The sequence below is a fragment of the Methylomagnum ishizawai genome, assembly GCF_900155475.1.
Classification (GTDB): domain Bacteria; phylum Pseudomonadota; class Gammaproteobacteria; order Methylococcales; family Methylococcaceae; genus Methylomagnum; species Methylomagnum ishizawai_A.
Genome location: NZ_FXAM01000001.1, coordinates 2,697,091 through 2,927,776 on the forward strand (window position 1 = coordinate 2,697,091; position 230,686 = coordinate 2,927,776).

Below are 230,686 nucleotides of genomic sequence, written 5' to 3' on the forward strand. Positions count from 1 at the left end.
GCAAAATCGGCATCGTCGACGATATCGCCTACCAGACCAACCTGCTCGCCCTCAACGCCGCCATCGAGGCCGCCCGCGCCGGCGACCACGGCAAGGGCTTCGCCGTCGTCGCCGCCGAGGTCAGGAAGCTGGCCGAACGCTCCCAGGTCGCCGCCCAGGAAATCGGCGAACTGGCCGAGTCCAGCGTCGCCATGGCCGAGCGGGCCGGCACGCTCCTGAAGGAAATCGTGCCCTCGATCCAGAAGACCGCCGGGCTGGTCCAGGAAATCACCGCCGGCTCCGAGGAACAAGCCTCGGGTGCGAAGCAAATCGCCGAGGCCATGAACCAGTTCAATAAAACCACCCAGCAGAACGCCTCCGCCGCCGAGGAGCTTTCCGCCACCGCCGAGGAAATGAGCGACCAAGCCCTCGAACTCCAGCACACCCTGGGCTTCTTCAAGCTTTCCACCGAGACCGAAACCGCGACTGTGCATCACAAACAGCCGCCAACGCGGTACACCGGCAAATCCATCAAACCCCGCCCCCCCAGGAACACCTTCTCGGATAGCGAATTCGGCGAGCGCGGTTTCGCGCAATTCTGAACCCGGGCCTGGCCGACAAAATGAAGCACCGCACCTTGGACTTTTCCAAAACAGGGGACCGTGGCCATCCGCGACCCCCGCCCAAAACCACCCCGTACCCACGGATTTCCGTCCGGAACGGATCATCGACGTGCCAGGATTCGCGCAATCCTAGGAACCGGCCTAGACTCCCATCATCCACGACCGCGGATTCACCCTTTCACCGAGGAAACCCACCATGAGCCAGAACTTCCTGTCCCTCACCGAGGCGCAAGGCGCCGAAGAACAGCAATACTTGGTATTCACCCTGCGCGGCGAGTTGTTCGCCCTAGGGCTTTTGAACGTCCGCGAGATCATCGAATACAACCAACTCACCGAGGTGCCGCTGATGCCGGACACGGTACGCGGCGTCATCAACCTGCGGGGGGCGGTGGTGCCGGTGATCGACCTGTCGTCCAGCTTCTGGAAGCAACGTGCCACCCCTGGGAAGCGCACCTGCATCGTCATCGTGGAACTGGACGACAGCGCCAAACAGCGGGTGATGGGCATCCTGGTGGACTCGGTCAACAAGGTGGTGGAAATCCCCCGCGCCGATATCGAGCCGCCGCCCAGCTTCGGCACCAAGATCCGTACCGACTTCATCGCCGGGATGGGCAAGCTGGACGACCATTTCGTCATCATCCTCAACGCCGCGCGGGTGCTGAGCGTGGAGCAACTGGCCGCCCTGCAAGAGGATTTGCAGCAGGTGCCCGCCGAGGCGGTGGCTTAACGCCCGCCGTTCCTGCCAGCCCAATCCAGCCCGGACGCCGCGCTGCGGAATCCGGGCCATCCCGCCCGTCCTCCCCCGCCCTTCCCCGCTTTCCCGCCAACCCCGGCCTGTGCCGCCCGCCTTGACGCTGGCTTCCAGGAAAAGGACTATTTCCCGGCAAAGCCTTCCAAGACCCTGGCGACCGGACGGCACCGGACCGGCCCGCCACCTCACCGAGAACAACTAATGAACGAACCCAAAATACCTATCGACCGCAGGACTTGGTCGCATTTCGTGCAGGAACTCAAAGCGCTGGGCATCTCGCCCCAGGGTGGCAAGGCCAAATTCCTGGCCGCTGGGCTGTTGGGCCTGCTATTGGCGGTCAGCCTCTTGAACGTGGTGAACAGCTATGTCGGGCGCGATTTCATGACCGCCATCGAACACCACGACATGTCCGGCTTCATCGGCCAGGGGCTGCTATACGTCCTGGTGTTCGCGGGTTCGACCGGGGTCGCGGTGGTCTACCGCTATTCCGAGGAACGGCTGGGCCTGATCTGGCGCGAATGGCTGACCCAGCGCCTCATCGCCCGCTATATCGAAACCCCGGTCTACCACCGTCTCAACGACCAGCTCATCGAGAACGGCGAAATCGCCAATCCCGACCAGCGCATCGCCGAGGATATCCGCGCCTTCGCCGTCACCACCCTGTCCTTCACCCTGATGGTGCTGAACGGGGCCATCACGGTGCTGGCCTTCGCGGGCGTGCTGTGGTCGATCAGCCCCTTGTTGTTCACGGTCGCCGTCGCCTATGCCGGGATCGGCTCCTACCTGACCATCGCCCTGGGCCGCCCCCTGATCGGGCTGAACTTCAGCCAGTTCGACAAGGAGGCCAATTTCCGCTCCGACCTGATCCATGTCCGCAAACACGCCGAATCCATCGCCCTGCTCTCGCGCGAGGGCCGGATCAAGGCCCGTTTGCTGCACCGGCTCGATGAGCTGGTCGGGAATTTCCAGCGCATCATCCTGGTGAACCGCAACCTGGGTTTCTTCACCACCGGCTACAACTACCTGCTGCAAATCATCCCGGCCCTGGTCGTGGCCCCGATGTTCATCCACAACCAAGTGGAATTCGGCGTCATCACCCAATCGACCCTGGCTTTCGTGCAATTGCTGGGCGCGTTTTCCTTGATCGTGACCCAATTCCAATCGATCTCGTCCTTCACCGCCGTCATCGCCCGGCTGGGTTCGCTGCTCGACGCCATCGAGCAAAGCCGCTCCGCCCACGGGGCCATCGAAATCGCGGAAACCCCGGACACGATCCGCTACCAACACTTGACCCTCCATAGCCGCACCCAGGCCCAACCCTTGCTGCGCGGCCTGGACCTGGAAATCCCCCATGGCCAACGGCTGTTGGTGCTGGGGCCGAGCCACGACGCCAAGGTCGCCCTGTTGCGGGCCACGGCGGGCATCTGGGCCTGGGGCGAGGGCCGGGTCCAACGCCCCGGCAACGGACAGACGCTGTTCCTGCCCGAGCGGCCCTATATGCCGCCCGGCACCTTGCGGGAAGCGCTGCTGCGGACGGGCAAGGAGGCGACCGTCACCGACGCGCAAATCCTGGCGATCCTCGGGGAATTCAACCTGGAAAGCCTGCTGGAACGCACCGGCGGGCTGGACATCGAGCAGGATTGGGACGAGCTCTTGTCCCTGGGGGAACAGCAATTGCTGGCCGCGGCCCGTTTGATCCTGGCCGAACCCCGCTTCGTGTTCCTGGACCGCATCAGCACGGCGCTGTCGCCCGAGGATGTGGCGATGTTGCTGGGATTGCTCAATGGCCGGAATATCAGCTACATCACCCTGGGCCACAGCCGTTTCGGGCGGCGCGGCGCGGACGACAAGCTGGCGGATTACGACGCCGTGCTGGAACTGGCCGGGGATGGCGGCTGGCGCCTGAAGAAGATCGAAGCTGGAAGACTGGTGGAGGAATAGGCGGATGGGCCGTGGCCTGGGTCACGGCCCGCCCATGAGTTGCAGCTTGCCCAGCAGCTTGACGAAGCGCCGGTAGCGGTCGGGACCGATGGTCCCGGCCTCGGCGGCTTCCCGCACGGCGCAACCCTTGTCGCCGGTATGGCGGCAATCGTTGAAGCGGCAGCGCCCCAACCAGTCGCGGAATTCGCGGTAGCCCCAAGCCAAATCCTGGGCGTTCATCTCGGCCAAGCCGAACACGGCCACGCCGGGACTATCGATCAGATCGCCGCCGCCGGGCAGATGGTAGAGGGTGGCGGCGGTGGTGGTATGGCGGCCCAAACCGGCCTTCTCGGACAATTCGCGGGTGCGGAGTTGCCGGTCCGGCAACAGCGCGTTGGTCAGCGAGGATTTGCCCACCCCGGATTGCCCGGCCAGCATGGCGCAGCGCCCCGCCAGCCCCGCCCGCAAGCCGTCCAAGCCCTCGCCGCTCTTGGCGCTGACCGCGAAGCCGGAATAGCCCAGGGCTTGGTAATCCGCCAAGGTGGCGAGGACGGCGGCGCGGTCGCCGACCCGGTCGATCTTGTTCACCACCACCGCCGCCGCCAAGTCCCGATGCTCGCAAGCGGCCAGATATTGATCCACCAGCAACCAATCCGGCTCCGGCGCGGGAGCCACCACCACCAGCACGATATCCAGGTTCGCCGCCACCGGCCTGACCTTGGCGTTATGACCGGGCCGGGTCAATAGGCTGCGGCGCGGCAAGACCTCTTCCACCCGGCCCTGGCCCTCGCTGGACACCCACAGCACCCGGTCGCCCACGGCCACGCCGCCCAAGCGCCTGCGGGTATGACATAGCACGATCTCGCCCGCCGCGTTCTCGACGGCCAAGCCCTGTCCCAGATGGCTGATGACCAAGCCTTGTTGCGGGGACGGAGTGGCTGCTTGGGAAACCGCGCCGGGCGGTTCCGGCGCGGCGGAGGCCCGCTTCCTGGCCATCAGCCGGTTTTGGCGGCGAGATGGGCGATACGGATCGCGGCGGGGGGATGGCTGTAATGGAAGGCCGAATACAAGGGGTCCGGGGTCAGGGTGCTGGCATTCTCGCGGTAGAGCTTGACCAAAGCGCTGATGAGATGGGCGGGCCGGGTCTGGCCGGCGGCGAAATCGTCGGCCTCGAACTCATAACGCCGCTGGAAATAGGCCATGGCCGGTTGCAGGAACAAGGTGAAGGCCGGGGACACCAACATGAACAGCAGCAAGGCCATAGCGTTGGAAGAGGTATGGACCCCCAGCCCCGCATAGAACCACTCCTGCCCGCTCAGCCAGCCCAACAGGGCGAAACCGATCAAGCTGACCGTGGCGCTCACCCCCAGCATCTTGAACACATGGCGGTGCTTGAAATGGCCCAGCTCGTGGGCCAGGACCGCCTCCAACTCGTCGTGTTCCAGCGAATCGACCAAGGTATCGAAGAACACGATGCGCTTGCTATTGCCCATCCCGGTGAAATAAGCGTTGCCATGGCCCGAGCGGCGCGAGCCGTCCATCACGAAAATCCCCTGGCTTTGGAAGCCACAACGCGCCAACAGGGTTTCGATGCGCTGTTTCAAGGCCGCGTCCTGCAAGGGCGTGAACTTATTGAACAGCGGGGCGATGAAGGTCGGGAACGCCCAGCTCATCAGCAGGGAAAACCCCATCAGGATGGCCCAGGCCAGCAACCACCACGCGCCCACGCTGTCCATGACCCAGAGGATCAAGGCCAGGATCGGCGTGCCGATAGCGAGGCTCAGCAACAATTGCAGGCCCAAATCCTTGGCGAATTGCTTGGGGGTGTTGCGGTTGAAACCGTAGCGCTCCTCGATGACGAAGGTCTTATAGAGGCCGAGCGGCAAACCCAGCAATTGCATCAGGATCAAGGTGGTCAGGATCGCGCCGATCCCGGTGGCGAGCGGCCCCAGGCCGAAGCTGGCCCAAAAGCCCTGGATCGCCTCGATGCCGCCGCCCAGGGTGAACAACAGCAGGATCAGCACCTCGATGGGCCGGTCGATATCGGCGAGGCGGTTCTTGTCCAGGGTGTAGTCGGCGGCTTTCTGGTGGGCTTCCAGGTCGATGCTATCGCGGAAGGCGGGCGGAACGGCGGCGCGGTGGGCCAGGACGTGGGCGGCTTGGCGGCGCGACAGCCACCATTCGACGCCGAAGGACACGGCCACGGCGAGCAGGAATAGGACGGTGAAGGCATTCATGGGGGGAAACAACTCCGTTGCGGTCGGTGGCACAGCTTAGCCTTTGGTAGAATCACTGACAAGCGGCCCAAGGCAACGTTCCCAACCTGGGCCATTATTGCTTTATGCTTGATATCCAAGGAAAAAATCATGGCGACAACGGCGCAGGACTTGATCTGGATCGACCTGGAAATGACCGGGCTCGATCCCTCATCCGACCGGATCATCGAGGTGGCGACCCTCGTCACCGACAAGGATTTGAACCTCCTGGCCGAAGGCCCGGTGCTGGCGGTGTTCCAGGACGAAAACACCCTCGCGGGGATGGACGACTGGAACCGGAAGCACCATGGCGCCTCTGGACTCATCGACCGGGTGCGGGCAAGCCGGGTGGACGAGGCCGGAGCCGAGCGGCTGACCGTGGAATTCCTGGAACGCTGGATCGCGCCGGGGGTTTCGCCCATGTGCGGCAATAGCATCTGCCAGGACCGGCGCTTCCTGGCCCGCCACATGCCCCGGCTGGAGGCCCATTTCCATTACCGCAACCTGGATGTATCCACCCTGAAGGAATTGGCGGCGCGGTGGGCACCGCAGGTCAAGGAAGGTTTCAAGAAGAACAACAGCCACCGGGCGCTGGACGACATCCGGGAATCCATCGCCGAACTCCGCTATTACCGGCAGCATTTGCTCAAGGTGTGAGGCTCAATCGAGCAAGCGCAGGGGAACATCTGCATCGGCTTCGTCCAACGCCGTGAAGAGTTGGTCCCGCTCCTCCAGGAAGCGGTTGATTTCCTGGTCCAGGCGTTGGGCCTTGAGGTCCAGGTTCGGGGTATGGGCCGATTGCAGCACGGCCCGCTCCAAGGCATCGGCGCTGCTGCGGATGCCCCCCAGGCCGCAGAACGAGGCCGAGCCGTTGATCCTATGGGCGGATTCCCGCAGCTTGGTGAAATCCCCGCCGCGCAAGGCCCGCTGGATTTCCTGCGATTGCTCCTGCAACTCCTTCACCAACTTCCGGGCCAGCGATTGGGCCAGCGGGCGGTCGCCGCCGGTCTTTTCCAGGAACACCGCCGCGCAATCCGCGAGCGGCTCGGTCCCGGCCCGTGCCGACGGGACCGGCCCGATCTTCAGATATTTCCCCAACACCGCCAACAACGGCCCGTCCAGGACCGGCTTGAGCAGCACATCGGCGAAACCGGCCTGGACGATGGCGATCCGCTCCTCTTCGTCGAGATGGGCCGTCACCGCGACGAAGGGCGTGCCATGGTTGGGCGAGAACTCCCCGAGCAGCAATTCCCGGAGCAGTTGCAGACCGCTCATCCCCGGCATCCTGAGGTCCATGAACACCAGGTCGAAAGCGCGGGTCCGAAGGCGCACCAACGCCTTGGTGCCGTTCGATGCCTCCACCACCCGCGCCCCCAACCGGGTCAGGCGGGCCTCCAGCAAGCGGCGGTTGATCTCGTTATCGTCCACCACCAGGCACTGCCGCCCCACCAACAGCGTGGACATCCCATCGAAGTGTGCCGCAACCTTCGGCGGGGCGGGACTTTCGGCCAGGAGTTCCGACAAGGCGTCGCTCCGCACCGGATAGCCCAGGCAAGGCAGGTGCCTCGCCCGGCAATACTCGCGGACGCGGCGGCTGGAATACGGCAGGATCAACACCGGACGCCCGCCCGCCGCCCGGACCCGCTCGATGCCCCTCAGCAACAAGGGTTGGGATTTCGCGGCGGCGTTGATGAGCACCAGGACGCCATGCGCCCCGGCCTGATAGCTCTGGTCGAATTCTTCCAGGCTGGCGAAGCCGTAGCCGGTCGCACCCACGCTTTGCAATTGGTAGCGCAAGGCCTTGCGGGACAAGGGATCGGGATCGATCAAGGCCAGCTTGAATCCGGGGAACCCGGGCTTGCCGCGGACCTCGCCCGCCGCCAAAGGATGGGTAAACCAGAATGTGGACCCCTTGCCGGGCCGGCTCACCACGCCGATGGTCCCGCCCATGCGTTCGACGATGGCGCGGGCGATATTCAACCCCAGGCCGGAACCGCGCTCGCCATTGGACGCATACCCGTCCACTTGGGAAAACGGCGCGAACAAATGGTCCAGATGCTCGGCGGCGATGCCACGCCCGGTATCCGACACCGAGAACAACAACCTGGGGTCGGCACGCCGCAAACGCCGCGCCCGCACCACGATCCGCCCGGCATGGGTGAACTTGACCGCGTTGCCCAGGAGGTTGGCGACCACCTGTTGCAGGCGGATGGGATCGCCATGGAACAACTCCGGCACGGAAGGCTCGACGCACAGCACGATGGATACCTTGGCGCGGGCGCTGATCAGCGCCACGGTGTCTTCGAGATAGGGCCGCAAGGGGAACCATTCGGGCTTCAGCCCGAATTGCTCGGCTTCGATCCGGGCGAGGTCGAGGATTTCATTGACGATTTCCAGGAGGTTCTTGGCCGAGCGCTCGATCAAACCCAGTTTTTCGAGCTGGTATTCGGCCAGTGGGGTTTTGGCCAGTAGATCGGCGAAACCGATGATGCCGTTCATCGGGGTGCGCATTTCGTGGCTCATCTGGGCCAGGAAGCGGGTTTTGACCTGGGCGCGGGTTTCGGCCTGCCGACAGGCCCGTTCCAGTTCCTCATTGCGGGCTTCCAAGGCGTCCAATCTCGCGCGCAGGCTGGGCAAGCCCGGCCCACCGCGGCGGGCCGGGACGCGATCCGAGCCGGGACCGGTCCGCACCAACGCCAGGGTGGTCAGCAACAGGATCGAAGCCCAGCCTCCGAGGCCCAGCAAGGCCCAATCCCCCTCCCGTCCGAAGCGGTGGGCCAGGATCGCGGCCAAGGCCCACCCCACGGCCACTCCGCATAGTTTCACGCCGATATGGATACGCAACTCAAACCGCATGTAATGAAGCCGTTTTTCCCGGCGGGGCACGAGCCAACAACGCGAGCCTGACACCGCGCCCAGGCCCGGAAAAGGCCGTCCAGCGCTATCACGCGAACGGCTAGTCTACAACAATAGGCTATATCCGGCGCTAAGGAGATGAATCAGGGGATTTCTGTGCCGGCCGGGGGGAAGGGCCGGTCTTGGCGGGGGACAATCGGCTACCCCGCGTGGCGGATAACCGCTGCGGGAAACGCCACCGGTCCGTCAAAGTCCCGAGATGATGGCGATGAGCAACAACAACAGGAAAACGCCGGTGGTCACGAACATGGTGAACCAGCTCCAACGCCCCCCGCCCGCGCCCGCCGCGCCACCGCCGGCCTCTTCGATGGGCTGTCCGCAACCGCTGCAAACAACCGCCTTGTCCTTCACCTCTTTACCGCAGTGGCGACAATACATGGTCCAACCCTCGCTCGCTTTTGATCTTGAACACGACGCGCCCGGTCGCCGGGCGCGGCAGAGCATAGCGCAATGCGTCCCGGCCCGCCAGGATGGGCCGGCGGCCCCGGATCGGCCACTGCACAAGACCGGGTCCGTTATGTGAGAATACCGTCCCCACGGGGCTTCCAGGCCGGGGCCGATCCACGGCGGCGTGTCCACGGCGCAACTTTCCGGCATCCCCAGGTCTAAGGCTACCGTGCGCCGGCCACCCATCCAGCACCCCGCGGGACGACCGGCCATACCAACTAGATCAGCAACGAGAAGAGGAAACCGAGACATGAGCAAGAAGACCATCGGCACCGTCATGGGCGCTGCCATCGCCACCACCCTGGCCGGTGCCGTCCACGCGGGCGAGAATCCGTTCGCGTTGAAAGACCTCGCCAACGGCTATATGCAAGTGGCCGAAGCGGGCAAGGAATCCAAGGAAATGGTCTGCGGCGAAGGCAAATGCGGCGGAAAAGCGGCGAAAAGCCCGGAGATGAACTGCGGCGCGATGAAAGAACAAGCGCTCAAGAAGGAAGCCGAGCAAGCCAAGGCGATGGAAGGCAAATGCGCCGGCATGAAGATGGACGCCCCGGCCCCGGCCACCCCGGCCCCCGCCGACGCCCCGAAACCCCAATAAGCCCCGCCCGCCGCGCCGCATGAACGAATTGGCGATACAAGGCGCGGGACTCGGACTCAGGCGGGCCTTCATCGGCCCCCTGAGCGGGCATCCGCCCGTCCACATCGATTTCCACGAGGTCGCCCCGGAAAACTGGATGCGGATCGGCGGCAGGCTCGGCAAGCAATTCCGCGCCCTGACCGAACGCCAACCCTTCATCGGCCACGGCCTGTCCCTCTCCCTGGGCAGCCCCGCCGCGCTGGACGAAGCCTTCGTCCGCGAAATCAAGACCTTCCTCGACCGGCACGGCATCGCCCGCTATAGCGAACACCTGAGCTATTGCGGCGACGAGGGCCACCTCTACGACCTGATGCCCATCCCCTTCACGCCGGAAGCCGTGCGCTACGTGGCGGCGCGGATCCGCAGGGTGCAGGACATCCTGGAACGGCGCATCGCCATCGAGAACATCTCCTATTACGCCGCCCCCGGCCAGGAAATGGCCGAAATCGATTTCCTCAAGGGGGTTTTAGCCGAGGCCGATTGCGACTTGCTGCTGGACGTGAACAACATCTACGTCAACAGCGTCAACCACGGCTACGACGCCGCGGCCTTCCTCGACGCCATCCCCGGCGAACGCATCGCCTACCTGCATGTCGCCGGGCATTATGTCGAGGCCGAGGATTTCCTGGTCGATACCCATGGCGCGGCCATCGTCGATCCAGTGTGGCGGCTGTTGGACCGCGCCTACGCCCGCTTCGGTGTCCTGCCCACCCTGCTGGAACGCGATTTCAACCTCCCGCCGCTGGCCGAATTACTGGCCGAGGTGGACCAAATCCGCGCCCTGCAAGCCCGCCACGCCCAAGCCCTGCGCCGCTATGCCTGAAGCCGATTTCCAGCGGATACAGCGCGAATTCGCCGCCCATATCCGCGATCCCGCCCGCCAGCCCGCGCCCGCCGATGTCGCGCCCCGGCGCATGGCGACCTACCGCGAACTGTTCTTCAACAACATCGAGAATTTCATCGCCACCGGCTTCCCGGTGCTGCAATCGATCCTGGCGGGCGAACGCTGGACGGCCCTGGTCGAGGATTTCTACGCCCGCCACCGCTGCCAAACCCCGTTGTTCGTCGAAATCGCCCAGGAATTCCTGGCCTATCTCGGCGCAGAGCGCGGCCCGCGGCCGGACGATCCGCCTTTTATGCCGGAATTGGCCCATTACGAATGGGTGGAACTGGCCCTGGCCGTCGCCGAAGCCGAAGTGCCGCCGCTGGCCCCGGAGTTCGAGACCAACCCGCTGGCGCACACGCTGCGGCTGTCCGAACTGGCCTGGCCCTTGGCCTACGGCTATCCCGTGCATTTAATCGGGCCGGACCATCAGCCAACCGAACCCCCGGCACGACCCACCTGCCTGGTGGTATACCGGGACGCGGAGGACGCGGTGCGGTTCACGGAGGTCAACCCGGCGACCTACCGGCTGCTGACCTTGCTGGAAGAAAACGGCCCCACCCCGGCGGTGGACTGCCTGACCCGGCTCGCGGAGGAGTTGCGCCATCCCGACCCCGCCGCCGTGCTGGCGTTCGGGGCGGAGATATTGCGGGATTTGGGGCGGCGCGGGGTGGTCGGGACCGTCGACGCCTGACAGCGGACGGAGGTTTCAGGCCCGGAAACCCGCCCGCTGCCCGGCGTATTCCCGCTCGTTCCTGAACCACAGCGACCGCCCATGCAGATAGCCCACAAAGGTCCAGGTCGCCAGCGCCAACACCACCCGCAACAGCCAGTTCCCCTCGGCGCTGAACACGCTGCCGAAGCGCGAATATTGGAACACGGCCATCGAAAAGCAGAACATGAACCCGCCCCAGCGCAGCACGCCGTAGGACCACACGAAGCGGCGCATCCCCAAGGCCCGCAAGCGCTCCCACTCGGCGAGCCGCTCGGGCGGCCAATCGGCACGGACAGGCTTGCTCATCGCGCCCTCGCCATCAGGCCGCGCCGCCTTGGAGGGAATCGCCGCGCCCGATGGCGTAATAATCGAGACCCAGCGCCTTCACCCGGACCGGATCGTACAGGTTCCGGCCATCGAAGATCACCGGATGCGACAGGCTGGCCTTGATGAGATCGAAATCCGGGCTGCGGAACATGTTCCACTCGGTCACGATGATCAAGGCGTCGGCCCCGCGCAGGGCGGCTTCGGGGCTCTCGCACAGCACCAGATCGGCGCGTTCGCCATAGAGGCGTCCCGCCTCCGCCATCGCCACCGGATCGAACGCCCGCACCCCGGCCCCCGCCGCCCACAGCGCCTCCATCAACACCCGGCTCGACGCCTCCCGCATGTCGTCGGTGTTGGGCTTGAAGGCCAAGCCCCACAGGGCGAAGGTCTTGCCGCCCAGATCGCCCTTGAAATAACCCTCAACCTTTTCGTACAGCTTCAACTTCTGGCGCTCGTTCACATCCTCCACCGCCCGCAACAATTGCGCGGCATAGCCCACGTCGCGGGCGGTGCGTTCCAGCGCCTTCACGTCCTTGGGGAAACAGGAACCGCCATAGCCACAGCCCGGATAGATGAAGTGGTAGCCGATCCGGGGGTCGGAACCGATGCCCACCCTCACCTTCTCGATATCCGCGCCCAGGCACTCGGCCAGGTTCGCCAGTTCGTTCATGAAGCTGATCTTGGTGGCGAGCATGGCGTTGGCGGCATACTTGGTCAGTTCGGCGGAACGGATATCCATGCACACCAGCCGGTCGTGGTTGCGGTTGAACGGGGCGTACAGCGCCCGCAGCAATTCGGTGGTGCGCGGATTGTCGGTGCCCACCACGATGCGGTCGGGCTTCATGAAATCCTCGATGGCCGCGCCTTCCTTTAAAAATTCCGGGTTCGACACCACATCGAATTCCACCGCCGCCTGCCGCCCGGCCAGCACGGCCTGGATGGCCCCGCGCACCGTATCGGCGGTGCCCACCGGCACGGTGGATTTATTGACCACGATGCGGTAATCCGTGATCCGCTCGGCGATGCCCCGCGCCACGGCCAGGACATATTGCAGGTCGGCGGAACCGTCCTCGTCGGGCGGCGTGCCCACGGCGACGAATTGGAACAGCCCATGCGCCACCGCCAGATCGAGGTCGGTGGTGAAGCGCAGGCGGCCGGCCGCCCGGTTGCGTTTAATCAGCACGTCCAGGCCGGGTTCGTGGATGGGCACCCCGCCCCCGTTGAGCAAGTCGATCTTGCCCGGATCGATGTCCATGCACACCACATCGTTGCCCACCTCGGCGAGGCAAGCCCCGGTCACCAGGCCCACGTAGCCGGAACCGAACACGGTCACTTTCATAGGATTCCCTTGGATTGGAAAAAGCGGAGCAAGGCCGGGGAGCGGCGGCTCATCCGGGGAAAGCCCGCCGCAGGTCGTTTTTGATGTCTTCCAGGTTTTCGAGTCCCACGGCCATGCGGATCAGCCCCGCGCCGATACCCGCCGCCGCCCGCTCGGCCTCGCTCAGGCGGCTGTGGGTGGTGGTGGCGGGGTGGGTGACGGTGGTCTTGGTGTCGCCCAGGTTGGCGGTGATGGACAGCATCCGGGTGGCGTCGATCAAGCGCCAGGCCGCGTCCTGGCCACCCTCGACCGCGAAGCTGACGATACCGCCGCCCGCCGCTTGCTGGCGCAGGGCCAGTTCGTGCTGGGGATGGGAAGCGAGGCCGGGATAATGCACCCGCTCCACCCAGCTTTGGCTTTCCAGCCAGGTGGCGAGCGCCAAGGCGTTCTCGCTATGCGCCTTCATCCTCAGCGCCAGGGTTTCCAAGCCCTTGAGGAACACCCAGGCATTGAACGGGCTCATAGCCGGCCCGCCGGTGCGGGTGAACGGATAAATCTGTTTTTCCAACAATGCGTCGGCCCCGACGATGGCCCCGCCCAGGCAGCGGCCCTGCCCATCCAGATATTTGGTGGCGGAATGGATCACGATATCCGCGCCCAGCGCCAGGGGTTTCTGCAACACCGGGGTACAAAAGCAATTGTCCACCGCCAATAAAGCCCCATGATCGTGGGCCAAGGTTGCAAGCCTGTGAATATCGGCCACCTCGGTCAGGGGATTGGACGGGGTTTCCAGGAACAGCAGCCGGGTTTCCGGGCGGAGGGCGGCTTCCCAGGCGGCATAGTCGGTGAGATCGACAAAGGTGGTCGAGACGGCGAACTTGCCCAGGATGTTCTGGAATAACAAGGTGGTGTTGCCGAACACCCCGCGTGAACACACCACATGATCGCCCGCCTTGAGCAGTCCGAACGCGGCGCTGGCAATGGCCGCCATGCCGGAGGCCGTGGCGATGCAGCGCTCCCCGCCCTCCAACGCGGCCAGCCGCTCCTCGAAGGTCCGCACGGTGGGGTTGGTGAAGCGGGAATAGATATTGCCCGGCTGCGCCCCGGAAAACCGCGCCGCCGCCTCGGCGGCGCTGCTGAACACGAAGCTGGAGGTGGCGAAAATGGGATCGGAATGCTCGCACTCGGCGGTGCGGCGCTGTCCGGCGCGAATGGCCTGGGTTTCCAGGGCGTAGTCGTTCCAGTCGATATCGGTCACGGTGGGTTTATCCTCGTGGATTATTCAACGGTACATAAGCCATATTCCATTTGAAAGGCCAGCGCGGCCCTAGCCCGCATTATGCAATTCCATCACCGAACTCCCCGAATCGCGCCTGGCCTTGGCCCCGTCGTTGCGGTGGCAGGATAAGCGGTCCAGATAATCCTGACTGATATCGCCGGTCACATATTCGCCGTTGAAACAGGAGGTATCGAACGCCTCGATTTTGGGATTGCCGCGCCGCACCGAATCGATCAAATCCTCCAAATCCTGATAGACCAGCCAATCACAACCCAATTCCCGCTGCACTTCCATATCGGTGCGGCCATAGGCCACCAATTCATGGGCGGCGGGCATATCGATCCCATAGACATTGGGATAACGCACTGGCGGCGAGGCCGAGGCAAAATAAACCTTGTTGGCCCCGGCATCCCGTGCCATTTGGATAATCTGGGTCGAGGTGGTGCCGCGCACGATGGAATCGTCCACCAACAGCACGTTCTTACCCTTGAATTCCAGGTCGATGGCGTTGAGTTTCTGCCGCACCGATTTCTTGCGGAGATTCTGGCCGGGCATGATGAAGGTGCGCCCGATATAACGGTTCTTGATGAAACCCTCGCGGTATTTCACGCCCAGGCGGTTGGCGAGTTGCAGGGCCGAGGTGCGGCTGGTATCGGGGATGGGAATCACCACGTCGATATCATAGTCCGGGCGCAGCCGCAGAATCTTGTCGGCCAGATGGTCGCCCATCCGCAACCGGGCCTTGTAGACCGAAATATCGTCGATGATCGAATCGGGCCGGGCGAAATAGACATACTCGAAGATGCACGGCGTATGGCGGGTCTGCTCGGCGCACAAACGGGTATGCAGCTTGCCATCCTTCTCGATGACGATGGCCTCGCCCGGCTGCACGTCGCGGATCAGGTCGAAACCCAGCACATCGAGGGCGACGCTCTCGGAGGCGATCATATAATCGGTGCCGTTCGGGGTCCTGCGCTCGCCGAACACCAGGGGACGGATGCCGTTGGGGTCGCGGAAGGCGATGATGCCGAAGCCGGTGATCATCGCCACCACCGTATAAGCCCCCCGGCAGCGCCGATGCACCCCGGCCACCGCCTGGAACACATCCTCCGGCCCGACCCGGAGTTTGCCGAGTTCCATCAATTCGTGGGCGAACACGTTGAGGAGGACTTCGGAATCGGAATCGGTGTTGATATGGCGCTGGTCCTGCACGAACAATTCGCGCTTCAGCACCTCGGCATTGGTCAGGTTGCCGTTATGGGCCAGGGTGATGCCGTAGGGCGAGTTCACGTAGAACGGCTGGGCTTCGGCGGAACTGGTACAGCCAGCGGTCGGATAGCGCACATGGGCGATACCCATGCCACCCCTGAGGTTCACCATATGGCGGGTATGAAATACATCCCGCACCAAGCCGCTTTCCTTGCGCAGGTTCATGCGATCCCCTTCGCAGGTCACGATACCGGCGGCGTCCTGGCCGCGGTGTTGGAGGACGGTCAAAGCCTCGTAAAGCTCTTGATTGACCTCTTCGCTGGAAACGAGGCCGGCAATACCACACATGTCACTCACCTATCGATGGGAAGCTGTCGAAGACTTGAAGGGGCCGCCGCGGTCGATTTGGCCGCGCAGCCGGAGGGCCAGGGATTGGAAGGGTGGAATCAGTTTAGACGACTTCCACCAAGGATCGCTCGTCAAGGGCGTGGCCGCCGCCCCCAGGACCAACATCGCCACCAGGAGGACTCCACGGGCGAGGCCGAACACCATCCCGGCCAGGCGGTCGGCACCGGCCAGGCCGGTGCCCTGTACCAGTTTGTTGAGCAGGAACGCCAGCACGCCCGCCACGACCAAGGTAGCGGCGAGCAGGAGGGCGAACGCGGCGGCGAAACGGACCGAAGGCGGGTTGATCGCGGTCAACCAATGGGCCGACACTTCGCCGCTATAGCGCAGTCCCACCCAGAGCGCCGCAGCCCAGGCCAGCAGGGAAAACACCTCCCGCACCAAGCCCCGGCCCAAGCCGACCACGCCGGACAGGCCGACGATCCCGACGATGCCATAATCCACCCCGGTCAAGGGCGGCATCGCCCGACCCGCGCACCCACCGGCGCTTATTTGCGCGGCAAGATCAAGCTCTTGATCCCCACCGCGCCCTCGATCTGCTTTTGCACCTGTTCCGCCCGGCCCCGGTTCAATTCTGGTCCGACCCGCACCCGGTAGGTCACGCCGGAGCCGCCATGGATGGTCTCCACATAGGCCGCGATGCTCTGTTTGCGCAGCCGTTCCGCCAAACCACGGGCATTGCTCTCGCTCGCGAAGCTACCGGCCTGGACCACCCAGGCGGAAGGCGTTTCGGTCGGCGCGGCGGAATGTTTGGGTTCGGGCGGCTTGGGCGGGGTGAGCTTGGCCAGGGTTTCGGGCGGCGGGGTTTTGGGCACGGGCGCGGCGGGCTTGGGCGATGCCGCCGGGGACTCCGCCACCGGCGTGGCGGCGGGTTTCAAAGCTGGCTTGGCCGCGACCGGATCGGCGGGTTTGGGTTGCTGCGGGGATTTTGGCTTATCCTGCGGCTTCTTCGCAGCGGGTTCTACCGGCTTGGGCACGGGCGGAACCTTAGCGGATTTACCAGGCTTGGCCGGTTCGGCCAAGGCGGCCTTGGGGATGGGCGCTTGCTTGGCACCGGGTTTGCCCAGGGCGGGCGGCTCGCCCCCTTCGTCCGTGCCCGTAAAATCCTCTTCCCCGGCGGAGGCTTCGGTGGTTTCCTCCACCGGCTCCTCGACGGAAGCGGCGGCTTCCTCGGGCGGCGGCTCGGCCTTGGGCGGCTTCGGCGGCGGCGCGTCTTCCAGGGGAATCACCCGGTAGCCGGTTTCGGCGGCGGTTTTTTGCCCCTTCTTGTTCTCGGGCTGCTCGGCCTGGGCGATATCCGCCGCCGACTTGGGTAGCTCGATGCTCTTCTGTTCAATGGGTTCGGGTGGGGCGGATAGCTCGACCGCCGCCTTATCCTTGGGGTGTCCGGGGTCCTCGAACAACATCGGCACGAAGATCACCACCAAGCCCACGATAATCGTCGCGCCCAGCAGGCGCTGCTTCAATTGCTCATCCATTCGACAACAACCTCGGGTCAGGCGGTATGAGCCAGATACTCGGACACCAGGAAAAACGAACCGAACACCAGGATGAGATCGCCGCTCCGGGCGCTGGCGCGGGCCTTTGCCAACGCCGCGGCCATATCGCCGAACCCTTGTTCGACGGCGGAAACGCCCAAAGCGCGGAATACTTCGAGCAATTCCCCGGCGGTGGCGGCCCTGGGCATGGCGAGCGGTGCCAGATACCAATGGTCGATCTCGGCACGGATATGTTCAACAATGCCGACGATATCCTTATCCCGCATCACCGCGAACACCGCATGGACCTTGCGGCCCGCGAATTCCCGGCGGAGATACCCGGCCAGCATCCTGACCGCCTGCGGATTATGGGCCACATCCAGCAGCACGGGAACCTCGCCCGGAAAGAATTGGAACCGGCCCATCAGGCTGACCCCGGCGAGACCGCCACGGATGGCGTCCACCGAAACCGGCCGCCGGTCGGCGATCCGGTGCAGGGTTTCCAACACCGCCGCGGCGTTCATGAGTTGATGCTCGCCGGGGATCGCGGGCCGGGGCAGATCGTCGAGACGTGCCGCCCCGCTCCACCAAGCCCAACCCCGCCCGGAAACCGCATAGCCAAAATCCCGGCCCTGGCAGCGCAAGGGTACGCCCTGTTGTTCGGCATAGCCTAGCACCGAATCCGGCACCGCCGGATCGCCGATCACGGCGGGCCGCCCGGCGCGGAAAATCCCGGCCTTTTCCAGGCCAATCGCCTCGCGGGTATGGCCCAGCCATTCCTGATGGTCGATATCGATGCTGGCGAGCAAGGCGGCATCGGTGTCGATGATGTTCACCGCATCCAACCTGCCGCCCAAGCCCACCTCCAGAATCTGCACGTCCAAACCGGCGGCGGCGAAGATATCCAGGGCCGCGAGGGTGCCGAACTCGAAAAAGCTGAGGGAGGTTGCGCCACGGGCGGCGTCGATGCGGGCGAAAGCTTCGCAGATGGGCGCGTCGTCCACCATCCGGCCATCGATGCGGATGCGCTCGTTGTACTTGAGGATATGCGGCGAGGTATAAGTGCCCACCCGGTAGCCTTGCGCCCTGAGGATCGCGTCCAACAGGGCGACACAGGAACCCTTGCCATTGGTGCCGCCCACGGTGATGGTGAACGGAACCCGGCGGTCCCCATCCATCGCCGCGAACACCCGGCTCACCCGGCCCAGCCCCATGTCGATGGCGCGGGGATGCAAGGTCTCCTGCCAAGCCAGCCAATCAGCCAGCGTTGTGAAACGCATGGGTTTAGGCGTCGCCTTGGGGTTCGCCGCTGGGCAGCGGCGCATCGGTGGCGACTATTTCAGGCTTGGGTTCTTCGACCACGGGCGGTTTCTGCGCCACGGACGGCCTACCGGTCATCAAAAGGTCGAGTAAGGCCGCGATCTTGCCGCGCATTTCGCGGCGGTCCACGATCATATCCAAGGCACCGTGTTCCAGCAGGAATTCGCTGCGCTGGAAGCCTTCCGGCAGTTTCTCGCGCACGGTCTGCTCGATCACCCGTGGCCCTGCGAAGCCGATCAAAGCACCCGGCTCGCCGATATTGATATCGCCCAGCATCGCCAAACTGGCCGACACCCCGCCCATGGTGGGATCGGTCAGCACCGAAATGAACGGCAAACCGGCGGCGGCGAGTTTGGCCAAGGCGGCGCTGGTCTTCGCCATCTGGAACAAGGACAGCAAGGATTCCTGCATCCGCGCCCCGCCGCTGGCGCTGAACACCACCAGGGGCATCCCGTGGGCCAAGCAATGATTGACCCCGCGCACGAAACGCTCGCCCACCACCGACCCCATGGACCCGGCCATGAAATCGAAATTGAAGGCGGCGGCGACCACGGGACGCCCTTCCAACTGCCCGGCGACCACGCTTAGCGCGTCCTTTTCCCCGGTGGCTTTCTGGGCCTGGGACAGGCGGTCCTTGTATTTCTTGCTATCGCGGAATTTCAAGGGATCGAGCGGGGCGAGGTTCTCGCCGAGTTCCAGGCGGTTCCCAGGATCGAGGAACAGATGCAGACGCTTCTTGCTACCGATCCGCATGTGATGGCCGCACTTGGGGCAGACTTCAAGGTTCCGCTCCACCTCCGAGCGATAGAGGATGGCGTTGCAACTCGGGCATTTGCTCCACAATCCTTCCGGCACCGTGCTTTTGGTAGAAGCTTCCGTGCGGATTTTCGAAGGAACAAGTTTGTGAAACCAGCTCAAGGGGTTGACTCTCGTATGGGTTTAGGAAGAGGCGGCGTCCATCGCGGAACGCATGGATTGCAGCAAGGCGACGATCCCGGCCAGGGCGCGGTCGGGTTCGCTTTCGGCGGCTTCGATCTTGCCGACCAGGGCGCTACCCACGACCACGGCATCGGCAAAGGCGGCGATGGCGGCGGCGATTTGGGCATCCTTCACGCCGAAGCCAACGCCGACCGGCAGGTTGGTCAGCGCCTTGATTTCGGCCAGCTTGCGCTCGACCTCGCCCAAGTCCATATGGGAAGCGCCGGTCACGCCCTTCAGCGAAACATAATAGAGATAGCCACGACCGAGTTGGCCCATTTTGCGGATGCGCTCCTCGGTGCTGTTCGGGGCCAGGAGATAGATGGGATCGATGCCCGCCTCGTGCAGCAGGGGCAGCAGTTCGGAGGATTCCTCGGGCGGCAGATCGACGGTGAGGACGCCATCGACCCCGGCTGCCTTGGCCTGCTCGACGAAAGCCGTGTAGCCCATGGCCTCGATAGGGTTGAGATAACCCATCAGCACCACGGGGGTTTCGGCGTCCTGGGCGCGGAATTCACAGACCAGGCCCAACACCCGGCGCAGGCCCATCTTATGGACCAGGGCGCGTTCGCTGGCCTTCTGGATCACCGGGCCGTCGGCCATGGGATCGGAAAACGGCACGCCCAGCTCGATGATATCGGCCCCGGCCCCGACCATGGCATGGAGCGCCGGGACGGTGAATTCCGGGGTGGGATCGCCCGCCGTGATGAACGGGATGAGCGCCTTGCGCTGGGCTTGTCGCAATGCCTCGAATTTGGCGGTCAGGCGGCTCACAGGCTGATTCCCTCGCGTTGGGCTATGGTGTTGATGTCTTTGTCGCCGCGCCCGGAGAGGTTGACCAGGATTTGCTGGTCCTTGCCCAGGGTGGGCGCGAGTTTCATGGCGTAGGCGACGGCGTGGCTGGATTCCAGGGCCGGGATGATGCCTTCCATCCGGGTCAGGGTGTGGAAACCCACCATCGCTTCGCTATCGGTGATGCTGACGTAGTTGGCTCTGCCTGAGTCCTTGAGCCAAGCATGTTCCGGGCCGACGCCGGGATAATCCAGGCCGGCGGAAATCGAGTGGGTTTCGATGATTTCGCCGTCCTCGTCTTCCATCAGATAAGTGCGGTTGCCGTGCAACACACCGGGACGGCCCGCGCTCAAGGGCGCGGAATGACGGCCGGTTTCGATACCGTCGCCCGCCGCTTCGACGCCGTACATCGCGATGTCCTTATCGTCGATGAAGGGGTAGAACAAGCCAATGGCATTGGAACCCCCGCCCACGCAGGCGACCAAGGCATCGGCTTGGCGTCCGGTCATGTCCTGCATTTGCTGGCGGGCTTCGCGGCCAATCACGGCTTGGAAATCGCGCACCATGGCGGGATAAGGATGCGGACCCGCCACCGTGCCGATAATGTAGAAGGTGTTATCGACGTTGGTGACCCAGTCGCGGAGCGCTTCGTTGAGCGCGTCCTTCAAGGTCTTGGAGCCGGATTCGACCGGCACCACGGTCGCGCCCAGGAGTTTCATCCTGAGGACGTTGGGCGCTTGCCGAGCCACATCCACCGAACCCATGTAGACCACGCATTCAAGGCCCAAGCGTGCCGCCACGGTGGCGGTGGCGACGCCGTGCTGGCCCGCGCCGGTCTCGGCAATGATGCGGGTCTTGCCCATGCGCTTGGCCAAGAGGGCTTGGCCAACGGTGTTGTTGACCTTGTGCGCCCCGGTGTGGTTGAGGTCTTCGCGCTTGAGGAAGATTTGCGCCCCGCCCAGATGGCGGCTCAGCCGCTCGGCATGGTAGATGGGCGAAGGTCTGCCGACATAGTGCTTGAGGTCGTAGTCGAGCTCGGCCAGGAATTCCGGGTCTTGCATGTAGCGCCGATAAGCTTGGTTCAGCTCGTCGATGGGGTACATGAGGGTCTCGGCCACGAACACGCCGCCGTAGGGACCGAAGTGGCCGCGTTCGTCGGGTAGGTTATAAGCTTCCGTCGGCATATTGATTACTATCGAATAGGTGTACTGCTTGAATGAACGCCGCCATCTTGGCGGCGTCCTTGATTCCCTTCCCCGCTTCCACTCCGCTCGATACATCGAGCGCATAGGGCCGTACTGTCCGCAGGGCTTCCGCCACATTGCCGGGGGCCAATCCGCCCGCCAGCGTCAACGTCCTGGCGGACTCCGCCGGGACCAAATCCCAGTCGAAACGCTCGCCGGTACCGCCCTGGGCGTCCGGGTGCCAAGCATCCAACAAGATACCGGAAGCTTCCCGGTACTGCGCCATGGCCCCCGCGAGGTCCAAACCCGGCCTCATGCGGATGGCCTTGAGATAAGGCTTGGCGAACGCACCGCAGTAACCAGCGTCCTCGTCGCCATGGAACTGGAGCAGATCGATCCGCACCGCCCCGAGGACCTCCGCCACCCGCGCCGCCGCCGCGTCCACAAACAAAGCGACCACGGTGACAAAGGGCGGAAGTCCCGCCACGATGGCCCGGGCCTGTTCGATCCCGACATGGCGCGGGCTGGGCGGATAAAACACCAAACCCAAAGCGTCCGCGCCCAAATGCACGGCGGCCAGGGCATCTTGGGGGCGGGTGAAGCCGCAGATTTTAACCCGAGTTCGGCGGAAGAGGTACGGGATTTTGTTCACTCGCGGTCCGGGGTATAGCGGCTGGCGTGGGCGGGCAGGTGCTGGAAGATGGGATGGCGGACGATACCGAAGGCTTCGGGATAGCAAATCCCGCCCAAGTATAAGCCATCGGCCGGAGCCGTCACACCGCCCTGGGCGCGGTCGCGGGCGGCCAACACCTCAGCGGCCCAGCGCGGGGGACGCTTACCGGAACCGATCTCGATCAAGACCCCGGCGATGTTCCGCACCATATGATGCAGGAAGGCGTTGGCGCACAGTTCGATCACCACCCTATCGGCCTCTTCGCGCCGCACATGGATGAAATGCATATAGCGGTGCGGGCTTTTGGATTGGCAGCCCTGGGCGCGGAACGAGGAAAAATCGTGATCGCCGATCAAATATTGGGCCGCCGTATGCATGGCCTCCACATCGAGCGGCGCGAAATGCCAAGTCATCTGCCGTCGGTGCAAGGCGGATTTCATGGGCCGGTTGAGGATGACATAGCGGTAATAACGGGCGATGGCGCTGTAGCGGGCGTGGAAATCTTCCGCCACCTCGCGTACCCACAATACGCGCACATCCTCGGGCAGGACGGTATTGGTGCCCATCAACCAGGAATAAGGCTTGCGCTGGACTTCGGGATCGAAATGCACCACCTGTTCCAAGGCGTGAACCCCGGCGTCGGTGCGGCCCGCGCAGACCGCCTTGACCTCGCGGTCGGCGACCCGGCCCAAGGCGGCGTCGAGGGTGGCCTGCACGGTGCGTTTGTCGGGTTGCCATTGCCAGCCGGCGAAGGCCGAACCGTCGTATTCGATACCTAGAGCAAGACGCATGGGGAAAATAGCGGGGGAACGGGGGCGCTATTGTTCCAGATTGGGCGGGAGGGCGGAAGCGGCATCGGGGGAATAGCAGGACGGACGGGAAACCCATGGACGGTCATGCGGTTACACGCCACCGTCCATGGGCCGAACGCAGGGACTGTTTGGAATCAGGCCAGGGCAAGGCCCAAGCCGCGCCGCTTGCTGAAACCCAAGCCGGCCAATCCCAAGCCCATCAGGTAGAGGGTGGCGGGGACCGGGGCTTCCGAACCGCTGCCGCCGCCACTGCCGGCGTAACCGACCGGATCGCTGAAGAGGACGACATAGTCCCGGGCGGATGAATAGCCGGTTTGGGACTCGAACAACTCGGGGTCGCTAAAGCCAGCGGCGTTGGCCACGATGTCGGACACGAGGGCATTGAGATTGGCGGGGTTGTTGTCCACATTTGCGCCGGAAAAATCAATCGCGATCAGGTAGTCGCCCGCCCCCAGGGTTAGGCTGCCCGAACCCAGGGAGGAGGTACTATTCGACCCGGCGATATATCCTCCCGCCTCGAACGTCCCGGTTCCGTCGTCGAATATATAGGCGTCCGCGTAGAAGCCATCGCCGCCGACACCGACCGTCAAACTACCGCCGCCGAAGTGGAATCGATAGGCATCGAGATAATCGCCGGGGCCGAGTTGGCCATCGACTTCGGTGTTGGGCGGTGCGATGTTTCGGGGGGAACCGGAAGCCAGCGGCCCCGCATCGCCGCCGGTGCTTTCAAGGAAAGGGGTGGCGTGGACCGACTGGATCGATAGCAACAGGCCCGCCGCTATCAGGCTAGTGCGCAAATTCTTCATGGTTGCCGCTCTTAAAAAAGGATTGGAAAGCAAGGATTGCGTGGTTTTGGGGGGACTGGGCTGTTCCCACGGCCCATCATCGCTCGAAACGATCCCGCGTAGGAGCCACCCATGCATTGTAATCAAAGACAGTTACGATTGATACACCAACCCTAACACTTGTGTAAAAACGTAAAATATAGCGACACCCAACCTTTGGACAGCACGGGAACCATACCGACAAAACGTGACGCTCCCCATAATCCAAGCCAGGACGGCGGACATCCTGCCCATAAAAAAGGCGCGGAACCGTAGCCCCGCGCCCGCCCCTACGGGCCGGTCAGGCGATGTTCTGCGCCGCGACCATGAAATACAGCATCGGGATCGAGAACATGGTGTTGAACCGGCTGGTCAGCATCGCGGTGCGGGCCGCGGCCTTCTTCTCGTCGTCGGTGGCCGGGACCAGGCCCAGCGCCTTCTGCTGGTTGGGCCAGATGATGCTCCAGACGTTATAGGCCATGAACAGCGCCAACCACATGCCGAGGCCGATATAGGTGGTCCGGCCCCCTTGGAACTTGCCCAGCAGCAAGGCATCCAGCAGGTAGCTGTTGAGCAAGGCCAGCACCACGCCAGTGACCACGGTGGCGAGCGCCGCGTAGCGGAACCAGAACAGCGCGGCCGGGGCGATCACCTTGCCGATGGCGGGTTTCTGCTCGTCGGGAATCTTGGGCATGGACGGGATTTGCACGAAATTGAAATACCAGAGCAAGCCGATCCACATCACCCCCGAAATGACATGCAGCCAGCGGAACAGGAAGGCGGTCCAATTCAGGTCCAGCCGCACGCTGCCGGTGATGAGCGCCAACACCGCGCACAGCCCGGCCCCGAACAGGAGGGCGCGTTCCAATTTGTCCAAACCGAAGCCGGCCAGTTTATCGATGAGTTTCAGCATGAGATTACGCATGGATATCCTCCTCATAATGTGTTTTTGGGATGGTGTGCCTGGGCATAAGTCGAGCAGGCGTGACACAGGGTATGCCCTTGCGGGGAACGAAGCAAACCCATAGCGGTGGTTCCTGGAATCCAAAGCCGACTTTGGACAAACCCCGTCATCGCCAAGGCAAGCCTTCAGGGATAGAAGATGAAGAACAGGTAGGCGACGAACAGCATCAGATGCGCCTGTCCCTGCAAGATGGTGGCGCGTCCGCTGACCAAGGTGATGAGCAGCACCAGAAGGCTGGCGTAGAGCAAAGTGGGATCGATGCCTTCCAGCCCCAGTTCCAGGGTGTGGTTGGACAGGCTGGCGGCGATCAAGACGGTGGGCACGGTCAGGGCGATGGTGCTGAGGGCCGAGCCCAGGCAAATATTCACCGCCCGCTGCATCCGGTTGGCCAGCGCGGCCCGCAGCGCTCCCAAACCTTCCGGGGCCAGCACCAAGCCCGACACCACCAAGCCGCCCAAGGCTCCCGGCGCGTGCAAGGTTTCGAGTCCGAAATCGACGAAGCCGCCCAGATGCTCGGCCAGCAATACGATGGGCACCACCGACAGCAGCAACCCCGCCGCCGACCGGGCGATAGCGCCGGGACCGGCGGGTATTTTATGCACGGGCTTCTCGCCCAGGTTGTCGTCGAAGCCGTTTTGCTGGGTATTGAACGGATGGTCGAACAGCGAGCGGTGCCTGCCGGTTTGCAACAACAAGAACCCGGCGTAGACCAGGACGCACAGCGCCCCCAGGAAACCCTCCTGTTGCGGGGCGAGGGTGTGGCCCGCCGAGGACCGGCTGTAGTTCGGCATGACCAGCAGCACCAGCGACAAGGGCGCGATCAGGTGCAAGAACGACAACGCCCCCCGGAGGTTGAATTCCTGCTCCAGATGCCGCCAACCGCCCGCCGCCAGCGACAAACCGACCAGCCCGTTGAGCAGGACCATCAGGGTCGCGAACACGGTATCGCGCAGCAAAGTGGGATTTTGCTGGCCGGTCAACATGATCATCAGCATCAGGCTGACCTCGATGGCGGTGGCCGAAAGGGTCAGGACCAGGGTGCCCAAAGGTTCGCCCAGCATGTCGGCCAGATGGTCGGCGTGGCGCACCACGGTGAACACGCAACCCAACATGGCGGCGAACACCCCGAGCGCGATGGCCGCCGTCCAGCCCAGGCCGATCCGGTGCGGGTCCAGGCTGGGGGCCAATATGAACGCCAACCAGACCAGCCAGCAAGTCAGGGTATAGGCGTGGCGCGAAAGGAAGTCGCTCGCTATCCGCACAGACTATCCACCCGCCGCTTCCCGCAACGCCTCCAAGGTTTCCCAGCGGCCATAGGCCAGGGCCAGGCTTTGCTCCAATTCGGCCATCCGCACCTGGGCCTGGGTGATGGCGTCCTTGCTTTGCTGGTAGAACCCGGCATCGGCCATACGCTGGTTCAGCGCGGCGATCTCGGTTTCCAGTTGTTCGATCTTTTCCGGCAAGCCTTCCAATTCCTTCTGCTCCTTGAAACTCATCTTCTTGGGCTTGGCGGACGCGGTGGATTGGGCCGGAGCGGTTTTTTCGGGGACCGGCTTGGCCGGGGCGGAAACCGGCGCGGGCCGTTGGCGCAACCAATCGTCGTAGCCGCCCACGTATTCGTTGACCTTGCCTTCGCCCTCGAATACCAGCACGCTGGTGACGAGATTATTCAAAAAGGCGCGGTCGTGGCTGACCACCAGGACCGTACCGTTGAACTCGGTCAGAAGTTCTTCCAGCAAATCCAGGGTGTCGGCGTCGAGGTCGTTGGTGGGTTCGTCCAGCACCAGCAAATTGGCCGGTTGGGTGAACAAGCGGGCCAGCAGCAGCCGGTTGCGCTCACCGCCGGACAGCGATTTCACCGGCTGGCGGGCGCGGTCGGGGCTGAATAGGAAATCCCTGAGATAGCCGATGGCGTGGGTATTGCGGCCATTGATGGTGACCCGGTCGCTGCCCTGGGCCACGTTGTCGATCACCGAAGCTTCCTCGTCCAACTGGGCGCGGTATTGGTCGAAATAGGCGATTTCCAGGTTCGTGCCCAGCTTGATCTGGCCGCTGGTGGGCTGCAATTGGCCCAGGATCAGGCGCAGCAAGGTGGTCTTGCCGCAGCCGTTGGGACCGATAATGCCGATCTTGTCGCCGCGCAGGAGGGTGGTCGAAAAATCCCGCACGATGGTCCGGCCCTCGTAGCCGAAGCCGATATTCTCGGCCTCGGCCACCAACTTGCCGGAGCGCTCGGCCTGCTGCACCAGCATATTGACCTGCCCCACCCTGGCCCGCCGTTCGCCGCGCTCCTTCCGCATCTCCACCAAACGCTTGACCCGGCCCATGTCGCGGGTGCGGCGGGCCTTGATGCCTTGGCGGATCCAGACTTCCTCCTGGGCCAGGCGCTTGTCGAATTCGGCCTCCTGCTTGGCCTCGGCCTCCAACAGTTCCTCCTTGCGGCGCAGATAGGTCGGGTAATCCCCTGGGAAATCGGTGAGCCGACCCCGGTCCAGTTCGATGATGCGGGTGGCGAGCTTTTGCAGGAACACCCGGTCGTGGGTGATGAAGATCAAGGTGCCGGGCCAACCCAGCAGGAATTCCTCCAGCCAGAGGATGGCGTCGAGGTCGAGATGGTTGGTGGGCTCGTCCAGCAGCAGCACCTCCGGCTGGATGGCCAAGGCCCGCGCCAGCAACACCCGCCGTTTCAACCCCCCCGACAAAGAGGCGATATCATCGTCGCCGGGCAGACCCAGCCGGGTCAGGAGGTTCTGTATCCGCTGTTCGATATCCCAGGCCCCGGCGGCTTCGATGGCGTGCTGGCAGGCTTCCATTTCCGCGAGGTCGGCGGGATCGGGGTCCAAGCCGATACGGTGCGACAGTTTGTGGAAGCGGCGCAGGGTCGCGCCGATGCCACCCAAGCCGCCGACCACCACGTCGAACACGCTGCCCGAAGTGTCCAACGGCACCTCTTGTTCCAGCCGCGCCACTTTGGTCCCGTCGGCATAGGCGATATCGCCGTCGTCCGGGCCGATATCGCGGGACAGCAACTTGAGGAAGGTGGATTTGCCGGTGCCGTTGCGGCCCACCAAGGCCACCCGCTCGCCTTTTTCCACGGAGAAATCGATGCCGTCCAACAGCGGATGGCCGTAGCCGAGATGCACATTGCGTAGGGAAATCAGTGTCATGGGTAATATCGGATGAAGCGGGCGGGAACGGGGCCTCCCGACCCGAGGCTTAAAGGGCGGGGATTTTAACACCCCGGCCCCGGCTCACGGGTGTGGACCGGCGGCGGTCTCGCGCTGGGACACCAAACCGGCGGCGACCAACCGCACCATCAGTTCCTTGACGACCTCGGGGTCGGTAACGACCTCGTAGAACAAGCGCCCGCCGGTTTCCTCGACATCGGCGTCGTTGCCGATCCAAAGACGCACCGGGGCTTCGCGGATCACCAGCCAATGCATGGCCCCGATCTTATCGGGATAACGCCCGACATAGAACAGGCTGTTGGGACTGTATTGCGGAAACCGGGCCTCGATCCGTTGCAAAGCCAATTCCTTGCGCAGTTTGGGGAAGGCCGCCGCGTCCAGTTCGATGCCGTTGACGTTGTAGCGCAGCAGGTTATCGCCGCTGTCCTTCTGCATGATGCCCTGGTTGACCGGCTCGGCCACCTCGACCCCGCGCGGCAACCGCGCCCCGATACGGGTCTGGCGCAAGGACGCCGCGCAGGACGACAGCCGGTCGGCGCGGTTGATGGCGGCGGAAATCACGATCTCGTGGTCGCCGTCGTAGAGGAAGGCCGGGGCTTCGTCGAGATAGCAAATCCCCAGGCCCAGTTCCAATGGCGGCAGGTCGTGCTTGCGGTTCTGGGCGTTCTGTAGGTCCACCACATCCAGGATTTTGCGGGCCAAGCCGGCGGCGCGGCACACCGACAGCCAATCCTGCGGGGCGCTCTCGTATTCGTAGAGGCTGAGGATGACCGCATCGCCCTCCACGAACACCTTCTTGGCCCCGAATTTCTCCAACAGGTCGTTGATGGGCGTGAAGAAATTGAGGGTGAAATGGGTGGCGGGGTTCAAATTGCGCTTGCGCAATTCCTTGGTGATGCGGCTGGAACCGCGCAGGTCGGCCTTGAGGATGGTATGGCCGCAAATATCGTTGGGGTCTTTGATCCGCTCCTCGGGCAGCACGAATTCGTGCAGGCTGCGGTTGCTGCGCGATAGCTCGATATGCGACGGCTGCTCCAACAGGTTGATCTGGTCCATGATCCAGAAGGCGCGATGGGCCAGCTTGAGGTCGCGCCGCAAGCGGGCGAAGCGCACCATGAAATCGGCCACGCATTTCTCGCGCTCGGGCTGGCCGCGGCGGCGCAGGCCGGTTTTGCTGTGTTCCAGCCGCTTGATGGCGGCATCGACATCGGCGATGCCCTTGATATGGGCCAAACGCTTGCCCATCGCCACACGGGTAATATCGCCCTCCAGGTATTCGATAATCATCCGCACCGGCACCTGTCCGCCCAGTTGCTCGAACACCGCCGGGGCTTCGTGCAAGGCGTAGACCCGCTCCAGCAAACCGATGGACCGGAAACGGAGCTGGGCTTCCCGCGCCAGTTGGAGCCGGAAAGCCATGTGGTATTGGGGCTGGGGCGAGGGCGGGTCCAGCAGCAGGCTGCTTTCCTCGGAGCGGTCCAGGGCTTCGGGTTCCTCGCCCTCGATGGACAAGAGGCGTTTGAAATTGCCGGGGTCGTCCAGCCAACTGGTGCGGCCCTGGGCGTATTCCTCCTCGCGCAAGGCCCGGTCCAGCAGCAAATCCACATCCAAGAAACCGGGCAGGTTGCCCTGGTCCAGCCGGAGGCGCGAGCCGAACCTGGCGCTGGCCGCCGCTTCCGGCAGGGCATCGGTGGGCAGCGGGGGCTGGGTCCATTCCGGCAGGTAATCGGCGAACAGGCCGGTGATGACCTGGTTGATCTCGGCGAACTCGCCCAGGTTGTCGCGCCGCCCGCCGACCGGCGGATAGTGCTTGACCAATTGCTCATCTTGCCAAGGACTCGGCAACAGCAGGATGGGATTGAACAAAATCTCACGCGGCACCGGCCAGGAACGCCCGAGCAAGGATTTACGGCGCTTGGCCAACACCCCCGCCTCGACCTTCAACACCTGCCCGAACAAGCTCTGCGCCACCCGGTGGTGGATTTGCGGCATCTCGCGGGACAGGGCCGCCAACTGGTCGTAGATGCGCATGGCCTTACCGCCACCGCATTCCTGATAACCGCGCTCCTGATGGAGTCCGTCGCGGAAATTCCGCAATTCCGCCCCGACCAGCACCAGCAGGAATTTGAACAAGGCGAACTGGGCGAGTTGTATCGGTTCGCGCTGGTTGGCTTTGCGGGCCACGCCCAGGGCCGCATCCATCAACTCGGCATAGTGCCTCAGGAAGGTATCGACAGTTTTGGGAGTGGGCGGGGCGATCCATTTGGATTTCCAGCCCAGGTTCGCGTTGGCGTCGTACTGGATGGACTGGCGGACCAGGCGGACGGCGGCTTCGGCGAATTTCGGACTCAGCATCACATCGATATGGACGTTATCGATGCCTTTGCTGAAACGGTCGAGCTTGAAGCGGAACGGCGGGGGCGCCGCCAAAGGAGCGACGAGTTTCCCGGTATCCGGCTTCTGCTTCAGGAAAAAATCGAATCCGAACAACATGCCTGGGATCGTCGTCGTTGGAGGGTGGACAGGTTCCGTAACCGGCCAATCCCCGCACCGCTCCGGGGCGGGTATCCACTATAGCGCAGAAGGAATTGCCGATACGCGCGAACCGTACAAGAAACATGGACCTATACACAAGCCGCTAGTGTAACAGGCGACATGGTCGGCGATGACAAAATCACGCAAACCGCACCAACGAAAACACGGCCCGCAGGCCGTGTTTCCAGGGGGAAAACCCAGCGCCGCGCCCTATTCGGGGCTGGCGGGCGGGCGGCGGCGGTTGATCGGCACGTAGGCGCGTTGCGGCGAACCCACGTAGATTTGCCGGGGCCGGGCGATCCTAGTGCCGGGTTCCTCGATCATCTCCTTCCAATGGGCGATCCAGCCCGGCAGGCGGCCGAGCGCGAACATCACCGTGAACATATTGGTCGGGATGCCCATGGCGCGGTAGACGATGCCGGAATAGAAATCCACGTTCGGATACAGTTTGCGCTCGATGAAATAGGGATCGGTGAGGGCGGCTTCTTCCAAGCCCTTGGCGATTTCCAGGATGGGATCGTTGATGCCGAGCTGATCCAAGAGTTCGTCGCAGTGTTTCTTGATGATCTGCGCCCTGGGATCGTAGTTCTTGTAGACCCGGTGGCCGAAGCCCATCAGGCGGAAGGGGTCGTTCTTGTCCTTGGCCTTGTCGATGTATTTCTTATAGTTGCAACCATCCTTGGCGATATCCTCCAGCATCTCGATCACCATCTGGTTGGCTCCGCCATGCAGCGGACCCCACAGGGCGCAGATGCCCGCTGAGATCGCCGCGAACAGATTGGCCTTGGACGAACCCACCATGCGCACGGTCGAGGTCGAGCAATTCTGTTCATGGTCGGCGTGGATGATGAACAGCACGTCCAGCGCCTTGCGGATCACCTCGTCCACTTCGTAATCTTCCACCGGATTGGTGAACATCATATGCAGGAAGTTGGCGACATAATCCAGCTTGGGCTTGGTATAGACGAAAGCCTCGCCCACCGAGCGCTTATAGGCGAAAGCCGCCAGCACCCGCACCTTGGACAACAAGCGGGTGATGGTCTGGCTCATTTCCTTGGGGGTGGGATCGGACTTGAGCAATTCCGGGTGGTAGACCGACAGCGAGCAGACCATGGCCGAAAGGATCGCCATCGGGTGGGCGTGGCCGGGATAGGCGGTGAAGAAGCTCTTCATGTCCTCGTGGATCAGGGAATGGTGCTGTACCTTGTCCTTGAACCGGGTGAATTGCTCGGGGGTGGGCAGTTCGCCGTAGACCAGGAGATAGCTCACCTCCATGAAGGTGGATTTCTCGCAGAGTTCGGCGATGTCGTAGCCCCGGTAGCGCAAGATGCCCTGGTCGCCATCGATATAGGTGATGGCGGATTTGCAGGAGCCGGTGTTGCCATAACTGGGGTCCAGGGTGACGTAGCCGGTGGAGGCGAACAGCTTGCTGATATCGATGCCCTTTTCCTGCTCGGTGCCGACGATGATGGGCGCTTCGACGATTTGGCCTTCCAGTTCGATTTTTGCTATTTGTGACATGGCTGATTGACCTCTCTTGCCGGGATTGAGCTTCACCGGAGTGTAACGACAACCCGCGGGGCTAGGCTAGCCCGGCGGAACGATGGGATTCCGGGAACGGGAGCCCGGACGGAAACCAGGCCGATAGTACGGGAAAAGCCGGAGCGCCCGGAAATCAAGACCCATGATCCGGCCAATACGGGCGGGATGGCGGAATTGCCTGATCTTGGGCGGATTTTGGTCCAACTTGGCCGGGGACGCGGAAACAATATATTTTCAGCCGCCCTCCCCGCTGGGCTGGCGCTCCCACTCCCCGCAACGCAAACCCACCCGCAAACGCCGGAACGCTTCCACGTCCACGGCGTCGCGGACTATGGGAATCGCCAGCAAGCGCCCGTCCAGGGTCCGCAAGCGCAAGATCACGACCCAAGCCGTGACCACGCAGCCTCCGGCCAGCGTCCCCTCGACCGGCCCGGCGCGGCCCGAGACCACGACCCCGCCCTCCCCGTCCAATACGACTTCCCGCACCCGCGGCATCACGCCGTAATCCCGGCGCACGGCGCGATAACTCAAGGCGACGGCGAAGAGCAGCGGCGGTTTGGCCCACCACGGCAGGCCGTTCGCCACGGCGCACCCTCCGGCCAGGAGATGCAGGGCCGCGAGGAGGCCCAACAACCGCCGGGAAGGCTCAAGCCGGAGCAGGAGGGAGGTTTTGGAGTTTGCGGATGAGGGCGGCAAGTTCGGCCTCCTCGGGCAAGGGGCCACCGCCGAGATAATGCCAAAGCTCATCGTCCTGGAGTTCCAGCAAACGCTGGAACGCCCGCTGCTCGGCGGGCGGGGCGGTCGCATAGCCCTGGGCCAGATAGCGCCCGATCAGGAGATCGAGTTCGCGCATCCCGCGCCGACACAGCCAGCGCTGCCTCGCCGAGAGCATGGCCTAGCGCTGGCGTTCGACCAGCAGTTTCTTGATCTCGGCGATGGCCTTGGCCGGGTTCAAGGATTTGGGGCAGGTGTCGGTGCAGTTCATGATGGTATGGCAACGGTAGAGCTTGAACGGGTCTTCCAGGGCGTCCAGGCGCTCGCCGGTGAATTCGTCGCGGCTGTCCTGTATCCAGCGCTGGGCTTGCAACAGGGTCGCCGGTCCCAGGTAGCGCTCGCTGTTCCACCAATAACTGGGGCAACTGGTCGAGCAACAGGCGCACAGGATGCAATCGTACAGCCCGTCGAGCTTGGCCCGTTCCTCGCGGCTTTGTGGACGCTCGCGGTCGGCGGGCGGCGGGGTCTGGGTTTGAATCCAGGGCTTGACCGAGGCGTATTGCGCGAAGAAATGGGTCATGTCCGGCACCAAATCCTTCACCACCGGCAAATGCGGCAGCGGATAGATTTTCACGGTGTCGGCGCAATCTTCCAGCGCCTTGGTGCAGGCCAGGGTATTGCGCCCGTCGATATTCATGGCGCAGGAACCGCAGACACCCTCCCGGCAGGAACGCCGGAACGCGAGGGTGCTGTCAATCTCGTTCTTGATCTTGAGGACGGCGTCCAACACCATCGGCCCGCAGCGGTCGAGGTCGATATGGAACACATCCAGGCGCGGGTTGCCGCCGGTCTCGGGATCGTAGCGATAGACCTCGACGCGGCGGATGCGGGTCGCGCCTTGCGGGGCGGGATAGACCTTGCCGGACTGGACTTGGGAATGCTTGGGGAGGGTGAGTTGGACCATGGTCTTGGATTCGCTCGCTGGGAAAAGCCTGCAATAGCCGCGATCAATAAACCCGCTTCTTGGGCGGTATCACCGCGACCTCGTCGGTCAAGGTGTATAGATGGACCGGACGGTAGCCGATGGCGACCTTGTTGTCCGCATCCAGCCACAGCAGCGAATGCTTGAGCCACTGCTCGTCGTCGCGCTCGGGGAAATCCTCCCGCGCATGGCCGCCACGGCTTTCCTCGCGGTTCAGGGCACCGGCAATCGTCACCATGGCCTGGCCCAGGAGATTGTCGAGTTCCAGGGTTTCGGCCAGATCGGTATTCCACACCAGGGAGTGATCCTCGACCTTCACATCCGGGAAAGTGGCCATCACCTGGGCCAACTGCTCCACCCCCTCGCGCAGCACCTCGCCGGTACGGAACACGCTGGCGTGGTTTTGCATGGTCTTCTGCATGGCAAGGCGGATTTCGGCGGTCTTGAGCGTACCTTTGGCATGGCGCAAGCGGTCGAAGCGGTCCAACTGCGCTTCCCAGGCGCTCTCCGCCAGCGGCTTATGCGGCTGGCCGGATTTGATCAATTCGGCGCAACGGATACCGGCGGCGCGTCCGAACACCACCAAGTCCAACAGCGAATTGGAACCCAGGCGGTTGGCCCCATGCACCGAGACGCAAGCCGCCTCGCCTATCGCCATCAGCCCTGGCACCACGGTTTCCGGGTTGCCGTCCTTGAGCGTGACCACTTCGCAACGGTAATTGGTGGGAATGCCGCCCATGTTGTAATGCACAGTCGGCAACACCGGCATCGGCTCCTTGCGGCAATCGACCCCGGCGAAAATCTTGGCGGTCTCGGCGATGCCGGGCAGGCGCTCGTCGATGATGGCCGGGTCCACATGCTGGATATTCAGATGGATGTAATCCTTGTCGGGACCGCAGCCCCTCCCTGCGCGGATTTCCATGGTGATGGCCCGGCTCACCACGTCGCGCGAGGCCAAATCCTTGGCGTGAGGGGCATACCGCTCCATGAAACGCTCGCCCTCGGAATTGGTGAGATAACCGCCCTCCCCGCGTACACCCTCGCTGATGAGGCAACCCGCGCCATAGATGCCGGTGGGATGGAATTGCACGAACTCCATATCCTGCAAGGGCAAACCGGCGCGAAGCACCATGCCGTTGCCGTCGCCCGTGGTGGTATGGGCGGCGGTGCAAGAGAAATAAGTGCGCCCATAACCGCCGGTCGCCAGGATCACCATATGCGAGCGGAACAGGTGCAGGCTGCCGTCCTCCAAACGCCAAGCCAACACGCCCCGGCATACGCCTTCGTCCATGATCAGGTCGAGGGTGATGTATTCGACGAAGAATTCGACCTCGTGCTTGAGCGATTGTTGATAGAGCGTGTGCAGGATGGCGTGGCCGGTCTTGTCAGCGGCGGCGCAGGTGCGCTGGGCGGTGCCTTCGCCGAAGCGGGTGGTCATGCCGCCGAAGGGCCGCTGGTAAATCTTGCCGTTCTCGGTGCGGGAGAACGGCACGCCGTAATGCTCCAGTTCGATCACGGCGGGGATGGCCTCGCGGCACATGTATTCGATGGCGTCCTGGTCGCCCAGCCAGTCCGAACCCTTGACGGTGTCGTACATATGCCAGCGCCAATCGTCCTCGCCCATGTTGCCGAGCGCGGCGCTGATGCCGCCCTGGGCCGCCACCGTGTGGCTACGGGTCGGGAACACTTTGGTCAGGCAGGCGGTTTTCAAGCCCTTCTCGGCCAGGCCGAGCGCGGCGCGGAGCCCGGCCCCGCCTGCGCCCACCACGACGGCGTCGTAGGTGTGGCGGATGATTTCGTAAGCCTTGGCCATATCAGTCCACGAAGAGGATGCGGAAGGTGGCATAAATCGCCGCCAATCCCAGGAAATAAAACACCAGCTTGACGCCGAGCAAGGCGAAGATTTTGACCCAATCGGTATGCACGTAGTCTTCGATGACGACTTGCAGCCCCAACACGGCATGGTGGGCGGTGGCGATGATGAAGGACAGCAGCAACAGGCTGTTCCAGGGGTTTTTAACCCAGGCCAGCACGGCGGCGTGGTCCAGGCCGGGGAGGCCCGCGACCGAGAGCGCGAACCAGAAGGTCAGGGGGACCAAGGCGATGGCGGTGACGCGCTGACGCCACCATTCATGGGAACCCACGCCCGCCGAACCCAAGCCACGGGCCTTGGCGAGCGGTGTTTGATAATTCATAGAGGCAGCCTCGAAGTTGCGTATCCAAGCGGGAACCGGACCTAGCCGCCGATCCAAGCGGCGAGCATCGCGCCCAGGGTCAGCAGCACCGAGGCCGCCAGTTCCACATAGCCATAAAATTGCAGGGTGTCGCGCTCCAGGCCATGCACGGTGTCCCAGACCAGGTGGCGGACCCCGTGGCAGAGATGGAAGAACAGCGCGTAAATCCAGCCCCACAACAACAGCCGCCCCAGGAAGGAATCCAGCAGCGCCTGGGCCAGGGCGTAATGGGAACCGCCCTGCGCCACCGCCATCAGGAACACGACCCACAACACCAAGCCGAGGCTCAACACCACCCCGGTGATCCTGTGGCTGATGGAGAGCAGCGCCGTGAGGGGCAGACGGTAGACTTGGAGATGCGGCGAGAGGGGACGTTCGCTCATTGTGGCCTTCTTATCAAGGTTACGCAGTAAACACCGCTAGGAAACAGTCGCCGCGCTAGAAGTCGATGCAGCGGCCTCCGACTTGCCAATCACCGTAGCGAGTGGGGTCGGGAGGGGACGCGGGCTGCGGGAGGCGCGGTTCGGGTTCTACGGACCGGCCTTCGGTTCCGTCCGGGACGGATTCGCCGTCGGCGGGTGGGGATTCGGACTCTGGGGCCATGTCGGGGGTTCCATGGGGGGCTTGGGGTTTTTATACCTTGTGCCCCATCCAATCACAAGCGGGGGGTGGGAAGCATGGATTGTTTCGCGTTGGGGGTGGGAAGGCGGGCTTATCGCCCGCCGCGCCGTTGCGGTTTATCGCCAGAGGCTTCAAGCATGGCGATTGCCTGCTTCATGCCTTCCCACGCCTTCCGCCATTGGGCATGGTCCGGAGCTTTGGCAACCAGGGGTTCGAGGAGGGCGCGGGCGGCACGGAATTCAGCCAGGGCTTCGGCGGGCTTTTCCGATTTCAGCAACAGCAGGCCCAGCTTGCCGTGGCTGAAGGCCAGATCGCCTTGCCAACCGGCGTTGGCCGGGTCTTGCGCCGCCAGCTTTTCGGCAATAGCGAGGTCCGCCCGGTAGCTCGCCAGCGCCCCGGCCAAGTCGCCCTGCGCGCTCTGCACCTCGCCGACCTTGTTGTAGCTGACCGACAGGTCGCGCTGCCAACCGGCGTTGGCCGGGTCTTGCGCCGCCAGCTTTTCGGCAATAGCGAGGCTGGCCCGGTAGCTCGCCAGCGCCCCGGCCAAGTCGCCCTGCGCGCTCTGCACCTCGCCGACCTTGTTGTAGCTGACCGACAGGTCGCGCTGCCAACCGGCGTTGGCCGGGTCTTGCGCCGCCAGCCGGGAGATGATGTCTTTTTTAGCCTGAAACTCGCGTAAGGCACCGGCCAAGTCTCCTTGGTCGGAAAGCACAGAGCCTATTCGCTCGTGACTTATTCCAAGATCGTATTGCCAACCGGCGTTGGCCGGGTCTTGCGCCGCCAGCTTTTCGCGGAGGGCGAGGCTGGCCCGGAAACTCGCCAGCGCCCCGGCCAAGTCGCCCTGCGCGCTCTGCACGTCGCCGACCTTGTTGTAGCTGACCGACAGGTCGCGCTGCCAACCGGCGTTGGCCGGGTCTTGCGCCGCCAGCTTTTCGGCAATAGCGAGGTCCGCCCGGTAGCTCGCCAGCGCCCCGGCCAAGTCGCCCTGCGCGCTCTGCACCTCGCCGACCTTGTTGTAGCTGACCGACAGGTCGCGCTGCCAACCGGCGTTGGCCGGGTCTTGCGCCGCCAGCTTTTCGGCAATAGCGAGGCTGGCCCGGAAGCTCGCCAGCGCCCCGGCCAAGTCGCCCTGCGCGCTCTGCACCTCGCCGATCCTGTCATGGCTCACCGACAGGTCGCGCTGCCAACCAGCGTTGGCCGGGTCTTGCGCCGCCAGCTTTTCGCGGAGGGCGAGGCTGGCCCGGTAGCTCGCCAGCGCCCCGGCCAAGTCGCCCTGCGCGCGCTGCACCTCGCCGATCCTGTCATGGCTGACCGACAGGTCGCGCTGCCAACCGGCGTTGGCCGGGTCTTGCGCCGCCAGCTTTTCAAAAACAACATGGCTGGCCCGATAGCTTTCCAAAGCACCCGGCAAGTCGTTCATGGCCAAGCGTTGATCCCCGCGTTTGTTGAGATTCGCTGCTTTTTCCCGCTCGGATTCCGTTGTTTCCCCTCGCAACTCATCAATCCGCCGCAGCAAATCCGCGTTCTGCTCGAAAGTCTCTTGCAGGATTTGCAGCGTGCCGGGGCGATTCTTGAGCCGGTCAGGCAAGTCATAAGTCAGCCGATTAACCACCTCCAAAGCCAAGCCAGCGGCGGTCTCCGACTTCTTCCGCTCCTGGTAATTCACATAGCCGAACCCGCCCGCCACCGCCAGGAACGCCACAACCACCCCGCCCACCGTCAGCCGCAACACCCAGCGCCGCCCCCGTATCCGCCGCAACGACAAATCCAAGAATTCCCGCCCGTCCGCGTCCAACCGCACCCAAGCCTGCCGCAACAACAGGCGCGCATCCTGCTCCTGCTTGCCCCGGTTCAACAGATAGCCCTCGTCGCGCCCCGCCTCCCGCCATTGCCCGGCCAGCTCCTCCATCCGGGCGCGGATCGCCAGGATTTCCGCATCGTCCTTGATCCACCCGGCCAAGCGCTCCCAGGACCGCAACAAAGCCTCATGCACCGGCTCCACCGTGGCCGCATGGTCGGCCCCGGCATCGTCGCTGCTCAACAACCGCGCTTTGACCAAGGCTTCCACCGCCTCCCGCTGCCCCGCGGCGTCGAACACCGCCCAAGCCGCCCGCCGCCGCAAGGGCTGGCCATGGTCCAGGCCCACCAATTGCCGGAACACATCCCGCACCGTCCCCAGTCGCGTTTCGCCCAAAGCCAACACGGCAGTCTCCGCCGCCTGCGCCACCGCGCCCTCCAAACCGCCCAAATCCGCATAATCGGCGAAGCACAACACCTTTTCCCCGCGCCCATGGGCGCGCCGGTACAACTCGTCCAAGGCGAATTCCAACAAGGGCAAGGCGCTTGGATTGGCGGCGGCGCTCTCCAACAGCGCGGCATCCAGGCCGCGCCCCTCGCGCAGTTCGAACTTCATCCCGGCGGCCAGGGCCGGGAACCGGATGATCTCGCCCAATTCCGCCGGGTCCGGCGGCGGCAAATCGTACTGCCCCGCCCCCGCCTTCAACCCACCCAACACCGGATGCGCGGCGGCTTCCGGGTAGAACTCCGCCCGCATCCCGGCCACCACCCACACCCGCCCGCTCGCGGCCAAGGCATGCAAAGCCGCCAATAACCCATCCCGCTCCGCCTCCCCATAGCGGAAGATTTCCTCCAAGGGGTCCACCACCAAGACCAGACGCGCCACCGGCTCGAACCGCCAACCGCGCTCCCGGCCCAAAGCCCCGGCGGCGGCGTCCAAGGCCACGCCTAAAGGTCCGGCCAAACCGTCCGGGTGGCGGCGCAACAGTTTGGCCAAAGCCTCCGGCGTGGCGAACCCGGCCTGGGCCAGTTCCGGCAAGGCCGGCAGCGCGTCGTTCCTATGCTTTTCCGCCAGCAATTCGGTCGCCAAACCCAGTAGCAAATCCCCGTCCGGCGCGTCGGCGGGCCGGAACACCGCATAACGCCATAGGTCCACGCCCGGCACCCGCCGCGCCTCCACCAAGGCGTGCAGCAATCCCGCCCGCAACAAGGAAGACTTGCCCACCCCGCTGGCCCCCAGCACCAGCAGGAAGGAACGGCCCGACCCCGCCTGCGCCCCCAGTTGCTCCAACACCGCGTGGACGGCGGCGGCGCGGCCATGGAAAACCGGCGCGTGTTCCAGATCGAAAAACTCCAGGCCGCGATAAGGCGATTGGTCGCGGGTCCAGGCCGGCAACTCCGGGCTGTCGGTGCGGTACTGCGGACAGCGCTCCCGCAACACCGCCCGCAAATGCCCGGCGAATTGGCGCTCGAACTCCTTGGGGTCGGCGTAGCTGTTGAATCCGGCCTTGAAATGGTCGTCGGCCCCGCCCAGCCAATGCCGGATGAATTCATCCAGCAGGGACTTCTGCCGCCGACGGTCTTCCAGTTCGGCGTCGGTCTTCACATCCCGGTAAATGAAAGGGTCGATCTTACGGTAGACCCAGAGGTCGGGCGTCTTGCGCTGGCGATAACCCGCGATGGCGTCCTCGAACTCGAACTCGGTGCCGGAACGGTAGGACGTACCGTCTTCGCGCCGGAATTTATCCTCCGGCAAGCGTGTCCCCAACCGCGACCACAGGAGGCACACCACCAAGTCGGTTTGGCTGGGCAGTTTCCCGATTTGCTCTTGGAAATGCTGCTGGGCGCTCTGTGGCCGGTGTTCCCAGAAGATGGGTTCCAAACGCACATAGCCGTCGAATTCGTGTTGTAGCGTGTGGATGACTTGTTCGGCGCGGCGGCGCTCATCGTCCACATCGCCCGGCGAAGAAATGAAGATGGAAAAATCCAGCATGGCAAGCGCCCCCTACTGCCGAAATGGGGCGATTCTGTACCCAGACTGGACAAGAAACAATACCCTGCTCCCAGGACGGGAGCGGGTCACGCGAAAACTGGAGTGCAAACTTCAGTTTGCACGGAAACAATCCATGTACAAACTAAAGTTTGTACTCCGGGATAGCTCCCCGATACCGCCAATGGAACCCCAGCAACACCCCCCCGCTCAGCGCATAGCCATAAGCGAAGGCCGGTGCCGCCCCGAAGCCGAAATGGTTCGCCACTCCCGACGGCGTCAAGGTATAGGCGTGGATCAAGCCGAACCAGGACAAGCCCGCCGCCGCGAAGGTCCACACCGCCGCCTTGAGGAAATCGCGTTCGGCGAGATGCGCCAGCACGGCGGCCAGCACCATCGAGGTGAACATGAAACCCTGGCTCAGGGCGATCAAGCCATGGATGTACAAATCCTGGCCGAACTTGGGCGCGGCGGCGTACAGGCTCGACCCCGCCGCCCGCAAGGCCGTCTCGACCAACCACAAACCCCAGGCCGCCAGCGCCGGCACCAAGCCCAGGCTCACCGCCAAGGCATGGGCGGGCGGCACGGCCTGGAACGCCTGCGCGGTGATGACGATGCCGATCCACAGCAAGATGCCCAGGGCCGCTTCCAAGGGCACGAGTTTGAGTAGCCAAGCGTAAGCCCCGATCATGCACAGCAAGGCGATGACCCAGCCGTTCAAGGCCGAATAAGCCGCCCGCGCCCCCATGGCTTTCCAACCCGGATGGCCGATGTAAATGGTGGTGGGAAAGGTGCTACCGAACAGCGCCGCGACCAAGCTCCCCAAACCATTCGCCAGCAAAGAAGGCCGGGTTTCGTAGCGGTCGCCCGCCGCCTCGGCGCTTTCCAGGTTTTGCAGGGAACCGATCAGGTTGAACAAGCCCATGGGCACGATCACCGCCAGATAGGACCACCCCTGGGGACTCGCCAACAGCGCCAGAGCATCGCCCGGCACCGGCAGCGGCGGATAAAAGCCCAGGGCGGGCGTATCGGCCATCGGCTGGAAATCCAGCCAGCCCAGCCAGCGCCCGGCCCAGGCCAGCCCGCTGCCCAGCACCATCGCCGCCAAGCCGCCCGGCAACCCGGACGGTGGCCGCAGCCCGGAACCATAGCTGGTCAGGATCAGCATCATCGGCACCAGCCCCAGCGCGGGCGCGGCGAACAACTGGAACACGAAACCCATGGCGATGAAGCCCAGGGCGATCCCGGCCAGGGTCGAGAGCAAGGCGGCGCGGGGCGTGTGGCGGCGCAGCCAATCGCCGCAGAACGCCCCGGCGATTTCCATCAGGGCGTTGAACAAACAGGCGAACAAGCCCACCCGCCAAGTCAATTGGACATCGCCGGTTTCCCGGTACACCGGACCCATCACCAGGAACACGAAGGCGAACAGGCTGACCGTGTTGATGCCATAGGGCAAGGCGGTCACATCGTCGCGCCCCGTCCGCGCCATGAGCCGCCGGGCCTGCCAGGCATAGAACAAATTGCCAAACAGGATGGACAGCCCCGCGCCCGGCAGGATGCGCCCGACCAGCAATTCATCCGGGAAACCGCACACCCCCCGGCATAGCACCGCGATCAACATGAGTTGCAGCAGGTTGTCGATGAACAACCCGAAAAAACCGTCCAAATCACCGCGTTTGAAGCCCTTGAGCCCGAAGATCGCCCCCATCGTTCCCCCTGTTTTCGTTGTGATATCTATGCGGTCGGCAGCAAGCGTTCCAAAGCCAGCTTTGGACCCCAGAAACGGGCGGGGCGGTTCATCAGCGCGAGATGCCGCGTTCCGCCAGCAAGCGGCCATACAATTCCAGATACGCCCCCAGCACCGCCTCGCGGCTGAAATACCGCGCCACCAGCCACCGTCCCGCCTCGCCCAATCCTTGCCGGTCCCCGTCCGGGGCCGCCAACACGTCCCGGATTTGCCCGGCCAGGGCTTCGGGATCGGCGCAGGGGCAGGACAGCCCATTCCGGCCCGGTTCGATCAATTCCAAAGCGGCGGCCGTATGGGTGCTGACCACCGGCAGGCCATGGCTCCACGCTTCCAGGATGACATTGCCCAAGGTCTCGCGCCGCGAGGGACAGACGAACACATCCGCCAGCGCGTAGAACACCGCCACCGGATTGCGCCAACCCAGCCATAGCACCCGTCCCGCCACGCCCAAATCCTCCGCCAACTTCCGTAAATCCGCAGCCCATGGCCCATCGCCCACCAGCAACAAAACCCAGGGCCGCCCCGCGATCTCCCCCGGCAGCCGCGCCACAGCCCTGAGCAAGTCATCGAAGCCTTTGATATCGATGAAGCGCCCCACGGCCAGCAAGGCCCAAGCCCCCTCGGGCACGCCATGGCCGCGCCGCAGCGCCTCCCGCTCGGCGGGGACCAGTACCGCCGGTTCGGGGACGAAATTACCGATTCGGTAGACCCGGTCGGCGGGCATCCCACCCCGGACCAGATGGTCGCACACGCCCTGGGTATTGCCGACCCAGGCATGGGCGTGGTGGTAATAACCATCGAGTTTGTAATAACCACCCAAGCGGGCGACATGCACGGCGGGCGCGGTTTTGGGTAGCCGGGTCAAACGGGTGGCCCGGCCCATATAGGTCTGCACCACACAAGGCCACCGGGCCGCCGCCAAGCGCCGAGTCCGCCAGATCGACCACACATCCCATTGATTGGCCAGCGGCAGATGGATTTGCTCGACCGGCCCTTGCGCCAATTCCAGCGACACCGGACTGCCCCGGCGGTTGATCGCCGCCACCGGCTGCCCGGCCCCGGCCAAGGCGTTCACCAGCCGCACATAGAATTGATCCGCACCGCCGAATTGGCGGCTCCCCAACACATGCAAAGACAGATATTGCTCAGGCATAGCGATCCTTGCGCCGGTTTTTAAACCGCAGCTTCCAGAAAAAGCCCAATAAATCATCCCCCCAGGCGATGGCTTTGCGGGGGATTTCCAAAGGATGGGGGGCGGTCTGGGCCGCGCCGCGGCTACACGTCACCGCCACCCGGTAACCCGCCGCGGCCACGGCGTCACGGACTTCGGGGGTGTAGTCGCCGTAAGGATAAGCGAAGGACTCGACCGCCGCGCCCAGGAGGTCTTCCAACGCGGCCTTGCTGTCGGCGATTTCGGCGCGATAGGCGGCGGGGTCGAGCCGGCCCAGGCGCGGATGGCTGACGCTGTGCGAGCCGATCTCGATACCGCCAGCCCGGAGTTCGCGCAGCCCCGCCCCCGACAGCAAAGGCGCATCCACGCCGCCATTGGCGAGCCAGCGGGCCGGTTGGCCCAATAATCCCGATACCGCGAACAACACGGCAGGATAACCATATTCCCGCAGGATGGGATAGGCGTATTCGGCGAAATTTTCATAGCCATCGTCGAAGGTCAACACCACCGCCGGATGGGATAGTAGCTGTTGCTCGAATACGGCAGCGCGGGCTTGTTCCAAGGTAATCACCCGGTAGCCCAAATACTTGAGCCAAGCCATTTGCCGCCGGAAACTATCGACCTCGCAATAACAGGAGCGGTGTTCTTTGGGGTTATCGAAGCGACCGATCTGGTGATACATCAGCACCGAAATCGGCGTGGAAAGTTTGGGTTGCAAAGGCGGCATGGTTTTAATCCTCGGGCAGCGGGCGGGAAAGATCGGTCGGGACCGGCGGATTAAAACCGCCATCCGGTTCCAGGCGGTCCGGCGCGAAATTCAGCACCAAGGCTTCCGTCACCGGATTGCGGTTTTCCCGCTTCCCGCCGACATGGTAGAAATGGCGGCGGGTCAACACCCGATAGCGTGACCAGAGCGATTGCATATACCCATTCTCGCGGTAATCGTTGCGCTGCCAAGTGGACAGGATGAACCGGCCCTCATAATCCGACAGCCGCTCGAATAACTGGCATTCCAAAGCCGCATCCCAGCCGCTGTAATAATCGACATGCCTATCGACATAGGGCGGATCGCAATAGACCATATCCCCGGACCCGGCCTGGGCCAAGGTGGCGGTGAAATCCTGGCAGCGGAATTGGTATTGGTTGGCCTGGATGATCCGGGAAACCCAAGCCACTTGGTTGACGATCTTGGTGATATAGGCCGGGGCGAAACGCTGGGGTTTCCGGCAGAACGGGGTGTTATAACCCCCTTTGCGGTTGAAGCGGACCATGCCGTTGAAACCGGCCCGGTTGAGGAATAGGAAATCCAGGGATGAAAACCCCGCGTTGAACCTATCGCGGACTAGATAATAATGTTCCTCGCCCCGCGCCGCCAATAACGCCCCTTCCCGCGCCAGATACGCCCCGACCCGTTCCGGGGTGATCTCGCCCTGGGCGATGCCGACGTAGAAACGGATGAGATGGGGATTGCTATCGCAAAGGAGCGCCCGACGCGGGGCGATATTGAAAGCCACCGCCCCGGTGCCCAGGAAGGGTTCGATCCAGGTGCCCGCGTTATCGGCGGGCACCACGGCTTTGATCCAAGGCACCAGCTTGGTTTTGATGCCTTGCGACTTGATCGGCGGGACGCCCACTTTGTCCGTCATGGCCCGCGTATTCCACTCCTTCAACTTGCCAGGGAAAACCGCCGTTCCGGGGCGGGCTGGGCATTATAGCCGCCACGCCCCGAAAAATACCCCGGCCCGTGTGGAACGGACCGGGCGGCCCCGCTGTCTGAACGCCGCCCCGTCTCACAACTTGGCTATTGGCCCTACCCCGGCCATGCAATACACTTGCGGGGAAAACTCCATCCCACCCACCTTCCGCCCCCACCCCGGACAGCGCCCAAGGACCACGAGCAACACCGCCATGAACCTGGAAGAGGCCACGTTTCGCAGGAATAACGGCATCCGGCTGGTCAAGCGGCTGCCCACCAACCGGGCCGGGCGGGATTTCGTGGTCGGCGACCTGCACGGCTGCCGCAAGGAACTGGACCGCCTGCTGTTGCTGGTGAAATTCGACCGCGGCGTGGACCGCCTCATCTCGGTGGGCGATCTGGTGGACCGCGGCCCCTATTCGTTGGATTGCCTGTCGTTGCTGAAAGCGCCCTGGTTCCACGCGGTCATGGGCAACCACGAGCAACTGATGCTGAATTTCTTCGCGCCCTGGTTGAAGGATGGCTCCTCCGCCGACCCCTACGACGACACCGGCCTGAGCTTCCTGGTCAACGGCGGCAACTGGGCGTTGCACGAATGCGATTCGCACTGGCGTCCGGTGCAACCCCTGCGCGACCTGTTGGAACTGGTGATCGCCCTGCCGCAAATCCTGGTGGTGGGCGAGGGCGGCAACCGCTACAACGTGGTCCACGCCGAACTGGTCGCCCCCCACAGCCGCGAGCAGAAACCGGAAGTCTGGTCCGACGCCGATATCGACGCCCTGCCCGACTACAGCCCGGTCCAGGCCGACTACCCGGCCCTGCGCTGGTCGCGCCAGTTCATGGGCGCGAACCGCCGCCACCACGGCTTCCCGGCCAAGCTGCCCGAGCTGTCCCAGACCTTCTGCGGCCATACCGTGGGGCTGGGGGTACGCACGGCGCTGTCCCACGTCTGCCTGGACACCGGGGCTTTCCTGCTCCACCGCCAGGACACGCCCAAGGAGAACTACGGACTGACCCTGCTGGACGTGCGGGAAGGCCGCTATATGACCTTGCGGGATTACTATCTGGAAGACGGGGATTTGTAGCGCCCGCCACGAGATTTTCGAACCCCACCCCTAGGAGAAACACCCCATGACCGTCCCGACCCCGGCGAGGCCCACGGCCATCGCCATCCTAGCGCTCGCCCTGCTCTTCTGCGCCCTGCCGGCACGGGCCGCGCAACTCAACGGCGTCACCGGCACCTGGAGCGCCAACCTGAAAACCCATTTCACCATCAAGGGCTACGGCGGCCACAAGGCGAAGGGGGACGGCAACTGCGTCCTGACCCTGGTGGACAACCTGAACGCGAGCTTCGCCTGCGCGGGCTTCGACACCACCGCCGGCCAAACCTACAGCGGCAACCTCAGCGCCCTGGTGCGGCGCGACAAGCTGGGCTGGTCGCTGGACACGCAAGGCCTGGATCAAGCCAAGGCCAACATGACCCAATGGCTGATCGCCAGGAACCTGAAAAAAGGCCGACAACTCGCCGCCGAGAACGTGGGCTATGAATTCCTGCGCTTCAGCTACAAGCCGATCCGGCTCAAGGCCAACCTGACCCAACCGGCAAAAGCCAACGCGACGATCAAGGGGCGGGTCACGCAACTGGTCAACGACCGCTATGTCATCAAGCCCTTCACCTACCAGATCGCCATCAAATACCTGTCCAGGGCGCCCTGAAGTGCTTATTCCTTGACGGCGTAGACCTCACCGCCCCGGTCCAGGAAGAAGGTCTTGCTCTGGGTGACATAAACGCCCAGCACATTCTTGGAGCGGTATTTGCAGCGCACCTGGTAGCCTTTCTTGGTCTCGACCACCGGGCTCCATTCGATGGCCTCGAACGAGGCCGCATCGTACAAGCTGTTCTTGAGATAGCGCTCGACCTGCCGCACCGACCCGTTCCACGGGCTGTTCGCCACCGCGGGACGCTCCGGGGCGGCGGGCTGGGCCTTGACGGCGGCGGGACCGGTCTTGGGCGGGGTGTCGGGTTTGCGCGGCACCTCGGCGGTTTTCGGCGGGACCGGCTTCTGCGGGCGCGGCTCGGGCCGGGCGGGCTTGACCTCGGCCTTGGAGTCGCGGGGCGTGGCGGCGGGCATCGCCGCCGGGGTCCGCCGGGTCTCGTGGGGCAGGAACTTGCCCAGGAGCGCGACCAGGACAACCCCGACGATCAAGGGCGCACAGCCCAATCTCAGCTTGGGCGGCGGGTTGGCGGCGGCGGGCGGCGGCGCGGCGGCCCCCTCGGGCGCGGGCGGTTTTCTAGGGGTTTTGGACGCCATGGCTATGGATCGGCGAGGCTAGGGAAGATGGGCAGAATTCGGGCGGCTATTCTACCAAGCCAGACCGGACTTCCAGGACCGGCAGCGGCATCCGTCCCGCGCCGGCTCACTTGGGGAAAAATCACCGAAAAAATGGGTAATATTTACGTTTTTGAGTGGCGATACCGGGACTAGACTGGCAGTCGGAATTCAGCCAGATAGAGCGCCCGGTCGCACGGGCGGCGAGGAACCCCCATGATTGCCGACATCCTCTACCTCAGTCTCCAAGAAGGCCAGTCCTACCATCAGGAAAACCCGGCATCGACCCTACAAGACGCCCAAGCGGAGGCCCAGCGCCGCTGGCCCGAAGAACCCTATATCGGGCTCTGCCGGGCATTCTTCCTGAGCGGCTGGGTCCAGGCCGGATTCGGGGACGGGGCCGAGCCCGCCGAATCCTGAACCGGGTTTCAAGGCGGGATCAAGACGACGCTCCGCCCCCCCTCCGCCGCGCGGACCACACCCCCATGGCGAGTCCGCAACCCGGTCTCGAACAAGGTCGGCGCGTCGTTTCCGCCGGGCCGCTCCTCCGCGAACCGCAACAGCCCGAACCAAGCCCGCGCCTCCAGGAAAGCCACGCCCCCCAGCCAGATCGGCACCCCCCGCGCCTCCCAGCCACTAGGCCAGAACCTCGCAATCAGCCAGCGTCCACCGGACACCGGCTTGACCATCCGCAAGGCATCCGGTTCGGCCTGGTTGAAATGCGGCAGGACCGGCAAGGCGGCAATGTCGGTGTCGGGATTCAGCACCTCCAGCGCCGTTCCCGATTCCCAGGACCGCGCCACGCGCCAGCCGTCCCGGACCAGGTCGGCCCGGATATCCACCAAGGGCGCGGCCCACTGCACAGCTAGGGACTGGTCGGGATGGCCGAAAATCCGCGCCCGGTGGGATGGCAAATCCCGCCAACGCCATGCCAGCCAGTCGGCGGCATCCACTGCCGTCCAGGCGGCGGGACGGGCGAATTCGGCGAGGGAATGACCATGCCACAAGCCCGCCAAAATCACGGCCAGGACCAGGGCCACCCGCCAAGCAAACCCTGCGGGCGGCGGCACCGCGCCGCGATGCCGCCGATAGGCCACCCCCAACACCGCCAACCAAGCCGCGCCCAGCGCCAATCCGAACCCCACCGCCAGCGCGTCCCCGGTCCCGGCGTAGAGCCGGGCGAAGGCCACAGCGGCCACCAGCAAAGCCGCCGCCGAATAGACCGGCCAGTGCCAGCCGGGCCCGACCCGCTCCGCCAGCAAGACCGCCAGGAAACCATAGGCCACCACGGCATTCAACGCCTCCGCGTCCAACCTGGGCGCCGGGAACAGGGCACGGCAAACCCAACCCAGCCCGACCGCGAACCCCAAGCCGACCAGCCAATGCCCGGCGGCGGAGCGGCCTCCCGCGCGCCACAAGATCGCGCCCACGCCCAATCCCAAGGCCGACAAGGCAGGCACGCCGCCCAAGCCGGCGCAGACGGTCAAGGCATAATCGGCCCAGGGGTTGCGCCACGCCCGCAGGAACACCGGCCACAAGCCGGGTGGCCACCACCAACACAGTAAAAAGGCGGTCCCGCCGAGCAGGACCGCCCACAGCGCCAGCCCCGGATAATCGCGGCGGCTGGGATCGACCAGGGGAATGGTCAGGCGGCCCAGCCAAGGATGGCCGCGGCCGAAATCGAACAAGGCGAGGATCAACCCATGGGCGCGGGGTTGGCAATAGCCGTACAGGCGCTTGGCCAGCCAAGCCGCCGACCATAGCGCCGCCAGCAGGACGAGGGCCAGGGCGACGAGGCGCTCGGTAATCCGCGCCGCCAATTCCATGGATGCCCCGAAGGCCATTCCCGGCAGGAGATAGGCCGGTGCCCACAACAGGGCCGAAACGATGTTGACGGTCAGGAAGTGCCGCCCCGGCATGTCCATCATGCCCGCCACCAAGGGGATCACCGCCCGGACCGGCCCCACGAAACGCCCGAACAGCACGCCGCTGCCGCCATGGCGGCGGAAGAACGCCATGCCGCGCTCGACCATGCCGGGATAGCGGGAAAACGGCCATACCGACAGCAACCGTCCGCGATAATGCCGCCCCAGCCAGAAACTCAGCCCATCGCCAACGATGGCCCCGGCCACCGCGTAGGCACAGACCGGCCCGAACCCCAGGGCACCCGCCCCGATCAAAGCGCCCGCCGCGAACATCATCGCCACGCCCGGCACCAACAACCCGACCACGGCCAGCGACTCGGCCAGCGCGGTCAGGAAGACCACGAACCCGGCGAGTTGGGGATGCTGGACGATCCAGCCGTAGAGTTCGGAGAGGTTCAAAGCGTGGCGAACACCTGTTCGGCGGCGTCGAGGGTGGCCTGGATGACGGCGGCGTCGTGGGCGGCGGACACGAAACCGGCCTCGAAGGCGGAAGGCGCGAGATAAACGCCCCGCTCCAACATGGCATGGAAGAAGCGGTTGAAGCGCGGCTGGTCGCAGGCCATCACCCCGGCGAAGCTGGACACGCTGCCCGCCCCGGTGAAGAACAGGCCGAACATGCCGCCGACCGCCTGGGCGGCGAAGGGGACGCCCGCCCGCTCCGCCCGCGCCAGCAAGCCATCGGTCAGGCTCCGGGTGCTGGCGGCCAAATCCTCGAAAAAGCCGGGCCGCGCCAGCAAGCGCAAGGTGGCGAGCCCCGCCGCCATCGCCACCGGGTTGCCGGACAAGGTGCCCGCCTGATAGACCGGACCCAAGGGGGCCAGATGTTCCATGATCTCGCGCCGCCCGCCGAAAGCGCCAACCGGCATCCCGCCGCCGATCACCTTGCCCAACGTGGTCAGATCGGGGCGGACGCCGTACAGCGCCTGCGCCCCGCCCAAGGCCACCCGGAAGCCGGTCATCACCTCGTCGAAGATCAACACCGCGCCGTGGGCGTCGCACACCTCACGTAGGGTTTCCAGGAAACCCGGCAGCGGCGGCACGCAATTCATATTGCCCGCCACCGGCTCGACGATGACGCAGGCGATTTCGGAGCCACAGCGGGCGAACGCCTCCCGCACGGCCCCGGCGTCGTTATAGGCCAGGGTCAGCGTGTATTCGGCCAGGGCGGCGGGCACGCCCGGCGAACTCGGCACGCCCAGGGTCAAGGCACCGGAACCGGCCTTGACCAGCAGCGAATCCGAATGCCCGTGGTAACAGCCCTCGAACTTGACGATCTGGTCGCGCCCGGTGAAACCCCGCGCCAAGCGGATGGCGCTCATGGTGGCCTCGGTGCCAGAACTCACCATCCGCACCATGTCCATGGATGGCACCAGGGCGCACAGGGTTTCCGCCATCTCGGTCTCGCTGGCCGTGGGCGCTCCATAGCTCAAACCCCGGTCCACCGCCGCGTGGACCGCCGCGAGGACTTCCGAGTGGGCATGGCCCAACACCATCGGTCCCCAGGAGCCGACGTAGTCGATATAGCGCCGCTCGTCCGCGCCATAAAGATACGGTCCCCCGGCGCGTTCGATGAAAACCGGGGTGCCGCCGACGCTCTTGAAAGCGCGGACGGGGGAATTGACGCCGCCGGGGATGTGGGTCCGGGCGGCCGCGAAGAGATCGTTATCGTTCATATTGAAGTGAAAAAAAGAAATTAGACCAAGACTTCGAGGGCCGGAGGATGACCCAGGAACGCCATGGGACTGGAGGTAAGACCATAGGCGCCGGATTGGAGGATGACCACCAAATCGCCGACCTCGGCATGGCCCAGCGGCATCCTATCCGCCAATAGATCCAGCGGGGTGCAAAGCGGCCCGACCACCGAGGCCGTTCCCATGGCCACGGCGGCGACCCGGTTGCCGACCAGGACCGGATAGTTCTTGCGGATCACCTGGCCGAAATTGCCGGAAGCCGACAGGTGATGGTGCAAACCGCCATCGACCACCAGGAACACCTGGCCCCGCGATTCCTTGCGGTCCAACACCCGCGCGACATACACCCCGGCCTCGCCCACCAGATAGCGTCCCAGTTCGATCACGAACTCGGCCTCCGGGAAATCGCGGCGGGCGGCGGGCATCAAACCGGCCAGATGCCCTCCCACCGCCCCCAAATCCAGCGGTCTTTCCCCTGGGAAATAGGGAATCCCGAAACCGCCGCCCAGATTCAGCAAACGGACCGGGCCGGGAGCGTTGGCCGCGAGCCGCCGCGCCAATTCGAAGGTGTTGCGCTGGGCTTCCATGATCGACTCGGCCTTGAGATTCTGCGAACCCGAGAAAATATGGAACCCATGGAAATCGACCGGAAGCCCAGCCATGCGGGCCAGCAGTTCCGGCACCCGCTCGACGTCCACGCCGAATGGTTTGGGACCGCCGCCCATTTTCATGCCGGAGGATTTCAGCTCGAAATCGGGATTCACCCGCACCGCGATCTTGGGACGCAGGCCCAGTTCCCGCCCGGCCCGCGCCAGGATATCCAGTTCGCGCCCGGATTCCAGGTTGATGACGATGCCGGCGGCGGTGGCCTGCCATAGTTCGCGCTCGGTCTTGCCGGGACCGGCGAAACTGATTTTCTCCGGTACCATCGGCGTATCCAACGCGGTTTTCATTTCGCCCGCCGAGGCCACGTCGAAGCCATCGACCAAGCCGGCCAGATGTTGGACCACGGCGGGCATCGGATTGGCCTTGATGGCGTAGTGCAGATGGATATCAACGGGCAAAGCGGCCCGTAACTCGCTCACCCGCTGGGTGATCAGCCTGCGGTCGTAGGCATAGAAAGGCGTATAGCCGACGCGCTCGACCAAGCGGGACAAAGGGGTTCCGCCTAGGGTCAAGCAATTGTCCCGTACCGGGAACAAAATGGGATGGGTATGCCGGACGGCTTCGTTCATGACGCCGCCTCCTCGAACATACCGCCCAGTTCGGTGGCGAGGCGCTTGCGGTCGATCTTCCCGTTGGGATTGCGCGGCAAGGGTTCCGTCCTGGCGACGATCCTGGCCGGCACCATGAAGGCGGGCAGTTGGCGCTTGCACGCCTCCAACACCCTGCCGCTGGCCGCGTCCCCGTTATCCACGGCGAAAGTCACCAGCACGACGGCCTGTCCCAGCACGGGATGGGTGACACCCACCGCGGCGGTTTCCGTCACCGCCCCGGCGGAATAGGCGACCTCCTCGATCTCGGTCGGGCTGATGCGGTAGCCCGAGGTCTTGATCATCTCGTCGCGGCGGCCGATGAAATACAGGTAGCCCTCTTCGTCCTTGCGCACCGTATCGCCCGACCACACCGCCATTTCCGGCAAAGGGAGTCCCGGCAATTGCCCCGGCGCGGGCTTGTAGCGCTCGGCGGTCTTCTCGGGATCGTTCCAATAGCCCAGCGCCACATGTATGCCGCGATGGACCAGTTCCCCAGGCTCGCCCGGCGCGCACGGCGTGCCGTCCTCCCGCACCACCATGATTTCGGCATTGGGAATCGCCTTGCCCATGGAATCGGGACGCCGGTCCACCTCCTCGGGCGGCAGGTAGGTGGAACGGAAAGCCTCGGTCAGGCCGTACATCAGATAGGGCTTGGTCTTCGGCAGTTTGCCCCTAAGCGCGTCCAGGGTCGGCTTGGGCATATGCCCGCCGGAGTTCGTGATATAACGCAGGTGTTGGTCGGTGCCTTCGGGCCAGTCCAATTGCGCCAATTGCACCCACAGCGGCGGTACTGCTGCCAAGCCTGTGATGCGTTCGCGCACGACCATGCGTATCACATCGCGCGGCAGGAGGTAGTTCATCAGCACCGCGCAAGCACCGACGCGGAAGGCCGTGGTCAGTTGCGACAGCCCATAATCGAACGAGAGCGGCAAAACCGCCAAGATACGGTCCTCCGCCGTATTTTCGAGATACTCGGCGACGCTGTCGGCCCCGGCGACCAGATTGCGGTGCGACAACACCACACCCTTGGGCCGACCGGTACTGCCCGAGGTGTAGAGGATCGCGGCCATGTCCTGGTCGATCACCCGGTGGGCCGGACGCGCCACGGCACCTAGCCGCTCGGACCAATTCACCATACGCAGCCCCGCGATTTCGGGCACGGGCCGCCCCCCTATCAGAACGATGGCACGCAAGTCGCGGCATTTGGATACTGTGTCCGCGATCAAATCCCATCTTTCAGGCGAAGTGACCAGGATTCTGGCGCAGCAATCCGACAGGATATGGCCGACCTGCTCGGGTTTCAGCAGTGGATTCACCGGGACGAAAACACCGCCCGCCGCCGCCGCACCGAACATAGCGACCACTGTTTCAAGACGCTTTTCGAGGTAGATCGCCACCCTGTCGGCACGCTCCAACCCCAATCCAAGCATCAAGTTGGCGGAAACTTCGATTTCTTTGCGTAAATCCGCAAAGCTGCACTCTCGTCCGCCATCCCGGAGCGCCACGGCTCCAGGGTTCGCGAGCGCCGCAGCGCTCGCCAAATCGTGGATTAAATTTGTCATTGGCTACTCATCACTAATCAACTTGAGTGGACATAACGAAAGGGCGCTTTTTTAATCGCTAACGATTCCCCTTGCCCCTCGCGTCACCCTCATCAACAATCAACGCTTGCACGCTTTCTACCGTAACGGCCTCCTCCGCAAAAACGATTGAGCAACTAAAGCCACCTTCTCTTTCCAGCCTCCCCTCGTCTATGGGATTTGTTGTATGCTAGCATATTATCATAGCGCGTCAGCCACGCCACGGCGGTGTCATGGCCCCCTGCGAGCGGGTGTTCAATACCCACCACCCTCTTACCCCGTCGACTAGCCACAGTTACCCCCCATAATAACGGAATCCCTCCCGTGCTCGAACAGAAAATCATTAGAATACTCGGTCATGTACTGCAACTCGGTGATCGCGGTATAAACTTCAACAATTCCACATTGTTATTATGTCATGTGCCGGAGTTCGATTCGATGGCCGTGGTCTCCGTGCTAACCGCCATCGAAGAAGAATTTGGAATCATCGTGGACGACGACGAAATCAGCGCCTCGGTTTTCGAAACGGTCGGTTCATTGGTTTCTTTCGTGGAATCGAAACTAGCATAAACTTTAAATCCACCCGTTTTCACCCGACGCCAAGTCAAGTATTCCAAACGCTATTTCCCCCATTATGCGGATCAGTATTCCCGGCTTTTCCCTAGACCGCCATGGCAAACCCGTCATCGGTCTGGACGACGCCAGCCTGTATGCCTACGGCGATCTCATCCGCGGTACGGAGCGGCTGATCCTCGACCTGTTCGGACGCGGCCTGCTGTCGGGCACCACCCATACCTGTATCGGCCAGGAACTATGCCAGATGTCCGTGGTACGGGCGCTCAACCACCCCCAGGACGCGGTGCTTTCGAATCACCGCAACCATGGCCATTTCCTCAGCTATTCCGGGGACGCGCTGGGCCTCGTCGCCGAAATCATGGGACGGCGGGACGGCGTCTGCGGCGGCTATGGCGGCAGCCAGCATATCGCCCACCGCCATTTCCATAGCAACGGCGTACAAGCCGGGATGACGGGCATCGGCACGGGGCTGGCGCTTGCCCGTCAACGGCGGGACAGCTCAGGCCTCGTCGCCATCATGATCGGCGACGGCACCTTGGGCGAAGGACTCCTCTACGAAAGCTTCAACCTCGCTTCCGTCTGGAAGGCTCCGGCGCTGTTCGTGGTTGAGAACAACCGCATCGCCCAAACCACCCCCACCGCGCACACGCTCGGCGGCGACATCGCCGCACGCGGCGCGGCGTTCGGCTTGAAGACCTACGAACTCGACGATGCCGCGCCCGACTTCATGCGACAGGCCGACGCAATCGTCGCCGAACTGCGCGGGCTGCGGCATCCGGCCCTGCTCGTCATCGAAACCCGGCGGCTGGGGCCGCACAGCAAGGGCGACGACTTGCGCAGCGATGCGGAAAAACGCTACATCGCCGAACGCGATCCTTTGCAAAATCTGGGCCGTCGCTTGGACACGGTGGAACGCGCCGCCATCGAAGCCCGCAACACGGCGTTCCTGCGGGAAGTCGAAGCCGCGGCCCTGGACTCCCCCGAAGCCCGCTTCCAACCGGAAACCCGCCCAGTCTTCCGGCCCGCCCAAGCCGCCTCCACTTCCGCCTTGGCCGCCGTGGCCCCCAATGTACGCGCCTCCATCAACCAAGCCTTGCGCCAACTGCTGGCGACGCATGCAGACATCCTCCTGCTGGGCGAAGATTTGCACGATCCCTACGGCGGTGCTTTCAAAGTCACGGCGGGACTCTCCACCGACTTCCCGGACCGGGTGATCTCGACCCCGATCAGCGAGGCCGGCATCACCGGCGCGGGCATCGGGCTGGCGCTGGCGGGGCTGAGGCCCATCGTGGAAATCATGTTCGCGGATTTCCTCAGCCTGTGCCTGGATCAAATCTACAACCACGCCGTGAAATTCCCCGGCATGTTCCCGGACGTGGACGTGCCCTTGATACTCCGCACACCTTGCGGCGGCCGGCGCGGCTACGGTCCCACCCACAGCCAAAGCCCGGAAAACCTGTTCGTCTCGGTGCCCGGCCTGACCGTGGTCTATCCTAGCCACCGGCACAACGTCGGCCAACTCTTGGCGGACGCGGCCACCCGCTGGCCCAATCCGACCCTGTTCCTCGAACACAAGCTACTGTACGGGGAAGCCCAAAACCCCCTGGATTACACCGAATTGCCCGCCGACCCGGCCGACCTGGGGAGCGACATGTTCCCCACGCTGCGGCGGGGGGCCACCGAACCGGATATTAGCTTGATCGCCTTCGGCGGGATGCTGCCCATCGTCGAACACGCCGCCCGGCGGCTGGCGGAAGAAGAAGAACTCGCGGTGGAGATCATCGCCCCGTCGCTCTTGGCCCCCCTGCCCCGCGCCGGCCTGCTGGCGGCCCTGGCGGACCGCCCCCTCGTCGCCGTCATCGAGGAATCGCACCACGAATTCGGCGTCAGCGCCGAAATCCTCGCGTGTTTGGCGGAATCGGGCTACCGGGGCAAACTGGCCCGCCTCGGCACGGCCGCCCGGCCCATCGCCGCCGCCCGCGGCATCGAGCGGGCACTCCTGCCCGACGCGGACACGATCATCGCCGAGATCGTGGAATTATTTTCATAAACCGAATAGAGCAGTACGCCATGGCCATCCCGGTCTATACACCGAGAGTCAACAACAATGACGATGAAGTCCGCCTCATCGGGCTGGAAGTCGCGGTCGGCGACCGGGTGGCCCGTGGCCAAGCCGTCGCGCAGATCGAGACCGACAAGGCGGTCATGGAGATCGAAGCCCCCGCCGAGGGCTACGTGCTGGACATCGCCGCCGCCCCCGACAGCCAGATCGCCGTGGGGAGCATCTTGATCTGGCTGGGCACCACGCCCGACTCAGCGGTACCCCAGGCGGCGGATTTGGACGCGCCGCCGCACGCCACCGCCGCCACGCCCACCGCCAAGGCGCGGCAACTGTTACAGCGCTACGGGCTGACCGCCGCCCAGGTTCCCGCCCAAGGCCCGCGGCTGACCGCCGCAGCGGTGTCGAGCTACGCCGCATCCCAAGGACTCGCCCCGCTGGCCGACGCTCCGCCACCGCCCCGCTCCGCCGCCCGCGCCCCGGAACCCATGCCCGGCGTTCCGGGCCAATGGCGCGAACTCCAGAGCGACGAGAAAGGCATGCTGGCCACGGTGACTTGGCATCGCGACCACGCCGTGCCCGGTTATATCGAACTGGAATACGACCCCCGGCCCTGGGCCGAGTATGCCCGGACTTTCGCGGAACGCCACAAACTGATGCTCAGCCCCCTGCTCTCGCTGATGGCATGGCGCCTGACCCGGCTGGCCGCCGCCACGCCCAAGCTCAACAGCGCCTTAATCGACGAACGCCGTTACGAATACGCCGCCGTGAACCTGGGCTTCACCGCGCAGGTGGATGAAACCCTCTACCTGTGCGTGCTGCGGGACGCGGAACAGCGCGATGCGCTGGCCTTCGTCAACGCCCTGCTGGATTTGCAGCGCCGCGCCGCAGTGCATAAACTCGCCGCCGACGAAACCAGGGGCGCGACCCTGGGGTTTTCCAGCATGGAGCGTTGGAAAGTCAGCCGGCATATCCCCGTGCTGCCCCCGCTCGCGTCCTTGATGGTGGCCCACACCGCCGACGCCCAAGGCCGCGCCGTGCTGGGCGCGACCTACGACCACCGCGTGCTGAACGGTTTCCAAGTCGTCTCGGCCCTACGCAAGCTGGGCAAACCGCCTTCGGACACCCCCTGACCCCCGGAACCCCCATCATGGCCCCCGACCGCATCGCTATTGAACAGGCCATCAAGGCCAAGATCGTCGATATCGCCGACCAACTGGGCGAAGACGCCCGCGCATTGACCCACGACGAATTGATCCCGGCGACGGGCTTGATCGACTCGGCGGGGCTGCTCCAATTGCTGGCCTGGTACGAACATCATTTTCAGATTCCCCTGGCCCAGGACGAAATCACCGTGGACAACCTCGGCACCATCGCGACCATGGCCGGGTTCGCGCTCAAGAAAAAGGGCTTGCTGTAGTGGCCGGGACTTTAGAACCCCAGGTTCCCAGCGTGGAAGTCGCTCCCTATTTCCTCGATAGCCGCGAGGGGCGGCTGTTCGCCGTGCATCACCGCCCAGGACCGGATGCCCCCTGCCATGGCCACGTCCTGGTCGTCCCGCCCTTCAACGAGGAAATGAACCGCTGCCGGGCCATGCTCACCCTGCAAGCGCGGGCGTTGGCCGCCCATGGCATCGGCACTTTGGTGCTGGATTTGTTCGGCAGCGGCGACAGCGCGGGCGGGTACCGCGACGGGCGCTGGGAAATCTGGCTGGACAACCTCCAAGCCGCGCTGACCTGGCTGGATGGCCAGCGCGGTGCCCGCCGGGCGTTGCTCGGCGTCCGCATGGGCGCTCTGCTGGCGGCGGAAAGCCTGCGCCGCCGCAACGATCCCGCCACCGCGCTACTGGCCTGGCAACCGGTGATCGATGGCAAACAGCATTTCACCCAATTCCTGCGCCTGCGCCTCGCCGCGCAACTGGACCGCCCCGATCAGGCCAAGGAAACCACCGGCTTCCTGCGCCAACAGCTCGCTGCGGGCCACTGTGTCGAAGTGGCCGGCTATGAAATCCACCCGGAGCTGGCCGCGGCCATCGACGCCGCCCATCTGGCCCGGCTCGCGCCGCCCGCAGGCACCCCGGTCTTCTGGCTGGAACAGGTCCTCGCCGCCGACACTCCCGAACCGACCAGCGCCAGCCTCAAGCTCTTGGAAACCTGGTCCGCCGCCGGCTTGACCCCGGACGTGGCCGTATACCAAGACCCGCCGTTCTGGCAGGCCCATGAACGGGCCATCGCGCCCAGGGCGCTGGAACTCACCACCGGCTGGCTGCGCGACCAATGGATGCCCGCATGAAAGAAACCACCTTCACCTTCGACTGCCAAGGCTCGCCCTTGGTCGGTATCTGCCACCACCCGGACCGGCCAGCCCGCCGTGGCGTGCTGATGGTGCTGGCGGGCGGTCCCCAGTACCGCGTCGGCGGCCACCGCCAGCTCACGCTGTGGGCGCGGCGCCTCGCCGCCGAAGGCTATCCCGTGTTCCGCTTCGATTATCGCGGCACGGGCGACAGCCACGGCGAATTCCGCGGCTACAAATGGATAGACGAAGACATCCGCGCCGCCATCGACCGTTTCTGCGAGGAAACGCCGGGACTCACCGAAATCGTCCTCTGGGGCGAATGCAACGCGGCGACGGCCATCGTGTTCTACGCCTACCGCGACCCGCGGGTGCGCGGGATGGTGCTGCTCAATCCCTGGACCCGCACCGCCGAGGGCCAAGCCCGGACCCTCATGCGGCACTATTACCTCGACCGCCTCAAGCACCCGGATTTCTGGAAGAAGGTGTTCTCCTTCCAATTCGACCCGGTCGCTTCGCTACGGTCCCTGGTCCGGCTCGCCCGCCTCGCCCGGCAAGCGGGTCCAGCGTCCCCAGGCGCGGCCCAGGCGGGCATCGGAACCGAAGCCCCGTTGTCGCGCGACCTACCGCTGCCGGAAGCCTTCCTGGCGGGTTTCTCGCGCTTCCAAGGCGGTCCCGTCATGCTGGTGATGAGCGGCAGGGACCTCATCGCCCGCGAGTTCGACGAAGCCATCCAGGCCAATCCCGAACGCTGGGAACCCGAACTCCGCGCCAAACGCTGCCGCCGCCACGACACCCACGACGGCGACCACACCTTCTCCTCCGAAGCCCAGCGCTCCCAAGTGGCCGATTGGGCCATCGCCTGGCTGGCGTCCTGGTGAAGCCCATGCCCCCCGTCATCGAGCCGATCACCGCGGACAACCTGCCCGGATTCGCGGCCTTCCTGCATGAAAACCTGAATCCCGCCTTCCGGGCCGACCAATGGGAAGCCTTTTTCCGCGGGCAATGGACCCCGGAGCCACCCAATCACGGTTTCCTGCTGCGCGACGGGGACCGAATCGTCGGCGGCATTGGCGCGCTCTACGCCGACCGCGTGATCCGGGGACAACCCGAACGCTTCTGCAACATCACCAGTTGGTGCGTGCTGGACGCCTACCGCAAGCAGAGCATGAAGCTGGCGATGGCGGTGGTTGCGCAACCGGGTTTCCATTTCACCGATTTCTCGCCAACCCAGGTGGTCGCCGGGACGCTGCGGTTCCTCAAGTTCAAGCCGCTGGACGACCGGCAGGCGGTGGTTTTCAATGTGCCGGGATTTTCCGGCGGGAAAATACTGGACCGGGAGGATGAACTTAAGGCCCAGTTCGGCCCGGAAAATTTAGCGGTCTACCGCGACCACGCCGGCTTCCCCTGGCTCAAACATCTCGCGCTCGGGAATGCGGACGCATGGTGCCATGTGATCTATAAGCGGACCCGCTTCAAGGGGCTGCCCGCCGCGAAAATCCTCCACCTCAGCGATCCCGGCGTATTCGAGCGCAACCTGGGTAAGCTCCGGTCCTATTTCCTGCGCCATGGCCTGGCCACGACGCATGTGGAATGCCGCCGTTTGAATGGGCAGCCCTGGCCGAGCAAACTGCGCTCAGGGTTCATTCCCAAGCTCTATCTCAGCTCGACGCTGGCAGATACCGATATCGATTATCTATACTCCGAATCCGTGGCGCTGGATTTATAACGATGGCGCAACGGTTCTCCTGGCTATCGAAACCCCCTTATCCCCACGCGGATTCGGCCAACCGCCCGGCTTCCACCCACCGGAAAGCGCCATGAAACCCCTGCTCCGTTGCTTTTACTTCGTATCCTCGGGTTTGGGTCTGTTTTCAGCCCTGCCGATCCACGCGGCCATTCCCACCGAGCAAGAGATTCGGAAACTACCCCTAGCTTGTAAATTCCAATCCAATACCAGCCATGGCCAACCCACTTTCGGCAGAACCTCGGAGCAAATGAACCAAGACCATGATAAATGGCTGAAACTGCTCGGGCCAGGCTTCAATCATTATCACCATTTCTGCTGGGGACAGACCAATGTGAATAAATATTACAGCAGCTTTGGCGCTCCGCCCACCGAGAAGAATTCGCTCTTAAGATATGCGGTCGCGGATTACAACTATTCCATAGAAAGGTCCCCTCCCGACTTCTCCCTCCTCCCCGAAATACTGGTCGCCAGGGCCAAGGCTTACGTATTGCTCAAAGAAACCGTCAAAGCGATACCGGACTTGCAGCAGGCGATCAAACTCAACCCCAAATACGAAAAAGCCTACGCCGACCTCGCGGAAATCTATGCGAAAGACGGACAGCCGGAAGTAGCCAAGAAAATAATCCAGGCGGGCCTGCAATTAGCGCCCAACTCCCCGATCCTGACCCGGCGCGCGGCCCGGCTGAACGCGGAGGCCAAACGGGCCTCCGGTAGCGGAACCCCCATCAAACCCGATGCCCAGCATACCGGGAGTGGAAGCCCGCCGGAAAATATCCAGAAAAACACTCCGGGCGGCCCGAAAACCAACCCTTGAAACATGAGCAACGCGGTTTGCCAAAGGACCGGCCAAAGACCCCCGCCCATCACCCGTAATCAAAGCCGAACAGGTCCACCCTCCCCATGAAGCGCGTCTTGATGATCGCCTACCATTTCCCGCCGCTGGCGGGCAGCAGCGGCATCCAGAGAACCCTCAGGTTCGCCAAGTATCTGCCGGAATTCGGCTGGACACCGTTGGTATTGACCGCCCACCCCATCGCCTACGAACAGACCTCCCCCGACCAGCTCGGCGAGATTCCCACCGGAACGGTGGTGATGCGCGCCCCGGCCTTGAACACGGCGCGGCATCTCTCGTTCAAGGGACGCTATCCGCAATGCCTGGCCCTGCCCGACCGCTGGGCCGGCTGGTGGGCAGGGGCGGTCCCGCCGGGACTTTGGATGATCCACAAATACCGCCCCGACCTGATTTGGTCCACCTATCCCATCGCCACCGCGCACAAGATCGGCGGCACCTTGCACCGGCTGACGGGCGTGCCCTGGGTGGCGGACTTCCGCGACCCGATGGTGGAGGCCAACTATCCCCGCGACCCCGTGGTGCGCGAAAGCTACCGCCGCATCGAGACCTACGCCGTGAACCACGCGGCCCTGTCGGTCTGCACCTCGCCCGGCAACATCCGCCTCTACTCCGAACGCTATCCCCACCGCGCCGACCGCCTGAACCTGATCGAAAACGGCTACGACGAGGAATGTTTCGAGGGACTCGATCCAGGCGGCGCACCGCTGAACCCCGGCAAGCTCACCCTGCTGCACAGCGGCATCGCCTATCCCTCGGAACGCAACCCCACCCATTTCTTCGCCGCCCTGCGCCGGCTGCGCGAAGCCCATGCCCTGTCACCCGAACGCTTGGTGGTACGCTTCCGCGCCCCCGCCCACGAGGCACCACTTTTGGCGATAGCCGAGCAGCACGGTGTGCGCGACTTCATCGAAATCGCCCCGCCCGTGCCTTACCGCGACGCACTGGCCGAGATGATGCGGGCCGACCTGTTGCTCATCATGCAGGCCGGCAACTGCAACGACCAGATTCCCGCCAAATTCTACGAATACCTGCGTGCCGGGAGGCCCATCCTGGGGCTGACCGACCCCAAGGGCGACACCGCCCGCGCCCTCGCCGCCGCCGGCGTGGAACTCACGGCCCCGCTGGACGACACCGACGCCATCGCCGCGCTGCTGCGCCGCGTCGCTGACGGCGCGGCAACGTCCCCGCCCACCGCCGCGCTCATCCCCGCCGCTTCGCGCCGACACCGCACCGCGCAACTGGCCGGGCATTTCGACGCGCTTTGCGCCCGGCCCCCGGCATGAACACCGCCCCGGCCCGTTCATCCGGCGCACTCCAAGCCCACGCCTCCACCCCGACCCCGCACTATCCATGAACACCACCGCGACCCGACTCAAGCAAATCGCCGCCCGCATCAAAACCCGCTATCTGGACGAGCCCCGCCTGCCCGCGCCCGCCCAGCGGCAACTCCTACTGGACCGGGCCGGCCTGCCCGACCTCGATCCCGGACCCGAGGCCGTGGCGGCGGCGGGCATCGCCTGGCTCAAGCGCTCGCAGGACCAGTCCCTCCACCGGGACGGCGGCTCCGCGCGCGACTTCAGCCTGCTCAAGGGCTGGGCCAGTGCCTACCCGGAAACCTCGGGCTACATCGTCCCCACGCTGATCGACTACGCCGACCGCACCCACGATTCCGCGCTCGCCGACCGCGCCCGGCGGATGCTGGACTGGCTGGTGTCCATCCAATTCCCCGAAGGCGGCTTCCAAGGCGGCAAGATCGACGCCGACCCGCGCGTGCCGGTCACGTTCAACACCGGGCAAATCCTGATCGGGCTGGCGGCGGGAGTACGCAGGTTCGGCGACGCCTACCTGGAGCCCATGCACAAGGCCGCCGCTTGGCTCAGGGACAGCCAGGACGCCGACGGCTGTTGGCGCAAACACCCCACGCCGTTCGCCGCGCCCGGCGAAAAAGCCTACGAAACCCATGTATCCTGGGGCTTGTTCGAGGCGGCGCGGCTGGCCCCGGACCCAGGCTATGGCGAGGCCGGCCTCCGGCAAGTGCGCTGGGCGCTGACCAAGCAACGGGAAAACGGCTGGTTCGCCAGCAATTGCCTATCCTCTCCCGAACAACCGCTGACCCACACCATCGGCTATGCGTTGCGCGGTGTCATCGAAGCCTACCGCTACTCGGGCGAGGCCGATCTGCTGACGGCGGCGCGGAAGACGGCGGACGCGCTGCTGCGGGCCATGGCGACCGACGGTCGCATCGCCGGACAACTCGATTGCGATTGGAACGCCACGGTGGATTGGGTCTGCCTGACCGGCAGCGTGCAAATCGCGGCCTGCTGGTTCCTGCTACACGCGATCACCGGGAACGCCGCCTACCTCGACGCCGCCCGCCGCGCCAACCGCTACGTCCGCCGCACGGTGCCTATCAGCGGCGATCCCGATATCGTCGGTGGCGTCCGGGGCGCGTTCCCGGTCGATGGCGACTATGGGCGCTTCGAATATCTCAACTGGGCGGCCAAATTCTGCGTCGATGCCCAATTGATGGAACTCGATTACCCGGCCCCCGCTTAATCCGGGATTTGGATATTGGAAATCCTTGAATTGACCGGCGGCGACTTCGATTTATCGCCGCTGCCAACAATAGGCAGCGGAACGCCATCTGCCCCCCACAGGCGACGCCCTTATGGACTTCAACCAGCCTTGGAACCTCCCCATGCGCCATCCCCTCTCGGTCTATACCCGATCCCTCCAACGCGACGCCTCCCGCTTATCGGCGAAAATCCAACGCCGCCTGCGCAAGTTTACGCAGGAAAACGGCGATAATCCCCCTAAGCCGTCCCGTGCGACCCGAGTTATCGTCGATAAAGCGGCCATCGCCACGGCCTTGGCCAACCTGGGCTTGGGTTCCGGGGATACCGTCATGGTCCATAGCGGAATCAGTAATCTCGGCAAAATCACCGGCGGGCCGCAGGCGGTATTCAATCTCATCGCCGAGCAAGTCGGCGATGAAGGACATATGCTATATCCGGTCTTTCCCTTCAATACCTTGATGTATGGATATCTAGCTTCGCGCCCGGTATTCGACGCCGCCAATGCGCCCAGCAAAATGGGCTCCCTGAGTGAATATGCGCTCCGAACCCCAGGGGGACAACGTAGCCTACATCCCAGCCATTCGATCTTGGCTTTCGGACCACGCGCCGGATATTTCGTGGGGGAACACCACCTATGCCGAACCCCCTTCGCCGACCTATCCCCCTTCGCGCGGCTGGTGGAAGCGAAAGGCAAGATACTACTGATCGGGGTGGACCTGAATAGCACCACCAGTTTCCACCGCACCGAGGATCGGATGGGCACTGATTTTCCGGTGAAGGTCTATGCGGATGAGATATTCGAGGTTGCCTGCGTAGATACCCAAGGGCGGGAATATAAAGTCATTACCCAGGCGCACGATCCATTCATTTCCAGGGTTCGCGACTGCGAATTGGTAAGGAACGCATTTATACGGGCAGGAGTGATACGCGAGGCCCAGATCGGCAGCGGTGTCTTAGCACTCATCGATGCCGCCTTAATGGATCAAACTCTGGAAAGCCTTTGGCGGCAGGAGCGTTTCACCATATATGGCCGGATTTGGGGTTGAATTTTCAACATGGGAATAGGTATCGTATTCAGCCCGCCAGGCCACCATTCAAACCAGGCAGCTCCGCCCAAAAAAACCAGCCGCCCGCACCATGGGCTATAATGCGGATTCCTCCCGCCGGAGCTTCGTTTTCGGATTCAGGCGGCGTTGATTTAAGCAACCCTCCCAACCTCATCCTGGCAGGCCCATTCGATGAACCCAATACCTTGGCGCATCAGGGCCGCGATTTCGCGGCATTTCCCGCTGGTATACCACTTGGCTGTGAACCTCTTCGGAAGGCATCGATCCCCCGGTTATTGGGACGCCCGCCTCGCGGAAACCTGGCATCTTAGGACTTGGCCGACCAAAAACGCGCTGATCGCACGGCATACCCCCCTGGATGCGGCCATCCTCGATATCGCCTGCGGCAACGGCAGCATACTCCGCGACCTCAAAGCACGTGGCTATGGCGATCTCTCAGGCCTTGAGATTTCCGGGTACGCCGTCGACCGCCTACGGGAAGAAGGCTTCACGATGTACCCAGGAAAAGCACCTTATTTGCCGGTGCCCGATGCGGGCTTCGACGCGATCATCGCTTCCCAGATACTTGAGCATGTTATCCGCCGGGATGTTTTCGCCAACGAAATCAAACGCGCCTTGAAACCGGGTGGACAAGCCTTTTTCTTTGTCCCGGACGATTGCCTCGGCCCCATCGACGAGCCGGAACATGTCGTCCAGTTCAACGCCCGCACTTTCGAGGCATTCCTCGCCCGGCACTTCGAGGTGATCTCGATAGAAAGCATCAAAGACGAGAATTTCAGCATGCCGATATTATTTGGCCGGGTCCGCCCAAAAAACACCTATAAACCCCACCCGTGAACCTCCGCACCCAAGTATTGTCCGCGCTCAAGTGGACTTTAATCGGTAGATTAAGCTCGCAGATCGTATCCTGGGCCATCACTATCGTGGTGATGCGCCTACTGGCTCCCAACGATTATGGCCTGGTGGCGATGACCACCATATTCAGCGGATTATTCGCCTTCATCGCCGAAATCGGGCTGGGCTATAGCCTCGTGCAATCGAAAGAGGTTTCAACCCGACAAACCCGGCAGGTTTTCGCCGTCGTATTGGCTTCGAATTTTTGCGTGTCCGCGCTCCTGGCCTTCGGGGTCGCGCCGCTCGCGTCATGGTTTTTCGTGGAGCCACGCATAGAGGCGGTCATGCAAGTCATCAGCTTGCAATTCATCCCCGCCGCGTTCGCGGTCATCCCCAACGCGACCCTGGACCGCGCGATGCGCTACCGGGAACGGGCGTTCATCGATTTTTCCTCCCATCTCCTTGGCGCTTTGCTCATCCTTTTCCTGGCCAGCGAGGGATATGGCGCTTTATCCTTGGTTTGGGGCACGGTATTCCAAACCACATTCCGGGCGATAGGGTTAAACTGCGTCAGCCCTTATTTCCAGCCACCCTTATTCCGTTTTTCCGGCAGCGGCCAGATCATCCGGTTCGGGCGGGATGTGGCGGCTACCCAATTCATATTCTATATCTATTCCCAAGCCGATTCGTTCGTGATCGGAAAACTGCTGGGGGGCCACGATCTCGGGTTATATTCCGTTTCGATGAACCTGGCATCGATGCCCGCCTCGCGCATTTCCGCCATCCTCAACCAAGTAGCTTTTCCCGCCATGTCCAAGGTCAAACGTGACGGTGGCAATGTCAACCAATACCTATTGAAAAGCCTGCGCGGTATCAGCCTGCTATCCTTCCCCGTCATGTGGGGCATGTCCTGCGTGTCCCCGGAACTCGTGGCCGGGTTGCTCGGCGGGCAATGGCTGGAAGCGACCGACTCGCTCGCGCTGCTCTGCCTCATCATGCCGCTGCGGGTGCTGAGCCCGATCATAAACGCCGGGCTGCAATCGGTCGGACGCGCCGATGCGAGCTTCCGCAACACGGTTTCGACCGCCATCGTGATGTGCGCCGCGTTCGTCGTCGGCTGCCAAGCCGGCCTGCCGGGCATGGCGCTGGCCTGGATAACCGCGTTCCCGCTGGTCTTCCTCGCCAATGTGGCCCTCTCCCGCCGGCACCTCGGCTTGACCCTGTCCGCGGTGATCCTGGCGCTTTCGAAACCCCTGCTCGCCAGCCTGCTGATGTACGGCGCGGTATGGGGGATGCGCGAGGGCTTGGCCGCCTTGGCGATGCCGCCAGCACTGCACGCCCTCACCCGGCTGCCCCTGCCCCGGCTGGGAGTGCTGGTCTTCACCGGCGCGCTGACTTATCTGTTGGGGAGCCTGCTGTTCAACCGCGCGGGACTGGCCGAAGTGATGGGCCTGCTGCGTCCCGCCAGGCTCGAAGCGACCCGGCCCGCCAGTTCGGAGCGCGAGGTCAAGCGCCGCCCCGCCTCGTCCTGACGAAACCCGCCTGCGTGGGAATGGCCGACGAGGCCGCATCCACGCCGGTGGCGGAAGCCGCTATTTCCTTGCCGACGACGGTCTTGACCGCGCCCACGATGAAGAGCAGGCACCAAGGCAAATCGAAATATGCCAGCCCCAGGAACGCGCCGCCGGTCGCATAGGCGATCAGGGAAACCTGTATCATCCGCGCCAAATCCCCGGCCCATTGCAAGGCCGTGACACCCTTGGCTTTAGCGGTCACCCAACGGGTATCCTTGAATACCAGCCACCATATGACCAAATAGGCGATCAACCCTGGGAAACCATGCTCGCCGAGTATCTCGAAATAAATACTATGCACGTCAAACGCGCCGCCCTGGGAGTTCCTGTAGAAACCCTCGGGCGAATATAAGGTATACGCATTGACCGACCACAGTTCGAATCCCCCCCCGGTCAACCGGTCCTGGGCGATCCTTGTCGCCACGGTCCAGGCTTTGAGTCGGCTCATCGCGGACGCATCCTGCTGGTAGGTTTCGATGGTATGCATGCGCTGGTACCATGCGGCCGGCATCATGGCGAGGATCACCCCGACCAGCAATCCCCCCAGCAACGCGATCCTGAACTTGTTCTTGACCTTGAACCAGAAGTAGAACAGCATCGCGCCGCCCGCCAAGAGGGCGCCACGCGATTGCGTCCCGACGGCGGCGACCACGGTCAAACCCATGCCGGCCAGCAGGGCCAACCGCAGGAACCGCTGCCGCACCTGCGACGACAAATAATAAAAAAAAGGCGCCGTCATCAGCAGGGCGACGGCGACCTCGTTATTCCCTTCCACAAAGGATCCGCTCGGCCCCCAAACCCGTTGCGTCCCCCCGGTTATGATGGTGAATATCCCGCCTTTCACCCCGTAATATCCGAACGAACCCACGATCACCGCGATCATCTTATTGATCGCGGCCTTATCCACCAGCAGCATCCCGGTGACGATGGCCATGAAAAATATCTTCGAGACCTTCTTGTACTGGATCCAGGCTTCGTCCGGGATCATCGCATACACGGAGGTGACCGCCATCCACGCCCACAGCACGCACATCCCAATCGCGGCGGCGGACATCGGATTGACCTTCCGCTTGGCACCGAAGGCCAAGGGTATGGTCACGACCGCGGAAATCAGGGCGAACGGAAACGAATAGGCGAACCCGTAGGCCAGGCGATGCGGATTCATGAAGGATACCCAGTTCCACAACAAGACGCCGTACAGGGGCTCCTTGAAAACCCTGAGCAGGACCAGGCAAAAAATCACCACCAAAGCGATATCACGCATTACGCTTGCCTAAATACGCAGATCATCGAACGCTCCGCCAAACAAACCCGGCGGACGAATCCATAAGGGGGAACCGAACCCGGACGGAGAAATTTATCCCACGGGCTTGGGAAGGGGGGGCCGGGACCGTCGAACCAGGGCGGGCGTGGCGGATGGGCCGAAAAGGAGCGGGGGGAAACGGATGGCGCTGAAGGAAGGGGGCGATGCGCGGAGCCACCGGCAGGGCGGTAGGACGACCGACCCGGCGTCCGCCCGGACCGTGGCCGGTCCGGGCGGACGCCGGGCGATGCCTTAGCTGATCCCATATTTCTGCATACGGTACAACAAGGTATCCCTGGAAATCCCCAACAGCCGCGCCGAGCGGCTACGGTTGCCATTGGTGCGGTTAAGGGCTTGGCGGATCAGGTCCATCTCCACCTTCTCCAAGTCGATGCCGAGTTCCGGCAGGTCGAACAAGGGCTTTTGGGCCGGCACCCGGTTGATGATTTCCGAGGGCAGGTTGTTCTCCTCGATCACGCGGCCGGCCAAAAGGATCGACAGGCGCTCGCAGACATTGCGCAGTTCGCGGACATTGCCCGGCCAGTGGTAGGCCGACAGGCGGTTGAGGGCGACCTTGCTGAAGCTGGCCTCCGGCAAACGATGCTCCTCGGCGAACTGGCGCATAAAATGCTGCAACAGGACCTGAATATCGCCCATGCGCTCGCGCAGCGGCGGGATTTCCAAGGGGACGACATTGAGCCGGTAATAGAGGTCGCGGCGGAATTCGCCCCGGGCGATCTTTTCCTGGAGGTTGGAGTTGGTGGCGGCCAGGATACGGACATTGACCCTGGAGGTCTGGGTTTCGCCCACCGGCTGGATTTCGCCGGTTTCCAGGAAGCGCAGCAGCTTGGCCTGCAAGGCCACGGGCAGGGAATCCACCTCGTCCAGGAACACCGTGCCGCTGTCGGCGGCCTGCAAACGCCCGAGTTGGTTGCCGATGGCTCCGGTGAACGCGCCCTTCCTGTGGCCGAACAATTCGGATTCGGCCAGGGATTCCGGCAGGGCGGCGCAATTGAGGGTGATGAACGGTTTGTCGGCGCGGGGGCTATGCTGCTGCAACGCCTGGGCCAACACTTCCTTGCCGGTCCCGGTTTCGCCGACCACCAGCACCGTCACATCGGTCGCGGCCACCATCCTGGCGCTCCGCAGCAAAGCCTCGAAATTCGGCGACTGGCCGATTAATCTTTGGAACATAGCCTCAACCTCCCATCGTTGATTACATACCTATCGAATGCCGCACCATGGGATTCAACCAGGGGAACGCAGCCAATAGGGCCAGGGCGATCAAGGTGATACCCGTCGCCTGGCGGAATTTTTTCATGCTGGATAAACGCACCATCCAAGAGGTCATTATACCGACCCCCATTACCGCGGGCATAGTGCCGAGTCCGAAGGCGAACATGGTGAAGGTGCTGCGCACCACATCCCCGGTGGTCGCCGCCAAGGTCAGGGCGGTATAGACCAGCCCACACGGCAACCAGCCCCAGACCATGCCGAACACGAAGGCTTGCGGTAGGGTCTCGACCGGGATCAGGCGCCGCCCGTAAGGCTCGATCCTGCGCCACATGGTGCCGCCGATCTTTTCGATATAGGCGAAGCGCGGGAACCAGCCGCCGATATGCAAGCCCGCCCCGGCCATGATCAGGGCGGAGAGGATTTGCAGGATGCGGTGGCCGTGGCCCTCGCCCAGGGGCATGCTCAGCATATGCTCGGCCAGGCCGGCCAATAGCCCGCCCAGGGAGTAGCTGGCGATCCGCCCGAGGTTGTAGCTGAACACGAAGGGCATCAGGAGATGCTTCTGCTCGCGGATTTCGCGCTTGAGGCTCAGGGTGAGGGAACCGATGATGGAACCACACATCCCCAGGCAATGTAGGGCGCTGAACAGCCCCATGAGCAGGGCGACCAGATAGGAAGTACTGAAAGTTTCGTCGAAATGGTGCATGGGCGCGAAAGATACCATAAAAGACCTGGCCTAAGATAAATATTGGCACGATTTTTCCGGGGCGGATGGATACCCCGGTCCCGGCTATTTGATACCCAGGCGCCGCGCCAGCCGGTGCAAATTGCCGGGGTCCAAGCCCAAGCGCCGCGCCGCGCCGGCCCAATTACCCCCGGCCGCCGCCAGGGCTCCGAGGATCGAACGCCGCTGGAAATCGTCCACCGCCAGCGCCAGCGGCACATCCTCCCGCGGCGGCGGTTCCACGCCGGGCGGCCCCGCCACGGCGATATCCAGATCGCCCGGCTCCAGCACCACCGTCCCGCCCCGGCTGGACGCGGCGCGGAGGGCGGCGCGGAGCATGGCGTGTTCGAGTTCGCGCACATTGCCGGGCCAAGCATATCGGTTCAGCGCCTCGATGGTGGCGGGCATCATCGCCAAGCGTTCCAGGCCCAGCTTGGCCCGCGCCCGATCCAGGAAATACCCAGCCAGCACCGCGATATCCTCCACCCGCTCGCGCAGCGGCGGCACCCGTAAGGGATACATCGTCAGCCGGTGATAAAGGTCGGCGCGGAACCGGCCCGCCTTCACCTCCTCTTCCAAAGGCCGGTTGGTGGCGGCGATGATCCTGACCTCGGCCCGGTGCGCCTTGTCCGAGCCGGGCCGTTGGATTTCGCCGAACTGCACCGCCCGCAGCAACTTGGCCTGGATCGCCAGCGGCAGTTCTCCCACCTCGTCCAGGAACAGCGTGCCACCGTCGGCTAGCTCGAACTTCCCGGCCCGCTCGCTTCCCGCCCCGCTGAACGCGCCCTTGGCATGGCCGAACAATTCGCTTTCGGCCAGGGATTCCGGCAGCGCGGCGCAATTCACATAGACCAGGGCTTGACCGGCCCGCGCCGAGCGCGAATGGATGATCCGCGCCAGGATTTCCTTACCCACCCCGGTTTCCCCCGTCAGCAGCACGGTCAGGTCGGACTTGGCGACGATATCGATCTCGCGGTCCAGCTTGAGCATGGCCGGGCTTTGGCCCAGCACCGGACCGCTACGCGCCAGCGTCTCGTTCACCAACTCGGCGGCGACCTGGCCGCGATGGCGGGCCAAATCCTCCAAAGCGCCGATATAGGTTTCATAGCGCAGGGCCACGGTGGCGATGGCGGCGAAGGTCTGGAAAACGTGGTCGTCGATGCGGTCGAACACCCCGGCTTGCAGGGCGTCCGCCGTCAGCGCCCCGAACAAGGTGTTTTCGTTGTAGAGGCCACAGCCGAGGCAGGAATGGACTTGCAGCTTGCCGTAGGCATCGCCGGCCAACCAACCGTCATAGGGGTCGGGGCGAGGATCGTGGGCGGCAAAACGCAGCGGCGCACGCGATTCGACGATGGCCGCCAAGCGCGGATGTTCCGCCGGGAGGAACTGGCGACCCAGCACCTCGGGCGAAAGCCCCAAGGTCGCCACCGGCACCAAGGCTCCCTCCCGGTAGCGCAGCAAGGCGCAAGCCTGGTTGCCGGTGATGTGGGCGAAGATTTCCAGGAAGCGGAGATGGCGCTCGCGCATCGACACCTCGGCGGTCAGGTTCAGCACCGCGGCGCGGATGGCTTCATCGACGTTGGCTTGGGAAATATTCGGATGGAAAGCGGGCCAGGATTTCATAGATAGTCAAATCGACACGGGGCTTGTTATTTCGACACCACGGCCCCTTGTCCCCACCCAGGGCCGCGCATCCTCGGGCATCCTCCGGCCGGACCAGCCCAGGCTACCGCCGACGGTAGCCTAAACTACCCGGCCGGGGCTGTCATTTTAACAGCATCGAGTCGATACTAGAATACAAATCCATTTTTTATCAATGAGATAGACTCTGGCACCGGGTTTGCTAACCTCCGCGTTCCGAGGACCGGCCCCATCGGGCCGCCCGCCTCCCAACCCTGAAAGCCATCCCCATCGGAGCCAAGCATGTCGCAGAATACCCCCTCCCTGTACGAACAACTCGGTGGCCAAGCCGCCGTCAATGCCGCCGTCGATATCTTCTACCGCAAGGTGCTGGGCGACGACCGCATCAGCCATTTCTTCGAAGGCGTGGACATGGACCGGCAGGCCACCAAGCAGAAAGCCTTCCTCACCATGGCCTTCGGCGGACCGCATCACTACACCGGACTCGATATGCGGCGCGGCCATGCCCATCTGGTGGCCAAGGGCTTGGACGATAGCCATGTGGACGCGGTGATCGAGAACCTGGGCGGCACGCTGCGGGAACTGGGCGTCGCCGAAGACCTCATCGCCCAGGTCGCCGCCATCGCCGAAAGCACCCGCGCCGACGTGCTGGGCCGCTAGGACGGAGGTACGCCATGGCCGCGATCCACTACGCCAACCAGCGTTTTGAACTCGAACCGGGGCAATCGGTGTTGGATGGCCTGACCGGCCATGGCGTGCCCGTGCCCTCGTCGTGCCGGGCGGGCGTTTGCCAGACCTGCCTGATGCGTTCCACGGCGGGCGTGCCGCCGCCCGCGGCCCAGCGCGGACTGAAGGACAGCCTCAAGGCCCGTGGCTATTTCCTGGCCTGCGTCTGCCATCCCGAACAAGACCTGCGCGTGGTCCTGCCCGATGCGGAGGACGAGGACCGCCAAACCGCCACTGTGCTAAGCCTGGACCTTTTGGGCGGCGGCATCATGCAAGTGGCACTGGAATGCCACGCGCCGCTGGATTACCGCCCCGGCCAATTCATCAACCTGTTCCAGGACACCGGGCAGGTCCGCAGCTATTCCATCGCCAGCGTGCCGGGCCTGGACGACCCTATCCACCTGCATGTGCGGCGCTTGGCTGGGGGCCGGGTCAGCGGCTGGGTCCACGAGGAACTGCGGCCCGGCCAGACCGTGACGATCCAGGGTCCGGCCGGCGATTGTTTTTATCCATCCGGCACCCCCGGACAGCCGCTGCTGTTGATCGGCACCGGGTCCGGGCTGGCCCCGTTGTACGGCATCGTCCGCGATGCGCTGGCCCAGGGCCATTACGGGCCGATCCGGCTTTATCACGGCAGCCGCGCACCGGAAGGCTTGTACCTGGCCGAGGAACTGCGGGCCCTGGCCCGACGGCACGCCCATTTCGATTACATCCCCTGCCTGTCCGGGCCGGACGCGCCCGAAGGCTACGCCCAAGGCCGGGTCCACGAGGTGGCTTTGCGCGACAACCCCAAGCTCGACGGCTGGCGTATCTTCTTCTGCGGCCACCCGGAAATGGTCAAGCTGGGCAAGAAACAAGCCTTCCTGGCCGGTGCGGCGTTGCGGAATATCCACGCCGACGCATTCACGATCAATCCCGCGATGCCGGGCGCTGGCGCATGAACGGAGACGCCACGCCGGGGTTCCGCAAGCGCTTCAAGCTGCCGACGCTTTGGCCCAGGGAAGCCAACCCGGTCGCCCTCCCGACCCGCTTGCAAATCGCCGCGTCCGCCGGGCTGGCGCTCTACGCCACGGCCTGGGCCGGCGGGGCAGCCCGCCCGGCCCTGCCGATGGTGGCGTCCATGGGCGCGTCGGCGGTGATCCTGTTCGCCGTCCCGCACAGCCCGATGGCCGGAACCTGGGCGGTGCTGGGCGGACATCTGCTGTCGGGACTGGTCGGCGTGGCCTGCGCCGGTTGGATCGCCGACCCCTGGAGCGCCGCCGGTTGGGCGCTGGGACTGTCCATCTTCGCCATGCACAGCGCTCGTTGCCTGCATCCGCCCGGTGGGGCCACCGCCTTGTACGCGGTCCTGGGCGGGGAGGGCGTGCGGGCGCTGGGCTATGAATTCCTGCTGACGCCGCTGGCGCTCAATGTCGGCCTCCTGCTGGCGTTCGCCAAGCTCGCCCACCGCCCGCGCCCGGTCCCCCAACCCGCACCGGCCCCGGCCCATCCGCCGCCCTTGGAACGGCTGGGCCTGAACGGCGCGGACCTCCGCGCCGCCTTGCACGATATCCACGCCTTCGTGGATGTGAGCGAAGCCGAATTGCGCCAACTCTACGAACTCGCCGCCAACCACGCCTATCGGCGCGGCTTCGGCGAACAGGATTGCGCCGGCATCATGTCGCGCGATCCGGTCACGGTCGAGTTCGGGACCGATCTGGAAGCAACCTGGGCCTTGATGCGCCGCCATAACATCAAGGCGATCCCGGTCATCGACCGTGGCCGCCATGTCGTCGGCATCATCACCCTGACCGATTTCTTCCGCCACGCCCAAATCGAGCGCCTCGACGGCATGGGCGGCAAGTTGCGGCGGCTGCTCCAAACCACACCGGGCATCCACTCGCGCAAGCCCGAGGTCGCGGGGCAGATCATGACCGCGCCGGTGGTCAGCGTGCGGGCGGGCACCCCGGTCGCCGATCTCGCCCCGCTCCTGTGCGGACGCGGCATCCATCAAATCCCCGTCGTCGATGCCCGCGACAAACTGGTCGGCATCGTCACCCAATCCGATTTGATCGCGGCGATGTACCGCAACCTCGTCCCCCACCCCGTGGTCCAAGCCTCATGATCCAGCCGGTCGAACTCCAAGATTTCCTGCTCACCTTCTTCGCGGCGGTCCGGCCTCATGCGCCTGGCCTACGCGGCCTATGCCGTGCTGGCGGTGTCGGTGTGGATATTGACCGCCACCGCCCATCTCGACGGCTATTGGCGGACGCTGGCGGCGGCGATGCTGGTTGGCTATTGCCTCGCGCCCCGCACCATCTTCCGGCTCTGCGCCGACACCCACGCAACCCAGGACGACGACGACGCATTCCCCACCCATCACAGGAGCCATCCCCATGAACTCCCCGCCTCGCTGGGCTTCCGAAACCTTTTGAAAGAAAACCGCGATCTGGATGGCCGCCGGTTCGTTCGTGCCGCTGATCGGCCTGACCTTCGATTCCCTATCCCTGGTCGCGGCGGGCGGCAATGGTGGTGTGGATGCTGTATGGCTTCATCGGCTCGGTGTACTGGTTCCTGGAGGACGAGAGCGGCACCGAGATCGCCGGTTTGAAATGGGGCGAAATCGCCTTCTACGTGCTGACCGCCGCCGTGACCATCGTCGTGCCGGTCTACCTCCTGGTCCAGACCGGACCCGGTAGCGACGCCACCCGCTGGCTGATCAACAAGGGCCGCGAATACATCGAAGCCCCGCGCTGGGCCGATATTGGCATCGTCGCCGTGATGCTGGCGTTCTTCTACAACGTGGCCGGGACCTTCGCCAAGGGCCGCTGGTCGGGGATTTCCGGCGTGTTGACCCTGGATTTGGTGGCCTTGGCTGGTCTCTATCGAAGTGGCCTCGATGTTCGGCTCGGACATCCTGGGGCTGGGCCATCATTATTTCTGGATTGGCACCCCGGATTATTGGCTGGCGATAGGCGGCTTCTTCTCGGCGCTGGAACCGATCCCGCTAGTCGCCATGGTGGTGCATTCCATCTACGACTCCGGCGTGCATCGGTTCAGGAGCAGCAATCATCCGGCCCTGGCCTGCCGCCGATCAACCTCTACACCCATGGCACGCAATGATGGTCGGCCTCGCACGGACATCTGGCCTTCTTCGGCGCCTACGCCACCATCAACACCTATCTGGCGGTGCAGCAATGGCGAGGCAATGTGTGGATGGGCGGCAACCGCTCGGGGAAGTTGGAACGGTGGCCGCGCCTGCGGCTTGATCTTCGGAGAGTCACACCTAGTTGAAAGCCAGTGTCCCTTTGTCGTGCATCTCACCCTGCTACGCCGTATGCTATCTGTGTCCCGGTTGGGGGGGACCGACTCCTTTCATGATTCCACGAGGGCACGCACATGCGATCAAGCATCAGGTTACTCGCCTGGGCCGGGCTATTGGCCGTAGCTGGGACCGCCGCTCCGGCGGTACCCCCCACAGGCACCCAGGTCTATGCCAATGGCTATGCCCAGGGCGGCAGCAATGCCAGCTTCACTTGGCTCAACCCCGGCCCGCTCATCTATAAAGTATGGGTGCAGATACCGGCCCAGGGCACAGCCAGCAACGCGCCCTACCGGGTCTATCCCAAGGGCAACCCCTCGGGCGGAACGGCCTGTACGCCGGACGACCCGCTCACGCCCTGCTTCGAGGTGCCGATCAACCAAGCCGCCCGGCAAAAACGGTGGGTACAACTGACCCTCAACAAAGACCCAGAGACCGCCTGGAGATTCACCAAGGCAGGCTTCGTGAGCGTGGACGCCAGCACCGTCAGCCCCGGCGAGACGCTGGGCGCGGCGGCGGCGGTGTTCCAGGACGCCAGCCCCCTGGCGATAGGCAAGACCTACCAGGGCGGGATCATCTTCTATCTCAACGCGGCCAAGAGCCATGGCCTGATCGCCGCGCCGACCGATCAAGGCACGGACAGCACTTGGTGGAATGGCGCATACCTCCCGGTCGCAGCCGGCCCGGACAACACCGCCATCGGCATGGGCCAGGCCAACACCGAGGCCATCGTCGCGGCGCAGGGCGCGGGCGGCTACGCCGCACGGCTCTGCTACGACCTGGTGATCGGCAAATACACCGACTGGTACCTGCCCTCCAAGGACGAACTGAACCTGATGTACACCAATATCGGGCCAGGAGCCGCCGCGCCGCTGACCAATGTGGGAGGATTCGCCAGCGCCCTCTATTGGAGTTCCTCCGGCTACCAATACGACGACCGCTATGCCTGGGGCCAGGGTTTCGGTGCCAGCGGCCAAAGCCCGACCCCCAAGAGCTACCCGTTCCGGGTCCGCGCCGTGCGGAGTTTTTAGCCACCGCCAGGGTTCGGGAAACCGCACAGGACCGGCAGCTTGAATTTTCCGCAACATCCGCCATCTATACTTGCGCCTTTTCCCGAAATAACCCCAACACAAGGAGTTTTCCCATGAGCGAATTGATCGTCATCGGCTACGACAACCTATTCCAGGCGGAGGAAGTCCGGCTCAAGCTCTTGAAGATGCAGCGCGACTACCTGATCGATCTGGAGGACGCGGTGGTCGCGGTCAAGCAGGCGGACGACAAGGTCAAGCTGAACCAAGTGTTCAACCTGACCCAGGCCGGGGCCATCGGCGGGAGTTTCTGGGGCGCCCTGGTCGGAATGCTGTTCCTGAACCCGCTGCTGGGCGCGGCGGTGGGCGCGGGGGCCGGGGCCATCTCCGGCGCCCTGAGCGATGTCGGCATCGACGACGATTTCATGAAAAACCTGGCCGACACCTTCAAGCCCGGCACTTCCGCCCTGTTCATCCTGGTCCGCAAGGCCACGCCGGACAAGGTCTTGGACGAACTGCGCGGCGCGGGCGGCAAGATCATCCAGACCTCGCTCTCGCACGAGGACGAAGCCAAGCTGCAAGCGGCCCTGGACGCGGCGCAAACCCGCACCACCGCCGTGTTCTGATCCCGGTTCCCCACCCGCGGATTCCCGAGCCCCGCTTGGGAACCCGCGACCCAATCGCCGGGGTTATTTCCCCAGCGTCCGCAAAAAAGCCGGCAAGGCCGCCGCATCCTCCCAAAACGTCAAACCCCGCAACGGCCCGATCTCGTGGGCCTCCCCGGCCTCGACGGCGGCGATCCAGGCGCTGGGGATCGCATAACCCCGCGACTGCGCGGCGGACAGGAAAGTCGCCAAGCCCACCAAACGGCCTTGCCCATCGAACAAGCCCCCGCCACTGCCGCCGAAGGTGAAATCCGCCGTGGTTTCGATCACCCGCCCGCCCTCGAAAGGATGCAAGGCCCGCACACGGGCCTCGGCGTAGGCGATGCCGATGGCATGGGGATAACCATAGAAATACAGCGACTGGCCGACGCCCACCTCCCCGTCCCGCCCCAAACGCGCCACCGGCAACGGCAGGCCCGGCACCACCAGCACGCACAGGTCGCGCCGGGTATCGGCCCGCTGGGCGGTAGCCGGGAAGCTCAACGCCCCCTTGCCGACGGTGATCCGCCCGGCGTCGCGGGTGACATGGCAATTGGTCGCCACCCGGTCCTGCGCCACCACCACGCCCGAGCCATAAAACACCCGGCCCCCCGCCATATACCCCCGTATCTGCACCACGCTGAGGGAAGCCGTAGGGTCCACTTCCGCCGCCACGGACCCCGCCAAGCCCGCGCAGACCACCCCTATTCCGCATCGCATCGCTAATCGCATGATGGTTTTCCTCCGCCGGTATGGATCGACACTGGTTTTTTGGAAGCCCGGCGCGACGCCTGGGTTCCCGCCCGGACTCAAGCGGGCGGAGTCCCGGCCTTGCGATGGACCCACGCCCCGCCATCGCCCAGGCCCGGAATGCCAACCTCCTGGATGTGCTGGGCGTTGTTGCCTTCCTCGTAGCGGGGCAAGCGGCCATCGGTACGCCACAGCCGGTAGGCCAAGGCCGCGCTCAACACCCGGACCGGATAATCACGCGGCAGGTTCTGGAGATAGGGTTGGATGGTGACGAAATCGCGGGCGCCGTATTGGTTCATGATGGAGCGCAAACCGCCATTCTTGGGACCGATGTTGTAGGCCAACAGCGCCAGGAACAAATCGCCCCCCATCTCCCTGAGGTAATGGCGCAGGGTGGCGGCGGCGAGATGGGCGTTGTGGGTGGAATTGAGCGGGTCGGGCTTGTCGGTGCCGAGTTGGCGGCGGGCGGCATCGACGGCGGCTTTGGGGGGCGCGGTGATTTGGAACAGGCCGCGCCCGCCGTCCTTGCTGTCGCGGGGCAGGAACGAGGATTCCGCCGCGCCGATGCCGAGCAGGATTTCGCCGTCGATCTCGTTGGCCAGGGCGGCGGCGCGGATGGCAGGGAGGTAGGGCTGGGCGCGGTCGAGGATGCGGCGCGTCTGGGCGAGGTCGGAACGGCGGTAGGCGGCGAACACCTGATGGGCGATGGTGACGCGCTCGGCTTCCTCGCTGCCGCCGACCAGGGCGCGGAGGTGGGCGAGTTCACGCCGGAACGGTTCGCGCCCGGCCAGGAATCCGGCTCCCAGCGCCAAGCCCAGGGCCAGCGCGGCAGGCAGGTATTGCGATAACCGCCATAGCCAGCCCCGCGCCCGCCACCACGCCCACAACAAGCCCGACCCCAACAGCACCAGCAACAGGACCATCCCGGCGAAGGGCAGGAGGTTTTCGGCGAGGCCGGTGCCACCGAACCAATCCGCCGACCGGCCCAGCACCGCGATAATGAGGATGAGTCCGACCCCGGCGAGCGCCAGGATTTCCGTGCCGACCAGCCCGGTCATGCGCCAGGGGAAACGCCGCAGCAAGGCCATGAGCAAAGCGGCGACCCGGTGTCTGAATTTGGGCTTGGGCGGGATTGGCGGGATGGCTTCCTTGGGCTTGGCGACCGCCTTGCGCTTACGGATTTTCTTGGGTTTTTGCTCCGGGTGTTCTCCGGTCGCCGCCGTCGCCGTTTCACGCCCCACCATGCCGCCACCTCGTGTCTGGATTGGGGGCGATATTACCAGAGGGCGGGGAGCGCTTCAGTCGTGCCACGCTGAAGCCATACGGCAACGCCTTATCCGACGGCCCGGCCCACGCCATAGGCGAATCAGCCGGGCCACAGGAAAATCTCCCGACCTGCCTCCCCATAGAGATGCTTGATGCCTGAATCGCCGGAAAAACACCATAAATCGGATACAGCCCATTTCGGAAGCGCTGTACCGGACCACTATTCATCGCCTTTTTGATGTGCCAGATTAACTTTCGATAATCACTTTCCCCCCAAGCGCACCCTGGGGGATATGGAACAGGATTCGGAACGCGCCATCCCCTAGAGCGCGGATGAGGCTAGCGGCCCCAACGGGCCATCATATCGGAGCATACAGATGACACATCAGCAACCAGCCCCACGGGCGCGACGGTCGGCCACCTGGGTTTTCCTGGCCGGCCTCGCGGGTTTCGGCAGCGCGCAGGCGGCGGTCAACGTCTTCGAGCGCAGCTACGACCCATATCGGACCGGCGCCAACACCGCCGAAACCACCCTCACCCCGGCCAATGTCAAGGCCGACACCAACCAATTCCACAAACGCTTCGCGCTCAAGGTGGATGGCAAGATCGAGGGCTCGCCGCTCTATGCGTCCCAGGTCAACATCGGCGGCGGCCTCCACAACGTGGTCTATGTCGCCACCATGCACAACACCGTGTATGCCTTCGACGCCGACAGCGGTGCCCAACTCTCGACCCGCTGGCTGGGCGCCCCGGTCACCGGCAACGATCTCCACACTCTCAAGCCCTTCACCATCCATGGCGAATGGGGCATCGCCAGCACCCCGGTCATCGATCCCGCCACCGGCACTTTATATGTGGTGCGCTGGGGCTATGAAAACGGCACCAGCGGCCCGACCTATCGCTTGTTCGGGCTGGACATCGGCAACCTCGCCAACGAAAAATTTCCCTCGGTACGGATCGACGGCTACAGCAAGAACGGCGTCGGCTTCGACCGCTACCGCCAGATGCAGCGGGCCGGTCTGGCCCTGGCCAAAAAGCCGAATGGTGCCAAGGCCGTGGTCATCGCCTTCGGCGGCGGCGAGGGCCAGAACACGGCGGCGGGCTGGGTGGTCGCCTTCGACACCGCCAAGCTGCCCCAGGGCAAAGCTTCCCACGATGTCTGGTGTTCCAGCCCCAACAACGGCTCCGGCAGCGGCGGCGGGGCCGGGATATGGATGGCGAACGCCGCGCCCGCCATCGACGACAACGGCGATATCTATGTCGCCACCGGCAACGGTCCCTACAACCCGGCCTTCGGGGCCGACCAACTCGGCGAAAGCGCGGTGCGGCTGGTGTGGAATCCCGGCGATCCCGGCGCGTTGGCGGTGGCCGATTGGTTCACGCCCTTCCTCGACCGCGACCGCGACGCCGCCCACAAGGATCAAGATTTATCGGCAGGCGGCGTGGTCGCCCTGCCGGAGGGCGGCGGGCTGATCGCCGGCGGCAAGGACGGCGTGTACTACCACATCCACCGCGGCGGCATGGGCCAGCGCGATTACTCCAAGCTGATCGACCCGCCCTTCGTCGCCACCTTCGATTACCAACCTTGGAACGGCCACGGCTCGCTGTTCGACGACCTGAACCAGATCACCTCGACCGATCCCTTCACCATCGGCCATGTGGACGGTGGCCGCACCCCGCATATCCACGGCACCGGGGTCTATCACAACAACCTGCTGTTCGTGCAGGGCGAGAACAACCAAGTGCGGGTGTTCGCCAAGAACAGCGGTCATTTCGGCGCCAGCCCCCTGGCGAAAGGCACGGAAACCGCCTCCTGGGGCACCGGCTCGCCGGGCGGGATGCCCGGCGGCATCCTCTCGCTATCGGCCAACGGCACCCAGAACGCCATCCTCTGGGTGAACCAGGCCGCGGGCAACCTGCCCGGCGACCCCGCCGCCAATATCGCCCCCACGCCGAACATCCTCCGCGCCTACGATGTGTCGAGCGCGGTCGGCGGCACCCTGCAAATGATATGGGACAGCGAGATGGAGCCGAACGACCACGTCGGCGCAGCGACCAAATTCGCCCCGCCCCTGGTAGCCAACGGCAAGGTCTACATGGCGACCTACGACAACCAAGTGGTGGTCTATGGCCTGGGTGCCGCGTCGCCGACCCCGAAGCGGGATATCCGCCGCACCGTGGTATTCATCTACGCCCAGACCCAATCTGGCCAGGACATGTTCGTGCGGGGCGGGAGCCAGGGCGGTTCCCCCATCCGCATCACCCACCGCAACTGGCTGAACGCCCGCACCAATGTCTACCGCTGGGGCGACGCTTATCTGGACTGGAACGGCGGCGAACCCGGCCAGGCCCAGCCCGGCGGCGGTTTAGGCGGTGGTTCGCCGGTGGACTGGACCACCAGCGCGGCCCAGGGCCAGAACCAACCCTATGTGTGGATGGCGGGCTATGGCATCGCCAACGAAAACAACTTCGGGATGCACTACTGGATGCTCGATGCCGACATGGATTGCGAGCAGGCGTTCGACGATGGCAAAGGCCATAAGTGGTTCGAGCTGAAGGGCTTCATCGTCACCACGCTCAACAACGCCGTGTCGCCGACGCCGGGCTGGGAAGGCGATATCTATCAGACGGGCACGCCCTACCCTTCCATCAACCACATGGGCCAGTGCGGGATGGTGAATGTGTTCGTGGCGAACTTCCCCGGACGGCCCGCCAATCTGGACCCGAACTCGGCCCAGTTCTTCGCGCCCAGCTATACCTACCTCGCGCCGCTGGACGACCGCAAGGCCGCGGCGGACGTGCTGGAAAAAACGCCCTGCGTGGCTCCAGGCGTGGAGAAGCGCTGTGTCGGCAATCTGGCCCAGACCTGCCAGACCGTGGAGGGCGGGAAATATTTCCGCACCGCGCAGAACTGTAATACGTCCTCGGTGGGCGGGAATTTCGTGCAGATGTGCCAGCGCTCGACCGGCCAATGCTGCACGCCCGGTGCCGGGGGAATTTGCCAGTAAGCCGCCGACCGGGGTAGGTCCGAAGCGGCGGGTTGCTCCACGACCCGCCGTGGCGGACGGTGGCGCCGCTGGGGCTGAACTTCACATTCCCTCCAATTTGGCTCCATATTCGTCTTCCAGAATGGTCCGCGCTGGCCGGTAGCGCGGCCAAGCTTCCAAAACCACGCCCCCTCGCCGGGGTGCGGCACTCCCCTTCCCCCGAGGACACCCATCCCATGACCATGCCACCCAATAACGATATTCCGGTACCGGCCCGGCGCCGGTTCTTACTCAACGGAGCGCGGGGCGTGGCCGGATTGGCCGCGGCCGCAGCGCTCGGAACCCCCATGGGAACCGCCCTGGCCGCGAGCTACCCGCTTTCGCCCGTGCTGACCGAAGGCCCGTTCTGCCTGGACAAGAAACTGCTCCGCTCCGATGTCCGCAGCGATTCCACCACCGGGGAAACCACGACCGGCTTCCCTCTCGGCCTACGCATCCGGATCTTCACGCTGAACGCGAAGGGCAAGACCGTCCCGCTCGCGGGGGCCTATGTGGATATCTGGCATTGCAATGCCCTGGGTTATTACTCCGGCGAGACCAATAACGGTGCCTACGACGCCAGCACCGTGGATTGGCTGCGCGGCTACCAAGTGACCGATTCCAGGGGGCTGGTCAGGTTCGTTTCCATCTACCCCGGCTGGTACACCGGGCGCACGGTCCACATCCATGCCCGCATCCGCCTGTACGACGACGCGGGGAACGCCACCTACGACCAAGCCACGCAGATTTTCTTCGACGACGACCTGACCGATATCATCGCGGCCAAACCCCCCTACACCCACGATACCCAGGTGCGCACTTACAACGCGACCGATTCGATCTATAACGGCGCGTCCAACCATTCCGAAATCGACGGCGTCACCAGCGATGCCGGAGACGATCTACTAGCCACCACGACCCTGCTCCCCAAGCGTTGCAGCGCCTCGATCCGGCTCGTGATCGACACCAGCGAAGGCGTGGCCGGGTTGAATTGCCCGACCAGCGCGGACAATAGCGGCGGCGGGGGCGGCGGTGGCACGCCCCCGACACCGCCCTCCTGAAGCGCCAGCGCCGCCGGGCAACAAAACAAGGGTTGGCCCATGACAACCCTTGTTTCCCGGTCCTCAACCATCCCGTCCCACCCCGACCCGAAACGCCCCATCATCCCGCCGTTCCATCCGAATCTCCACGTCTAAGAAGCGCCGGATCACCCCGGCATTGGTGATAGCGTGCTGGCTCGGCGTCCCCGTGGTGAACGACCCGGCCCCGGCCAGGGCCAAGGGCAGCAACAATTGATCGGCCAGATACGGACCCACCGCCGCTCCCGCCGCGAGATAACGCCGCGCCTGCTCGACGGTCCGCTCGGCCACGGTTTCCGCCGCCACGCCCTTTTCCGCGAAGCCGGAAAACACCTCGGTCACTTGTTCATGTTCCAAGGTCAGCAACAAGGCGTTGCCCGGCCCCTGGTCGTTGGCGAGACCGCGCAGGTGGAGTTGTTCGGCGTTCCAACCCAGGCGCTTGCCGACCACGTCCAGTTCCCGGCGGGCAATGTGGACCGGCAGGGCGGCGATGAAGCTTTCCGCGTAGGCTTGGACGCGGGGGCCGCGTTCCTCCAGGACCAAGGGCCGCAGCCGGGGCGCGGGCTCGATGTGGGCGCTGAAACCGCCGCCGCCCGCCGGATAGAAACCGAAGCGCTGGAGTTCCAGGGACACCTCCGCGCCCATGCGCCGCAGCAGCGGCAGGAAGGCCCGCTCCAGGAAATGGAACGGCGGCGACATGGGGTTGTGGGTGCCGCCCTGGAGTTCGACCCGGCTCGGCGCATCGGCCCGCAGCAAAGCCGGGAGGACGGTCTGGAACACCAGGGTACAGCTTCCCGCCGTGCCGATGGCGAAGCGGTAGTCGCCGCCCCGGACCAGCCCCGGCGCGAAGCCCAAGGTTTGCGAACCGGCCCGGTCGCCTTCGACCGTGGCCCCGCAAATCTCCGCCGCCGCCCGCACGGCGGTCAGGTGTTGGCGCATCAGCCCTGGGGTTTTGCGCTTGGCGCGGATATTGACAATGCGGAACGGCGTCCCGGTACACAGAGACAGCGACAGCGCCGTCCGCAATACCTGTCCACCACCCTCGCCTTCCGAACCGTCCAGTTCCAAGTATTCATTCACCATTTCATGCCCCCGGAATATACTTCACATCATAATCCTTGACCATCGGGATTATGCCGCATTAAAGTCCACATCGAACAAAACGCTGCTTATAGGTTTTAAAATGAAAATTCCCTTTTTCGACGCCTTATCGGACTCGAAATCCATCCTGATCGCGGGCGCGGGTGGTGGTTTCGACGTGGCAAGTGGAATACCCATCTATTTATATCTACGCAAACTCGGCAAGCCCGTGGTTCTGGCCAACTTATCCTTCACCGCATTACCGTCCACGGACAGCGATGAAATCTGTCCAGGCACCTATCAGATCACCCAAGAATCGCGGGATATACCTTACTTTCCAGAGAAATTCATCCTGGAATGGCTAAGCGCCAGGGGCGAGAATCCCGATATCTACGCTTGCTCCAACAAGCTGGGGGTTATCCCGCTCGGCCATGCCTATTCGGTGATCGCCCAGAAACACGGTATCGACACACTCATCCTGGTCGATGGCGGCACGGATAGCCTGATGTTCGGCGATGAAGTAGGGGTCGGCACCATCGTCGAGGATGCCTGTTCCATCATCGCGGCGGCCAAAGTTCCCATCGCCCATCGCTATCTGGTCGCGACCGGGTTTGGTGTCGATTATTTCCACGACCTCAATCACCATGCCTGCCTGGAAAATATCGCCACCCTTACCAGGGACGGCGCATACCTGGGTGCCATCGCCTTGACTCAGGATATGGACGAGGGACGGGGTTATTTGGAGTTGGTGGAATACCTGAACCGGCGGCTGCCGGGATATATGAGTATCGTCGCCAATTCCATAGCCAGCGCCATCCGGGGTGAATTCGGGAATTTCCATGTCACCCCCAGGACGAAAGGCAGCGAGTTGTTCATCAATCCCTTTATGGGGTTATTTTGGTTTTTCCAACTACGCGGCGTGGCTGCGCGGATCGCGTTCGCTTCCAAAATCGACACCAGCGAGACCATGCACGAAGTGGCCCAGGGTTTTCGGCTATTCCGCGCCATGACCATCCGGCGCACACCGAAAAATATCCCCCTCTGACGCGGCCCGCCTAACCCTTGACGCACACCACCTGCTTGAGGGTATGCACGATCTCCACCAAATCCGCCTGCGCCCGCATCACCGCGTCGATGTCCTTATAGGCCAGGGGAATCTCGTCGATCACATTCTTGTCCTTGCGGCATTCCACGCCTTCGGTGGCCTGGATTTGGTCGGCCACGCTGTAGCGGCGCTTGGCCTCGGAGCGCGACATCAAACGCCCCGCGCCGTGGCTGCACGAGCAGAACGACTGCGGCTCGCCCTTGCCGCGCACGATGTAGGACCGCGCCCCCATCGAACCGGGGATGATGCCGAGTTCGCCTTCCCGCGCCGACACCGCGCCCTTGCGGGTGACGAGGATGTTCTTGCCGAAATGGTGTTCGCGCTGCACGTAGTTGTGGTGGCAATTCACCGCCTCGACCTCGGCCTCGAACGGCTGGGGCATGATGCGGCGGATGGCCTCGACCACCTGACGCATCATCAAGGCCCGGTTGCGGCGGGCGTAATCCTGCGCCCATTCCACCGCTTGCACATAGTCGGTGAAATGTTCGCTTTGCTGCGGGAAATAGGCCAAATCGGCATCCGGCAGGTTGATGAAATAGCGGCGCATGTCCTCCTTCGCCAGTTCGATGAACAGGTTGCCGATGGCGTTGCCGACGCCCCGCGAGCCCGAGTGCAGCATGAACCAAACTCGATCCACCTCGTCCAGGCAGACCTCGATGAAGTGATTGCCAGTGCCGAGCGTGCCCAGGTGGTTGCGGTTGTTGGTCTTGGCGAGCTTGGGGTATTTCGCGGTGATCTCGCGGAATTCCGGCTCCAGTTCGGCCCAGACTTCGTCCACCTCCGGCGGCGGATTCGTCCAGGCGCCCACATCGCGGCTGCCGGGCGTGCGGCCATGGGGGACGGCTTTTTCGATGGCCGTGCGCCAGCCATGCAGGTGGTCGGGCAGGTCGGCGGCGGTCAGCGAAGTGCGGGCGGCGATCATCCCGCAGCCGATATCGACCCCGACCGCCGCCGGGATGATGGCCCCGAGGGTCGGGATCACGCTGCCGATGGTGGAGCCCTTGCCGAGATGCACGTCCGGCATCACCGCCAGGTGGCTGAAGATGAACGGCAGCCGGGCGATGTTGAAAAGCTGCTGCTTGGCTTCTTCCTCGACCGGGACGCCACGGGTCCACATCTTGATGTGGTGGCCTTGGGTGGGCTGGAGGACTTCGTAGGATTCGTGGTTCATGGGCTTTCCCCTGGAATAAAAGGCGCGATGACAAGGGATGATGAAATTCCTATTCGCTACCGGCCATAGGCCGACCGGGACTTGAACCCGGAACCTGCGGATCGCTCCGCCGCTTTACCATGTAATTCCATCGGCATTCATCGCTAAAAAAGCTTGGGCGACAAGGGGTTGGTGAAACTTGCCCGGTGTTCTACCACTGAACTACGGTCCTATGGGTAGCGGGACCGACGGGGATCGAACCCGCGACTTCCGGGGTAGATGTAGTTCCACCCGCATTCGCCCAAAATTATCGAAAAAAGCGGCGCGACAAGGATCGGCAAGACTTCTGCTCTACCGACTGAGCTACCGCGCCGAAGCACGGGCCGGGATCGAACCGGCGACATGAGGTAGTCCTGCCCGCATTCGCACCAAACAGCCATCAAAAAAGATGGGCGACAAGGTGTGGTGAAACAAGGCGCTCTGGCCTCTGAGCTACGGTCCCGAAGGACCGGCGGGAATCGAACCCGCGACCTCCCGCGTGACAGGCGTGTAGTTCCACCGGCATTCGCCCAAAATCGTCATAAAAAGCTGTGCGACAAAACGGGGTTGGACTCGAACCTGGGTCGCCCCAGGCTCCGGGACTTGAACCCGAGCGGTTGCCCGCCTACCTGATGTAGTCCAACCGGCATTCGCACATCAACCTAAGTGCGGAGGCCCGCGACAAGAATTCGGTGTGATCGCGCTATCGGAACAATCGATGTAATCACACCGGCATTCGCGGGCCTCCGCCCAACACTTACAAAACCATCTCTTCGATCACGCCGGCCCAATGCGCCGCCGTCAATTGCCCGGCCGCGAACGCCGCCAGCACCTTGAACACCTCGTCGGAGAACCCGCCGATGTTCAAAATATCCCCGCGTTCCGCCGCCTGGGTCGTGCCGTAGGGCTGGATGTCGATGCAGACCAAGCGGGCCTCCGGGTTGCGCTGGCGGAAGATTTCCCATTCCTTCAAGGTGGCCGTGGCCCCATGCCGGACAGCGTCCACCCAGGATTGATTATCCGAGACGAACACCACCAGATCGGCCCGGGCCTTTTCGCGGTTCAGCAAGGCCAAAGGAGCGCTGCAATTGGTTCCGCCGCCCCCGACCGCCGCCAGCCTTTCGGCATTGGCCAGCACCGTGGCGCGGGCATCCAAAGCCACCGACACCACATCGGTCTCGAAGGGCAAGACCCGCGTCTCGGGGTTCTTGCGCAGCAACGCCGCCGCCACCAAGGCCGCCACATCGACACAGCGCACCGACGTGGTCGCCGATCCGCGTTGGCCCGTGACCGGGGAACGCATCGAACCGGACACGTCCGGGCAGACCACCACCCGGCCCGCCAATTCCGGCACGTTGGCGAGCGCGGTTTCCATAGCCTGCTGCAAAGCTTCCCGGACCTGGGCGGGCACGCCTTGCCCGACCGAGCGGTAGGCCGCCAGCAATTGGTACGGGAACACCTTGGCGCGGGCGATGGCCGCCGGATCGCGCAGTTTGTCCGCCACCACCTCCGCCATGCCTTCCATGGCAAACACGCCATGCCGGGCAAAGGTGTTCAGATTCATCCGCACCATCTGCCAACCGCTACAGCGGGCGATCCGCGCCCATTGTTTGGTGTCCAGATTCAAAGCCGTCAGCATTTGGAACGGCACCTCCGGCGGTTCGCCGCCGGGGTCGCGCTTCCAGGCTTCAAAAGCCTGGGTGATGGGTGGCAAGGCCGCCGCATCGTAGGGCTTGCCGATCAACCAGGCGAAAAAGGCTTCGCGCCAGGGCTCGGCGGGCTTGGGATGCACCATCTTCACCACATCGACCAGGGAGGGCGCGTTGCCCACGGCGGCGTTCAGCAAATCCTTCTCGGAAGCTTGGTTCAGCCAGTGCTGCACCAGCTTCTTGGGCCGGGTGCCCAGGGACTTCCGGCCCACCGCGCCGCTCCGCAAAATCTGCACGAAGTTCCGCAGCATCCGGCCATTGCCGACCACCCGGTCGAACACCTGGGGCAGGAATTCCGGTCCCCGCAGGGTCAACACCGCCGCCAACAAGGCCGGGATATCTTTCATATAACCCCGCTCGCGGCAGTAAACGGCGGTCTTGGCGATGAAGCGCGGCTCCACCTCGCGGCACAGGTCGAGGATCGTCGCCAATTGCGCTTCGGCCCCGGCGTAGAACGTGCCGTTCAGGCAGCCGGTCGCGGCGTATTGGGCCAGCCGGTGCTTGGGGCTGAAAGCATAGGCGGGAGCGCCTTCGTGGTTACGGCCATCGGCCACCGGCAGGGCACGGCCCCGCGTGCTTTGGAACAATTGTGGATTCGCCATGGCGTTCATCTCGTGATCGTTGCGGTTACGGCTGTACTATTGCAGCCGCCGTGCCAGGATTTGCGCCATTATTCCAACTCATTGATTTATCTAGCTTTCAGCCTGTTTCGGGGTCGATAAGCACTCCATCGGCTTGGCCCGGAGTCCTGGAATTTTTATACTTTAAGCTAAACTATTAGCGAAAATTCCCATGAAGAATCTCGTCGTCATCGGTTTCATCGGCACCCAGCTCGACGCGGGCAGGGCCGCCGGGCGCTGGGAAAAATGGCGTCCCAGCGTGGCCTTGACCCAGCGCGAAGACTTGGAAGTCCACCGCTTCGAGTTGCTCTACACGCCGCGCCACCTCTCCCTGGTGGAACAAATCGTGGCCGATATCGCCGCCGTGTCGCCGGAAACTTTGGTCCGGCCCGTGGCGCTGGACATCGCCGATCCTTGGGATTTCGGCGAGGTCTACGCGGCGCTGTTCGATTTCGCCAGCGGCTACGCCTTCGACACCGGGAACGAGGATTACTGGATACACATCACCACCGGCACCCATGTCGCCCAAATCTGCTTATTCCTCATGGCCGAGGCCCGCTACCTGCCCGGCCCCTTGCTGCAAACCTCCCCGCCCAAGCGCCAAGGCGTGGGCGAAATCGGCGGCTACGTCCTGATCGATCTGGACCTGTCCAAATACGACGCCATCGCCCAGCGCTTCGCCCGCGCCCAGCAAGACGCCATCGCCCTGCTGAAATCCGGCATCGCCACCCGCAATCCCCATTTCAACCGGGTCATCACCGAGATCGAACAAGTGGCGGTGCGTTCCAAGGCACCCATGCTGTTGATGGGACCGACCGGCGCGGGCAAATCCTTCCTGGCGCGGCGGGTGTTCGAGTTGAAGAAGGCGCGGCGGCAGGTGGCGGGCGGTTTCGTCGAGGTCAACTGCGCCACCCTGCGCGGCGATGGCGCGGCCTCGGCCCTGTTCGGCCATGTCAAGGGCGCGTTCACCGGGGCGGTGGCGGAGCGCGGCGGCTTGTTGCGGGCGGCGGATGGCGGCGTTTTATTCCTGGATGAAATCGGCGAACTGGGCCAGGACGAACAAGCCATGCTGCTCAAGGCCATCGAGGACAAGACCTTCTATCCGGTGGGCGGAGACCGGGAAGTGGGCAGCGATTTCCAGTTGATCGCCGGGACCAACCGCGACCTACGGCGGGAAGTGCTGGCCGGGCGGTTCCGGGAAGATTTGTTCGCCCGCATCAACCTGTGGACCTACGAACTGCCCGGACTGGCCCGCCGCCCCGAGGACATCGAGCCGAATTTGGATTTCTTCCTGGCCCGGCATTCGGCGGAACTCGGCCACCGGGTGCGGTTCAGCGCCGAGGCCCGCCGCAAATACCTGGCGTTCGCGCAGTCGCCCGCCGCGAAGTGGAGCGGCAATTTCCGCGACCTGGGCGCTTCGGTGATGCGGCTGGCGACCCTGGCCGAGGGCGGGCGGATCGCCGAAAGCCTAGTGGAAACGGAAATCGCCCGGCTGCGGGCCTTGTGGGAACCAGTGGCGGAGGGTGGCCGGGCCGGGTGTTTGCTGACACCGGAAGCCTGGGCGGACCTCGACCGGTTCGACCAGTTGCAACTGGAAGCGGTGATCGGCGTCTGCCGGGAAGCGGCCAGCCTGTCGGAGGCGGGGCGGCGGCTGTTCGCCGTGTCGCGGAACCAACGCGCCAGCCCCAACGACGCCGACCGGCTGCGTAAATATCTGGCGCGGTTCGGGTTGGATTGGCGGGCGGTGAAGACCGGAGCCACATGAACGAATGTCCGCCGGCGTCCAAAGCTTGCTTTGGACTCCCGGCCAGGGGCAGTGGAAGGTTCCGCCACAAAATCATCCAGAAACCTTCATCCTGTTGTAAAATCAACGCCTTGGATACGGGCGCCCAAGCGCTTGTTTTCCATCGGTTGGCTGGCCGCGATTCCCGTGCCGGTGTCCGGCGTTCCAACCCAAGCCCCATGTTAGCGATGACACGGGGTTTTTTATGCCCGGCGGTTCCCGCCGCTTCCCCATCACGACAACCCGACCCTATCCATGACCACCATCGCTTCCATCGACGAACTCGACCGCTTCCTCTCTTCCACCGCGATGCCGGAACACGGCCTCAACCTGCACGGACTCGACGGCCTGTGCGCGGCGCTGGCCCTCGTGCCCGGCTCCGTGCCTTCCGAGCAATGGCTGGCCTGGGTCTGGGATAGCGGGGAAGGCACGCAACAGCCCGAATTCGCCGACGCCGAGCAGGAACAACGCCTCACCCGGCAAATCCTCACCCATTATGAGCGGGTCAAGGACGCCATCAAGGCGCAAAGCTTCGCGCCGCATCCCACCCCCGCCGACGGCGACGCGATTCAGAACGCGCAACGCTGGTGCCAGGGCTTCGTGACCGGCATGTCGCTGTCCCCCGACCCTTGGGACAAGCTCCTGGACCGCCACAGCGAAATGCTCTCGCCCATGCTGTTGCTGGGCACCGAGCGCGGTTGCAAAACCATCTCGCAGAGCGGCACCCGCTTCGAGGAAGTCGCCGCCGCCCTGCCCGCCGCGGTCGCCGCCCTCCACGCCCATTTCGCCGCTCAAACCAGCCCGGTACGCAAAGCCGAAGGCAAGGTGGGCCGCAACGAGGCCTGTCCTTGCGGTTCCGGCAAGAAGTACAAGAAATGCTGCGGCGCGTAAGCGGCCCCTAGCCCGGATTCCACCGCGTCCCATCCGGGCTGCGCGGTTTGTCGCATTGCCTACAATCCAGCGCCGAAGCGGGCGGACCAGCGCCGCCCCCATCGCTTAACCCATTGATTCCACATAAAAATATCGGCTGGCCTGGAACCTGCTGCACGCGGTTTCAGCGCCTCGGGGCGCGGTCGTGGACAACAACGGGGAACATCGTGAACAAGATCGGCATTTTCTATGGCACCGACACCGGGACCACCCGCTTGGTGGCGAAGCGGATTTTCAAGGCGCTGGGGGCGGAAACCGCCGACGCGCCCAAGAACGTCAACCGGGCCGGGGTGGCGGAATTTTCCGGCTACGACGCCCTGATCCTGGGCACGCCCAGCTATGGCGTGGGGGCGGTGCCCGGCCAGGCGGTCGGTTGCGTCGAACCCAATTGGGCGGAATTCCTGCCGCAACTGGAAGGGATGGATTTTTCCAGCAAGCGGGTGGCCTTGTTCGGGCTCGGCCACCAGGAACGCTATTCCGAGCGCTTCGCCAGTTCGCTGATCCACCTCTACCGGTTTTTCCAGGCCCGTGGCGCGGATATGGTCGGTGCCTGGAGTACCGAGGGCTATACCTTCGAGGCTTCGGCCTCCATCGTCGATGGCCGCTTCGTGGGCCTGGTGGTGGACCAGCGCTCGCAACCGGCGCTGACCGATCCCCGCATCGAGGCGTGGCTGGCGGAGGTCGGACCGCTATTGAAGGAGCGCTGCGCGGAGGCGGCGTAAGCCTGGGCGCGGTAGGCCACCGCGCTCAGAACTCCTCCCACTTTTCGGCGGCGGTCGGCTCCACCCGCGCCGGATGGCCCGGCGGCGGTACGGCCAGACGCCCGCCGGACCCGCCGCCGGTCTTGAAGAAACCCACCAAGCGCACCATCTCCTCGGCCTGCCCGCACATGGACAGGCTCGCTGCCGAAGTCTCCTCGGCCAGGGCGGCGTTCTGCTGGGTGATCTCGTCCATCTGCGCCACCGCCTGGTTGACCTGGCCGATATCCTGGGCCTGTTGGGCGCTCGCCACCGATATCTGCGATACCAACCCCCCCACCTGCCGCACCCCGGCCACGATCTCCCCCAGCATCTCGCCCGATTGGCTGACCCAGCCCACGCCGGCCCGCACCTTGTCCAGGCTGCCCTCGATCAATTCCCGGCTTTCCTTCGCCGCCTGGGCGCTGCGCTGGGCGAGGCCACGCACCTCCGCCGCCACCACCGCGAAGCCTTTCCCCTGCTCGCCCGCCCGCGCCGCCTCGACCGCCGCGTTCAAGGCCAGGAGGTTGGTCTGGGAGGCGAGCATGTCGATGGTGCCGATAATCCGGGCGATCTTGGCGCTGCTCTCGTTGATTTCCGCCATCGCGGCCACGGCTTGCCGCACCACCTCGCCGCCGCGCTCCGCCAACAGCCGGACCTGGGCCGCGGCCTCGTTGGCGCGGAGGGCATAGCCGGCGTTTTCCCGCACCGTGCCGGTCAGTTCGTCCATGCTGGCCGAGGTTTGTTGCAGGCTGGAGGCTTGCTGCTCCGCACGTTGGGACAGATCGTTGTTGCCGCTGGCGATTTCCTGGGAGGCGTTGTGGATGAACTCGGCGGAGCGCCGGATTTGGCCGAACACCTCGCCGAGTCTGTCCTGGGTCCGCGCCAAATTGGCGCGGAACTCGCCATAGACCCCCATATAGGCGTCGTAGCCGGTCTGGCGGGTCAGATCGCCCTCGGCCATGCCGCGGATAACCCAACCGAAATCCTTGAACAGCGCTTCCGTATCGCCCGCCACCTGGTTCAGGCCGTCGCACAGGGTTTTCAGGAACCCGATCCCCTCCCCCGCCTCGATCCGCCGTGCCAGGTCGCCGGACCGGAATTCCTCCAGCAATTGGTTCACCTGCCGCTCTATCGCCACCTCGGCGGTGCGGTCGGCCCATTCCACCACGTTGCCGATGCGTTGGCCGTCGTGGTCGAACACCGGGTTGACCACCCCCACGAAACACCGGCCCGCCACTTCGGTTTCGAAACGGTGGGTGGTCATCAGTTGTTCCAGCAGATAACGCGAATGGGCGGGCGAACGGTCGAACAGGTCGATGCCGGTCCCCAGCAGCCGCTCGGCGTCGAACTCCGGCATCACCTTGCGTAGATCGGCCTCGGCGGCCTTGAACAAGTTCCGCGCCGCCGGATTCAGGTAGACGATATCGAAATCCTGGTCGGACACCATCATGCCGGTGGAGGCATTGTCCAGCGCCGCCCGTATCCTGTGTCCCTCGCTGGCGAGGCGGCGCAGTTCGGCCACGTCGTAGCCGAGCTTGGTCTGCACACAGCGCAGGGCGTTCAACACCTCGCCGCATTCGTCGTTGTGCGCCACCTCGATGCCCTGGGTGAAATCGCCCTGGGCGATCCGCATGAAGCCTTCCGAAGCCTGCCCCAAGGGCACCAACACCCGCCGCATCATATAACGCTGCACGCCGGCCGCCAGCAAGGCCAAGGCCAGGGAGGCCGCCAGCATCGCCGCGCGTTTGAACGCGAGGCGGTCGATGCGCCCGGCCAGCGCCCCGTCCAGGGCATCGCCCAAACCGGCGTGCAGCCGCAAGCCCGCCTCGATGGCCGCGCCGCCCGCTGCGGATACCTCTTCCGGTGCCAGGCCGACCGGTCCGGCCTGGGCGATGCCACGGTCGAGCAACTCCAGGAACGCCTGTTGCCGCCGTTCGCTGTTTTCGAACAGGGGCGACAGGCTTGCCCTCAAACCCGGCAACTCGCCGAACACCTTGGCCAAACCGGCGCGGTTGGCAGCCTGGGTGGCGCGCACCGATTCCGCCAAGAGCGCCAGCCGGGTGTGGTCGGCTTCGGAAATCCCCTGGCGCAAGGCCGCGGCCGTGGCCAAGCCGCGCACGAGTCCGAGGTGGTACAGGCTTTGCGGGTTCTTGAAGACCCAGCCATCCATCAGGTAGTAGGTCGCGAGTTCCGGGTCCAGGGTCAGGTTGGAGGCGTCCGAAACCTGGGTAATCAAACCCAACAGGCTGTTGAGCAGGACGTTGTGGGACTCGGGGCCGTCCACGCCCTTGGACATGGGCCAAGCTTGGCGCAGGGCTTGCCAGCGCCCCCGGAACGCCGCCCACTGCGTGCCGCCCCAGCGGGCGGCGAGCGCGTCCACCACCGCGAGGTCGGCCTCGATCCTGGCCTCCACTTCCGCCGCCTTGGCCTTGGCGGAGACATCGCCTCCGAGCGCGGCGGCGACCAAGACCCGGTGGCGCGGCAAATCGTCCAGCAAGGCCGACAAGGCCCGGATATACACGACACCTTGGCGCTCCTGCTCGGCGAACTCGATCCCGGCCCCGATTTCCTTGAGCAGCAAACCCATGGGCACGGCCACCGCCGCCAGCAGCAAGACACCGACCAGGACACCCAAACGGCGCAGCGGCCAGCGGCCCAGGAAATTCAGCCGCCGCCACGGCGGAGTCCCGTCCCCGCCCCCCGCGTTCATGCGCCGGTACCGCGCGGCGGCCCGTTCGGCCTCGGCCTTGGATATGGCGCCGCGCACCGAGAGATAACCGATCACCTGGCCGTTTTCCCACAGCGGGGCGATATTAGCCCGGACCCAATAGAAATCGCCGTTCTTGCGGCGGTTCTTGACCAACCCGGTCCAGGGCCGCCCGGCCCCGAGGCTGTCCCACAGTTCCCGGAACACGGCGGCCGGCATATCGGGATGGCGCACCAGGTTATGCGGCTGGCCGAGCAGTTCGCGCTCGCCGAAACCGCTGGCGGCGATGAATTCAGCGTTGGCGTAGGTGATGATTCCCTTCAGGTCGGTCTTGCTGACGATCATGGCACCTGGGTTCAGGACGTATTCCGTGTCCGTGACCGGCATGTTCTTTTTCATGGGAATGCCTGTTGAGTTGTTTCAAGTCCCCGGCCACGCCCGGCCTGGCGGCGCGGGAAGGCCCGGTCTGCTGAAGGCTAGAGCATTTTCGGTTCGGATGTACGGTCCGTCGCGCTGGGCACGGAACCGGAAAGCGGGTTCCCCCCGTCCGCGGGCCAGGATTGTAAAATCGACAAAACCGTTACCGGAGCGCCGGACCAAGCCATGGCGGAGCCGCCGGGGGAACCGCTCCCGGCGGCGATTCGGCTAAGATAGGCACCTTCCGAAAAGCCGAGACTACAGGACGCCCCATGATCCGCTTGCCAGAACACCCCTTGCGCTCCAAGCTGCACGACGAAATCAACGCCCGGCCCTACGAACCCCTGCGCCCGCCGGAACGGGTCTCCTACCTCGCCTATCTGGTGGACGAGCAGGACCGCGCCCGTGAAACCGCCCACCTGGAAGCGTTGTGCCGCCATTTCGACCACGAATGGGTCCACAGCGGCGAGCGCTTCTTCCACCTCAAGTTCGACGACCTGCGCCTGCGGGTGGAACAGCACGAGGAATTCACCCGCTACCTGTTCATCCTGGCGGATGCGCTGAACGACCCCTTCGCCGCCCCGGCCCTATGCCGCGTCCCGGAGGAATGGGTCGAAGGGATTCCGGGCCGGGTCATGGTCGCCATCCACGCCGCCGTGCTGCCCTGCCCCATCGAGGACGCGACGCCGGACGCCGCCGCCCCCCATTTCCCCGAACGCCGCCTGATGGGTTCCCGCCTCGCCAATGGTGCCTTGTCGGCCTACACCGATTTCCGCATCCACGAAGATGGCTTCTCGCGCTGGCTGCTGTTCGACCATCGCGACGACCCGGCCCAGGCGGGCCGCACCTTGCTCAGGCTGCTGGAGGTCGAGACCTACCGCATGATGGCCCTGCTCGCCGCCCCGCTGATCGACGGGCTCCGCGCCACCCTCCGCGACAAGGACCGCACCCTGGTCGAACTGACCACCGCCGTCGCCAACCACAACAACCGCAGCGACGAGGATTTGCTGGAAGACCTCTCGACCCTGGCCGCCGATATCGAAAGCCTGATTTCCAGCCATGAATACCGCTTCAGCGCCACCCGGGCCTATTTCAACATGGTATCGATCCGGCTGGCGGAACTCCGGGAAATCAAGATCGGCGAACTCGCCACCCTCAGCGGCTATCTGAACCGCCGCCTGGAACCGGCGCGGAACAACTGCGATTCCTCCATGCGCTGGTTGGAAACCCTGTCCACCCGCGTCACCAACGCCAGCCAGATGCTCAGGACCCGCGCCGATGTGCGCCGCGAACAGCAGAACCACGCCCTGCTGGCCGCGATGAACCGGCGCTCGGAATTGCAATTGCGCCTACAGCAGACGGTGGAAAGCCTATCGCTGGCCGGTATCACCTATGCCGGGGTGTCCTTGATGGGCATCGTCGGCGACGTGCTGTACAAACACGGCCTGTTCCCGATGGAGGGCAACACCTTGGAAGCCCTGATGATCCCGTTCGTGGGCTACGCCGTGTACCGGGGCACCCGCCATATTTGGAAAGCGGCCAAGCACGGCGCATAAGCGGAAACCGCCCTGCTGGCGCCGGTCGATGGCGGGATCGATCATGGCCGGCGCTTACTGCGACGCGGCGTCGATGGGGTGATGCCATTCGGCACCCTGGGGAAAGGGCCATCCTTCCCGGTAGCGTAACAGCGGGGCGAACCTCTGGCCCGAAGCCAGCGCCAAGGACCAAGGGCGCGTCCGGACCTTCCTGGAACTTGTCTCTTCCCATCCCTTCCTGCCTGCAAAGCCCTACTCGTCCCCGGCTGGCTGGCCCCGCGCCGCCCCTGTACCCGCTGTCCGAACCCGCATGGCGGCATCGCGTGGCGGGCTGCGGTTTTCCTACGCCCTGAAAGCGCTCACCCGTTGACCGTGGCGTAACAGGATGGCCCGCGCCTTCCCCGGCCGGGCTGTGACGGAAATACACCCATAAACGTATTCCAGCTGGGGCGCATTCCTTGCGAATGGCTTTCAGCCGGGGCTTCCGGGTTACAAATAGTCTCGTTCAAACCCCTAATCCCAGTCAACAATACCCGGTCGATATCGGGTTACATCCCCTATATACAAGCTTTATTGCGCTGACCTGGCCGTCCCCACCCGGCTGGGATAAATCCTTCAAAAAAACCCGCGATGGCTCATAACCCAAGCAAATCGGCACAAGCCCTGCCACAACAAAACAGCACACCCCAAAAACTTGATCGACATACTTGGCGGTATTCGCCAAAACCAGCCTGGACCTAATACCGCCAGCCCCGTCCCCATATCCCCACTGCCGAATCGTCCACCCTACCGATTCCCAAAACTTCGTCGCACCCACCTGAATCCTCGGCGGAAACCTATTAATATTATCCCCGACCTTACACGGTGGCCGTGGAAAATACCCCGGCCCCACCTTTCCCATCCCATCGATCATTGCGAAGAAGGCCACCATGGAACCCATCGTCCACCATCTCGCCGAATTGTGCCGGGAACTCACGCCGGTCCAGTTCCGCTTGGCGATCCCGCCCTTGATGCGCTACCTGCCGACCCACCCCGTGATCGGCTCCCAGGAACGGGCGGCGGAATGCATCGCCGCCGTGTTCAACCGCTTGAATATGAACCCCAATATCGGCGGCATCCGTCCCACCCGCTACGAACGCCAATTGGCCGAGGACCTATGGAGTTGGAAGATGACGCGCTCCGCCTCCGACCCGCCGGGGGAGGACATGGTGTTCGAGTTGAGCGCGGCGGAATTGGTCTGCTTGCAAATCTGCTTCGAGCGCTTGAAAGCGGTGTTCGAGGGCACCGTGCTGGGGTATTTCTCAAACCGCCCGCATTGACCTGTCGCGCACACGGAATCTTGATTCGGCTGTGATTGGGTGCGGGGAGAATATCCCCGCGCTTGGGATTATTGGCGGGATGGCTCCGGCTTTCAAAAAATTTGAAAAAATATAAACTTCTCTACAAAAAATAGGGTGCCGCATGATTAAGCCGGTTTCCCCGGCCCCCGGCGATCCGCAGGCATGTCATTCCAAAAATACATTGAGACAGATACCCCTATACAATTCCACCCCACACACCGCCCAAAACATCCAAAACATATTTGAAACAAACCATAATAATATCTGCCACACAATGCAAAGCCGATAAATCAAAAACAATGACATCCAGCATCGCCACCTTATCAAAAAGCCGATAACGACCGGCTTAAAAAACACCCGGTCCCAGCCCGCCCTCCATCGATAGTCAATGCCGTAGCATGGATGCAACGGGGAATCCAAGATCATGGACTCCGCGCCATGTATCCGAATATCGCGCACAAGGTATCGATATGGGTGGCGGGCCGCCTCCCGGCCTTCCCGCCACACAGCGGGCCGGAGCTAAGTAAGTCTGCGTGCCCTCCGAGGTTCCGCATTATAATGACGCCCCATCCCCCACCCTCCGGTATGCCCCGCGATGAGCCCGCCCCACACCGCCGCAGCCTTCGACATCGACGCTTTCCTGGGCACCCTGACCCAGAGGCCGGGTGTCTATCGGATGCTGGACGACCAGGGCGAGGTGATCTATATCGGCAAGGCCAAGAATCTGAAGAAACGGGTGTCCAGCTATTTCTCGCCCAAGGACGCCCCGCCCAAGCAACAGGCGATGGTGGCCCGCATCCGCGCCATCGACGTGACCGTGACCCAGACCGAGGGCGAGGCGCTACTGCTGGAAAGCCAGCTCATCAAGCGCTACCAGCCGCGCTATAACATCCTGCTGCGCGACGACAAGGGCTATCCCTTCATCTACATCTCCACCCACCAGGAATTCCCCAGGGTGGCGTTCCACCGCGGGGCCAAGGCCAAACCGGGACGCTATTTCGGACCCTATCCCACCAGCGCCGACACGGTGCGGAGGAACCTCAAATTGCTGCAAAAAACCTTCCCGGTGCGACAGTGCGAGGACTCCTTCTACGCGAACCGTTCCCGCCCCTGTCTGGAATACCAGATCGAGCGCTGCACCGCACCCTGCGTGGGCTTGATCGACGCGGCGGCCTATGCGGAAGATGTACGGAATACGGTGGCCTTCCTGGAAGGCGAGGGCGGGCATTTGATCGACACCCTGGCCCAGCGCATGGAGCAGGCGGCGGCGCGGCTGGATTTCGAGCGGGCGGCGCGTTACCGCGACCAGATCGCCAGCCTCCGCACCCTCCTGGAAAAACAAGCGGTGCATGGCGAACATGGCGACCTGGATATCATCGCCTGCGCCCTCGAAGGCAACGTGGCCTGCGTGCGGATGGTGTTCATCCGTGGCGGCCAGCAGATCGGCGACCGCAGCTTCTTCCCGGCGATGCAAGATAGCCACGAACCGGGCAGCCTGCTCGCCGCTTTCATCGGCCAGTATTACCTGGGCAAGCCCATCCCCAAGGAAATCCTCCTCAGCCATCCGGTCGAGGACGCGGGATTGCTGGAAGACATGCTGGCCCACGAGGCCGGCCACGCCGTGAAGCTCTCGGCCCGGCTGCGCGGCGAACGGGCGAGGCGCGTGCAGATGGCCGTGACCAACGCCCAGCACGACCTCGCCCTCAAACTCGCCAGCCGCCGCGATATCCACGCCCGCTTCCTGGAACTGGGTGAGGCGCTGCATTGCCCACAGCCGCCGCACCGCCTGGAGTGTTTCGATATCAGCCATACCCAGGGCGAACAGACCGTGGCCTCCTGCGTGGTGTTCGACCGGCAAGGCCCGGTCAAATCGGCCTACCGGCGTTTCAATATCGAGGGCGTCCCACCCGGCGACGACTACGCCGCCCTGGCCCAGGCCACCGCCCGGCGCTATCAAAGAATCAAGGGTGGGGAAATCGAAGCGCCCGATATCCTGTTCATCGACGGCGGTAAAGGCCAGGTCGCCGCCGTGCGGGAAGCCTTGGCGGCGCTGGACCTGGACGCGCTCCGCATCATCGGCGTCGCCAAGGGACCGGACCGCAAACCCGGCATGGAAGTCCTCATCCCGGCGGAAACCGGCCAGCCGCTCCTGCTGCCGCCCCATTCGGCGGCTTTGCACCTGATCCAGCAAATCCGCGACGAAGCCCACCGCTTCGCCATCACCGGCCACCGCCAGCGCCGGGCCAAGGCCAAACAACAATCGACGCTCGACACCATCGCCGGCCTCGGCCCCAAACGCCGCCAACAGCTCCTGCGCCAATTCGGCGGCCTCCGGGAAATCAGCCGCGCCGGGGTGGATGCCCTCAGCCGGGTAGAGGGCATCAGCCAACAATTGGCACAACGCATTTACGACACCTTCCACGAACGGGAACCCTGATTATGGAGTTGAACCTCCCCACTTACCTGACCTTGCTGCGGATCGTCCTGATTCCCGTGCTGGTCGCGCTGTTCTACCTGCCCTGGCCGGGTGCCCATGCCGCCTGCGGCCTGGTGTTCATGGTGGCCGGATTCACCGACTGGCTGGACGGCTACCTGGCCCGCAAGCTGGGGCTGGCCACGCGCTTCGGCGCCTTCCTCGACCCGGTGGCGGACAAACTGATGGTCGCAGTCACCCTGGTCTTGATCGTGCAGGCCGACCCCAGCCCCTTCGTCGCCATCGCCGCCGCGATCATCGTCGGGCGGGAAATCACCATCGCCTCGCTGCGGGAATGGATGGCGGAAATCGGCCAGCGCAAAAAGGTCGAGGTCTCGCAACTCGGCAAATGGAAAACCATGGCCCAAATGGTTTCCATCACCCTGTTGCTATTCGGCATGGATATTTGGCGCGAGACCTTGCAGGGTTTCGGCCAATTCCTATTATCCATCTCGGCCCTATTGACACTGTGGTCGATGATCGTGTATTTACGCGCCGCCCTGCCCTCGTTCGCCGACCAGCCCAAACCCAGTGTTGACAAGCCCGTCTTGGACCCTTAAAATATTCGGACAAGCAAGCGGGAATAGCTCAGTTGGTAGAGCACAACCTTGCCAAGGTTGGGGTCGCGAGTTCGAGTCTCGTTTCCCGCTCCAAATATAAAAAAGCCGTGTTTATCACGGCTTTTTTATTGCCCCGAGATAATCCCCGCCTACTAAGTTTATCGCCCGATCCGGGACGCGCTTCCGCCCGCAAACATAAGTATTGCTTCGACCGGGAGCCTCCGCTATAATTTCGCGCTCTTCCGCCGGGGAATAAAGCCAAGCGATCCGCCAAAGCTTTGAAACCACTTCCCGGAAGAAGCCTAAAGGCTGAGTGGCAGAATGGTCATGCAGCGGCCTGCAAAGCCGTGTACGCCGGTTCGATTCCGACCTCAGCCTCCAATTTCCCCAGGCGAAACAACCGCTTACCCACAAATCCGGGTGCGCGGTTTTTTTGTGTGCATTGCGAAAATAGCCGGAAAACAGGTAAAAAAGGTAAAAATACCTACACGGAGTGGCACCGCCACTTTGTACACGGCCCGGAAAGGCCGCTTACCTGGAACACCGCCATGACCGCCCGACCGGCAACTGGGAAGTCTGCGTCCGCCGCCAAGGCATCCTTCCCAAACCCCATTAGCCACTTTCGACACGAGGACGAGGCCCACCGCTACGGCCTCAAACTGGAAGCCCTGCTCGATTCTGGCGAAACCCCGCCGGAACTCGCCGCCGCACCCCGGCCCAGGCCCGAACCGTCGCGGGCTGGCTGGACGACTACGGCCACCACGGCAACCCCAGCCCGCTCGACCGCAGCCTGTTCCCCACCGTCAAGGCCGACATCATCCGCAAGCGGGTGGGCAGCCTCTCGCCCGGTCCCTTGACTTCGCCGTCTACCGCAAAGTCCTGGCGGTCAACCCGGCCCGGCCCTTGCCGCACAACTATTCCGGCTACGCCCGCGCCGATGACGAGGCCGTGCGCGACACCGGGCGCGACCGCCGCCTCGAACCCGGCGAAGACCCAGACGCGGGCGGCGCAGAATGTATCCGAATTTATGCTTGCGCAAAACGTGCAATATGTAAATTACATAATATCCCCAATGCCCCACCAATCGTCCACCACGCAAAAAGGCCGGGAAGATTCCCCTCCCGGCCTTTTCCATCCGGGCGGGCATGTACTACTATGCCCACCCCCTCTAAACATCACAGTGGGCCGCTAATATCGACCCACCCGGCTTTCACTGGCAATTTAGATCTTTGTTCCAACTACCGGCCCCATCCATGGCGTCCACCATAGCCTGCATCAGATTGATACTCGATGGTTGGTTTTGGTAGTCGAACATCATTCCACCCGCATAGCCTTCCGAAATTGTTAAGGCTGCTTGCGGACCAACCGTGCCCCACTCCTCGCAAAACATATTTTCAGCCGAGAAACCGAGACATAATTGGTTCTTGTTCATCCCATAACCCGTATAAAAGCTTAGACGCGAATTGGCATCCCCCCCATAGTAGCTCATTTGCCAGCCGTAGGTTAGGTTGGCGCCCAGCGTATTACCTTCCCAATTGGCTTGAAACACGCTCTCATCGGCCCATAGCGCCTTGGTGATTAGCTTGGTGGGCATGGTTTGTTTCATCAGGGTGGTCACCATCGGCAATGACGTATCGTTGGGCGAACCATTGCTGAATTCGTCATCAATGTCGATTCCATCCAGCCCATACGGAGTAATCACATCGGTGTTGAGGTAATCCACAAAGGCTTGGGCCGTGGATTGATCCGTGAATTGAGACCACCCGGTTTCCGTGTGGGCACCCATTATGGTCAGCAACACCGTGATACCCTTATCCTGTAAGGCTTGGACCAAGCTAGACGATAACACGTCCTGGATATTCTGATTGAATGGATTTTGCGTAGGCGGATTGTTATTAGAGATGTTCCCAAGGCATCATAAATATTCTGTTCATAATTGTTACTGCAAGGTCCGCAGAGTAAGATCAATCGCAATTCCCCACGAATCCTTTTTAATGGTGCTTCCACAATGATCTTTAGCAGCCTTGACGACATCGGCAATGATCGTGTTTGCAAAGCCTTGACCGGACTTACCAAAGATCAGTTCAAGCATTTACTTCTGTCTTTTGAATCAACTTATCGTGACCAGTACGGTGGCCCTTCGCTCGACGCGCCTAGCCCCGCTTTCCCAGGCTATCTATCTAGCTTTGGACACCGGCTGTTTTTTGTCCTTTATTACTTGAAAAACTATCCCAGTTACGACGTACTGGGCTATCTCTTTGGTTTCAGTGGAGGCCATGCTTTCGATCATTTAGAAACACTGCTGCCCATCCTTCAAGCGAGCCTAGCCCATCTGAAAACACTTCCCGAACGTTCGGTCAAGACGGTTGAGGCGCTGGATAGACTCCTTGAAAAACAACCTACTATCATCATTGATGGCACGGAGCGGGCGACCCTCAGGCCCCAGGATAAATCCCAACAAGAGCAACGCTACAGCGGTAAAAAAAAACATCACGGCGTTAATAACCTAGTGATTGCCAACCCCGCCAAGAAAATCCTATTCCTTAGCTCCACCGTGCCGGGAAGCGTCCACGACTATGCCCTGTTTAAGACGGAATTTCCGCCCGCCTTGCCATGGTTTCAAAAGCAACTTATCGAGGTTGATCTCGGATTCCAAGGCATTAAAAATGATTATCCCCACGCACGGGCCATTCAAATCCCCCATAAAAAGCCAAAGAAGTCCAAAGCGAATCCTGATCCGAAATTAACACCAACACAGAAGAAACATAATCGGAAGTTTGCTAAAACCCGCGTGGCTGTTGAGCATGCCATCGGCGGGATGAAATGTCTGTATAGTTTAGTACATCGCTCAAGAAACCATCTGGCACATTTATTAGATACCTTCATTTATATTGGTGCTGGCCTCTGGAATTTTAAATTATCATTAAAAACAATAGGTTAGCTTGGGAACATGTCTATTGTTGGCCCGCAGCATGGGGATGGTATTGGTGGCGTAGTTTCCAGCAAAGATACAAACCACATCGATGGCCGGGGTGCCACTTGGCAAGATATAGCAACCAATATCCTGGAACTGCTGGTTATCGGTCGGGCTAATATAAATGGTCGAAATAGCCGTTTTCTCGTAAGCATCGCATTGTGGGGCGGTGCCATACCAAGGTTCTCCGGTAAAGAATACGGCGTCTCCCGGCTCAAACGGTCCATACTGGGATGCCGGGCCATCGAGGACCATATATTCCCGACAGAAGAAAAAAAAGGTGATGGCAGGATTGGCAAATGCGATGCGCATGACTTGCTCAGCCGTAGTATCGGTGACTTTGTTCACAAAATTGTCCCAACTGGCTTGGCCATATTGAGCCACGTTCGCTTTTTTATTCCATCCCATGTGTGCCTCCTCTCTATGTCTGTTTCAGAAGTTGATGTTTCCCACATTAAGAGGATATCCGGCACATAAGCTGCTTACGCGGAGTTGGCCTTGATCCGTCTTTCAAGGATTAGGGCGCAGGCGAATTGAAGAAGGGCCAAATAATTGGCTCCACGGCAGGTGTAGCGGGTTCGGATGGCCCGGAAGCCCTTGAGCCAAGCGAATGTCCGCTCCACCACCCACCGCCGAGCGGGGTGTGTTTCCGCGGAGCCGGGGCGTTTTTCCTCGCCGATCTTGCGAATGTGGGGAACGTAGCCCAATCCCGCAACCTCCCGCTCAACCCGCTCGTACCCATAACCCTTGTCCAGGCAAAGATGCCGGGGTCCTTGCTGGGTGCCGGCGGGTGCCGCGATCACGGCCGCCTCGACCGTGACAGTCACCAAGCGGCTGTCGTGTACGTTGGCCCCGGCTTGCACGACGGCAAAGGGCATCCCTTTCCCATCCACCTGGAGGTGGATCTTGCCGCCACTACGCCCGCGATCCGTGGGATTGCGCCCCAGCCCCTCGTCCTTCCGGCAGTGGGCTTGGCGCACCGGGGCCTGCACCAGGCTGCCGTCCATCGACTGCCAGGCCAGTTCAAAACCCTCAAGCTCCTCATAATCCGCCGCCGACCAGCGGAACATCTCCGTGAACACGCCCGCAGCGGCCCATCGCTGGAAGTGTTCGTGGACCGCGCTCTTCGAGCCATAGCAGGGCGGCAGGCAATTCCATTGGCAACCAGTTTTGAGCACGTACAAAATCCCATTCATGACCGTCCGGAACCCCAGCGGCTTGGAACCGCCCGGCCTGCGCCGCTTGAACGGCTCCAACAACGACGCTACCCGCTCCCACAGTCGATCCGAGATTTCCAAGCAACTCACGACTCTCCTTCGCTTCCCGCCTTGCAAAAAACGGGGCTTTTAAACGCTCGCCGCGAAAAGCACAAGATGTGCCGGATGTCCTCTAAACCCCTCGGTGCAGCCCTCTGGCACACGGCTGCACCCGTTTCGGCCCGGAGCTTTTCTCTGCGTTTGCTTATTTCTAAGCAAACATGCTACGGCCTAACGTATCTAGGTGGGCATCCACCGTATAGCACAACTGTGTCATACAGCATCCGCATCACCTGACATGGACTCTACTGCTGTACAATCAGACCTGTCAAGCAATCAAGACGCATTGGGCTGGATATAAAGATTCCATCCACATGCCGGAATATATGCCGGGATGTCGACTATCCCGCTCTACATGGGCTTATTTATATTGCACCCCATTATCCCACCCTTTTACCCACGAGTTTCCTGATACCGTAAGCTTTTGAATTTACGAACATGGGTTGGGCGGAAGCGGGTGCGGCGGATTACCTGATCCGGGTCAAGCATGGCCTACGTCGAGAAGCCATCCAGTCCGTCCGAGACGTCTACGGGGCTACAGGTTGTGGGTAATGAGGTGCCTTTGGGCGGAATCCAGGCCCATCCGTGAACCAGTCCGCCCGTCCCGCCCCGGATTTGGGTAAACTCCCGAGGTCTCCACCACAAGCCCATCGGTATGAAGCAGCCCATGACGCCCTACGACGACGCCCATCCCTTCGCTCCCCTCCTGGCCTGGATCGACCGCAATTTCCTGGCCCTGGGCCGGGAACTGCGCCTCGCCTACCTCCCACCCTTGATGATCTACCTCGCCGCCGGGATTTCCGGCCTGACCGGCATCGTCGGCACCTTCTTCGTCAAGGAATACCTGGGCCTTTCGGCGGAATTCCTGGCCGGGCTGGGCTTTTGGACCATGTTGCCCTGGTCTTTGAAACTGCCCCTGGGCCATCTGGTGGATTTGATCTGGCGTTATAAAGCCGGGCTGGTATTCCTGGGCGCGGGACTGGTGGCATTGAGCCTCGTCATCATGATCGGCTTGCTGGCGGACCGGGCGGCGATGGAGGCCATCGCCCCGGCGGGGACTTGGTATGTCGCCAGCACCTTGCTCGCCCCCATCGGCTATGTGGTGCAGGACGTGGTGGCCGACGCCATGACGGTGGAGGCCGTGCCCCGCGTGGGGCCGGACGGGCGGCTCTTGCCGGAGGAAGAGCAACGCCTGATGCATTCCACCATGCAGACCCTGGGGCGGGTGGCGATCATCGGCGGTACCTTGCTGGTGGCCCTGGTGAACGTGGCGATGTTCCAGGGCGCGGAACACCTGCCCCAAGCCGAGAAACTCGCCATCTACCAGCGGATTTACGGCATGGCCTTGGTGATTCCGGCGGTGTCGGTGGGCGGCGTGTTGCTGGCGGCCTATCTCAAACGCCGCACCGTGCTATCGCTGTCGGAACTCGGCTATACCCGCCACGAGATCGAAACCCTGACCTCCACCCAGCCCAAACCGCCCCAGGCCAATTGGTGGATCCTGGGGGGCGGCTTGTTGTTCGGCCTGGTGTCGCTGTCGGTGGGTTTGAGCGATGTGGTGCTGGGGCAGGAAATCATCTTCCTGCTGTCGCTGGCCATCGTGCTGGCCCTGATGGGCCAACTCATGCGCGAGATGCGGGCGGATGCGCGGGCGGTGCTGCTGGGCACGGCGGTCTTGATCTTCGTGTTCCGGGCCATGCCCTCGCCCGGTCCCGGCTCCAGTTGGTGGATGATCGACACCCTGGGTTTCGACCAATCCTTCATGGCCAAGCTGTCCTTGATCGGCAGCGCCCTGAGCCTGTTCGGCCTGTTCATCTTCCGCCGCTTCATGGCGGAGCAATCGATGCCCTACATCATCCTGGTGCTGACCCTGGCCGGCACCGTCCTTTCCCTGCCCACCATCGGCATGTATTACGGGCTGCACGAATGGACTGCGGCCTTGACCGGCGGCGTGGTGGACGCCCGTTTCATCGCCCTGGTCGATACCGCCCTGGAATCGCCGCTGGGCCAAGTCGCCATGGTGCCGATGCTGGCCTGGATCGCCCATTCCGCGCCCGCGCACCTGAAGGCGACCTTCTTCGCGGTGATGGCCTCGTTCACCAACCTGTCACTGGCCCTGGCCCAACTCGGCACCAAATACCTGAACCAGCTCTATACCATCACCCGCGAGGTGAAAGACCCGGTCAGCGGCATCATCAACGTACCTGCGGATTACAGCCAATTGGGCCGTTTGCTGATCGTGGTCACGGTGTTGGGGCTGGTGTTGCCCTTGGCTTCGATCCTCGTGGTGCGGGCCTTGCGCTGGCGGACGGTGTGAGGCGCGGGCCGACCATCCGGCGGCAACGCCCGCCGGTCGGTCGGCCCGATCTCTCTACACAGAGGATATGGCCCCGCCGTATGATGGCGCATGCCCGCCCGTACTTCCACACAGACCGAGAACATCCCCATGAACAAACGCATCCTGGCTGGTTTTGGCCTGGCCCTCGGCCTGTCGATGGCCGGCGGCGATGCCGTCGCCGCGTCCACCGACTTGCGAATCTCCATGACGCTCCGCAAGGAAATCCAGTTGAGCGATAACAGCGCCCTCTACCGCCTGCGGTTCGACCTGGACGGCGATCCCCTCAAGAAAGCCCGCAAGATCAGCATCGTCGCCCCCAGCCGCAAACGCATGGACATGCAGAACCCGCTGCACCTGAATATCGCCCATCTGGAAGTGGCCGAATCGGACTACGCCTACATCATCAAAACCTTCCCGGAAGGCTACTACGGCCTGCGGGTCGCGCCGAAGGTCCTGCAAGGCGGCAACCCCAGCCGATTGTTCCTGACCCATGATTTCCCGGCGGGCCTGGCCCTCATCACGCCGACGCCGGGCGCGGCGGGCCTGCCCACGGATTTCACCGCCGAGTGGTATCCGCTGGGCAACGCCGTGAACAACATCTTCGTGGAAATCACCGGGCCGGAGGTCGATTACACCGCCACCCTGCCGCCGACCGCCACCCGCTTCAAGATACCCACCGGACTGCTGGCCGCCGGCCAAAGCTACCGGATCGGGCTGGGCGTCCGGGTCCAGGCCGAAGGCACCGGCAGCCACGAAACCGTGCAATTGATCGATTTCACCACGGCCCCCTGACCGCCCCCTTCCAATCCCACGGAGCCTCCCCCATGAGTCCACACTACCAAGCCCTGGGCATCGACCGCCTCAGCCTCGCCGAGCAAATCGCCCTGGCGCGGACCATCCTGGACCGTCTCGCCGTCCACCACGCCGATACCGCCCCAGAACCGGCGGCAAGCTCCGCGCCCGAACCCAGCCCCGAAGACCTGCAACTCTGGGAAGCCATCCAGGCCAAGGCGCTGGCGCAGTTGCACCGCTGACCCCGCGCCGGAACCGATGCGATCCCCCCCCCCCTCCTCCCGGCCCGACGCACCACGGCGGCGCAATGCCATCGTGTACAATCCGGGCCTGTTCGATTCCACCACCCCGGCCATGCTTGCCTTCATCCGCCTGCTGAAACAACGCCATGCCAGCGTCCTGGCCGCCTTGGACGGGGCAGACCCACCCAGGGCGCGGGCCTTGCGCCACAACCTGCAATCCCTGCTGTTCGCCGAAGCCTGCCTCGAAAAGGGCGGACTGAACCAAACCCAGCCCCGGCATCCCCTCCAAATCGCCATCCTCGGCCCGACCCAGGCCGGCAAAAGCTCGGTGGTGAATTGGCTGCTGGACCGGCCCTTGGCCGGGGTCAGCCCGCTGGCCGGGTTCACGGTGCATCCGCAGGGCTTCGCGGTGGGCGTGGACCTGGCAAAGCTGGATGGGCTGGACGGCTATTTCCGGGACTACGAGCGCTGCGACCGCGGCGGACTCGACGCCCGCCGCTACGATTGCTACGCGCTGGAAGCCGCAGACATCCCCGAGCCAGCCGCCGCTTTGCGCCAAGCCATTGTCTGGGATACGCCCGATTTCGATTCGGTGGACGCCGACGAATACCGGCAGGCGGTGCTGCGGATCGCGGCCCTGGCCGATGTGGTGATCCTCGCCCTGAGCAAGGACAAATACGCCGACCTCGCGGTCTGGGAATTCATGGGCCTGTTGGAACCCTTGGGACAGCCGACCCTGATCTGCCTCAACAAGATCGAACCCGCCGCCTATCCCGCCCTGGCCGAATCCCTGCGCGGGAAATGGCGCGCCACCCGGCGCGACCCGCCGCCCGCCATCCTGCCCCTGCCCTATCTCGAAGACAGCGACGAACTGGCCGGCCTGCGGGAGGAACGCGCGGAATTCCTGGCCGACCTGGAGCAAGCCCGCCATACCCAAAGCCGCGAGCGCCACGCCGACCACGCCCGCAAGCTCATCGATGCCCATTGGCGCGCTTGGATCGCCCCGGTCGAGGCCGAACACGCCCTGGAAGCCGAATGGCGCGGCATGGTCGAAGACGCCGTGACCGACAGCCTCAAACGCTACCAACAGGACTATCTGGACCATCCCCACCATTACGCCACTTTCCAGCGGGCGCTGGCCGAACTGTTGACCTTGCTCGAAATTCCGGGGCTGGGCGGCGTCCTGGTCGCCGCCCGCCAAGCCGTGACCTGGCCCTTGCGCCAACTCGCCAAGCTGGGCCGCAAACACCCCAAAACCCCGGACGGCACCGAAATCGCGGCCCTCAACCACGCCCTGCAACACCTGTTCATACGGCTGGGCGAGAACCTGTTATTGCGCCGCGACGAGGACGCCACCCAGCAAGCCTGGTGGCGGGAAATCGGCGGCTTGTTCCGGGACGACAAGCCGATCCTGGTCCAGCATTTCGAGCAGGCCACCACCCATTACCTGCAAGACTTCCAGCCCGAGATCGACCGCACCGCGCATGGGCTGTACGACCATCTGCGCGAGCATCCGGCGCTCTTGAACGGCCTCAGGGCCACCCGCGTCACCACCGACGCCACCGCCCTGGCCGTCGCGCTCCATACCGGCGGCATCGGGGTCCAGGATTTCGTGATCGCCCCCGCCATGCTGTCCCTGACCTCCCTGCTCACCGAAAGCGCCCTGGGCAAATACATGGACAAGGCCGCCGCAGAACTCAAGCGTAGGCAACGGGTGGCGGTGGAAAAGCTGTTCCGCGACAGCCTGCACGCCCGCTTGGTCCGCCTGCCGGGCCGCCTGGACCGGAGCCGCCGCTTCGACATCCCGCCCGAACTGCTGCAAGCCGCCACGAAACTGGATATCCGCCCATGAGCTTCGATCAAGGACTCGCCGCCGCCCAGGCTTGGGCCGAACAAGCCGTGGCCGGGGCTTGGCTGAACCCCGGCGATATCCGGGCGCTGCTGGAACTCAGGCCGGACACCCCGGCCTCGCTGTTCGAGGCCGACAGCCACCGGCCCCTGGTCGCCGCCTTTTTCGGCGGCACCGGCGTCGGCAAAAGCACCCTGCTGAACCGGCTGGCCGGGCAGGCCATCGCCCGCACCGGGGTCGAACGCCCCACCTCGCGGGAAGTTTCGATCTACCTGCACGATTCCATCCAACTCCGCCACCTGCCCAACCATTTCCCGCTGGACCGGGTCCGCATCGCCCAACACCACGACGCCGCGCAACGCCCAGTCCTGTGGATCGACATGCCCGATATCGACAGCGTCGAGCAGCACAACCGCGAACTGGTGCTGGAATGGCTGCCGCATATCGACGTGCTGATCTACGTGGTCAGCCCCGAGCGCTACCGCGACGACAAGGGCTGGCGGATGCTGCAAGCCCATGGCGGCGAACATGCGTGGCTGTTCGTCATCAACCAATGGGACCGGGGCCATCCGCTGCAATACGAGGATTTCGCCAAGTTGCTGGTCAAGGGCGGCTTCCAAGACCCGATCCTCCTCCGCACCGACAGCCGCGACCCCGGCCCCGCCCGCAAGGCCGACGATTTCGGGCAACTCCAGGATTTCCTACGGGAAATGGCCGACCGCCATGTCATGCGGCAACTGGAACTCCGCGCCGAAGCCCTGCGCCTGCACGGTTTGCACACCGCCCTGACCGGATGCCTGGACCGGCTGGGCACCGCAGGCGGTTATGCGGAACTTGCCCCGGAATGGGGCCGGATTTGGGACGAGACCCAGGGCGAATTGCTGCGCGGCCTGGAATGGCCGATCCAGAGCGTGGCGCGGGCTTTCGTCGGGCACGAAGCCAACCCCTTGCGCCGCTCCATCGACCTGACCCGGCCCAGCGGGCACGAAGCCAAGCCCGAACCCCGCGCCGCCGCCCCGTTGCTGTGGGACGATTGGGCCGCGAGCCGATTGCGCGACGCCCTCGACCAACTACTCCTGGAAGCCGGGCAACGCGGACTGCCGGCGACACCGCTCAAGGCGGAACTGGACCGGGTGTTCGAAGCCGGTGGCGGCACGGTGTTGAACGAGGGCCAGCGTTCCCTGCGCCATGCGCTAGCGCGACCGGGCAACGCCTTCCGGCGCTTCCTGCTCAAGCTGTCGGGCGGATTGGCGGCTTTGCTGCCGATCCTCAGCATCAGCTTGGTGTCCTACGAAGTGGTCAAGGGCTATTACGAGAGCGTGGCCCAACATCTCGATTTCCTGGGGGTGGATTTCGCCATCCACAGCGTGCTGTTGATCGGGCTGTCGTGGTTGCTGCCGTTTTTCGTCTACCGGCAACTGAAACCCTCCGCCGAAGACACGGCCATCCGGGGCTTGCGCTCCGGCATCGGGCGGGCTTTGGCGGGGCTGGGGGAGGAGGTGGCGGAACGGCTGGCGCGGGTGGAAGACAGGCGGGCGCGGCTGGTGGCGGAAGGCCACCGCATCGCCGAAGCGGCGGGTGCGGCAGCCCCGGTGGAACCCTTGCCGGGACCGGGCTTGCTGGGGCGGGTGTTGCCCACCCGGCCCGGCCCGCCGCGCAAGGGTTCCGACAGTGTTCAGTCCATGTTCAACACTTCGAAATAGGTCTTGTCCACGCCGCATTCCGGGCACATCCAGTCGTCGGGCACGTCTTCCCAACGGGTGCCGGGCGCGATGCCGGAATCGGGATCGCCTATTTCCTCGTCGTAGACAAAGCCACAGGCGGCGCAAATCAGTCTTTTGTAGGGCATTCGGAAACCTCTATCGTCTTGCAAGGATGGGGGATGCCGCCGGACGCCGGTCGTTCAGGCTGGCCGGTGGGGTCCCGGCGGGCGGGGCATTGTCGCATAAGTCGGTGGGAGTGACTCTACATGAACCCATTTTTGCCAGACAGCTTCTCAATCCCTCCCATAAGCCTTCATAAACATGTCCACGTTCCTCTCCAAAAGGCGTTCGTCCTCTTCGGACGTCGGCTTGCCCAACCCCAGCATGGCCTTTATATGGGCGCTGCCGAGGAACAAGGAGAGGAACTGGTCCGCCCCGGCCCCGGTATCGTGCGGAACCAAGCTACCCGCCGTCACGGCGCTGTCCAGGAAACCCCGCACGCGGGCAACGATGCCCAGCGGCCCCTGCTGGAAGAAGGCGCTACAGGCGTCCTGCTGCACACCGGCTTCCGCGAACAGCACGCGCTGTTTGCGGATCACCTCGTCGGCGCGGATCAGCCCCAGGAAATGGCGACCGATGAGGGTCAGCGCTAGACGTGGCTCCCCGTAGGGCAGGCTCACATCGCTCCCGAAATCGAAGGCGGCATCGATGCGCTTGCCTATCGTGGCCTCGAATAGCGCCTTCTTGGTGGGGAAGTAGGCGTAAATCGTCACCTTCGACACCCCCGATGCTTTGGCGACGGCTTCCACGCTGGTCCGCTCGAAGCCCTGCTCCAAAAATAATTGCTCCGCCACCTCGATGACCCGGCGCATGCGTTCGGGATCGCGGGGACGGCCCAGTTTGGGTTGCTCACTCATAAAATACTTGACCGTTCAGTAAAGTTATGTAGACTTACTTTACCGTCCAGTATATTTAATGGTGTCGCCATGAGCAAATCCGATTCCACTACCCGCCCCACGCGGCCCTGCCCGTCGCAAGCCGCCCCCATGCTTTTGGGCTTTCTGCTGTTGGCGGGTTGTACGACTCCACCGGAAAGTCCCCAACTGCCCCGGCCCGTCCGCGTCGCCCAAGTCGGGGAAGCCGCCGTCCACACCACCGCCGGGTTCGCGGGCGAGGTCACCGCCCGCCGGGAAACCGCGCTGGCGTTCCGCATCGCCGGGAAACTGGAAGCCCGGCTGGTGGAGGTGGGGGACCGGGTCCGCAAGGGGCAGGCCGTCGCCCGCCTCGACGCCAACGACTACCGGCTCGCCACCCAGAACCTAAAGGCGCAGTTGGCCGCCGCCCAGGCCGAAGCCGGGTTCACCCGCGCCGACTTGGTCCGTTACCGGGAACTGCTGGATCAGCACATCATCGCCCCGCCGGAATTCGACCGGCACCAGACCGCGGATACGGCGGCGAAGGAAAAGGTCGCCGCCCTCGAAGCCCAACTGGCGCAAACCGCGAACCAACTGCGTTATTCCGAACTCGTGGCGGAGCGCGATGGCGTCATCGCCGGGTTCAGCGCCGAGGTGGGTGATGTGGTCGCGGTGGGCCAGCCGGTGGCACTGCTGGCCCAACTGGACGAAAAGGAAATCACCCTGCATGTACCGGAGCAGCGTATCGCCCAGGTCGCGCCGGGGCAGGCGGTCGAAATTACGCTGTGGTCGCAGGGCGAGCGGCGGTTGCGCGGGAGCATCCGCGAAGTGGCCCCCGCCGCCGACCCCGCCACCCGCACCTACCGCGTGAAAGCGGTGCTGTTGGAGGGCCGCGAACAGGCGCTGCTGGGCATGACTGCCACGGTTTGGCTGGCGGCCACCGCGCCCGCCGCCCTGGCCGTTCCCCGCTCGGCGGTCTTCACCACCCACGACGATCCGCAGCGGCCCAAGGTCTGGCTGGTCGAGGCCGGTGCCGTCCGCTCGATTCCGGTGACTTTAGGCACGCCCCTGGACGGCGAACGGATCGTGGTCGAGGGCGTCGCGCCCGGCCAGACCGTCGTCAGGGCGGGCGTGCAGCGGCTCATCGAAGGCCAGGCGGTGCGCGTCCTCGCCAGCGCCAACGACCGGAGCCAACCATGAACCACTTCAACCTCACCGCTTGGGCGCTGCGGCACCGCGCCTTCACCGGGATGCTGATGGTGCTGCTCCTGGTGGGCGGCGTTGTGGGCTATGCCCTCATCGGCCAGGGCGAAGACCCCAAGTTCACCTTCCGGGTCATGGTGGTCAAGACCCTCTATCCCGGCGCCACCGCCGCCGAGGTGGAAGAGCAGATCACCGACCGGCTGGAGAAGAAACTCCAGGAACTGCCCCATCTCGACTACCTCCGCAGCTACTCCAAGCCGGGCGAATCGGTGATCTTCATCAACGCCCGCGAGGATACCCCGCCCCTGGAAATCCCCGATATCTGGTATCAAGCGCGGAAGAAGACCGGCGATATCGCCGCCGAATTGCCGCCGGGCGTGGTCGGTCCCTTCTTCAACGACGAATTCGGCGATACCTACAGCGTCATCTACGCCTTTTCCGGCGAAGGCTTCGGCTATGCCGAATTGAAAGACCTGGCGGAATCGGCCCGCCAGCGTTTCCTGCGGGTGCCCGACGTGGAAAAAATCGACCTCATCGGCGCCCAGGACGAGAAGATTTTCGTGGAGTTCTCCGACAAGAAACTCGCGGAGTTGGGTTTCAGCGCCACGCAGATCGCCGAGGCCCTGCGCGGCCAGAACGCCCTGGTGTCGGCGGGGCGGGTGGAGGAACCCGGCCAAAACCTGCCCCTCCGCATCACCGGCAGCCTGGCGACGGTGGACGAGATCGCGAACCTGGCTTTCCGGGTCAATGGCGCGTCCCTCAGGATCGGCGACGTGGCGACCGTGCGCCGGGGCTATGCCGAACCGACCGAATTCAAGATGCGCTTCAAGGGCAAGGAAGTGGTGGGGCTAGGCATCACCATGAACCCGTCCGGCGATGTGCTGGCCATGGGTAAGGCTTTACAGGCGGAGATGGCCCGTATCCAGAACGAGCTACCGGTCGGGGCCACCCTCGAACAGGTGGCCGACCAACCCAAGGTGGTGAAGCGGGCCATCGGCGAGTTCCAGCAAACCTTCTTCGAGGCCTTGGGGACGGTGCTGCTGGTGAGTTTCCTTAGCCTCGGCTGGCGGGCCGGTTCGGTGGTGGCCCTGACCGTGCCCCTGGTGCTGGCTGGGACGCTGCTGTGCATGCTGGTGTTCGGCATCGGCCTGCACCGCATTTCCTTGGGTGCTTTGATCCTGGCCCTGGGGCTGTTGGTGGACGATGCCATGATCGCCATCGAAATGATGGCCCGCAAGCTGGATGAAGGCTGGGACCGGGTCCGTGCCGCCACCTACGCCTATGGCGCGACAGCGTTTCCCATGTTGACCGGCACCCTCATCACCATCGCCGGGTTCCTGCCGGTGGGGTTGGCCCGTTCCTCGGCGGGCGAATACACGGTGGCGATTTTCCAGGTGGTGGGCATCGCGCTGCTGCTGTCCTGGGTCGGTGCAGTGATCTTCACGCCTTACCTGGGCTACTGGATGCTCAAGGGCCACCCGGACGGGGAAGCCCACGGCGAGCAGTTCGACACGCCTTTCTACCGTAGGCTGCGGCGCTGGGTGGGCTGGTGTGTGGACCACCGCCGGGCGGTGATCGCCCTGACCCTGGCGCTGTTCGGTCTCGGCATCGCCGCCATGAGCCAGGTGCCGCAGCAGTTTTTCCCGCTGTCGAACCGGCCCGAGTTGATCGTGGACCTGTGGCTGCCCGAAGGCACTGCCTTCGCCGAGACCGAGGCCGCCGCCCGCGATATGGAAGCCGTCCTCGCGAAAGACCAAGACGTACTCGACTACACCAGCTATGTGGGCGGCGGCAGTCCGCGCTTCTTCCTGCTCATCACCCAGCAATTGAATCATTCCAATCTGGCCCAGATCGTGGTCATGACCCACGATAAAGCCGCCCGCGAGCGGGTGCTACACCGCTTGCGGGCGTTGTTCCAGACCGATTTCCCGGAGGTCCGGGGCCGCGTCATGCGCCTGGACGTGGGGCCACCCCAGGAATACCCGGTGCTGTTCCGGGTATTGGGCGAAGACCCCACCGAGGTGCGGCGCATCGCCGACCGGGTCAAGGCCATCGTCCGGGCCAATCCCCACACGGTGGACGTGAACGACGACTGGGACGAGCGCCTGCCCGCGTTGCGTTTGAAGCTGGACCAAGATAAGGCGCGGGCGCTGGGGGTCAGTTCCCTGAGCTTGGCGCAAGCTCTGCGTAGCCATTATTCGGGGCTGCCCGTGGGGCAGTTCCGGGAGGGCAACGAACTCATCGACATCGTCTGGCGCTCGCAGCCGCCACAACGCGCCTCGGCGGACGGATTGCCCGATGTGTCGGTGCAAACCGGCAATGGACTAGCGGTGCCGCTGTCGCAACTGGCCCAACTGGAAACCGTGTTCGAGGACGGCATCCGCTGGCGGCGCAACCGCTATCCGGCGGTGTCGGTGCGGGCGGACATCGTCGATGGCGTCCAAGCGCCGGACGTGGCGACCGAAATCCTCCCGGACCTCGCCGCGCTCCGGGCCGAGCTGCCGCCCGGCTATTTCATCGAGACCGGCGCGGCCAAGGAGAATGCCGAAATCGCGCAAAAGTCCATCTTCGTCTGGATTCCCCTGGTGCTGGTCGCGACCTTCGTGCTGCTGATGCTGCAACTCCAGAACCTGGCCCAGGCCTTCCTGGTCTTCCTGACCGCGCCCTTGGGCGTCATCGGCGCGGCCTTCGCGCTACTGCTGTTCGGTGCGCCGTTCGGCTTCGTGGCCCTGCTGGGCATCCTGGCGCTGGCGGGCATGATCATGCGCAACTCGGTCATCCTGGTGGACCAAATCCAGCAGGACGAGCAGGCGGGACTCGGTACCTATGACGCCATCATTGAATCCACCGTCCGCCGCTTCCGGCCCATCCTGTTGACGGCGGCCGCCGCCGTGCTGGCCATGATTCCCCTGTCGCGCAACGACTTCTTCGGTCCCCAGGCCATCACCATCATGGGGGGGCTGATCGTCGCCACCGTGCTGACGGTGTTCTTCCTGCCCGCTTTGTACGCCGCTTGGTTCAAGGTGGAGCGGGCCGCCGGACGTGAAACCTCAACCGGGGAGGTCCAGGCCGCACCCGAGTTTTCCCATGCCACGGGAGATTTACGATGAACAACTCTTCAATTCAGCTCATTGCGCTTGCAACCGCCCTGGGTCTCGCCGCCTGTACCCCGACCCGCGTCGATCCGCAAGCGGCATTGCCCGCTGTCACGGATTGGCACAACGGCCCAGAGACCGTGACCCGCCGCGCCGAACTGGCGTCCTGGTGGCGGGGTTTCCGCGATCCGGTGCTAGACGAACTGATTGCCGGGACCATCGCCGCCAATCAAGATTTGCGTATCGCGAAGTCCAGGGTGCGGGAAGCACAACAGGGAATCACGGTGGCCGAATCGGCGCTGTACCCCACCGTAGAGCTCAGCGCCAACGGTGGCCGGGAGCGCAGCATCAACCGGATTTTCGCGGCCCCCGGACCCCAGGGCATCGAGTTGATCGCCCCGGCGGGCAATGCCTTCAGCGGCGGACTGGCGGCGCGGTGGGAAATCGACCTGTTCGGTGGTCGGCATCTGGAAGCGGAAGCCGCCACAGCCCAGGTCGCCGGAGCCCGCGAAGGCGAACGGGCGGTGTTGGTCGGGCTGCTGGCCCAGGTGGCGACGAATTATCTGGAGTTGCGCGGCGTCCAGGCCAGGATTCAAGTCTGGCAGGACCAGATCGCCAACGAGGCCGAGCGGCTGCGGGCGGTGCGGGCACTGCGCCAGGCCGGGTTGGCCCGCGACTTCGACGTGCAGCGCCAGGAAACCCAACTGCGCGCCACCGAAGCCGGGTTGCCGACCCTCGCCGCCGCCGCCGACACCCTGATGCACCGGCTCGGGGTCTTGTCGGGCCAGCCGCCGACCACCCTCAACGCCCGCCTCGCCGCGCCCGCGTCCTTGACGGCGTCGGCACCTCAATTGCCCAAAGTTTTACCGGCTGCGCTGCTGGACCAGCGGCCCGACCTCCGCCTTGCTAAAACCCAGGTGGATGCGGCGGCGGCCAGCCTGGGAGCGGCCCGGGCCGATCTCTACCCAAAACTGGTGCTTTCGGTCAGCGGCGGTTACGGGACGGTGGCGGCGGGAGGGTTTCCTGCGCTCGCGGAAGGCGTCTATGCCCTGGGTTCGGGCCTCTCCGCGCCCATTTTCAATGCCGGGCGCATCCGGGCGCAAATCGCGGCGGCGGACGCACGGCTCGACCAAGCGGCGGCGAATTACGAGCGGACCTTCCTGACAGCGCTGGAAGATGTCGAGAACGCTTATGTCCAGCACCGCGCGATGACCGCCCGGCGCGACCGGCTGCTCCAGGCGGAGGCGTCTGCGGAACGGTCCCGCCGGGAAGCCGACGCCCTGTTCCGGCAAGGGGCGACCGACCTCTTGGGGGTGATCGATGCCCAGCGCAGCACATTGCAGATCAGCGACCAACGCATCGGTGCCGAAACGGCCAGGGCGGTGGCGATGGTATCGCTGTATCGGGCTTTCGGGGGCGGATGGTCGGAAACTCCCGGCCCCCTGGAAGTCGCGGATGTCCGCTAAGGATGGGTTTGGCCGGGGAATGGCCAGCCCCACCCGTCGAACCTGATTTCACACAAACCCCAAGAGGATGCCATGTCTAACACCCTGATTCTTACCCTCATCTGGCTGGCCGCCGTGGGTGCCGCCGTCGTGCTGGCTTCCTTCGCCATCAAGGCGATGCGGCCCATCCCCGCCACCCCGGAACGGCTGCCCTGGGCACCGGATATCCCAGTCCGCTATGTCACCGTCAACGGCATCCGCCTGCGCCATATCGCCGCGGGCGAAGGCCCGGCCTTGGTGCTCTTGCATACGCTGAGGACACAACTGGACCTATCCGGGAAAGTCGTCCTCGCACTGGCCAAGCATTTCACCGTGTACGCGGTCCCCGCCGACTATTGGAATACCGGCACCGCCGAGAATGTCATCCGCATCGCCATGCTGCGGGCCACCCTTGCCAAATGCGCCTGAATTTTTGCCAGACAGCTTCTACGCCCCGGACGTTCCAGCATTGCTCGGGCAGGGCGGCCCCCGAACCGCCCTCCTTCATGGGCGGGGAAACCCGGTATTCGCGGTTCGCCTACTGTTTTCGGAATTTCCTACTGCTACAGTGTGGAACCATCCCCCAGGTTCTCCACGAGGAATTCCCCATGCATAGCGCCCACCACAACCGCCTCGCCGCCGAAACCAGCCCCTACCTGCGCCAACACGCCCACAATCCGGTGGATTGGTACCCCTGGTGCCAGGAAGCCTTGGACCTGGCCCGGCGCGAGGACAAACCCATCCTGTTGTCCATCGGCTATTCCGCCTGCCATTGGTGCCATGTCATGGCCCACGAGTCCTTCGAGGACGAAGACACGGCCCAGGTGATGAACGGCTTGTTCGTCAACATCAAGGTGGACCGCGAGGAACGCCCCGACCTCGACAAAATCTACCAACTCGCCCATCAGATCATGGCCCGGCGCGGCGGGGGCTGGCCGCTGACGGTGTTCTTGAACCCGCACAACCATCTGCCGTTCTTCGCCGGGACTTATTTCCCCAAGACCGCCCGCTATCAATTGCCGGGCTTCGTCACCGTCATGCAGCGGGTGGCGGCGTATTACCACGAACGCAAGGACGATTTGCACAAACACCACGATTATCTGGCCAACCTGCTGGCGACGGCGCAAGCACAAGATGGCGGTGTCCCCCTGGACCCGGCGGTGCTGGACCAGGCCCGGCACGCGCTGCTGGACGCCTTCGATCCGGTGAACGGCGGCTTCGGCGGCGCGCCCAAATTCCCGCAGGCCGCCAACCTGGGCTTCTTGCTGCGGCGGGCCGAAGCGGACGCGCCGCCCGACCCGGACGCGCTGGCGGTGGTCGCCACCAGCCTCGCCAAGATGGCCGAAGGCGGCTTGTTCGACCAGATCGGCGGCGGCTTCTGCCGCTATTCGGTGGACGCGGCCTGGCGGATTCCCCATTTCGAGAAGATGCTGTACGACAATGGCGCGTTGCTGGGCCTGTACGCGGCAACCCACCGGGCCACCGGCTTGCCCTTGTTCCGGGACGCCGCCATCGCCACCGCCGAATGGGCCATCCGCGAGATGCGCTCGCCCGAAGGCGGCTTCTACGCCGCCCTGGACGCCGATTCCGAAGGCGAGGAAGGCAGGTATTACCTGTGGACCCCGGCCCAGGTCCGGGCGCTGCTCGGCCCGGAGGAATACGCCGTGGTCGAGCCGCATTTCGGCCTGGACCAGCGGCCCAATTTCGAGGGCGAGGCTTGGCATGTGCAGGTGGCGCTACCCTTGCCGCAAGTGGCGGCGCGGTTGGATATCGCCGTGGATGAAGCGGAACGGCGTTTGGCGGCGGCGCGGATCAAACTCTACGCGGCGCGGGAAACCCGGGTGCGGCCCGGCCTGGACGACAAACTGCTGACCGCCTGGAACGGCCTGATGATCGCGGGCTTGGCCCAGGCCGGGCGGCTGTTGGAACGCCCGGATTTCATCGCGGCGGCGGAACAAGCCTTCGCCTGCCTGCGGCGGGCCTGCGTGGACGCGGACGGACATTTACTGGCGACCGACAAAGACGGCAAGTCGCGGCTACGCGCCTATCTGGACGATTACGCCTTTTTGCTGGCGGCGGGGCTGGAATTGCTGCAATGCCGTTGGCAGAGCGCCGATCTGGCTTGGCTGCTGGCACTGGCCGACCGCTTGCTGGCGGATTTCGAGGATGGGGACCACGGCGGTTTCTTCTTCACCGCCCGCGACCATGAAACCCTGATCCACCGCCCCAAGAGCTACGCCGACGAATCCATGGCCTCGGGCAATGGTGTCGCGGCCCTGGCCTTGCTGCGGCTGGGGTGCTTGGTGGGGGATATGCGCTACACCACGGCGGCGGAACGCACCCTGGTTTCCGCCGCCACGGCCTTGGACCAATATCCACACAGCCATGGGGCGCTGCTCACCGCCCTGGCCGAGTGGTTCGAGCCGCCGGAATGCGTGATCCTGCGCGGCCAGCCCGAAGCGCTGCCCCTGTGGGCCGCGACGGCGCGGCAGGCCGATCCCCGGCGCTGGGTGTTTTCCATTCCCAATGACATCGGCGATTTGCCGGGGGATTTGGCCGGGCGGATAGCCGAGGCGGGCGAAGTGGCCTATGTCTGCACCGGGACGGCTTGCTTGCCGCCGATCCGTACCCTGGCGGAACTGGGCTAGGGCGCTTTCGGTTTGGGTGTACGCTCGGCGCAGGGTGGACATGTACCCACGCCCACCTTTGCAAACGGTGGCTGTGAAGCCGGATAGATGGCGCGGATCGGCGACGAATCCCCTTCCGGGAAATTACCTAATGGCCAAACACTACTGACACCACGCTGTCAGGAGAACCGCAATACCATGGCCGCTCCTTAACACTTCATTATGGAGCGGACCATGAATAGCCATATAGCCACCTGGTTTGAACTGCCGGTGATCGATATGCAACGCGCACAAAGCTTTTATCGGAATGTGCTGGATGCCGGGTTCAAAGACGAGGAAATGAACGGTTTCCAACTGGCGATCTTCGATGCCGAGGCCGGGGCCGTCAGTGGTATGCTGGTGCTGGGCGAGCAGTATCAACCCAGCCCAACCGGCGCGGTGGTATACCTCAACGGCGGCGAGAACCTCAACACGCCGCTGGACAAGGCCATTCAAAACGGTGGCAGCGTACTGGTGCCGAAAACGCCGATCCACGACGGTGAATGCGGTTATTTCGCGCTGTTCTTGGACAGCGAAGGCAACCGTGTCGGTTTATATTCACGGGCCTGATCCATCCGCCGGGGGCCGCTGATCCGGCCCCCCATTCCACGATGCGCCGCGCCGACCGACTGTTCCAGATCGTACAAATCCTGCGTAATAAACGCTTGGTGACGGCCAAGGCGCTTGCCGAGCGCCTGGAAGTATCCGAGCGCACCATCTACCGGGATATCCAGGATATCAGCCTGTCCGGCGTACCCGTGGAAGGCGAGGCCGGCGTCGGCTACCGCTTGCGGCATACCATCGACATTCCACCGATCATGTTCAGCGCCGACGAAATCCAGGCTTTGGTGGTCGGTGCGCGGATGGCCAAGACCTGGGCGGGCACCGAGTTGGGTTGCTCGGCGCAATCGGCGCTGGACAAGATCACCGCCGTCATCCCCGCCGAACTCAAAACCAAGATCGAAGACAGCAAGCTGTTTTCGCCAAGGTTCTCGCAGCGCCAGGACTTGGATATCGACCTGGATATTTGCCGCAAAGCCATCGACGACAAGCGCGTGATCACCATGAGCTATCGCCGCGCCGACGGCGAGCAAAGCCTGCGCCGCATCCGACCGCTGGGCTTGTACTTTTGGGGCAATGTCTGGACCTTGGTCGGCTGGTGCGAGCTACGCGCCGACTTCCGTAGCTTCCGCCTGGACCGGATGCAAAGCCTACAGCCGGAAGATGCGGCTTTCACCGATGCCGAAGGCCAAAGCTTGCAAGACTTCCTCAAGCGGATGAACTGTGAGTAGCTATCGGCAAGCGCCGGGCACTGGCAGGATGGTACCGCTTCATCTTTTTTAAACATAAGGCTTGACTCACCCCCCAGAACATTGTTTAATAGGCGGCTCAAGCGGCTAGGTAGCTCAGTTGGTAGAGCAGGGGATTGAAAATCCCCGTGTCGGCGGTTCGATTCCGTCCCTGGCCACCATACAAAACAAAGGCTTACGCGGTTTTCCGGGTAAGCCTTTTTGTTTTTCCGAAAAAAATTCCGAAAATCATTCCTTCCCGGCGGGTTTCGCCCTCCCCGGCTTGCGGTTGTAGACCCGTTCCGTGATTTTCGGATCGGTGTGCCCTGCCCCGGCCCGGCGCTCGGTTTCCTCGGTGTCGCTGATACCTTTGGCCTTCAAGTCGTGGAATGTGAACCGCTCGGCCAGGCCGCGGAGCTTGAAACCATGCTCAAGGAGCGGCACGAGCGGCACAGCGAAACAACACCAGTGGATGAACTGATAGCCGAAGCCTTCCACGTCGAGAAGACGGAAAAGAGTTTCGGCCACCGGCATTACACGGCAACGCGCATCTTGATCGAATGCGGCATCAAGGAACCCAAGGCCGCGCAAGCCAGCATGGCAAACGCCTATTTGAAGCGGATGGGATTCAAGCAAGTCCAGAACGAAGGCTTGCGAGGCTATTGGCTGGAAAAGCGCCCATACAGGCCATGACCACTATTTTTTTCCAGGAAAGCGTTTTTTGCCTGCTTCCTTGCTTCTTTCCAGTATTTCCAAGGGTTCCATGGCAAAAACCCTGCTTCTATCCTGCTTCTATCCTGCTTCTATCCCAATCTCCAGAATCAGAGAAGCAAGGAAGCAGAATAGAGGGGAAGCAAGCAGGAAAAAGCAGGAAAAAAGCAGGTTGCTTCCCCTGGAACCCGCGCCGTTACTGGAAAGAAGCAGGGAAGCAGGCATTTTCGGGTTTAAAAAAAAAATAACTTCACGGTCACCGAAAGCGGTTCTCCTTCCACTCCCTCGCGTCGATTACACCCAGCACCAGGAGCAACACCTAGCCCCAGGGCAGCGCCCGGAAAACCCCCCAGGATCATCGTTTTTTTTCCTCGCTAAATACATGTGCCTCACCGCAATTCCGCAGTGAGTTTTAAGAGGTACGTGTATGAAAAATAAGAAATTTGATGGTTTTTTGAAGTTGGTTGAACGTTACGTTACTGCTTGTATTGTTCGAGAAGTCCTTAACGAACTTTGGGATCTGATTACGGGGGGGTAACCCCCTTTCCTATCACAGCCACCGGAAACGGTTGTCCTTCCACTCCTTCGCGTCGATCAATCCCGACTTGTAGTAGTCGGCCCAGTCGAAGAGGAAGGGCGAGAACTCGCCGCCTCCCCAATGTCGGGAAAGCATCCCCACCGCAACGCACGCCAGGACCACAGCCCCGGCGAACCAGTATTCCCCGCTCTGGCCCGTGCGAAACCTGCCGCCGAACAGATGAAAGCGCCGATCCGACCACCACCCGAGCGGAACGCCCTGGATCGTGCAAGCATCGGCCACGACATGGGAAAGCCCACCAGCGGCGAACGCGGCCACGACATGATGCCAATCCCACAAGACCAGGCCGAACGCCAGGCCCAGCAGCCAGTAAGAAACGAAGTGCGTGACGGTGCGATGTTTCGGCGACCGGCGACCGAATAGCGGCGGAATCCATTCCAGCCAATCCGGCGCGGTTGATCCGGCAACGGCCACCGGCACCAAGACCGGGTTCCATACCGCAGTTACGGCCCCGGCTATCAAAACATGGTTAATCCATTTCATTTACCTAGTTACCTCGACTAGATAATTATTAACTTGGTCGTAAATCTCGTCCCGGCATTGCCCGGCCAGGGCAAGCCGCGCCGCAACTATCGCCGCCCGCGCCGCGTCCAAATCCCCGGCAGCAGTCGCAACCTCTTTCAGATAGCCAATCTGTTCTTCTGCCGGGGCTATTCCCGCCTGGACCCGCTCTTGGCTTCGAGCTTCCACGCTTTCACCTATCCCGATCATCCTTAACGCCCTATCCCGATCCGCCAAAGCCTTTAGAAGCGCCGCCACGTTCGCGGCCACTTCGCCGCGCCGCTTGGCTTCTTGTTCCCTCATACGGAATTGCTCATCAGCGGAATACAAGGGCATTTCCGCCACGATACCGGCGTAATACCTGGATAACCCGGCTGTGTCGAATGTGGATACCGTGTTGTTTTCGGTATATCTGCCACCTGCGACAGCTTTGATTTCTAAACCCCATTTCGGCCTTTCGGGGAAACAATTAACCACTGTCTTGAATAATGAATCAGCATCTATTTCCTTTGAAAGTTTAATCGGGGATATATGGCGGAAATCATCTCCTTCCCGACCACCAAAGCGCGGGATTTTGTATGGTTGAACCTGGGGCGGAAGCGGGGCTTTATCGCGAGTCGGCGCGGGTTGAATCTTCGGCGGTGGCGGTTCTTCGGCGGGTTTGTCTTGCCATGGGAAGTCATACGCCTTTGCCGGTTTGATGCTGGCGTACACAGCCAGCAGGAACACCGCCAGATATATCAGCAGCAATAAGAAATTCAGGCCCACCAAGAACGGCCAATAATCCGGGCTAGTTTTGTTTCGCGGCACGGCGACCACTCCCCAGCATCTTCAACCCGCCCAGCACCGCCGCCAGTTCCCACGATCCGGCCATCATCGCGGCCATGATGAGAATCCACATCAGCATGGGCGTAGCGTCATAAGCGACTTCCGAACCAAGGCGGAACGTTTGTGGTTCAGCGGCGAGTACATCTTTCCGCAGGCCCGGCGCTATCCGGCCTTCATCCGCCGCCGTCATCACCCACACACCAGCGGCCCGCACGCAGTCTTGAACCAACTTGAGCTTTCGCCCGCTCAGGTTGTGCGCGTCATCCACGAACAGCACCGCGCCGGTTTCCCGCAGGTATTCCGGGAGCATGTCCACCCGTTCCCACGCCTTGAGCCGCGACCAATGCCTGTCATCGTCGGAGTTCTTCCGGCTGGCCCACCAGAGTTCAAGCTGTCGGGTATCCGTCCACGCCGACAGCGGGCGAACCGCGGCCAGATGAAGCGGTTCCGCCGCCCTGGACGCCCACACCCGAGCGGCGTCCTTCCTGAGCCGGTCGAGCCAGTAGCTTTTTCCCGAGGCGTGCGCACCTGTGATGAGAACAGGCCGCTTCGTGCTGATATGCCGCTGTTCGAGTACTTCCCCGAACTTCCGATTTTTCCGCACGTAGAGCGCTTGAGCGTGTTCGCGCCCATCGGCCCGCTTCCGGTAATGCTTTTTGATCGCCAAAAACTGCATTTTGACCCTCCGAAATCTCTCGAAAAACGTCACGTTTTCCCCGTCAATTCCATTAAAGCTTTGGGGAATACAGTGGATTAGCCCCCAAAACTCGATTTATCGGAATAAAACGGTCGTTTAATTACGATAAAATTCACCCATTAACATTACATTAAAACCGGTACACCAGCCCTTTCAAAGTGACTACTTTTTACCCCTAAGCAATTGATAAGTCGAGACATGAGGCTGTTTAGGATCGTAGGGAGGCTTGGTTTTGGGCTGTTTGGGGCCGCGTGAATGCTTTTTCAGGGCGCGCAGATTGACGTGGCGGGCGGTGTCACGCAGCCAGGCGGCGAATTCGGGCGGGGCGCAGGCGGCGACGAACCGCCAATCCAAGCCTTCGCCCAGTTGGATGAGCGCGAGGAAAGTGGCGGCGATCTCGTGGGCGATATAATACCCGGAGATATCCTTAGACACGGGTTTTTGATGGGCGCAGTCCAGCGCCGAGATCATCACCGAGAAAATATTATAGGCCACCAGGGCCACGGCGAAGCCGAACAGGGCGGCCTTGGGATAGGCCAGGGTTTCGATCTCGGAATTGAAATGCTTTTCGACGTGTTGGAAAGCGGTTTCCAGGGTCCAGCACCTGCGGTAGAGGTCGGCGACGGCGGCGGCGGGTATCTCCGCGGGAAGGTCGGTCAGGAGGTCGATGAAGGCGTCTCCGTCGCGGCTGGGTTGTTCGAGTTCGACGCGGACCAGGCGATAGGGCCGCCCGGCCACGCCGACCCGCTTTTCCAATAGCCGCCGGCCCGCATTTTCATCGGCGCAGGAAAACAGGGTTTCCTCGGTCAGCGGCAGGTTCTGGTGCAAGCGCATCAAGGCGTAAGCGCCCCGGCCATGGACTTGGCCGAGGAGTCCCAGGGTGCAGAAGTTGCGGTCGGCGATCCACAGTTCCCCGGCCTTCATGCTGTCGGCCACGGCGTCGAGCAGGCGGCGTTCCTGGGCATGGCCGTCCTCGCAAGGGAACACGTCCCGCATCAGGCGGCGTTCCGGGTCGAACACCACCAGCGACTTGCCCGGCAACGCGGCCCCGCTGACGTTCTGGTGGACGGCGAGGCGTTTCTCGCTCGCCGCCAGGCAGTTGCCGTCGAGGATGCGGACCGGGTATCCCGGCAACCAGGGTTCGGGGATGAAACCCAAGGCATCGAGGATAGCCGATAGGTCTTCCGAGGTATCGCGCAGCAGGGCTTGGGACACGGGTAATTCAACGCCCTTGAGTTTTTCGTACAGCGCGGATACCGTTACCCCAAGGGGTTCCGGCTGTTTCTGATAAGCCGCGTTGATCGAGGGATGGACCTTGAGGACGACGCTCAGCATCAGGTCGCATACCGTCGAGAACAGGATTTCCCGCGTGTATTGCTCCTTGGCGTTCTCCAGGAAAATCCGGTCCAGCCTCTCCGCCGAAAAGCAGCGTTCGAGTAGGCCGTACAACAGGCAGGACAGGGGCATTTTCTGGCGGAATAGCTCTAGCATGGCTCTCGACTCGCGGTAGGGGTATTTATGAATTGGATAGGGTTATTGATTATTCCAGTTTGAAAGGGCTGATCCGGTACACTGGCGCATGACCACCTATGCCTACATCAGGGTCTCGACCGACGCCCAAGACCTGAACAACCAGCGCCACGGGGTGATCGAGTACGCCAAGAAACACGGCCTCGAACCGCTGTCCTTTTTCGAGGACACGGCCAGCGGCAAGAAGTCATGGAAGGCCCGCGACCTGGGGAAGCTCCTGGACCAAGCCAGGGCCGGGGATGTGCTGGTGGTGGCGGAGATTTCCCGGCTGGCCCGTTCCACCCTGCAGGTGCTGGAAATCCTCCAGGAAGCGGCCAAGCAGGAGATTGCAGTTCATGTGGCAAAGTCCAACATGGTGATGGACGGGAGCCTAAACAGCAGGATTACGGCGGTGGTGCTGGGATTGGCGGCGGAGATCGAGCGGGAATTCATCAGCGCTAGGACCACGGAGGCGCTGGCCCGCCGCAAGGCCGAGGGGAAGCCATTGGGCCGACCGAAAGGGCGGGTTTCGGCGGTTCACAAGCTGGACAAGGACCAGGACAAAATCAAGGAAATGTTGGCGAAAGGGGTTCACAAGACCAGCATAGCCCGGCTCCTGGGCTGCAACCCGGACACGCTGTACGAATGGATGAAGGCGAACGGGCTATCCAGGCACATCAAGAGCCGGAAGCCAGCGGCCCCGGTTCCTGTATCAGCCACGAAGCTTAAGCGGAAGTCTCGTTGATCGCTTGTTGCTGGGGTCGCTTGGTGGGCGTAGGATCGCGCCGCGTCCCGGCGATTTATCTATAAAATATTTTAACTTAAGTAATTATGAGAATAATAACAAAAATTAAATTAGTACTATTTTTTATATTATTAATGTCAGCATTTTAATCTTTTTCAGATAGTTTGTGCGGTGACCCGCCTAAAGAATTTAAAAATTCAAATAATACACTATTTCAAGAAGACATTAAGGGTGAAGCATCAATTATATCAAAACGACTTGGTTCTGGTTCTGTTGATGCCGAAATAAAAAAAGGTACTGAGGTGCTTTATCAAAAGTACACAAACATAGATAAAACACTTATTGATTCATATTTCATGTATATGGTTTGTATAATAATAACAAATGATAAAAATACAACATCTGAAACTAAAATTAATCAACTGGTACAATTCCATAAAGAGTTGTTTTCTAAAGCCGAAAAAGATAAAGAACAGATTGCAAATGAATTATCGGATACAAAGGCATCGCTAAGCAGAATTGAATCAAAAATTCAAAAACTAGAATCAGTAAATCAAAAAACCAAAGAAAAGATCGCTTTTTCATTAGACATGTTCCCAAGCTAACCTATTGTTTTTAATGATAATTTAAAATTCCAGAGGCCAGCACCAATATAAATGAAGGTATCTAATAAATGTGCCAGATGGTTTCTTGAGCGATGTACTAAACTATGCAGACATTTCATCCCGCCGATGGCATGCTCAACAGCCACGCGGGTTTTAGCAAGCTTCCGATTATGTTTCTTCTGTGTTGGTGTTAATTTCGGATCAGGATTCGCTTTGGACTTCTTTGGCTTTTTATGGGGGATTTGAATGGCCCGTGCGTGGGGATAATCATTTTTAATGCCTTGGAATCCGAGATCAACCTCGATAAGTTGCTTTTGAAACCATGGCAAGGCGGGCGGAAATTCCGTCTTAAACAGGGCATAGTCGTGGACACTTCCCGGCACGGTGGAGCTAAGGAATAGGATTTTCTTGGCGGGGTTGGCAATCACTAGGTTATTAACGCCGTGATGTTTTTTTTTACCGCTGTAGCGTTGCTCTTGTTGGGATTTATCCTGGGGCCTGAGGGTCGCCCGCTCCGTGCCATCAATGATGATAGTAGGTTGTTTTTCAAGGAGTCTATCCAGCGCCTCAACCGTCTTGACCGAACGTTCGGGAAGTGTTTTCAGATGGGCTAGGCTCGCTTGAAGGATGGGCAGCAGTGTTTCTAAATGATCGAAAGCATGGCCTCCACTGAAACCAAAGAGATAGCCCAGTACGTCGTAACTGGGATAGTTTTTCAAGTAATAAAGGACAAAAAACAGCCGGTGTCCAAAGCTAGATAGATAGCCTGGGAAAGCGGGGCTAGGCGCGTCGAGCGAAGGGCCACCGTACTGGTCACGATAAGTTGATTCAAAAAACAGAAGTAAATGCTTGAACTGATCTTTGGTAAGTCCGGTCAAGGCTTTGCAAACACGATCATTGCCGATGTCGTCAAGGCTGCTAAAGATCATTGTGGAAGCACCATTAAAAAGGATTCGTGGGGAATTGCGATTGATCTTACTCTGCGGACCTTGCAGTAACAATTATGAACAGAATATTTATGATGCCTTGGGAACATCTCTATTGGATTTCTGGTCCAAGAAACCTTCTTCTATATCGAAGCGCAAGGCGTACTCGGCCAGGGTCTCCGGCCAGGGGGGCTCGTCGCTCAGGATCACCCAGGGTTCCTCGGCCCCCTTCTGCCATCCCACTGCCAGGCGGACCTTTTCATGGTGCCCCGTCACGTACACCCCGTGGTAGCAGACCACCTGGCCGGGGGAGGCGTGCCAAGCCAAGGGCTGGAAGCGTCCGCCGTCCCACCGGTAAAGCCCGATGCCCGCCTTGTGGCGGATGCGGAAATGCCAGCGGGGAGTCCGCTTGACCCAGCCCATCAACTCGCGGTGGACGAAACCGCGATCCGCCAGCAGATAGACCTTCCGCCCCGTGAACTGCCGCTCCAGGAACACCAACAGGCTGCGGTAGTCCTTGAACGCCACGCTGGCGCTGGGATGCTCCATCACCTTCCAGGCCAACGGGATCATCCTTCCCCGGTAGATCAGCGAGATGTACACCACGCAGTGGGTGTTCCACAGCATCGTCGTATCCAGGGCCAGGTAGACCTGCCGGTCCTGGAAATCCGCCAGCACCGGCTTCAACAAGGCGGCATACAGGTGCAGCACCGAGATCCGGCGGTTGTGGAGCCATCGGGCGAACCGCCTCTGGGTGCTTTGCGCGAACCGCGCGCGGCAGATCACAGACGGAATCCATTGGGGCAACGCGACATGGAGGCTGGACAACAACCCCACCAGCATCCAGGCCACGGTTTGCTTGTGCCGGACATCCTTCCAGGGCGCGGCTTGCAGCCAAACGCACGCCTGCTCATACAGCAACGGGGCGGAACCTTCCAAGGCATTCTCCTTATCAATCATTGACATGGAAGCTACCTTGCCAGAATTTCCGCCGCTTAGAGAATTTTGTCAGTCAATCAGGCATCGAAGACGAAATTACAGTGAGTTTCAGCCTTATTTCGAAGCCAAATTCTCGAATGAACCTTACCGAATTACCCAGCCTTCAAATCACTTTCCAGCCTAACCGAAACCCGCTACTTCCACGCCTAACGCTCAGGATAACCGGCACCGCCGCCACCGAATAACCCGAGGAAACCGAACAATGAATACAAAGCGAACCCCAAACGAAGAACTTAGCGGCGGTGTCCGCGTTGATCCGAAGGTTAGGCCGGGCTACGAAGCTGAACGCGCCGAATATGAGTCCGCCCGGAATGCTGCTATGGACGAGTATTTTGACGCCCGCCCCCAAATAATGAAAACCAGAACCATGGAACTGATATTTGAGGGTGGATTCCGTATGGCTTGGGAATATCGAAGAAATAATGCGGCCTAACGCCCCATTGAAGGGCGCGGCACTGGAAACCAGTTACAAGGCGCGGTCTATCCCCCGTGTCCCGTCGAACAAACGTTAGGCTTTACCTACGGAGAACGGAATTATGAATTGCCTGCATTGCGGAGATTGTTGTTTACGCATGTCTCCAATTAGCGCCCCGGAACCGTGCCCACATTTGGTTATCAGTGGTACGTTTTATTTTTGCGGGATATATGATCGGAGACCGGATGAATGCCGGAATCACTCATTCCCTTCAAGGCACTGCCCGATTGGAGTGGAGAAACTTGGATTAACCGATCCGCAGAAAATAGCCATCAGGATTGATGCTGGATGGAGCATGATTAAGCGCGGAGAGGCTGCTGCCTAACGAAAGCGTTCAGGGGAAAGCCCGCCACCCTGAACCTGCTATTACCACGAAACTATGAGCGGGCTTTTCCCCTGCAACAACCTGTTAGGCTGGCTACGGAGTGCGGGCCGGAAGGGTAATTCCCAAACCAATAAAGCAATGAGGAAACCATGAAGATAATTGTATACAACCAACATAACGAAAAAATTTTGATCCCTGACGCCAAAGCCGTACCAAGGCATGGTGATGTTATTGGGGTCATATTCCCAAGCGATAATCAAATTAAAGAGCAAATCACTTACCCTGTGGTTGAAAAGGTTTATTTTTGGCCCACAAGCCATCAATTGGACCAGCTTGGAGTAAGTTATAATAAGCCTCAAGATATTGAGGCGATTATTTATGTTTATTCTGGCGTGTAGACTCATTAGACCGCGCCTAACGCATTAGCTGATGGGCGCGGCTAGCCGCAATAGCTACGGAGATATGCTGTTTGCCCCGCGTCTCCTTGTTGATAACTTGTTAGGCGCAAAACCTAATTAACCTACGGAGAACGACATGTATTACATAATTTCTCAAGATGATGCCCGGATACTTTGCATCCGAGATGATATTTCTGCCGAAATAATCCAAAAAGAGGCAGATTGCTTTGGGTGTCCAGTATATGCAATTAGGGGCGAGCATAGCGGCTACGAAGCCGAGCCGGAACAAAGCGTCTAACGGACGGAGTTGAGCGACGCGGCGCGCAGATGAAGTATCTATTGCCACCGAACCTTTCCGCGCCGTGTTCGCTCCAACGCAGAGTTCGACGTGATTTACACTTTGAACCCCCGTTAACAGCCGGGGCGAAATGGGGCAGACGTTCACCGGGAAGGGCTATACCCTCGCGTGGTGCATCAACTCCGTTATGCACCACGCGAGGGTATAGCCTTCCAGACAAAAATTCAACGGCCTGGCCCATTTTGTTCCGGTCGTTAATGTATCCAAATACCCTAAATCGCGACGAACGATAAAATTAAGGGGCGCGGCTAGCTTCAATATCCGCGAAGAAATGCTGTTGAGTCCGCGTCCCACTTGAATGACTTGTTAGGCTGCTACGGAGAACGAACTTTCCGGTTCCGCCGCTCTGAAAGGGCAGGGTAGGGCACAAGCGTCCAAATATAGAGTCACGCTTTGAAGTTTTGGATACCGTAACCTTTCGCCGCCGCTGGTCCAAAATCATACTCCTGTAATTTTCTAGTTGCCAGCGTCTCGAAGTAATCGGGATCGAAATTTACGAAAATCATCTGGGTTTCGGCTTTGTTTCGAGACTAGATTCCCGAATGAAATCCATGAAGCTAATTCAGCCTTAAAAACCTTCCAGTATCCACCGAACTCGCTACTTCAACGCCTAACGACAAAATTAAGGGGCGCGGCGCTCCGCAATCGATTCGGAGAAATGCTGTTGAGTCCGCGTCCCACTTGAATGACTTGTTAGGCCCGCTGCGGAGAACGGGATTATCCGGTTCCGCTGATTCGAAAGGCGGACTTATGGTCCTTGGATATTTTGCCGCTGGCCCATTAAATCCGCCGTGAATCTTAGTCTTTAAGCCACTTGTAAAGACCATAAGCGGCAGCACCGACTGCCAAAGGGGCGGCTGCCGTTATTACGAGTCCTGTAGCCATACCGCCACCAACAACACCACCGATTGCCGCTAAACCAGAAGTAATTCCAGTTGCACCTAAACCCGCAACAGAACCCGCCGCAGCAACAGTTCCAATAGAACCAGCCGTACCAACAGCGCTACCAGCAACGCCAGCAATAGCGGCTTCTTTATCTATATCACTCATGTGTATAACTCCAAAACCCCCATATTCGGAAGCAAGAGGATTCGGGGGGCAAACAAAATAGCCTCTTGCATTTGCTTAACTTAACGATTGAATTAAGAGCGCAACGCTCTGAAGTCGATTCGGAGAAATGTTGTTGAGTCCGTATCCCATTTGAGCGACATGTTAGGCAGGTTCCCGCGGGATTATTGGCTTCCACTGATTCCACTAATCCTACGCAAGCTATTTGCAAATAGTTGGGTCGGTTACAATCTTTAGAGATTTGCACTTTGGACAAAAGAAGCCAATTTTTAAGATTCGTTGAAATCTATGTCCGCAACTTTTGCATAGAAAGAAATATGGTGGGCCAGGATGGAACTTGCTCATCGCAATTTGTTATGTACGTTTCAAAATTAAGCGGCCATCGTTTTGATTTAAAATTTTGTATTTGCGTAATGAGTTAAGAGAGCCTATTCCACCAGCAGCAACAGCTATTGACACTGCTGAAATGGCTGTTGGCATACCTAGTACAGATACAGCCCCAACACCAACTAAGCCGCTAACAGCTACTCCTGTTCCTCCTGTTGTTAATAGAACAGTTACCGCAATTCCTATTGCGCCAATAGCGATAGCCCAGCATACGGACCCTGTCGCTTTTATTCTCAGTACTTTTTCTTTTAAATTTCCTTCTATTTCAATAGTATCTTGTTTATTCTTTAAAGCTTTACCAAGGTCATCTTCATTTATAATCGCCATTTTTATTTCCCCCCTTTAATAGATAGTTAAAAGCATGTGATGCTCAAGTTTAAATTTGCCTAACGATAAAATTAAGGGGCGCGGCGCTCCGTGGTTCCTACGAAGATACGGCATCGAATCCGCGTCCCACTTGAATGACTTGTTAGGCCGGCTACGGAGAGCGGGACTTTCCGGTTCCACCATTCCGAAAACCCCGCATTGAAACCGGACTTTCGGAAACCCGCAATCCACTTTCCCCGAACCACCAATTCCGAAACCAGGAACCGTGCCGGAACTCCCGCATCGCCCGGTTATCGAAACCCAAATTCGCGGAGTTTCTCCGCATCGCCGGTTCGATTCAAAACCAGCTTTACAAATCACTTTCCGGTTGAACCGGAATCCGATACTTCCGCGCCTAACGACAAAATTAAGGGGCGCGGCGCTCCGAAATCGATTCAGAGATATGTTGTTGGCACCGCGTCCCACTTGAATGACCCGTTAGGCCCGCTACGGAGAACGGAATTTCTGGTTCCACCGATCCGTATGGCAGGTTACGCAAGTACTTTAATCTGCCAACTAGACATTATAAAAACCTTTTCCGATACCGGTAGCCCGACATGGTCTGGCCCCATTTTCAACCAATTGATTTTTAATTGATTTCTTGCTGAGCGCTAGGCTATCGCAGTATATGGGTTACAAACCAGTTTTTAATAATGTCTACTGCCCTAGTCTTGTATTTATGATACTTATTTTTATATAATCTTTCACATAGCTCATAATAAGTTCGGCAGCTTCTTCTTTTTGACTAGTTACCGCGATTTGCACATAACTGCTATCATTGATTTTATGGCATGTAATTGATGCAACACTTTTATCCCCATATCCAAATATAGTTCCATTATCATGATCCTCTACTTCCAAATGTAGCTTGTCCAAAATTTCCAATGCGTATTCTTCACAGCGTTTTAAGTCCAATGAGTGAGCAGTAAGGCTTGCTGTAATTAGCGCGGGAGGGGAAGAAGAGAGGTTTATTGTGTGCTTACTGTTATTTATAATTATTTCATTTGGAATTGGTTGATTAATAAATATTGAAGCTTGCTGAAACTCGTTATTTTGTTGTTCAGTAGAAAATGGTTTTTGTATTTCTTCTGATTTTTTGCTGAGTTCAGATGAAATTTTTATTTCAGATTTTGTTTGTGAATATTTATTTGTATTATTTATGCTTATTGTTCCAATTTCATTGTTATTGTTATTAACATGATTGTGGTGACCTGAAATATTATTTATAGTACCATTATCACGGATCGAAGTGTAATTTTTAGAAAGTCCGGTTTTATTAATATTTATATTTGATTCATGTGTTACGGCTTCCGGCTTGACTAGGCCTTGATCATTTTTTAGTTCCAATTTATCAGACTTAGGAAACAGTGCGATAACAAGACTTATAAGAGAAATAACTGTGCCTAACACAGTCGCTTTTCCTACGATATCTAGTCGTCGGTACATTGAAAGTAACTGTTGCGTAAGCATGGTTTTGTCTAGAGCCTAACGACAAAATTAAGGGGCGCGGCGCTCTGTCGTTTCTACGAAGATATGGCATCGAATCCGCGTCCCACTTGAATGGCTTGTTAGGCCCGCCACGGAGCGCGGGCTTTCCGGTTCCACCATTCCGAAAACTCCGTTTTGAAATAGGACTTTCGGAAACCCTCGATCCACTTTCCCCAAACCACCGATTCCGAAACAATGGTTTATTAGGCCAGCTACGGAGAGCGGAATTTCCGGTTCCGCCATTCCGAAAACCCCGGCTTGAAACCGAACTTTCGGAAACCCTCGATCCACTTTCCCCAAACCACCGATTCCGAAACAATGGTTTGTTAGGCCAGCTACGGAGAGCGGAATTTCCCGGTTCCGCCAGTCCGAAAACTCCGGCTTGAAACCGGACTTTCGGAAACCCGCGATCCGCTTTCCCGGAACCACCGATTCCGAAACCGGGAACCGCGCTGGAATCCATAAATTGTCCGGTCATCAAAACCCAGCCTTGCGGGGTTTATCCGCGCCGCCAGTCCACTCCGAACCCAACTTTCAAATCACTTTCCGGTTGAACCAGAACCCGCTATTCCAACGCCTAACGACAAAATTAAGGGGCGCGGCTAGCTGCAATATCTACGGAGAAATGCCCTTGAGTCCGCGTCCCACTTGAATGATTTGTTAGGCTGGCTACGGAGAACGGACTTTCCGGTTCCGCCAAATCCAAAAGACGGGTTGCGCTTGTTAACAAGCTATCCTATGACCTTTGCCTTGTTTAATATGAACCAGAAATAATTTTTTTTAGAACTTCGGTTTGATATGGGTATACTTCGTTTGAGTCCGAGAACCATTCTAGCAAGTCATGATTGGAAAATTTTGTTCTTGCTTCCTCGTAATATGGGGTTTGCATTCGGCGAAAAAAATCAACAAATTCGTGCATATCTTTGATGCTTCCTCCACTGTGCTGGCCAAGTAAAATTTTTATTCGGCCAATACTTAGAAAAGAAAGTAAGTAATTTAAACCTGCCTCACCAAGGAAATCTTCTACTGCTGCCGATGATGGAAATTCACTAATATCACATTTTTTTTGGTGAATTACCTTGAAACTGAAGTCACTATACTGCTCATCACTTCTCCAAATTACATAGCCTTGTTCTGGTGACTCTATTACGTCTCCACAAACATCGCAAATCCACTGTTCCAATGGTTTCAACATTATGTACCCCTGACTTTCTGTAAAAAACAACTGCCTAACGAAAAAATTAAGGGGCGCGGCTAGCTGCAATACCTACGAAGAAATGCCGTTGAGTCCGCGTCCCACTTGAATGACTTGTTAGGCCTGCTACGGAGAACGGACTTTCCGGTTCCGCCATCCCGAAAGCTCCGGTTTGAAACCGAACTTGCGGAAACCCGCGATTCGCCTTTTCCAAAACCGGGAACCGCGTCGGAATCCCCGAATCGCCCGGTTATCGAAACCCCGGTTCGCCGGGTTTCTCGGCCTCGCCGATCCGCTCCGAATCCAGCCTTCAAACCACTTTCCGGCTCCACCGGATTCCACTACTTCAACGCCTAACGAAAAAATTAAGGGGCGCGGCTAGCTGCAATATCCACGAAGAAATGCTGTTGAGTCCGCGTCCCACTTGAATGACTTGTTAGGCTCGCTACAGAGAACGGACTTTCCGGTTCCGCCATTCCGAAAGTTCCGGTTTGAAACCGGACTTGCGGAAACCCGCGATTCGCCTTTCCCGAAACCTGGAACCGCGCCGGAATCCCCGAATCTCCCGGCTCTCGAAACCCTGGTTCGCCGGGTTTATCCGCGTCGCCGATTCCGCTCCGAACCCAGCCTTCAAATCACTTTCCGGCTCAACCGGAATCCGCTATTCCCACGCCTAACGAAAAAATTAAGGGGCGCGGCTAGCTGCAATACCCACGGAGAAATGCGGTTGAGTCCGCGTCCCACTTGAATGACTTGTTAGGCTCGCTACGGAGAGCGGGACTTTCCGGTTTTACCGATCTGAAAGCGGTAGGCATGAGTACATGCCCACCCCACAGGGCTACAGGGCTGGATTATGTCTGGGAATAAGGAACGGCTTAGCCTTAAAAATCAACTATTTCTAGAGTCTTGTATTAATTTGATTATTACTGTTAGTTTTTCCATGGCTAGTGAGATTACCTTTTGTTCTGTCACATTGATGAATCCGTGTAGTTCCGCATCATCTAGGCTTTCTTTCATATTCTTGCAGGCGTGTTCAAAATTGACTTGATTTTTTTTAGAAAACTCAGGATATTTAGCCTTATAAACTTCATCATACAATGTAACTTGCCTAAATTTGTAGACATCATTTGCTAGTGGCTTTAATAGCTTGTGAGCATTGATAAAAAGATTTGCTGATTCGGTTGGATTTGTTTCTTCGATAGACCTCAGTAAAAATATTCTTGCTTGTTGAGTATCTATGTTTGATATGTCATAGTTTGATTTGTTTTTTGCTAAAGAATAAGCCTGCAATAGCATGGCTTGCGCATTTTCATATTCTTTGAATGTTATTTTTGACATGGCATACTGAAGCCAGTAGTGTGGTTCATTTTTTAGCCATTGCACTCTTATTTTAAGGTCTTGATAATATCTTTCTAAATTATTTTTCTTGTTTTTATCGGATAACATCCTTTCCACGAAAGAAAATCTTAATAAAGATTTAAATAACTGCCCTTCAATGTGGCTATTTTTATTTAATTTTTCATATTTCTCAACTATATCCAGTAATTTTGATATTATAAATGATGGTGAAAAGTAATCTCTCAATAGCATTGTTGAGAAGATTGATGATTTTGATTTTATTTCCCCATCTTTTATGGAAAAGAGTTGACAAAATTGTTTGTTTTCTCTGAGTTTTGGTGAATATATATCATCACTAAAAGAAATCTCTGAAATTAAACTTGGTTTTAATGGTAAATCGAGAATTTCTAGTATGCAAATTGCAAAGGCTATATTTTTAAGTGCATCATCTTTAAATATTGTTTCTATTAAACTTGATATTCTAATTTTTATTTGTGGGGCATTGAATAGTGATAATAATGTAAGTGAAATCTGGTTTTTGTAGTCATCCTGTATTTTTCTTGTTTTTAATGTTGAAGATAGTCTTGCCAAATCACCCCACCAGCCAATATTGTCAATTATTTTTATAAAGTCGAGTACTTCATTTTCAGATAGTAAGTCAATATTGATTTCTCGAAAATTAAAAATGTTGCTAAGCGTGCTTCTTAAATGTTCATGAGATGCTGTGCGCGAACTTAAAATTAGCCTTATTTTATTGGGGTTAAGATTGCCAAAATATCCAATAAAATCTAAATATTTTTCATATCCATCAATAATTAATATTGTGTTAACATCAAGAGAGGATATTTTTTCTAGGTCGTCAATGTAATCACCTTCGCTGTCTTCTAAAGAATATATGTTATGGCCATTTAACGATAAATATGATGCAAGCTCTTTTAAAAAAATTGTTTTTCCATTCCCAAGTTCGCTAAAAATTACAATATTTTTCTTGTCACTTATTAGTTTTGTTGCTCGTGATATATTCTCCCTTATAATTAAGTATGGTAGTTTTTGTATTCCTGTGATGGCATTATTTATGCGTTCATTTTCTATCTCGCCATTTAATAAAAATCTTATTATTTCTGAATCAGTAAAATCATTTTCAGAGCTATTATTTTCATATTTTAGAAAAGATTGTAGTGTTTGTTCTTCTTTTGATGGTTTGTATTTTTCAATAGCGCCTGCTAGTTTTTCTGCAAAAAAATCTATGCCTATTGGGAAGACTGTTCCAAACTTGGAAAGAGAGAACACTTCTTTTTGTGATGGGTTTGTTGCAATTACGAAAAAAGTTTTTGATTTGAACTCTGGATAGCCGAATAAAATTTTCTGTATCTCTATGTCATAGAGCGAGTATCCAACGAATACAATAGCGCTAGATCGCTCTAAATCCTTTTTAAATGAGTAATACCATGCTGATGTTGTAAATGAGTCTGGTGCAATATATGATGAGGTTGATAACTTAAAATCTGATTCTATTGATTCCTCTGATATGCTCGTTATTGATCCATTTATATGGACGCATATATTATTTTTTTTGTAATATTTTTCTGGGCTGTCTTTTGTGGTTATTTGTTCAATTATTATTCCTTTTTTATTCGCAGAGAGTTCTATGGAGTTATCATAATTTGTTGTGTAAATTCTTCTCCATTGGCTACTTGATATTGTTTCATGGCTCGCGGTCGTGCTTATAAGCGTGTAGTTTTCCTTTAGTAACTTTATGAGACTTTCCTTGCTACCGAATGATAGATAATAATCTGCGGCAAATCTGAGATCTTCATCTTCACTAAAGCCACCAAGATTAGATATTTGTAACGCAAGATCTGCTGCTCTTGGAGGTTCTTGACCTTTAATATTCTTCGCCCCAAAAGAGAACCCTGCGCCAGTAAACAGCATTGCCTTGCCAGTTGATATTCGTTTTAGTGCATCGTTAAATGACTTTTCATCAAAAGTTGCACGCAGGTTAGAAAATAATTCTTTTGGTAGTTCCATATTCGCACTCTCTTAATTTAAAGATTAACCTGCCTAACGAACAAGCTAAGGGGCGCGCGCTCCGAAGCCGGTTCGGAGATATGTTCTTTGCCCCGCGTCCCCCTTGAGCGGCCCGTTAGGCCCGCTACGGAGAACGGGCTTTCCGGTTCCGCCGTTCCCGAAGTTCCGGCTTAAAACCGAACCCGCCGGTTCCCGGAAAAACCCGTTGGTTCGGAATTCCGCGAACCTCGCCGGAACCCCGGTTCCAGTTTTGAAAACACTTTCCGGTTCCACCGGAATCCGCTATTCCCGCGCCTAACGCCAACGATCAGCGCCCCGCGCCACCCCACAAAACCTGAAAACACCAAGCCGCTTCGTGGCGCGGGCGTGCTGGATCGGTTCGTTAGGCAAGGTTGTCGGTTGGAAATGTTGGGGTTCGTTCCTCACCGCATCCTATAACGGCATTGTTTTAGCGCATCTTACCGCGTTAATCTTGAACAAGGCGAAACCCGACATCATTAAACTTTTCATTAGTTTTAATTGGCAAGCCTCCACTACGGGAAATTTTTGATTGTCTTTCATGCGCAAAACTATTGCCTCGAGCAACATAACCGCCATCTCTTATAGATGAAGTAAACTCCATTACGTTACCAAAAATATCATACAATCCATTTAAATTGGGTCGCTTCTTGCCAACATAATAGGTTTGCCCCCCAGAGTTATCTTTATTCCATGAAAAAGAAGGATTATCACTGCATTGCTCTTTTGGGCATGCTGCGTCAAACCACTCGTCACTGGTAGGTAATCGGTAATTTTTTCCTGTTAATTCATTAAGCTGCTTAATGTAACCTTGTACGTCATCGTAGGATATCCCCTCTACGGGACAGTCATCGCAGTATTGGTGAGAAGATGGGTTATTTCCCATAAAATATGTCCATTCGGCTTGCGTGACTTCATATTTCATTACAGAAATGCCTGTCGGAATTTTAACCATTTCCGGACAATGATCGCATGGCTTTAGAAAAAACCAACTGATAAGAAAGAGTACAACGGATACAGCCACCAATTTGCCACCAACCCCCTCGGCAAGATAGGAATACCCAAAAGCTAAGGCACCACTTGATAAACCTACCACCAAGGCATCAAAAAAATTGGCGTTAAACATGCGATAAGCAAAAAATCCTCCGCCAATGGCGCACGAGAAAAAAGCGGCAACCGCAAGTTTCTGATCAAAATCTACATTAAACGGCATGAGTATTCCTGCATTCTGATACGGTCTTGATATGGCAAAAAACAACTTGCCTAACGAAAAAGCTAAGGGGCGCGGCGCTCCGCAGTCGATTCGGAGATATGTTCTTTGCCCCGCGTCCCCCTTGAGCGGCCCGTTAGGCTTGCTACGGAGAACGGGGCTTCCGGTTCCGCCATCCCCGAAGCTCCGGGTTGCATCCAGGCTTATGAAAACCCGCCGCTTCCGAATCCGATCACCGCGCCGGAACCCGATTCCCGGAGTTCCGATTCCAGCCTTGAAAACACTTTCAAGTTCCACCGGATTCCGCTATTCCCGCGCCTAACGAAAAAGCTAAGGGGCGCGGCACTCCGAAGCCGATTCGGAGATACGTCCTTTGCCCCGCGTCCCCCTTGAGCGACCCGTTAGGCCCGCTACGGAGAACGAGGCTTCCGGTTCCACCATTCCCATAATCCGGTTTGAAACCGAACTCGCGGAAACCCGCCGCTTCCGAATCCGAACACCGCGCCGGAATCCCGATTCCCGGAGTTCCGAATTCCAGCCTTGAAAACCCTTTCCGGTTCCACCGGATTCCGACACTTCCGCGCCTAACGAAAAAGCTAAGGGGCGCGGCGCTCCGCAGTCGATTCGGAGATACGTCCTTGGCCCCGCGTCCCCCTTGAGCGGCTTGTTAGGCCCGCTACGGAGAACAGGTGATTTTGCAACCGGCCTCAAACGATTTTAAGGACACTGGCCTTCTGGAAAAATCTGAAGATTATTCTCATCGGGAGTGTGAACACAAAACTTATCAGTTTTTCTTTTAACCTCATCCACGCTTCCGCTAATGTCGTTGCTAACCCTTCTTTGTCTATTAAGCTCTGCTTCCGTTTCTTGTTTTAACATACGGATTTCATTCTTCATATTCCTGTCGTTATCTAACAAACCCTGTTCTATTCTATATAATGAACTCTCTACAATCGAAAGCCGACGTTCTAAGTTTCCCGTACAGCCATTCAAGATAATTAATGTTGATAAAAAAAGTGTTTTACGTAGGATCATCGTATGACACCTGGTCTGCTTCTGCGATTACAAAGTTCGGTGATGAAAATCTCGCTCCAGAGCTCGTGTCAATAATTCCATGGAGACGACCAACACCAGTAAATGGCAAATCTTTAATTTTAAAATCAAACTTAAAGTCTCTCGTTGATGCTGCATAAAACTTGCGCTCTAAGGCTTTTGTCCCATTTACAACATCTTCAATAATATAGCTAAGATTAAGATTGAATGTCTGGTTTCCTTGAACCGTTACCACGTTTTCTGCATCTCTAACAAAAATGGCTTGCGCATTAAATTCTTTAACTAGGTTTGCTACTTCAAGAGACACTGCCGATATTGCCCCTGTTTGCACAACAAAAGAAGCTAATGATCGAACAGAAACGGCCCTCGCAGCAGCGCCAACACCTGCGCGTGCGATTGTGCCGGCCCCTGCCCTTGCTATAGCTCCAGTTGCTGCCCGTGCTGCTCCCCGTGATAACACTCCACGCAGCAAGAACCTTAGCAAAAGGCCAAGAAATGCTTCTGATGTGTTTGGCAATAAAACAACTGGAGTTAATGCAGAAGCTTGCAGAAATCTCCTCCTATTCATGGCTGGTTCCTCATTTTATAGATGAGTTATATATCTTACGCCTAACGATAAAATTAAGGGGCGCGGCGCTCCGTAGTTTCTACGAAGAAATGCGGTTGAGTCCGCGTCCCACTTGAATGGCTTGTTAGGCTGGCTACGGAGAACGGACTTTCCGGTTCCAACTGCTATTCATACCAGTCATCATTACTTACCTTAATCTCAGTAAATTCGCTTAGGAAAACTTCGGGGGCGCGTACACTCGACTTCAAATTGCAGGAAAAGGGAAAATCATGAGATAAAATCGCACCGTCACCACGATCTAAATCACCGTTTGACCCATACTGTAATTCTGCGCCAATTGAGCCATATGCTGTTAGCGTTATGTACTGACTATCTATAGCTTTAACCTGAACTTCTTCAGTTGTAATGTCATCGACGGTGTGGTGTGTGGCAATCTCGTCAATTTCTCCAATAGTTTCACTTATTGCTACGTTGACAAGTTCTTGGTCTATATGATCGATTAGCGACCCAGATATTGCTTGTCGTGATTCATCAATTACACGAAATAAATCCGCCACAGACTCCAAAGTTTCATTTACATATTTATCTTGTTTGTCGATGTTAATATCTATCGTATCTTCTTGAATATGTGTGTGTTTGCTAAGATTGTCTACAACAGATTTTATTTGTTTGCTAATGGCCTTGGTATCAATTTTTAGTGTTTCAGTGACGTATTTATCTGAAAGCCCGCCTTGGATTGCATATATAACTCTCTGTTTTCTACTAATGCCATCCTTTGTTTCTGTTTCGTTTTTATACCATAAGCAATTTAAAACCTCAGCATCAGGTGCTAAACGTTGAAGAATATGCCTAACTAGTTCTCGGGTTGCATAGGCAAAATTATTAAATCTAAGTGGATTATAAGCGTCAAGAAGATTGCTTATGGCAGCCTCAAAAAGTCTCTTTTCAAATTCGGTGGCAAGTTTTGCTTCTAGCGTAGAAATTAGAGATTCCTTTCCTGAAAGTAATCTAATGCAGCCGTTTAAGAATTTATTTTCCATGATTGCCTAATATTTGAATTGAGGCGAAAAACTGCTCACCGAGCTATCAAAGAACAACATGCAAATCAAACTGGAATTGCTTGTTAGCCATTAGCAAGCAGGAACTCTATGCCTAACGCCGAAGCTCACCCGCCCGCGCCCACCACAAAACTCGAAAACACGAAACAGCTTGCGGGTGCGGGTCGGGTGGAGCGCAATGTTAGCCTTCGCTTTATGGAATACCCAAAGCGTTCTGGATTGCTTTTGCAGCCACTGTCGTACCAATTTTGGTAGCGGTATCCAACGCCCATTTACCAGCAGATTTTAGGTGTTTTAATGTTGTAGGGCCGTCATTTTGTTTAGCGGCTAGTTCAGCAGACGCAACACTAGCTAACGCTTGGTCGTGTTCAATCTCCTGAGCCTCTTTGCGCAATTCTGCCCGCAACAATGCAAGTTCGGAAGCAAGACTTTGGAAATCTACATTCGACGTGCTTTGCGCCCACTGTTGAATAAATGTGTTCCCCTCGGCATTAGCATTTGGCCCTACTGCGCCGACTTGACCCGAAACATGATATTGATCGGAACTCATGTGATAATCCCCTGCAATAAAATGATTTATAACCATGCCAGCCATATTATTTAACTGCGGCGACGGAGCTTTTGCCTTTGAAACAGCTAATTCGGTTAGTAAAAAAGCTAGTCGTGGCGCGAAGTCTTTTCCAGCCTCAAACTCTGGCGAGATAACAACAGACCCGTGAAGCCAGCGAGGCCATGAAGCATCAGAAGAATAAGGATAAGACTTGGCTAGTTCGCTCGAAAACTGGATTTTCGCACCGTCAATATCAAGTATCCATGCTTCTTCAGAAGGTCGAATCCAATCTACAGGGTCACGATGGAGGCGTTTTAGCCAATACTCAACCTTTTCAAGCCGCGTTTGATGGTTAGAAGGAAAGTAGATGCGTAATCCTTCAATTGGAATGAACTCGGCCCTCTTGGCTGCAAATGTTATTGCGCCATTTTCGGATGGAAGAGCCATAAGCATGTGCAAATTACGGATCATGAATGCAGATTGAGAAGCCTAACGAAAAAGCTAAGGGGCGCGGCGCTCCGTAGTCGATTCGGAGATATGTTCTTTGCCCCGCGTCCCCCTTGAGCGGCCCGTTAGGCCCGCTACGGAGAACGGGCTTTCCGGTTCCACCATTCCGAAAACTCCGTTTTGAAACCGGACTTTCGGAAACCCGCGATCCGCTTTCCCGGAACCCCCGATTCCGAAACCGTGAACCGCGCCGGAATCCCGTACCGCCCGGTTATCGGAACCCCGATTCGCTGGGCTTATCCGCGTCGCCAGTCTGCTCCGAACCCAACCTTCAAATCACTTTCCGGTTCCACCGGAATCCACTACTTCCGCGCCTAACGAAAAAATTAAGGGGCGCGGCGCTCGGCAGTAGAAAAGGGATGCGGCTTTGAATCCGCGTCCCACTTGAATGAATGGTTAGGCTGCTACGGAGAGCGGATTATCAACCCAGGAATGCCCTATGAACAAAAAAGACTTAAAACTATCAGACATAAACCTACAGGCAATTTATCGAGTTTATATAGAACTTAAATTCAGCATAGACGGCAGGAGTCGGGAAACAATCCAAATAGAAAAGATTACTGGCTTTTCGCTGCATACGCTGCTTTGCTTTGGTATGGATGCCGACGATATTGCCGTGTGTTGGTTTAACGAAGTAACGTAAAACTTCCGCGCCTAACGATAAAATTAAGGGGCGCGGCGCTCCGTAATCGGTTCGGAGAAATGCCCTTGAGTCCGCGTCCCACTTGAATGACTTGTTAGGCTGGCTACGGAGTGCGGACTTTCCGGTTCCGCCATTCCGAAAGCTCCGGCTTGAAACCGAACTTGCGGAAATCCGCGATTCGCCTTCCATAAGGTTATTGGAATCCCAATCTCCGGGGTTTCCGCGCCTCGCCGATCCGCTCCGAATCCAACCTTAAAATCACTTTCCGGTTTAACCGGATTCCGCTACTTCCGCGCCTAACGAAAAAATTAAGGGGCGCGGCTAGCCATAGTTTCTACGAAGAAATGCGGTTGAGTCCGCGTCCCACTTGAATGACTTGTTAGGCTGGCTACGGAGAGCGGACTTTCCGGTTCCGCCATTCCGAAAGCTCCGGTTTGAAACCGAACTTACGGAAACCCGCGATTCGCCTTTCCCGAAACCGGGAACCGCGCCGGAATCCCCGAATTTCCCGGCTATCGAAACCCCGGTTCGCCGGGTTTCTCGGCTTCGCCGATCCGCACCCAGCCTTAAAACCACTTTCCGGCACAACCGGAACCCGCTATTCCCACGCCTAACGAAAAAATTAAGGGGCGCGGCGCTCCGTGGTTCCTACAGAGAAATGCCCTTGAATCCGCGTCCCACTTGAATGACTTGTTAGGCTTCCTACGGAGAGCGGGCTTTCCGGTTCCGCCGTTCCGAAAGCTCCGGCTTTGGAACCGAACTTGCGGAAACCGGGAATCGGGTGGTAATTCCCGGATCATCCGGTTATTAAAACCCCGGTTCTCGGAGTTTCTCCGCATCGCCGATCCGCTCCGAATCCAGCCTTACAAATCACTTTCCGACTTCACCGAACCCGCTACTTCAACGCCTAACGCATTAGCTGACGGGCGCGGCGCACCGGCCCAACAGAAAACAAACCAGCCTATCCCCCGCGTCCCGTCGAGTGAGGGTTAGGCTGATTCGGAGATATGACTATGAGATACAAAACCATTACCTACACAGTATTACATCAAGGATGGCAGATTAGAGGAATTAAAAGAGTAGAAGAGGCTCGAAAACTGGTCAGAAAATTAGCCCCGAATGGCTATGTTATTTGCGACCGAGAAATACGCACCCCCCGCCGCGCTGAGTCTCAACGGATATTCAGAAACGGCAATTACGACCCAATCAACGATTTACGCGCCTAACGAAAAAGCTAAGGGGCGCGGCGCTCCGCAGCCGATTCGGAGATACGTCCTTTGCCCCGCGTCCCCCTTGAGCGGCCCGTTAGGCCCGCTACGGAGAACGGGCTTTCCGGTTCCGCCATGCCAGAAACTCCGGTTTGAAACCGAACCCGTCGATTCCCAGAAACCCCGCCGGTTCGGAATTCCGTGAACCCCGCCGGAACCCCGGTTCCAGCCTTGAAAACACCTTCCGGCTTAGCCGGAACCCGCTATTCCATGGCCTAACGAAAAAATTAAGGGGCGCGGCGCTCCGTGGTTCCTACAGAGAAATGCCCTTGAATCCGCGTCCCACTTGAATGACTTGTTAGGCTTCCTACGGAGAGCGGGCTTTCCGGTTCCGCCGTTCCGAAAGCTCCGGCTTTGGAACCGAACTTGCGGAAACCGGGAATCGGGTGGTAATTCCCGGATCATCCGGTTATTAAAACCCCGGTTCTCGGAGTTTCTCCGCATCGCCGATCCGCTCCGAATCCAGCCTTACAAATCACTTTCCGACTTCACCGAACCCGCTACTTCAACGCCTAACATCTATTCGACACCAAACGGTGCCTAATCCAATATCCGACCTGACCGATAACACTGGCCCAAGCCGCGACATGGCTCGCACGATACATCGGTAATTGTTCATGTGTCAATGGTGAATATTCACCATCCAGGGCTGTTGCAATTTTGCATGCATTTGATTTTAATGAGCGATTTTTAGAGGCCGGAGTCTCATTAGCTCATCCTTATCCAGTCAGTCCAGCCCAGGAGTGTTTCAATCCATGGTCACCAAATCCACCATTAGCACACCAAGGCCGCCCAATATCACACCACTCCCCGCAGCCAAGCCCAAGCTCCTGGATCAAGTCCGCAATGCCATAAGACTGAGGCACTATAGCCTCCGCACCGAACGCGCCTATGTCGATTGGACCCGGCGCTATATCCTCTTCCATAACAAGCGCCATCCCAAGGACATGGGCGCGGATGAAATCGTGGCCTTCCTCACTCATTTGGCGGTCGAACGGACGGTGGCCTCCTCCACCCAGAACCAGGCGCTGGCCGCCCTGGTATTCCTCTATAAAGAAGTGCTGGGAATAGATTTGCCTTGGCTCGACGGCATCGAACGCGCCAAACGCCCGCAACGCCTGCCCACCGTGCTGACAGTGCGCGAAACCGGCGCGGTGTTGGAAAAGCTGGAAGGCACCCTCGGCCTCATGGCCCGCTTGCTCTATGGCACCGGGATGCGCTTGATGGAATGCGTGCGCCTGCGGGTCAAGGACGTGGATTTCCCAATGCGGCAGATCACCCTCCGCGACGGCAAAGGCGCGAAGGACCGCGTGACCATGCTCCCGGCCCTGTTGGCCGACCCGCTCAAGGCCCACCTGCAACGGGTCCGCGCCTTGCACGCGGCGGATTTAGCGGAAGGGCTGGGCGAGGTCTGGCTACCCGACGCGCTCGCGCTCAAATATCCCAAGGCGGCGCGGGAATGGGGCTGGCAATATGTGTTTCCGGCGCGGGGGCTGTCGGTCGATCCGCGTTCCGGCCAACGCCGCCGCCACCATCTGGACGAGAAATCCCTGCAACGGGCGGTGAAGAAAGCCGCACGCGAGGCCGATATCAGCAAGCCCGTATCCCCGCACACCTTCCGCCATAGCTTCGCCACCCATACCCTCGACGCGGGCTACGATATCCGTACCGTCCAAGAGCTCCTCGGCCACAAAGACGTGAACACCACCATGATCTATACCCACGTCCTCAACCGGGGCGGCAAGGGCGTGGTCAGCCCCCTCGACCGCCTGTGACCCCCACCGCCCCCTTGGTTGCTTTCGCCAAACCGGAGACGTATACTTTCGAGCGGGCTTGCAGAAGCTGTTTTGACCATAGAAATCAACCCTTTGGAGGAATTCGAAATGAAATGGGAAACACCGAGCTACGTTGACTTGCGCTTCGGCTTCGAAGTCACCATGTACATCTACAACCGCTAATCGCGGTTGGTTTCCAAACGGGGCGACACAGCGATGTGAAGCCCCGTTTTTCATTTCCGGGGTTGCGCGCCCCTTCCCGAACTTTCTTAAACCTATGAAAATCCGAGTCTTGGGCGCGGGTGCCGGCGGCGGCTTCCCGCAATGGAACTGCAACTGCCACAACTGCGCCAGGGTCCGGGCCGGCACGCTGAACGGACAACCCCGCACCCAATCCTCCATCGCGGTCGGCGTCGATGGCGCGGCCTGGGTGTTGTTCAACGCCTCGCCCGACATCCGTACCCAACTGGAAAACTTCCCCGGTGCCTGGCCCAAGCACGGCCTCCGCGACAGCGGCATCCAAGCCATCATCTTGATCGATAGCCAGATCGACCACACCACCGGCCTCTTGATGCTGCGGGAATCGACGAAACCGCTGGAAATCTATTGCAGCGAGCCGGTCCAACAGGATTTATCCACCGGCTTCCCCGTATTCAAAATGCTGGACCACTATTGCAAGGTGAACCATCATCCCGTGCCCCTGGACGGCGGCGGGTTCACCATTCCGGGCTTCGAGGATTTGCGCTTCCATACCCACGCCCTCAAGAGCAAAGCCCCGCCCTATTCCCCCCACCGCCACGACCCGCACGAGGGCGACAATATCGGCGTCATCGTCGAGCAAATCTCCAGCGGCAAAAAGCTGTACTACGCCCCAGGGTTGGGCGAAATCGAACCGCATGTGGCGGCGGCCTTGAAACAAGCCGATTGCGTGCTGGTGGACGGCACCTTCTGGCAACACGACGAAATGGCCCGCGCCGGGATTTGCGAAAAACTCGCCCTCGACATGGGCCACCTGCCGCAATCGGGACCGGGTGGCATGATGGAAACCCTGGCCGACAGCCCCGCCACCCGCAAAATCCTGATCCATATCAACAACACCAATCCGATCCTGGACCAAGATTCGCCCGAGCGTAGCGCCCTGACCCAGGCCGGGATCGAAGTCGCCTACGACGGTTTGGAAATCGAGCTTTGACGACGAGGACACCATGAGCGAGCAAACCCCCTGGAGCCGGGAAGAATTCGAGGCGCGGCTCCGCGCCAAGGAAGCCTATTACCACATCAACCACCCCTACCACATCGCCATGGCCGAGGGGAAACTGGGCAAGGAGCAAATCCAGGGTTGGGTGGCGAACCGTTTCTATTACCAGATCAAGATTCCGGTGAAGGACGCCAACATCATGGCGCTCTGCCCCGACCGCGACACCCGCCGTCGTTGGATCCAGCGCATCCACGACCACGACGGTTGGGGTGAGGACGCGGGCGGCATCGAAGCCTGGACCCGGCTGGGCGAAGCGGTGGGCATTTCCCGCGAAGACCTGTGGTCGCTCAAGTCCGTGCTGCCGGGCGTGAAATTCGCCGTGGACGCCTATGTCAATTTCGCCCGCAACGCCACCTGGCAGGAAGGCGCGTGTTCCTCGCTGACCGAGATGTTCGCGCCCACCATCCACAAGCAGCGGCTGTCGGGCTGGCCCGACCTCTACCCTTGGATCGAGCCGGAAGGCTTGGCCTATTTCCGCAAGCGCGTCAGCCAGGCCAACCGCGACGTGGAACACGGCCTGGAACTGACCCTGGATTACTTCACCACCCGCGCCCAGCAGGAACGCGCCCTGGAAATCCTCCAGTTCAAGCTGGACATCCTGTGGACTATGCTCGACGCCATGTGGCTGGCCTATATCGACCACAAACCCCCTTATTTCAACATCAAGCCCTGACACCCGATGGACGAGCAAGCCCGGTTCGCCTTCTCCCCGCTGCACCGCTTGCAGTGGGAGGAAGCGCAGCAAAAATACGTGATCCTCTACCCGGAAGGCATGGTGGAATTGAACGTTCCCGCCGCCGAAATCCTCAAACTCTGCGATGGCAGCCGCAACCTGGACGCCATCGTGGCCGAACTGGAACAGAAATTCGAGACCCGCGGCATCCGTAACGATGTCGCCGGACTCCTACAAAGCGCATTGGACAATGGCTGGATCAGAGCAATACCCTAGTGGCAACCCGCGTTGGCTCCTCGCCGAGCTGACCTACGCCTGTCCCTTGCAGTGTCCCTACTGCTCGAACCCCATCGACTACGCCAAGATCACCGACGAACTCTCGACCGAAGATTGGCTGCGGGTGTTCAAGGAAGCCCGCGCCATGGGCGCGGTGCAACTGGGCCTGTCGGGCGGGGAACCCTTGGTGCGGAAGGATTTGCCGGTGTTGGTGAAATATGCGCGGGAACTCGGCTATTACACCAACCTCATCACTTCCGGTTATGGGATGACCGAAGCCAAGATCGTGGAGTTGAAGGAGGCCGGCCTGGACCATATCCAGGTCAGTATCCAAGCCCCGGAAAAAGAGTTGAATAACTTCCTGGCCGGGACCGAATCTTACGAGCATAAGAAACAAGTCGCCCATCTAGTGAAAAAGCACGGTTATCCGATGGTGCTGTGCGTGGTGATCCATCGCCACAATATCCATTTGATGACCGAAATCCTGGAGATGGCGATAGAACTGGGCGCGGATTATCTGGAACTCGCCAATACCCAGTATTACGGCTGGGCGCATTTGAACCGGGACCAGCTGTTGCCCACGAAAGCGCAATTCGAGCAAGCCGAAGCCATCGCGCAGGGCTACAAGGAAAAGCTCAAGGGCAAGATGAAGATTTATTACGTGGTGCCGGATTTCTACGAGCAGCGCCCCAAAGCCTGCATGAACGGCTGGGGCACCACCTTCCTGACCATCGCCCCGGATGGCACCGCCCTGCCCTGCCACGAAGCCCGCATCCTGCCGGGCTTGAACTGCCCCAATGTGCGGGAGATGAGCGTCAGCGACATTTGGTTGAAATCGGAAGCCTTCAACCAATTTCGGGGGTTTGGCTGGATGAAGGAGCCGTGCCGGTCCTGCCCGGAGAAGGTCAAGGATTTCGGCGGCTGCCGCTGCCAAGCCTATCTGTTGACCGGCGATCCCAACGCCACCGACCCGGTATGCGGCTTGTCGCCGGATCGTGCGGCCATCGCCGAGGCTATCGAGGGAGCGCGGAAGGATTACGAAGGGGGCGAGCCGAAGCCCTTGGTGTTTAGGAATGGGCGGACTTCCAAAGCGTTGAGCGGATAAGAATCGAAAAACCCTCGCCCAGTTTATAGAAAACGGGCCAAACGCCCGTTTTCTATTCGCCTATTTTCCGGGGAAGTCCCCGCCGCAATCCCGCGGCGGGATCATCACATAGCCCAAGCGCTCAGGACGCCCTGCCGTAGCAAGTCTTCAGCTTCGCGTAATCGTAGAAATGGCTGGTCGGCGCGAATTTCGCCCCATCGCAATCGGCCTTGAAGTCGGTTTCCTTCTCGTTGTAAAGCATCCTGACCAGCAAACCGCCCTTGCCGTCGCCATACACATCCCATTGCATATTGGCCGCCATCGGGGAAACGTATTCGCCGCGCCAAGGATTATTGTCATAGGTATACATCCCGGCCAGCGGCACCTGTTGCAGCACGCCCTTCAAACCCATCTTGGACGCGAACGGAATGATGATCTCGGCGTGGGTGAAGCGGAGCTTGGCGGCATGGGACAGGTCACCCTTGGCGATGGCGTCCACCTCGGCGAAGAAATCGTCTTCCAAAACCTGCGCCATACGATAGGTGATATCGCCTTTCTCGGCGATGCCCGGCCCCTTGGAATAGAAGTCGGAGGCATCGTTGACATAGGCGAAATATTGGGCCGAAGCCTTGGGTATATAGGGCTTGAAATCGACGCCCGCCTCGGCGGTCATCGCGGGAGCAATGGAATAAAGTTCGTAAAGCAGGGAACCGGCGTCCGCCAGGCTCTTGATCGTGGTCTTGCCGTTCCCCGTCAAGGTGCTGGTGAACAGCCCGTCGTCGCTGGCGTAGGTGAAGGTGCCGGTATTGGCGAAGGTATAGACCCCTTGGTCGATCTTGTCCACGAACCCCTTGGTGAACAAGCGCCGCAGCACGGCCTGCCCGGCGGAGCGGGCTTGCGGATTGGCCAGGATGGCGGCCTGCTTCGCCAACTGGTCCGCGTCTTTGCTGGAATAATCCTGGAAAGCCAAACTGTCCTGGTAGGTCGCGTAATACGGGTCGGCGGGATCGGCCACCAGATCGGTCACGGGGGCCAGTTTATGGAAGTACAGCAAGAAACGGTTGGTGCCGTCCGGTTGGACCACGGGGTTCGCGGCGGGATAAGGGGCCGGGGCGGGTGGATATTCGACCAGGCCCGCCAAGCGGGGCTGGGCCGCCACCAGGGATTGGGTGAAGAAAGCACCACTATCCACCGCCCGGTCCACGCCCGAGGTCACCACCACGATATGCCGGGGCGAAGTCGCGGTGGCATGGCCCACCGAATGCCAGAAGCCCCGCAACCGGCCCACCAAGCGCTTGGCTAATTGCTTGTGTTCGTTGATGCCGACCTGGGTCTCGTTGCCATAGCCGGGATTGCTGATGCCCGGCACCCCGTAGCCGAGCAAAAAGTTCGCCTTCATGAGTTTGAGCACATCCGGCCCCAAGCCATTACCCAAATGGGTCAAGGCACCTTCATCGGCAGCTTTCTTCCACAGGTTATAGACCGCGAGATCGTATTTCAGGCTGGACAGGCCACGGGAGCCGTGCCGCGCCACCATCTCGGTGTAGACCGGGCTGAAGCCGGTCGGCGGCGCTTCATAGGTCGAATAGCTTTGCTGCGGATGATAGGGAGTCTTGGTTTGATAATAATTGGCGGATTGGCCCGCCAGGGGCAGGGCGATCAATGCGCCGAACAGGATGTACTTCGGGGACTTGTCGAGCATGGAAAACTCCGGTGGCTGGAAAAGGGACTCCACATTATGGGTGTGCGATATGTCCAACCCATGACCCGGAGCGAATCGCCAAGTCCCGGCCTCTCAACAACCGGCCAAACGGCGGCGGGCCATGTTCCGCGGCCCGCCGCCCGCCCAAACAGCTTCAAACCGCCTGCTCGCCCGTCTCCCCCGTGCGGATGCGGATGGCCTGATCCAGGCTATACACGAAAATTTTGCCATCGCCGATCTTGCCGGTATTGGCGGCCTTGATGATGCAATCGACCGCCTGGTCCAGCAGGCCATCGGTGACGGCCACCTCGACCTTCACCTTGGGCAGGAAATCGACCACATACTCCGCGCCGCGGTAAAGCTCGGTGTGGCCCTTCTGGCGACCGAAACCCTTGACTTCGGTCACGGTGATGCCGGTGATGCCGATATCCGACAGGGCTTCCCGGACATCGTCCAATTTGAACGGCTTGATGATGGCGGTGATCAATTTCATGCGTCTATCCTCGGTGATTGCGGTTAGTTCTTATTGGCCCGGTGTTCGATGATATCCTCGACCACGGCAGGGTCCGCCAGGGTGGAAATATCGCCCAGGTTGCCCAGTTCGTTGGCGGCGACCTTGCGGAGGATGCGCCGCATGATCTTCCCCGAGCGGGTTTTCGGCAGGGCCGGTGCCCATTGGATGATATCCGGGGTGGCGATGGCCCCGATTTCCTTGCGTACCAGTTGGATCAATTCCTTTTCCAGCGCGGGACCGGGTTCCTCGCCCGCGACCAAGGTGACATAGGCATAAATGCCCTGGCCCTTGATGTCATGCGGATAACCCACCACCGCCGCTTCCGCCACTTTATCGTGCAGCACCAGGGCGCTTTCGATTTCGGCGGTGCCCATGCGGTGGCCGGAAACGTTCAGCACATCGTCCACCCGTCCGGTGATCCAATAATACCCGTCCGCGTCGCGGCGGGCGCCGTCGCCGGTGAAATATTTGCCCGGATAGGCCGAGAAATAGGTCTCGAAGAAGCGTTTATGATCGCCGAACACCGACCGCGCCTGTCCCGGCCAGGATTGGGCCAGGGTGAGGATGCCTTCGCACGCGCCTTCCAATACCTTGCCCTCGTTGTCCACGATGGCGGGCACAATGCCAAAAAATGGCAGGGTCGCGGAACCCGGTTTGAGCCGGATCGCGCCGGGCAACGGGGTGATGAGGATGCCGCCGGTTTCGGTCTGCCACCAGGTATCCATTACCGGGCAGCGGCCCTCGCCGACCACATGGTAATACCATTCCCAGGCTTCCGGGTTGATCGGCTCGCCGACCGAACCCAGCACGCGCAGGCTGGTCCGGCGGGTGTTTTTAACCCAGGCGTCGCCCTGGGCCATCAGGGCGCGGATGGCGGTGGGCGCGGTGTAGAAGATATTGACCTGGTGCTTGTCGATCACCTGCCAGAAACGGTCGCAAGCCGGGAAGGTCGGCACGCCCTCGAACATCAAGGTCGTGGCCCCGTTGGCGAGCGGCCCGTAGACCACATAGGAATGCCCCGTGACCCAGCCCACGTCGGCGGTACACCAATAGATTTCGCCCGGCTGGTAATCGAAGCCGTAGTGATGGGTCATGGCGGCGTAGACCAGATAGCCGCCCGTGGTATGCAACACGCCCTTGGGCTTGCCGGTCGAGCCGGAGGTATAGAGGATGAACAGGGTATCCTCGGCATCCATGGTTTCCGGCGGGCATTCGGGTTCGGCCTGCGCCAGCGCTGCGTGATACCACACATCCCGGCCTGCCACCCAGTCCACCGCCGCGCCGGTATTGCGCACTACGAAAGCCGTGACAACATTCGGGCAGGAGCGCAAAGCCTCATCCATATTGGCCTTCAACGGGACGGTTTTGCCGCCACGCCGCCCCTCGTCGGCGCAAACCACGGTATGGCAATCGGCGTCGAGAATACGATCACGCAGGGCGTCGGCGGAAAACCCCCCGAACACGATGGAATGCACCGCGCCGATCCGGGTGCAGGCCAACATCGCCACCGCCGCCTCAGGAATCATCGGCATATAGATGCACACCCGGTCGCCCTTGCCCACGCCCTTATCCTTGAGCGCGTTGGCAAAGCGGCAGACTTCCGCGTGCAACTCGCGGTAGGTGATCTTGCGGTCCAGCGCGGGGTCGTCGCCTTCCCAGATAATCGCGGTCTGGTCGCCGCGTTCGGCCAAATGGCGGTCCAGGCAGTTATAGCTGACATTGAGCTTGCCACCCTCGAACCAGCGGATTTGCGCGGTGTGATAATCCACCCGGCTGACCTGGCTCCAAGGCTCGAACCAGGTCGCGAATTTGTCCGCCTGCTCGGCCCAGAAACCTTCCGGGTCTTGGAGCGAACGGGCATAGGCGTCCCGATAACCCACCGCGTCGGCGTGGGCCTTGGCCGCGATTTCCGGGAAGATTTCGTAAACGGTCTCAGACATGGGCGCGGGTACTCCTGAAGTGGGCCGGGGATGGCGTATCGCGCCATTCTAGCCCGAATGGCGTCCGGTGATGAGTGGCGCAAACCGCGGGAAAGCCGTATTTTCCCCGCCATCGGCCCACGGGCCACAACCACGGGAGTCCACGCCATGCCACGTTTCGCCAACATCCTCGTCCTGTCCGCCTTCCTGGCCAGCCTGCCCGGATGCGCCACCAATCCCATCACGGGCCGTCAACAAGCCGCCCTGGTCAGCGACACCCAGGCCGCCCAGCAATCGGCCCAAGCCTATAGCCAGTTGCTGAACCAAGCCAGCCAGCAACGCGCTCTCGACGACAACCCGGCCCAGCTCCAACGGGTCCGCGCCATCGCCCAGCCCATCATCGCCCAGGCCATCAAGAAGCGTCCCGAAACCGCCCAATGGCGCTGGGAAATCCACGTCCTGCAAAGCGACGAAATCAACGCCTGGTGCATGGCCGGCGGCAAGATCGCGGTCTATACCGGTTTGCTCAAAGCCATCCAGCCCACCGACGACGAACTGGCCGAGGTGCTGGGCCACGAGATTTCCCACGCCCTGCTTTCGCACCAGGCCGAGAAGTTGTCACGGGTGCAGATGCAGAAGCTGGGGATCGGACTCGGGGTCATGGCGGGAGCGGCGGCGGGCTACGACGTGAGCGGCCTGGCCGGAATGGCCGACACCCTCGCTACGGTCGGGCTACAACTCCCCAACAGCCGTCAAGCCGAAAGCGAGGCCGATAGCGTCGGCATCGAACTGGCGGCGCGGGCTGGTTTCAATCCCAATGCGGCGGTGACGTTGTGGCAGAAAATGATCAAGGTCAGCGGCAATAGCGGCTCGGATTGGCTGAGTACCCATCCCAATCCGCAATCACGCATCGCGGCGATGCAGGCGCGGGCGCAGCAGTTGATGCCGGTGTATGAGGCGGCGCGTAAGGGCAAGCCAGTAAAGTGAATCAAGCGGGAGATGAATTCCTTGTGGTGTAAGCTTATGGCTATAATCGGCGCTAGCTCGCCGCGATGGGGGATGCGCGGCCCTTAGCCCGAAACCATGCCGCGCCGTTAAACCCAGCGGCGCGGCGACCCAATCCTCCTGTAGAGCTTTATTCGGACAGGGGGAATCCGCTTCATGCAAACCTTCTCCATCTTCATTTCCTCGCCCGGCGACGTGGAAGACGAGCGCCGCCGGGCCGAGCGGGTCATCCGCAAACTACAAACCGAATTCGACCGCTACGTCCTCCTGGAACCGATCTTCTGGGAGCATCAGCCGCAGAGCGCCCACCAGCATTTCCAAGACCAAATCAAGAAGCTGCCCTCGGCCACCGATCTGGTGGTGTGCATCCTGTGGTCGCGGCTGGGAACGCGCCTGCCGGAAGACAAGTTCCAGCGCGGCGACGGCACGCCCTATCGTTCCGGCACCGAATTCGAGTTCGAGGACGCCGTCGCGGGCTATCGGAACACCCGGAAAACGCCGGACCTTTGGATTTATCGCAAGACGGCGGAAGTACTGGTTTCCCTGTCCGACCCCCACAAGGCCGACAAAGAGCGGCAAAAGGCGCTGCTGGACGAATTCCTCCAGCATTGGCTGGGCAGCGCGGACGACCACTTCAAAGCCGGGTTCAACAGCTTCGCCGACGCCGACGATTTCGAGCGCCAATTCACCGAACACCTCCGCATGGCTTTGCGCGAGCATTGCCCGCAATACCGCACGGAGATCGACGAACTGCCGTCCTGGACCCGCGACCAATCGCCTTATCGCGGCTTGGCCTATTTCGATCTGGAACACGCGCCGGTCTTCCGTGGCCGGGACGCCGCCGTCCATGCGGTGTTGGCGCAGCTCGGGGCGCAGGCCGACGCCGGGCGACCTTTCGTGCTGGTGCTGGGCGCTAGCGGCGCGGGCAAGTCCTCGTTGCTGCGGGCCGGGTTGTTGCACGCTTTGGTCGAACAACGCCGGGTGGCGGGTGTGGACCTGTGGCGTTATGCCGTGTTCCGGCCCGCCGCTGCGGTGGGCGGCGATTTACCGCGTGGCCTCGCCGCCGCCTTGCTGGCCGACAGCGCTTTGCCGGAATTGGCCCAAGCCGGTTTCGGCGATAGCCAAGCTTTGGCCGAGCAACTGGCCCACCACCCGGAAGGTTTGGCCGGTCCCCTGTCCAAGGCGCTGGATGCCGCCGCCGAGCGCTTGCGCCAAGAACGCCGCTGGAACTTCGCGCCGGTGGCGCGGCTGGTGTTGGTGGTGGACCCCTTGGAAGAAATCTTCCGCTGCGGTGCCACAGCGCGGGATGCCTTGCTGGCGGCGGTTCAAGCCTTGGTCGGCGCGGGGCGGGTGTGGGCTTTGGCCGGGATGCGCGGGGAGTTCTATCCCGAGGCCGCCGGGCATCCGGTGCTGGGCGCGTTGAAGGCCGGGGAAGGCCAGTACGATTTGTCGCCGCCGAACGAGGCCGAATTAGGCGAAATCATCCGTTATCCGGCCCGTGCCGCCGGGATGGATTTCGAACTGCGCGAGGGCCGCCGCTTGGATGCCCGCTTGCTGGAAAACGCCGCCGCCAATCCCTGCGCCTTGCCCTTGTTGGAATTCACCTTGGACGAGCTATACCGGCGTACCCGCGAGCGGGGCGAAACGGTGTTGAGCTATGCCGATTACGCAGCGCTGGGCGGTTTGGATGGCGCGGTCGCCCAAGCGGCGGAAGACACGGTGCAAGCTTTGGGCGAGGCGAGTCTGGCGGCGGTGCGGGATGTGTTCCGGCAGTTGGTGGACTGGGATGGCGGCAAGGCTTTGCGGCGGCGGGCGGCCTTGGCGGATTTCCGCGACGATCCGGCGCAATGGGAAGCGGTGGGCCGGTTGATCGAGGCCCGCTTGTTGAGCAGCGACGACAACGGCGCTAGCCATGCCGCCACGGTGGAGCCGGTGCATGAGGCTTTGTTGCGCACTTGGCAGCGCTTGCGCGGATGGATCGCCGAGGATGCCGAATTGCTGGCGATCCGCGCCCGCATGGAGGAACTCGCCGGACGCTGGCGGGAAGCCGGGCGCGATGTGGGTTATCTGTTGAATCCGGGCAAGCAGGAGCAGGATGCCAAGCTGTTGTTGAAGCAGCCTTGGGTGAGGTTGGATGTGGAGACCGCGGCGTTTTTGGATGGGTCGCTCCAGCGCATCCGGCGGCGGCGCTGGCTTTTTCGGGTCGGCGTGGGGGCGGTGGTGGTGGCTTTGGGTGGGTTCGGCTATCTCAATGCTCTGGAGCGGAAGAAGGCGGAAACCGCCGCCGGCTTGGCTTTGCAGGTGGTGAACCGGCTGACTTACCAACTGCCCGACCGGCTCGAAAATATCCCCGGCACGCTGCAAATCCTGCAAGAGACTTTCGAGCAGAATGCGGATTTGTTGCGGCGGATTGATGAATTACGGGGGGAGACGGCGGATTCGTTGCGGGAAAAAGCATCGAACCTGCAAAAGCAAGGTGATCAGCGATTGGCTTTGGGAGATTTGCCCGGTGCGATGGAGCGCTATAAAGCGGCGCATGTCATTCTCGAAAAGCTGGCGATCCAAGACCCTGAGGACACAGATAGCCAGCGTAATCTCTCGGTCAGCTACAACAAGGTCGGCGACGTGCAGAGCGCGCAGGGCGACTTGGCCGGGGCGCTGGCGAGCTTCCGGGCCAGCCTCGCCCTCCGCGAAAAGCTGGCGGCGCAAGACCCGGCCAACGCCGGTTGGCAGCGCGACCTGTCGGTCAGCCAAGAGAAAATCGGCGACGTGCAGAGCGCGCAGGGCGACTTGGCCGGGGCGCTGGCGAGCTTCCGGGCCAGCCTCGCTATTGCCGAAAAGCTGGCGGCGCAAGACCCGGCCAACGCCGGTTGGCAGCGCGACCTGTCGGTCAGCTACGAGAAAATCGGCGACGTGCAGAGCGCGCAGGGCGACTTGGCCGGGGCGCTGGCGAGCTTCCGGGCCAGCCTTGCTATTGCCGAAAAGCTGGCGGCGCAAGACCCGGCCAACGCCGGTTGGCAGCGCGACCTGTCGGTCAGCTACAACAAGGTCGGCGAGGTGCAGAGCGCGCAGGGCGACTTGGCCGGGGCGCTGGCGAGCTTCCGGGCCAGCCTCGTTATCCGCGAAAAGCTGGCGGCGCAAGACCCGGCCAACGCCGGTTGGCAGCGCGACCTGTCGGTCAGCTACAACAAGGTCGGCGAGGTGCAGAGCGCGCAGGGCGACTTGGCCGGGGCGCTGGCGAGCTTCCGGGCCAGCCTCGTTATCCGCGAAAAGCTGGCGGCGCAAGACCCGGCCAACGCCGGTTGGCAGCGCGACCTGTCGGTCAGCTACAACAAGGTCGGCGACGTGCAGAGCGCGCAGGGCGACTTGGCCGGGGCGCTGGCGAGCTACCGGGCCAGCCTCGCCCTCCGCGAAAAGCTGGCGGCGCAAGACCCGGCCAACGCCGGTTGGCAGCGCGACCTGTCGGTCAGCTACAACAAGGTCGGCGAGGTGCAGAGCGCGCAGGGCGACTTGGCCGGGGCGCTGGCGAGCTTCCGGGCCAGCCATGCCATATTCGAAAAGCTGGCGGCGCAAGACCCGGCCAACGCCGGGTGGCAGCGCGACCTGTCGGTCAGCTACGAGAAGATCGGCGACGCGCAGAGCGCGCAGGGCGACTTGGCCGGGGCGCTGGCGAGCTACCGGGCCAGCCTCACCCTCCGCGAAAAGCTGGCGGCGCAAGACCCGGCCAACGCCGGTTGGCAGCGCGACCTGTCGGTCAGCTACAACAAGGTCGGCGAGGTGCAGAGCGCGCAGGGCGACTTGGCCGGGGCGCTGGCGAGCTTCCGGGCCAGCCATGCCATATTCGAAAAGCTGGCGGCGCAAGACCCGGCCAACGCCGGGTGGCAGCGCGACCTGTCGGTCAGCTACGAGAAGATCGGCGACGCGCAGAGCGCGCAGGGCGACTTGGCCGGGGCGCTGGCGAGCTACCGGGCCAGCCTCACCCTCCGCGAAAAGCTGGCGGCGCAAGACCCGGCCAACGCCGGTTGGCAGGGTGATCTGGCCTTCAGCCACGGCAAGCTTGGGTTGCTGCTACGGAAGCTGCAAAAACCCACCGCAGCGCTGGCCGAATTCCAAGCCGCCCTCGCCCTCCTCGAACCGCTGTCGGCCAAAACCCCGGACCACGTCCAATGGCGGCAGGCGTTGGAGTTTATTAAGGGGCAAATCGCCGAGATCGAAGCCACAAGCGGCAACAGCCCAAACGGTCGAAAACAACACTAGGCCGTCCGCTCCCCCCACGCCGATTTTGCAACCGACATCCGATTACAACCCAAGCAAACCCAAGGAGATAGCGATGAACCCACCCGTTGAAACGCATCCACCCAAACCCCGGCTGGCTTTGAATGTAGGCGTCACCGGACACCGCCCCAACCGCCTGAACCCGGATCAACAGGAAACCTTGCGGGCCAGCATTGCCGAGGTGTTGGAACGCATCGCCCAAGCCTTTCACGAACTTGCCGGAGCGCCGGGGACGGACCAAATCTACGACCTTGACGAACAACCCGCGCTGCGCCTTCTCTCCCCCCTGGCCGAAGGTGCCGACCGCATCGCCGCCGAATCTGCGCTTGCGGCGGGTTATGAAGTGCAATGCCCGCTGCCGTTCCCGGTGGATGAATATCGCAAGGATTTCGAGGAACAGGCCAACCATCCCTATGACACCCGCGGCGAATTCGACGGATTACTGGCAAAAATCCAAGCCGATCCACGCAACCGGATACTTGAACTCGACGGAATCCGGCAGACCGAGGGGGATAAGAACCTGGCTTACTGGAAAGCGGGCCAACTCCTGCTGCGCCACTCGGATATCCTGCTGGCGATATGGGACGGCATCGAAAACAAAACTTCCGTGGGCACCGCCGGCATGGTGGCCCGGGCGGGCCGGGACCGGATTCCGACCGTGCGTATCCTGGCCCATCAGCCGGATTGCATAGAATTCCGTGACCACGAACTGACCGGAAACACTTGGCGGGCGCTCGCGGTCGATGATTCCATGGAACAGCGTATCCGCCAAATCCTCCTGCCACCCCAGCCACCAGCCCCCAGCGCCGCAGCCCCGAACCAAGCACGGGATTGCAAGGAACAACAAGACCACGGCACCGCCCACCCTCCCAAGCATCCACCAGAAGTCGGCGGGGATAGCATCCGTTGCGCCTATTTCCAGCACCCCGAGCCCAAGTTAACCCCCGTGGCAAGCAGCTACCGGCTGTTTTTCGCGGCGCTAGGCAAACGCCAGCTTAATGGCTGGAACAACAGTTATCAGCAAGGCGCGCTATACCAGTGGGATGCCATCGAGACAGCGATCACCAAGCTGCCGGTCCCACCCCCGGCAACGGTCTCGGTGGAAACCGAACTCAGGAATAATGTCCGCAAGCACTTCCTATGGGCGGATCGCCTTGCGACTTACTACGCCGACGAATACCGTGGCACCTATTGCCTGATGTTTTCATTGACTTTCGTAGCGGTTTTTCTGGCCTTGTTGAGTGGTCCATTCAGAATATTTGAAGACCTATTTGACGGTATAATAGCAAAGCTCTCCCCCTGGCTAACTTTTGGAGAACTGATCTCGATTGGAGTGATTTTGTGGCTTTGGTTCCTTTGCCATCACCGCCAACTCCACGAACGCTGGCTTGACTTCCGCCTATTGGCCGAGTTATTGCGGCAAAGGATGTTTTTATTACCCATTGGCGGCATGGTTTCGTTGGAAATGCCCGACTACGCAACGGAGCATGACCGCTCTTATGGCTGGGTGCTATGGTTGACGCGAGCGGTGAACCGTGCGGAAGGTCTTCCCGCCGTGCCCGCCGGTGGCTTTACCCAAGCCTATCGGCAAGGCTATACGGAATATCTCGCCGAATTGCTCTGCGATCAGGTGCGGTATCACGCCAAGAATTTCCACCGCAATAATAACATCGCCATGGCGATTCATACGGCAGACTATGTTCTGATGTGTTCCATTATCGTCGCTTGCTTCATCCATTTCGGCGCACATTTTGCCCAAGAGCATTTTGAAGAATATAAGAAAATCCTCGGATACGTCATGGACATCGCGGCCATCGCCGCCGCCGTGTTACCCGCTTTGGGCGCGGCCCTCCATGGTTTGTTCGGCCATGGCGAATATAGGCGCGTCGCCGACCGGTCCGAAGGCATGTTGAAAAAATTGAAAAGCATCGTGAATGAATTGAGCCTACAGGGCGGCACACCGCTTTCCGCCGCCAAGTTGGAAAATCTGGCCGAGCAAGCCAACGAGGCGATGAGTCAAGAACTCACCGATTGGCGCGTTATTTTCCGGGCCAAACCGCTGGAGCCACATATTTGAACCATAATTCCGGCATTCCCCCAACACTGGAAATTTCCCCATGAATGGATATATCCCCAATCCCATCGACACCACCGCCGTCGAACTCACGGAAGACATCCGCCAGCTCACCGAACGCCTAGCCGAGCACACCCACGATACCTGGGCCACGCAACGCTTGGCGGACGGCTGGCGCTTCGGCCCGGTGCGCGACGATGCCAAGCTGGAACACCCCTGCCTGATTCCCTACGCCGAACTGCCAGACTCGGAAAAGGAATACGACCGCCAAACCGCCCTGCAAACCCTGAAAGCCATCATCGCCCTGGGCTACCGCATCGAGCGTTAAGCCATGCTCAAGCCATTGGTCGGCGGGGCAAGCCTGTTTCCGAAACCCCATCCCCCGCGCCCGCCGACCAAGCTCCTAAAATCGGTGCGGAACCCGGCGGCACCCTATCCATTCCGGTGAACCCCGCCCCCTTACGGTGCGCTCTTACCCACCCACCGCCCCAAGTCCCGCCCAATCTTGCCAAACCCCTGTATCACTTGAAAGAAACCCCGAAATTCTTTATATTTTCCGGCCATTTCGAGTCCGCCCGGCAGCCGCCGAACCGCCCGCCGACCCCGTAAATCCAATACCAGCGGCCACGCATCGCGCCTGCCCAGGGCATCCGCTTAGGGCGGCATCGCCCTTGCACGGTCGTTCGCCACGCCCCGTAGAAGAGGTTAATCCATGAGTTATAACGCCATCCCCGCCAAGCAGGGGCTGTACGACCCCCGCAACGAACACGACGCTTGCGGCGTGGGCTTCATCGCCCACATCAAGGGCCAGAAGAGCCACGAGATTGTTTGCAAGGGTCTGGAAATCCTCAGAAACATCACCCACCGGGGCGCGGTGGGCGCGGACCCCCTGGCCGGGGACGGCGCGGGGATTTTGGTGCAGACGCCCGACGCCTTCCTGCGCGAGGAATGCGCCCGGCTCGGCATCTCCCTACCGCAAGTCGGCAGCTACGGCGTCGGCATGGTGTTCCTGCCGCGCAACCCCGAACACCGCGCCGCCTGCGAAAAAATCATCGAAGCCATCATCGCCGCCGAAGGCCAAAACTTCCTGGGTTGGCGCGATGTGCCGGTCGATAACACGGGGCTGGGCGAATCGGTCAAAGCCATCGAGCCGGTCATCCGCCAAGTCTTCGTCGGCTGCGCCGCCACTTGCGCCGACCAGAACACCTTCGAACGCAAGCTGTTCGTCATCCGCAAGCAAATCGACAACCAAATCCGCGACCTCAACCTGGCCGAAGGCAAGATGTTCTACATCCCGTCCTTCTCCTCGCGGACGCTGGTTTACAAAGGCATGTTGCTGGCCGATCAAGTCGGCGTGTTCTACCAGGATTTGCAGGACGAGCGCTTGGTATCGGCCCTGGCCCTGGTGCATCAACGTTTTTCCACCAACACCTTCCCGACCTGGGATTTGGCCCATCCCTTCCGCATGATCGCCCACAACGGCGAAATCAACACCGTGCGCGGCAATATCAACTGGATGGCCGCCCGCCGCTATTCCATGGCCTCGGAACTCTTGGGCGACGACATCAACAAGATTTGGCCCTTGATCGGCGGCGGCAAATCCGACTCGGCCTGCTTCGACAACGCGCTGGAACTTCTGGTCATGGGCGGCTATTCGCTGGTCCACGCCATGATGCTGCTGATCCCGGAAGCCTGGGCCGGCAATCCGCTGATGGACGAGAAGCGCCGCGCCTTCTACGAATACCACTCGGCCCTGATGGAGCCTTGGGACGGCCCCGCCGCCGTGGCCTTCACCGATGGCCGCCAAATCGGCGCGACCCTGGACCGTAACGGTCTGCGCCCCGCCCGCTACCTCATCACCGATGACGATTACGTGGTCATGGCTTCGGAAATGGGCGTCCTCGACATCCCGGAAAGCAAGATCGTCAAGAAATGGCGCTTGCAGCCGGGCAAGATGTTCCTCATCGACACCGAGCAGGGCCGCATCATCGACGACGCCGAAATCAAGGCGGAACTGGCCGATAAAGCCCCCTACCAGCAATGGTTGAGCGAGACCCAAATCCAGTTGGAAAAGCTGCCGCCGGAAGTGGCCGCGATGCCGCCGGATTCGCAGACCCTGTTGGACCGTCAACAAGCCTTCGGCTACACCCAGGAAGACATCAAGTTCTTCCTGAAACCCATGGCCGCGAGCGGCCAAGAGCCGGTCGGTTCCATGGGCACCGACGCGGCGCTGGCCGTGCTGTCGGCCCGTCCGCGCTTGCTGTACGACTATTTCAAGCAGGCTTTCGCCCAGGTCACCAACCCGGCCATCGACCCGATCCGCGAGGAACTGGTCATGTCCCTGGTCTCCCACATCGGGCCGCGCCCGAACCTGTTGGGTCTTAACCATGGCGGCACCCATAAGCGCCTGGAAGTGCATCAGCCCATCCTGACCAACAAGGATTTGGAGAAAATCCGCCGCATCGAGGCCCGCACCGGCGGCGCGTTCAAGACTTCCACCCTGAGCTTCTGCTATCCGGCGGACGCGGGCGCGAGCGGGATGGAACCGGCGCTGAAATCCCTATGCGCCCAGGCCGAGCAAGCCGTCCACGCGGGCGACAATATCCTGGTGCTGTCCGACCGCGACATGGATGCCGACCATATCGCCATCCCGGCATTGCTGGCCACTTCCGCCGTGCATTACCACCTGATCAACACCGGCCTCCGCACCCAGGTGGGCTTGGTAATCGAAACCGGCGAGGCCCGCGAGGTGCATCACTTCGCCCTGCTGGCGGGCTATGGCGCGGAAGCCATCAACCCCTATCTGGCCTTCGACACGCTGTCCGACCTGCGCACGACCCTGTCCGAGAAAATCTCCGAGGACGAGGTCCACAAGCGCTATATCAAAGCCATCGGCAAGGCGCTGCTCAAGATTATGTCCAAGATGGGCATCTCGACCTACCAATCCTACTGCGGCGCCCAGGTGTTCAACGCCATCGGCCTGAGCGATGATTTCCTGAACCAGTATTTCGCGGGCACCTCCTGCACCACCGATGGCGCGGGTCTGAAAGAGATTGCCGAGGAAGCGGTGCGCCGCCATCGCACGGCCTACAGCGATGCGCCCCTCTACCGCAACGCCTTGGATGTGGGCGGCGAATACGCCTTCCGCGTGCGCGGCGAAGACCATGTCTGGACTCCGGAAACCATTTCCAAGCTCCAGCACGCCACCCGCACCAACAACTGGGATACCTACGTCGATTACACGAAATCCATCAACGAGCAGAACGAGCGCTTGCTGACCCTGCGCGGCTTGTTGGACTTCAAGTACGACCGTGCGCCGGTGCCGCTGGAAGAAGTGGAATCCGCCAAGGACATCGTCAAGCGTTTCGCCACCGGCGCAATGTCGTTCGGCTCGATCTCCTACGAAGCCCACACCACGCTGGCCATCGCCATGAACCGCATCGGCGGCAAATCCAACACCGGCGAAGGTGGCGAACTGCCGGAGCGCTTCACCCCGCTGGCAAACGGCGATTCCATGCGTTCCGCCATCAAGCAGGTGGCTTCCGGGCGTTTTGGCGTGACCGCCGAATATCTGGTCAACGCCGATGACATCCAGATCAAGATTTCGCAGGGCGCGAAGCCGGGTGAAGGCGGCCAGCTCCCAGGGCACAAGGTCGATGCGGTCATCGCCAAGGTGCGCCATTCGACCCCCGGTGTCGGCCTGATTTCGCCGCCGCCGCACCATGACATCTATTCCATCGAAGACTTGAAGCAGCTCATCCACGACCTCAAGAACGTGAACCCGGCAGCCCGCATCAGCGTCAAGCTGGTGTCGGAAGTGGGCGTCGGCACGGTCGCGGCGGGCGTCGCCAAGGCCCATGCCGACCATGTGACCATCGCCGGTTACGACGGCGGCACCGGGGCCAGCCCGATCACCTCGATCAAGCATGCCGGTTTGCCCTGGGAAATCGGTTTGGCCGAAACCCACCAGACCTTGGTGCTGAACAAGCTGCGGGGCCGGATTTGCGTGCAGGCCGATGGCGGCATGCGGACGGGCCGTGACGTAGTCATCGCCGCCCTGTTGGGTGCCGACGAAATGGGCTTCGCCACCGCGCCCCTGATCGTCGAAGGCTGCATCATGATGCGCAAATGCCATCTGAACACCTGCCCCGTCGGCGTCGCCACCCAAGACCCGGAACTCCGCAAGCGCTTCACCGGCCAGCCGGAGCATGTGGTGAACTTCTTCTTCTTCATCGCCGAGGAAGTGCGCCAACTCATGGCCAAGCTGGGCTACCGCAGCTTCGCGGAAATGATCGGCCAAGCCGACCGCCTCGACATGCGCAAAGCCGTGGCCCATTGGAAGGCGTCCAAGATCGACCTGTCGCGCTTGCTGTATAAGCCGGATGCGGGCGCGGGCGTCGCCATCGCCAACACCGAAAGCCAGGATCACGGCCTCAACCAAGCGCTGGACCGCCAGTTGATCGACATGGCGACGCCGGCCTTGGAGACCAAGAAACCGGTCAGCATCGACATCGGCGTGCGCAACTTCAACCGCACCGTGGGCGCAATGCTCTCGGGCGAGGTGGCGAAGCGCTATGGCCATGCCGGTTTGCCGGAAGACACCATCCATGTCCGTATGCACGGCACGGCGGGCCAGAGCTTCGGCACCTTCCTGGCGGCGGGCATCAGCCTCGAACTCGTCGGCGAAGCCAACGACTATGTCGGCAAGGGCTTGTCCGGGGGCCGCATCGCCATCTACCCGCCCGCCGAATCGCCCATCGTGCCCGAGGAAAACATCATCGTCGGCAACACCGTGTTATACGGGGCCATCCAAGGCGAGTGCTATTTCCGCGGCGTCGCGGGCGAGCGCTTCGCGGTGCGCAACTCCGGCGCGGTCGCGGTGGTGGAAGGCGTGGGCGACCATGGCTGCGAATACATGACCGGCGGCGTGGTGGTGGTGCTGGGCAGCACGGGCCGCAACTTCGCGGCGGGCATGTCGGGCGGCGTGGCCTATGTGCTGGACGAAACCGGCGATTTCGACCGCCGCTGTAATCTGTCCATGGTGGAATTGGAGCCGATCCCGGCGGAAGACGCCGCGCTGGAAGCCCTGGACCATCAGGGCGGCGACCTCGAAACCCATGGCCTGGTCGATGTCATGCGCGACATGACCAAGCAGGATGCCCAGCGCCTACACGCCCTGGTCGAACGCCACGCCCACTATACCGGCAGCGCCAAGGCCAAGCTGATCCTGGAGAACTGGGCGGCCTACCTGCCGAAGTTCGTCAAGGTCATGCCGGTCGATTACAAGCAGGCATTGGAAAAGATGGCGAAAGCCAAGGCGCAGGCCGAGGTCCGGCACTGAGCGGCACGCGGCGGGCAGCCCCTGCCCGCCCATCCCGGACTTCCGGGCCATTGGAAAATAGATTCAAGCGTGCCGGCAGGCACCATCAAGAGGTAATAGCATAATGGGCAAACCCACGGGATTCATGGAAATCTCGCGTCAGGACAGGCGCTACACGCTGGTGGCGGACCGCACCCAGCACTACCGGGAATTCGTCATTCCGTTGACCGAGGAGGAAGTCGCCAAGCAGGGCGCGCGCTGTATGGACTGCGGCATCCCCTATTGTCATCAGGGCTGCCCCATCAACAACATCATCCCGGATTGGAACGATCTGGTTTACCAGGGCAATTTCCAGGAAGCCATCGAGGTGCTGCACAGCACCAACAACTTCCCGGAATTCACGGGCCGCATCTGCCCCGCACCCTGCGAAGCCGCCTGCACCCTGAACCTCACCGACGAACCCGTCACCATCAAGTCCATCGAATGCACCATCATCGACAAGGCTTGGGAAATGGGCTGGGTCAAGCCGCAAATCCCCGCCCGCCGCACCGGCAAGAAGGTCGCCGTCGTGGGCTCCGGCCCGGCGGGACTCGCCGCCGCCCAGCAATTGGCGCGGGCCGGGCATAGCGTCGTCGTGTTCGAGAAGAACGACCGCATCGGCGGCCTCTTGCGCTACGGCATCCCCGATTTCAAGTTCGAGAAGCACCACATCGACCGCCGCATCGCCCAGATGCAAGCCGAAGGCGTGGTGTTCCGCCCCAATTGGCACATCGGCAAGGACATTCCCGCCAAGCAATTGGTCGATGAATTCGACGCCGTGGTCTTGGCCGGCGGCTCCGAGCATCCGCGCGACCTCACCGTGCCGGGCCGCGAATTCAAGGGCGTGCATTTCGCCATGGAATTCCTGCCCCAGCAGAACAAGCGCAACGCGGGCGATGCGCTGCCGGAAGACTCCAGCCTGAGCGCCAAAGGCAAGCACGTCGTGGTCATCGGCGGCGGCGACACCGGCTCCGATTGCATCGGCACCTCGATACGCCATGGCGCGGTCTCCATCACCCAGTTGGAAATCCTGCCGAAACCGCCCGAAAAGGAAAACAAAGCCACCACCTGGCCCAACTGGCCCAACAAGCTGCGGACCTCCAGTTCCCACGAAGAAGGCTGCGAGCGCATGTGGAGCGTCGATACCGTGTCACTGGAAGGCGAAAACGGCCAGGTCACCCAGATCAACTGCGTCAAGGTGGAATGGAAGAACGAAGGCGGGCGCTGGGTCATGAACAAGGTCGAAGGCAGCGAATTCAGCCTGAAAGCCGATATGGTGCTGCTGGCCATGGGCTTCGTGCATCCGGTCCATGGCGGCATGTTGCAGGAACTCGGGGTCGATCTCGACGAGCGCCGCAACGTCAAGGCCAACACCCTGGACTACCGCACTTCCCTCGACAAGGTCTTCACCGCCGGCGATATGCGCCGCGGCCAATCCCTGGTAGTCTGGGCCATCCGCGAAGGTCGGCAATGCGCCCGCGCCGTCGATGAATACCTGATGGGCGCTTCCGAGCTACCACGCTGAGGCTAGCCGCCGCTGCCCGTCGAGCGAAAGGGGGTCTTGATAGACCCCCTTTTTTTTTGGACTATTTCCCGTCATTAACTTTTCATCTTGGGTTCACTCCGCCGTCATCCGTCCGACCTACGCTGTTAACGCATTATTCCAACAACAATAGAAGGAGCCGCTATGAAGCTCTTATCCACCATCCATCAATACGATGTATCGATGTTCTACTGGGTCATGGCCCGGAAACATCTCGCGTTCTTCACCCAAATCAGCCGCTGGGTTTCCCGCTCCGGCGATGGCGGCCTGTACGCCCTGTTCGCGGTCTATCTGTTCTACACCGGACTCCCCGCCGACCGGCTGTTCCTGACCACCGGGTTGGCCGCCTTCCTGCTCGAACGCCCGGTCTATTTCGTCCTCAAGAATTGGTTCAAGCGCAACCGCCCGCAGGACGCCCTGTTCGATTTCCGCAGTTTCATCATCCCTTCCGACCAGTTCAGCTTCCCCTCCGGGCATACTTCCGCCGCTTTCCTCATGGCGACCCTCTTGACCTACTTCCATCCCGCGCTGGCCGTGCCCGCCTACCTCTGGGCAAGCGGCGTCGGTTTGTCTAGGATATTCCTCGGGGTGCATTTCCCCAGCGATATTTTGGTAGGCGCAACCATGGGCACCAGCATCGCCCTGTTCAGCATGAGGATTCTCGGTACGTGAAGATATTTTATGGCGTCCAGGCCACGGGCAATGGACATATCACCCGGGCGCGGGTCATGGCACCACGCCTCCGGGCCGCTGGCATCGAGGTGACTTACTTGTTCACGGGCCGCCCTTGGGAACAATTGTTCGAGATGGAGGTGTTCGGGGATTATCAATGGCGGCGGGGCTTGACCTTCCACACCCATGCGGGCCGGGTCAGCTATCTCAAAACCGCCGTCGAGAACAATCCCACCCATTTCTGGCGGGATATCAGATCGCTGGACCTGTCCGGCTACGATCTGGTCATCACCGACTTCGAGCCGGTGACCGCCTGGGCGGCCCGGCTACGCGGCATCAAGACCATCGGCCTCGGCCACCAATACGCCTTCCCGCAGGATATTCCCATCACCGGGGACGATATTTTCGCCCGCAATATCATGCGGTATTTCGCGCCCGCCACCACCGGACTGGGCCTGCATTGGCACCATTTCGGCCAGCCGATCCTGCCGCCGGTGATCGAAACCCCGGAACCCGGCCCGGTCCAGCAAAACAAGATATTGGTTTATCTGCCCTTCGAAGAAATCCACGATATCGTACACCTATTCCAGGGTTTCCGGGATTATCAATTCCATGTTTATACCCACCATTATATCGAACATAAACCCCCGCATATCCATATCAAACAACTCTCCCGCGCCGGTTTCCAGAACGATCTCAGGGATGCGGCGGGCGTGGTGTGCAACGCCGGCTTCGAGCTGGCCTGCGAAGCCCTGCAAATGGGCAAGAAGCTGTTGGTGAAACCCTTGCGGGCGCAGATGGAACAGCTGTCCAACGCCCTGGCCCTGGAGGCAACCCAGTTGGGCGCGGTGATGCCGGAATTGGACGCGGTGGCGGTGGACTATTGGCTGAAGAATGGCCGGACCATCCAAGTGGTGTTCCCGGATGTCGGGCAGGCCATCGTGGAATGGTTGCTCAAGGGCGAGTGGCGGGTGGACCTGGATTGGGCCATGAGCATCTGGGACCGGGTGGTCTACCGCGACCCCGCCCACCACACGCCCCTGGCCGTTCCGGCGTGACCGGAGGTGGGCTGTAGGGGCGGACTTATCCCGCAAATCCCCACAGCCCCCCATACACCTAGCCCTCGATACCCGCCGCGTAGCCGCTCCAATCCCTGGATTTATCGCCGAACACCAGGAAATACGGATTGAGGAGGGATTCCTTGGCGTTGTACAACAAGGGACGCCCCGCCAAATCGGTCACCTGACCGCCCGCCTCGTTGACCACGCAATGCGCCGCCGCCGTATCCCATTCCGAGGTCAGGCCGATACGGGGATAAAGGTCGGCGCTGCCTTCGGCCACCCAGCACAGCTTGAGCGAGCTGCCGATGGACACCAGTTCGTGTTCGCCGACCCGGCTCAGATAAAGGTCCAAGGCTTCCCCACCATGGGAGCGGCTGCCCACCACGCGCAGCCTGTGCGGTGCCTGGGTCCAGACATGCAGGCTGCCGGGTTCGGCCCCGCCCGCTTGGCGGAACGCTCCGCAGCCTTCGGAAGCGAAATAGCACAAATCCTTGGCCGGAGCGTAGACCACGCCCAGCACCGGCAGGTGGCGGTGGATCAAGGCGACATTGACGGTGAATTCCCCGTTGCGCTTGACGAATTCCTTGGTGCCGTCCAGGGGATCGATCAGCCAATAGGTCTCCCAAGCCGAACGGGCCGCGAAGGGCAAGGCTTTGGATTCCTCGGACAGCACCGGATAGGCCGGATGCAGGGCTTCCAAGCCCTCGACCAGGCAATGATGGGAAGCCAGGTCGGCGGCGGTCAAGGGGGAGTTGTCCTCCTTGACGCCGACCCGGAAGTCCGATTCGTAAATCTCCATGATACGGCGGCCGGCCTCCTTGGCGAGCGCGATGACGGGTTCGAGGAAATGCGAGGGTTCTTTTCTAATGGGCATGGCTTGGAATCCGCGGTTGCTGCTCACTGGGTGGGGTAGGTTTGGGAGGAAGGGGCTTAGATGATAAGACTGGCAGGGGAAATATTATCCTATGATCGAATGGCAAAACATTAGCAGCGTGTTTCTCGATATGGACGGCACTTTGCTGGACCTGAATTTCGATAACCACTTCTGGCTGGAATTCGTGCCCCGGCGCTATGCCGAACGCCATGGCCTGAGCTTGGAGGAAGCCAACGCCCGGCTGGCACCGCGTTTCAAGGCCACCGAGGGCCGCTTGGAATGGTATTGCCTGGATTATTGGAGCGAACAATTGCAGCTCGATATCGCCGATATGAAGGCGGAAATCGCCGGACTGATCGCCGTGCTGCCGCATGTCACCGAGTTCTTGGACGGGGTCCGCGCCCTGGGCAAGCGCTTGGTATTGGTCACCAACGCCCATCCCAAGAGCCTTGGCCTCAAGATGGAGCGCACCCGGCTCCACGCCTTTTTCGACCATATCGTCAGTTCCCATAGCCTGGGCCACCCCAAGGAAGACCCGGTATTCTGGGACAAGCTGGGCGGCATCGAGCCTTTCGACCCGGCGCGGACCCTGCTGGTGGACGATAGCCTCCCGGTATTGCGCTCGGCGCGGCGCTTCGGCATCGCCCATCTGGTCGCCATCCGCAAGAACGATTCGCGGCGTCCGCCCCGCGAGATCGACGAATTCCCCGCCATCCACGATTTCCGGGAATTGCTCGCGACCGGAACCGCTCAATAAGCATCCTCCCGGGCCTGGGCGGGATGCCCATGCTCGCGGCAAAGCTGCTCCGCGTCCACCTCGGACAGCGCCTCGGTGGTAAGTCCGCAACGCCGCCCGCCACCGGCTTCCAATAAATGATGGCGGCAGGTCTTGCAGGCACCGAAGGTCTTGAGCCCGTTGGCCTGCTGCAAGCGCCGCAGCACCCAATCCAACACCCCCAACACCTCGCCTGCCTCGGTTGCGCTCAGGCCGTCGAAGGCCGATTTCAGCACCTGCGGCGGGATCGATTCCGCCACCACATGCGCCCCGGCCTCGGTCAGGCGCAGATGCACCACCCGGCGGTCCTTGGCGTCGGCCTGCTTCTCGATCAAGTGGTTGGCCTCCAACACCCCCAGGGTCTGGGAGACGGTGCCCTTGGTCAACCCCAGGAATTCGGCCACGGCCACCGGGGTATTGCTGTAGCGGTTGCAACGGCCAAGGTAGTGCAAGGCTTCCAATTGCACCGGTTGCAACCCGTTGCCGATCCCCGTCCTGCGCACATCGGTGCGGAGCAGGTTGGCGATACGTTCCAGATATTCGTAGATGGCGTCGGTGTTCATAAGCACGGTGGTCGCGGATCAATCGTTATTGACAAGGCTAGGCTCCGATAATAGTATCGACACAATACTTTTTCAAACGGCTCCCGATTTCCTCAAGCCTGGAGCGCCGCCCAAGCCGGTTCCAAACCCGCCCCCGGCGGCGCTACTTTTTTTTCCATCCCTACCAACCCCTGCCTGGGCGGAACACCATGAACATCTTCCATGTCTTCGACACCTTCGCTACCCGCGCCACGGGCGGCATCCTGCATTTCGATGTGGTCCTACCCACGAACGACCCGGCCCTGGCCTTGCGGGCCGCCCGCGCCTGGCTGGCCGCCATCGGCGCGCCCGACGCCCAGGTCAACCCGGAAAGTTGCGCCTACTGCCATAGCACGCCGGACGCGCCGGAGGACGTGCGCGGGGAAATCGCGACGCGGGGCTATGCCATTTACAAACTGGAGGGTTGCCCGCGGGACTGAAGCGCGACACCGCGGCCATGGAGGCGCGGCGATGGTGGAAAATTCCCAGGGCGCGGGGGAGAAGGTCCGGTCGGGGTCGGAGTCCATACGCCTTCATTGTGGCATAGGACCCGGCGGGCGGGCATTTACCCCCCGCGGCGGAGGGATAAATGGCTTGTTCGATGGGAAGGGGTTGATTATTGGCCGGGCTCGCCGCCGCCCACTTTCTCGATGGCCTTGCCCATGCAGTTCATCACGAATTCGGTCACGCCGTTGGCGGCTTCGCGGGCCCGCTTGGGCGAGCCGAACAACTGGGTGTAATCGGTGATGGCCTTCTCCGCGTCGTTGGGGGACCTGACGCTGAGGAAACGGGCATAAGCCTCGAAATACTGCTCACGGCGCGGGTCGCCGGCGAATCCCGGCAAGGAGTCGGTGATTTCCTTCACCACGCACTCGGCGACAGGTTCGGGATCGAGCTTGTAGTCTTTCAGGTCTTGGTCGTCCTTGAACTTGTCGACCAGGATTTCCTTGAGTCCGGTCTGCTCCTTGGTCGAACAAGCGGCCAGGGCGGATACCGCGCAAATAGCGATCAGGATTTTTCTCATGGGGCAACCTAGGGGATTCGGGTCAGGCGTAAAAGCCTTTTATTATGCTAGGGAACCGCCACCCTGGCTAGGTTTTTGCCGGGCCGCACCGGGAAACCCCCATGGTTCACGACAAGGCTCCGGCCCGCACCACCTCGCGGATGCCATCCCAGCCTTCCTTGATCTCCCGGACCAAATCGCCAACCTCGTCCAGCATGGCGATATCGTTGCGGGAGCTGGCCAGGAACAAGCGCTCGATCATATAGCCATAGAGCCGGTCCAGATTGATGGCGATATCGCCGCCCTGTCCGGGGTCGAGGCAGGATTGCAGGTAATTGAGGATTTCGATGGCATTGCCGATGACCCTGGCCTTCTCGCCATAGGCACCGCGCCCGATGCTGCCCTTGGCGACGGCGATGCGGTCCTGCAAGCCATCGAACAGCATCGCGATCAAGGTATGCGGATCGGCGTAGGCCACGCCGGCGTCGAGCTGGTTCTGTTGGTATTCCCTCAAAGCGTAGTGCGCGGGTTTCATAGGTCGCCTCTCTATGGATTCGGATAGTGATGGTCGGAAGCTGATCGTCGGTCCGCCTGGGCGGACATCCCGCCGTTCCTAACAGGCTATATCGGCCCGGCCCCCGGCGACTTGAGCGGCCCGGCCCCAAGTTTTTCGGCCACGCCCGGCGCTTCCCGGAGCGGGGGCGCTTGGGAACCCAGGTCCGGCCTTGCTATCCTAGAGCGCCAGGTCCGCCCAGGCGGGCCGCTCTACCACAAGCACGACCTACCGATCCCCAGGAGGAATCCATGCGTACTCTGTCTATATTGGCGATAGCGGGACTGATGGCGGTGGGCACCGCCGCACGGGCCGACGCGGAAGCCGCCAAGGCCACGGCCACCGGTCTGTGCGCGGGCTGCCACGGGGCCAAGGGCATCAGCGCCGCCGACAGCTTCCCCAACTTGGCGGGACAAAAGAAAGGCTATCTCATCACCGCCCTCAAGGCCTACCGGGATAAGTCCCGCAACGCCCCGATGATGAACGGCATGGCCGGATCGCTGAGCGATCAGCAGATCGAGGATTTGGCGGCCTATTTCTCCGGCCTGAAACCCGAATAGACCAGACCGGGGCCGCCGTGCCCACCGGAACGACGGCCCCGCCCCTCCCAAACGAGCGTTATGGAAACCATCGATTTAGATTTATTGGGATTAGCCGCGGGCGGCCTGACCACCGTGTCCTTCGTGCCACAGGTGCTGAAGATTTGGCGGAGCAAGTCCGGCCAGGACGTGTCGTATGGGATGTTCGCGCTGTTCAGCGCGGGGGTGGGCTTGTGGCTGCTCTACGGCTATCTGCTCGACGCCAAGCCCATCATCGTCGCCAACGCCGTGACCCTATGCCTGGCCTTGGTGGTGATCGCCCTGAAATACCACTACCGGCCCAGGGCTTGAACCCGGCTCACACCAGGATCAAAGGATAAATCCCCTGCTCGGCCAAAGTCGGCACCAGGTCGGCGCCGCGCCGCGCCAACACCAGCACCCGACAGCCGGACTGCCGCATCCCCCGCAATAGCTTGACCCCGTCTCCCGGCTCGACCGGGAACAAACCCGGCACCCGTCCCTCTTCCGCGCAACGCGACAAGACCTGGGCCGCCAAGGCCTGGAAGCCACCCCCATCCGCCACCGGCAGCACCACCGATAAACCACAACCCTCGCCCCGCGCCAATTCCTCCGCCAGACGCAAAGCCGCCCCGGCCGCGGCGGAGCCGTCGTACAGCGCCCACACCGGAGCCGCCGCGGGCTGGAGCGGCCGTCCGGCCTTATGGCCCAGGCACAGGATATCGACCTGCCCCGCCTCCTCGAACACCGTCGCCATGAACGGCCCGCGCACGGCCTTGAAACCGACCTCGATGCTCAAGCGCTGGTTCAAGCGGGACAACAAGGCTTGGATACGCCCGGCGCGGGCCCGCAGGGCGCGTTCCAACCGAAGGCGGTCCAGCCCGCGTTCGGCGGTGGAATCGCGGCAGACTTCCCTAGCGAAGGGTAATCCGGCCAGATTGGCGAGATCGGCGTCCTCGACGAACAGCGCCAGCAAGCGGGCCTGTTTACGGGCGGCCAACATCGCCGCCAATTCCAACACCTCGGACTCGTTCCGCAACAGGTTCAACGCCACCACGATCCGGGCGGCTTGGAGAACGTCCGCCTCAGCCATGGCCATCCCTCCCCTCGCTCTTTTCCGACGGCTCGGACTGGGCTAGCCGCCGGCGGATATCCGCCCATTCCAGCAAGCGGCGCTCCACCCGGCCATTCACGCTGTCGGCGGGGAATTGCCCGGCGGCGTCCCGCGCCCCGGCCTCCATGCCCATCAGCAAAGCCAGCGCCTGATCGACCGAGGACACGGCATGGACCTGGAACCGTCCCGCCGCCACCGCCGCCACCACATCGCGACGCAACATCAAGCGCTTGATATTGGCCGCAGGGATAATCACGCCCTGTTGTCCGCTCAGCCCGGATTCGCGGCAGATATCGAAGAAGCCCTCGACCTTCTCGTTCACCCCGCCGATGGGCTGGACCCGGCCCTGCTGGTTGACCGAACCCGTCACCGCGAACCGCTGCTGGATCGGCAGTTCCGCCAACGCGGACAGGAGGGCGCACAATTCCGCCAGCGAGGCGCTATCGCCATCGACCAGGCCATAGGATTGCTCGAATACGAGACTCGCGGCCAAGGCCAACGGCTGGCCCGGCGCATAGCGGGCGGCGAGGAACGAGGACAAGATCATCACGCCCTTGCTATGCAACGCGCCGCCCAGGGCGGTTTCGCGCTCGATATCGACCACCTTGCCCGCGCCCAGCCGGGTGGTGGCGGTGATGCGGGCGGGCTGGCCGAAGGCGAAACCGTTCAGGCTGATGACCGACAAGCCGTTGATCTGGCCGACCACGCCGCCTTCGGTATCGATGAAGATCGTCTTGCGGCGGATGGCCTCGTAAATCCGCTCGCGTATCCGGTCGGAACGGCGGATTTGTTGGTCGATGGCGGTCTGTACGTCCTCGCGGACGATGAGCGCCCGGCCTTGCTGTCCGGCCCAATAATCGGCCTCCTTCAGCAAATCGTCTAAGCCGCGCCAATGGGTGGAAAGTTTTTCGCTGTCCTCGACCCGGCGGGCCGACCATTCCACCACCCGGATCACCGCGTCCCGATCCAGCGGCTTGAGACCGTTGCGCCGGGCCAAGCTGCCGATCAAACGGGCATACAGGGCATGGCCGTCGGCGTCGCGGTCCATGGTCTCCTCGAAATCGGCGGCGACCTTGAACAGCTCCCGGAACTCGGGATCGTACAGGCTGAGCCAATAATACAAAGCGCGGTCCCCGGTCAGGATCACCTTGATATCCAAGGGAATCGGCTCGGGCTCCAGGGTCGCGGTGCTGAGGAACCCCAAGGTCCGTTCCAAAGGCTCGATGCGGACTTCCCCGGTCTCCAGGGTACGTTTCAAGCTGTCCCAAGCATAGGGCTGCATCAGCAGTTTGCGGGCGTCCAATATCAGGTAGCCGCCATTGGCCCGGTGCAGGGCACCCGCCTTGATCATGGTGAAATCGGTGACCAAGGCGCCCATCAATGCCTGATATTCGACCCGGCCTATCAGATTGGCCTGGGTGGGCAGGTTTTCGCAGACGATGGGGGCGCTGGACTCGCCGTCGTGATCGACCAGGAGGTTTACCGCGTAACGCTGCCAAGGATTGACCCGCTGGCCCTGCCCCAGCAAAGCCGCCGCCATCCCGCCGCTGCCTTCGGCCTTGGAAAAGAAATCGTCGGCATGGTCGATCAGTTCGCGCCGCATCAGGTCGAGATGGGCGGCCACCGGCTCGACGGCGGCATAATCGGCCCGCAGTTCCGCCATGGGATGACCGATGGCGAAACCGGCGATCTCCCGGTTCAGCGCCTTGAGCTTGTGCTTGGCCTCGCGCCGCCAAGCCGGGAACTGTCGCATCAACTTGGTCAATTGCTGGTGCAACTGGGCGACGTGTTCCTGGATTTCCTGTTGCTGGCGCTCGGGCAGTTGGTGGAAACGGTCCGGGCTGAGCACCTCGTCCTTGGGGTCGATGGGCGCGAAGGCGAAGCCGGTCGGGGTCTCGATCAAGGCGATATGCTGGCGGGCCGCTTCCCGGCGCAGTTCCTCGATGGCGTGGCTTTCGCGCTCCTTGGCCTCCTCCTCGATCTCCTCGGCCCGCGCCCGGTATTCCTCGCCCTCGAACGCGGCGGGAATGGCCCCGACCAGTTCTTCGAGGGTCCGCGCCACGTCCTCGGCGAAGCGCCGCCCCAGTCCCGGCGGCAGGCGCAGCGTCTTGGGCTTGGACGGCTCGGCGAAATTATGGACATAACACCAATCGTCGGGAACGGGCCGGTGTTCGGCCTCGCGGGCGACCACCTCCCGCACCACGGTGGCCTTGCCCGCGCCGGGCGGTCCCAGGGCGAACAGGTTGAAGCCCGACCGGCCCATGCCCAGACCGAAGCGCAAGGCGTCCAAGGCCCGCTCCTGGCCGACGGCGATGCCGATATCGGCCAATTCGGCGGTGGTCTGGAACGGGAAATCGCCCGGATCGCAGGCGCTATAAAGACGTCCGGGCGGCAAGGAGGTCTGATGGTCCGTCATGGCGGTTCCTCCGGGGGTGGGGTTCGGGGCGGGCGGACTCCTCTCCAGGTAGACCCCGCCACCGCCCGATGATTCGGGCAGCGCGGGTGGCGGCTCACGCCCACCCTAATAACTATGGATCAATCCGGCGGGATGGGGAATGCCGCTGGAACGCCTGGACTAACGCGCCACCGCGTTCCAATCCGCCTCGTGGTAGCCCACCAATACCTGGTTATCCAGCCGATTCACCTCGGTCTCCATCCACCCCATGTCTTGGGGGAAGCGGAACAAATCGCGCTGGCTTTGCGGGTCCAGGAAGCGCAGCCCCAAGGGCAAGCGCTCGGCGGGCGCGAAACCGCCATGCCCCGCCAGGATGAACCCCCATTCCCCGAACGAAGCCACATAGGCGTGATAAGGCCAGGTGTGGAAACCCACCGCCGCCAAGGTGTTCACCACGCACCAAAAGCTGCGGCGGGCGGCATAAGGCGAGGTCGATTGCACCACCAAGAGTCCCGTCCGGGCCAGATGATGATCCAACAGCCGGTAGAACGCCGTGGTATACAGCTTGCCGATGCCGAAACTGGTCGGGTCGGGGAAATCGGCGATGACGAAATCGAACAGTTCGGGCGTCTGATCCAGCCAGACCATGGCGTCGGCATTGATCACCCGCACTCTCGGATCGGTCAGCGCCCCGCCGTTCAAACCGCGCAGCCAGTCGTGGCGGCTGAACAAGCGGGTCATGGCCGGATCGAGTTCCACCAGGGTCACGGATGCCACGTCGGGATACTTGAGGATTTCCCGCACCGCCAAGCCATCGCCGCCGCCCAGCACCAACACCCGCTTGGCCCAAGGCAAGGCCGCCAAACCGGGATGCACCAAGGCCTCGTGATAGCGGTATTCATCGCGGGAGCTGAATTGCAGGTTGCCATTGAGGAATAGGCGTAAATCGTCGGCCCAACGGGTCAGCACGATACGCTGATAGGGCGTGGTCTCGGCATAGACGATATCGTCGCTGTAGAACTGCGCCTCGGCATAGGCGGTCAAGCGCCCCGCCCCGGCCAGCCCAGCCAGCAGCAAAACCGTCACCGCCGCGCACTGCCCCGCCGCCCAGCGCCAAGGTCCGGGCCGTCCCCGGAACAACCACAGCGTCGCCGCCGCCACCAGGGCGTTGAGCAGCCCGAACAACAGCGCGGTACGGATCATGCCCAGACGCGGGGCCAACACCAGCGGGAACAGCAAGGATACCGCCAGCGCTCCCAGATAATCGAAGGTCAAGACCTCCGACACCAATTCGCGGAACCGCACCTTCTCGTGCAGGATGCGCATCAGCAAGGGGATTTCCAGCCCTACCAGCACGCCCACCGCCAGCACCAACCCATACAACGCCGCCATGAACGGTGCCCCGGCCTGGGCGAACAACAGGAACAACACCGCCGCCGACACCCCGCCGAACAGGCCGACGGCCAATTCGATCTGCACGAAGCGCAATACCAGATTGCCGCCGACATGTTTGGACAGCCAGGAACCGATGCCCATGGCGAACAGATAAGTACCGATGACGGTGGAAAACCGGGTGATGGAATCGCCCAGCAGATAGCTGGCCATGGCCCCGGCGATGAGTTCGTAGACCAGCCCGCAGGAGGCGATGAGGAAGACAGAGGCAAGAAGGGCGTATTTCAACCGACCACCGTGCCATAAGGTCGGGACGAATCCCCAACCCACCGCACCGCCCAGAAAACGGCATATAGCACCGTGATTTCCAGCACCGGATAAGATGGCACCAAATATCTGGATTCCAAGTCGGCATTGGCCGCAAGCGAAACCAGCCTGGGAATGAAATAAGCTAGGAACAACCCGGAGACGATCCAGATTTCGCGCCGCCGACCGGCCAAGACCAGCGCGATAACCCACAACCCCAACAGCGCATTTTTATAGTAGCGGGCCAGTTTTTCACCGCTTCCACCAAAAGAGCCACCCGCGAAATATAAGGTATCTTTTTGCTGCCAGATATTCACGATCCTTTTCAACAACAAAACCGGCTTGGGTGTCAGGTTGCCCCGGCTATCCACCAAGCGCTGCAAATCGCTTTCAATCTCCTTGGGCAAAGAAGCTCCATCGTCCAAAGCGCCCAACCGCCGCAGAATATCCTTGAATTCGTCGGTATTCAGCGCGGGGTCTATGGATGCCCCATCCCAATACTTGCCGAGCCTGCTATAGTGCTTGCCCCAAACCGGCCACAGGAAACCCGAGGTCGCGTTTTGGGCCAAGGCGGCGCTCCGCCAAAACCCGACCACTGCCGGGGAGAGACCGGGATCGGCGATCACCGCAGGAAGCAAAGGCAAACCCACGCGCCAAGCCCGTACCACCATAATTCCCGGAACCAGGGCGGTCGCCATTAGCAATAACACCGCCCGGCCAACCCCGACCCGCCACCCCGATAGATAAAATCCCGACGCGCAGGCTGGAATCAGTAACCATACCGAATCCCAGCGCATCGATACGGAGAAACAAAGCGCCAAACCCATCCACAGCGTCCTCAAGCGGCGCTCGGCCAAAGACCTGAATATCTCCGCGAAAACCCATAACGCCCCCGCCGATGCCAGGGTTTCAGTCAGCACCCACCTGGACCAGCCCAAGGTCAGCGGAGACAACGCCAATACCACGCCTGAAACCATCAACAAGCCGAAGCTGCCATGCCATAGATAGCCGGACCATAGCGCATATACCAAGGCCAGCGCGAAACCCAAGGTTTGGGCTTGGGCGATTCGCAAGATATCGCCCCCCAAGGATTTAATGGCGGCGATAAACAAAGGATAACCGGGTGGCTGGCTACCCCAAGTAGGCTGACAGACTCCGTCCACTGAATCATGGATGGAATAACACTGGTTTTTTGCGATATTATCGGCAAGCACAGAAAAGTAGTTTGAATCCGGGGTATATACCGGCTTGTCTCCGGCCAGCCATAAGCGTGTCATTAGCGCGATAGCGAATAGCAGTGATAAAACCACCACAACCCCATGGCGGAACGGTTCGGACTCCGAACCCGCCAGATTCATATAGACATCTCCCATAGCTGTGGTGGACAGGACCTATACCTCAGATCAACCATGGATCGCCGCCGCCACGATAATCGAAATCCCCAAACACATCGCCGCCGCCAGAATCGCCACCGGCAGATTCCGCTCCTTGACGATTTCATGCCACAGCGCATAAGGCGTCAATAGGTCGATAATGATGAAAGAAATCCAGAATACGGCAACGCCCAGCAAGGAATAAATCAGGGAATTCAGCAGCGCCACGGGATTAAACCATTCCGACATAGGATGCCCTCCGTTTCATTTGTGGAAAATAGATTGCCCGGAACCTAAACGATGGCCGGAACCGGAAGCCGAATCATCGCCCCCGAGGCTCCAACCCCGGTACTGGGCATAGGCGAAGAATATTAGGACCAACAAGCCATATAACCAATAAGGCCGGTAATACATACAGCCCCCCTCAGGATGAAATCCAGCTTTCTTGCGGATGATCGCTTTCCAGCCAGCGGTGGGTCTCGAAAGCATTATGCCGCCACGTCGCGATACCCGGCCAAACCGCCAAGGCCAGCAAAGCTAGGAAGAAATTGCCCCAACCGGCCCGCGCCCTTTGCACCGTCAGATCGCAAGTGACCGAAGACCAAGCTTGGGAAACCGCATCGCTTTCGGCGGACACGGCCAGATAATAGCGCCCCTCCGGCACTCCGGAAAAACGCAGGGAACCACTCCGGCTGCCTTCGTCCCAATAACCCTCGTCATAGCCCGAGTAATAACTGAATTCGCGCTCGGCGTTATATACCAAGCCGGTATCGACCTCGACCAAGGCCACGCCTAAATCGACCCAGTTATTGGCGAGATTAGTGCCGACCTGGACCTCGACCGGACCCAAGCCCTTGAGGTCGAAAGGCGGTGTGGTTTGAGTGGCTTCGGGCTGGGCGCGGTCCAGGGTCACGCGGGTATGGATGGCTTCCGGCGAACCGCTTTTGACCAGCAAGCCGAGATGCAAGCCCAATAGTAATAAAGCCAAGGCCAGGAACCGCCACCAATAACCCCCAATCCGGTTTTGCCAAGGCGAAGGCTGGTTGGCATAAATCCCATAGGGTTCGGGCAATTCCCGCTCCGGCTTGAAAGCGGCGGCGATTTCCTCCCGTCCGATATATTCTCCGAACGAATAGGTTATTTCTTTGGCGGTCCATTCCTGGGATAACAACCAGGGCGGATCGACATAATCCCGCACCCGCGCCGTGTCGCCCAAGCGCACTTGCCAATAGAATTCGCCTAGCACGAATACTACCCGCGCTTCGGAATCCTGGAAATGCCTGAGCCGCCGTTGCTGGTATTGGGCGAAACCCGGCCCGAACGCCGGTTGATGGGTGGTAGGCCGGATATAATTCCAATGGCCTTGATATTCGCTCAGCCAATCGAAACCGCCGCCCCGGTTGAGCAGTAGGTATTCGCTCCAACGGTAATTGACGCCTTCGAGCCGCGCCTCGCGCTGCATGAAGCCGACGACTTCGTAATCCTGGCTGCGTAGTTTGCCCCGGCTGCCGAGTGGAATCCGGGGGCGCGGACTTTGCGCCAACTCGGCCCGGAATACGATGGGATGGCGCTGGTCTTGGAGATCATGGGCCGAGCCGCAACTGCCGCAGACGATGACCACGCTGCTCGGCAATTTGGGCAGCAAGGGCGCTCCGCACTGGGCGCAGGCGAAGCTCTGGACTTGGACCGCCGGGCCGCGCACGCCGGTATCGCGTAGGTTCTTGAGTTCCAGCGTATCGAACCTCACCTGTTCGCCGACGAACAACAGCGGCGGGGTTTCGCTGTAATCGAGGGTGGCGAAAGCCTGGCCGGGACCGCGCAAATCGGCCAGCGCGGTGTCGTAGCCCGCCCCGACCCGGAACGGCAACTCGCCCTCCCCGGCGATGCAACGGGCTTGTTCCAGATTGGCGACCTGGAAATCCTGGCCTTGCAGGGCGAGATGCTGGCCAACCCAAAGCTCGCGGAAACCGGGGCAAGGCTCGGGCGGCGGAACCAGGAAGGACACGGCGCACAGCCCCGGCGTTTCACCCAGCCAGCCGGTGCGTCCGTTGTGGAACAGCAAATACCATTCGTTCCACAGTCCGGCTTCATATTGGAGTTGGATGCGGCCCAAGACCTGGAAGCGCTGGCCTTGGTAGCGGCCCTCGCTGCCGAGTTGGATCGGCGAGGCGTCTTCCAACAACTCGGCCATCTTGCCGAGGTTTTCCAGCACCGGGCCTTTGCGTAACAAGGTGCTATGGCAGTATTCGCACACCGCCAAGATGGAGGCGGCGGAGCGGAACAGGACTTCCGCACCGCAAGAGGGACAGGAGGCACGTTTCACGGGGCGGAACCGCGAGCGGCCTTCAAACCAGCTTCTTCAGCAATTCCGCCTTCTTGGCCTCGAACTCGGCCTGGCTGAGGATACCCTTGGTCATGAGGTCGTGGAGCTTTTCCAAGAGGGCCGTGACATCCTCGGGCGAGGAGCCCGCGCTGTTGCCCTGCCCCACCGCGCCTCCCGCGAAGGCGTTCGCCATCGCCTGTCCCAAGGCCATGCCCGCGCCCAGACCGGCCCCAGCGCCCGCCACCCCGCCCGGATTGGCGGCGGCGATGGGGATCGATTTGGCGGCCTGGAACTGGGCGTATTGGTTGAGGTCACCCACCATGTTCATACTGATGCGCTCGTCCAGCACCTTCTGCAACTCTTCCGGCAAGGACAGGTTCTGCACCACGAAGCTATCCAAGGCCAGCCCCAAACGGCTGAATTCCCCCGCCAGTTTGGCCTTGAGCATCACCGCCATCTCGTCCTGGTTGGCCGCCATGTCGATGAAGGGAATCCCGGATTCGGCGAACAAATCGGTCATCGCCCCGATCACGGTGCCGCGCAACTGGTCTTCCAGATCGTCCACCGTATAGATATCGCGGGTGCCGCTGATATTCAGGAAAAACAGCTTGGGATCGGCGATGCGGTAGGCATATTGGCCGAAACCGCGCAGCCGCACCATACCGAACTCCTTGTCGCGGATCGTCACCGGATTGGGCGTCCCCCATTTGCGGGCCAATTGCAGCCGGGTGCTGAAGAAATACACATCGCTCTTGAATGGCGATTGGAATAACTTGTCCCAGTGTTTCAAATTGGTCAGCAAGGGCATGGTGCGGGTATCGAGGGTATGGGTACCGGCCCCGAACACATCCGCCGCATGGCCTTCATCCACCAGTAAAGCCATCTGGCTTTCCCGCACCACCAATTGCGCCCCATACTGGATTTCAAAATCCGGCATGGGATAGCGGTAAGCCAGTATCCCGTCGTATTCCTCCACCCATTGGAGGACATCGACAAACTGTTTCTTGAGGAAATCGAAAAGTCCCATCGTGAGTCTCCCGGAAGTAAGAATGCGGAGTATCCAAGGCCGTGGATCAGCAGGCGACCTTGGGTAGGAAATCAATCACGGCCCCGGCTTTATCTGGTTCCAAGCCGGTAGCCTCGGAGAATACTTGGATGGCTTCGGCTTTCTGCTTGGCCCGCAATAGGTCTTGGATTCGACGCAAAGCCAGCGGGGAAAGCTCCACGATCCGGCCATCGAATACCAAACCCACCGGGTCGGTGGTGGCGGACTCGGGGATTTCGGCGGCGGCGGCTTCCGGTTCCGCTAGCGGCGCGGGTTTGGGCACGACCAACCACCGGCCCAATATCAATCCCAGCAATAACCCGACCCCAACCCCGACCGCCAACGCGGTCAACTCACGCGGCATACCCCACACGGCCAATGGCTCCACGGGTACGAACCCCCCGGCCTAAGCGGGCTTCTTGGCCCGGAAAATATAATAGCGGGCCAGCCCGCCATTGAAGACCTTCCACTGAGCCAAAGCCACTTTGAAATTGGCGGTCTGGGCCTTTTTCCGCAAGCCCAAAGCCTGCATGACCACCTGCATGGGATAGGTCCACAGCGCGGTCAAATACATCCGGCGCGAGGACGGCAGGGCTTCCTGGGTGGCCTCGGTGATATGCACCTCGGTGAAACCGCATTCCTCCATCCCGGCCTGGAATTCCTCGGCGCTGGATAGATTGGGCACGGCCCAGCCATTCAGACAATCCATCACGGCTTGCCATTCCTCCGCGTTGAATTCGCGGCGGGTGGCATAACCATCGCAGGCGATCAAAGTGCCGCCTTTTTTCAATAAGCGATAAGCCTCGTTGAAGAAATCCCGTTTATCGATGGCATAGCAACTGCTTTCGATAGCCCAAACCACATCGAAGGATTCATCGGGAAACGGGGTTCGGCAGAAATCCGCCACCTGGAATTCCACCTTATCGGCGACGCCGTGGCGCTGGGCGTTGCGCTGGGCGTGCGCCACTTGCTGGGCGCTGACAGTAATCCCGACGGCCCGGCAACCTATGTTTTTCGCCAGCCAGATGGAACTACCGCCAATGCCGCAACCCGCGTCCAAAACCCGCTGATCGGACTTGATTCCGGCGATTTCACAGAGTATCCGGTTCTTATTCAATAAAGCTTGGCTATGGGTTTTGGTATTCGCGTCCCAATAGCCATAATGCAAAGCCAGATTCTCGTTATCGAACCAAGCGGTGCGGTAATCCCAATAACAATCGTCATAATGCTTCGCGGTATCCGTGCGGATTTCTTCCTGGGAGAATTCCACGCCTTTCCTAAGGCTATCGGTACGGTAATCCTTGTTGGGTTCTAAATAATAAGACATCGGACTCTTTTTAGCGTGAAGTGAAGCGATAGGCGGGAAGCGGACCCGAAGCACACTGGCGGGCGGTCATCCATGGCGGAAACCTTATTGCCCCTCCATCCGGCCCGAGATTTGTTCGGACATATAAAACACCGCGTCGGCCATTTCCTGGTTATCCAGCAAGGGATAGCCCCCTTTAGGCGGCATCAGCAAAAAACCACCCTTGGCATGGCCGCGCATTACCGACTGGGATTGGAAAGAGCGGTGTTTCCAAGCCTCCCGGTCATGCAAACGCGGCGCACCGCCCTTGCCGGTGGCATGGCATTCGGCGCAGGCCGATTTGTAAACTTGCATCCCTTTCCGCACGTCCAGCTTATTGCCGGTTTCCGAATCCATGGATTCGGCACCGGCCAGCGTGGCACACATCCAGCCCGCCCAGAGCGGAAGCAAACGAAGGATGGATTTCATGGTTTCCCCTTCCCGAAGATGGGTCTGCGATTGTCGAGCCCCCGGCCACGGCGGTCCGTTCCGAGTGGGCGCAAGTATATAGGCGCATCGGCGGTACGGGAACAGAATCCAGCGTGGCCATTTTGGAGTGCGGACCTTGGCTTGCACCAGGATGGTCCGCGGCTTCCAAGCCCGACGGACCGCCTTCCCATACCTTAGGCGCGGTGGCTTACGATCCGCCTTGCCCCACCGTTGCGGGAACAGCGCGGAGGCCGCGCATTCTAACACCCAAGGACGGACGCGGGAAAAAATGGGGATTGCCGGGGAATACAGTCGAGATTGGTGCGACAATCATGGTATAAACCCGCCCCGACGCCAATCGACAACCCCATCATCCCCCAAACGCGAAACCTATGGACTTTATCTTATTGCTGAAAGCCCTGATCCTGGGCATCGTCGAAGGACTCACCGAATTCCTCCCCATTTCCAGCACCGGGCATTTGATCCTGGTGGGAGATTTGCTGCACTTCAACAACGAGCGCGGCAAACTATTCGAGATCGTCATCCAATCCGGGGCGATCCTGGCGGTCTGTTGGGAATACCGGGTGAGATTGTTGGGCGTGTTATTCGGGTTGCGCCACTCGGCGGAAGCCCGGCGCTTCCTGCTCAAGCTATTTATCGCCTTCCTGCCGTTCGCTATTTTAGGATTGCTATTTGGCAAAGCCATCAAATCCCATTTATTCCAACCCATACCCGTGGCGCTGGCGTTTATCGTGGGCGCTTTCGTGATTATCTGGGCTGAAAAACGCTCCCATAAAATCCGGGTGGAATCGGTGGATGATATGGGAATACTGGACGCTTTTAAATTGGGTATCGCCCAGACTTTCGCGCTGATCCCAGGCACTTCCCGGTCCGGGGCGACCATTATCGGTGGATTACTGTTCGGGCTGTCGCGCAAAGCGGCAACCGAATTCTCATTCTTCCTCGCCATCCCCACCCTAGTGGTGGCAACGCTATACCAAGTCTATAAAGAACGGGCCTTGCTCTCGGTAGACGATCTGGGAATGTGGGCGGTCGGCTTCGTTTCGGCCTTCGTGTCCGCTTTCGTCTGTGTGCGCTGGCTTTTAAGGTATATCTCCAACCATGATTTCATGGCCTTCGCTTGGTACCGCATCGTTTTCGGCTTGGCGATCATCGGCACTTGGCATTTCGGCTGGGTGGATTGGAGCCACCCCTAGCAACCCTGGGCGGTATTTTTCCAACACCCCGGAAAGCCGCCCTTTTCCATCAAGCCCGCTGGATCGGAAATAAGGAATAGAAATTGCGGGTAGTGGATTCCGCGACCGATTCCAAGGAAGTTTCCCGAAGCTTCGCCAAAAACTCGGCAACATGCCGGACCATGAATGGATAATTGGGTTTTCCCCGATACGGCATGGGGGTGAGATAAGGAGAATCGGTCTCGACCAAAATGCGGTCTTCGGGCACCCGCTGCGCCGCCTCCTGAATGGCTTGGGCATTGCGAAAAGTCAGTATCCCGGAAAACGAGATATAAAAATTCAAATCCAGGGCGCGCTGGGCGGTTTCCCAATCCTCGGTGAAACAATGCAAAACACCTCCCACCTCGGCGGCATTTTCCTCGGCCAGAATCCCGAGGGTATCTTCCCTGGAATCGCGGGTATGGATGATGAGCGGCTTGCCCACCGCTTTGGCCGCTCGGATATGCTGCCTGAAACGCTCCCGCTGCCAAGCCAAATCCCCTTCGCTACGAAAATAATCCAGGCCGGTTTCCCCCACCGCCACGACCTTGGCATCCCCCGCCAACTCAATCAATTCTTCCAGCGTGGGTTCGTGATTATCGCGCTCGTTGGGATGGACGCCCACGGACACCGAGATATTGTCATAACCCTCGACCAGGGTCCGCATGGAAGGATAATTTTCCATGTCGATGGAAATACACAGCATATGCTCGACCCCGCGCGCGGTGGCCTCGCCGACCAGCTTGGAAAAATCATGGTCGTAGGGAGCCAAATCGAGGCGGTCGAGGTGGCAATGGGAATCTACCAGCATCGTTGAAAATTCCTGGATGTATCAATAAAAAGGCCCCCCCGCCTCAGGCGGGGGGGCCAAGCCGATCACGACCGGTCGGGGCGCGTCAAGCGCCCCTCCCGCTTACATGAAGGACGGGATCAACGGCGCGTCGATCTGGGTCACCTGACGGTTGCCAGCGGCGTCGAAGAAGAACAGGAGGCCGGCGAAGCGGCTGTCCGGGTCGTAGATGATGTCGGACAAGCGGTAGACTTCCCACGCCGCGTCGGAAGCGGTCACTTCCACGGTGCGGGTCTCGCCGGGGGCCAGCGGGCTGTTGTCGCTGACTTCCAGGCCGTCCTCGGCCAGCAGGTCCTCCGGATAGCCGGTGGTGTCCTTGTACACGTCGGAGTCCAGGAACCGCACGGACGCGGTGTAGAACTCGCCCAGGCGCACGGCGCTGCTGCCGCTGTTGGTGATGGTCAGCTTCATGCGCATGGCGCGGCCCGGCACGCGGTAGCTGGCGTCTTCCACCTTGACGGAGACGGTCGGCTTGGTCATCTCGATCGGCTTGATGCCGCGCAGGGTACCGGCCTGCAGCGGGATGGTGATCGGGTACTTGCCGTTGGCACCGGACATCGCGAAGATCACCAGCAGGATGGTGCCGGCCGCGAAGCCCATGGCGACCTTGCGGTCGGTCCCGGAAACCAGCTCGTTGGCGCGACCGGCGTCGGTCAGCAGCATGCGCGGCAGGAACACCGGACGGCGGACCCAGTAGACGATCCAGGCCAGGCCGACCGCGTACCACAGGGCGTGCCAGAAGTAGGTGTTCTCCAGGTTGTAGCTCTCCAGATCGACGGTCTGGCCGGTCAGGGTGGTGACCGGGTTCTTGAAGTCGCCCATGGAGCCTTCGATGGTGATCCACTTGCCGGGCCCGATGATCGGACCACCGCCTTGGACGTTCATCATGGTGTGGACGTGCCAGTCGCCGGGGCGACGGGCCTTCAGCACAACCTTGAACTCATAGGTCTTGCCGATCTCGAGACGCACGGAACGCGGCACCAACTGGCCGCCGATGTAGGATTCCTTGCGGATAAAGACCGGACCGGGAATACCGATGTTCAGGAACGATACATCCGGCTCGTCCACGGTTTCCGGCCAGCCTTCGAACACGTGGAACTTGCCAGTGATCTCGACCTGTTCGTTGACCTTGACCTTTTCCTTGCTCCACTTCAGGTCGTACCAGTGGATGGTACGCATACGCATGAACGCGGCCTGGGACTTTTCGCCGTGCGCGGAGGCGTTCGGCGCGTAGAAACTGGTCGCCGCGAACGCGGTCAGCAAGCCGACCATGGACCACTTGGCGATCCTGTCTTTGAGTAGTTTCATAGTTCTTCCTCTCTCTCGAGTCTGTTCTGTTGTGGCCGCCCCCGCGCCCCTCGGGCGCGCTCCGGGGCTCCGGTGCGGATGGGTGCGTTCCCGGCCGGGCGGACCCGGCCGATCCCTATTATCAGGTGTTCTTCAGGAAGCGGACGTTGGCGAACCAGCGACCGACGAAGTGCCACATGAAGTAGATCAGGATGGACATGAAGCCGGAGAAGAACGCGGACACCGGGGCCACGTCCTTACCGAAGGTACGCAGGGTGCCCTTCTCGACCATGCGGATGTACTCGGGGGTACCGGTACGCACATAGTTGTAGCCCTGGATGTCGGCGATGGACATCAGCATGCCGTTGTATTCCACCGGCACGTGGATCGGGGCGATGATCGGCCAGTTGCCAGGGTAGAAGATCAAACCCCAGGCCAGACCGCCAATGATGGCGGTGAACAGGTAGCTGCCGGACAGCATCAGGCAGACGTCGAGGATGATCGCGCCCGGGACCAGGATGGCCGGGAACACGAAGTTCACGGGGAAGTAGGTCCAGCCCCAGAAGTTGAAGTAGCGGTTGACCCATTCACCGAACAGCAGCGCCAACACGCACACGGTCGCCGCCCACGGCTGGCGGAAACGCTCCCACAGGAACACCTGCGCGGCGGCCGGGAAGGTCACCAGCACGATCGGGGTCACGGTGACCCACAGGCGGCGGTCTTTCCAGTCGGACCAGAAGTCCCAGTCGCCCATGGTCAGCATCGCGTGGATGTGGTACGAACCGCAGATGACGAAGAAAAAGATGAACAGGCCCAGATAGTCGATGGTCCGGGAAACCTGCACGGCCTCGGCGTGGGACCGGACCGCAGATTGAAGTGCGCTCATGAGTTACCTCCAAAGTTTCGTTTTATAGTCTTCTCGGGCGCGGCCACAACCGACCGCGCCCATCACTCCCTGTGTCCGGTACCGGCACCCCTCACGCCCACAGGGCATCGGGAACCGGCACCGCTTCCGTCCGCCTTACTTGGCGATCAGGCCCTGGTCGACCGCTTCGCAGACGTCCTTGCCGATCACGGTCGCGAAGCTCGCGAAGATCTGCAGCAGCACGCCGGCAATGGCCAGTGCCAGCCAGCCGAAGATCACGAAGCCGTAGTGCAAGGGAGCCACGAACAGCTCTTCCATGAACCAGAAGGTGTGGCCCCATTCGTTCAGGCCCACGTTCGGCAGGATCATGAACGGACCCACAACGGTCACCAGGTACGGCAGGGACAGGCCCTGCGCGAAGTACGGCAGGCGGGTCTTGGCGTACAGGAACGCGCCGAAGCCGGTGATGATGTAGATCGGGTAGCTCAGGTAGAACTCGATGATGTGCGACGGGGTGAAGTCGGTGTCGCGCACGATGGTCTGGTGCCAGGTGCCATCCTGTTCGGTGAAGTAGGAAGCGCCCCAGTAGATCGCCCACGCATAGGCGAACACCCAGATCAGGTGGGTCATGTTGCGGCGCAGCTCTTCGCGCGGGGTGATCGCGGCCAGGTTGCGGTCGCGGCTCTTCCAGATATAACCCCACAGGATCGACGCGGTGGTCACTTCCAGCACGATCTCGGTGTACAGGAAGTTCATCCAGTACGTCTCGAACTCAGGCGCGAAGGAGTCCAGGCCCGCGGCCCAGCCGTACACGCCTTCGTACCAGCGCACCCACATGTAGAACACGGTGTAGATCGTGAACGCGAACGCCAGCCACTTCGTATCGAGCAGCGGCTTGTCCTGCGCGGCGACGCCGCCAGCGGTTGTTGCAGCCATTTGTTTTACCTCTTGAAAATTGCTTCTATAACGGCGGTTCGACCGGAACCCAGCCTCCCCTCCGCCTCGCCCCGGACAGCCCTTGAACGCCTCCCGGAACCCCCGGTCCCCCGGGTGCGGTGCAGTCTATCACCCGCCAAACCCTTGTCAAGAAATTATCGCGACATTTTGTCGCACCCGTTTTTCCCCATCTCCACCGGGTTTCCGGCCCGGAAGTCGGGTTCCAAGGCGGCGGCCATTATCGACACAACAGCGGGACCGCGCTTTACGCTAAAATCCCTATCCGCCCCGACCCGAGGGGCACCCCAGACCAATCACGACCCCGACCGCAAAGATGCGCCCCTTTCCAAAACCGCTGCTATCCATCCTGGCCTTGTCGCTCCTGCCTTTCGCCACCCTCGGGGGCACCGGCACCCGCCCCGATGCCGCCACCCTCGCCCGCGCCTGCGGTGGTTGCCATGGTGCCCATGGCCAGGGTTTCGACACCATCCCCGCGTTGACGGGAATACCCGAAGCCGAATTCGTGCGGCGCATGAAGGCGTTCCGCGAGGGATTGCGGCGGGCCACAGTCATGGACCGCATCGCCAAAGGCTACACGGACGAAGACTTCGCCGCCGTGGCGAAGTATTTCAGCCATTGAGAACAGGAAAAAACCGCATGACCCAGTTTTCCCGCCGCGCCTTCCTGGGCTGGGCCGCCATGGCCGGCCTCGCGGGCACCCTAGGCTGTTCCGGCAACCGCTCGAAACCCGGCAAGCCCTCCCTCGCCAACGCCAAGGTCGTGGTCCTGGGCGGGGGTTTCGCCGGGGCGACCGCGGCGCGCTATCTGACCCTGCTCGACCCTTCCCTCAAAGTCACCCTGATCGAGCGCAACAGTTATTACCTGCCCTGTCCTGGCTCCAACGAATTCATCACCAGCTTGCCCGGCCACAAACGCCCCAAGGAATTGCGCTTCGATTACAAAGCGATCAAGGCCACCGGCGTCCAGTCCGTCACCGGCGAGGCCAAGGGCGTCGATATCCGCAACCGCGCCGTCCTGCTGGCCGATGGTTCCACCGTGCCCTACGACCGACTAATCGTGGCTCCCGGCATAGACTTCCGCTGGGACGCCATCCCCGGCTACGACGAGGAAGCCAGCCTCATCGCGCCCCACGCCTGGCAGGCCGGGCCGCAGACCTCCCTGCTCCGCCGCCAGCTCCGCGCCATGCGCAACGGCGATGTGGTCATGATCGTGGTGCCGCAGAATCCCTATCGCTGCCCGCCCGGCCCCTACGAACGCGCCTCGCTGATGGCCCATTTCCTCAAGCGCCATATGCCGCGCTCGAAAGTCCTGATCCTGGATGCCAAAACCCAGTTTTCCAAGCAAGCGTTATTCATGCAGGGTTGGAAGGAACTGTATCCGGGAATGGTGGAATGGATTTCAGCGGAGAAGGAAGGCCGGATCGAGCGGGTGGATGTCCACAAGCGGACCGTGCATACCGATTTCGGCCGCCACCGGGCCAATGTGCTAAACGTGATCCCGCCGCAAAAAGCCGGGAAACTGGCGCAGATCGCCGGATTGGTGGACGATTCCGGCTGGTGTCCGGTCGATCCCCGCAGCTTCGAATCGACCCTCGCTCCCGGCGTGCATGTCGTCGGCGACGCCTGCATCGCGACGCCCATGCCCAAATCGGCCTTTGCCGCCAATGCCCAGGCCAAGGTCTGCGCCGCCGCCGTGGTCGATCTCCTGTCGGAGCGCGAACCCGGCCCGCCCGCCCTTATCAACCATTGCTACAGCCTACTGAGTCCCGAGTACGCGATTTCCGTGACCGGGGTCTACGAATACTCCCCCGGCGACAAAACCCTGGTCGCCACCTCGACCGGCGAAACCCCGCCCCACGGCGACCGCGAGCGGGAAGCCGCCATGGCCCATAGCTGGCAAGCCTTGTTCATGAAAGAAGTGTTCGGCTGAATTAGGCCCGCTTGGCGATGCGTCCGCCCCACAGCGCCAACATCAAGCCAAGCAGGCTGGCCCCCATCGCGATATCGGCATAATCCCCCGCCAGCACCATGCTGGCCCCGCCCCCCGCCACCAACAAAGCCGCTCCCGCCATCCGGCAAGCCATGCCCCAGCCGCCCCGCGCCGCCGGAACCGGGCGCGTGACTTCGGTTTTTTGGCGCGGTTCGGGCCGGGGAAGCCCGCGTTCGATTTGGTCATGAGCGAAGGAAGCGGCATCCTCCAAGGGTTCGAGATGGGTGACGATGACGATATTGGGCAGGGCCGCACCGATATCGGCCTCGATCCGCTCCAGAAGATCATGCCCGGCCTGCACCGTATAACTGCCCGGCACCAGCACATGGACGGTCATGAAGCGCTGCATCCCAGCGGCACGGGTCCGTAGATCGTGGAATTGGATACCCTCGGCCCGGTAGCCTTCGAGGATGCGCTCGATATCCATCATTTCGGCCTCGGGAATCGCCGCGTCCAACAAGCCTGACGCCGAGCGGATCATGAGTTCCAGTCCCGACCACACGATTTGCACCGCCGCCAGGAAAGCGATGGCGGGATCGAGCCATTGCCAGCCCGTCCAGGCGATGCCGCCCAAGGCCAGCAGGATCGCGCCCGTGGTCCAGACATCGGACATCAAATGCTTGCCATCGGCCTCCAGGGTGATCGAGCCGTACTTGCGCCCCGCCCGCAGCAGGACCCGGGCGACCGCCAGATTGATGAACCCGGCGGCGGCGGACACTGCGATGCCGATATCGAGCCGGGCCAAGGGTTGGGGATGCCCCAGCCGTTCCCAAGCCGCCCAGACGATGCCACCCGCCGCGACCAGGATCAAAGCCCCTTCGAAGCCACTGGAAAAATACTCGGCCTTGCCATGCCCGAACGGATGGTGGCTGTCGGCGGGCCGGGCCGCGAAGCCCAGCATGGTCAGGGCCACGATGGCCGCGACCAGGTTCACCAAGGATTCCGCCGCGTCGGACAACAGCCCGACCGAGCCCGTCATGCGATAAGCCTGGGCCTTGAGTCCGATGGTCAGGATCGCGGCGAGGATGGACAGCCAAGCGAACCGCGCCAGCGAAGGCGTGGTCGCCGGTGGGGCGGCAGGATTCAAGCGGGCTCCAAGGCGCGGGCCAATAAAGGTTTGACCGAATCCGGGAAATCCAGGGTCAAGGCCCGGTTCCGCGCCGTCCCGGACATCTTGTTCCAGGTCTTGCGGACGATGCCCAGCAATTTGTCGTCGTCCTGGGTCGCGGTGAACGCCAGGAAGTAGTATTCGAGGAAGACCAAACAAGCCACATCCTCGATCAACTGCACCTCTGGGTCGGTCTTCATCCCGCGCTTGGACAGGATGGCCTGGACCCGCGCCACATCCTCCGGCGGATAACCCGCTTCGGCCATGAGTTCGCCCAGCTTCTCGCCATGGAAGCCATAGAGGAAGCTACGCCATTTCAGATAACCTTCGCGGGTCATGGGATAGCTATCGCGCGGGACTTCCCAGCGCCGGATATGCTGGCCACGGGCGGCGATACGCAGCAAATCGCCCGCTTCGGGCCGGAGCTTTTCCAGCCATTCGGACATGCGCCGCCCATACAGCAGCTCCTTGGGCTGGGACTCGCCTTGCCAGGTTTCCTGGTTGGGGTCGGCGGCATTGGCCTGGTCGATGAGGCGCAACACCAAGTCGAGATTGGGAGTATTCATGAATCGATCCAATTTCAAAGATTACAAACGAAGCCGCTATCGACAGCGCGACCGTGGCTTATCCATTCACAAGCGCAAGCCCAAAGGATTCCCAGGATCGACATGATCCATGAGCGGCTTACGCCGGTCCTGGTCGGTCACTTGGTAAATCAAGCCCAGCCAATTATTGAATACCGCCTTGGCGGTATCGTGCCAAGTATTATCCAAATGCCGGAGGATTTCTGATTCTGGGAATTCCGGGACGGATTGGCCAGCGCGCCGGGCGCTACGCAAATGCTGACCATATTCGCTCAGCACCTCGCCCACCTCGGTATTGAAATAATGCTCCGGGAATGGCGGATAATCCTCCCGCTCACCGCGATAATAGCGTAATACTTCGCGCTTATATTCCTTCAGCAAACTCACGGTGTCATACTCTGGATGCCCCTGGAAATACACCACCCGCAGCAAATCCCGGCTCACCGCCAGATGTACCCCCGCCTCGGCGCTTTCCACCAAGACCTTGAGTCCGGCCCGTTCCATATCCTCGCGAAAAATCTCGTTGAAACGGGAGTGCGGCACATCGAACCGGGTATTGATGGTGGACACCAAAGGATGCCGCCGCTCCACCACATGATGCGAATAAACCCCCCAGCGCTTGAACCCCAGATGGGTGCGCGGAATCCCGGTGGCATACTCGAACAAGGCATGGGTGGCAAGGCAGGAACACAAAATAGAAGTCACGTTTTCCCGTGCCCAATCGAATACCTCGGTCAGCGGCTCCCAAAACGGCTCTTCCGGCAACCGCGGCTGGCTGACATTGGCCCCGCTCACGATCAAACCATCCAAACCCTGGGCCTTGATCTGCTCGAAACTCTCGTAATAGCGCCCGATATGGGCCAAAGCCTCGGGACCGCGCTCCTGACCCCGGATAGTGAAGGGATGCATATGGAATTGCACGATGGGATTGGCCGCGCCCACCAAGCGGAAAAACTGCCGCTCGGTGGCTTCGAGGGCCGCGTCCGGCATCATATTCAACAGGCCGATATGCATCTCGCGGATATCCTGGCGGCTGGCGCGTTCGACGGACAGGATTTCCTGGCCTTCAGCATGCAGGCGCTGGAAGGTGGGCAAATCGGTATGGGCAACCAAAGGCATGGAATAAGGTTCTCCGGTCTCTTATCAAACGGGCTTAGCGGCCCAAGGCATCCCGCAACAAAGCCAGGAAATCGGCCTCGGTTTCCACTTGGGCGATTTCACCGGCATCGACGGTATAACCATAGCGGTCGGCGATGGCTTGATAACGTGGCAGGCGGGAATGAAATAATTTGGGAAATACCCAACTCACGAACTGGTCCGGGGGCATCCGGTCGATGCTGGCATAACCGTTTTCCGCCATAAATACGGGTAATTGCTCGTCCAGGAAACTTTCCCGGTAATACAAGGGCTTCGGGTCGTTGCGGGCGCGTTCGATCAGCATATGCTCCAATTCAGGCGTGGTGCGGATATACACGATCAAGGTATGCTCGGCCAGGATTTCCAGGGTATCCGGGTCGTCGAGTTCGCAAACACTGCCGCCGGCATCGTTGATGAAATTGCGGTAGCCATAAATGGATTCCACCTTGCGGATGAATTCCGGCACATCGCGCATGGCTCGGATTTCGGCATCGCGGTGCAGGGCTTGGCGGCGTTTGAATTCTTCCAGGGATAATCCGCCCCTGGCCGGATCGCCCAGCTTCCCCAGGAAGGTGGACACCGGGACTAGATTATCCACGGTGATATTGCTGCGGATATAAATCGAATCGGAGCGCAACAATTCCCGCAGGAACGGCACTTCCATGGCTTGGCGCTTGATATTGTCGGAAATCGGCTCGTTGAGATAACGGGTACCGATCCGGTAATCGCCGGAATAATGGAACCAGGTTTTTTTGGGAAGCTTATCGGCCAGCGTGGTTTTACCGACTCCGGACATCCCCAAGAGGGTAATCCGCTTGGCATCCCAGTCCGAAAATTCCCCAGGCGTCATTTTCATGGTATTGGCGTAGGTGGTTGGATAATATGGAAAGCGCGGACGATACCCAAGCCCGCAGGTCTCTATTCGCGGTTGATCATATGGTCGGCGGTACGGGCGAAAGCCGCGAGCAGGGCTTCCCGCAAGCCGGCTTCGATAGCCATATCGTCCAGCGCCCGGACCATGCACAGCACCCATTGGTCGCGTTCCGCCGGGCCGATGGCGAAGGGGAAATGGCGCATCCTGAGCCGGGGATGGCCGAATTCCTCCATGAACAAATCCGGGCCGCCGAACCAGCCCGACAGGAATTTGAACAGCTTATTCTTGGCCCCGGCGAGGTCGGGGGCGTGCATGGCGCGGATGCCCTGGGCCTCGGGCAGGCGGTCCATATGGCCGTAGAAACGCTCGACCAATTCCCGGACGGCGGTTGCTCCGCCCAGCAGGACATAGGGGGTGGCGGCGGGAGGCGGATTCATGGCGGGTCTTCCGGGGTGGGTCAGAAAGCGCCAGATTCTAACAGGCTTGCTCCGGGATGGGCGCATACCGCCCTACCTTGACGCCCGTTCCGGGCTTGGGGATGATGGTCGCGCTTGAGACAACCGCCGCCATGGGATTTAAAGACGGCGGACTTTCAACCCCCACACACCAGCCCAGACACCGTGAGCGCAGCACCTTTATACGACATCAAAAACAAATTGCAGGTCACCTGCCAGAATTGCAGCCTGACCTCCCTTTGCATACCACGCGGCCTAGCGCGGGAGGATATCGAACAAATCAGCCGCATCGTCAACCGCAAGAAAACCCTGCAACGGGGCGAACACCTTTTCCATAAAGGCGATAAATTCCGGGGCATCCTCGCCATCAAGGGCGGCACCGCCAAAACCACCACCTACGACAGCCAGGGCAACGAATATGTCACCGGGTTCTGGCTGCCGGGGGAATTGCTGGGTTTCGACGCCCTGGCCGGGGACCGGCATAAATACTCGGCCATCGCCCTGGAAACCCTGAGCTATTGCGAACTTCCCGCCGACCAGTTGGACGAACTGTGCCAGCGGGTGCCCAACCTCCTACGGGAATTGTTCCGCCACGCCAGCGCCCGGCTGGACGGCGAGACCGAACAGGCCATCCTCAACAAACAGCCCGCCGAGGAACGGGTCGCCGCCTTCCTGCTGAACCTTTCGGACCGGCTGAAGGAGCGGGGCTTCTCGGCGGTCGAATTCCGCCTGAGCCTGAACCGGCAGGAAATCGGCAATTTCCTAGGGCTGGCACTGGAAACCGTGAGCCGGACCCTGCGCGGCTTCCAGGACGAGGGCTTGATCGCCGTACAGCATAAGGACGTGCATATCCTCGACCTCGAAGGTTTGCGCACGGTCTGTTCCCACCGCGATTGAACCCCCGGCGGAAGCGGCTCCGGCGCTTCCACCGGGTTCCCGTCCCGATCATTCCCCGTCCGGCGGGGCGGACCCGATCCCGTACCAGTCGCTGTCCTTGTAGAGGCCGTGGATATGCCGCAGCAACACCATGACCACCGCCGCCAGGGGCAAGGCCAGCAACACCCCCAGGAATCCGAACAACTGCCCGCCCGCCAGCACAGCGAAGATCACCGCCACCGGATGCAGGCCGATCCGGTGGCCGATCAACCAGGGCGTAAGCCACATGCCTTCCAATAAGTGGCCGACGCCGAACACAACCAGCACCGAAATCACCGACGAAAATTCGCCGTACTGGGCCAAGGCGGCGATGGCGGCCAAGGTCACGCCGGCCATCGCCCCGGCATAGGGGATGAAGCTGACCAGCCCCGCGATCAGACCGATCAACAAGCCTTGTTTCAGGCCGATCAACCACAGGCCGAGACTATAGATGGCCCCCAGGGCGATCATCACCATGAACTGGCCACGGAACACGGCGCTCAAGACCCCATCGACCTCGCCGACCAAGCGGGCGGTACCCGGTACCCAGCGCCGGGGCAACAGGCCACGGATATGGCCGAGCATCACATTCCAATCCCGCAGCAGATAGAACACCACCACCGGGATCAAAGCCAGGTTCAAAACCCAGGACACGATCACCGCGCCGGAGTGGGTCAAGGACTCCAGCACCGCCGCAGCGTCGCCGCCGACCTTCTGCCAATAGGCGCTGAGGGTGGCGGCGACCTGTTCGAGATTCCCCAGCCGCACCTTCACCCCAAAGTGCTTTTGCAGCCAGCGGAAGAAAGCCGGTAGATCGTCGATGAAACCGCCGACCTGTTCGGCCAGCACCGGCAGCACCAGCAACAACAATGACACGAATAGCAAAACGATGAAGGAAAACACCAGGATGACGGCAGGCAAGCGCCGCAAGCCCACCCGCTCCAGCCGGTCCACCCAAGGGTCGGCCAGATAGGCCACCAAGGCGCCGCCCACGAAAGGCGTCAACATCGGGGCCAACAGATAGAGCAAACCGCCCAATCCACCGACCAGGGCCAGGACCAGCCACCGATTCATGGGGAAGCCCAGGGACGGGATTCAGGACGGCGCGTCAATGGTGGGCGCACTTGGATTTATGGCAGGCGGGCGCGGGTTCGGCCTTGGCCTTGCTGGCGGAGGCGTGGGTTTTCTTCGCCGCCGGGGCTTCGGCCTTGCTGGCCGTGCGATGGGTGGTGGCCGAAGCGTCGGCCAAGCGCAGCGGCTGGGCCGGAGGATGCGCGGGATGCGCCGCGGCATGGTGCGCCTGGGGATGGTGGGCGGCGTGGGCATGGTGCGGGACCGGCGCGGCGGTTTCGGCGACCATCAGCGCCGGGGCTGCGGGACGGTCGAACTCCACCACATGCAACCTGGGGTCCGCGCCTTCCAACTGGGCGAAACCATCGTCCAGCAATTCCCGCATCAAGGCATCGCGGCGCCTGGCGCTGGGACCGCCGAACACCACGCCGATCAAACGATGGCCGTTGCGCTGGGCGGAGGCCACCAGATTGAACCCAGAAGCGTTGATGAAGCCGGTCTTGATCCCGTCCATCCCGGCATAGGTTTCCATCAGATGGTTGTGGTTCTGGAAACCATGGCCCTGGTAATAGAACACCGGGGTCGAGAAATAGGTGTAGTACTGCGGGAATCTTTTGTTGAGCGCCTTGCCCAGCCGGAACATGTCCCAGGCCGTGGTGACTTGGTTGGGATCGGGCAGGCCCGAGGCGTTGCGGTAGACGGTGCGGCTCATGCCGAGTTGGCGGGCCTTGTCGGTCATCGCCGCCGCGAACGCCGTCTCCGATCCGGCCATGCCTTCGGCGATGGTGCTGGCGGCGTCGTTGGCCGAGCGGGTGACCAGCCCTAGGATGCCCTCCTCCACGCTCAAGGTATCGCCCACCTTCAGCCCCAACCGGGAAGGCGGCCGCAGCACGGCGAAACGGGAGGCGCGGAACAAAGTGTCCGAGAACAAACGCCCCTGCGACAAAGCCTCGAACACCAAGTACAGCGTCATCATCTTGGTCAGGGAGGCGGGATGGCGCAATTCATCGGCATTGTGTTCGTAAAGCACCTGCTCGGTATCGATATCGGCCACCAAGGCGGCATAAGGTCCGGCCAGGGCGGCGGCGGGCAGGAACAGGGCGGCCCAGAACAGACCGGGGATCAAACGGCGCAAAACGGCAACCTGAGGCATCGTTCAGAAAAATCCAAGGAAGGTTGAAGAATCCTCCGGCGCGGACGGGCCAGGAGGTTTGAAAAGGCCGATCCCAAGCCTGCCGGGACGCGGGGCGCACCCGCCGCGTCACGGGGCGGAGCCGCTTTGCCCTGGCATCGATCCCCAGCGCAAAGCCAGCCCACTTTTCCCAAAATCAAGCCGACTCGTGACGGGAGTCGGTTTGATTTTGACCAAAGCGAAGCTTGCCTTCCCCGATGTCCCATAGCCTGGATTCCACTGCGTTCCATCCGGGCCACGGGGAAAGCTTCATACGCAGCGACCGCCGCAGTCCGGCCTTAGCCGTTCTTCATGACCCGCTGTTTTTCGCGCTGCCAATCGCGCTCTTTCTCGGTGGCCCGCTTATCGTGCAATTTCTTGCCCTTGGCCAGGCCGATCTCCAGCTTGGCCCGGCCTTTTTTCCAATACATGACCAAGGGCACCAAAGTATAACCCTTGCGTTCGACATGGCCGATGAGTTTGCTGAGTTCGGCCCGGTGCAGCAAGAGTTTCCGGGTGCGGGTGGGATCGGGATCGACATGGGTGGAAGCGGAACTCAGCGGGGACAGATGCGAGCCCAGGAGCCAAGCTTCGCCGCTTTTCAACACCACGTAGCTTTCCTTGAGCTGGGCGCGGCCCGCCCGGAGGCTCTTCACTTCCCAGCCCTGCAAGACCAAGCCGGCCTCGTAGCGCTCTTCGATGAAATAGTCGTGGGTGGCTTGCCGGTTGTGGGCGATGGTGGAATTCCCGGACGAATCTTTGTTCTTTTTTGCGGCCATGGAGGATTATAGATGCCTGACGCGGTTGGAAAATCTTGATATTTTACCGCATCGCGACGGGATGCCCCCGCGCTTTTCCACGGCAACGAATACTTATGGGGAAATCATGACGGAACAACGTTTTCTGCACGGCCAATGGTCCTCACGCATGGCCTTCATCCTGGCGGCCAGCGGCTCGGCCATCGGCCTCGGCAACATCTGGAAATTCCCCTACTTGGCGGGCGACAACGGCGGCGGGGCGTTCGTCATCGTTTATTTGCTGTGTGTGGTCGCCATCGGCATCCCGCTGATGATCGCCGAAACCATGATCGGGCGGCGCGGACGGCAAAGCCCCATCAACACCATGCTGACCCTGGCCGAGGAAGCCAAAGCCAGCCGCCATTGGCATTACGCGGGCTGGCTGGGCGTGGCGGCCGGATTCCTGATCCTGTCGTATTACTCGGTAATCGCGGGCTGGTCCATGGCCTATATCCTCAAGGTCGGCGGCGGTTTCCTCGCTAACGCCGATGCCCAGACCGTGCAGGCCGCGTTCCTCGACCTCAAAGCCGCACCCGACATCCAAGCGATCTGGCACACCGTCTTCATGGCCGGCACCCTGCTCATCGTCAGCCGTGGCGTTCACCGGGGTTTGGAACGCGCCACCCGCATCATGATGCCGGGCTTGTTGGCGATGCTGGTCCTGCTGGATATCTACGCCATGACCACCGGCGGTTTCGGGCAAGGCCTGGCCTTCCTGTTCGAGCCGGATTTCGGCAAGCTGAGCGGGGAAAGCGTGCTGGTCGCCATGGGCCAAGCCTTCTTCTCGCTGGGGCTGGGGATGGGCTCGATCATGGTCTACGGCTCCTACCTGCCGGACCATGTGTCCATCGCCCGCGCCTCGATCATCGTCGCCACCGCCGATACCGCCGTGGCGCTGATGGCCGGCATCGCCATCTTCCCCATCGTGTTCGCCCACCATTTGGAACCCGGTATGGGTCCGGGCCTGATCTTCGAAACCCTCCCCATCGCCTTCGGCCAAATGCCGGGCGGCTCCTGGTTCGGACTGGTGTTCTTCCTGCTGGTGTTCTTCGCCGCCATCACCTCGGCCATCGCCTTGATCGAACCCGCCGTGGCCTATCTCTCGGAAAACCTGGGACTGAACCGGACGGCGGCGTCCTGGTGGAGCGGCGCGGTGTGCTGGCTGTTGGGGCTGGGGACGGTATATTCGTTCAGCGGCGGCGAAAACGGGTCGAGCAGGAATTTCTTCGAGTGGGTCGATTTCCTGACCGCCGACGTGATGCTACCCATCGGCGGGATTTTGGTGGCGGTGTTCGCCAGTTGGGTGATCAAGCGGGAAGTCAGCGAGGCCGAATTGGCGATGGGCGCGGCCTATGCCTGGTGGCGAGCGCTGGCGCGGTATGTGGCCCCCGGCGCGGTGGCCCTGGTGTTCCTCCACGCCATCGGCGTGCTGTAGGCGGCGATCCCGGCGGCCCCGCAATGAAGATCGAAGTCGCCTATGCCAAGCCCGACCACCAGTTGATCCTGGGCTTGGAACTCCCGGCGGGCGCGACAGCGGAACAGGCCATCCGCGCCTCCGGGATGCTGGCGCGGTTCCCGGAAATCGATCTCGCGGTGAACGCGGTCGGAATCTTCGGCAAGACCTGCGCCCTGGACCAAGCCCTGAAACCCGGCGACCGGGTGGAAATCTACCGGCCCCTGCCCGCCGATCCCAAGGAAGCGCGGCGGGGCCGGGCCGTCAAGAAATAGCCCCGCGCCATCACCGGAGTCCAAAGCTTGCTTTGGATTCCAACTCAATCCTCGCTGCCGAACACGCCCTTGATCTTCTGCCACAGGGTCTTTTCGCGCTCGATGCGGGGGATGTTGACCGTGGTGTCCTTGCTCATCTCGATGGAAGGCAGGTTTCCGGGCCGGAAATCGCCCGCCAAGCCCTTCAATTCCTCGTCCTTGTCGAACGCCAGGCTGATATGCTTTTGCACCCTGGGTTCGTTGCCGGGTTGGTTGGAATAGAGGTAATCCCAGCGCTCGTCATGGAAAGGATCGGTCAACAAGGGTGTGCCCATGATGAAAGCCACTTGGCGCTTGGTCATGCCGGGCCGCAATTGATCGACCATTTCCTGGGAAACCACGTTGCCTTGGTGTATATCCAGCCGGTAGATGCCGGGCAACCAATTGAACGAGCATCCGGTCAAAAACAGAGTACTCAGGTAGGTTATTACAGGGAGGCGTTTGGGCATGTTATGATGGCCGGAGTCCGAATTCGGCCCTCATGATACTCGATAGCTTCCGCTAAAACACGGAATCGCCACAGTGGAAACCCAAGACATCAGGAACGCGGGACTCAAGGTCACGCTCCCCCGCATCAAAATCCTCGAAATGCTGGAAAACCAAGCTTTTTCCGGTCGGCACCTTACGGCTGAGGATGTGTACAAATCCCTCATCAGCGAGGGCGAGGAAATCGGCTTGGCGACGGTCTACCGGGTGCTAACCCAATTCGAGGCGGCGGGGCTGGTGAAGCGCCACCACTTCGAGGGCGGCAATTCGGTGTTCGAGTTGAACCGCGGCGACCACCACGATCATATGGTCTGCGTCAAATGTGGCTATGTGCAAGAATTCCACGACCATATGATCGAGCGGCGGCAACAGGAAATCGCCCAGCACAAGGGTTTCAAGCTGACCGAACACTCGCTGTGCCTATACGGCGTCTGCGCCGATTGCCAGCAAAAAGAGGCCGTGCCCCGCTGAACCTCCGCCAGGGCACCGGCCACAGCCACACCCCATGTTCAAACCCCTGATTTTCTTCATCGGCCTGCGCTATACCCGGGCCAAGCGGCGCACGCGCTTCATTTCCTTCATCGCCCTGACTTCGGTGCTGGGCCTCGCCCTGGGCGTGACCGCCCTCATCACCGTACTATCGGTGATGAACGGCTTCGAGGAAGAATTGCGCGAGCGCATCCTGGGGATGGCGTCCCACGCCTCGATCAGCGGCCCGGACGGGAAATTGCGCGATTGGCATAGCCTGGAACCCACCCTGCGCCAAGAGCCGCGCATCCAGGGCTGGGCACCCTACATCGAAACCCAGGCCATGCTCAACGCCGACCGCCGGGTCAGCGGCAGTTTGATCCGTGGCATCCTGCCCGGAATGGAGCCCGAAGTTTCAGCGGTGGCCCAACGCTTGATCCAAGGCCGCTTGGAGGCGCTCAAGCCGGGCGGCTTCGGCATCGTGCTGGGGGTGGAACTCGCCAGCTACCTGGGCGTGGTGATCGGCGATCCGATTACCGTCATCGCCCCGGAAATCAACGGCGCGGCGGGCGGCATCCTGCCCAGGATCAAGCGCTTCACCGTGGTCGGCGTGTTCCAGGTCGGCATGTACGAATTCGACCGCAACCTCGCCCTGATCCATCTGGACGACGCCGCCCAACTCCATCATATGGAAGGCGCGGTGTCGGGGCTGAGGCTCAGGCTGGACGATGTGTTCCATGCCCAGCAGGTGGCGCACGAACTCGGTCCCAAGCTGGGCGATCACTACACCCTCGCCGACTGGACCCTGGAACACGGCAATTTCTTCCAAGCGGTGCAGACCGAAAAACGGGTGATGTTCATCATCCTGCTGCTGATCGTGGCCGTGGCCGCTTTCAACATCGTATCCACCCTGGTGATGGTGGTCACCGACAAGCGCCCCGATATCGCCATCCTCCGCACCCAGGGCATGACCCCGGAGGGCATCATGGGCATCTTCATCGTGCTGGGTTCCTTGATCGGCCTGTTCGGGACGCTGCTGGGCACGGTCGGCGGGGTGTTGCTGGCCTTGAACGTCGATCGCGTGGTACCCGCCATCGAACGGCTGCTCGGGGTGCAATTCCTGTCGGGCGATGTGTACTACATCACCGAACTGCCCTCCAAGCTGCTGTGGTCGGATGTGGCCGTCATCACCGGCATCGCCTTCCTGCTGTCGGTGCTGGCGACCCTCTATCCAGCCCGGCAAGCCTCGCGCATCCAACCGGCGGAAGCGCTGCGCTATGAATAAGCCCGCCCCCGCCCGCATGTTCAAACCCCTGAGCGTCTACATCGGCCTGCGCTACACCCGCGCCCAGCGCCGCAATAGCTTCATCTCGTTCATCGCCCTGACCTCGGCCCTGGGCACCGCATTGGGCGTGGCCGCGCTGATCACGGTGCTATCGGTGATGAACGGCTTCGAGGCCGAAATCAAGGAACGCATCCTCGGCATGACCGCCCACGCTTCCATCAGCGGCCTAGATGGCGAGTTGCGCGACTGGCCCTCGCTGGAAGCCCCCTTGCGGCAGGAACCCAAAGTCCTGGGCTGGGCGCCCTATATCGAAGCCCAAACCCTGTTGAATTCCGACACCCAGGTCAGCGGGATCACCTTGCGCGGCATCCTGCCGGATTACGAACCCAGGGTTTCGGAAGCCGCCAGCCGTTTGATAGAAGGCCGGTTGGACGCATTGCGGGCGGGCGGGTTCGGCATCATCCTAGGCGAGGAGCTCGCCAAGCACCTGGGCGCGAAGCTGGGCGACAAGATCGCCGTCATCACCCCCGAAGTGGTCGCTACGCCTGCCGGAGTCATGCCTAGGCTGAAGCGCTTCACGGTGGTCGGTATTTTCCGGGTCGGCATGTACGAATACGACCGCAACCTCGCCCTGATCCACCTAGACGACGCCGCCCGCCTGCTGCGGATGGACGACACCGTGTCGGGACTCCGGCTCAAACTCGACGATGTGCTGTACGCCCGCCAAATCGCCCGCGACCTCGGCCCCAAGCTGCCCCAGCAATACCTCATCACCGACTGGACCCGCGCCCACGCCAATTTCTTTCGCGCCATCCAGAGCCAGAAGGAAATGATGTTCATCATCCTGTTCCTGATCGTGGCCGTGGCCGCCTTCAACATCGTGTCCACCCTGGTGATGACCGTCACCGACAAGCGGGCCGATATCGCCATCCTCCGCACCCAGGGCATGACGCCGGGCACGGTCATGGGCACCTTCATGGTACTGGGCACCGTCATCGGCTTCGCGGGCACCTTGCTCGGCGGCATTGGCGGGGTGGTCCTGGCCCTCAATGTGGAAACCCTCCTGCCCGCCATCGAACGGACGTTCGGACTCAAATTCATCTCGGCGGAGGTGTATTACCTGAGCGAACTGCCCTCCAAGCTGGTCTGGGCCGATGTGTGCCAGGTGACGGGCGTGGCCTTCCTACTTTCCATCCTGGCGACGATCTATCCTGCCTGGCAGGCTTCCCGCGTCGCCCCCGCCGAGGAATTGCGTTATGAATGAGCCGGTCTTGGCCTGCCGCAACCTGTCCAAGCGCTTCGCGCAGGGCGGCTTGTCGGTGGATGTCTTGCAGGGCGTGGACCTCGCCATCGAACCCGGCCAGCGCATCGCCATCATGGGCGCGTCGGGTTCAGGCAAAAGCACCTTGCTGCATGTGCTGGGCGGGTTGGATACCCCAACGGCGGGCGAAGTGCGCCTGGACGGCGTACTGCTGTCCAGCCTGAGCGAAAAGAAGCTATCGGAACTCCGCAACCGGGTGTTGGGCTTCGTCTACCAATTCCATCATCTGCTGGGCGAATTCACCCTGCTGGAAAACGTGGCGATGCCCTTGTTGATCGGCAAGACGGGGGTTCAAGAGGCGAAGGCACGGGCGGCGGCGATTTTGGAACGGGTGGGACTCGGCAAGCGCATCGAACACAAGCCCGGCGAACTCTCCGGCGGCGAACGCCAACGCGCTGCCCTCGCCCGCGCCCTCGTGACCCGCCCCAAATGCGTATTAGCCGACGAACCCACCGGCAACCTGGACCGCAAGACCGCCGAGCAGGTCTACCAACTGATGTTGGAATTGAACCGGGAATACCGCATTAGCTTCCTGGTGGTGACGCACGATCCCTTGCTGGCGCAGCGGATGGATACCACGCTGCATTTGGAGGATGGGCGGATCGTGGCAGGATGATCCGCCCCGCCCGCTAACAAGTTTTACATGGCTCATCCAAAGGCTTGCCCTCCGCGCTCCAGCCCTTGATGCCTTTTTCCAACTGGTAAACCTTGGCATAACCCGCATCGTTCACCATCATCTTGCCGACCTCGGCGCTACGGTGGCCGGAACGGCATACCAGGATCACAGGCTGGTCCGGCGTGCTGCGTAGTGGTTTGAGTTGGTTGAGCCAGCCCGCCCGGTCGTAGCCGCCATTGGCATCGAAATAGGTCAGCCCCTTGCTACCGGGAATCACCCCCGACTTATGCCATTCCTCCGGGGTACGCACATCGACCACCAACGCGCCCTGGGCCTGCATGGCCTGCAACTGGCTGGGCGTCAGGTTCACCAATTCGCCCGCGAACGCGGCGCAAGCAGTCAGCAGCAGGCCCAAGGCCAACATGATCTTGTTCATAGTTCTGGCTCCATAAGCCGTGGGAGAAAATGGAATTATGGCCCGAGGCCGGCCCAGTATATTAGCCCACGATGATAGAGGATGCCGCCACCCCTTCCAAGAGAACCACATGAATTACCAAGCGATTATCTTCGACAGCGACGGCACCTTGATCGACAGCGAAACCCTGGGCAACCAAGTAATCGTCGAATGCGTGGCCGAACTGGGCTTGCGCCTAACCCTGGCCGAAGCCGTGGCGGAATTCCGGGGCCGCAAAATGGGCGACACCCTCGCCCTGATCGAACACAAACTGGGCCGTGCCCTGCCAGACGATTTCCTGCCGGAACTGCGGCGGCGCATGGCCCTCGCCTTCGAGGCGGAACTGAAACCCATGCCGGGCGTCCCGGCGCTGCTGGAACGGTTGGACGTGCCGTTCTGCGTCGCTTCCAACGGCCCGCACGACAAGATGCAAGTGAGCCTCCGCGCCACCGGACTGCTGCGCTATTTCAGCGGACACGTCTACAGCGCCTACGAAATCGGCAGTTGGAAGCCAGAGCCGGGCTTGTTCATCCACGCGGCACGGAGCCTGGGCGCGGAGCCGGAACGGTGCGCGGTGGTCGAGGACAGCGTGTTGGGGGTCCAAGCAGGGATTGCGGCGGGGATGCGGGTGTTCGGCTACGCGCCCGGCGGGGACGGCGAAGTCCTGGCACAAGCCGGGGCGCGGGTCTTCTCGCACATGGACGAATTGCTGCCCTTGCTATGCGGTTAAGGCCGCGACCGTTGGCGGGGCGGCGTCAATCGCACTCGTAGGACCGCATCACCCGCCCAGCCTTGTCCACGGTTTCCAGGCGGACCTTGAAGCCCCACAGCCGACGTACATGTTTCATCATTTCCGGGGTGGTCTCGCCCAAGGGACGGCGGTCGTGCTGATAATGGCGCAAGGTGAGGGAACGGTCGCCGCGGGTATCGACCCGGTAGACCTGGATGCTGGGTTCCTGGTTGCCGATATTGTTTTGCTCGGACAGGGTATGGCGGACATAGCGATAACCGGCCTCGTCGTGGATGCCGGTGATTTCGAGTTCGGGCCGGGTGTCGTCGTCCAGTACACTGAACAACTTGAAGTCGCGGATCACCTGGGGCGAGAGATACTGGGCGATGAAACTCTCGTCCTTGAAATTACGCATGGCGAAATCCAGGGTTTTGATCCAATCGGAACCGGCGATTTCCGGGAACCAATACTTATCCTCTTCGGTCGGATTTTCGCACATCCTGCGGATATCGCTCATCATCGCGAAACCCAGGGCATAGGGATTGATACCCGAATAATGCTTGCTGCTATAAGGCGGCTGATATACCACATTGGTATGGGATTGCAGGAATTCCAGCATGAAGCCGTCGGTCACCAAACCTTCCTCGTACATCCGGTTCAGCAGGGTGTAATGCCAAAAAGTGGCCCAACCCTCGTTCATCACCTTGGTCTGGCGCTGCGGATAAAGGTATTGGGCGATCTTGCGGACAATGCGAATCACCTCGCGCTGCCAAGATTCCAACAGCGGCGCGTTCTTCTCGAAGAAATACAGCAGGTTTTCCTCGGGTTCGGGCGGAAAATTCTGGACCGCCTCGACCGCCTGCCTTTCCTTCCTGGGCACGGTGCGCAGCCACAGGTCGTTGACCTGGCTCTGTAGATATTCCTCGCGCTCCTTCTGCCGATGCTGCTCCTCGGCCATCGACAAGGGCGGCGGGCGGCGGTAGCGGTCCACCCCGTAATTCATCAGCGCGTGGCAGGAATCCAGCAAATCCTCGACCGCTTCCACTCCATGGCGCTCCTCGCACTCGGTGATGTAATGGCGGGAAAATACCAGATAATCGACGATGGCGTCGGCGCTGGTCCAGGTCTTGAACAGATAATTGCCCTTGAAGAAGGAATTATGCCCATAGCAGGCATGGGCGATGACCAGGGCTTGCATGGTCATGCTGTTCTCTTCCATGAGATAGGCGATACAGGGATTGGAGTTGATGACCAGCTCGTAGGCCAAACCCATATAACCACGCCGATAACTTTTCTCCACCGATAGAAACTGCTTCCCGAACGACCAATGCGGGTAGAATACCGGCATCCCGGTACTGGAATAGCAGTCCATCATTTGTTCCGAGGTGATGACCTCGATCTGGTTGCGATAGGTATCGAGGCCGTAGTCGGCGGCGATGCGGCCAATCTCGGCGTCATAGGTCTTGAGTAGCTCGAACGTCCATTCGGAGCCTTCGGAAAGGGGTAAGCGGCTCATGCGGTCTGTTTCTTGAAGAGTTCGCGGAATACCGGATAGATATCCCCGGCACCATAAATGGGCTGCAACGCGAAATTGGGCCAATGCTCGGCCACCTTTTCGTACTCCATCCACAAGCTATGCGGCTCGTGGTTATTGATCTCGATATAAGCGTAATACTGCACCGAGGGCATGATGGTATCCATCAACAGGTCGTAGCAGTTGCTGGAATCTTCCGGCCAGTTGTCGCCGTCGGACGCTTGGGCGCCGTAGATATTCCAATCGGCGCTGGGATAACGTTCGCGGATCACCTGGCCCATCAATTCCAGGGCGCTGGACACCACCGTCCCGCCGGTCTCGCGGGAATAGAAAAAGTCCTGCTCGTTCACTTCCATGGCGATGGTGTGATGGCGGATGAACACCACCTCGATCTTTTCATAGTTCCGAGACAGGAACAGGTACAGCAGCAGGAAAAAGCGCTTGGCGAGGCTTTTCTTGGTTTCATCCATCGAACCCGACACGTCCATCAGGCAGAACATCACGGCCTGGGTGCTGGGTTTCGGGACTTGAACGCGGTTGCGGAAGCGCAGGTCGAAGGTGTCGATGAAGGGCACGGCCTCGATCTTTTTCGCCAGCCGCTCGATTTCTTCGCGCAAAGCCTGGATGCGGGTTTCGTCGGGCTGGTCGGAAGCGAGCAAGGCTTCCAGTTCTTCCTCCAACTCGCGCTTGGCATCCTTGGACGGTGCCCGCAAGGCCATCCGCCGGGCCAAGGCCTCGCGCATGGAGCGCACCACATGCAGATTGGACGGCGAACCATCGGCGGTGAAACCCGCGCGTTGACTTTTGAAAGCGGCTTCGCGGGCCAGTTGGCGCTTGACCAGATGCGGCAGTTCCAAATCCTCGAAGATGAAATCCAGGAATTCGTCGCGCGATAGCTCGAACACGAATTCGTCCATGCCTTCGCCGGTATTGCTGGCCTGATTGCCACCCCCACCGCCGCCCCCTTCGGGACGTGGCACCTTGTCGCCCGAGACGAATTCCTTGTTGCCGGGTTGCACCATTTCGCGCCGCCCGCCCTTGCCGTGGCGGAACACCGGCTCGGAAATATCCTTGGCGGGAATCTGGATGTTTTCACCACGATCGATGTCCGTCACCGAACGCTTGGCGACCGCGTCGGCCACGGCCTTCTTGATCTGGCCACGGAAACGCTGCAAGAAGCGCTGGCGGTTGACGGCGCTTTTGTTTTTGGGATTGAGGCGGCGGTCTATGAATTGGCTCATGGGCGTAAATCGAATGGTTGAGCGCACAGCGCCCGATGGCGGCGTATGCTGGGATTGTGCCTGGGCCCTACCCCAGCATACCTCGGGATCAGCCCCGCGTTGCGGATCAGGAAGACTTCCTCACCCGCAGATACCACTCGCACAACAAGCGCACCTGCTTGGGCGTGTAGCCCTTATGCACCATCCGGTTCACGAATTCCTCGTGCTTCTTGGCGTCGTCCTGCGAAGCCTTGGCGTTGAAGGAGATCACCGGCAACAGTTCTTCGGTGTTGGCGAACATCTTCTTTTCGATCACGGCGCGGAGCTTTTCGTAGCTGGTCCAGGCCGGATTCTTGCCCGCGTTCTTGGCCCGCGCCCGCAGTACGAAGTTAACCACCTCGTTGCGGAAATCCTTGGGATTGCTGATGCCGGCAGGTTTCTCTATCTTTTCCAATTCCTCGTTCAAGGAACGGCGGTCGAAGCTTTCGCCGGTATCTGGGTCGCGATATTCCTGATCCTGAATCCAGTAATCGGCATAAGTGACATATCTATCGAAGATATTCTGCCCATACTCCGAATAGGATTCGAGATAAGCCGTCTGGATTTCCTTACCGATAAACTCGACATAACGCGGCACCAGATACTCCTTGATGAAACGCAGATAACGCTCCTGCGTTTCGGCGGGGAATTGTTCCTGGGCGATTTGCTGTTCCAGGGTATAGAGCAAATGCACCGGGTTCGCCGCCACTTCCGAATGGTCGAAGTTGAACACCTTGGACAGTATCTTGAACGCGAACCGGGTCGATAAGCCCGCCATGCCTTCATCGACCCCGGCGAAATCCCGATATTCCTGATAGGACTTGGCCTTGGGGTCGGTATCCTTGAGGTTCTCGCCGTCGTAGACCCGCATCTTGGAATAGATGTTGGAATTCTCCGGTTCTTTCATGCGCGAGAGGATGGCGAACTGGGCCAGCATCTTGAGGGTATGCGGGGCGCAGGGCGATTCCGACAGCGAGCTATGGAACAACAGCTTTTCGTAGATTTTGACCTCTTCCGACACCCTGAGGCAGTACGGCACCTTCACCACGTAGACGCGGTCGAGGAAGGCTTCGTTGTTCTTGTTGTTGCGGAATTGCTGCCATTCCGACTCGTTGGAATGGGCCATGATGACACCTTCGAACGGGATCGCCGAAAGCCCTTCCGTCCCCTTGTAATTGCCTTCCTGGGTGGCGGTCAGCAAGGGATGCAGCACCTTGATCGGCGCCTTGAACATTTCCACGAATTCCATGATGCCTCGGTTGCCGAGGCATAGGCCGCCGGAATAGCTGTAGGCATCGGGATCGTCCTGGCTGTAGCGTTCCAGCTTGCGGATATCGACCTTGCCCACCAGCGAGGAAATATCCTGGTTGTTCTCGTCGCCGGGCTCGGTCTTGGACACGGCGCGTTGGTCGAGGATGGAGGGGCGCACCTTGACCACGCGGAACTTGGTGATATCGCCGTTGTATTCGTGCAGGCGCTTCACCGCCCAGGGCGACATGATGGTGCTGAAATAACGGCGCGGGATGCCGTATTCGGTTTCGAGGATTTTGCCGTCTTCCTCCGGGTCGAACAGGCCCAAGGGGGATTCCCAGATCGGCGAACCCTTGATGGCGTAGAAGGACACCTGTTCCATCAGTTGCTTGAGTTTCTCGGCCAGCGAGGACTTGCCGCCACCCACCGGACCCAAGAGATAGAGGATTTGCTTGCGCTCTTCCAAGCCTTGGGCGGCATGGCGGAAATAGGCCACGATCTGCTCGATGGTGTCCTCCATACCGTAGAACTCGGAAAACGCCGGATAGCGCTTGATGAGTTTGTTCGCGAACAACCGCGACATGCGTTGATCGAGGCGGGTATCGACCAGTTCCGGTTCGCCGATGGCGATCAACATGCGTTCGGCGGGGCTGGCATAGGCCGTCGGATCGTTCCGGCAGATATCCAAATACTCTTGTAAGGAATATTCTTCTTCGCGGTTCTTTTCGTAACGTGATTGGTAATGATCGAAGATACCCATAAGAGAAGTCTCCTCTGCGCGTGGCAGATTCTTCAAAAGATGCTCGACGGTGTCGAAAAAAGCGGTGGTTAGGCGCTTGTGCCCCGGTGTGACGAAACCAAGGCACCTAAGGTTTTATATCGTAGCGAGCGGCCCGGGCTTCGGGTCCGGACCGGGAAAGATATTCGTCCGATAGTTAGACTATCACAGTTTTTTCCCCGCCCAACCTACCCCCATAGAAAATCCAAGCAGGGAAGCTCAGCCCGGCCCGGCACCACCCGGATACCGGCTCGATACCCACCCACACGGCTAATGGTGGTGATGGTGGTGCGGGTGGCGGTGTTCGTCCGCTGTCTGTTCCGGTGCAATGCCCTGAGTTGGGGCGACCGGCGGCACCACGGAAACGCTGGGGCTAGCGGTCGCCGCCTGAGGGGCCGCGATGACCGGCTCCGGCGCAGCCGTCGAACCCGCAGCCGCCTCGTCTTTTCCACCCTCATGGTGGTGGTGTTCGTCGGCGCTTTGCAAGCCCTTCACCCCGACGCCGTACTGGTAAACCATCAAGCCGCCGAGGTCGGTACCGAACACCAAACACGTCACGATGAGGCCCGCGAGGAAGAAATGCAAAGCCTGGGCCATACCCGCCAGGTTTTCCTTGGCGACGGCCCGCCATATCGCCATGCCCACGGTCAATACCGCCACGGTGATGCCGAGCCTTTCATGCCATTCCATGATTTCATGCACCGCCGCGCCATGCGGCACCCTATCCTCGGCCACTAAACCGGCAGCCACGGCCAGCACCGCGCCGATGGCTCCACAATAGAGCATTCCGCTGGCCCATTGCCGCCAGACCTGGCGTTGCATCGCCACCCCGGCGATTTCCAACAGGAAGAAAGCCACGATGAAGGCGATGGGAAAATGCACCACCATGGGATGGATATTGGCCCCCAAGGCCAGGATGCCGGCCAGGGGCCCGTCGGGACCACCGCCGCTTCCACCCGACTTCCCGTCCAAGAAATCGGTGATGGCCGTCAACACGCCATCCAATACCCCCACCAGGCCCGCGCCACCATCGCCGCCGCCATGCACCCCAGGCAGCCCCATCCCGCCCGGCATCGAAAAATCAATCAACATATCGGAATTCCATGGATTAAAGTTGGTCTTCGGAAGATCGGGGCTGGATTCCCCTGTGAATAAAAGCGCTTTGCCTCGTTAGTCAACGGCGGACAACACAAGTTTCTCAGAGAAACCGGGTTTCCAAAACCTCCTGTCCGCTATCCGGCGATGTTGAACTTTCACCCGGCTTGGCCGGTCACTCCTCCCGGACAACCGCCCGCGCGAACCCTCATAGGCAACCCCCGGCGGGCTTGCCCTATTCCTAGAAAAACCCACGAGGAGACTATCGATGGCCGTACATCCCCAATTCTTGCAATCGGCCGGCACCGCCAGGACCGGGATATTTTCCAACCTGGCCTTCTTCCAAGCCGGTTGGACGGCTTGCGTGCTGGGAGCCGTAGCGGGCCATCCGTGGAGCGGTATTTTCCTGGCGCTGCTGATCGCGGTGGCCCATATCGTCCAAGCGGCCCGGCCCGGCGGGGAACTCCGCCTGGTGGCGACCACCACGCTCCTGGGAGCGCTCTGGAACAGCGCCTTGCAAGACGCGGGACTGGTGATCTTCGCCGGGGACGACAGCGCGGAATGGCTGGCACCGACCTGGACCCTGGCCCTCGCCATGCTATCGGCCACCACGCTCAATGTCGCGCTGCGGCGTTTGCGGCACCAGCCTTGGCTGGGCGCGTTGCTCGGGGCCACCGCCGTGCCCCTGGCCTATCTCGCGGGCGGTGGATTGGGTGCGATCACCCTGCCCTATCCCGAAATCGCCGTCGGCATCCTCGGCCTGGGCGGCATGGCGTTGCTGCCGCTCCTGCTGCGCTTGGCCCGGCATTGCGACGATACCCCCCTGCCCCTCCCAGCCAAGCTTGGATAAAAATCACAGCACCCACGCCACGACCTGTAGTATGATGAGCGTTCATATCGATTATAGCGATATGAGCAGCGCTATGTGGGAACCCCCACGGACTGGCTACCCTCCCCCCCAATCGGCCATCCGTGGATCGGTTCCCACACCCACCCCAGCCACCCGGAGCAGCCCGAAATAGCGGATAATTCCCCGCTCTCCCTGGGACAACCCCGGCTCCATGGCCAACTTCAAAACCCATCTCTACGCCGCCTCCGGCATCGGCGGACTGGCCGCCATCGCCTGCATGAAGGCGGGAGCCGTCCCCTACCCGGAAACCCCGCTCCTGCTGGCGCTCGGCACCCTCGGCGGACTCCTGCCCGATATCGACTCCGAACACTCGGTCCCGGTCCGCATCGGTTTCAACCTGCTGGCCCTGGCCCTGGCCTTCCTAGTCATGTTCCAGTTCGCGGGTAAATACACCGTCCTGGAACTGGCGGCGATCTGGCTGGCGGTGTTCCTGGCGGTACGCTATGGGGTGTTGGAGGTCTTCAACGCCTGCACCCGCCACCGGGGGATTTTCCACTCGGTGCTGGCGGCGGTGTTCTTCGCGCTCTGCACGGTCGATCTTTCGGCGCATTTGTTCGACAGGCCGAACGCCCTGGCCTGGCTGCACGGGGCTTTCATCGGGATGGGCTATCTGGTGCATCTGGTCCTGGACGAGATGTACAGCGTGGACCTACTGAACCGCAGGCTCAAGCTCTCGTTCGGCTCCGCCCTGAAACCCGCCAGCTTCAAGAACTGGCGGGCCACCCTGTTGATGGCGCTGGCGGTGGTGGTGGTCTATAGCGCCGCGCCCTCGCCCGAAGGCTTCCGCGCCCGCACCTGGAGCAAGCTGGAAGCCCATTATGCCGGACAAAAACCCTGGCTGATCCCCGACACCGGCCATTGGTTCGACAACCTGGGCGGCACGCTGAAACGCTGGCTGGGCCTGGGGGGCGGGCCATGACAGCCCGTTGGCGGCGAACCGTGCGGGCCTTGGCCCTGCCCGGAATCGCGGTCCTGGCCTGGGCCGGCCGCGATTTCTTCACCATCGGCCTCGACAGGCTGGACCTCGCCATGCACGGAAAATATACGGTGGAACAACGCCTGGCCCAATTCGGCGGGGATGCCCGGACCCGGCTGGAGCCTTATTTCATGGCGGCGGGCTTGCCCTTCCCGCCGCAGGAACTAGCCTTCCTGGCCTTCAAACAGGAACGCCGTCTGGAAGTCTTCGCCCGGAGCGCGGACGGTCCTTGGCGGCAGGTGCGGGATTACCCCATCCAGGGGGCCAGCGGTCGGGCCGGGCCCAAATTGCGCGAGGGCGACCGCCAAGTGCCGGAAGGACTCTACCGGGTGGTCCTGCTCAATCCGAACAGCCGCTTCCATGTGTCCTTGCGGCTGGATTATCCCAATGCCTGGGACCGGAAGATGGGCCTGCGCGACGGGCGCGGCGACCTGGGCTCGGACATCATGATCCACGGCAAATCGGTGTCGGTAGGCTGCCTCGCCATGGGCGACACGGCGGCGGAGGATTTGTTCACCCTGGCGGCGCTGACCGGCCCGGAACGGATACGGGTGTGGATCGGGCCTTGGGATTGGCGCGGCCAGCCCCGGACGGGATTGCCGGAGGACGCCCCGGCCTGGACGGCGGGGCTATATGAAAAATTGCGGGAGGAAATTGGCGGGATTCGCCAAGCCGGGCGGCTAAAACCACCCGGCGGGCCACCAGTCCGGGAACTCAGCCCCGGCCAAAGGCGCGGTTCACATTGCCCTTCATGCCGCGCATCATGTTCATCAAATTGCCCTTCTTGAACTTCTTCATCATCTTCTGCATCTGGTCGTACTGCTTCAGCATCTTGTTAACCTCCTGCACATCGGTGCCGGAACCCTTGGCGATGCGGGATTTGCGCGAGGTGTTGATGAGGTCCGGGGACGAGCGTTCCTGCTTGGTCATCGAGTCGATGATGACGATCTGCCTGACCCATTCGTCGTCGCTGATCTTGTCGCGGACATGCTGGGGCACGCTGGCACCGCCCGGCATCTTGTCCAGCATCGCCGAAATACCGCCCAGGTTCTTGAGCTGCTGCAACTGGTCGTAATAATCGTTGAGATCGAAGGTCTTGCCCTTCTCGATCTTCTTGACCAGCTTCTCGGCCTTTTCCTTGTCGATCTTGCGCTCGGCATCCTCGATCAAGGACAGCACGTCGCCCATGCCCAAAATCCGGGAAGCGACGCGGTCGGGATGGAAGCGTTCCAGCGCGGCGGTCTTCTCGCCCACGCCCATGAACTTGATCGGCTTGCCGGTGATATGGCGCACCGACAGCGCCGCGCCGCCGCGGGCGTCGCCATCGGTCTTGGTCAAGACCACGCCAGTCAAGGGCAGCGCGTCGCCGAAGGCCTTGGCGGTATTGGCGGCGTCCTGGCCGGTCATGGAATCGACCACGAACAGGGTTTCGATAGGCTTGACGGCGGCGTGGATGCGCTGGATTTCGTCCATCATCGCCTGGTCGATGTGGAGCCGACCGGCGGTATCGACGATCAGCACATCCTTGTATTTCTTGCGGGCGTGTTCCAGGGCGTTCTTGGCGATATCGACCGGGTCTTGGGAAGGATCGCTGGGAAAGAAATCGGCCCCGACTTCAACGGCGAGGGTCTTCAATTGCTCGATGGCGGCGGGGCGGTAAACGTCGGCGCTGACCAGGGTGACGGAACGGCGCTCGTTCTCCTTGAGCCAGCGGGCCAACTTGGCGGCGGTGGTGGTCTTGCCCGCGCCCTGGAGACCAGCCATCAGGATCACGGCGGGCGGCTGGGTGGCGAGGCTCAGCTTTTCATGGGCCTGGCCCATCACCGCGATGAGTTCCTCGTTGACGATCTTGATGAAGGACTGGCCGGGCGAGAGGCTCCCCTGCACATCCTGGCCGAGGGCGCGGGTCTTGACGTGTTCGATGAAATCCTTGACCACGGGCAGGGCCACATCCGCTTCCAGGAGGGCCATGCGGACTTCGCGCAGGGTCTCTTGGATATTGGTTTCGGTCAACCGGCCATGGCCGCGGATTTTCTTGAGGGATTGGGTGAATCGTTCGGTTAAGTTATCAAACATGGCTTTCGCATCCTAAGGACTGGCGCAGCATTCCGCATCGCTTATATCTCTGGTATCACGCAGGACCGTGAACCGCCCGGCCAGGAACGGCGGGCGCGAATTCCCGGCGCGGGATTGGGCCACCGGGGAAAATCCCGCGCCACTTCATCTTGGTCGGACATTATGCCAGAGTCCTTCCCTTCGCGGGTACATCAACATCAAGCCATTGTTTCCGCTTGGATTCCCCTGCGAAAAGACCGTTCGACACAGCGCCGGGATACGGGGCGGTTCCAAGCTTGAAGCGCAGCCGGGCGGCGGCCCAAGCGCCGGGCGCGGACATTCGCCGCGACGGGCTTCAGGCCAGGAAACCGAGATTCGCCACCGGGAACCGGCTCAGGTGCGGGAAGATCGTGGCCAGGTCGGCATCGCTCACACCGAACCAATGCGCCAGGGTCGCGGCGTATTGCTCGACGGAAGTGGTGGGGATCAGCCGCCCGTAATCGGCATCGTCGGGCCCGTCCAAGGTCAGATCGGGGAAAAGGCCGTAAAGCGCGCCCCCGACCACCGACCCGCCAGCGGCGAAATGGATATTGCCCCAGCCATGGTCGGTGCCATCGCCATTGGAGGTCAGGGTCCTGCCGAAATCGGACATCGTGAAGCTGGTGACCGCGCTGCCGACGCCGAATTCCTCCATGGCCGCGTGGAAGCTGGAAACCGCCGAGGAAAGCTGCCCGAGGAGATCGGCATGGCGGTTGAGTTGATCGTCGTGGGTGTCCCAACTGCCGAGGGTGGTGAAAAACACCTGGCGGGTGACGCCCAGGGTTTGCCGGATGCTGATGATCCGGGCCACCATTTGCAACTGGGCCGACAACCCGTTGCCCGGCCAGTAGCCCGAACCGATAGAACCCTGCTGCAACGCGCTGTTCAAGATGGCTTGCAGGTCCAGGCTGGCTTTGATGGATTTCACATATTCCTTTTGCAACAGCCGACCGGAAGTGGCGGCGGTGTCCAGGATATTCTTGAACAGGTTGCTGCGGTTATCGGTGGGGCTGCTGGAGATCACCGCCAAGCGGTTGACCCCGCCGGGGCCGATGTTGTACGGGGACTTCATCTGGCCGGTTTGGAACAGGTTATTACCGGCCACGGAAATCCCCGGCGGCAAGGGAACGCCGCTATTGGCATTCGCCAGCTTGTCGGCGATGAGGCCACCCCAACCGACTTTCTGCACCGCGTCGGGCTGGCTCGACATCCATTGATCGGACTGGTCGTTATGCGAAAACAGCTGGGGCGGGAGCGAGATGCCGCCCTTGTAGTCCCTTTTGGTGGTCGGTTGCAGCAAGGTGCCGCTATTCACGACGAACGCCAAGCGGCCGGCATCGAACAGGTCGCGCAGGCCGGGCGTGGCGGGATGCAATCCATAATTTTGGTCGGCTGCCAGCACTCCCGCCAGAGGCAACAGCTTGTCGGCCGCCAGCGCGAGATTGCGGCGGGATTGGGCGTAGATGGCATAACGCGCCGGGTCGGTCGGGACCAACAGGTTGAATCCATCGTTGCCACCGGCCAGGAAGATGCAGACCAGGGCGCGGTAATCCCGGGCCGTGGCGGCGGTGGCCGTCGTGGTTCCGGCCAGGAGTCCCAAGGCGGAGCGGGCACCCAGGGCACCGGCGGACATCAGGCCGCCGCGCAGGAACTCGCGGCGGGTCCAGGGTTTGGATGAGGTCATGGCGAAACTCCCGGTCAGGTCTGGATAAGGTAGTAGGGCGAGGAAATCACCAGGTACAGCGCGTCCAAAGCCCGTAGGGTGCCCGCCGAGGCTCCGGTGCCCAGCGCCACCTTGGTCAGGTAGGTCGCCAAGCTGCTCTTGACGGCTGTCGGCATCCGCCTGCCGGTGAGGAGTTGATCGAGATAATCGACCAGGGTCGCGGGTTTCGCGGCGCGGACCCGCAGCGCTTCGATATCAACCAGGAGATTGTTGAGGTCGAGGTAGGGATTGCCCGAGTAGTACCATTGGATACGGCCCCACAATTCGTTGTGGAGCTGGGTACTCTGGGTCTCGGTCACCATCTGGAATTCGGGGGCGACCAGCCCCTTGTTCTTGATGGCCCCGTTGGGCGCGTAATCGGGCCGGAAGAAATTGAACACGCTGGGGGCCGACAGCGGGGCTTGGCCGATGCTGGACTCGGGATACAGGTAGGGGACGGTGCCATCCGGCAGCGCCACATTGAAAGCCCGCCAAAGATGCGCCATGACCAGGAGCGGTTCGCGCAGCTTCCCGAAATTCGCGTTGGCCGCCGGGCCGCGCCGGGCCTCGTCGTCCAACAGGATGGCTTCGATCACCGCCTTCATGTCGCCGCGCACGCCCTGGCCGTTGTCGTTGAACTTGGCCGCCACCCGCCCGACATAGGCCGGGGAGGGATTGCTGGTCACCAGGCGCTGGATCAGTTGCCGCCCGATGAAGGGGCCGACGTTGGGATGATTGAAGATCGTGTCCAGCGCCAGCTTGAGATCGGAGGCCGCCGTGCCCCGCGCCGGCACCCGGACTTGATCGAGGATGGTTTTCGCGGCGCGGTCGTGATAGTCGCCAAAGGCCCGCATCCCAATCCGCCAGTCGTCGCCATCGGTAAAGTAAAGCGAATCGCCCCAGGTCCAGCCGGTGAACACCCGCGCGAGTCCTTCCACCTCGGCCTGGATGTAGGTCGGTATCGGTTGGCCATCCTGGAGCATGGGCAATCCCTGCGGGTCCAGTCGCACCAAGCCGATGGTGAATAATTGCATCACCTCGCGGGCGTAGTTCTCATCGGCGCGAATCCCGAGCAAGGGGTCGGGCTTTTGATTGCCGAGCATGGACAGGAAACGGCCCATCGCCGGCGACAGCGTAACCCGCTCCAGGATATCCCGGAAGTTGCCGAAGGCGTTGCGGACCAGCACATCGTAGTAAACGGCCAGGGCGTTCTGGGGAATACCGGAATTGCGCTCCGACACCACGAAAATTTCCGACAGCGCGAACGCCACCCGCTGCCGCAGTTGGTCCGGTGCCCGCACGGCCAGCCGCCACCAGACTTCCATGCGGTTTTCCCGGCTGCTGTTGTTCTGGGTTTGATTCAGCGTGGCGAGGTGGCAGGAGGCGTCCAGGCCGTATTGTTCCTTTATCCACGCCGAAAGCGGCATATGCTTCAAATGGTCGATGTCGCGCTGGGTCGAACCGAACGTGGCCTGGTTCAAAAAACGCACCGCTTCCACCGCCGTCACGCCATTGCTTCCAGCGGCGTTGGCGGGATAGGTGATCGGTGCCCAAGGGTCCACGCAGTCCGCGGGTTCGGCCCCCGCCGCCGCACAATGGCCTTGGCCGAACAATACCAAAAGACCCAGGATGGAAGCCGAAATACGTCCGCGTTTCATGGATAGGTATCCCCCCTTAGCTGGAAATAAACTGGAATATGCGCATGAGTACGCTTAAAGATGGAAGCCGCGGGCGGAAATTACCGTGAGGTGTTTGGCGAAATTGCGTGGCCATTTCGACATAGAACCACGGCGCTCCTGGTGGTTCGCCCGAACGCCGAGTCCTAGGGGGGCGAGAGCCATCGACCATGATGAGTAAGGCTCATCGCCATCTCCGGGAAGCCCACGGGCGGACCGACGTTCTCCACCGGATTGACGGCCTGGGGCGAGCGCCCGCCTCCGCCACAGAACGCACCGGATTTAACATATTGATTTTCAAAGGGAAGCATGTGGGAAATGCGGGGATGGACTTGCGGGAAAGACAATGCCAGACTAGGGAAAAGAGGACATGATTCCGATGAATTCGACACTATTCGGCACCGCCGCCATTTCCGCCTATCTCGCCTCGACCCTGCTGCTGCTCCGCTCCCTGCGCCCCGGCTTCGATCCCGCCACGCAACGCTACGCCAGTTTGGGTTTGGCCGGGCTGGCCTGTGTCCTGCACCTCGCCGCCAACCTGTCCGCAGGGCGGGGCTTGTTGGATTTCAGCTTCCTCAGCGCCCTGTCCACCGTGGTCTGGCTGGTGGTAACCATCGTGCTGCTGGCCGCGCTGTTCAAGCCAGTGGATAAGCTCGGCCTCGTGGTGTTCCCGCTGTCGGCCGGCATCCTCGGCCTCAAGCTGGTGGTACCGGAGGGCGCCCACCTCGTGCGCGAGCCAAGCTGGCCGATGACGGCGCATATCCTCTCTTCGCTCCTGGCCTATAGCTTCCTCAATATCGCGGCGATCCAGGCGATCCTGCTGGCAGCGCAGGATTGCTGCCTCAGGGCGCGCCACCTCGGCGGCCCCTTGGTGCGCTCGCTGCCGCCCCTACAGACCATGGAAGCGCTGCTGTTCCAATTGATCGGCGCGGGCTTCGCCCTGCTCACGGTATCGCTGGTGACGGGATTCTTGTTCCTGGAGAACATGTTCGCGCAGCATCTGGCCCATAAGACCATCTTGTCGATCCTGGCCTGGGTGCTGTTCGCGGTGCTGCTGTCGGGAAGGATCAGGGCCGGGTGGCGAGGACAGACCGCCATCCGCTGGACCTTGGGGGGGTTTGTCGCGCTGATGCTCGCCTATTTCGGCAGCAAGATGGTATTGGAATGGATTCTAGGCCGGACCTGAAGCGGCTTATTGATAGGCCAGCAACGGTTCCCTGGATGCGGGACCGTCCGGCGGACCGGCCAGTTCGATGGCGAGTAACGCCAGGTCTTCGTCGGAGAGGATATCAAACCCGGACTCCACGCCCGCCAGCCAGCCGGTGGCTTGGCCGGCCCCGATGAACTTGCGGACGGTGGCATCGACGACCCGGATATGCTCCATCACCCCGACCAGGAAAATACGATCCGCGCCCGAGACCTCATCCACACCCAGCATCCGCTCGAACAAGGCGGTACGTTGATGTTCTAGTTCGTCCATTTCATCCCAATAGCCGCCGATGGCCGCCGATAAGATGGAATTCGAGAGTTCCAGCAAGATTTCGGCTTGTTCGCGTATTTCATGTGCGTTTGTCATGGCTACCCTCGCTTAATAAGATGATTCATCCCTGACCGCCAGGTATGCGTTTTTACCCTGTCGGCCAAGTTGAATTTGGCGCAATTGTCCGGCGGCCTGATCCCGCTCCTGTTCCACCAAAGCTACGGTCTGGGCATCCAGGGCGAGTATGTTTTCCACGGTGTCGGTCAGGAAACGCCGATCTTCCGGGTCCGATAGGTCGATCAGAAAGAGTTGGCTCAAGGCTTCGGTGCGCCGTCTCTCGGCCTCGGCGATCCCGGCCCAGGCTCCTTGGGTCGCCAAGGCGAGCAAGCGCCGGGACAAGGCCAATACTGTTTCCGCCTGGGACCGCAATTCGGACATCCGCTCCACCGCTAAACAGGGCGACCGCCGGGCCGCTCCCGACCGCCGCCATAAAACCCGCCCGTCGGGAGCCGATTCTCCTCGGCTCCAACCGGCGCATCTTTTCAACAGCACGAAGTGTGGTCGAGGGTTGTCGGGTTTTAAATACGTGGGAATACCGTATCACCCAACCATGACATACCTGGATAAACCACTGTTTAAAAAGCAAATAATACCATACCAGGGTATCTTGAAACCCAATGGCGGAGGCTTGGACTGGCGGATGCTCAGCCAGTGAAGGTCTTGGTATTGGCGTAGGGCAAGAGGGAAAGTTGCTGGGTAAGATAACTACTGGTGTTTTGGAATTGGCCGACCACTTTGTCCATGGCGTTGAATTGGGCCAAAAGCTGTGTTTGCAAGGTCGTCATCCGGGTGGCGAGATCGGTGCGCTCCTTCCCGATCTTGGTGACATCGTCCTGCAAGCCCTCCAAGCGGGTACTCAAAGTGCCCTTGGTATCCAGCAACCCGGTGAGCAGGCTATCGAACTGCGCGACCAAACCGCCGCTATAGCGCACGCTGCCCCGGTCCCCGGTGACCGCGTCGCCGATTTCCAGTACCAGCCCCTTGGCTTTGCCGGTCAGGCCGGTGATCTGGCGTCCCGACCCCTGGACCGCCTGCCCGTCCAGGGTCGCCTCGACATCGGTGCCCTGGGTACCCGCGCCGACATCCAGCCCCCCCACGCTGTTGCCGCTGCCCGTCGCGCCCACCTGGGTGATCTCGACCGAGGAGGCCGAACCATAGCGCTGCGATTGGATCGAGAACCGCTGGCTGGTGTTGTCGTATTGCACGGTCACGCTCGCGCCCCCGGACTTGAGCGAGGCATCGCCATTGATGCGGCTTTGCAATTCGGCGGCCAGTTCGTTGCCGGAAGCATAGGTCCGTTGGGTGAGGCTGATACTGCCGGACTCCACGCCATCCACCGTGATCCTGAGCTGGCTATTGTCGGCATCCACCGTCAAGGAGGGCGCGGCGCTCCCGGTCAGGACGCCACGGGTAGCGGCGGCGGTGACGTTCAGCGCGTAGTCGCCGGGCTGGGTGTCGGCGCTGCCGCCGACATAGGTGACATTGGCGTCGGTGGGCACGCCCAAGGGCGCGAACAAGGCCGCGACATCCTTGGGGCTGGAATCCAGGGCCGAGCTGAGCTTGCTGGTGTCCAGCGCCAAACTGCCATCGGACTGGGTGGAAATACCAATATCCAATAAGGACTTGACCGAGCCGCCGAGTCCATCCACCGGACGGGCGATGAAATTGCGGAGCTGACGCATCGTGCCCTGCACCGTGAAATCCCCCAGCAATACGCCCGCCTTCTGGGTGGTGGCGTCGTAGCTGGCGATGGAAGTATTGGTGCTGACCACGGCGTTGAACTTATCGACGAAGTTCTGCACCGCCTGGGTCACGGCGTCGGTATTGATCGAAACGCCGAGGTTGATCGACTGCCCCGGCTGGGCCTTGAGCAGATTCAAGGTGACGCCCTTGAGCGCGGTGGACACGGTGTTGGTCGAACTGGTCACGTCCAGGCCGTTGATGTTGACCAGGGCGTCCTGGGCGGCGCGGGTCTGGGTCATCTGGGGTGTGGCGGCGGCGTTGAACGCCAGGGCCGACAGCCCGGCGGCGTCGGTATCATCGCCGTCGCCGTCGGAGACGGTGATTTCCATGCCGTTCTTAGCCCCGGAACTGGTCGCGCCCAGCACCAGCCGGTTGCCGCTGCCATCGTTGATGATCGTGGCCTTCACCCCCGCGCCCGCCTTGTTGATGGCGTCGCGCACCCCGGTCAGGGTGTTGTTGCTGGAATCCAGGGTGATGCTCAGGGTGCCCTGATCGGCGTTCTGGGTGAAACCGGTCGGATTTCCGGTCACGGTGTCGAACGTGTTGGTGCCGAACTTGATGGTCAGGGTACCGCTACCGACCACGTCGGTGACGTTGGTGTAGGACCGGCTCGCCAAGCTATGGGCCTGGGCCAGTTGCTTCACGGTCAAGGTGTAATCCCCGGCTTCGGCGTTGAGGCTGGCGCTGGCCGACACCACGCTGGTATCACTGGAGACGCCCTGCATCTTGGCGAAGCTGGTGGCGTTCTTCATGGCATCGACCGCCGTCTGGAAATCGGACAGGGAACTCTTGAACGTCCCCAGCGCCGAAATCTTGGCCTGGTCGGTGGCTTCCTGCTTGTCGAAACGGGTGGTTTGCGGGGTTTGCTCGGCGGCCACCAGCTTGCTGACGATGCCATTGATATCCAGCCCAGAACCCAATCCGGTCGATGTCACAGTCGCCATAGCCGCCTCCGCGCCGTCTTAGGCTTTCTCCTCGAACAACAAACCCCTGACCTCGCCCAATTGCTTGGCGAGCTTCAGGACATATTCCGGCGGAATCTGCCGGATCACCTGCTTGGTCTCCGAATCCTTGATCTGGATGACCATGCGTCCCGAATCCTGGTCGATGTTGAATTCCAACGTCCTTTTAACATCCTGGAAAAAGGCGTTGATATCCTTGACCGCCTGTTCGACCGGTTGCTTGCCGTCGCCGCCCTTGCCTTGCTGGCCGGACAGGTCGGCCTGCCCGGAATTCTGGCTGGACGGCACGGCGCGGAGTTGCGGCTCGGCAGGCGCGGCGGATTGCTGGGTCGCGGGATCGGCGACGGCGTCGGGCGACGGCGCGGTGCCGTGCCTGGCGAAGGCGTTGCTCAGGGTACCCGCCACGGAACTCAAACTGTCCATACTCTTCCTCGCTTAATCGACGACGGGGGAACGGCCCTTGTGCCATCCCCCCGCCCGGTGGTCCACGGGTGGCGGCAGGGCTTGCGCCGCCACCGCCTTCAAGCTTAGCGTAACAGAGACAGCACGCTTTGGCTGGAGGAATTGGCCTGGGCCAACATCGCCGTACCGGCCTGTTGCAACACCTGCGCCCGGCTGAGCGATGCGGTTTCCGAGGCGAAATCGGCGTCCTGGATACGGCTGCGGGCCGCGGTCAGATTGGTCGAGGTCGATTGCAGGGCGGAAATGGTCGAGTTGAAGCGGTTCTGGATCGCGCCCAGGTTGGCTTGGTTGCTATCGACCTGCGCCAAGGCGTTGTCGAGGGCGGTGATGGCCTTCTGCGCTCCTTCCGCCGTGGAAATATCCAGCTTGTCCAAAGACATGCCGGTCTTGCCCGACCCGTAGGTACCCACACTCAGGCCGGTGTTGTCCACACCCAGGCCGCCAGTGCTGCCCTTGTCCACGGAGAAGGTCGCCGCCGAACTCAGGGTATAGGTGCCGAAGGCGGTGGCGCTGCTGCCGCTGGTGGTGCCGGCCTTGAGACCGGTGAGCGAGGCCGTCATCGAG

At 61.4% G+C, this 230,686-nt stretch carries 204 protein-coding genes, 4 tRNA genes and 1 pseudogene (2 of these 209 running past the window's edge); 95 read left to right on the forward strand and 114 right to left on the reverse strand.

From position 1 onward, the window contains the following. From B9N93_RS11925 to B9N93_RS11935, 3 genes are all read left to right on the forward strand, one after another. Window positions 1-581, forward strand: partial view of a methyl-accepting chemotaxis protein gene (locus B9N93_RS11925; RefSeq protein WP_085213905.1) — the 3' portion only. It extends 2,671 nt beyond the left edge of the window; 581 of the gene's 3,252 nt are visible here — the last part of the coding sequence; the start codon falls outside the window, past its left edge; it ends in the stop codon at window positions 579-581. A gap of 217 nt (window positions 582-798) precedes the next feature. Beyond that, the gene (locus B9N93_RS11930; RefSeq protein WP_085213907.1) at window positions 799-1,329 is read left to right on the forward strand and encodes a chemotaxis protein CheW; all 531 of its coding nucleotides are present in this window, start codon (window positions 799-801) and stop codon (window positions 1,327-1,329) included. A gap of 225 nt (window positions 1,330-1,554) precedes the next feature. Then, window positions 1,555-3,294, forward strand: coding sequence for an ABC transporter ATP-binding protein/permease (locus B9N93_RS11935; protein ID WP_085213909.1), 1,740 nt, complete (start codon window positions 1,555-1,557; stop codon window positions 3,292-3,294). A gap of 21 nt (window positions 3,295-3,315) precedes the next feature. On the opposite strand, the gene rsgA is transcribed toward B9N93_RS11935, so the two are convergent. Both rsgA and B9N93_RS11945 read right to left on the reverse strand, forming a co-directional pair. Further along, on the reverse strand, window positions 3,316-4,269 hold the full coding sequence (rsgA, locus tag B9N93_RS11940; RefSeq protein WP_085213911.1) for a ribosome small subunit-dependent GTPase A: 954 nt from the start codon (window positions 4,267-4,269) through the stop codon (window positions 3,316-3,318). Further along, the gene (locus B9N93_RS11945) at window positions 4,269-5,510 is read right to left on the reverse strand and encodes a M48 family metallopeptidase (RefSeq protein WP_085213913.1); all 1,242 of its coding nucleotides are present in this window, start codon (window positions 5,508-5,510) and stop codon (window positions 4,269-4,271) included. The genes rsgA and B9N93_RS11945 overlap by 1 nt, the downstream gene beginning before the upstream one ends. A gap of 129 nt (window positions 5,511-5,639) precedes the next feature. Here B9N93_RS11945 and orn point away from each other — a divergent pair, with 129 nt between their 5' ends. Then, on the forward strand, window positions 5,640-6,185 hold the full coding sequence (orn, locus tag B9N93_RS11950; RefSeq protein WP_085213915.1) for an oligoribonuclease: 546 nt from the start codon (window positions 5,640-5,642) through the stop codon (window positions 6,183-6,185). A 3-nt stretch (window positions 6,186-6,188) separates the two neighbouring features. On the opposite strand, the gene B9N93_RS11955 is transcribed toward orn, so the two are convergent. After that, a complete protein-coding gene (locus tag B9N93_RS11955) occupies window positions 6,189-8,384 on the reverse strand; it encodes an ATP-binding protein (protein WP_085213918.1) in 2,196 nt (731 codons plus the stop codon). A gap of 246 nt (window positions 8,385-8,630) precedes the next feature. Further along, complete coding sequence (locus tag B9N93_RS25490) at window positions 8,631-8,822, reverse strand: zinc-ribbon domain-containing protein (RefSeq protein ID WP_176225245.1); 192 nt, start codon at window positions 8,820-8,822, stop codon at window positions 8,631-8,633. A gap of 319 nt (window positions 8,823-9,141) precedes the next feature. Between B9N93_RS25490 and B9N93_RS11960 the strand changes: the two genes are divergently transcribed. From B9N93_RS11960 to B9N93_RS11970, 3 genes are read left to right on the forward strand one after another with little or no spacing between them, the layout of a single operon-like run. Further along, the gene (locus B9N93_RS11960; protein ID WP_085213919.1) at window positions 9,142-9,486 is read left to right on the forward strand and encodes a hypothetical protein; all 345 of its coding nucleotides are present in this window, start codon (window positions 9,142-9,144) and stop codon (window positions 9,484-9,486) included. 19 nt (window positions 9,487-9,505) lie between these two features. Continuing rightward, on the forward strand, window positions 9,506-10,348 hold the full coding sequence (locus B9N93_RS11965) for an HvfB family MNIO-type RiPP peptide maturase (RefSeq protein ID WP_085213921.1): 843 nt from the start codon (window positions 9,506-9,508) through the stop codon (window positions 10,346-10,348). Further along, entirely contained in the window at window positions 10,341-11,102 is a 762-nt protein-coding gene (locus B9N93_RS11970) for an HvfC family RiPP maturation protein (RefSeq protein WP_085213923.1), read from the forward strand. Before B9N93_RS11965 ends, B9N93_RS11970 begins: the two co-directional genes overlap by 8 nt. A gap of 15 nt (window positions 11,103-11,117) precedes the next feature. On the opposite strand, the gene B9N93_RS11975 is transcribed toward B9N93_RS11970, so the two are convergent. The 30 genes from B9N93_RS11975 to B9N93_RS12120 all read right to left on the reverse strand — a co-directional run bounded on the left by B9N93_RS11975 (window position 11,118) and on the right by B9N93_RS12120 (window position 44,853). Further along, window positions 11,118-11,429: a hypothetical protein gene (locus B9N93_RS11975; RefSeq protein WP_085213925.1), complete on the reverse strand. Its 312-nt coding sequence runs from the start codon at window positions 11,427-11,429 to the stop codon at window positions 11,118-11,120. 13 nt (window positions 11,430-11,442) lie between these two features. Continuing rightward, window positions 11,443-12,789, reverse strand: a complete 1,347-nt coding sequence (locus B9N93_RS11980; RefSeq protein WP_085213927.1) for a UDP-glucose dehydrogenase family protein — start codon at window positions 12,787-12,789, stop codon at window positions 11,443-11,445. A gap of 49 nt (window positions 12,790-12,838) precedes the next feature. After that, on the reverse strand, window positions 12,839-14,026 hold the full coding sequence (locus tag B9N93_RS11985) for an O-succinylhomoserine sulfhydrylase (RefSeq protein WP_085213929.1): 1,188 nt from the start codon (window positions 14,024-14,026) through the stop codon (window positions 12,839-12,841). 69 nt (window positions 14,027-14,095) lie between these two features. Beyond that, entirely contained in the window at window positions 14,096-15,604 is a 1,509-nt protein-coding gene (gene purF, locus B9N93_RS11990; protein WP_085213931.1) for an amidophosphoribosyltransferase, read from the reverse strand. Between the two features lie 9 nt (window positions 15,605-15,613). Further along, window positions 15,614-16,123: a CvpA family protein gene (locus B9N93_RS11995; RefSeq protein WP_085213933.1), complete on the reverse strand. Its 510-nt coding sequence runs from the start codon at window positions 16,121-16,123 to the stop codon at window positions 15,614-15,616. 26 nt (window positions 16,124-16,149) lie between these two features. Beyond that, window positions 16,150-17,139 (reverse strand): SPOR domain-containing protein, encoded by a 990-nt coding sequence (locus B9N93_RS26715; RefSeq protein ID WP_085213935.1) that lies wholly within the window; start codon window positions 17,137-17,139, stop codon window positions 16,150-16,152. A 17-nt stretch (window positions 17,140-17,156) separates the two neighbouring features. Continuing rightward, complete coding sequence (gene folC / locus B9N93_RS12005; RefSeq protein ID WP_085213936.1) at window positions 17,157-18,419, reverse strand: bifunctional tetrahydrofolate synthase/dihydrofolate synthase; 1,263 nt, start codon at window positions 18,417-18,419, stop codon at window positions 17,157-17,159. 4 nt (window positions 18,420-18,423) lie between these two features. Beyond that, window positions 18,424-19,377: an acetyl-CoA carboxylase, carboxyltransferase subunit beta gene (gene accD / locus B9N93_RS12010; protein WP_085213938.1), complete on the reverse strand. Its 954-nt coding sequence runs from the start codon at window positions 19,375-19,377 to the stop codon at window positions 18,424-18,426. 21 nt (window positions 19,378-19,398) lie between these two features. Next, a complete protein-coding gene (trpA, locus tag B9N93_RS12015) occupies window positions 19,399-20,211 on the reverse strand; it encodes a tryptophan synthase subunit alpha (protein ID WP_085213940.1) in 813 nt (270 codons plus the stop codon). Then, window positions 20,208-21,413, reverse strand: coding sequence for a tryptophan synthase subunit beta (gene trpB, locus B9N93_RS12020; RefSeq protein ID WP_085213942.1), 1,206 nt, complete (start codon window positions 21,411-21,413; stop codon window positions 20,208-20,210). Before trpB ends, trpA begins: the two co-directional genes overlap by 4 nt. Next, window positions 21,394-22,065, reverse strand: a complete 672-nt coding sequence (locus B9N93_RS12025; RefSeq protein ID WP_254899386.1) for a phosphoribosylanthranilate isomerase — start codon at window positions 22,063-22,065, stop codon at window positions 21,394-21,396. Before B9N93_RS12025 ends, trpB begins: the two co-directional genes overlap by 20 nt. Further along, window positions 22,062-22,877 (reverse strand): tRNA pseudouridine(38-40) synthase TruA, encoded by an 816-nt coding sequence (truA, locus tag B9N93_RS12030; protein ID WP_085213944.1) that lies wholly within the window; start codon window positions 22,875-22,877, stop codon window positions 22,062-22,064. Before truA ends, B9N93_RS12025 begins: the two co-directional genes overlap by 4 nt. A gap of 155 nt (window positions 22,878-23,032) precedes the next feature. Further along, the gene (locus tag B9N93_RS12035) at window positions 23,033-23,704 is read right to left on the reverse strand and encodes a PEP-CTERM sorting domain-containing protein (RefSeq protein ID WP_085213945.1); all 672 of its coding nucleotides are present in this window, start codon (window positions 23,702-23,704) and stop codon (window positions 23,033-23,035) included. A gap of 319 nt (window positions 23,705-24,023) precedes the next feature. Further along, entirely contained in the window at window positions 24,024-24,647 is a 624-nt protein-coding gene (locus B9N93_RS12040; protein ID WP_217807298.1) for a urate hydroxylase PuuD, read from the reverse strand. 164 nt (window positions 24,648-24,811) lie between these two features. Further along, window positions 24,812-25,948, reverse strand: a complete 1,137-nt coding sequence (locus B9N93_RS12045; RefSeq protein WP_085213949.1) for a calcium:cation antiporter — start codon at window positions 25,946-25,948, stop codon at window positions 24,812-24,814. Window positions 25,949-25,951: 3 nt separating this feature from the next. Beyond that, window positions 25,952-27,853 carry an ATP-binding cassette domain-containing protein gene (locus B9N93_RS12050; RefSeq protein WP_085213951.1) on the reverse strand — a complete coding sequence of 634 codons (1,902 nt, stop codon included), beginning with the start codon at window positions 27,851-27,853 and terminating at the stop codon, window positions 25,952-25,954. An 84-nt stretch (window positions 27,854-27,937) separates the two neighbouring features. After that, the gene (locus tag B9N93_RS12055; RefSeq protein WP_085213953.1) at window positions 27,938-30,367 is read right to left on the reverse strand and encodes a nucleotidyl cyclase domain-containing protein; all 2,430 of its coding nucleotides are present in this window, start codon (window positions 30,365-30,367) and stop codon (window positions 27,938-27,940) included. Window positions 30,368-30,619: 252 nt separating this feature from the next. Further along, the gene (locus B9N93_RS12060) at window positions 30,620-31,930 is read right to left on the reverse strand and encodes a citrate synthase (RefSeq protein WP_085213955.1); all 1,311 of its coding nucleotides are present in this window, start codon (window positions 31,928-31,930) and stop codon (window positions 30,620-30,622) included. A gap of 255 nt (window positions 31,931-32,185) precedes the next feature. Then, entirely contained in the window at window positions 32,186-32,647 is a 462-nt protein-coding gene (locus B9N93_RS12065) for a protein YgfX (RefSeq protein WP_176225246.1), read from the reverse strand. After that, window positions 32,598-32,843, reverse strand: a complete 246-nt coding sequence (locus tag B9N93_RS12070; protein WP_085213959.1) for an FAD assembly factor SdhE — start codon at window positions 32,841-32,843, stop codon at window positions 32,598-32,600. Before B9N93_RS12070 ends, B9N93_RS12065 begins: the two co-directional genes overlap by 50 nt. 3 nt (window positions 32,844-32,846) lie before the next feature. Beyond that, window positions 32,847-33,629 carry a succinate dehydrogenase iron-sulfur subunit gene (locus B9N93_RS12075; protein WP_085213961.1) on the reverse strand — a complete coding sequence of 261 codons (783 nt, stop codon included), beginning with the start codon at window positions 33,627-33,629 and terminating at the stop codon, window positions 32,847-32,849. Between the two features lie 43 nt (window positions 33,630-33,672). Continuing rightward, window positions 33,673-35,460, reverse strand: a complete 1,788-nt coding sequence (gene sdhA / locus B9N93_RS12080) for a succinate dehydrogenase flavoprotein subunit (RefSeq protein WP_085213963.1) — start codon at window positions 35,458-35,460, stop codon at window positions 33,673-33,675. A gap of 1 nt (window position 35,461) precedes the next feature. Beyond that, entirely contained in the window at window positions 35,462-35,842 is a 381-nt protein-coding gene (gene sdhD / locus B9N93_RS12085; RefSeq protein ID WP_085213965.1) for a succinate dehydrogenase, hydrophobic membrane anchor protein, read from the reverse strand. Between the two features lie 41 nt (window positions 35,843-35,883). Beyond that, entirely contained in the window at window positions 35,884-36,264 is a 381-nt protein-coding gene (gene sdhC, locus B9N93_RS12090; RefSeq protein ID WP_085213967.1) for a succinate dehydrogenase, cytochrome b556 subunit, read from the reverse strand. A 55-nt stretch (window positions 36,265-36,319) separates the two neighbouring features. Then, complete coding sequence (locus B9N93_RS26855) at window positions 36,320-36,484, reverse strand: DUF1674 domain-containing protein (protein ID WP_085213969.1); 165 nt, start codon at window positions 36,482-36,484, stop codon at window positions 36,320-36,322. Window positions 36,485-36,593: 109 nt separating this feature from the next. Then, window positions 36,594-40,292 carry an ATP-binding protein gene (locus tag B9N93_RS25495; RefSeq protein ID WP_085213971.1) on the reverse strand — a complete coding sequence of 1,233 codons (3,699 nt, stop codon included), beginning with the start codon at window positions 40,290-40,292 and terminating at the stop codon, window positions 36,594-36,596. A 142-nt stretch (window positions 40,293-40,434) separates the two neighbouring features. Further along, entirely contained in the window at window positions 40,435-41,997 is a 1,563-nt protein-coding gene (locus tag B9N93_RS12105) for a permease (RefSeq protein ID WP_085213973.1), read from the reverse strand. Window positions 41,998-42,088: 91 nt separating this feature from the next. Further along, window positions 42,089-43,189 carry a glycosyltransferase gene (locus tag B9N93_RS12110; protein WP_085213975.1) on the reverse strand — a complete coding sequence of 367 codons (1,101 nt, stop codon included), beginning with the start codon at window positions 43,187-43,189 and terminating at the stop codon, window positions 42,089-42,091. Beyond that, on the reverse strand, window positions 43,182-43,934 hold the full coding sequence (locus B9N93_RS12115) for a polysaccharide deacetylase family protein (protein ID WP_085213977.1): 753 nt from the start codon (window positions 43,932-43,934) through the stop codon (window positions 43,182-43,184). The genes B9N93_RS12110 and B9N93_RS12115 overlap by 8 nt, the downstream gene beginning before the upstream one ends. A 4-nt stretch (window positions 43,935-43,938) precedes the next feature. Beyond that, window positions 43,939-44,853 carry a DNA adenine methylase gene (locus B9N93_RS12120; protein ID WP_085213979.1) on the reverse strand — a complete coding sequence of 305 codons (915 nt, stop codon included), beginning with the start codon at window positions 44,851-44,853 and terminating at the stop codon, window positions 43,939-43,941. Window positions 44,854-45,115: 262 nt separating this feature from the next. Between B9N93_RS12120 and B9N93_RS26015 the strand changes: the two genes are divergently transcribed. Continuing rightward, window positions 45,116-45,988, forward strand: a complete 873-nt coding sequence (locus B9N93_RS26015; RefSeq protein WP_217807299.1) for a metallophosphoesterase — start codon at window positions 45,116-45,118, stop codon at window positions 45,986-45,988. Window positions 45,989-46,034: 46 nt separating this feature from the next. Next, window positions 46,035-46,619: a hypothetical protein gene (locus B9N93_RS12130; RefSeq protein WP_085213983.1), complete on the forward strand. Its 585-nt coding sequence runs from the start codon at window positions 46,035-46,037 to the stop codon at window positions 46,617-46,619. A 5-nt stretch (window positions 46,620-46,624) separates the two neighbouring features. Here B9N93_RS12130 and B9N93_RS12135 read toward each other — a convergent pair whose 3' ends face one another. After that, complete coding sequence (locus B9N93_RS12135) at window positions 46,625-47,215, reverse strand: hypothetical protein (protein WP_085213985.1); 591 nt, start codon at window positions 47,213-47,215, stop codon at window positions 46,625-46,627. Window positions 47,216-47,449: 234 nt separating this feature from the next. On the opposite strand from B9N93_RS12135, the gene B9N93_RS12140 reads away from it, so the two are divergent. After that, the gene (locus B9N93_RS12140) at window positions 47,450-47,653 is read left to right on the forward strand and encodes a hypothetical protein (RefSeq protein ID WP_085213987.1); all 204 of its coding nucleotides are present in this window, start codon (window positions 47,450-47,452) and stop codon (window positions 47,651-47,653) included. Window positions 47,654-47,661: 8 nt separating this feature from the next. On the opposite strand, the gene B9N93_RS12145 is transcribed toward B9N93_RS12140, so the two are convergent. Genes B9N93_RS12145 through B9N93_RS12160 form a run of 4 tightly spaced genes read right to left on the reverse strand, consistent with a single transcriptional unit; the run spans window position 47,662 to window position 53,667 of the window. Beyond that, a complete protein-coding gene (locus B9N93_RS12145) occupies window positions 47,662-49,557 on the reverse strand; it encodes a VTT domain-containing protein (protein WP_085213989.1) in 1,896 nt (631 codons plus the stop codon). Beyond that, on the reverse strand, window positions 49,554-50,831 hold the full coding sequence (gene hemL / locus B9N93_RS12150; RefSeq protein ID WP_085213991.1) for a glutamate-1-semialdehyde 2,1-aminomutase: 1,278 nt from the start codon (window positions 50,829-50,831) through the stop codon (window positions 49,554-49,556). Before hemL ends, B9N93_RS12145 begins: the two co-directional genes overlap by 4 nt. Window positions 50,832-50,851: 20 nt before the next feature. Next, the gene (locus tag B9N93_RS12155) at window positions 50,852-52,084 is read right to left on the reverse strand and encodes a pyridoxal-dependent decarboxylase, exosortase A system-associated (protein WP_085213993.1); all 1,233 of its coding nucleotides are present in this window, start codon (window positions 52,082-52,084) and stop codon (window positions 50,852-50,854) included. Further along, the gene (locus B9N93_RS12160; protein ID WP_085213995.1) at window positions 52,081-53,667 is read right to left on the reverse strand and encodes an acyl-CoA ligase (AMP-forming), exosortase A system-associated; all 1,587 of its coding nucleotides are present in this window, start codon (window positions 53,665-53,667) and stop codon (window positions 52,081-52,083) included. Before B9N93_RS12160 ends, B9N93_RS12155 begins: the two co-directional genes overlap by 4 nt. Window positions 53,668-54,009: 342 nt before the next feature. On the opposite strand from B9N93_RS12160, the gene B9N93_RS12165 reads away from it, so the two are divergent. From B9N93_RS12165 to B9N93_RS12225, 13 genes are all read left to right on the forward strand, one after another. After that, entirely contained in the window at window positions 54,010-54,255 is a 246-nt protein-coding gene (locus B9N93_RS12165) for an acyl carrier protein (RefSeq protein WP_085213997.1), read from the forward strand. Between the two features lie 64 nt (window positions 54,256-54,319). Then, window positions 54,320-56,311: a dehydrogenase E1 component subunit alpha/beta gene (locus B9N93_RS12170; RefSeq protein ID WP_085213999.1), complete on the forward strand. Its 1,992-nt coding sequence runs from the start codon at window positions 54,320-54,322 to the stop codon at window positions 56,309-56,311. A gap of 20 nt (window positions 56,312-56,331) precedes the next feature. Beyond that, the gene (locus B9N93_RS12175) at window positions 56,332-57,453 is read left to right on the forward strand and encodes a biotin/lipoyl-containing protein (RefSeq protein ID WP_085214001.1); all 1,122 of its coding nucleotides are present in this window, start codon (window positions 56,332-56,334) and stop codon (window positions 57,451-57,453) included. A 17-nt stretch (window positions 57,454-57,470) separates the two neighbouring features. Beyond that, window positions 57,471-57,740, forward strand: a complete 270-nt coding sequence (locus B9N93_RS12180) for a phosphopantetheine-binding protein (protein WP_085214003.1) — start codon at window positions 57,471-57,473, stop codon at window positions 57,738-57,740. Window positions 57,741-57,772: 32 nt separating this feature from the next. Then, window positions 57,773-58,612: a hydrolase 2, exosortase A system-associated gene (locus B9N93_RS12185; protein WP_176225247.1), complete on the forward strand. Its 840-nt coding sequence runs from the start codon at window positions 57,773-57,775 to the stop codon at window positions 58,610-58,612. After that, window positions 58,609-59,493 (forward strand): hydrolase 1, exosortase A system-associated, encoded by an 885-nt coding sequence (locus B9N93_RS12190; RefSeq protein WP_217807300.1) that lies wholly within the window; start codon window positions 58,609-58,611, stop codon window positions 59,491-59,493. The genes B9N93_RS12185 and B9N93_RS12190 overlap by 4 nt, the downstream gene beginning before the upstream one ends. Before the next feature lie 5 nt (window positions 59,494-59,498). Beyond that, window positions 59,499-60,341, forward strand: coding sequence for a hypothetical protein (locus B9N93_RS12195; protein WP_085214009.1), 843 nt, complete (start codon window positions 59,499-59,501; stop codon window positions 60,339-60,341). 91 nt (window positions 60,342-60,432) lie between these two features. Further along, window positions 60,433-61,176, forward strand: a complete 744-nt coding sequence (locus tag B9N93_RS12200) for a tetratricopeptide repeat protein (RefSeq protein ID WP_085214011.1) — start codon at window positions 60,433-60,435, stop codon at window positions 61,174-61,176. A gap of 86 nt (window positions 61,177-61,262) precedes the next feature. Then, window positions 61,263-62,498, forward strand: coding sequence for a glycosyltransferase family protein (locus B9N93_RS12205; protein ID WP_085214013.1), 1,236 nt, complete (start codon window positions 61,263-61,265; stop codon window positions 62,496-62,498). Between the two features lie 67 nt (window positions 62,499-62,565). Further along, window positions 62,566-63,771 (forward strand): prenyltransferase/squalene oxidase repeat-containing protein, encoded by a 1,206-nt coding sequence (locus B9N93_RS12210; protein ID WP_085214015.1) that lies wholly within the window; start codon window positions 62,566-62,568, stop codon window positions 63,769-63,771. Window positions 63,772-63,883: 112 nt separating this feature from the next. After that, the gene (locus tag B9N93_RS12215; protein ID WP_085214017.1) at window positions 63,884-64,837 is read left to right on the forward strand and encodes an AAC(3) family N-acetyltransferase; all 954 of its coding nucleotides are present in this window, start codon (window positions 63,884-63,886) and stop codon (window positions 64,835-64,837) included. Between the two features lie 261 nt (window positions 64,838-65,098). Then, window positions 65,099-65,695, forward strand: a complete 597-nt coding sequence (locus B9N93_RS12220) for a class I SAM-dependent methyltransferase (RefSeq protein WP_254899482.1) — start codon at window positions 65,099-65,101, stop codon at window positions 65,693-65,695. Beyond that, window positions 65,692-67,224 (forward strand): lipopolysaccharide biosynthesis protein, encoded by a 1,533-nt coding sequence (locus tag B9N93_RS12225; RefSeq protein WP_085214021.1) that lies wholly within the window; start codon window positions 65,692-65,694, stop codon window positions 67,222-67,224. Before B9N93_RS12220 ends, B9N93_RS12225 begins: the two co-directional genes overlap by 4 nt. Here the strand turns inward: B9N93_RS12225 and B9N93_RS12230 are convergent. The 4 genes from B9N93_RS12230 to norR all read right to left on the reverse strand — a co-directional run bounded on the left by B9N93_RS12230 (window position 67,199) and on the right by norR (window position 72,152). After that, window positions 67,199-68,530: a putative O-glycosylation ligase, exosortase A system-associated gene (locus tag B9N93_RS12230; RefSeq protein WP_085214023.1), complete on the reverse strand. Its 1,332-nt coding sequence runs from the start codon at window positions 68,528-68,530 to the stop codon at window positions 67,199-67,201. The genes B9N93_RS12225 and B9N93_RS12230 overlap by 26 nt on opposite strands. Window positions 68,531-68,821: 291 nt before the next feature. Next, window positions 68,822-69,763: a sigma-54 interaction domain-containing protein gene (locus tag B9N93_RS12235; protein ID WP_085214025.1), complete on the reverse strand. Its 942-nt coding sequence runs from the start codon at window positions 69,761-69,763 to the stop codon at window positions 68,822-68,824. 22 nt (window positions 69,764-69,785) lie between these two features. Next, the gene (locus B9N93_RS12240; RefSeq protein WP_254899387.1) at window positions 69,786-70,511 is read right to left on the reverse strand and encodes a sulfite exporter TauE/SafE family protein; all 726 of its coding nucleotides are present in this window, start codon (window positions 70,509-70,511) and stop codon (window positions 69,786-69,788) included. A gap of 84 nt (window positions 70,512-70,595) precedes the next feature. Then, window positions 70,596-72,152 carry a nitric oxide reductase transcriptional regulator NorR gene (norR, locus tag B9N93_RS12245; RefSeq protein WP_085214027.1) on the reverse strand — a complete coding sequence of 519 codons (1,557 nt, stop codon included), beginning with the start codon at window positions 72,150-72,152 and terminating at the stop codon, window positions 70,596-70,598. 300 nt (window positions 72,153-72,452) lie between these two features. On the opposite strand from norR, the gene B9N93_RS12250 reads away from it, so the two are divergent. From B9N93_RS12250 to B9N93_RS12275, 6 genes and pseudogenes are all read left to right on the forward strand, one after another. Further along, window positions 72,453-72,830, forward strand: a complete 378-nt coding sequence (locus B9N93_RS12250; protein WP_085214029.1) for a group I truncated hemoglobin — start codon at window positions 72,453-72,455, stop codon at window positions 72,828-72,830. Window positions 72,831-72,844: 14 nt separating this feature from the next. Continuing rightward, the gene (locus B9N93_RS12255) at window positions 72,845-73,837 is read left to right on the forward strand and encodes a 2Fe-2S iron-sulfur cluster-binding protein (protein WP_085214031.1); all 993 of its coding nucleotides are present in this window, start codon (window positions 72,845-72,847) and stop codon (window positions 73,835-73,837) included. Further along, window positions 73,834-75,000: an HPP family protein gene (locus B9N93_RS12260; RefSeq protein WP_085214033.1), complete on the forward strand. Its 1,167-nt coding sequence runs from the start codon at window positions 73,834-73,836 to the stop codon at window positions 74,998-75,000. The genes B9N93_RS12255 and B9N93_RS12260 overlap by 4 nt, the downstream gene beginning before the upstream one ends. A gap of 398 nt (window positions 75,001-75,398) precedes the next feature. Further along, a pseudogene (locus B9N93_RS12265) lies at window positions 75,399-76,127 on the forward strand (cbb3-type cytochrome c oxidase subunit I); the annotation flags it as partial. Between the two features lie 147 nt (window positions 76,128-76,274). Next, window positions 76,275-77,228 carry an Lcl C-terminal domain-containing protein gene (locus B9N93_RS12270; protein WP_085214035.1) on the forward strand — a complete coding sequence of 318 codons (954 nt, stop codon included), beginning with the start codon at window positions 76,275-76,277 and terminating at the stop codon, window positions 77,226-77,228. 113 nt (window positions 77,229-77,341) lie between these two features. Then, a complete protein-coding gene (locus B9N93_RS12275; RefSeq protein ID WP_085214037.1) occupies window positions 77,342-77,851 on the forward strand; it encodes a DUF1269 domain-containing protein in 510 nt (169 codons plus the stop codon). A 63-nt stretch (window positions 77,852-77,914) separates the two neighbouring features. Here the strand turns inward: B9N93_RS12275 and B9N93_RS12280 are convergent, their stop codons facing one another. Then, window positions 77,915-78,601 (reverse strand): S1 family peptidase, encoded by a 687-nt coding sequence (locus tag B9N93_RS12280; RefSeq protein ID WP_085214039.1) that lies wholly within the window; start codon window positions 78,599-78,601, stop codon window positions 77,915-77,917. Between the two features lie 77 nt (window positions 78,602-78,678). Continuing rightward, a complete protein-coding gene (locus B9N93_RS12285) occupies window positions 78,679-79,863 on the reverse strand; it encodes a lytic transglycosylase domain-containing protein (protein ID WP_085214041.1) in 1,185 nt (394 codons plus the stop codon). Window positions 79,864-80,262: 399 nt separating this feature from the next. Here B9N93_RS12285 and B9N93_RS12290 point away from each other — a divergent pair, with 399 nt between their 5' ends. Both B9N93_RS12290 and B9N93_RS12295 read left to right on the forward strand, forming a co-directional pair. Continuing rightward, a complete protein-coding gene (locus B9N93_RS12290) occupies window positions 80,263-82,893 on the forward strand; it encodes a PQQ-binding-like beta-propeller repeat protein (protein WP_085214044.1) in 2,631 nt (876 codons plus the stop codon). 326 nt (window positions 82,894-83,219) lie between these two features. Further along, complete coding sequence (locus B9N93_RS12295) at window positions 83,220-83,972, forward strand: dioxygenase family protein (RefSeq protein WP_176225249.1); 753 nt, start codon at window positions 83,220-83,222, stop codon at window positions 83,970-83,972. A 63-nt stretch (window positions 83,973-84,035) separates the two neighbouring features. On the opposite strand, the gene rtcA is transcribed toward B9N93_RS12295, so the two are convergent. Then, window positions 84,036-85,073, reverse strand: coding sequence for an RNA 3'-terminal phosphate cyclase (gene rtcA / locus B9N93_RS12300; protein ID WP_085214048.1), 1,038 nt, complete (start codon window positions 85,071-85,073; stop codon window positions 84,036-84,038). A gap of 100 nt (window positions 85,074-85,173) precedes the next feature. Between rtcA and B9N93_RS12305 the strand changes: the two genes are divergently transcribed. Beyond that, the gene (locus B9N93_RS12305) at window positions 85,174-86,115 is read left to right on the forward strand and encodes a DUF1152 domain-containing protein (RefSeq protein WP_085214050.1); all 942 of its coding nucleotides are present in this window, start codon (window positions 85,174-85,176) and stop codon (window positions 86,113-86,115) included. A gap of 10 nt (window positions 86,116-86,125) precedes the next feature. On the opposite strand, the gene B9N93_RS12310 is transcribed toward B9N93_RS12305, so the two are convergent. The 3 genes from B9N93_RS12310 to B9N93_RS12315 all read right to left on the reverse strand — a co-directional run bounded on the left by B9N93_RS12310 (window position 86,126) and on the right by B9N93_RS12315 (window position 89,675). Continuing rightward, a complete protein-coding gene (locus B9N93_RS12310; protein WP_085214052.1) occupies window positions 86,126-87,346 on the reverse strand; it encodes an RtcB family protein in 1,221 nt (406 codons plus the stop codon). 66 nt (window positions 87,347-87,412) lie between these two features. Further along, window positions 87,413-87,483: transfer RNA gene (locus tag B9N93_RS25500), tRNA-OTHER, on the reverse strand. A gap of 638 nt (window positions 87,484-88,121) precedes the next feature. Next, entirely contained in the window at window positions 88,122-89,675 is a 1,554-nt protein-coding gene (locus tag B9N93_RS12315) for a vWA domain-containing protein (protein WP_085216263.1), read from the reverse strand. Window positions 89,676-89,865: 190 nt separating this feature from the next. On the opposite strand from B9N93_RS12315, the gene rtcR reads away from it, so the two are divergent. The 3 genes from rtcR (at window position 89,866) to B9N93_RS12330 (ending at window position 93,128) form a co-directional block, all read left to right on the forward strand. Further along, window positions 89,866-91,458: an RNA repair transcriptional activator RtcR gene (gene rtcR, locus B9N93_RS12320; RefSeq protein WP_085214054.1), complete on the forward strand. Its 1,593-nt coding sequence runs from the start codon at window positions 89,866-89,868 to the stop codon at window positions 91,456-91,458. Window positions 91,459-91,731: 273 nt separating this feature from the next. Continuing rightward, entirely contained in the window at window positions 91,732-92,367 is a 636-nt protein-coding gene (locus B9N93_RS26330; protein WP_085214056.1) for a YecA/YgfB family protein, read from the forward strand. Between the two features lie 206 nt (window positions 92,368-92,573). Then, complete coding sequence (locus B9N93_RS12330) at window positions 92,574-93,128, forward strand: flavodoxin (RefSeq protein WP_085214058.1); 555 nt, start codon at window positions 92,574-92,576, stop codon at window positions 93,126-93,128. A 25-nt stretch (window positions 93,129-93,153) separates the two neighbouring features. On the opposite strand, the gene B9N93_RS26335 is transcribed toward B9N93_RS12330, so the two are convergent. Beyond that, window positions 93,154-96,252, reverse strand: a complete 3,099-nt coding sequence (locus B9N93_RS26335; protein ID WP_085214060.1) for a methyl-accepting chemotaxis protein — start codon at window positions 96,250-96,252, stop codon at window positions 93,154-93,156. A gap of 290 nt (window positions 96,253-96,542) precedes the next feature. Here B9N93_RS26335 and B9N93_RS12340 point away from each other — a divergent pair, with 290 nt between their 5' ends. The 6 genes from B9N93_RS12340 (at window position 96,543) to B9N93_RS12365 (ending at window position 102,559) form a co-directional block, all read left to right on the forward strand. Beyond that, a complete protein-coding gene (locus B9N93_RS12340) occupies window positions 96,543-97,826 on the forward strand; it encodes a DUF3422 family protein (RefSeq protein WP_085214063.1) in 1,284 nt (427 codons plus the stop codon). 908 nt (window positions 97,827-98,734) lie between these two features. Continuing rightward, window positions 98,735-99,124 carry a hypothetical protein gene (locus tag B9N93_RS12345; protein WP_085214065.1) on the forward strand — a complete coding sequence of 130 codons (390 nt, stop codon included), beginning with the start codon at window positions 98,735-98,737 and terminating at the stop codon, window positions 99,122-99,124. Between the two features lie 616 nt (window positions 99,125-99,740). Then, the gene (gene uvrC, locus B9N93_RS12350) at window positions 99,741-101,582 is read left to right on the forward strand and encodes an excinuclease ABC subunit UvrC (protein WP_085214067.1); all 1,842 of its coding nucleotides are present in this window, start codon (window positions 99,741-99,743) and stop codon (window positions 101,580-101,582) included. Continuing rightward, window positions 101,579-102,178 carry a CDP-diacylglycerol--glycerol-3-phosphate 3-phosphatidyltransferase gene (gene pgsA / locus B9N93_RS12355; RefSeq protein ID WP_439897119.1) on the forward strand — a complete coding sequence of 200 codons (600 nt, stop codon included), beginning with the start codon at window positions 101,579-101,581 and terminating at the stop codon, window positions 102,176-102,178. Before uvrC ends, pgsA begins: the two co-directional genes overlap by 4 nt. A gap of 17 nt (window positions 102,179-102,195) precedes the next feature. Continuing rightward, window positions 102,196-102,271, forward strand: a tRNA-Gly gene (locus tag B9N93_RS12360). Window positions 102,272-102,485: 214 nt separating this feature from the next. Next, window positions 102,486-102,559, forward strand: a tRNA-Cys gene (locus tag B9N93_RS12365). Between the two features lie 829 nt (window positions 102,560-103,388). Here the strand turns inward: B9N93_RS12365 and B9N93_RS12370 are convergent. Further along, a complete protein-coding gene (locus tag B9N93_RS12370) occupies window positions 103,389-104,081 on the reverse strand; it encodes a glycosyl hydrolase family 18 protein (protein ID WP_085214071.1) in 693 nt (230 codons plus the stop codon). Window positions 104,082-104,186: 105 nt separating this feature from the next. Between B9N93_RS12370 and B9N93_RS12375 the strand changes: the two genes are divergently transcribed. Then, window positions 104,187-105,119, forward strand: coding sequence for a transposase family protein (locus tag B9N93_RS12375; protein ID WP_085214073.1), 933 nt, complete (start codon window positions 104,187-104,189; stop codon window positions 105,117-105,119). Here the strand turns inward: B9N93_RS12375 and B9N93_RS12380 are convergent. Together B9N93_RS12380 and B9N93_RS12385 are read right to left on the reverse strand one after the other, a co-directional pair. Next, the gene (locus B9N93_RS12380) at window positions 105,102-105,560 is read right to left on the reverse strand and encodes a hypothetical protein (RefSeq protein WP_085214075.1); all 459 of its coding nucleotides are present in this window, start codon (window positions 105,558-105,560) and stop codon (window positions 105,102-105,104) included. The two genes, B9N93_RS12375 and B9N93_RS12380, sit on opposite strands and share 18 nt — an antisense overlap. Window positions 105,561-105,634: 74 nt before the next feature. Next, window positions 105,635-106,459: an IS5 family transposase gene (locus tag B9N93_RS12385; RefSeq protein WP_176225166.1), complete on the reverse strand. Its 825-nt coding sequence runs from the start codon at window positions 106,457-106,459 to the stop codon at window positions 105,635-105,637. Between the two features lie 664 nt (window positions 106,460-107,123). Here B9N93_RS12385 and B9N93_RS12390 point away from each other — a divergent pair. The 5 genes from B9N93_RS12390 (at window position 107,124) to B9N93_RS12410 (ending at window position 113,392) form a co-directional block, all read left to right on the forward strand. Then, window positions 107,124-108,785, forward strand: coding sequence for an MFS transporter (locus B9N93_RS12390; RefSeq protein WP_217807301.1), 1,662 nt, complete (start codon window positions 107,124-107,126; stop codon window positions 108,783-108,785). Between the two features lie 129 nt (window positions 108,786-108,914). After that, window positions 108,915-109,598 (forward strand): hypothetical protein, encoded by a 684-nt coding sequence (locus B9N93_RS12395; protein ID WP_085214078.1) that lies wholly within the window; start codon window positions 108,915-108,917, stop codon window positions 109,596-109,598. Window positions 109,599-109,630: 32 nt separating this feature from the next. Next, a complete protein-coding gene (locus B9N93_RS12400) occupies window positions 109,631-109,840 on the forward strand; it encodes a hypothetical protein (protein ID WP_085214080.1) in 210 nt (69 codons plus the stop codon). Window positions 109,841-109,856: 16 nt separating this feature from the next. Then, window positions 109,857-111,692, forward strand: coding sequence for a GTPase (locus tag B9N93_RS12405; RefSeq protein WP_085214082.1), 1,836 nt, complete (start codon window positions 109,857-109,859; stop codon window positions 111,690-111,692). Continuing rightward, entirely contained in the window at window positions 111,689-113,392 is a 1,704-nt protein-coding gene (locus B9N93_RS12410) for a GTPase (protein ID WP_085214084.1), read from the forward strand. Before B9N93_RS12405 ends, B9N93_RS12410 begins: the two co-directional genes overlap by 4 nt. On the opposite strand, the gene B9N93_RS12415 is transcribed toward B9N93_RS12410, so the two are convergent. Both B9N93_RS12415 and B9N93_RS12420 read right to left on the reverse strand, forming a co-directional pair. Further along, complete coding sequence (locus B9N93_RS12415; RefSeq protein ID WP_085214086.1) at window positions 113,365-113,538, reverse strand: rubredoxin; 174 nt, start codon at window positions 113,536-113,538, stop codon at window positions 113,365-113,367. The two genes, B9N93_RS12410 and B9N93_RS12415, sit on opposite strands and share 28 nt — an antisense overlap. 147 nt (window positions 113,539-113,685) lie before the next feature. Continuing rightward, complete coding sequence (locus B9N93_RS12420) at window positions 113,686-114,309, reverse strand: TetR/AcrR family transcriptional regulator (RefSeq protein ID WP_085214088.1); 624 nt, start codon at window positions 114,307-114,309, stop codon at window positions 113,686-113,688. 69 nt (window positions 114,310-114,378) lie between these two features. Here B9N93_RS12420 and B9N93_RS12425 point away from each other — a divergent pair, with 69 nt between their 5' ends. The 10 genes from B9N93_RS12425 (at window position 114,379) to B9N93_RS24690 (ending at window position 125,002) form a co-directional block, all read left to right on the forward strand. Continuing rightward, the gene (locus tag B9N93_RS12425; protein ID WP_125468955.1) at window positions 114,379-115,506 is read left to right on the forward strand and encodes an efflux RND transporter periplasmic adaptor subunit; all 1,128 of its coding nucleotides are present in this window, start codon (window positions 114,379-114,381) and stop codon (window positions 115,504-115,506) included. After that, entirely contained in the window at window positions 115,503-118,619 is a 3,117-nt protein-coding gene (locus B9N93_RS12430; RefSeq protein ID WP_085214090.1) for an efflux RND transporter permease subunit, read from the forward strand. The genes B9N93_RS12425 and B9N93_RS12430 overlap by 4 nt, the downstream gene beginning before the upstream one ends. Beyond that, complete coding sequence (locus B9N93_RS12435; RefSeq protein WP_085214092.1) at window positions 118,616-120,070, forward strand: efflux transporter outer membrane subunit; 1,455 nt, start codon at window positions 118,616-118,618, stop codon at window positions 120,068-120,070. Before B9N93_RS12430 ends, B9N93_RS12435 begins: the two co-directional genes overlap by 4 nt. A gap of 72 nt (window positions 120,071-120,142) precedes the next feature. Continuing rightward, window positions 120,143-120,517 carry an alpha/beta fold hydrolase gene (locus B9N93_RS12440; protein WP_085214095.1) on the forward strand — a complete coding sequence of 125 codons (375 nt, stop codon included), beginning with the start codon at window positions 120,143-120,145 and terminating at the stop codon, window positions 120,515-120,517. A 179-nt stretch (window positions 120,518-120,696) separates the two neighbouring features. Further along, on the forward strand, window positions 120,697-122,736 hold the full coding sequence (locus B9N93_RS12445; protein ID WP_085214097.1) for a thioredoxin domain-containing protein: 2,040 nt from the start codon (window positions 120,697-120,699) through the stop codon (window positions 122,734-122,736). A 213-nt stretch (window positions 122,737-122,949) separates the two neighbouring features. Beyond that, window positions 122,950-123,324, forward strand: a complete 375-nt coding sequence (locus tag B9N93_RS12450) for a VOC family protein (RefSeq protein ID WP_085216267.1) — start codon at window positions 122,950-122,952, stop codon at window positions 123,322-123,324. Window positions 123,325-123,365: 41 nt separating this feature from the next. After that, entirely contained in the window at window positions 123,366-124,046 is a 681-nt protein-coding gene (locus B9N93_RS12455) for a helix-turn-helix transcriptional regulator (RefSeq protein WP_085214099.1), read from the forward strand. A 103-nt stretch (window positions 124,047-124,149) separates the two neighbouring features. Continuing rightward, window positions 124,150-124,225: transfer RNA gene (locus B9N93_RS12460), tRNA-Phe, on the forward strand. A 40-nt stretch (window positions 124,226-124,265) separates the two neighbouring features. Continuing rightward, window positions 124,266-124,736 (forward strand): hypothetical protein, encoded by a 471-nt coding sequence (locus B9N93_RS24685; RefSeq protein ID WP_125468956.1) that lies wholly within the window; start codon window positions 124,266-124,268, stop codon window positions 124,734-124,736. Continuing rightward, complete coding sequence (locus B9N93_RS24690; RefSeq protein WP_125468957.1) at window positions 124,733-125,002, forward strand: hypothetical protein; 270 nt, start codon at window positions 124,733-124,735, stop codon at window positions 125,000-125,002. The genes B9N93_RS24685 and B9N93_RS24690 overlap by 4 nt, the downstream gene beginning before the upstream one ends. A gap of 302 nt (window positions 125,003-125,304) precedes the next feature. On the opposite strand, the gene B9N93_RS12475 is transcribed toward B9N93_RS24690, so the two are convergent. From B9N93_RS12475 to B9N93_RS12495, 4 genes are all read right to left on the reverse strand, one after another. After that, window positions 125,305-125,835 carry a metal-dependent hydrolase gene (locus B9N93_RS12475; RefSeq protein WP_085214105.1) on the reverse strand — a complete coding sequence of 177 codons (531 nt, stop codon included), beginning with the start codon at window positions 125,833-125,835 and terminating at the stop codon, window positions 125,305-125,307. Beyond that, window positions 125,836-126,663: a hypothetical protein gene (locus B9N93_RS24695; protein ID WP_125468958.1), complete on the reverse strand. Its 828-nt coding sequence runs from the start codon at window positions 126,661-126,663 to the stop codon at window positions 125,836-125,838. Then, a complete protein-coding gene (locus B9N93_RS12490; protein WP_085214111.1) occupies window positions 126,644-127,357 on the reverse strand; it encodes a hypothetical protein in 714 nt (237 codons plus the stop codon). The genes B9N93_RS24695 and B9N93_RS12490 overlap by 20 nt, the downstream gene beginning before the upstream one ends. Window positions 127,358-127,540: 183 nt before the next feature. Then, a complete protein-coding gene (locus B9N93_RS12495) occupies window positions 127,541-128,869 on the reverse strand; it encodes a transposase (RefSeq protein WP_085212290.1) in 1,329 nt (442 codons plus the stop codon). 88 nt (window positions 128,870-128,957) lie between these two features. Here B9N93_RS12495 and B9N93_RS12500 point away from each other — a divergent pair, with 88 nt between their 5' ends. Together B9N93_RS12500 and B9N93_RS24700 are read left to right on the forward strand one after the other, a co-directional pair. Beyond that, on the forward strand, window positions 128,958-129,632 hold the full coding sequence (locus B9N93_RS12500; RefSeq protein WP_085214113.1) for a recombinase family protein: 675 nt from the start codon (window positions 128,958-128,960) through the stop codon (window positions 129,630-129,632). A 164-nt stretch (window positions 129,633-129,796) separates the two neighbouring features. Next, complete coding sequence (locus B9N93_RS24700) at window positions 129,797-130,237, forward strand: hypothetical protein (RefSeq protein ID WP_125468959.1); 441 nt, start codon at window positions 129,797-129,799, stop codon at window positions 130,235-130,237. Here the strand turns inward: B9N93_RS24700 and B9N93_RS12505 are convergent. Next, complete coding sequence (locus tag B9N93_RS12505) at window positions 130,234-131,166, reverse strand: transposase family protein (protein WP_085214115.1); 933 nt, start codon at window positions 131,164-131,166, stop codon at window positions 130,234-130,236. The two genes, B9N93_RS24700 and B9N93_RS12505, sit on opposite strands and share 4 nt — an antisense overlap. An 87-nt stretch (window positions 131,167-131,253) precedes the next feature. Beyond that, complete coding sequence (locus B9N93_RS12510; RefSeq protein WP_125468960.1) at window positions 131,254-132,129, reverse strand: hypothetical protein; 876 nt, start codon at window positions 132,127-132,129, stop codon at window positions 131,254-131,256. Window positions 132,130-132,364: 235 nt separating this feature from the next. Here B9N93_RS12510 and B9N93_RS12515 point away from each other — a divergent pair, with 235 nt between their 5' ends. Both B9N93_RS12515 and B9N93_RS24705 read left to right on the forward strand, forming a co-directional pair. Continuing rightward, window positions 132,365-132,595, forward strand: a complete 231-nt coding sequence (locus B9N93_RS12515) for a hypothetical protein (RefSeq protein ID WP_085214119.1) — start codon at window positions 132,365-132,367, stop codon at window positions 132,593-132,595. A gap of 516 nt (window positions 132,596-133,111) precedes the next feature. Then, window positions 133,112-133,360 (forward strand): hypothetical protein, encoded by a 249-nt coding sequence (locus B9N93_RS24705; protein ID WP_125468961.1) that lies wholly within the window; start codon window positions 133,112-133,114, stop codon window positions 133,358-133,360. Between the two features lie 1,156 nt (window positions 133,361-134,516). Here B9N93_RS24705 and B9N93_RS12525 read toward each other — a convergent pair. The 10 genes from B9N93_RS12525 to B9N93_RS24735 all read right to left on the reverse strand — a co-directional run bounded on the left by B9N93_RS12525 (window position 134,517) and on the right by B9N93_RS24735 (window position 146,516). Then, window positions 134,517-134,768, reverse strand: a complete 252-nt coding sequence (locus B9N93_RS12525; protein ID WP_085214123.1) for a hypothetical protein — start codon at window positions 134,766-134,768, stop codon at window positions 134,517-134,519. Between the two features lie 372 nt (window positions 134,769-135,140). Then, window positions 135,141-135,500, reverse strand: a complete 360-nt coding sequence (locus B9N93_RS12530; protein ID WP_085214125.1) for a hypothetical protein — start codon at window positions 135,498-135,500, stop codon at window positions 135,141-135,143. Between the two features lie 696 nt (window positions 135,501-136,196). After that, complete coding sequence (locus tag B9N93_RS24710; RefSeq protein ID WP_139826512.1) at window positions 136,197-137,009, reverse strand: hypothetical protein; 813 nt, start codon at window positions 137,007-137,009, stop codon at window positions 136,197-136,199. A 772-nt stretch (window positions 137,010-137,781) separates the two neighbouring features. Further along, window positions 137,782-138,222 (reverse strand): hypothetical protein, encoded by a 441-nt coding sequence (locus tag B9N93_RS24715; protein ID WP_125468963.1) that lies wholly within the window; start codon window positions 138,220-138,222, stop codon window positions 137,782-137,784. An 888-nt stretch (window positions 138,223-139,110) separates the two neighbouring features. Further along, window positions 139,111-141,588 (reverse strand): SIR2 family protein, encoded by a 2,478-nt coding sequence (locus tag B9N93_RS12535; protein ID WP_085214127.1) that lies wholly within the window; start codon window positions 141,586-141,588, stop codon window positions 139,111-139,113. Window positions 141,589-142,054: 466 nt separating this feature from the next. Continuing rightward, window positions 142,055-142,819, reverse strand: coding sequence for a formylglycine-generating enzyme family protein (locus B9N93_RS12540; RefSeq protein WP_085214128.1), 765 nt, complete (start codon window positions 142,817-142,819; stop codon window positions 142,055-142,057). Window positions 142,820-143,533: 714 nt separating this feature from the next. Then, window positions 143,534-143,851, reverse strand: coding sequence for a hypothetical protein (locus B9N93_RS24720; protein ID WP_125468964.1), 318 nt, complete (start codon window positions 143,849-143,851; stop codon window positions 143,534-143,536). After that, window positions 143,838-144,437, reverse strand: a complete 600-nt coding sequence (locus tag B9N93_RS24725) for a hypothetical protein (RefSeq protein ID WP_125468965.1) — start codon at window positions 144,435-144,437, stop codon at window positions 143,838-143,840. Before B9N93_RS24725 ends, B9N93_RS24720 begins: the two co-directional genes overlap by 14 nt. Window positions 144,438-144,601: 164 nt before the next feature. Continuing rightward, window positions 144,602-145,477, reverse strand: coding sequence for a pPIWI-associating nuclease domain-containing protein (locus B9N93_RS24730; protein ID WP_125468966.1), 876 nt, complete (start codon window positions 145,475-145,477; stop codon window positions 144,602-144,604). A gap of 211 nt (window positions 145,478-145,688) precedes the next feature. Further along, window positions 145,689-146,516, reverse strand: coding sequence for a hypothetical protein (locus tag B9N93_RS24735; protein ID WP_125468967.1), 828 nt, complete (start codon window positions 146,514-146,516; stop codon window positions 145,689-145,691). A 475-nt stretch (window positions 146,517-146,991) separates the two neighbouring features. Here B9N93_RS24735 and B9N93_RS12545 point away from each other — a divergent pair, with 475 nt between their 5' ends. From B9N93_RS12545 to pqqE, 7 genes are all read left to right on the forward strand, one after another. After that, the gene (locus B9N93_RS12545) at window positions 146,992-147,195 is read left to right on the forward strand and encodes a hypothetical protein (protein WP_085214130.1); all 204 of its coding nucleotides are present in this window, start codon (window positions 146,992-146,994) and stop codon (window positions 147,193-147,195) included. Window positions 147,196-149,218: 2,023 nt separating this feature from the next. Continuing rightward, a complete protein-coding gene (locus tag B9N93_RS12550; RefSeq protein ID WP_085214132.1) occupies window positions 149,219-150,238 on the forward strand; it encodes an integron integrase in 1,020 nt (339 codons plus the stop codon). Between the two features lie 108 nt (window positions 150,239-150,346). Further along, window positions 150,347-150,421 carry a pyrroloquinoline quinone precursor peptide PqqA gene (pqqA, locus tag B9N93_RS12555; RefSeq protein WP_085216268.1) on the forward strand — a complete coding sequence of 25 codons (75 nt, stop codon included), beginning with the start codon at window positions 150,347-150,349 and terminating at the stop codon, window positions 150,419-150,421. Window positions 150,422-150,515: 94 nt separating this feature from the next. Continuing rightward, window positions 150,516-151,430, forward strand: coding sequence for a pyrroloquinoline quinone biosynthesis protein PqqB (pqqB, locus tag B9N93_RS12560; RefSeq protein WP_085214134.1), 915 nt, complete (start codon window positions 150,516-150,518; stop codon window positions 151,428-151,430). A gap of 13 nt (window positions 151,431-151,443) precedes the next feature. Continuing rightward, window positions 151,444-152,169: a pyrroloquinoline-quinone synthase PqqC gene (pqqC, locus tag B9N93_RS12565; RefSeq protein ID WP_085214136.1), complete on the forward strand. Its 726-nt coding sequence runs from the start codon at window positions 151,444-151,446 to the stop codon at window positions 152,167-152,169. A gap of 6 nt (window positions 152,170-152,175) precedes the next feature. Beyond that, entirely contained in the window at window positions 152,176-152,445 is a 270-nt protein-coding gene (gene pqqD, locus B9N93_RS12570; RefSeq protein ID WP_085214138.1) for a pyrroloquinoline quinone biosynthesis peptide chaperone PqqD, read from the forward strand. Beyond that, window positions 152,420-153,550 (forward strand): pyrroloquinoline quinone biosynthesis protein PqqE, encoded by a 1,131-nt coding sequence (pqqE, locus tag B9N93_RS12575; RefSeq protein ID WP_085214140.1) that lies wholly within the window; start codon window positions 152,420-152,422, stop codon window positions 153,548-153,550. The genes pqqD and pqqE overlap by 26 nt, the downstream gene beginning before the upstream one ends. Window positions 153,551-153,671: 121 nt before the next feature. Here the strand turns inward: pqqE and B9N93_RS12580 are convergent, their stop codons facing one another. The 3 genes from B9N93_RS12580 to acs form a co-directional block, all read right to left on the reverse strand. Beyond that, window positions 153,672-155,231 (reverse strand): histidine phosphatase family protein, encoded by a 1,560-nt coding sequence (locus B9N93_RS12580; RefSeq protein WP_217807302.1) that lies wholly within the window; start codon window positions 155,229-155,231, stop codon window positions 153,672-153,674. 154 nt (window positions 155,232-155,385) lie between these two features. Next, window positions 155,386-155,724 (reverse strand): P-II family nitrogen regulator, encoded by a 339-nt coding sequence (glnK, locus tag B9N93_RS12585; protein ID WP_085214142.1) that lies wholly within the window; start codon window positions 155,722-155,724, stop codon window positions 155,386-155,388. Between the two features lie 23 nt (window positions 155,725-155,747). Continuing rightward, window positions 155,748-157,685, reverse strand: coding sequence for an acetate--CoA ligase (gene acs / locus B9N93_RS12590; RefSeq protein WP_085214144.1), 1,938 nt, complete (start codon window positions 157,683-157,685; stop codon window positions 155,748-155,750). Between the two features lie 147 nt (window positions 157,686-157,832). On the opposite strand from acs, the gene B9N93_RS12595 reads away from it, so the two are divergent. From B9N93_RS12595 to B9N93_RS12630, 8 genes are all read left to right on the forward strand, one after another. Beyond that, on the forward strand, window positions 157,833-158,651 hold the full coding sequence (locus B9N93_RS12595) for a M48 family metallopeptidase (RefSeq protein ID WP_085214146.1): 819 nt from the start codon (window positions 157,833-157,835) through the stop codon (window positions 158,649-158,651). A gap of 174 nt (window positions 158,652-158,825) precedes the next feature. Then, entirely contained in the window at window positions 158,826-162,926 is a 4,101-nt protein-coding gene (locus B9N93_RS12600; protein WP_085214148.1) for an ATP-binding protein, read from the forward strand. 199 nt (window positions 162,927-163,125) lie between these two features. After that, window positions 163,126-165,021 (forward strand): hypothetical protein, encoded by a 1,896-nt coding sequence (locus B9N93_RS12605; RefSeq protein WP_125468968.1) that lies wholly within the window; start codon window positions 163,126-163,128, stop codon window positions 165,019-165,021. A 40-nt stretch (window positions 165,022-165,061) separates the two neighbouring features. Beyond that, entirely contained in the window at window positions 165,062-165,346 is a 285-nt protein-coding gene (locus B9N93_RS12610; RefSeq protein ID WP_085214152.1) for a RyR domain-containing protein, read from the forward strand. Between the two features lie 384 nt (window positions 165,347-165,730). Beyond that, the gene (gene gltB, locus B9N93_RS12615; protein WP_085214154.1) at window positions 165,731-170,359 is read left to right on the forward strand and encodes a glutamate synthase large subunit; all 4,629 of its coding nucleotides are present in this window, start codon (window positions 165,731-165,733) and stop codon (window positions 170,357-170,359) included. A 103-nt stretch (window positions 170,360-170,462) separates the two neighbouring features. Beyond that, entirely contained in the window at window positions 170,463-171,902 is a 1,440-nt protein-coding gene (locus B9N93_RS12620) for a glutamate synthase subunit beta (protein WP_085214156.1), read from the forward strand. Between the two features lie 162 nt (window positions 171,903-172,064). Continuing rightward, a complete protein-coding gene (locus B9N93_RS12625) occupies window positions 172,065-172,592 on the forward strand; it encodes a phosphatase PAP2 family protein (RefSeq protein ID WP_085214158.1) in 528 nt (175 codons plus the stop codon). After that, window positions 172,589-173,650: an MJ1255/VC2487 family glycosyltransferase gene (locus B9N93_RS12630; RefSeq protein WP_085214160.1), complete on the forward strand. Its 1,062-nt coding sequence runs from the start codon at window positions 172,589-172,591 to the stop codon at window positions 173,648-173,650. The genes B9N93_RS12625 and B9N93_RS12630 overlap by 4 nt, the downstream gene beginning before the upstream one ends. A 58-nt stretch (window positions 173,651-173,708) precedes the next feature. Here the strand turns inward: B9N93_RS12630 and cysQ are convergent, their stop codons facing one another. Then, window positions 173,709-174,527 (reverse strand): 3'(2'),5'-bisphosphate nucleotidase CysQ, encoded by an 819-nt coding sequence (gene cysQ, locus B9N93_RS12635; protein ID WP_085214162.1) that lies wholly within the window; start codon window positions 174,525-174,527, stop codon window positions 173,709-173,711. Window positions 174,528-174,618: 91 nt separating this feature from the next. On the opposite strand from cysQ, the gene yrfG reads away from it, so the two are divergent. After that, window positions 174,619-175,284 carry a GMP/IMP nucleotidase gene (yrfG, locus tag B9N93_RS12640; RefSeq protein ID WP_085214164.1) on the forward strand — a complete coding sequence of 222 codons (666 nt, stop codon included), beginning with the start codon at window positions 174,619-174,621 and terminating at the stop codon, window positions 175,282-175,284. Here yrfG and B9N93_RS12645 read toward each other — a convergent pair. Further along, on the reverse strand, window positions 175,278-175,865 hold the full coding sequence (locus B9N93_RS12645; protein WP_085214166.1) for a MarR family winged helix-turn-helix transcriptional regulator: 588 nt from the start codon (window positions 175,863-175,865) through the stop codon (window positions 175,278-175,280). The genes yrfG and B9N93_RS12645 overlap by 7 nt on opposite strands. A 188-nt stretch (window positions 175,866-176,053) precedes the next feature. Between B9N93_RS12645 and B9N93_RS12650 the strand changes: the two genes are divergently transcribed. Beyond that, the gene (locus B9N93_RS12650) at window positions 176,054-176,323 is read left to right on the forward strand and encodes a DUF2024 family protein (RefSeq protein ID WP_085214168.1); all 270 of its coding nucleotides are present in this window, start codon (window positions 176,054-176,056) and stop codon (window positions 176,321-176,323) included. A gap of 176 nt (window positions 176,324-176,499) precedes the next feature. Here the strand turns inward: B9N93_RS12650 and B9N93_RS12655 are convergent, their stop codons facing one another. After that, a complete protein-coding gene (locus B9N93_RS12655; protein ID WP_085214170.1) occupies window positions 176,500-176,907 on the reverse strand; it encodes a membrane lipoprotein lipid attachment site-containing protein in 408 nt (135 codons plus the stop codon). 106 nt (window positions 176,908-177,013) lie between these two features. Further along, window positions 177,014-177,421, reverse strand: a complete 408-nt coding sequence (gene fliS / locus B9N93_RS12660) for a flagellar export chaperone FliS (RefSeq protein WP_085214172.1) — start codon at window positions 177,419-177,421, stop codon at window positions 177,014-177,016. Window positions 177,422-177,690: 269 nt separating this feature from the next. Between fliS and B9N93_RS12665 the strand changes: the two genes are divergently transcribed. Together B9N93_RS12665 and B9N93_RS12670 are read left to right on the forward strand one after the other, a co-directional pair. Beyond that, window positions 177,691-177,999, forward strand: a complete 309-nt coding sequence (locus tag B9N93_RS12665) for a c-type cytochrome (protein WP_085214174.1) — start codon at window positions 177,691-177,693, stop codon at window positions 177,997-177,999. Window positions 178,000-178,059: 60 nt separating this feature from the next. Beyond that, window positions 178,060-178,329: a SemiSWEET family sugar transporter gene (locus B9N93_RS12670; RefSeq protein WP_085214176.1), complete on the forward strand. Its 270-nt coding sequence runs from the start codon at window positions 178,060-178,062 to the stop codon at window positions 178,327-178,329. 7 nt (window positions 178,330-178,336) lie between these two features. Here B9N93_RS12670 and B9N93_RS12675 read toward each other — a convergent pair whose 3' ends face one another. From B9N93_RS12675 to B9N93_RS12720, 10 genes are all read right to left on the reverse strand, one after another. After that, window positions 178,337-179,089, reverse strand: coding sequence for a hypothetical protein (locus B9N93_RS12675; RefSeq protein WP_125468969.1), 753 nt, complete (start codon window positions 179,087-179,089; stop codon window positions 178,337-178,339). Further along, on the reverse strand, window positions 179,082-181,526 hold the full coding sequence (locus B9N93_RS12680; RefSeq protein WP_085214180.1) for a Lon protease family protein: 2,445 nt from the start codon (window positions 181,524-181,526) through the stop codon (window positions 179,082-179,084). Before B9N93_RS12680 ends, B9N93_RS12675 begins: the two co-directional genes overlap by 8 nt. A gap of 159 nt (window positions 181,527-181,685) precedes the next feature. Beyond that, on the reverse strand, window positions 181,686-183,185 hold the full coding sequence (locus tag B9N93_RS12685) for a polyamine aminopropyltransferase (protein WP_085214182.1): 1,500 nt from the start codon (window positions 183,183-183,185) through the stop codon (window positions 181,686-181,688). Beyond that, window positions 183,182-184,276 (reverse strand): hypothetical protein, encoded by a 1,095-nt coding sequence (locus tag B9N93_RS12690; protein ID WP_125468970.1) that lies wholly within the window; start codon window positions 184,274-184,276, stop codon window positions 183,182-183,184. Before B9N93_RS12690 ends, B9N93_RS12685 begins: the two co-directional genes overlap by 4 nt. Window positions 184,277-184,606: 330 nt before the next feature. Continuing rightward, a complete protein-coding gene (locus tag B9N93_RS12695) occupies window positions 184,607-184,825 on the reverse strand; it encodes a DUF350 domain-containing protein (RefSeq protein WP_085214187.1) in 219 nt (72 codons plus the stop codon). Window positions 184,826-185,000: 175 nt separating this feature from the next. Further along, on the reverse strand, window positions 185,001-186,899 hold the full coding sequence (locus B9N93_RS12700) for a DUF4178 domain-containing protein (RefSeq protein ID WP_125468971.1): 1,899 nt from the start codon (window positions 186,897-186,899) through the stop codon (window positions 185,001-185,003). Between the two features lie 22 nt (window positions 186,900-186,921). Continuing rightward, window positions 186,922-187,926, reverse strand: a complete 1,005-nt coding sequence (locus tag B9N93_RS12705; RefSeq protein WP_085214191.1) for an SPFH domain-containing protein — start codon at window positions 187,924-187,926, stop codon at window positions 186,922-186,924. Window positions 187,927-187,972: 46 nt separating this feature from the next. Then, window positions 187,973-188,308, reverse strand: coding sequence for a hypothetical protein (locus B9N93_RS12710; RefSeq protein ID WP_085214193.1), 336 nt, complete (start codon window positions 188,306-188,308; stop codon window positions 187,973-187,975). A 42-nt stretch (window positions 188,309-188,350) separates the two neighbouring features. After that, a complete protein-coding gene (locus B9N93_RS12715; protein WP_085214195.1) occupies window positions 188,351-189,271 on the reverse strand; it encodes a methyltransferase domain-containing protein in 921 nt (306 codons plus the stop codon). A gap of 84 nt (window positions 189,272-189,355) precedes the next feature. Then, window positions 189,356-189,718: a c-type cytochrome gene (locus tag B9N93_RS12720; RefSeq protein WP_085214197.1), complete on the reverse strand. Its 363-nt coding sequence runs from the start codon at window positions 189,716-189,718 to the stop codon at window positions 189,356-189,358. A 392-nt stretch (window positions 189,719-190,110) separates the two neighbouring features. Between B9N93_RS12720 and B9N93_RS12725 the strand changes: the two genes are divergently transcribed. Further along, the gene (locus B9N93_RS12725; protein WP_085214199.1) at window positions 190,111-190,935 is read left to right on the forward strand and encodes an undecaprenyl-diphosphate phosphatase; all 825 of its coding nucleotides are present in this window, start codon (window positions 190,111-190,113) and stop codon (window positions 190,933-190,935) included. 49 nt (window positions 190,936-190,984) lie between these two features. Here B9N93_RS12725 and B9N93_RS12730 read toward each other — a convergent pair whose 3' ends face one another. From B9N93_RS12730 to amoC, 4 genes are all read right to left on the reverse strand, one after another. Next, a complete protein-coding gene (locus B9N93_RS12730) occupies window positions 190,985-191,764 on the reverse strand; it encodes a TatD family hydrolase (protein ID WP_085214201.1) in 780 nt (259 codons plus the stop codon). 102 nt (window positions 191,765-191,866) lie between these two features. After that, window positions 191,867-193,111, reverse strand: coding sequence for a bacterial ammonia monooxygenase, subunit AmoB (amoB, locus tag B9N93_RS12735; RefSeq protein WP_085214203.1), 1,245 nt, complete (start codon window positions 193,109-193,111; stop codon window positions 191,867-191,869). A 121-nt stretch (window positions 193,112-193,232) separates the two neighbouring features. Next, window positions 193,233-193,976 carry a bacterial ammonia monooxygenase, subunit AmoA gene (gene amoA / locus B9N93_RS12740; RefSeq protein ID WP_085214205.1) on the reverse strand — a complete coding sequence of 248 codons (744 nt, stop codon included), beginning with the start codon at window positions 193,974-193,976 and terminating at the stop codon, window positions 193,233-193,235. 135 nt (window positions 193,977-194,111) lie between these two features. Further along, window positions 194,112-194,891, reverse strand: a complete 780-nt coding sequence (gene amoC / locus B9N93_RS12745; RefSeq protein WP_085214207.1) for a bacterial ammonia monooxygenase, subunit AmoC — start codon at window positions 194,889-194,891, stop codon at window positions 194,112-194,114. A gap of 334 nt (window positions 194,892-195,225) precedes the next feature. Here amoC and B9N93_RS12750 point away from each other — a divergent pair, with 334 nt between their 5' ends. Further along, window positions 195,226-195,531 (forward strand): c-type cytochrome, encoded by a 306-nt coding sequence (locus B9N93_RS12750; protein ID WP_085214209.1) that lies wholly within the window; start codon window positions 195,226-195,228, stop codon window positions 195,529-195,531. A 17-nt stretch (window positions 195,532-195,548) separates the two neighbouring features. Continuing rightward, window positions 195,549-196,841 (forward strand): NAD(P)/FAD-dependent oxidoreductase, encoded by a 1,293-nt coding sequence (locus tag B9N93_RS12755; protein WP_085214211.1) that lies wholly within the window; start codon window positions 195,549-195,551, stop codon window positions 196,839-196,841. A 1-nt stretch (window position 196,842) separates the two neighbouring features. On the opposite strand, the gene B9N93_RS12760 is transcribed toward B9N93_RS12755, so the two are convergent. From B9N93_RS12760 to B9N93_RS12780, 5 genes are all read right to left on the reverse strand, one after another. Continuing rightward, window positions 196,843-197,988 carry a cation diffusion facilitator family transporter gene (locus B9N93_RS12760; protein WP_085214213.1) on the reverse strand — a complete coding sequence of 382 codons (1,146 nt, stop codon included), beginning with the start codon at window positions 197,986-197,988 and terminating at the stop codon, window positions 196,843-196,845. Beyond that, entirely contained in the window at window positions 197,985-198,575 is a 591-nt protein-coding gene (locus tag B9N93_RS12765; protein WP_085214215.1) for a DUF4202 domain-containing protein, read from the reverse strand. The genes B9N93_RS12760 and B9N93_RS12765 overlap by 4 nt, the downstream gene beginning before the upstream one ends. A gap of 66 nt (window positions 198,576-198,641) precedes the next feature. Next, window positions 198,642-199,712, reverse strand: coding sequence for a homoserine O-succinyltransferase MetA (gene metA, locus B9N93_RS12770; RefSeq protein ID WP_085214217.1), 1,071 nt, complete (start codon window positions 199,710-199,712; stop codon window positions 198,642-198,644). Window positions 199,713-199,746: 34 nt separating this feature from the next. After that, entirely contained in the window at window positions 199,747-200,586 is an 840-nt protein-coding gene (locus tag B9N93_RS12775; protein WP_085214219.1) for a P-loop NTPase family protein, read from the reverse strand. A gap of 62 nt (window positions 200,587-200,648) precedes the next feature. Further along, on the reverse strand, window positions 200,649-201,041 hold the full coding sequence (locus B9N93_RS12780) for a group II truncated hemoglobin (RefSeq protein ID WP_085214221.1): 393 nt from the start codon (window positions 201,039-201,041) through the stop codon (window positions 200,649-200,651). A gap of 183 nt (window positions 201,042-201,224) precedes the next feature. Here B9N93_RS12780 and fnr point away from each other — a divergent pair, with 183 nt between their 5' ends. Beyond that, entirely contained in the window at window positions 201,225-201,956 is a 732-nt protein-coding gene (gene fnr, locus B9N93_RS12785; protein ID WP_085214223.1) for a fumarate/nitrate reduction transcriptional regulator Fnr, read from the forward strand. A 48-nt stretch (window positions 201,957-202,004) separates the two neighbouring features. Here the strand turns inward: fnr and B9N93_RS12790 are convergent, their stop codons facing one another. The 3 genes from B9N93_RS12790 to smpB all read right to left on the reverse strand — a co-directional run bounded on the left by B9N93_RS12790 (window position 202,005) and on the right by smpB (window position 204,995). Further along, entirely contained in the window at window positions 202,005-203,048 is a 1,044-nt protein-coding gene (locus B9N93_RS12790; RefSeq protein WP_085214225.1) for an AI-2E family transporter, read from the reverse strand. A gap of 34 nt (window positions 203,049-203,082) precedes the next feature. Next, complete coding sequence (locus B9N93_RS12795) at window positions 203,083-204,180, reverse strand: D-alanyl-D-alanine carboxypeptidase family protein (RefSeq protein WP_254899389.1); 1,098 nt, start codon at window positions 204,178-204,180, stop codon at window positions 203,083-203,085. Window positions 204,181-204,515: 335 nt separating this feature from the next. Beyond that, the gene (gene smpB / locus B9N93_RS12800) at window positions 204,516-204,995 is read right to left on the reverse strand and encodes an SsrA-binding protein SmpB (RefSeq protein ID WP_085214227.1); all 480 of its coding nucleotides are present in this window, start codon (window positions 204,993-204,995) and stop codon (window positions 204,516-204,518) included. Window positions 204,996-205,101: 106 nt separating this feature from the next. Between smpB and B9N93_RS12805 the strand changes: the two genes are divergently transcribed. After that, the gene (locus tag B9N93_RS12805) at window positions 205,102-206,448 is read left to right on the forward strand and encodes a sodium-dependent transporter (RefSeq protein WP_085216270.1); all 1,347 of its coding nucleotides are present in this window, start codon (window positions 205,102-205,104) and stop codon (window positions 206,446-206,448) included. A 23-nt stretch (window positions 206,449-206,471) separates the two neighbouring features. Further along, the gene (locus tag B9N93_RS12810; protein ID WP_085214229.1) at window positions 206,472-206,741 is read left to right on the forward strand and encodes an RnfH family protein; all 270 of its coding nucleotides are present in this window, start codon (window positions 206,472-206,474) and stop codon (window positions 206,739-206,741) included. A gap of 44 nt (window positions 206,742-206,785) precedes the next feature. Here the strand turns inward: B9N93_RS12810 and B9N93_RS12815 are convergent, their stop codons facing one another. Continuing rightward, on the reverse strand, window positions 206,786-207,229 hold the full coding sequence (locus B9N93_RS12815; protein ID WP_085214231.1) for an outer membrane protein assembly factor BamE: 444 nt from the start codon (window positions 207,227-207,229) through the stop codon (window positions 206,786-206,788). 73 nt (window positions 207,230-207,302) lie between these two features. On the opposite strand from B9N93_RS12815, the gene fur reads away from it, so the two are divergent. From fur to lolD, 4 genes are read left to right on the forward strand one after another with little or no spacing between them, the layout of a single operon-like run. Continuing rightward, window positions 207,303-207,737, forward strand: a complete 435-nt coding sequence (gene fur, locus B9N93_RS12820; protein ID WP_085214233.1) for a ferric iron uptake transcriptional regulator — start codon at window positions 207,303-207,305, stop codon at window positions 207,735-207,737. A gap of 34 nt (window positions 207,738-207,771) precedes the next feature. Further along, window positions 207,772-209,019 (forward strand): lipoprotein-releasing ABC transporter permease subunit, encoded by a 1,248-nt coding sequence (locus tag B9N93_RS12825; RefSeq protein WP_085214235.1) that lies wholly within the window; start codon window positions 207,772-207,774, stop codon window positions 209,017-209,019. A 16-nt stretch (window positions 209,020-209,035) separates the two neighbouring features. After that, a complete protein-coding gene (locus tag B9N93_RS12830; RefSeq protein ID WP_085216271.1) occupies window positions 209,036-210,283 on the forward strand; it encodes a lipoprotein-releasing ABC transporter permease subunit in 1,248 nt (415 codons plus the stop codon). Then, a complete protein-coding gene (gene lolD / locus B9N93_RS12835; RefSeq protein ID WP_085214237.1) occupies window positions 210,276-210,956 on the forward strand; it encodes a lipoprotein-releasing ABC transporter ATP-binding protein LolD in 681 nt (226 codons plus the stop codon). The genes B9N93_RS12830 and lolD overlap by 8 nt, the downstream gene beginning before the upstream one ends. A 13-nt stretch (window positions 210,957-210,969) precedes the next feature. On the opposite strand, the gene B9N93_RS12840 is transcribed toward lolD, so the two are convergent. Next, on the reverse strand, window positions 210,970-211,392 hold the full coding sequence (locus tag B9N93_RS12840; RefSeq protein ID WP_085214239.1) for a rhodanese-like domain-containing protein: 423 nt from the start codon (window positions 211,390-211,392) through the stop codon (window positions 210,970-210,972). A 109-nt stretch (window positions 211,393-211,501) separates the two neighbouring features. Here B9N93_RS12840 and B9N93_RS12845 point away from each other — a divergent pair, with 109 nt between their 5' ends. Continuing rightward, window positions 211,502-212,140, forward strand: a complete 639-nt coding sequence (locus B9N93_RS12845; protein WP_176225252.1) for an HAD-IA family hydrolase — start codon at window positions 211,502-211,504, stop codon at window positions 212,138-212,140. Window positions 212,141-212,165: 25 nt separating this feature from the next. On the opposite strand, the gene B9N93_RS12850 is transcribed toward B9N93_RS12845, so the two are convergent. The 4 genes from B9N93_RS12850 to B9N93_RS12865 form a co-directional block, all read right to left on the reverse strand. Next, on the reverse strand, window positions 212,166-213,656 hold the full coding sequence (locus tag B9N93_RS12850) for a SpoVR family protein (protein WP_085214243.1): 1,491 nt from the start codon (window positions 213,654-213,656) through the stop codon (window positions 212,166-212,168). Further along, the gene (locus tag B9N93_RS12855) at window positions 213,653-214,915 is read right to left on the reverse strand and encodes a YeaH/YhbH family protein (RefSeq protein WP_085214245.1); all 1,263 of its coding nucleotides are present in this window, start codon (window positions 214,913-214,915) and stop codon (window positions 213,653-213,655) included. The genes B9N93_RS12850 and B9N93_RS12855 overlap by 4 nt, the downstream gene beginning before the upstream one ends. A 106-nt stretch (window positions 214,916-215,021) precedes the next feature. Then, the gene (locus tag B9N93_RS12860; protein ID WP_085214247.1) at window positions 215,022-216,944 is read right to left on the reverse strand and encodes a PrkA family serine protein kinase; all 1,923 of its coding nucleotides are present in this window, start codon (window positions 216,942-216,944) and stop codon (window positions 215,022-215,024) included. A 288-nt stretch (window positions 216,945-217,232) separates the two neighbouring features. Continuing rightward, the gene (locus tag B9N93_RS12865; RefSeq protein ID WP_085214249.1) at window positions 217,233-218,054 is read right to left on the reverse strand and encodes a DUF2231 domain-containing protein; all 822 of its coding nucleotides are present in this window, start codon (window positions 218,052-218,054) and stop codon (window positions 217,233-217,235) included. 271 nt (window positions 218,055-218,325) lie between these two features. Between B9N93_RS12865 and B9N93_RS12870 the strand changes: the two genes are divergently transcribed. The 3 genes from B9N93_RS12870 (at window position 218,326) to B9N93_RS12880 (ending at window position 220,731) form a co-directional block, all read left to right on the forward strand. Continuing rightward, a complete protein-coding gene (locus tag B9N93_RS12870; protein ID WP_085214251.1) occupies window positions 218,326-218,907 on the forward strand; it encodes a DUF2878 domain-containing protein in 582 nt (193 codons plus the stop codon). A gap of 211 nt (window positions 218,908-219,118) precedes the next feature. Then, entirely contained in the window at window positions 219,119-219,886 is a 768-nt protein-coding gene (locus tag B9N93_RS12875; protein WP_085214253.1) for a metal-dependent hydrolase, read from the forward strand. Then, window positions 219,883-220,731 carry a L,D-transpeptidase family protein gene (locus B9N93_RS12880; RefSeq protein ID WP_125468972.1) on the forward strand — a complete coding sequence of 283 codons (849 nt, stop codon included), beginning with the start codon at window positions 219,883-219,885 and terminating at the stop codon, window positions 220,729-220,731. The genes B9N93_RS12875 and B9N93_RS12880 overlap by 4 nt, the downstream gene beginning before the upstream one ends. Here B9N93_RS12880 and ffh read toward each other — a convergent pair. The 3 genes from ffh to B9N93_RS12895 form a co-directional block, all read right to left on the reverse strand. Next, window positions 220,658-222,019, reverse strand: coding sequence for a signal recognition particle protein (gene ffh, locus B9N93_RS12885; protein ID WP_085214258.1), 1,362 nt, complete (start codon window positions 222,017-222,019; stop codon window positions 220,658-220,660). The two genes, B9N93_RS12880 and ffh, sit on opposite strands and share 74 nt — an antisense overlap. A 334-nt stretch (window positions 222,020-222,353) precedes the next feature. After that, window positions 222,354-223,721: a DUF1501 domain-containing protein gene (locus tag B9N93_RS12890; RefSeq protein WP_085214260.1), complete on the reverse strand. Its 1,368-nt coding sequence runs from the start codon at window positions 223,719-223,721 to the stop codon at window positions 222,354-222,356. Window positions 223,722-223,735: 14 nt separating this feature from the next. Then, the gene (locus B9N93_RS12895; RefSeq protein ID WP_085214262.1) at window positions 223,736-225,397 is read right to left on the reverse strand and encodes a DUF1800 domain-containing protein; all 1,662 of its coding nucleotides are present in this window, start codon (window positions 225,395-225,397) and stop codon (window positions 223,736-223,738) included. A gap of 397 nt (window positions 225,398-225,794) precedes the next feature. Here B9N93_RS12895 and B9N93_RS12900 point away from each other — a divergent pair, with 397 nt between their 5' ends. Then, the gene (locus B9N93_RS12900) at window positions 225,795-226,601 is read left to right on the forward strand and encodes a cytochrome C assembly family protein (RefSeq protein WP_085216272.1); all 807 of its coding nucleotides are present in this window, start codon (window positions 225,795-225,797) and stop codon (window positions 226,599-226,601) included. Window positions 226,602-226,607: 6 nt separating this feature from the next. On the opposite strand, the gene B9N93_RS12905 is transcribed toward B9N93_RS12900, so the two are convergent. The 5 genes from B9N93_RS12905 to B9N93_RS12925 form a co-directional block, all read right to left on the reverse strand. Beyond that, the gene (locus B9N93_RS12905; protein ID WP_085214264.1) at window positions 226,608-226,991 is read right to left on the reverse strand and encodes a hypothetical protein; all 384 of its coding nucleotides are present in this window, start codon (window positions 226,989-226,991) and stop codon (window positions 226,608-226,610) included. 12 nt (window positions 226,992-227,003) lie between these two features. Then, window positions 227,004-227,333 carry a flagellar protein FliT gene (locus tag B9N93_RS12910; protein ID WP_085214266.1) on the reverse strand — a complete coding sequence of 110 codons (330 nt, stop codon included), beginning with the start codon at window positions 227,331-227,333 and terminating at the stop codon, window positions 227,004-227,006. A gap of 266 nt (window positions 227,334-227,599) precedes the next feature. After that, window positions 227,600-229,642 (reverse strand): flagellar filament capping protein FliD, encoded by a 2,043-nt coding sequence (gene fliD / locus B9N93_RS12915; RefSeq protein ID WP_085214268.1) that lies wholly within the window; start codon window positions 229,640-229,642, stop codon window positions 227,600-227,602. Window positions 229,643-229,660: 18 nt separating this feature from the next. After that, window positions 229,661-230,083: a flagellar protein FlaG gene (locus B9N93_RS12920; RefSeq protein WP_085214270.1), complete on the reverse strand. Its 423-nt coding sequence runs from the start codon at window positions 230,081-230,083 to the stop codon at window positions 229,661-229,663. Window positions 230,084-230,187: 104 nt separating this feature from the next. After that, window positions 230,188-230,686, reverse strand: partial view of a flagellin N-terminal helical domain-containing protein gene (locus B9N93_RS12925; RefSeq protein WP_085214272.1) — the 3' portion only. 3,647 nt of this gene lie beyond the right edge of the window; 499 of the gene's 4,146 nt are visible here — the last part of the coding sequence; the start codon falls outside the window, past its right edge; the stop codon is at window positions 230,188-230,190.

Coding starts and splice junctions, on each gene's coding strand:
- sdhC (WP_085213967.1), bottom strand. CDS start 36,264: ATGAGCGAACGTCCCCTCTCGCCGCATCTCCAAGTCTACCGTCTGCCC.
- B9N93_RS12905 (WP_085214264.1), bottom strand. CDS start 226,991: ATGACAAACGCACATGAAATACGCGAACAAGCCGAAATCTTGCTGGAA.
- smpB (WP_085214227.1), bottom strand. CDS start 204,995: ATGGCCGCAAAAAAGAACAAAGATTCGTCCGGGAATTCCACCATCGCC.
- B9N93_RS12875 (WP_085214253.1), top strand. CDS start 219,119: ATGGCCAACTTCAAAACCCATCTCTACGCCGCCTCCGGCATCGGCGGA.
- B9N93_RS12600 (WP_085214148.1), top strand. CDS start 158,826: ATGCAAACCTTCTCCATCTTCATTTCCTCGCCCGGCGACGTGGAAGAC.
- B9N93_RS12675 (WP_125468969.1), bottom strand. CDS start 179,089: ATGGCTGAGGCGGACGTTCTCCAAGCCGCCCGGATCGTGGTGGCGTTG.
- B9N93_RS12720 (WP_085214197.1), bottom strand. CDS start 189,718: ATGAAATCCATCCTTCGTTTGCTTCCGCTCTGGGCGGGCTGGATGTGT.
- B9N93_RS12250 (WP_085214029.1), top strand. CDS start 72,453: ATGTCGCAGAATACCCCCTCCCTGTACGAACAACTCGGTGGCCAAGCC.
- B9N93_RS12255 (WP_085214031.1), top strand. CDS start 72,845: ATGGCCGCGATCCACTACGCCAACCAGCGTTTTGAACTCGAACCGGGG.
- B9N93_RS12405 (WP_085214082.1), top strand. CDS start 109,857: ATGCGATCCCCCCCCCCCTCCTCCCGGCCCGACGCACCACGGCGGCGC.
- B9N93_RS24715 (WP_125468963.1), bottom strand. CDS start 138,222: ATGTTGAAACCATTGGAACAGTGGATTTGCGATGTTTGTGGAGACGTA.
- B9N93_RS12430 (WP_085214090.1), top strand. CDS start 115,503: ATGAACCACTTCAACCTCACCGCTTGGGCGCTGCGGCACCGCGCCTTC.
- B9N93_RS12855 (WP_085214245.1), bottom strand. CDS start 214,915: ATGAGCCAATTCATAGACCGCCGCCTCAATCCCAAAAACAAAAGCGCC.
- trpB (WP_085213942.1), bottom strand. CDS start 21,413: ATGCCGACGGAAGCTTATAACCTACCCGACGAACGCGGCCACTTCGGT.
- B9N93_RS25490 (WP_176225245.1), bottom strand. CDS start 8,822: ATGTATTGTCGCCACTGCGGTAAAGAGGTGAAGGACAAGGCGGTTGTT.
- B9N93_RS12455 (WP_085214099.1), top strand. CDS start 123,366: ATGCGCCGCGCCGACCGACTGTTCCAGATCGTACAAATCCTGCGTAAT.
- B9N93_RS12110 (WP_085213975.1), bottom strand. CDS start 43,189: ATGCCTGAGCAATATCTGTCTTTGCATGTGTTGGGGAGCCGCCAATTC.
- B9N93_RS12910 (WP_085214266.1), bottom strand. CDS start 227,333: ATGTCCGAATTGCGGTCCCAGGCGGAAACAGTATTGGCCTTGTCCCGG.
- B9N93_RS12610 (WP_085214152.1), top strand. CDS start 165,062: ATGAATGGATATATCCCCAATCCCATCGACACCACCGCCGTCGAACTC.
- B9N93_RS12390 (WP_217807301.1), top strand. CDS start 107,124: ATGAAGCAGCCCATGACGCCCTACGACGACGCCCATCCCTTCGCTCCC.
- B9N93_RS12780 (WP_085214221.1), bottom strand. CDS start 201,041: ATGAATCCGCCTCCCGCCGCCACCCCCTATGTCCTGCTGGGCGGAGCA.
- B9N93_RS12180 (WP_085214003.1), top strand. CDS start 57,471: ATGGCCCCCGACCGCATCGCTATTGAACAGGCCATCAAGGCCAAGATC.
- B9N93_RS12530 (WP_085214125.1), bottom strand. CDS start 135,500: ATGGCGATTATAAATGAAGATGACCTTGGTAAAGCTTTAAAGAATAAA.
- B9N93_RS12260 (WP_085214033.1), top strand. CDS start 73,834: ATGAACGGAGACGCCACGCCGGGGTTCCGCAAGCGCTTCAAGCTGCCG.
- B9N93_RS12230 (WP_085214023.1), bottom strand. CDS start 68,530: ATGCGTGATATCGCTTTGGTGGTGATTTTTTGCCTGGTCCTGCTCAGG.
- B9N93_RS12840 (WP_085214239.1), bottom strand. CDS start 211,392: ATGAACAAGATCATGTTGGCCTTGGGCCTGCTGCTGACTGCTTGCGCC.
- B9N93_RS12625 (WP_085214158.1), top strand. CDS start 172,065: ATGAAGCTCTTATCCACCATCCATCAATACGATGTATCGATGTTCTAC.
- B9N93_RS12315 (WP_085216263.1), bottom strand. CDS start 89,675: ATGGCGAATCCACAATTGTTCCAAAGCACGCGGGGCCGTGCCCTGCCG.
- B9N93_RS25495 (WP_085213971.1), bottom strand. CDS start 40,292: ATGCTGGATTTTTCCATCTTCATTTCTTCGCCGGGCGATGTGGACGAT.
- B9N93_RS12420 (WP_085214088.1), bottom strand. CDS start 114,309: ATGAGTGAGCAACCCAAACTGGGCCGTCCCCGCGATCCCGAACGCATG.
- pqqD (WP_085214138.1), top strand. CDS start 152,176: ATGGACGAGCAAGCCCGGTTCGCCTTCTCCCCGCTGCACCGCTTGCAG.
- rsgA (WP_085213911.1), bottom strand. CDS start 4,269: ATGGCCAGGAAGCGGGCCTCCGCCGCGCCGGAACCGCCCGGCGCGGTT.
- B9N93_RS12860 (WP_085214247.1), bottom strand. CDS start 216,944: ATGGGTATCTTCGATCATTACCAATCACGTTACGAAAAGAACCGCGAA.
- B9N93_RS12705 (WP_085214191.1), bottom strand. CDS start 187,926: ATGGGACTTTTCGATTTCCTCAAGAAACAGTTTGTCGATGTCCTCCAA.
- B9N93_RS12435 (WP_085214092.1), top strand. CDS start 118,616: ATGAACAACTCTTCAATTCAGCTCATTGCGCTTGCAACCGCCCTGGGT.
- norR (WP_085214027.1), bottom strand. CDS start 72,152: ATGAAATCCTGGCCCGCTTTCCATCCGAATATTTCCCAAGCCAACGTC.
- B9N93_RS11945 (WP_085213913.1), bottom strand. CDS start 5,510: ATGAATGCCTTCACCGTCCTATTCCTGCTCGCCGTGGCCGTGTCCTTC.
- B9N93_RS12415 (WP_085214086.1), bottom strand. CDS start 113,538: ATGCCCTACAAAAGACTGATTTGCGCCGCCTGTGGCTTTGTCTACGAC.
- B9N93_RS12380 (WP_085214075.1), bottom strand. CDS start 105,560: ATGGGATGGAATAAAAAAGCGAACGTGGCTCAATATGGCCAAGCCAGT.
- B9N93_RS26330 (WP_085214056.1), top strand. CDS start 91,732: ATGACCACCATCGCTTCCATCGACGAACTCGACCGCTTCCTCTCTTCC.
- B9N93_RS12830 (WP_085216271.1), top strand. CDS start 209,036: ATGTTCAAACCCCTGAGCGTCTACATCGGCCTGCGCTACACCCGCGCC.
- B9N93_RS12270 (WP_085214035.1), top strand. CDS start 76,275: ATGCGATCAAGCATCAGGTTACTCGCCTGGGCCGGGCTATTGGCCGTA.
- B9N93_RS12815 (WP_085214231.1), bottom strand. CDS start 207,229: ATGCCCAAACGCCTCCCTGTAATAACCTACCTGAGTACTCTGTTTTTG.
- B9N93_RS12825 (WP_085214235.1), top strand. CDS start 207,772: ATGTTCAAACCCCTGATTTTCTTCATCGGCCTGCGCTATACCCGGGCC.
- B9N93_RS12535 (WP_085214127.1), bottom strand. CDS start 141,588: ATGGAACTACCAAAAGAATTATTTTCTAACCTGCGTGCAACTTTTGAT.
- cysQ (WP_085214162.1), bottom strand. CDS start 174,527: ATGCCCATTAGAAAAGAACCCTCGCATTTCCTCGAACCCGTCATCGCG.
- B9N93_RS12580 (WP_217807302.1), bottom strand. CDS start 155,231: ATGCTCGACAAGTCCCCGAAGTACATCCTGTTCGGCGCATTGATCGCC.
- B9N93_RS12895 (WP_085214262.1), bottom strand. CDS start 225,397: ATGAAACGCGGACGTATTTCGGCTTCCATCCTGGGTCTTTTGGTATTG.
- pqqB (WP_085214134.1), top strand. CDS start 150,516: ATGAAAATCCGAGTCTTGGGCGCGGGTGCCGGCGGCGGCTTCCCGCAA.
- B9N93_RS12490 (WP_085214111.1), bottom strand. CDS start 127,357: ATGCAGTTTTTGGCGATCAAAAAGCATTACCGGAAGCGGGCCGATGGG.
- B9N93_RS12515 (WP_085214119.1), top strand. CDS start 132,365: ATGAATACAAAGCGAACCCCAAACGAAGAACTTAGCGGCGGTGTCCGC.
- B9N93_RS12710 (WP_085214193.1), bottom strand. CDS start 188,308: ATGCCGCGTGAGTTGACCGCGTTGGCGGTCGGGGTTGGGGTCGGGTTA.
- B9N93_RS12750 (WP_085214209.1), top strand. CDS start 195,226: ATGCGCCCCTTTCCAAAACCGCTGCTATCCATCCTGGCCTTGTCGCTC.
- B9N93_RS12500 (WP_085214113.1), top strand. CDS start 128,958: ATGACCACCTATGCCTACATCAGGGTCTCGACCGACGCCCAAGACCTG.
- B9N93_RS12870 (WP_085214251.1), top strand. CDS start 218,326: ATGGCCGTACATCCCCAATTCTTGCAATCGGCCGGCACCGCCAGGACC.
- B9N93_RS12345 (WP_085214065.1), top strand. CDS start 98,735: ATGGAACCCATCGTCCACCATCTCGCCGAATTGTGCCGGGAACTCACG.
- B9N93_RS12305 (WP_085214050.1), top strand. CDS start 85,174: ATGAAAATTCCCTTTTTCGACGCCTTATCGGACTCGAAATCCATCCTG.
- purF (WP_085213931.1), bottom strand. CDS start 15,604: ATGTGTGGTATTGCCGGCCTCGTTTCCAGCGAAGAGGTCAATCAAGAG.
- B9N93_RS12195 (WP_085214009.1), top strand. CDS start 59,499: ATGCCCCCCGTCATCGAGCCGATCACCGCGGACAACCTGCCCGGATTC.
- B9N93_RS12880 (WP_125468972.1), top strand. CDS start 219,883: ATGACAGCCCGTTGGCGGCGAACCGTGCGGGCCTTGGCCCTGCCCGGA.
- B9N93_RS12075 (WP_085213961.1), bottom strand. CDS start 33,629: ATGGTCCAACTCACCCTCCCCAAGCATTCCCAAGTCCAGTCCGGCAAG.
- B9N93_RS12645 (WP_085214166.1), bottom strand. CDS start 175,865: ATGAACACCGACGCCATCTACGAATATCTGGAACGTATCGCCAACCTG.
- B9N93_RS12655 (WP_085214170.1), bottom strand. CDS start 176,907: ATGAGAAAAATCCTGATCGCTATTTGCGCGGTATCCGCCCTGGCCGCT.
- folC (WP_085213936.1), bottom strand. CDS start 18,419: ATGCGTTTCACAACGCTGGCTGATTGGCTGGCTTGGCAGGAGACCTTG.
- metA (WP_085214217.1), bottom strand. CDS start 199,712: ATGCCTTTGGTTGCCCATACCGATTTGCCCACCTTCCAGCGCCTGCAT.
- truA (WP_085213944.1), bottom strand. CDS start 22,877: ATGCGTCTTGCTCTAGGTATCGAATACGACGGTTCGGCCTTCGCCGGC.
- B9N93_RS12505 (WP_085214115.1), bottom strand. CDS start 131,166: ATGATCTTTAGCAGCCTTGACGACATCGGCAATGATCGTGTTTGCAAA.
- B9N93_RS11955 (WP_085213918.1), bottom strand. CDS start 8,384: ATGCGGTTTGAGTTGCGTATCCATATCGGCGTGAAACTATGCGGAGTG.
- B9N93_RS12595 (WP_085214146.1), top strand. CDS start 157,833: ATGCCACGTTTCGCCAACATCCTCGTCCTGTCCGCCTTCCTGGCCAGC.
- rtcR (WP_085214054.1), top strand. CDS start 89,866: ATGAAGAATCTCGTCGTCATCGGTTTCATCGGCACCCAGCTCGACGCG.
- B9N93_RS11935 (WP_085213909.1), top strand. CDS start 1,555: ATGAACGAACCCAAAATACCTATCGACCGCAGGACTTGGTCGCATTTC.
- fliD (WP_085214268.1), bottom strand. CDS start 229,642: ATGGCGACTGTGACATCGACCGGATTGGGTTCTGGGCTGGATATCAAT.
- rtcA (WP_085214048.1), bottom strand. CDS start 85,073: ATGGTGAATGAATACTTGGAACTGGACGGTTCGGAAGGCGAGGGTGGT.
- orn (WP_085213915.1), top strand. CDS start 5,640: ATGGCGACAACGGCGCAGGACTTGATCTGGATCGACCTGGAAATGACC.
- B9N93_RS12900 (WP_085216272.1), top strand. CDS start 225,795: ATGAATTCGACACTATTCGGCACCGCCGCCATTTCCGCCTATCTCGCC.
- B9N93_RS12340 (WP_085214063.1), top strand. CDS start 96,543: ATGATCCGCTTGCCAGAACACCCCTTGCGCTCCAAGCTGCACGACGAA.
- B9N93_RS12425 (WP_125468955.1), top strand. CDS start 114,379: ATGAGCAAATCCGATTCCACTACCCGCCCCACGCGGCCCTGCCCGTCG.
- B9N93_RS24705 (WP_125468961.1), top strand. CDS start 133,112: ATGAAGATAATTGTATACAACCAACATAACGAAAAAATTTTGATCCCT.
- B9N93_RS12620 (WP_085214156.1), top strand. CDS start 170,463: ATGGGCAAACCCACGGGATTCATGGAAATCTCGCGTCAGGACAGGCGC.
- B9N93_RS12495 (WP_085212290.1), bottom strand. CDS start 128,869: ATGCTAGAGCTATTCCGCCAGAAAATGCCCCTGTCCTGCCTGTTGTAC.
- pqqE (WP_085214140.1), top strand. CDS start 152,420: ATGGCTGGATCAGAGCAATACCCTAGTGGCAACCCGCGTTGGCTCCTC.
- B9N93_RS26855 (WP_085213969.1), bottom strand. CDS start 36,484: ATGGCCCCAGAGTCCGAATCCCCACCCGCCGACGGCGAATCCGTCCCG.
- pqqC (WP_085214136.1), top strand. CDS start 151,444: ATGAGCGAGCAAACCCCCTGGAGCCGGGAAGAATTCGAGGCGCGGCTC.
- B9N93_RS24730 (WP_125468966.1), bottom strand. CDS start 145,477: ATGGAAAATAAATTCTTAAACGGCTGCATTAGATTACTTTCAGGAAAG.
- sdhA (WP_085213963.1), bottom strand. CDS start 35,460: ATGGCCAAGGCTTACGAAATCATCCGCCACACCTACGACGCCGTCGTG.
- B9N93_RS24710 (WP_139826512.1), bottom strand. CDS start 137,009: ATGCTTACGCAACAGTTACTTTCAATGTACCGACGACTAGATATCGTA.
- B9N93_RS12545 (WP_085214130.1), top strand. CDS start 146,992: ATGAACAAAAAAGACTTAAAACTATCAGACATAAACCTACAGGCAATT.
- B9N93_RS12540 (WP_085214128.1), bottom strand. CDS start 142,819: ATGCCGTTTAATGTAGATTTTGATCAGAAACTTGCGGTTGCCGCTTTT.
- B9N93_RS12865 (WP_085214249.1), bottom strand. CDS start 218,054: ATGTTGATTGATTTTTCGATGCCGGGCGGGATGGGGCTGCCTGGGGTG.
- B9N93_RS11930 (WP_085213907.1), top strand. CDS start 799: ATGAGCCAGAACTTCCTGTCCCTCACCGAGGCGCAAGGCGCCGAAGAA.
- B9N93_RS12450 (WP_085216267.1), top strand. CDS start 122,950: ATGAATAGCCATATAGCCACCTGGTTTGAACTGCCGGTGATCGATATG.
- B9N93_RS12775 (WP_085214219.1), bottom strand. CDS start 200,586: ATGAAAATGACGCCTGGGGAATTTTCGGACTGGGATGCCAAGCGGATT.
- B9N93_RS12060 (WP_085213955.1), bottom strand. CDS start 31,930: ATGTCACAAATAGCAAAAATCGAACTGGAAGGCCAAATCGTCGAAGCG.
- B9N93_RS11960 (WP_085213919.1), top strand. CDS start 9,142: ATGAGCAAGAAGACCATCGGCACCGTCATGGGCGCTGCCATCGCCACC.
- B9N93_RS12395 (WP_085214078.1), top strand. CDS start 108,915: ATGAACAAACGCATCCTGGCTGGTTTTGGCCTGGCCCTCGGCCTGTCG.
- B9N93_RS12050 (WP_085213951.1), bottom strand. CDS start 27,853: ATGACACTGATTTCCCTACGCAATGTGCATCTCGGCTACGGCCATCCG.
- B9N93_RS26015 (WP_217807299.1), top strand. CDS start 45,116: ATGAACCTGGAAGAGGCCACGTTTCGCAGGAATAACGGCATCCGGCTG.
- B9N93_RS12120 (WP_085213979.1), bottom strand. CDS start 44,853: ATGACGGACAAAGTGGGCGTCCCGCCGATCAAGTCGCAAGGCATCAAA.
- B9N93_RS12290 (WP_085214044.1), top strand. CDS start 80,263: ATGACACATCAGCAACCAGCCCCACGGGCGCGACGGTCGGCCACCTGG.
- B9N93_RS12525 (WP_085214123.1), bottom strand. CDS start 134,768: ATGAGTGATATAGATAAAGAAGCCGCTATTGCTGGCGTTGCTGGTAGC.
- glnK (WP_085214142.1), bottom strand. CDS start 155,724: ATGAAATTGATCACCGCCATCATCAAGCCGTTCAAATTGGACGATGTC.
- B9N93_RS24720 (WP_125468964.1), bottom strand. CDS start 143,851: ATGATCCTACGTAAAACACTTTTTTTATCAACATTAATTATCTTGAAT.
- ffh (WP_085214258.1), bottom strand. CDS start 222,019: ATGTTTGATAACTTAACCGAACGATTCACCCAATCCCTCAAGAAAATC.
- B9N93_RS12805 (WP_085216270.1), top strand. CDS start 205,102: ATGACGGAACAACGTTTTCTGCACGGCCAATGGTCCTCACGCATGGCC.
- B9N93_RS12040 (WP_217807298.1), bottom strand. CDS start 24,647: ATGCGTAATCTCATGCTGAAACTCATCGATAAACTGGCCGGCTTCGGT.
- B9N93_RS12725 (WP_085214199.1), top strand. CDS start 190,111: ATGGACTTTATCTTATTGCTGAAAGCCCTGATCCTGGGCATCGTCGAA.
- B9N93_RS12170 (WP_085213999.1), top strand. CDS start 54,320: ATGCGGATCAGTATTCCCGGCTTTTCCCTAGACCGCCATGGCAAACCC.
- B9N93_RS12210 (WP_085214015.1), top strand. CDS start 62,566: ATGAACACCACCGCGACCCGACTCAAGCAAATCGCCGCCCGCATCAAA.
- B9N93_RS12135 (WP_085213985.1), bottom strand. CDS start 47,215: ATGGCGTCCAAAACCCCTAGAAAACCGCCCGCGCCCGAGGGGGCCGCC.
- B9N93_RS12140 (WP_085213987.1), top strand. CDS start 47,450: ATGATTGCCGACATCCTCTACCTCAGTCTCCAAGAAGGCCAGTCCTAC.
- acs (WP_085214144.1), bottom strand. CDS start 157,685: ATGTCTGAGACCGTTTACGAAATCTTCCCGGAAATCGCGGCCAAGGCC.
- B9N93_RS12375 (WP_085214073.1), top strand. CDS start 104,187: ATGATCTTTAGCAGCCTTGACGACATCGGCAATGATCGTGTTTGCAAA.
- B9N93_RS12475 (WP_085214105.1), bottom strand. CDS start 125,835: ATGAAATGGATTAACCATGTTTTGATAGCCGGGGCCGTAACTGCGGTA.
- amoC (WP_085214207.1), bottom strand. CDS start 194,891: ATGGCTGCAACAACCGCTGGCGGCGTCGCCGCGCAGGACAAGCCGCTG.
- amoA (WP_085214205.1), bottom strand. CDS start 193,976: ATGAGCGCACTTCAATCTGCGGTCCGGTCCCACGCCGAGGCCGTGCAG.
- B9N93_RS12115 (WP_085213977.1), bottom strand. CDS start 43,934: ATGCCGCCTTTGCAACCCAAACTTTCCACGCCGATTTCGGTGCTGATG.
- B9N93_RS26335 (WP_085214060.1), bottom strand. CDS start 96,252: ATGAAAAAGAACATGCCGGTCACGGACACGGAATACGTCCTGAACCCA.
- B9N93_RS12235 (WP_085214025.1), bottom strand. CDS start 69,763: ATGTTCCAAAGATTAATCGGCCAGTCGCCGAATTTCGAGGCTTTGCTG.
- gltB (WP_085214154.1), top strand. CDS start 165,731: ATGAGTTATAACGCCATCCCCGCCAAGCAGGGGCTGTACGACCCCCGC.
- B9N93_RS12155 (WP_085213993.1), bottom strand. CDS start 52,084: ATGAACGAAGCCGTCCGGCATACCCATCCCATTTTGTTCCCGGTACGG.
- B9N93_RS11980 (WP_085213927.1), bottom strand. CDS start 12,789: ATGAAAGTGACCGTGTTCGGTTCCGGCTACGTGGGCCTGGTGACCGGG.
- B9N93_RS12160 (WP_085213995.1), bottom strand. CDS start 53,667: ATGACAAATTTAATCCACGATTTGGCGAGCGCTGCGGCGCTCGCGAAC.
- B9N93_RS12550 (WP_085214132.1), top strand. CDS start 149,219: ATGGTCACCAAATCCACCATTAGCACACCAAGGCCGCCCAATATCACA.
- fliS (WP_085214172.1), bottom strand. CDS start 177,421: ATGAAACCCGCGCACTACGCTTTGAGGGAATACCAACAGAACCAGCTC.
- B9N93_RS12445 (WP_085214097.1), top strand. CDS start 120,697: ATGCATAGCGCCCACCACAACCGCCTCGCCGCCGAAACCAGCCCCTAC.
- B9N93_RS12400 (WP_085214080.1), top strand. CDS start 109,631: ATGAGTCCACACTACCAAGCCCTGGGCATCGACCGCCTCAGCCTCGCC.
- B9N93_RS12850 (WP_085214243.1), bottom strand. CDS start 213,656: ATGAGCCGCTTACCCCTTTCCGAAGGCTCCGAATGGACGTTCGAGCTA.
- B9N93_RS11975 (WP_085213925.1), bottom strand. CDS start 11,429: ATGAGCAAGCCTGTCCGTGCCGATTGGCCGCCCGAGCGGCTCGCCGAG.
- B9N93_RS12670 (WP_085214176.1), top strand. CDS start 178,060: ATGGAAACCATCGATTTAGATTTATTGGGATTAGCCGCGGGCGGCCTG.
- B9N93_RS12285 (WP_085214041.1), bottom strand. CDS start 79,863: ATGGTGGGGCGTGAAACGGCGACGGCGGCGACCGGAGAACACCCGGAG.
- B9N93_RS12650 (WP_085214168.1), top strand. CDS start 176,054: ATGAACATCTTCCATGTCTTCGACACCTTCGCTACCCGCGCCACGGGC.
- B9N93_RS12920 (WP_085214270.1), bottom strand. CDS start 230,083: ATGGACAGTTTGAGTTCCGTGGCGGGTACCCTGAGCAACGCCTTCGCC.
- uvrC (WP_085214067.1), top strand. CDS start 99,741: ATGAGCCCGCCCCACACCGCCGCAGCCTTCGACATCGACGCTTTCCTG.
- B9N93_RS11970 (WP_085213923.1), top strand. CDS start 10,341: ATGCCTGAAGCCGATTTCCAGCGGATACAGCGCGAATTCGCCGCCCAT.
- amoB (WP_085214203.1), bottom strand. CDS start 193,111: ATGAAACTACTCAAAGACAGGATCGCCAAGTGGTCCATGGTCGGCTTG.
- B9N93_RS12295 (WP_176225249.1), top strand. CDS start 83,220: ATGGGAACCGCCCTGGCCGCGAGCTACCCGCTTTCGCCCGTGCTGACC.
- B9N93_RS12055 (WP_085213953.1), bottom strand. CDS start 30,367: ATGTTGTTCGGATTCGATTTTTTCCTGAAGCAGAAGCCGGATACCGGG.
- B9N93_RS12215 (WP_085214017.1), top strand. CDS start 63,884: ATGGACTTCAACCAGCCTTGGAACCTCCCCATGCGCCATCCCCTCTCG.
- B9N93_RS26715 (WP_085213935.1), bottom strand. CDS start 17,139: ATGGATGAGCAATTGAAGCAGCGCCTGCTGGGCGCGACGATTATCGTG.
- B9N93_RS12440 (WP_085214095.1), top strand. CDS start 120,143: ATGTCTAACACCCTGATTCTTACCCTCATCTGGCTGGCCGCCGTGGGT.
- B9N93_RS12205 (WP_085214013.1), top strand. CDS start 61,263: ATGAAGCGCGTCTTGATGATCGCCTACCATTTCCCGCCGCTGGCGGGC.
- B9N93_RS12695 (WP_085214187.1), bottom strand. CDS start 184,825: ATGTCGGAATGGTTTAATCCCGTGGCGCTGCTGAATTCCCTGATTTAT.
- B9N93_RS12240 (WP_254899387.1), bottom strand. CDS start 70,511: ATGCACCATTTCGACGAAACTTTCAGTACTTCCTATCTGGTCGCCCTG.
- B9N93_RS24735 (WP_125468967.1), bottom strand. CDS start 146,516: ATGATCCGTAATTTGCACATGCTTATGGCTCTTCCATCCGAAAATGGC.
- B9N93_RS12890 (WP_085214260.1), bottom strand. CDS start 223,721: ATGACCTCATCCAAACCCTGGACCCGCCGCGAGTTCCTGCGCGGCGGC.
- B9N93_RS12105 (WP_085213973.1), bottom strand. CDS start 41,997: ATGGGGGCGATCTTCGGGCTCAAGGGCTTCAAACGCGGTGATTTGGAC.
- B9N93_RS12790 (WP_085214225.1), bottom strand. CDS start 203,048: ATGAATCGGTGGCTGGTCCTGGCCCTGGTCGGTGGATTGGGCGGTTTG.
- B9N93_RS24725 (WP_125468965.1), bottom strand. CDS start 144,437: ATGAATAGGAGGAGATTTCTGCAAGCTTCTGCATTAACTCCAGTTGTT.
- B9N93_RS12715 (WP_085214195.1), bottom strand. CDS start 189,271: ATGTCTTATTATTTAGAACCCAACAAGGATTACCGTACCGATAGCCTT.
- B9N93_RS11995 (WP_085213933.1), bottom strand. CDS start 16,123: ATGCCGCCCTTGACCGGGGTGGATTATGGCATCGTCGGGATCGTCGGC.
- sdhD (WP_085213965.1), bottom strand. CDS start 35,842: ATGAATTATCAAACACCGCTCGCCAAGGCCCGTGGCTTGGGTTCGGCG.
- B9N93_RS11965 (WP_085213921.1), top strand. CDS start 9,506: ATGAACGAATTGGCGATACAAGGCGCGGGACTCGGACTCAGGCGGGCC.
- B9N93_RS12275 (WP_085214037.1), top strand. CDS start 77,342: ATGAGCGAATTGATCGTCATCGGCTACGACAACCTATTCCAGGCGGAG.
- B9N93_RS24690 (WP_125468957.1), top strand. CDS start 124,733: ATGACCACTATTTTTTTCCAGGAAAGCGTTTTTTGCCTGCTTCCTTGC.
- B9N93_RS12310 (WP_085214052.1), bottom strand. CDS start 87,346: ATGAACCACGAATCCTACGAAGTCCTCCAGCCCACCCAAGGCCACCAC.
- B9N93_RS12730 (WP_085214201.1), bottom strand. CDS start 191,764: ATGCTGGTAGATTCCCATTGCCACCTCGACCGCCTCGATTTGGCTCCC.
- B9N93_RS12280 (WP_085214039.1), bottom strand. CDS start 78,601: ATGCGATTAGCGATGCGATGCGGAATAGGGGTGGTCTGCGCGGGCTTG.
- B9N93_RS12680 (WP_085214180.1), bottom strand. CDS start 181,526: ATGACGGACCATCAGACCTCCTTGCCGCCCGGACGTCTTTATAGCGCC.
- B9N93_RS12510 (WP_125468960.1), bottom strand. CDS start 132,129: ATGTCAATGATTGATAAGGAGAATGCCTTGGAAGGTTCCGCCCCGTTG.
- B9N93_RS12190 (WP_217807300.1), top strand. CDS start 58,609: ATGAAAGAAACCACCTTCACCTTCGACTGCCAAGGCTCGCCCTTGGTC.
- B9N93_RS12130 (WP_085213983.1), top strand. CDS start 46,035: ATGACCGTCCCGACCCCGGCGAGGCCCACGGCCATCGCCATCCTAGCG.
- B9N93_RS12810 (WP_085214229.1), top strand. CDS start 206,472: ATGAAGATCGAAGTCGCCTATGCCAAGCCCGACCACCAGTTGATCCTG.
- B9N93_RS12175 (WP_085214001.1), top strand. CDS start 56,332: ATGGCCATCCCGGTCTATACACCGAGAGTCAACAACAATGACGATGAA.
- B9N93_RS12070 (WP_085213959.1), bottom strand. CDS start 32,843: ATGCTCTCGGCGAGGCAGCGCTGGCTGTGTCGGCGCGGGATGCGCGAA.
- B9N93_RS12200 (WP_085214011.1), top strand. CDS start 60,433: ATGAAACCCCTGCTCCGTTGCTTTTACTTCGTATCCTCGGGTTTGGGT.
- yrfG (WP_085214164.1), top strand. CDS start 174,619: ATGATCGAATGGCAAAACATTAGCAGCGTGTTTCTCGATATGGACGGC.
- B9N93_RS12410 (WP_085214084.1), top strand. CDS start 111,689: ATGAGCTTCGATCAAGGACTCGCCGCCGCCCAGGCTTGGGCCGAACAA.
- B9N93_RS12755 (WP_085214211.1), top strand. CDS start 195,549: ATGACCCAGTTTTCCCGCCGCGCCTTCCTGGGCTGGGCCGCCATGGCC.
- lolD (WP_085214237.1), top strand. CDS start 210,276: ATGAATGAGCCGGTCTTGGCCTGCCGCAACCTGTCCAAGCGCTTCGCG.
- B9N93_RS12765 (WP_085214215.1), bottom strand. CDS start 198,575: ATGAATACTCCCAATCTCGACTTGGTGTTGCGCCTCATCGACCAGGCC.
- hemL (WP_085213991.1), bottom strand. CDS start 50,831: ATGAACGATAACGATCTCTTCGCGGCCGCCCGGACCCACATCCCCGGC.
- B9N93_RS12665 (WP_085214174.1), top strand. CDS start 177,691: ATGCGTACTCTGTCTATATTGGCGATAGCGGGACTGATGGCGGTGGGC.
- B9N93_RS12845 (WP_176225252.1), top strand. CDS start 211,502: ATGAATTACCAAGCGATTATCTTCGACAGCGACGGCACCTTGATCGAC.
- B9N93_RS12035 (WP_085213945.1), bottom strand. CDS start 23,704: ATGAAGAATTTGCGCACTAGCCTGATAGCGGCGGGCCTGTTGCTATCG.